177 protein-coding genes, 2 tRNA genes and 4 pseudogenes (1 of these 183 only partly in view) are annotated in these 230686 nt (G+C 64.4%); 97 read left to right on the forward strand and 86 right to left on the reverse strand.

Annotated elements, in window-relative coordinates:
* From purB to mnmA, 4 genes are all read right to left on the reverse strand, one after another.
* Nucleotides 1-1018, reverse strand: partial view of an adenylosuccinate lyase gene (gene purB / locus LT988_RS17110; RefSeq protein WP_332460488.1) — the 5' portion only. It extends 350 nt beyond the left edge of the window; 1018 of the gene's 1368 nt are visible here — the first part of the coding sequence; its start codon is at nt 1016-1018; its stop codon lies off the left edge, out of view.
* 10 nt (nt 1019-1028) lie between these two features.
* Nucleotides 1029-3689, reverse strand: coding sequence for an aconitate hydratase AcnA (acnA, locus tag LT988_RS17115; RefSeq protein ID WP_232406741.1), 2661 nt, complete (start codon nt 3687-3689; stop codon nt 1029-1031).
* 155 nt (nt 3690-3844) lie between these two features.
* Nucleotides 3845-4492, reverse strand: coding sequence for a high frequency lysogenization protein HflD (hflD, locus tag LT988_RS17120; RefSeq protein WP_232406742.1), 648 nt, complete (start codon nt 4490-4492; stop codon nt 3845-3847).
* Nucleotides 4493-4574: 82 nt separating this feature from the next.
* Nucleotides 4575-5687, reverse strand: a complete 1113-nt coding sequence (gene mnmA, locus LT988_RS17125) for a tRNA 2-thiouridine(34) synthase MnmA (protein WP_232406743.1) — start codon at nt 5685-5687, stop codon at nt 4575-4577.
* Nucleotides 5688-5812: 125 nt separating this feature from the next.
* Between mnmA and icd the strand changes: the two genes are divergently transcribed.
* Complete coding sequence (gene icd / locus LT988_RS17130) at nt 5813-7072, forward strand: NADP-dependent isocitrate dehydrogenase (protein WP_232406744.1); 1260 nt, start codon at nt 5813-5815, stop codon at nt 7070-7072.
* A gap of 128 nt (nt 7073-7200) precedes the next feature.
* Here the strand turns inward: icd and cspD are convergent, their stop codons facing one another.
* On the reverse strand, nt 7201-7407 hold the full coding sequence (gene cspD, locus LT988_RS17135) for a cold shock domain-containing protein CspD (RefSeq protein ID WP_007193300.1): 207 nt from the start codon (nt 7405-7407) through the stop codon (nt 7201-7203).
* Between the two features lie 283 nt (nt 7408-7690).
* On the opposite strand from cspD, the gene clpS reads away from it, so the two are divergent.
* Together clpS and clpA are read left to right on the forward strand one after the other, a co-directional pair.
* A complete protein-coding gene (clpS, locus tag LT988_RS17140) occupies nt 7691-8014 on the forward strand; it encodes an ATP-dependent Clp protease adapter ClpS (RefSeq protein ID WP_232406745.1) in 324 nt (107 codons plus the stop codon).
* 65 nt (nt 8015-8079) lie between these two features.
* Nucleotides 8080-10341 carry an ATP-dependent Clp protease ATP-binding subunit ClpA gene (gene clpA / locus LT988_RS17145; RefSeq protein ID WP_232406746.1) on the forward strand — a complete coding sequence of 754 codons (2262 nt, stop codon included), beginning with the start codon at nt 8080-8082 and terminating at the stop codon, nt 10339-10341.
* A gap of 188 nt (nt 10342-10529) precedes the next feature.
* Here the strand turns inward: clpA and infA are convergent, their stop codons facing one another.
* The 6 genes from infA to LT988_RS17175 all read right to left on the reverse strand — a co-directional run bounded on the left by infA (nt 10530) and on the right by LT988_RS17175 (nt 16172).
* The gene (infA, locus tag LT988_RS17150) at nt 10530-10748 is read right to left on the reverse strand and encodes a translation initiation factor IF-1 (protein WP_007193303.1); all 219 of its coding nucleotides are present in this window, start codon (nt 10746-10748) and stop codon (nt 10530-10532) included.
* A gap of 124 nt (nt 10749-10872) precedes the next feature.
* On the reverse strand, nt 10873-11631 hold the full coding sequence (locus LT988_RS17155; protein WP_232406747.1) for an arginyltransferase: 759 nt from the start codon (nt 11629-11631) through the stop codon (nt 10873-10875).
* Nucleotides 11628-12392 carry a leucyl/phenylalanyl-tRNA--protein transferase gene (aat, locus tag LT988_RS17160; protein WP_232406748.1) on the reverse strand — a complete coding sequence of 255 codons (765 nt, stop codon included), beginning with the start codon at nt 12390-12392 and terminating at the stop codon, nt 11628-11630. Before aat ends, LT988_RS17155 begins: the two co-directional genes overlap by 4 nt.
* Nucleotides 12389-13573, reverse strand: coding sequence for a GNAT family N-acetyltransferase (locus LT988_RS17165; protein WP_232406749.1), 1185 nt, complete (start codon nt 13571-13573; stop codon nt 12389-12391). The genes aat and LT988_RS17165 overlap by 4 nt, the downstream gene beginning before the upstream one ends.
* A gap of 233 nt (nt 13574-13806) precedes the next feature.
* Nucleotides 13807-14772, reverse strand: coding sequence for a thioredoxin-disulfide reductase (gene trxB / locus LT988_RS17170; protein ID WP_232406750.1), 966 nt, complete (start codon nt 14770-14772; stop codon nt 13807-13809).
* Between the two features lie 143 nt (nt 14773-14915).
* Nucleotides 14916-16172: a cation:proton antiporter gene (locus LT988_RS17175; protein WP_232406751.1), complete on the reverse strand. Its 1257-nt coding sequence runs from the start codon at nt 16170-16172 to the stop codon at nt 14916-14918.
* Between the two features lie 407 nt (nt 16173-16579).
* Here LT988_RS17175 and LT988_RS17180 point away from each other — a divergent pair, with 407 nt between their 5' ends.
* The 9 genes from LT988_RS17180 to LT988_RS17220 all read left to right on the forward strand — a co-directional run bounded on the left by LT988_RS17180 (nt 16580) and on the right by LT988_RS17220 (nt 24921).
* Nucleotides 16580-16999 (forward strand): C40 family peptidase, encoded by a 420-nt coding sequence (locus LT988_RS17180; RefSeq protein ID WP_232406752.1) that lies wholly within the window; start codon nt 16580-16582, stop codon nt 16997-16999.
* 129 nt (nt 17000-17128) lie between these two features.
* The gene (locus tag LT988_RS17185; protein ID WP_232406753.1) at nt 17129-17497 is read left to right on the forward strand and encodes a high-potential iron-sulfur protein; all 369 of its coding nucleotides are present in this window, start codon (nt 17129-17131) and stop codon (nt 17495-17497) included.
* A gap of 216 nt (nt 17498-17713) precedes the next feature.
* Nucleotides 17714-18568 carry a hypothetical protein gene (locus tag LT988_RS17190; protein WP_232406754.1) on the forward strand — a complete coding sequence of 285 codons (855 nt, stop codon included), beginning with the start codon at nt 17714-17716 and terminating at the stop codon, nt 18566-18568.
* Nucleotides 18569-18573: 5 nt separating this feature from the next.
* Entirely contained in the window at nt 18574-19194 is a 621-nt protein-coding gene (rlmE, locus tag LT988_RS17195) for a 23S rRNA (uridine(2552)-2'-O)-methyltransferase RlmE (RefSeq protein ID WP_232406755.1), read from the forward strand.
* Between the two features lie 83 nt (nt 19195-19277).
* Nucleotides 19278-21206, forward strand: coding sequence for an ATP-dependent zinc metalloprotease FtsH (ftsH, locus tag LT988_RS17200; RefSeq protein ID WP_232406756.1), 1929 nt, complete (start codon nt 19278-19280; stop codon nt 21204-21206).
* A 16-nt stretch (nt 21207-21222) separates the two neighbouring features.
* On the forward strand, nt 21223-22587 hold the full coding sequence (gene glmM / locus LT988_RS17205) for a phosphoglucosamine mutase (RefSeq protein ID WP_232406757.1): 1365 nt from the start codon (nt 21223-21225) through the stop codon (nt 22585-22587).
* Nucleotides 22584-23969, forward strand: coding sequence for a sodium-dependent transporter (locus tag LT988_RS17210; protein WP_232406758.1), 1386 nt, complete (start codon nt 22584-22586; stop codon nt 23967-23969). Before glmM ends, LT988_RS17210 begins: the two co-directional genes overlap by 4 nt.
* A gap of 195 nt (nt 23970-24164) precedes the next feature.
* Nucleotides 24165-24599 carry a type II toxin-antitoxin system RatA family toxin gene (locus tag LT988_RS17215; protein WP_232406759.1) on the forward strand — a complete coding sequence of 145 codons (435 nt, stop codon included), beginning with the start codon at nt 24165-24167 and terminating at the stop codon, nt 24597-24599.
* On the forward strand, nt 24589-24921 hold the full coding sequence (locus LT988_RS17220; RefSeq protein WP_232406760.1) for an RnfH family protein: 333 nt from the start codon (nt 24589-24591) through the stop codon (nt 24919-24921). Before LT988_RS17215 ends, LT988_RS17220 begins: the two co-directional genes overlap by 11 nt.
* Before the next feature lie 44 nt (nt 24922-24965).
* Here the strand turns inward: LT988_RS17220 and LT988_RS17225 are convergent, their stop codons facing one another.
* Nucleotides 24966-25460, reverse strand: a complete 495-nt coding sequence (locus LT988_RS17225; protein WP_232406761.1) for an outer membrane protein assembly factor BamE — start codon at nt 25458-25460, stop codon at nt 24966-24968.
* A gap of 140 nt (nt 25461-25600) precedes the next feature.
* Between LT988_RS17225 and fur the strand changes: the two genes are divergently transcribed.
* Nucleotides 25601-26023: a ferric iron uptake transcriptional regulator gene (gene fur / locus LT988_RS17230; protein WP_232406762.1), complete on the forward strand. Its 423-nt coding sequence runs from the start codon at nt 25601-25603 to the stop codon at nt 26021-26023.
* 122 nt (nt 26024-26145) lie between these two features.
* Here fur and mfd read toward each other — a convergent pair whose 3' ends face one another.
* On the reverse strand, nt 26146-29628 hold the full coding sequence (gene mfd, locus LT988_RS17235) for a transcription-repair coupling factor (protein WP_232406763.1): 3483 nt from the start codon (nt 29626-29628) through the stop codon (nt 26146-26148).
* A gap of 192 nt (nt 29629-29820) precedes the next feature.
* A complete protein-coding gene (locus tag LT988_RS17240) occupies nt 29821-30909 on the reverse strand; it encodes a class I SAM-dependent methyltransferase (protein WP_232406764.1) in 1089 nt (362 codons plus the stop codon).
* A gap of 108 nt (nt 30910-31017) precedes the next feature.
* Here LT988_RS17240 and LT988_RS17245 point away from each other — a divergent pair, with 108 nt between their 5' ends.
* Together LT988_RS17245 and LT988_RS17250 are read left to right on the forward strand one after the other, a co-directional pair.
* On the forward strand, nt 31018-32058 hold the full coding sequence (locus LT988_RS17245) for a GlxA family transcriptional regulator (protein WP_232406765.1): 1041 nt from the start codon (nt 31018-31020) through the stop codon (nt 32056-32058).
* Nucleotides 32059-32208: 150 nt separating this feature from the next.
* Nucleotides 32209-33012, forward strand: a complete 804-nt coding sequence (locus tag LT988_RS17250) for an RES family NAD+ phosphorylase (RefSeq protein ID WP_232406766.1) — start codon at nt 32209-32211, stop codon at nt 33010-33012.
* Here LT988_RS17250 and LT988_RS17255 read toward each other — a convergent pair.
* Complete coding sequence (locus tag LT988_RS17255; protein WP_232406767.1) at nt 32984-34714, reverse strand: winged helix-turn-helix domain-containing protein; 1731 nt, start codon at nt 34712-34714, stop codon at nt 32984-32986. The two genes, LT988_RS17250 and LT988_RS17255, sit on opposite strands and share 29 nt — an antisense overlap.
* 226 nt (nt 34715-34940) lie before the next feature.
* Between LT988_RS17255 and LT988_RS17260 the strand changes: the two genes are divergently transcribed.
* Entirely contained in the window at nt 34941-35264 is a 324-nt protein-coding gene (locus LT988_RS17260) for a hypothetical protein (protein WP_232406768.1), read from the forward strand.
* A 19-nt stretch (nt 35265-35283) separates the two neighbouring features.
* Here LT988_RS17260 and LT988_RS17265 read toward each other — a convergent pair whose 3' ends face one another.
* The 3 genes from LT988_RS17265 to LT988_RS17275 form a co-directional block, all read right to left on the reverse strand.
* On the reverse strand, nt 35284-36276 hold the full coding sequence (locus LT988_RS17265; protein WP_232406769.1) for a HEAT repeat domain-containing protein: 993 nt from the start codon (nt 36274-36276) through the stop codon (nt 35284-35286).
* 683 nt (nt 36277-36959) lie between these two features.
* Nucleotides 36960-37178 (reverse strand): hypothetical protein, encoded by a 219-nt coding sequence (locus tag LT988_RS17270; RefSeq protein ID WP_232406770.1) that lies wholly within the window; start codon nt 37176-37178, stop codon nt 36960-36962.
* A 96-nt stretch (nt 37179-37274) separates the two neighbouring features.
* On the reverse strand, nt 37275-37463 hold the full coding sequence (locus tag LT988_RS17275; RefSeq protein ID WP_232406771.1) for a hypothetical protein: 189 nt from the start codon (nt 37461-37463) through the stop codon (nt 37275-37277).
* Between the two features lie 634 nt (nt 37464-38097).
* On the opposite strand from LT988_RS17275, the gene LT988_RS17280 reads away from it, so the two are divergent.
* Nucleotides 38098-39375 (forward strand): tyrosine-type recombinase/integrase, encoded by a 1278-nt coding sequence (locus LT988_RS17280; RefSeq protein ID WP_232406772.1) that lies wholly within the window; start codon nt 38098-38100, stop codon nt 39373-39375.
* Between the two features lie 708 nt (nt 39376-40083).
* On the opposite strand, the gene LT988_RS17285 is transcribed toward LT988_RS17280, so the two are convergent.
* Nucleotides 40084-40263: a helix-turn-helix transcriptional regulator gene (locus tag LT988_RS17285; protein ID WP_232406773.1), complete on the reverse strand. Its 180-nt coding sequence runs from the start codon at nt 40261-40263 to the stop codon at nt 40084-40086.
* 105 nt (nt 40264-40368) lie between these two features.
* On the opposite strand from LT988_RS17285, the gene LT988_RS17290 reads away from it, so the two are divergent.
* Nucleotides 40369-41910: a transposase gene (locus LT988_RS17290; RefSeq protein WP_232406774.1), complete on the forward strand. Its 1542-nt coding sequence runs from the start codon at nt 40369-40371 to the stop codon at nt 41908-41910.
* Nucleotides 41911-42107: 197 nt separating this feature from the next.
* Here LT988_RS17290 and LT988_RS17295 read toward each other — a convergent pair whose 3' ends face one another.
* Together LT988_RS17295 and LT988_RS17300 are read right to left on the reverse strand one after the other, a co-directional pair.
* Nucleotides 42108-42707 (reverse strand): FlhC family transcriptional regulator, encoded by a 600-nt coding sequence (locus tag LT988_RS17295; RefSeq protein ID WP_269752055.1) that lies wholly within the window; start codon nt 42705-42707, stop codon nt 42108-42110.
* Nucleotides 42704-43060, reverse strand: a complete 357-nt coding sequence (locus LT988_RS17300; RefSeq protein WP_232406776.1) for a flagellar transcriptional regulator FlhD — start codon at nt 43058-43060, stop codon at nt 42704-42706. Before LT988_RS17300 ends, LT988_RS17295 begins: the two co-directional genes overlap by 4 nt.
* 140 nt (nt 43061-43200) lie before the next feature.
* On the opposite strand from LT988_RS17300, the gene LT988_RS17305 reads away from it, so the two are divergent.
* From LT988_RS17305 to LT988_RS17390, 21 genes and pseudogenes are all read left to right on the forward strand, one after another.
* Entirely contained in the window at nt 43201-43665 is a 465-nt protein-coding gene (locus LT988_RS17305) for a helix-turn-helix domain-containing protein (protein ID WP_232406777.1), read from the forward strand.
* Between the two features lie 152 nt (nt 43666-43817).
* Nucleotides 43818-44219: a hypothetical protein gene (locus tag LT988_RS17310; RefSeq protein ID WP_232406778.1), complete on the forward strand. Its 402-nt coding sequence runs from the start codon at nt 43818-43820 to the stop codon at nt 44217-44219.
* Between the two features lie 522 nt (nt 44220-44741).
* Nucleotides 44742-44966, forward strand: coding sequence for a helix-turn-helix domain-containing protein (locus LT988_RS17315; protein WP_232406779.1), 225 nt, complete (start codon nt 44742-44744; stop codon nt 44964-44966).
* Nucleotides 44963-45817 (forward strand): DnaT-like ssDNA-binding domain-containing protein, encoded by an 855-nt coding sequence (locus LT988_RS17320; RefSeq protein WP_232406780.1) that lies wholly within the window; start codon nt 44963-44965, stop codon nt 45815-45817. The genes LT988_RS17315 and LT988_RS17320 overlap by 4 nt, the downstream gene beginning before the upstream one ends.
* A complete protein-coding gene (locus LT988_RS17325) occupies nt 45807-46481 on the forward strand; it encodes an ATP-binding protein (protein ID WP_232406781.1) in 675 nt (224 codons plus the stop codon). The genes LT988_RS17320 and LT988_RS17325 overlap by 11 nt, the downstream gene beginning before the upstream one ends.
* Before the next feature lie 487 nt (nt 46482-46968).
* Nucleotides 46969-47706: a type IV toxin-antitoxin system AbiEi family antitoxin gene (locus LT988_RS17335; RefSeq protein ID WP_269752056.1), complete on the forward strand. Its 738-nt coding sequence runs from the start codon at nt 46969-46971 to the stop codon at nt 47704-47706.
* Nucleotides 47703-48644 (forward strand): nucleotidyl transferase AbiEii/AbiGii toxin family protein, encoded by a 942-nt coding sequence (locus LT988_RS17340; RefSeq protein ID WP_232406783.1) that lies wholly within the window; start codon nt 47703-47705, stop codon nt 48642-48644. The genes LT988_RS17335 and LT988_RS17340 overlap by 4 nt, the downstream gene beginning before the upstream one ends.
* 638 nt (nt 48645-49282) lie before the next feature.
* Entirely contained in the window at nt 49283-57277 is a 7995-nt protein-coding gene (locus LT988_RS17345; protein ID WP_232406784.1) for a SpvB/TcaC N-terminal domain-containing protein, read from the forward strand.
* 666 nt (nt 57278-57943) lie between these two features.
* Complete coding sequence (locus LT988_RS25300) at nt 57944-58069, forward strand: hypothetical protein (RefSeq protein WP_269752057.1); 126 nt, start codon at nt 57944-57946, stop codon at nt 58067-58069.
* 10 nt (nt 58070-58079) lie between these two features.
* Complete coding sequence (locus LT988_RS17350) at nt 58080-58679, forward strand: hypothetical protein (RefSeq protein ID WP_232406785.1); 600 nt, start codon at nt 58080-58082, stop codon at nt 58677-58679.
* A gap of 30 nt (nt 58680-58709) precedes the next feature.
* Nucleotides 58710-58865 (forward strand): annotated as a pseudogene (locus tag LT988_RS25585) (hypothetical protein); the annotation flags it as partial.
* A gap of 1218 nt (nt 58866-60083) precedes the next feature.
* On the forward strand, nt 60084-66356 hold the full coding sequence (locus LT988_RS17360; protein WP_232406787.1) for a neuraminidase-like domain-containing protein: 6273 nt from the start codon (nt 60084-60086) through the stop codon (nt 66354-66356).
* Between the two features lie 19 nt (nt 66357-66375).
* The gene (locus LT988_RS17365; RefSeq protein WP_232406788.1) at nt 66376-70056 is read left to right on the forward strand and encodes a Tc toxin subunit A-related protein; all 3681 of its coding nucleotides are present in this window, start codon (nt 66376-66378) and stop codon (nt 70054-70056) included.
* A gap of 85 nt (nt 70057-70141) precedes the next feature.
* Nucleotides 70142-70450, forward strand: a complete 309-nt coding sequence (locus tag LT988_RS25590) for a PASTA domain-containing protein (protein ID WP_408648012.1) — start codon at nt 70142-70144, stop codon at nt 70448-70450.
* A gap of 39 nt (nt 70451-70489) precedes the next feature.
* Nucleotides 70490-70642, forward strand: a pseudogene (locus LT988_RS25595) (PASTA domain-containing protein); the annotation flags it as partial.
* Between the two features lie 223 nt (nt 70643-70865).
* Complete coding sequence (tnpA, locus tag LT988_RS17370; RefSeq protein ID WP_232406789.1) at nt 70866-71225, forward strand: IS66 family insertion sequence element accessory protein TnpA; 360 nt, start codon at nt 70866-70868, stop codon at nt 71223-71225.
* Nucleotides 71222-71575 carry an IS66 family insertion sequence element accessory protein TnpB gene (tnpB, locus tag LT988_RS17375; protein ID WP_232406790.1) on the forward strand — a complete coding sequence of 118 codons (354 nt, stop codon included), beginning with the start codon at nt 71222-71224 and terminating at the stop codon, nt 71573-71575. The genes tnpA and tnpB overlap by 4 nt, the downstream gene beginning before the upstream one ends.
* Nucleotides 71576-71623: 48 nt before the next feature.
* A complete protein-coding gene (tnpC, locus tag LT988_RS17380; RefSeq protein WP_232406791.1) occupies nt 71624-73291 on the forward strand; it encodes an IS66 family transposase in 1668 nt (555 codons plus the stop codon).
* Nucleotides 73292-73374: 83 nt separating this feature from the next.
* Nucleotides 73375-73572, forward strand: a pseudogene (locus LT988_RS25600) (PASTA domain-containing protein); the annotation flags it as partial.
* Between the two features lie 413 nt (nt 73573-73985).
* On the forward strand, nt 73986-74516 hold the full coding sequence (locus tag LT988_RS17385; protein ID WP_232406792.1) for a hypothetical protein: 531 nt from the start codon (nt 73986-73988) through the stop codon (nt 74514-74516).
* Nucleotides 74517-75157: 641 nt separating this feature from the next.
* Nucleotides 75158-75619, forward strand: a complete 462-nt coding sequence (locus tag LT988_RS17390) for a hypothetical protein (protein ID WP_232406793.1) — start codon at nt 75158-75160, stop codon at nt 75617-75619.
* 89 nt (nt 75620-75708) lie between these two features.
* Here LT988_RS17390 and LT988_RS17395 read toward each other — a convergent pair whose 3' ends face one another.
* The 6 genes from LT988_RS17395 to traL all read right to left on the reverse strand — a co-directional run bounded on the left by LT988_RS17395 (nt 75709) and on the right by traL (nt 81684).
* Nucleotides 75709-77073 carry a cytochrome P450 gene (locus LT988_RS17395; protein ID WP_232406794.1) on the reverse strand — a complete coding sequence of 455 codons (1365 nt, stop codon included), beginning with the start codon at nt 77071-77073 and terminating at the stop codon, nt 75709-75711.
* Nucleotides 77074-77246: 173 nt separating this feature from the next.
* Nucleotides 77247-78425, reverse strand: coding sequence for a DNA polymerase IV (dinB, locus tag LT988_RS17400; protein WP_232406795.1), 1179 nt, complete (start codon nt 78423-78425; stop codon nt 77247-77249).
* 70 nt (nt 78426-78495) lie between these two features.
* Nucleotides 78496-79821: a TrbI/VirB10 family protein gene (locus tag LT988_RS17405; RefSeq protein ID WP_232406796.1), complete on the reverse strand. Its 1326-nt coding sequence runs from the start codon at nt 79819-79821 to the stop codon at nt 78496-78498.
* Nucleotides 79818-80813, reverse strand: coding sequence for a TraK domain-containing protein (locus LT988_RS17410; protein ID WP_232406797.1), 996 nt, complete (start codon nt 80811-80813; stop codon nt 79818-79820). The genes LT988_RS17405 and LT988_RS17410 overlap by 4 nt, the downstream gene beginning before the upstream one ends.
* A complete protein-coding gene (locus tag LT988_RS17415) occupies nt 80810-81406 on the reverse strand; it encodes a type IV conjugative transfer system protein TraE (protein WP_232406798.1) in 597 nt (198 codons plus the stop codon). The genes LT988_RS17410 and LT988_RS17415 overlap by 4 nt, the downstream gene beginning before the upstream one ends.
* Nucleotides 81403-81684, reverse strand: a complete 282-nt coding sequence (traL, locus tag LT988_RS17420) for a type IV conjugative transfer system protein TraL (protein WP_232406799.1) — start codon at nt 81682-81684, stop codon at nt 81403-81405. The genes LT988_RS17415 and traL overlap by 4 nt, the downstream gene beginning before the upstream one ends.
* Nucleotides 81685-81889: 205 nt before the next feature.
* Between traL and LT988_RS17425 the strand changes: the two genes are divergently transcribed.
* On the forward strand, nt 81890-82171 hold the full coding sequence (locus LT988_RS17425; RefSeq protein ID WP_232406800.1) for a type II toxin-antitoxin system TacA family antitoxin: 282 nt from the start codon (nt 81890-81892) through the stop codon (nt 82169-82171).
* A 5-nt stretch (nt 82172-82176) separates the two neighbouring features.
* Nucleotides 82177-82689, forward strand: coding sequence for a GNAT family N-acetyltransferase (locus tag LT988_RS17430; RefSeq protein WP_232406801.1), 513 nt, complete (start codon nt 82177-82179; stop codon nt 82687-82689).
* A gap of 107 nt (nt 82690-82796) precedes the next feature.
* Here LT988_RS17430 and LT988_RS17435 read toward each other — a convergent pair whose 3' ends face one another.
* From LT988_RS17435 to LT988_RS17460, 6 genes are all read right to left on the reverse strand, one after another.
* The gene (locus LT988_RS17435; RefSeq protein ID WP_232406802.1) at nt 82797-83465 is read right to left on the reverse strand and encodes a DUF4400 domain-containing protein; all 669 of its coding nucleotides are present in this window, start codon (nt 83463-83465) and stop codon (nt 82797-82799) included.
* Nucleotides 83455-83841, reverse strand: a complete 387-nt coding sequence (locus LT988_RS17440) for a hypothetical protein (protein WP_232406803.1) — start codon at nt 83839-83841, stop codon at nt 83455-83457. The genes LT988_RS17435 and LT988_RS17440 overlap by 11 nt, the downstream gene beginning before the upstream one ends.
* An 8-nt stretch (nt 83842-83849) precedes the next feature.
* Nucleotides 83850-85670, reverse strand: a complete 1821-nt coding sequence (gene traD, locus LT988_RS17445; protein ID WP_232406804.1) for a conjugative transfer system coupling protein TraD — start codon at nt 85668-85670, stop codon at nt 83850-83852.
* A complete protein-coding gene (mobH, locus tag LT988_RS17450) occupies nt 85667-87898 on the reverse strand; it encodes a MobH family relaxase (protein ID WP_232406805.1) in 2232 nt (743 codons plus the stop codon). The genes traD and mobH overlap by 4 nt, the downstream gene beginning before the upstream one ends.
* 81 nt (nt 87899-87979) lie before the next feature.
* Nucleotides 87980-88552: a conjugative transfer protein MobI(A/C) gene (mobI, locus tag LT988_RS17455; RefSeq protein WP_232406806.1), complete on the reverse strand. Its 573-nt coding sequence runs from the start codon at nt 88550-88552 to the stop codon at nt 87980-87982.
* Nucleotides 88553-88765: 213 nt separating this feature from the next.
* The gene (locus LT988_RS17460; protein WP_232406807.1) at nt 88766-89014 is read right to left on the reverse strand and encodes a hypothetical protein; all 249 of its coding nucleotides are present in this window, start codon (nt 89012-89014) and stop codon (nt 88766-88768) included.
* Nucleotides 89015-89870: 856 nt separating this feature from the next.
* Here LT988_RS17460 and LT988_RS17465 point away from each other — a divergent pair.
* From LT988_RS17465 to LT988_RS17510, 10 genes are all read left to right on the forward strand, one after another.
* A complete protein-coding gene (locus LT988_RS17465) occupies nt 89871-90878 on the forward strand; it encodes a ParM/StbA family protein (RefSeq protein WP_232406808.1) in 1008 nt (335 codons plus the stop codon).
* Nucleotides 90868-91137, forward strand: coding sequence for a hypothetical protein (locus LT988_RS17470; RefSeq protein ID WP_232406809.1), 270 nt, complete (start codon nt 90868-90870; stop codon nt 91135-91137). Before LT988_RS17465 ends, LT988_RS17470 begins: the two co-directional genes overlap by 11 nt.
* The gene (locus tag LT988_RS17475; RefSeq protein WP_232406810.1) at nt 91130-92260 is read left to right on the forward strand and encodes a transglycosylase SLT domain-containing protein; all 1131 of its coding nucleotides are present in this window, start codon (nt 91130-91132) and stop codon (nt 92258-92260) included. Before LT988_RS17470 ends, LT988_RS17475 begins: the two co-directional genes overlap by 8 nt.
* Nucleotides 92245-92559 (forward strand): hypothetical protein, encoded by a 315-nt coding sequence (locus LT988_RS17480; protein WP_232406811.1) that lies wholly within the window; start codon nt 92245-92247, stop codon nt 92557-92559. Before LT988_RS17475 ends, LT988_RS17480 begins: the two co-directional genes overlap by 16 nt.
* On the forward strand, nt 92556-93164 hold the full coding sequence (locus LT988_RS17485) for a FlhC family transcriptional regulator (protein ID WP_232406812.1): 609 nt from the start codon (nt 92556-92558) through the stop codon (nt 93162-93164). The genes LT988_RS17480 and LT988_RS17485 overlap by 4 nt, the downstream gene beginning before the upstream one ends.
* A complete protein-coding gene (traF, locus tag LT988_RS17490; RefSeq protein ID WP_232406813.1) occupies nt 93148-94149 on the forward strand; it encodes a conjugal transfer protein TraF in 1002 nt (333 codons plus the stop codon). Before LT988_RS17485 ends, traF begins: the two co-directional genes overlap by 17 nt.
* Nucleotides 94146-95588 carry a conjugal transfer protein TraH gene (locus tag LT988_RS17495; RefSeq protein WP_232406814.1) on the forward strand — a complete coding sequence of 481 codons (1443 nt, stop codon included), beginning with the start codon at nt 94146-94148 and terminating at the stop codon, nt 95586-95588. The genes traF and LT988_RS17495 overlap by 4 nt, the downstream gene beginning before the upstream one ends.
* 15 nt (nt 95589-95603) lie before the next feature.
* Nucleotides 95604-98159, forward strand: a complete 2556-nt coding sequence (locus tag LT988_RS17500; RefSeq protein WP_232406815.1) for a conjugal transfer protein TraG N-terminal domain-containing protein — start codon at nt 95604-95606, stop codon at nt 98157-98159.
* 65 nt (nt 98160-98224) lie between these two features.
* On the forward strand, nt 98225-100054 hold the full coding sequence (locus LT988_RS17505; RefSeq protein WP_232406816.1) for a lysozyme family protein: 1830 nt from the start codon (nt 98225-98227) through the stop codon (nt 100052-100054).
* A 145-nt stretch (nt 100055-100199) separates the two neighbouring features.
* Entirely contained in the window at nt 100200-100739 is a 540-nt protein-coding gene (locus LT988_RS17510) for a GNAT family N-acetyltransferase (protein WP_232406817.1), read from the forward strand.
* 1075 nt (nt 100740-101814) lie between these two features.
* Here the strand turns inward: LT988_RS17510 and LT988_RS17515 are convergent.
* The 4 genes from LT988_RS17515 to LT988_RS17530 all read right to left on the reverse strand — a co-directional run bounded on the left by LT988_RS17515 (nt 101815) and on the right by LT988_RS17530 (nt 107227).
* Nucleotides 101815-102429: a hypothetical protein gene (locus LT988_RS17515; protein WP_232406818.1), complete on the reverse strand. Its 615-nt coding sequence runs from the start codon at nt 102427-102429 to the stop codon at nt 101815-101817.
* 29 nt (nt 102430-102458) lie between these two features.
* A complete protein-coding gene (locus LT988_RS17520; RefSeq protein ID WP_232406819.1) occupies nt 102459-103916 on the reverse strand; it encodes a DEAD/DEAH box helicase in 1458 nt (485 codons plus the stop codon).
* Entirely contained in the window at nt 103913-104773 is an 861-nt protein-coding gene (brxD, locus tag LT988_RS17525; RefSeq protein WP_269752147.1) for a BREX system ATP-binding protein BrxD, read from the reverse strand. The genes LT988_RS17520 and brxD overlap by 4 nt, the downstream gene beginning before the upstream one ends.
* Nucleotides 104774-105070: 297 nt before the next feature.
* Entirely contained in the window at nt 105071-107227 is a 2157-nt protein-coding gene (locus LT988_RS17530) for a recombinase family protein (RefSeq protein ID WP_232406821.1), read from the reverse strand.
* Nucleotides 107228-107462: 235 nt separating this feature from the next.
* Between LT988_RS17530 and LT988_RS17535 the strand changes: the two are divergent.
* The 6 genes and pseudogenes from LT988_RS17535 to LT988_RS17560 form a co-directional block, all read left to right on the forward strand.
* Nucleotides 107463-107825: pseudogene (locus tag LT988_RS17535) on the forward strand (IS1634 family transposase); the annotation flags it as partial.
* Between the two features lie 704 nt (nt 107826-108529).
* The gene (locus LT988_RS17540; protein ID WP_232406822.1) at nt 108530-110968 is read left to right on the forward strand and encodes a hypothetical protein; all 2439 of its coding nucleotides are present in this window, start codon (nt 108530-108532) and stop codon (nt 110966-110968) included.
* Nucleotides 110969-111303: 335 nt separating this feature from the next.
* A complete protein-coding gene (locus tag LT988_RS17545) occupies nt 111304-113793 on the forward strand; it encodes a S8 family serine peptidase (protein ID WP_232406823.1) in 2490 nt (829 codons plus the stop codon).
* Nucleotides 113794-113905: 112 nt separating this feature from the next.
* Complete coding sequence (locus tag LT988_RS17550; protein WP_232406824.1) at nt 113906-115975, forward strand: hypothetical protein; 2070 nt, start codon at nt 113906-113908, stop codon at nt 115973-115975.
* Between the two features lie 18 nt (nt 115976-115993).
* Nucleotides 115994-119311 carry a hypothetical protein gene (locus tag LT988_RS17555; protein WP_232406825.1) on the forward strand — a complete coding sequence of 1106 codons (3318 nt, stop codon included), beginning with the start codon at nt 115994-115996 and terminating at the stop codon, nt 119309-119311.
* Entirely contained in the window at nt 119263-120294 is a 1032-nt protein-coding gene (locus tag LT988_RS17560) for a hypothetical protein (RefSeq protein ID WP_232406826.1), read from the forward strand. The genes LT988_RS17555 and LT988_RS17560 overlap by 49 nt, the downstream gene beginning before the upstream one ends.
* Here LT988_RS17560 and LT988_RS17565 read toward each other — a convergent pair.
* From LT988_RS17565 to LT988_RS17580, 4 genes are read right to left on the reverse strand one after another with little or no spacing between them, the layout of a single operon-like run.
* Nucleotides 120207-122555, reverse strand: a complete 2349-nt coding sequence (locus tag LT988_RS17565; RefSeq protein ID WP_232406827.1) for a hypothetical protein — start codon at nt 122553-122555, stop codon at nt 120207-120209. The two genes, LT988_RS17560 and LT988_RS17565, sit on opposite strands and share 88 nt — an antisense overlap.
* On the reverse strand, nt 122555-124843 hold the full coding sequence (locus tag LT988_RS17570; RefSeq protein WP_232406828.1) for a hypothetical protein: 2289 nt from the start codon (nt 124841-124843) through the stop codon (nt 122555-122557). The genes LT988_RS17565 and LT988_RS17570 overlap by 1 nt, the downstream gene beginning before the upstream one ends.
* Nucleotides 124844-124874: 31 nt before the next feature.
* Nucleotides 124875-127559, reverse strand: coding sequence for a hypothetical protein (locus LT988_RS17575; protein WP_232406829.1), 2685 nt, complete (start codon nt 127557-127559; stop codon nt 124875-124877).
* Nucleotides 127560-127571: 12 nt separating this feature from the next.
* The gene (locus LT988_RS17580) at nt 127572-130391 is read right to left on the reverse strand and encodes a peptidase inhibitor family I36 protein (protein WP_232406830.1); all 2820 of its coding nucleotides are present in this window, start codon (nt 130389-130391) and stop codon (nt 127572-127574) included.
* A gap of 149 nt (nt 130392-130540) precedes the next feature.
* Between LT988_RS17580 and LT988_RS17585 the strand changes: the two genes are divergently transcribed.
* From LT988_RS17585 to LT988_RS17595, 3 genes are read left to right on the forward strand one after another with little or no spacing between them, the layout of a single operon-like run.
* Nucleotides 130541-133183 (forward strand): hypothetical protein, encoded by a 2643-nt coding sequence (locus LT988_RS17585; protein ID WP_232406831.1) that lies wholly within the window; start codon nt 130541-130543, stop codon nt 133181-133183.
* The gene (locus LT988_RS17590) at nt 133183-134799 is read left to right on the forward strand and encodes a hypothetical protein (RefSeq protein WP_232406832.1); all 1617 of its coding nucleotides are present in this window, start codon (nt 133183-133185) and stop codon (nt 134797-134799) included. The genes LT988_RS17585 and LT988_RS17590 overlap by 1 nt, the downstream gene beginning before the upstream one ends.
* Before the next feature lie 3 nt (nt 134800-134802).
* Nucleotides 134803-136704, forward strand: a complete 1902-nt coding sequence (locus LT988_RS17595) for a hypothetical protein (protein WP_232406833.1) — start codon at nt 134803-134805, stop codon at nt 136702-136704.
* Here the strand turns inward: LT988_RS17595 and LT988_RS17600 are convergent.
* From LT988_RS17600 to LT988_RS17610, 3 genes are all read right to left on the reverse strand, one after another.
* Nucleotides 136701-136976 carry a hypothetical protein gene (locus tag LT988_RS17600; protein WP_232406834.1) on the reverse strand — a complete coding sequence of 92 codons (276 nt, stop codon included), beginning with the start codon at nt 136974-136976 and terminating at the stop codon, nt 136701-136703. The two genes, LT988_RS17595 and LT988_RS17600, sit on opposite strands and share 4 nt — an antisense overlap.
* Nucleotides 136977-137003: 27 nt before the next feature.
* The gene (locus tag LT988_RS17605) at nt 137004-137219 is read right to left on the reverse strand and encodes a hypothetical protein (RefSeq protein WP_232406835.1); all 216 of its coding nucleotides are present in this window, start codon (nt 137217-137219) and stop codon (nt 137004-137006) included.
* A gap of 643 nt (nt 137220-137862) precedes the next feature.
* Nucleotides 137863-138783 carry a transposase gene (locus tag LT988_RS17610; RefSeq protein WP_232406836.1) on the reverse strand — a complete coding sequence of 307 codons (921 nt, stop codon included), beginning with the start codon at nt 138781-138783 and terminating at the stop codon, nt 137863-137865.
* A gap of 187 nt (nt 138784-138970) precedes the next feature.
* On the opposite strand from LT988_RS17610, the gene LT988_RS17615 reads away from it, so the two are divergent.
* Nucleotides 138971-140538, forward strand: a protein-coding gene (locus LT988_RS17615; protein ID WP_232406471.1) for an IS3 family transposase whose coding sequence is annotated in 2 segments (ribosomal slippage) — nt 138971-139427 and nt 139427-140538 — 1569 coding nt in all. Because the reading frame shifts where the segments join, the coding sequence is not laid out codon by codon here.
* A gap of 782 nt (nt 140539-141320) precedes the next feature.
* Here LT988_RS17615 and LT988_RS17620 read toward each other — a convergent pair.
* On the reverse strand, nt 141321-142181 hold the full coding sequence (locus LT988_RS17620; RefSeq protein ID WP_232406837.1) for a hypothetical protein: 861 nt from the start codon (nt 142179-142181) through the stop codon (nt 141321-141323).
* 657 nt (nt 142182-142838) lie between these two features.
* On the opposite strand from LT988_RS17620, the gene LT988_RS17625 reads away from it, so the two are divergent.
* A complete protein-coding gene (locus tag LT988_RS17625) occupies nt 142839-144227 on the forward strand; it encodes a DUF6399 domain-containing protein (RefSeq protein ID WP_232406838.1) in 1389 nt (462 codons plus the stop codon).
* Nucleotides 144228-144275: 48 nt separating this feature from the next.
* Here the strand turns inward: LT988_RS17625 and LT988_RS25605 are convergent, their stop codons facing one another.
* The 3 genes from LT988_RS25605 to ltrA form a co-directional block, all read right to left on the reverse strand.
* A complete protein-coding gene (locus tag LT988_RS25605; RefSeq protein ID WP_408648013.1) occupies nt 144276-145166 on the reverse strand; it encodes an RICIN domain-containing protein in 891 nt (296 codons plus the stop codon).
* Between the two features lie 194 nt (nt 145167-145360).
* Nucleotides 145361-146542, reverse strand: coding sequence for an IS630 family transposase (locus LT988_RS17630; protein ID WP_232406839.1), 1182 nt, complete (start codon nt 146540-146542; stop codon nt 145361-145363).
* A 400-nt stretch (nt 146543-146942) separates the two neighbouring features.
* Entirely contained in the window at nt 146943-148274 is a 1332-nt protein-coding gene (ltrA, locus tag LT988_RS17635; RefSeq protein WP_232406840.1) for a group II intron reverse transcriptase/maturase, read from the reverse strand.
* Between the two features lie 649 nt (nt 148275-148923).
* Between ltrA and LT988_RS17640 the strand changes: the two genes are divergently transcribed.
* The 3 genes from LT988_RS17640 (at nt 148924) to LT988_RS17650 (ending at nt 150100) form a co-directional block, all read left to right on the forward strand.
* On the forward strand, nt 148924-149271 hold the full coding sequence (locus LT988_RS17640) for a DUF6444 domain-containing protein (RefSeq protein WP_232406841.1): 348 nt from the start codon (nt 148924-148926) through the stop codon (nt 149269-149271).
* Nucleotides 149272-149556: a hypothetical protein gene (locus tag LT988_RS17645; protein ID WP_232406842.1), complete on the forward strand. Its 285-nt coding sequence runs from the start codon at nt 149272-149274 to the stop codon at nt 149554-149556.
* A 64-nt stretch (nt 149557-149620) separates the two neighbouring features.
* Nucleotides 149621-150100, forward strand: coding sequence for a hypothetical protein (locus LT988_RS17650; protein WP_232406843.1), 480 nt, complete (start codon nt 149621-149623; stop codon nt 150098-150100).
* Here LT988_RS17650 and LT988_RS17655 read toward each other — a convergent pair whose 3' ends face one another.
* The 3 genes from LT988_RS17655 to LT988_RS17665 all read right to left on the reverse strand — a co-directional run bounded on the left by LT988_RS17655 (nt 150101) and on the right by LT988_RS17665 (nt 152814).
* Nucleotides 150101-151057 carry an IS1595 family transposase gene (locus LT988_RS17655; protein WP_232406844.1) on the reverse strand — a complete coding sequence of 319 codons (957 nt, stop codon included), beginning with the start codon at nt 151055-151057 and terminating at the stop codon, nt 150101-150103.
* 104 nt (nt 151058-151161) lie between these two features.
* On the reverse strand, nt 151162-152118 hold the full coding sequence (locus tag LT988_RS17660) for an IS1595 family transposase (RefSeq protein WP_232406844.1): 957 nt from the start codon (nt 152116-152118) through the stop codon (nt 151162-151164).
* Between the two features lie 231 nt (nt 152119-152349).
* Nucleotides 152350-152814 carry a DUF1643 domain-containing protein gene (locus LT988_RS17665; RefSeq protein ID WP_232406845.1) on the reverse strand — a complete coding sequence of 155 codons (465 nt, stop codon included), beginning with the start codon at nt 152812-152814 and terminating at the stop codon, nt 152350-152352.
* Between the two features lie 258 nt (nt 152815-153072).
* Between LT988_RS17665 and LT988_RS17670 the strand changes: the two genes are divergently transcribed.
* Both LT988_RS17670 and LT988_RS17675 read left to right on the forward strand, forming a co-directional pair.
* Nucleotides 153073-153798, forward strand: coding sequence for a TVP38/TMEM64 family protein (locus tag LT988_RS17670; protein WP_232406846.1), 726 nt, complete (start codon nt 153073-153075; stop codon nt 153796-153798).
* A gap of 443 nt (nt 153799-154241) precedes the next feature.
* Entirely contained in the window at nt 154242-155783 is a 1542-nt protein-coding gene (locus LT988_RS17675; protein WP_232406847.1) for a transposase, read from the forward strand.
* Here LT988_RS17675 and LT988_RS17680 read toward each other — a convergent pair.
* Entirely contained in the window at nt 155766-156254 is a 489-nt protein-coding gene (locus LT988_RS17680) for a hypothetical protein (protein ID WP_232406848.1), read from the reverse strand. The two genes, LT988_RS17675 and LT988_RS17680, sit on opposite strands and share 18 nt — an antisense overlap.
* A 926-nt stretch (nt 156255-157180) precedes the next feature.
* Here LT988_RS17680 and LT988_RS17685 point away from each other — a divergent pair.
* Nucleotides 157181-157393 carry a hypothetical protein gene (locus tag LT988_RS17685; protein WP_232406849.1) on the forward strand — a complete coding sequence of 71 codons (213 nt, stop codon included), beginning with the start codon at nt 157181-157183 and terminating at the stop codon, nt 157391-157393.
* Between the two features lie 75 nt (nt 157394-157468).
* Here LT988_RS17685 and LT988_RS25305 read toward each other — a convergent pair whose 3' ends face one another.
* The 6 genes from LT988_RS25305 to LT988_RS17710 all read right to left on the reverse strand — a co-directional run bounded on the left by LT988_RS25305 (nt 157469) and on the right by LT988_RS17710 (nt 160702).
* Nucleotides 157469-157786: a tyrosine-type recombinase/integrase gene (locus tag LT988_RS25305; protein ID WP_269752058.1), complete on the reverse strand. Its 318-nt coding sequence runs from the start codon at nt 157784-157786 to the stop codon at nt 157469-157471.
* Nucleotides 157787-157796: 10 nt separating this feature from the next.
* Nucleotides 157797-158357: a tyrosine-type recombinase/integrase gene (locus LT988_RS25310; RefSeq protein WP_269752059.1), complete on the reverse strand. Its 561-nt coding sequence runs from the start codon at nt 158355-158357 to the stop codon at nt 157797-157799.
* Nucleotides 158354-158932: a tyrosine-type recombinase/integrase gene (locus LT988_RS17695; RefSeq protein WP_232406850.1), complete on the reverse strand. Its 579-nt coding sequence runs from the start codon at nt 158930-158932 to the stop codon at nt 158354-158356. Before LT988_RS17695 ends, LT988_RS25310 begins: the two co-directional genes overlap by 4 nt.
* Nucleotides 158908-159606, reverse strand: coding sequence for a site-specific integrase (locus LT988_RS17700; RefSeq protein WP_232406851.1), 699 nt, complete (start codon nt 159604-159606; stop codon nt 158908-158910). The genes LT988_RS17695 and LT988_RS17700 overlap by 25 nt, the downstream gene beginning before the upstream one ends.
* A gap of 888 nt (nt 159607-160494) precedes the next feature.
* Nucleotides 160495-160570 (reverse strand) — tRNA-Glu (locus LT988_RS17705).
* Between the two features lie 56 nt (nt 160571-160626).
* Nucleotides 160627-160702 (reverse strand) — tRNA-Ala (locus tag LT988_RS17710).
* 192 nt (nt 160703-160894) lie between these two features.
* On the opposite strand from LT988_RS17710, the gene htpX reads away from it, so the two are divergent.
* The 4 genes from htpX (at nt 160895) to LT988_RS17730 (ending at nt 163427) form a co-directional block, all read left to right on the forward strand.
* Nucleotides 160895-161782, forward strand: a complete 888-nt coding sequence (gene htpX / locus LT988_RS17715; protein ID WP_232406852.1) for a protease HtpX — start codon at nt 160895-160897, stop codon at nt 161780-161782.
* Nucleotides 161783-161882: 100 nt separating this feature from the next.
* Nucleotides 161883-162470: a cytochrome b gene (locus tag LT988_RS17720; RefSeq protein WP_232406853.1), complete on the forward strand. Its 588-nt coding sequence runs from the start codon at nt 161883-161885 to the stop codon at nt 162468-162470.
* On the forward strand, nt 162467-163066 hold the full coding sequence (locus tag LT988_RS17725) for a YceI family protein (protein WP_232406854.1): 600 nt from the start codon (nt 162467-162469) through the stop codon (nt 163064-163066). The genes LT988_RS17720 and LT988_RS17725 overlap by 4 nt, the downstream gene beginning before the upstream one ends.
* A gap of 49 nt (nt 163067-163115) precedes the next feature.
* A complete protein-coding gene (locus tag LT988_RS17730) occupies nt 163116-163427 on the forward strand; it encodes a hypothetical protein (protein WP_232406855.1) in 312 nt (103 codons plus the stop codon).
* A gap of 37 nt (nt 163428-163464) precedes the next feature.
* Here the strand turns inward: LT988_RS17730 and LT988_RS17735 are convergent, their stop codons facing one another.
* From LT988_RS17735 to LT988_RS17750, 4 genes are all read right to left on the reverse strand, one after another.
* Nucleotides 163465-164280 (reverse strand): HAD-IIA family hydrolase, encoded by an 816-nt coding sequence (locus tag LT988_RS17735; RefSeq protein WP_232406856.1) that lies wholly within the window; start codon nt 164278-164280, stop codon nt 163465-163467.
* Nucleotides 164281-164862 carry a DUF3501 family protein gene (locus tag LT988_RS17740; RefSeq protein WP_232406857.1) on the reverse strand — a complete coding sequence of 194 codons (582 nt, stop codon included), beginning with the start codon at nt 164860-164862 and terminating at the stop codon, nt 164281-164283.
* A 302-nt stretch (nt 164863-165164) separates the two neighbouring features.
* Nucleotides 165165-166505 carry a heterodisulfide reductase-related iron-sulfur binding cluster gene (locus LT988_RS17745; RefSeq protein ID WP_232406858.1) on the reverse strand — a complete coding sequence of 447 codons (1341 nt, stop codon included), beginning with the start codon at nt 166503-166505 and terminating at the stop codon, nt 165165-165167.
* Nucleotides 166506-166780: 275 nt separating this feature from the next.
* The gene (locus LT988_RS17750; RefSeq protein WP_232406859.1) at nt 166781-167290 is read right to left on the reverse strand and encodes a glutathione peroxidase; all 510 of its coding nucleotides are present in this window, start codon (nt 167288-167290) and stop codon (nt 166781-166783) included.
* Nucleotides 167291-167611: 321 nt separating this feature from the next.
* Between LT988_RS17750 and LT988_RS17755 the strand changes: the two genes are divergently transcribed.
* The 6 genes from LT988_RS17755 (at nt 167612) to LT988_RS17780 (ending at nt 174707) form a co-directional block, all read left to right on the forward strand.
* On the forward strand, nt 167612-168355 hold the full coding sequence (locus LT988_RS17755) for a ferredoxin--NADP reductase (RefSeq protein ID WP_232406860.1): 744 nt from the start codon (nt 167612-167614) through the stop codon (nt 168353-168355).
* A gap of 248 nt (nt 168356-168603) precedes the next feature.
* Nucleotides 168604-170163, forward strand: a complete 1560-nt coding sequence (locus LT988_RS17760) for an ATP-dependent DNA ligase (RefSeq protein WP_232406861.1) — start codon at nt 168604-168606, stop codon at nt 170161-170163.
* Between the two features lie 114 nt (nt 170164-170277).
* Nucleotides 170278-171846, forward strand: coding sequence for a cryptochrome/photolyase family protein (locus tag LT988_RS17765; RefSeq protein ID WP_232406862.1), 1569 nt, complete (start codon nt 170278-170280; stop codon nt 171844-171846).
* A gap of 128 nt (nt 171847-171974) precedes the next feature.
* On the forward strand, nt 171975-173297 hold the full coding sequence (locus LT988_RS17770; RefSeq protein ID WP_232406863.1) for a protoporphyrinogen/coproporphyrinogen oxidase: 1323 nt from the start codon (nt 171975-171977) through the stop codon (nt 173295-173297).
* A 192-nt stretch (nt 173298-173489) separates the two neighbouring features.
* Nucleotides 173490-174155 carry a c-type cytochrome gene (locus tag LT988_RS17775; protein ID WP_232406864.1) on the forward strand — a complete coding sequence of 222 codons (666 nt, stop codon included), beginning with the start codon at nt 173490-173492 and terminating at the stop codon, nt 174153-174155.
* A 45-nt stretch (nt 174156-174200) separates the two neighbouring features.
* Nucleotides 174201-174707, forward strand: a complete 507-nt coding sequence (locus LT988_RS17780) for a DUF302 domain-containing protein (protein WP_232406865.1) — start codon at nt 174201-174203, stop codon at nt 174705-174707.
* A 180-nt stretch (nt 174708-174887) separates the two neighbouring features.
* Here the strand turns inward: LT988_RS17780 and LT988_RS17785 are convergent, their stop codons facing one another.
* The 7 genes from LT988_RS17785 to LT988_RS17815 form a co-directional block, all read right to left on the reverse strand.
* The gene (locus LT988_RS17785; protein WP_232406866.1) at nt 174888-175742 is read right to left on the reverse strand and encodes a phosphatase PAP2 family protein; all 855 of its coding nucleotides are present in this window, start codon (nt 175740-175742) and stop codon (nt 174888-174890) included.
* An 8-nt stretch (nt 175743-175750) separates the two neighbouring features.
* Complete coding sequence (locus LT988_RS17790) at nt 175751-177379, reverse strand: ArnT family glycosyltransferase (RefSeq protein ID WP_232406867.1); 1629 nt, start codon at nt 177377-177379, stop codon at nt 175751-175753.
* Entirely contained in the window at nt 177376-178422 is a 1047-nt protein-coding gene (locus LT988_RS17795; RefSeq protein ID WP_232406868.1) for a glycosyltransferase family 2 protein, read from the reverse strand. The genes LT988_RS17790 and LT988_RS17795 overlap by 4 nt, the downstream gene beginning before the upstream one ends.
* 219 nt (nt 178423-178641) lie before the next feature.
* Nucleotides 178642-179172: a ribosome biogenesis factor YjgA gene (yjgA, locus tag LT988_RS17800; protein ID WP_232406869.1), complete on the reverse strand. Its 531-nt coding sequence runs from the start codon at nt 179170-179172 to the stop codon at nt 178642-178644.
* Nucleotides 179173-179346: 174 nt separating this feature from the next.
* Nucleotides 179347-181074 (reverse strand): single-stranded-DNA-specific exonuclease RecJ, encoded by a 1728-nt coding sequence (gene recJ / locus LT988_RS17805; RefSeq protein ID WP_232406870.1) that lies wholly within the window; start codon nt 181072-181074, stop codon nt 179347-179349.
* Entirely contained in the window at nt 181074-182990 is a 1917-nt protein-coding gene (locus LT988_RS17810; protein WP_232406871.1) for a M48 family metallopeptidase, read from the reverse strand. Before LT988_RS17810 ends, recJ begins: the two co-directional genes overlap by 1 nt.
* A gap of 194 nt (nt 182991-183184) precedes the next feature.
* Entirely contained in the window at nt 183185-183766 is a 582-nt protein-coding gene (locus LT988_RS17815; protein WP_232406872.1) for a LemA family protein, read from the reverse strand.
* Nucleotides 183767-184013: 247 nt separating this feature from the next.
* Between LT988_RS17815 and LT988_RS17820 the strand changes: the two genes are divergently transcribed.
* The 5 genes from LT988_RS17820 to kdsB are packed head-to-tail and all read left to right on the forward strand — an operon-like array spanning nt 184014 to nt 188689.
* Nucleotides 184014-184640: a MotA/TolQ/ExbB proton channel family protein gene (locus LT988_RS17820; RefSeq protein ID WP_232406873.1), complete on the forward strand. Its 627-nt coding sequence runs from the start codon at nt 184014-184016 to the stop codon at nt 184638-184640.
* Nucleotides 184637-185125, forward strand: coding sequence for an ExbD/TolR family protein (locus tag LT988_RS17825; protein WP_232406874.1), 489 nt, complete (start codon nt 184637-184639; stop codon nt 185123-185125). Before LT988_RS17820 ends, LT988_RS17825 begins: the two co-directional genes overlap by 4 nt.
* Nucleotides 185122-186903, forward strand: coding sequence for a lipid A export permease/ATP-binding protein MsbA (gene msbA / locus LT988_RS17830; protein WP_232406875.1), 1782 nt, complete (start codon nt 185122-185124; stop codon nt 186901-186903). Before LT988_RS17825 ends, msbA begins: the two co-directional genes overlap by 4 nt.
* Complete coding sequence (gene lpxK / locus LT988_RS17835; RefSeq protein ID WP_332460489.1) at nt 186904-187911, forward strand: tetraacyldisaccharide 4'-kinase; 1008 nt, start codon at nt 186904-186906, stop codon at nt 187909-187911.
* The gene (gene kdsB / locus LT988_RS17840; protein ID WP_232406876.1) at nt 187904-188689 is read left to right on the forward strand and encodes a 3-deoxy-manno-octulosonate cytidylyltransferase; all 786 of its coding nucleotides are present in this window, start codon (nt 187904-187906) and stop codon (nt 188687-188689) included. The genes lpxK and kdsB overlap by 8 nt, the downstream gene beginning before the upstream one ends.
* A gap of 151 nt (nt 188690-188840) precedes the next feature.
* Here kdsB and LT988_RS17845 read toward each other — a convergent pair whose 3' ends face one another.
* Entirely contained in the window at nt 188841-189161 is a 321-nt protein-coding gene (locus LT988_RS17845) for a hypothetical protein (protein ID WP_232410676.1), read from the reverse strand.
* Nucleotides 189162-189767: 606 nt separating this feature from the next.
* On the opposite strand from LT988_RS17845, the gene LT988_RS17855 reads away from it, so the two are divergent.
* Nucleotides 189768-190292 (forward strand): hypothetical protein, encoded by a 525-nt coding sequence (locus tag LT988_RS17855; protein WP_232406877.1) that lies wholly within the window; start codon nt 189768-189770, stop codon nt 190290-190292.
* 50 nt (nt 190293-190342) lie between these two features.
* On the opposite strand, the gene cydX is transcribed toward LT988_RS17855, so the two are convergent.
* The 6 genes from cydX to LT988_RS17885 all read right to left on the reverse strand — a co-directional run bounded on the left by cydX (nt 190343) and on the right by LT988_RS17885 (nt 195623).
* Nucleotides 190343-190465, reverse strand: coding sequence for a cytochrome bd-I oxidase subunit CydX (cydX, locus tag LT988_RS17860; RefSeq protein WP_232406878.1), 123 nt, complete (start codon nt 190463-190465; stop codon nt 190343-190345).
* A 79-nt stretch (nt 190466-190544) separates the two neighbouring features.
* Nucleotides 190545-191687, reverse strand: coding sequence for a cytochrome d ubiquinol oxidase subunit II (gene cydB / locus LT988_RS17865; RefSeq protein WP_332460490.1), 1143 nt, complete (start codon nt 191685-191687; stop codon nt 190545-190547).
* 10 nt (nt 191688-191697) lie between these two features.
* Complete coding sequence (locus LT988_RS17870; RefSeq protein WP_232410610.1) at nt 191698-193317, reverse strand: cytochrome ubiquinol oxidase subunit I; 1620 nt, start codon at nt 193315-193317, stop codon at nt 191698-191700.
* Nucleotides 193318-193550: 233 nt separating this feature from the next.
* Entirely contained in the window at nt 193551-193979 is a 429-nt protein-coding gene (locus LT988_RS17875; RefSeq protein WP_232406879.1) for a NifB/NifX family molybdenum-iron cluster-binding protein, read from the reverse strand.
* A gap of 231 nt (nt 193980-194210) precedes the next feature.
* Complete coding sequence (locus tag LT988_RS17880; RefSeq protein ID WP_232406880.1) at nt 194211-194618, reverse strand: DUF6858 family protein; 408 nt, start codon at nt 194616-194618, stop codon at nt 194211-194213.
* A 294-nt stretch (nt 194619-194912) separates the two neighbouring features.
* Nucleotides 194913-195623, reverse strand: a complete 711-nt coding sequence (locus LT988_RS17885) for a Crp/Fnr family transcriptional regulator (RefSeq protein ID WP_232406881.1) — start codon at nt 195621-195623, stop codon at nt 194913-194915.
* 214 nt (nt 195624-195837) lie between these two features.
* Here LT988_RS17885 and LT988_RS17890 point away from each other — a divergent pair, with 214 nt between their 5' ends.
* The 7 genes from LT988_RS17890 to soeC all read left to right on the forward strand — a co-directional run bounded on the left by LT988_RS17890 (nt 195838) and on the right by soeC (nt 205919).
* Nucleotides 195838-197754, forward strand: coding sequence for an ATP-binding cassette domain-containing protein (locus LT988_RS17890; RefSeq protein ID WP_232406882.1), 1917 nt, complete (start codon nt 195838-195840; stop codon nt 197752-197754).
* A gap of 352 nt (nt 197755-198106) precedes the next feature.
* On the forward strand, nt 198107-198979 hold the full coding sequence (locus LT988_RS17895) for an ATPase (RefSeq protein ID WP_232406883.1): 873 nt from the start codon (nt 198107-198109) through the stop codon (nt 198977-198979).
* A 22-nt stretch (nt 198980-199001) separates the two neighbouring features.
* Entirely contained in the window at nt 199002-200087 is a 1086-nt protein-coding gene (gene metA, locus LT988_RS17900) for a homoserine O-succinyltransferase MetA (protein WP_232406884.1), read from the forward strand.
* Between the two features lie 372 nt (nt 200088-200459).
* Entirely contained in the window at nt 200460-200735 is a 276-nt protein-coding gene (locus LT988_RS17905) for a hypothetical protein (RefSeq protein ID WP_232406885.1), read from the forward strand.
* Nucleotides 200736-201079: 344 nt separating this feature from the next.
* Nucleotides 201080-203983, forward strand: coding sequence for a sulfite dehydrogenase subunit SoeA (gene soeA, locus LT988_RS17910; RefSeq protein ID WP_232406886.1), 2904 nt, complete (start codon nt 201080-201082; stop codon nt 203981-203983).
* A 108-nt stretch (nt 203984-204091) separates the two neighbouring features.
* Complete coding sequence (gene soeB / locus LT988_RS17915; RefSeq protein ID WP_232406887.1) at nt 204092-204814, forward strand: sulfite dehydrogenase subunit SoeB; 723 nt, start codon at nt 204092-204094, stop codon at nt 204812-204814.
* A gap of 127 nt (nt 204815-204941) precedes the next feature.
* Nucleotides 204942-205919, forward strand: coding sequence for a sulfite dehydrogenase subunit SoeC (soeC, locus tag LT988_RS17920; RefSeq protein WP_232406888.1), 978 nt, complete (start codon nt 204942-204944; stop codon nt 205917-205919).
* Nucleotides 205920-205958: 39 nt separating this feature from the next.
* Here the strand turns inward: soeC and corA are convergent, their stop codons facing one another.
* Nucleotides 205959-207035 (reverse strand): magnesium/cobalt transporter CorA, encoded by a 1077-nt coding sequence (gene corA / locus LT988_RS17925; RefSeq protein WP_232406889.1) that lies wholly within the window; start codon nt 207033-207035, stop codon nt 205959-205961.
* 531 nt (nt 207036-207566) lie between these two features.
* Between corA and LT988_RS17930 the strand changes: the two genes are divergently transcribed.
* The gene (locus LT988_RS17930) at nt 207567-207878 is read left to right on the forward strand and encodes a hypothetical protein (RefSeq protein ID WP_232406890.1); all 312 of its coding nucleotides are present in this window, start codon (nt 207567-207569) and stop codon (nt 207876-207878) included.
* Between the two features lie 242 nt (nt 207879-208120).
* Here the strand turns inward: LT988_RS17930 and LT988_RS17935 are convergent, their stop codons facing one another.
* The gene (locus LT988_RS17935; RefSeq protein ID WP_232406891.1) at nt 208121-209476 is read right to left on the reverse strand and encodes an OmpP1/FadL family transporter; all 1356 of its coding nucleotides are present in this window, start codon (nt 209474-209476) and stop codon (nt 208121-208123) included.
* A gap of 295 nt (nt 209477-209771) precedes the next feature.
* Between LT988_RS17935 and LT988_RS17940 the strand changes: the two genes are divergently transcribed.
* From LT988_RS17940 to hypF, 4 genes are all read left to right on the forward strand, one after another.
* Nucleotides 209772-211364 (forward strand): Crp/Fnr family transcriptional regulator, encoded by a 1593-nt coding sequence (locus LT988_RS17940; protein WP_232406892.1) that lies wholly within the window; start codon nt 209772-209774, stop codon nt 211362-211364.
* 194 nt (nt 211365-211558) lie between these two features.
* Nucleotides 211559-214447 carry a lipoxygenase family protein gene (locus LT988_RS17945; protein ID WP_232406893.1) on the forward strand — a complete coding sequence of 963 codons (2889 nt, stop codon included), beginning with the start codon at nt 211559-211561 and terminating at the stop codon, nt 214445-214447.
* Nucleotides 214444-219741 carry an AAA family ATPase gene (locus LT988_RS17950; protein ID WP_232406894.1) on the forward strand — a complete coding sequence of 1766 codons (5298 nt, stop codon included), beginning with the start codon at nt 214444-214446 and terminating at the stop codon, nt 219739-219741. Before LT988_RS17945 ends, LT988_RS17950 begins: the two co-directional genes overlap by 4 nt.
* A 1-nt stretch (nt 219742) precedes the next feature.
* Nucleotides 219743-222163 carry a carbamoyltransferase HypF gene (hypF, locus tag LT988_RS17955; protein WP_232406895.1) on the forward strand — a complete coding sequence of 807 codons (2421 nt, stop codon included), beginning with the start codon at nt 219743-219745 and terminating at the stop codon, nt 222161-222163.
* 28 nt (nt 222164-222191) lie between these two features.
* Here hypF and LT988_RS17960 read toward each other — a convergent pair whose 3' ends face one another.
* Nucleotides 222192-222617 carry a hypothetical protein gene (locus tag LT988_RS17960; RefSeq protein WP_232406896.1) on the reverse strand — a complete coding sequence of 142 codons (426 nt, stop codon included), beginning with the start codon at nt 222615-222617 and terminating at the stop codon, nt 222192-222194.
* Nucleotides 222618-222990: 373 nt separating this feature from the next.
* Between LT988_RS17960 and alr the strand changes: the two genes are divergently transcribed.
* On the forward strand, nt 222991-224073 hold the full coding sequence (alr, locus tag LT988_RS17965; RefSeq protein WP_232406897.1) for an alanine racemase: 1083 nt from the start codon (nt 222991-222993) through the stop codon (nt 224071-224073).
* Nucleotides 224074-224327: 254 nt separating this feature from the next.
* Here the strand turns inward: alr and LT988_RS17970 are convergent, their stop codons facing one another.
* From LT988_RS17970 to LT988_RS25315, 7 genes are all read right to left on the reverse strand, one after another.
* Entirely contained in the window at nt 224328-224627 is a 300-nt protein-coding gene (locus LT988_RS17970; RefSeq protein ID WP_232406898.1) for a circadian clock KaiB family protein, read from the reverse strand.
* A complete protein-coding gene (locus tag LT988_RS17975) occupies nt 224624-225031 on the reverse strand; it encodes a response regulator (protein ID WP_232406899.1) in 408 nt (135 codons plus the stop codon). Before LT988_RS17975 ends, LT988_RS17970 begins: the two co-directional genes overlap by 4 nt.
* A gap of 1 nt (nt 225032) precedes the next feature.
* Nucleotides 225033-226679, reverse strand: coding sequence for a sensor histidine kinase (locus tag LT988_RS17980; protein ID WP_232406900.1), 1647 nt, complete (start codon nt 226677-226679; stop codon nt 225033-225035).
* 28 nt (nt 226680-226707) lie between these two features.
* Nucleotides 226708-227763: an ABC transporter substrate-binding protein gene (locus LT988_RS17985; protein ID WP_232406901.1), complete on the reverse strand. Its 1056-nt coding sequence runs from the start codon at nt 227761-227763 to the stop codon at nt 226708-226710.
* Between the two features lie 16 nt (nt 227764-227779).
* Entirely contained in the window at nt 227780-228061 is a 282-nt protein-coding gene (locus LT988_RS17990) for a circadian clock KaiB family protein (protein ID WP_232406902.1), read from the reverse strand.
* Nucleotides 228062-228116: 55 nt separating this feature from the next.
* Nucleotides 228117-230195 carry a putative bifunctional diguanylate cyclase/phosphodiesterase gene (locus LT988_RS17995; protein ID WP_232406903.1) on the reverse strand — a complete coding sequence of 693 codons (2079 nt, stop codon included), beginning with the start codon at nt 230193-230195 and terminating at the stop codon, nt 228117-228119.
* 120 nt (nt 230196-230315) lie between these two features.
* Nucleotides 230316-230438 (reverse strand): hypothetical protein, encoded by a 123-nt coding sequence (locus tag LT988_RS25315; RefSeq protein WP_269752060.1) that lies wholly within the window; start codon nt 230436-230438, stop codon nt 230316-230318.
* Nucleotides 230439-230686: the final 248 nt, after the last annotated feature.

Raw genomic sequence — 230686 nt, forward strand, 5'->3', positions numbered from 1 at the left:
AGTCGGTTAGATCGCGCTGCCAGCGCGAGATGGGCAGTTTTTCCGCGAGATGTCGCAGGATGGCGTTCGCGATCCCGAGGTTGCCTTCCGCGTTCTCGAAGTCGATCGGGTTGACCTTGTGCGGCATCGTCGAGGAGCCGATCTCGCCCGCGACGGTACGCTGCTTGAAATAGCCGAGCGAGATGTAGCCCCAAAGGTCGCGTGAGAGATCGATCAGGACGGTGTTGAAGCGCGCGAGGGCGTCGAACAGCTCCGCCATGTAATCATGGGGTTCGATCTGGGTCGTGTAGGGGTTCCAGGTCAGCCCGAGCGACTCGACGAATCCGCGGGTTACCCCGGGCCAATCGAGCTCCGGATAGGCGACGCGATGGGCGTTGTAGTGGCCGACCGCGCCGTTCATCTTGCCCAACAGCGTCACCTCGGCGACGCGATCGCGCTGGATATGCAGCCGGTGGACGAGGTTCGCCATCTCCTTGCCGAGCGTCGTCGGGGTTGCCGGTTGGCCGTGGGTGCGCGAGAGCATCGGTTGTTCGGCATAGCGATGCGCCAAGTCCCGCACAGCCGCGATGACGGCGTCCATCTCGGGCAGCAGGACCTGCTCCCGCCCGGCGCTCAACATGAGCCCGTGGGCGAGATTGTTGATGTCCTCGGAGGTACAGGCAAAGTGAATGAACTCGCTGGCCGCGTGGAGTTGCGGATGGGCTGCGATCCGCTCCTTCAGGAAATATTCGACCGCCTTCACATCATGATTCGTTGTCCGCTCGATCTCCTTGATGCGTTGCGCATCCGCGACGCCGAAGTGCTCGGCGATGTCGTCGAGCAGCCGGTCGGCCTCGGCCGAGAAGACCGGCACCTCCGGGATTCCGGGGTGCCGCGATAGGGTTTGCAGCCAGCGAATCTCCACCAGCACGCGGGAGCGGATCAGCCCGAACTCGCTGAAGATCGGCCGCAGTTCGGTCGTCTTGGCACCATAACGCCCGTCGACGGGCGAGATGGCGGTCAGGCCGGTGAGATCCATCGCCATCGGATCAGGCCGCGAGCCGACGCAGGACGTAGGGCAGGATCCCGCCGTGCCTGTAGTAGTCGATCTCGTTCGGGGTGTCGATCCGCACCTTGGCCTTGAAGGTCTTCACCGATCCGTCGGGCGCCGTCGCACTCACGGTCACCGACTTCGCCTCGGCGTTGTCGAGTCCGGTGATGTCGAACTGCTCGGTCCCGGTCAGTCCCAGCGATTGGGCGTTATCGCCCGGCAGGAACTCCAAGGGCAGGATGCCCATGCCGACCAGGTTGGAGCGATGGATGCGCTCGTAGCTCTCTGCGATCACGGCGCGCACGCCCAAAAGACGCGGTCCCTTCGCGGCCCAGTCGCGCGAGGAGCCAGAGCCGTATTCCTTGCCGGCGATCACGATGACCGGCGTGCCTTCGGCCTGGTAGCGCATGGCCGCGTCGAAAATGGACATCGGCTCGTTGCTCGGCTGGTGCAGGGTCACACCGCCTTCGGTGCCCGGCGCCATCAGGTTGCGCAGTCTGATGTTGGCAAAGGTGCCGCGCATCATGACCTCGTGGTTGCCGCGTCGCGAGCCTAGGCTGTTGAAGTCCTTGACGTCCACGCCCTTCTCGATCAGATATTTGCCGGCAGGAGAGTCCGGCTTGATGGAGCCGGCGGGCGAGATGTGATCGGTCGTAATGGAGTCGCCGAGCACGGCTAGGCAGCGCGCGCCCGAGATGTCCCTCGCCGGCGAGACCTCCAGCGTCATCCCGTCGAAATACGGCGGGTTGCGGATGTAGGTCGAGTCCGGCCAGTCGTAGGTCTGGCTGGCGGCCACCTCGATGGATTGCCAGCGCGCATCGCCGGCGTAAACATCGGCGTAGGCGGACGTGAACTCATCGACGGTGACGTTTTCGGCGATGGCCGCGTTCACCTCGTCCTGGGTCGGCCAGATATCCTTGAGATAGACGGGTTGGCCGCTCGGTGCGGTCGTCAGCGGATCCTTGTAGGGGTCCAGATCGATCCGGCCGGCGATGGCGTAGGCGACGACCAACGGTGGGCTCGCCAGATAGTTCATGCGTACCTCGGCATGGACCCGTCCCTCGAAATTGCGGTTGCCCGAGAGGATGGAGACGGCGCAGAGGTCATTGTCCGCGATGGCCTTGGAGACCGGCGCGGGAAGCGGGCCGGTGTTGCCGATGCAGACGGTACAGCCGTAGCCGACGTTGTGGAAACCCAGTGCCTTGAGCGGCTCGGTGAGCCCCGCGCGATCCAGGTAGCGCGTGACGGCCATCGAGCCCGGGCCGAGCGAGGTCTTCACCCAGGGGGCTGCCTTGAGACCCAGGGCCGCGGCCTTTTTGGCAACCAGGCCGGCGGCGAGCATGACGCTCGGGTTCGAGGTGTTGGTACAGGAGGTGATGGCTGCGACCACGATGGAGCCGTCGGAGATCTCGATCGCTTGCCCGTCCATGACCGCCTTCGCTGGACCCTTGCTCGGGATGTTGCGTTCCTTCTTGAGCTCGGCCAGCGCGGCCGGGAAGTGGGTCGCCATTTCGGTGAGCGGTACCCGGTCCTGCGGGCGTTTCGGGCCGGCGAGGGAGGGCACGACATCGCCCAGGTCCAGGGCGAGGGTCTCCGAGTAGTCGGCCTCCGGGGCATCCGCCGTGTGCCAGACGCCCTGAGCCTTGGCATAGGCCTCCACCAAGGCAATCTGCGACTCCTCGCGTCCGGTCAGGCGCAGATAGTCGAGCGTCACCTGATCGATCGGGAAGAGACCGCAGGTCGCGCCGTACTCCGGCCCCATGTTGGCGATGGTAGTGCGATCGCCGATCGGCAGGGTCGCGATCGCCGGGCCGTAGAACTCGACGAACTTGCCGACCACGCCGTGCTTGCGAAGCTGATCGACGATGGTCAGAACCAGGTCGGTGGCCGTCACGCCTTCGCGCAGGGTGCCCGTCAGCTTGAAGCCGACGACCTTGGGGACCAGCATCGAAACCGGTTGGCCCAGCATGGATGCCTCGGCCTCGATACCGCCCACGCCCCAGCCCAGGACGCCGATCCCGTTGACCATGGTGGTGTGCGAGTCCGTACCGACACAGGTATCGAAATAGGCTTGGGTACGTCCGTCGAGCGGCTTCGGGAAGACGACGCGTGAGAGATACTCGATGTTGACCTGATGCACGATGCCGGTGTCGGGCGGGACCACCTTGAAGCCGTCGAGCGCCTTCTGGCCCCACTTGAGGAACTTATAGCGTTCTTGATTCCGCCGGAACTCGAGCTCTGCATTGAGTGCGAAGGCGTCGTTCGAGCCGAAATGATCGACCTGCACCGAATGATCGATGACCAGCTCGGCCGGCTGGAGCGGGTTGATCTTGCGCGGATCGCCCCCGAGCGCCTTCATCGCATCACGCATCGCCGCAAGGTCGACGACCGCCGGAACGCCGGTGAAGTCCTGCATCAAAACCCGGGCAGGGCGGTATTGGATCTCTTTGGACGGCTCGGCTTGCGGATCCCAGTTCGCAAGATCCTCGATGTCCGATCGAGTGACGGTGACATCGTCCTCGTTGCGGAGCAGGTTCTCCAACAGAATCTTCAGCGAGAAAGGCAGGCGCGCGCTGCCGGGGACGGCGTCGAGCTTGAAGATCTCGTAGTCCGTACCGGCGACGTCGAGTGAGGCTTTGGCGTTGAAGCTGTTGGTCATGCGGTGCTCCGGGTTCGGCGAACAGGTTGGCCCCGATTCTAGCGGCCAAGCCCGTGCGGCGCTATATGCTGCGGTGCAATATGTTCGGGCGGGGTTGGGGGCAAGCCTCCGGCTGCCGGCCTTGAGCCGTGATTCCTGTTCAGGCCGCGCGCTCGTTACGCATTCGGATTCGCGGTGCGGTCGGCTACGCTGTCGAGGTAACGGCGGGCGTCGGCGAGGATCTGCTTGTTCTTCAGGAGCAGTTGCCAGCGGGTACCGCCGACCTGCCGCCACAGCATGGCGGAGCGGATGCCGGCGAGCAGGAGCGCGCGCACCCGATTCTGGTTGTCGGGATTCTGTAGATGCAGGGGGTCGCCGCGGACGATGATCCGGGGTTCCAGCGTGCTGACGGTGTCGGTGTAGATCGCCGCGAGATGGGCCAGCATGTTCGGGTGCAGGAGTGCGAAGTGCTCCTGCTTCTCCTGCGCCGCCTCGATGCCTTCGCCGATGCGCGCGAGGAGGTCGGGGCGCGCCGCGAGGGCCCGCTCCAACTTTATCAAGAGAACCACATAGCGGGTCAACTCCAGGTTGCGCTCCGGCTTGCCGGTGAGTTGCGCGATGATCTGTCGTGCACCGTTCGCAACCCGTCCCGGCTCGCCGAAGACGGCACCCACACCATCGGCATTGACCTGCAGAAGACTATAGATACAGGGCTCCATCGCGTCGGTGTCGGCCGAGCCGGAGCGGGCGACGCGCATGACGCAGTTGACGGCTTGATAGATACCGGCGAGGGCGACGAGGCGGTCGAGATTGTCGTGAGGCATTCGGCTGATGATCTCCTGGTGAACTTGAAGGTCATTTGAACCCAACCGGGCGGTTGCGCCAAGTCCCGGTTCTCGACGCGGCTCAGTGCCACCCCGCGTCGATGATCGCGCCGCCGAGACAGACGTCGTCGCGGTAGAGCACGACCGACTGACCTGGCGTCACGGCGCGCTGCGGTTGGTCGAAGTGGATCCGGCAGCCCGACTCCCCGGCCTCCAAGACCTCGCAGTGTTGCAGAGGCTGGCGATGACGCAGACGCGCCAGGCACCGAAACGGCGGGTCTTGCGGCGGTGCTCCGGCGATCCAATGCGGCTGCGCCGCACGCAACCCGGAAGACATGAGCAACGGATGGTGCGTCTCTTGAACCAGCACCAAGGTGTTGCGTTCGGCGTTCTTTGCGGCGACGAACCAAGGCGCCTCGCGCCCGCCGTGGATGCCGCCGATGCCGAGTCCCTGGCGTTGCCCGATCGTGTAATAGGCCAGGCCCCGATGCTCGCCGATGGCAACCCCCTCGGCGGTCTCGATGGGGCCGGGCTCGCGCGGTAGGTAGCGGGCGAGGAAGTCCCGGAAGCGACGTTCGCCGATAAAACAGATCCCGGTGCTGTCCTTCTTCTCGGCATTGGCGAGTCCGAGACCCCTCGCGATCTCCCGAACCTCGCGCTTGTTCAGGTCATCAAGCGGGAAGAGCGCGCGCCCCAACTGAGCCTGATCGAGCAGATGCAGGAAGTAGGTCTGATCCTTGTCGGGGTCGGCGCACAGACGCAAACGGGTCCCCTGCGCATCGCGAGTGACCCGTGCATAGTGGCCTGTGGCGATGAGGTCGGCGCCCAGACCCAGAGCGTGCTCGAGGAAGGCGGCGAACTTGATTTCCCGGTTGCACAGGACATCCGGGTTGGGGGTGCGGAGGGCCCGATATTCGCTCAGGAAGGACTCGAAGACACGATCCCAGTATTCGGTCGCGAAGTTGACGGTATGCAGCTGGATCCCGAGCCGTTCGGCGACGGCACGCGCGTCGGCCAGGTCCGCGGCGGCGGCGCAGTAGCCGGGGTCGTCGTCCTCTTCCCAGTTCTTCATGAAGAGCGCCTCGACCGCGTAGCCCAACGCGAGGAGACGATGGGCTGCGACGGCCGAATCCACGCCGCCGGAGAGGCCGACGATCACGCGGGTCGAGTGAGGCTGGTGCAATACGTCGGTCATCGGGCGATTGTACCGGCCGCGTCGATCCGCGTCGCGAGCGGTTGCGGTCGTCCCGCATCGAAGGTCTGCGCAAGCCTCCGAGGCGGTGTTAGCATGGCGTCTTTTGGGCGACGAGAGCACTGCACATGGCCAACGACAACATCAAGATCCCTGCAGGCGGCGAGAAGATTCAGGTCAACCCCGACCTGTCTCTGAATGTACCGAACAACCCCATCATCCCCTACATCGAGGGCGACGGCATCGGCATCGATATCACGCCGGTGATGTGCGCGGTGGTCGATGCGTCGGTGGCCAAGGCGTACGGCGGGTCGCGCAAGGTCCATTGGATGGAGATCTATGCCGGCGAGAAGTCGACCCGCGCCTACGGCGAGGACGTTTGGCTTCCGGAGGAGACGCTGGCGGCGGTGAAGGATTATGTGGTTTCGATCAAGGGACCGCTGACCACGCCGGTCGGCGGCGGTATCCGCTCGCTGAACGTCACCCTGCGCCAAGAGCTCGATCTGTATGTCTGTCTGCGTCCGGTGCGCTACTTCAAAGGCACGCCGAGTCCGCTCAAGGAGCCCGAACACACCGACATGGTGATCTTCCGCGAGAATTCGGAAGACATCTATGCCGGCATCGAATGGCAGGAAGGCTCGCCCGCGGCCAAGAAGGTCATCGATTTTCTGCGCAACGAGATGGGTGTAACCAAGATCCGATTCCCCGACACCTCCGGGATCGGCGTCAAGCCCGTGTCGCGGGAAGGGACCGAGCGTCTGGTGCGCAAGGCGATCCAATACGTCATCGACAACGACCGATCCTCGCTGACCCTGGTCCACAAGGGCAACATTATGAAGTTCACCGAGGGTGCCTTTAAGCAGTGGGGGTACGATTTGGCCAAATCCGAGTTCGGTGCCGAGGAGATCGGCGGCGGACCCTGGTGCAGCTTCAAGAATCCGAAGACCGGCAAGGAGATCGTGGTCAAGGACGTCATCGCCGATGCCTTCCTTCAGCAAATCCTGCTGCGCCCCAAGGACTACGATGTGATCGCGACCCTGAACCTCAACGGGGACTACATCTCCGACGCGCTGGCCGCGCAGGTCGGCGGCATCGGGATGGCGCCGGGGGCGAATTTGTCCGACACCGTCGCCATGTTCGAGGCCACGCACGGGACCGCGCCCAAATATGCCGGAAAGGATCAGGTGAATCCGAGCTCTTTGATTCTGTCGGCCGAGATGATGCTTCGGCACATGGGTTGGACGGAAGCAGCCGACCTCATCATCAAGGGTGTCGAAGGTGCGATTGCGGCCAAGACCGTCACCTACGATCTCGACAGACTCATGGACGGGGCGACGAAGCTGAGCTGTTCGGGCTTCGGCGATGCGGTGATCGCGCAGATGGATTGACGGGCGAGGGCTTCGGTTCTTCGAGAAAAACGGGGCGCGGAACGGATATTCCGCCCCCGGCTGTCGTCGGATGTCAGCGTAAGGTCGCCTCCCGGGGCCGACAATCGCGAGCGCTCAGCGCACGGCGATCAACTGACGCGATGCACATTGGCCGCATGAAGGCCCTTCGGTCCCTGACTGATCTCGAACTGGACTTTTTGTCCCTCGCGCAGGGTCTTGTAGCCGTCCATGTCGATGGCCGAGAAGTGGACGAAGACGTCCTCGTCGCGGCCATCGGGCTGCACGAACCCGTAGCCCTTGGCGTTATTGAACCACTTGACAACACCGGTAATCATTTCAGGGCTCCTCCAGGAGTTGCAGGTCTCGCATTGGTGGTCGTCGTTGTTGTTGTCTGACGGGTGCCTTGAAACCTCGGAACCGCGCCATAACTGCGTAGTATAGTAAGGTGATTTCGGGGGTCAAACCGACATCCTCCGAGGCACTCCGAACCGATCCTCGTCACGGGTCGGAGCGGCCGGAAACCGAACGCGAGCCTCACCGCTCCACCCGGTATCGAAGCGATGTCAAACCGCGCGGTCGACATCGCAAGCCTCCAAAATTTTTCTAGAATTCCCAATCATGAGTGACGACCTTCCGAGCGAGGAACGCGAATCAGGGCTGACCGTACAGGAGGCGAGACCGAAGCTTCGTCGGCCGCCCCTTTTCAAGGTCCTGTTGCTGAACGATGATTACACCCCGATGGAGTTCGTGGTGCAGGTGCTGGAGACCTTTTTCGCAATGAACCGCGAGAAGGCGACCCAAATCATGCTGCACGTGCATACTCGAGGTCGAGGGGTGTGCGGTGTTTTCACCAAAGATATCGCCGAGACCAAGGTGTCGCAGGTGAACGACTTTGCGCGAAGTCACCAACACCCCTTGCTGTGCACGATGGAAGAGGCTTAGAGCCCGACACACCTGGTCGCTGCAGCGGCTCACTCCGTTTCGTCAACCCTGCTTGGATTAGGCCAATGCTGAGCAAAGAACTTGAATTTACGCTGAACCGGGCCTTCAAGGAGGCGCGTGCGAAGCATCACGAGTACATGACGGTCGAGCACATGCTGTTGTCGCTTCTCGATAACCCGACCGCCGCGAAGGTGCTCAAGGCGTGCGGGACGGATGCCGAGAAGCTGCGTCGCGAGATCACCGCCTTCATCGACGAGACAACGCCGCTGATTCCCGACAGCGAGGATCGAGACACGCAGCCGACGCTCGGATTCCAGCGCGTCCTGCAGCGAGCGGTCTTCCATGTTCAGTCCGCCGGAAAGAAGGAGGTCACCGGGGCGAACGTCCTCGTGGCGCTCTTCAGCGAGCAGGACTCCCAAGCCGTTTATCTGCTCAATCAGCAGGACGTGACGCGTTTGGACGTCGTCAACTATATCTCGCACGGGATCTCGAAGGTTCCGGGCGAGAGTCAGGACGACGAGATCCCCGGCGATGTCGACGAGCCGCGCGGAGAAGAAAAGGAGGGCAGCAGTCCGCTCGAGACGTTTGCGACCAATCTGAATGAAATGGCGCGCCAAGGGCGGATCGACCCCCTGATCGGTCGCGCCGCCGAGGTGGAGCGCACCGTTCAGATCCTCTGCCGGCGGCGCAAGAACAACCCGTTGTTCGTCGGCGAGGCGGGCGTGGGCAAGACCGCGATCGCCGAAGGCTTGGCCAAGAAGATCGTCGACGGACAGGTTCCGGAGATTCTCGGCGATGCCGTCATCTACTCGCTGGACCTCGGCGGCCTCGTGGCCGGAACCAAATACCGGGGTGATTTCGAGAAGCGGCTCAAGGCGGTCCTCGCACAACTGAAGCGCCAGCGTCACGCGATCCTCTTCATCGACGAGATCCATACGATCATCGGCGCCGGGTCTGCCTCGGGCGGGGTCATGGATGCCTCGAACCTGATCAAGCCCGTGCTGGCCTCCGGTGATCTGCGTTGCATCGGCTCCACGACCTACCAAGAATACCGCGGTATCTTCGAGAAGGATCGGGCGTTGGCGCGTCGCTTCCAGAAGATCGACGTCGAAGAGCCGTCGGTCGAGGAGACCTTCGAGATCCTCAAGGGGCTCAAGAGCCGGTTCGAAGAACATCATCAGGTGTCCTACACCAACCCGGCCTTGCGTGCCGCAGCGGAGCTGTCGAACCGTTACATCAACGATCGCCATCTTCCCGACAAGGCGATCGACGTCATCGACGAGGCGGGTGCACACGTCCAGCTCAAGAGCCCCGCGAAGCGCAAGAAGCGCATCGATGTGGGCGACGTCGAGGCGATCGTCGCCAAGATGGCGCGCATCCCCTCGAAGAAGGTTTCGGCCTCCGACACGGAGTCGCTCAAGAACCTCGATCGCGATCTCAAGATGGTCGTGTATGGTCAAGATGCGGCGATCGATGCCTTGACCTCCTCGATTCGCATGAACCGCTCGGGCTTGGGGACCGAGGAGAAGCCGATTGGCTCGTTCTTGTTCACCGGTCCGACCGGCGTCGGTAAGACGGAGGTGACCCGTCAGCTGGCGCGGATCCTCGGCATGGAGCTTCTGCGCTTCGACATGTCCGAATACATGGAGCGGCACACGGTCTCGCGGCTTATCGGCGCGCCGCCCGGATATGTGGGCTTCGATCAGGGCGGTCTGCTGACCGAAGAGGTCAACAAGCACCCGCATGCGGTCTTGCTGCTCGACGAGATCGAGAAGGCACATCCCGATGTCTTCAACCTGCTCCTGCAGGTGATGGACCATGGGACACTGACCGACAACAACGGTCGGAAGGCAGATTTCCGCAACGTGGTCCTGGTGATGACCACGAACGCCGGGGCAGAAGAAACCGCTCGACGCTCGATCGGCTTCACCGAACAAGATCACTCGACCGACGGTATCGAGGCGCTCAAGCGCTACTTCACACCCGAATTCCGCAATCGGCTCGACGCAGTCGTGCAGTTCGGCTCCTTGAGCGAGGAGACGATCCGGAGCGTTGTGGATAAGTTCGTGTTCGAGCTCGAGCAGCAACTCGAAGAGAAGAAAGTGAGTTTGACGATCGACGCCGATGCCCGTGCCTGGCTGGCGGATAAAGGCTACGATCCGAAGATGGGCGCCCGTCCGATGGCACGGGTAATCCAGAACCACATCAAGAAGCCGTTGGCCAACGAGCTTCTCTTCGGTGATCTCGTCGCAGGCGGAAACGTGCACATCCACGTGCAAGGAGAGACGCTCGCTTTCGACATCAACGGCGAGCCACGTTCGCTATGAGCGACAGCCCGGCGACAGGCGTCGACCGGCGCTCCGTGCGATCATCGCGTCTCCGGCGAAGGAGCGCCGGTCGCTGCGAACGACCCTAAGATAGCGTTTGCCCGGCGGCTACGACGGAATCGTTTTTGTCCTGCGTGTCCGTGAAGCCCTTTCCGGCCGTCTGCGACTCCTTTTCGTTTCGGACGTGCCTATCGTGCTCGATACACGATGCGACCTTTCGTGAGGTCGTAGGGCGTGAGCTCGACGGTGACTTTGTCCCCTGTAAGGATGCGGATATAGTGCTTGCGCATCTTGCCGGAGATGTGAGCCGTGACGGTGTGACCGTTCTCCAGCTCGACCCTGAAAACAGTGTTCGGCAGAGTCTCCGTGACCGTGCCTTCCATTTGGATTACGTCGTCTTTTGACATAGTTTTTGTGTGTTGTACTGCGTGATCGGATCCGGGCCATGAAGCTCCGGGAGTGTATCACAGGTTGGACGTTTCGGCGGGGCAGCGCGATTCGTTCCGTGCCGCATCGATCGACCGAAGGGACCTAACCGAGATCCAGCGGCTGGGTACGATCGAAGCTCAGCCACCGGTGGCCGTCCCACGCTTCGATCGGGCGGAAACGCTCTTTATACCGCATCTTCGGCGAGTCTCGAAGCCAATAGCCCAGATAGAGGTAGGGGGCGCCGATGCGTCGGGCCGCTTCGATCTGCGCCAGGATTGCGAAGGTTCCCGGCGAGCGTTCCGAGTGCGTCGGATCGAAAAAGGTGTAGACGGCGGAGAGTCCCTGCTCGAGGACGTCGGTCACGGCCACGCCGACCAGTCGCTCGCCGAGCCTCATCTCGATGAAGCGAGTGGAGCCGCCCCAGCGCTCGACCAGAAATCGGCGGTAGCTTCCTTCGGAGGCATCGTCCGCCATACCGCCTTCGGGATGACGCTCACTGAGGTAACGTCTGTAGAGTTCGAAATGGCTCCGCTTGAAGGCGGCCGGCGTGTCGAGGAGGCTCAGCTCGGCCGAATTACGGCGCCAGTTGCGCCGTTGCGAGCGGTTCGGGACGAATTCCGCAACCGGTACGCGCACCGGCACGCAGGCTGCACAGCCTCGACAGGCCGGTCGGTAAACATGTGAACCGCTGCGTCGGAATCCCTGATCGACCAGAGCCTGGTAGGTCGCGCCGTCGATGCGGGCTGTCGGGTCCACGAAGAGGGTGCGCGCACGGCGCCCGGAGAGGTAAGAGCAAGCGTGCTCGCCGGTCAAATAGAGGGCGAGATGGCGCCCGGCAAGGGGGCCGTCCGCGGCATTCATAGTGTCTCCGCGTTGCCGTCGAGAAGGGGAAGATGCTCGCGTCCGTCGTCCCAGCTTCGATCCCGGTGTCGATCCCGATGTCCACCGGACGTCTCCGGAGCGGGCAGCCGGCAGAGTCGTTCCAATCGACGCACCAGCTCGTCGCGAGGGATCTCCACGGCGCCCAAACGGATCAGATGCTCGGTGCGCATCTGACAGTCGATCAGGCCGAATCCCCAGCGCGTCAGGCGCTCGCATAGATGCAGGAGTGCAACCTTCGAGGCGTCGGTCGCCCGGCTGAACATGGACTCCCCGAAGAAGGCGCCTCCGACGGCAACCCCGTAAAGGCCACCGGCGAGCTCGCCGTCCTGCCAAACCTCCACCGAATGCGCGATCCCGCGTCGATGGAGCGTTTCGTAGGCCATCACCATCTCCGGGAGGATCCAGGTGCCGCCCTGTGCGTCTCGCGGTGCCGCGCAGCCGCGAATGACCGCGCCGAAGTCGCGATCCATGGTGACCCTGAAGGTCTGCTTGCGCAGCCGTTTGCGCAGGCTGCGCGGCACCTTTAAGGATTGCGGAAAGAGCACCGTGCGCGGGTCCGGGGACCACCATAGGATGGGATCGCCTTCGCTGAACCAGGGAAAGATGCCGCTTCTGTAGGCGCTTTCGAGGCGTTCCGGGGATAGATCGCCGCCGAACGCCAGCAGACCGTTAGGCTCGCGCAGGGCGTGGCGAACATCGGGGAACGCGGACCTGTCGTGCGGATCGAGACGCGGGATCATTCTGGATCGCGTCCCGCCGGTGCCGGGATGGCCGATGGGCTGCCGTCTCGGCGGTAGGGGCTGTGGGCCTGCATCTCGGCGATGTAGTCGTCCATGCCTTCCGCCTCAAGCGTCACGAAACGCGCGATGGCGTCGCGGAAGGCCGGGTCGGCGATCCAGTGTGCCGACCAGGTCGGGGTCGGCAGGAAGCCGCGGCTGACCTTGTGCTCGCCTTGGGCGCCCGGCTCGAAGCGGGTCAGACCCTTTTCGATGCAGTAGTCCAGGCCCTGGTAGTAGCAGGCCTCGAAATGCAGGCTGTGGAAGTCCTGAAAACATCCCCAGTGGCGACCGTAGAGCGAGCGGGCGCCGACCAGATCGAAGGCGGCGGCGACGATGTCGTTGCCGTACTCTGCAAGCACCAGCAGCAGACTCTCGCCCATCGTCTCGCCGATGGATTGGAAGAAGGGCAGGGAGAAGGTCGGGATTCCGCCGCGCTTGTCGAAGGTGTCGCAGTAGAGGCGGTGGAAGGTGGCCCATTCCGCCTCCGTCACCGCGTTCCCCGGGATGCGTCGAACCCGCACGCCGGACTCCACGACGCGCCGCCGCTCGCGCTTGATCTTCTTGCGCTTCTCGGCCGTAAAGGCCCCGAGATAATCCTCGAAGGAGCTGTAATCCCGGTTGTGCCAGTGAAACTGACAGCCGACGCGTCTGAGCAGGCCCTGATCTTCGAGCATTGCCTGCTCGTCGTCCGCCGTGAAGAGCCAATGCATCGAGGAGACTCCCACCTCCTCGGCCACCCGGATCGCGCCCTGAATCAGCGCGCGTGCGTGATCCCGGCGCGCGGGCGAATCCCCGGTCAGGAGCCGCGGTCCCGTCGCGGGGGTGTAGGGCGAGGCGAGCACCAGCTTCGGGTAGTACCGCAACCCTTTGCGCCGGTAGGCGTCGGCCCAGCTCCAGTCGAAGACGAACTCGCCGTAAGAGTTGAACTTCAGATAGCAGGGCGCAGCCGCGACCAGATGGCCCTCCGCGTCGTGCAGCGCGAGATGACGCGGCAACCAGCCGAGTGACTCCCCGACGCAGCCGTGACGCTCCATGGCATCGAGGAACTCATGGCGCAGGAAAGGGCTGTCGTCCCCTGCGAGCCGGTTCCATTGGTCCGCGGAGATGTCGGCTATCGCCGAGTGGGTCGTCAGTCTATACATGGGCATTGATCTGAGGGCCGCGCCGGTAAGAGCCACATGAGGGCGCCCGATCGGTGCCCAAGGCCTGATCGAGCGCGCGTGGAGCCTCGGCTGAATCGCACGACGGGCCGACATCGCGCCGCTTCGCTGTAGGCCGCTCCGACCCGTCGGCGCGCCTTGCTCCCCACACACGCTGAACGCGCCCTGTTCTCCGACGAACCCAGATGCGCTGATCTGTCAGATGCTCCGGGCCGCTATTGGCCCCCGGCCGCCAAGGCGTCTAAATATTTTTCGGCATCCAACGCGGCCATGCAGCCGGTACCCGCGGAGGTGATCGCCTGGCGATACACATGGTCCATGACATCGCCCGCGGCAAAGACGCCCGGCACGGAGGTGGCTGTCGCATTGCCGTCAATGCCGCTGTGAACCTTGATGTAGCCGCCGGCCATCTCGAGCTGTCCGTCGAAGATCTGCGTGTTGGGCTTGTGGCCGATGGCGATGAAGACGCCTTGGAGATCGATATCCTGCGTGGAGTCGTCCAACGTGCTCTTGATGCGCATCCCGGTGACACCGGTCGCGTCGCCTAGGATCTCGTCCAGGGTGTGGTTCCAGGCGATCTTGACGTTGCCGTGCTCGGCCTTTTCGAACAGATGCTTCTGCAGGATCTTCTCCGCGCGAAGGGCGTCGCGTCGATGCACCAAAATGACCTCGGAGGCGATGTTCGACAGATAGAGGGCTTCCTCGACCGCGGTGTTGCCGCCGCCGATGACGGCGACCTTCTGGTTGCGATAAAAAAAGCCGTCGCAGGTGGCGCAGGCCGAGACCCCGCGGCCGCGGAACGCCTCCTCCGAGGGCAGGCCGAGATACATGGCGCTGGCGCCCGTGGCGATGATGAGCGCATCGCAGCTGTAGACGGCGGAGTCGCCGGTGAGCTTGAAGGGGCGGGTTCCGAGATCGACCGTGTTGATGTGGTCGAAGAGGATCTCGGTCTCGAAGCGCTCGGCGTGGCGACGCATCCGCTCCATCAGGTCCGGCCCCTGAACGCCGTCCGGGTCCCCCGCCCAGTTGTCCACGTCCGTCGTCGTCATCAACTGGCCACCCTGTTCCAGCCCGGTGACCAGGACCGGGCTCAGGTTGGCGCGGGCGGCGTAGACGGCCGCCGTGTAGCCGGCGGGGCCGGATCCAAGGATCAAGAGCCGGCAGTGCTTGGTTTCGCTCATATCTCGATACTCCAGTCAATTGCGCGTTGTATTCGGATCGTGCACCGCATTGCATCCGGTTCGGACTTGCGGTCGATGGTCGGCAGAGCTGCGCTCGAAGACTCGCGCGAGATACCCGCGCCGCCGCGTTGGCCATGCGGAGCTCACGGGTTCTTCGTCCCCTGGGGACTCGCGGCTACGCGGCGGACCAAAGGCCCGAGTGTCAGGCCCTGCACCAGCACGGAGAAGACCACGATGATGTAGGTCACGGTCAGGATCAGATCGCGAGGCTCGCCATCGGGCAACGTCAGGGCCAAAGCGACCGAAATCCCGCCGCGCAGACCGCCCCAGGTCAGGATCGACAGGAATCCGGGTTCGAAGTGGCGACTCCGGCGCAGGATGCGAAAGGGCAGACCGACGCTGGCCAGACGTGCGAGCAACACCAACGGGATCGCGAAGAGACCGGCAGAGATGAATTGCCCGGTCATGCTGATCGCCAGGACCTCCAGCCCGATGATCACGAACAACACGGCGTTGAGGATCTCGTCGACCAACTCCCAAAAGTCGTCCAATCGATATCGGGTGGCCTCGGTCAGGGCAATGGAGCGACCCCGACTGCCGATGATCAGGCCGGCGACCACGATGGCGATCGGTGCGGAGACGTTTGCATGCTCGGCGATGGCATAGCCGCTCATGGCCAGCGCCAGCGTCACCATGATCTCGACCTGATAGTTGGCCGTCCTGCTGATCATGTTGAGGGCGATCCAGCCGATGAAGAAGCCGAACGCGATTCCTCCGACGATCTCGGTGGCAAAGAGCATCAGCGCGTCGCCGATCGCCGGGGGCGTCTCCCCGGCGGCGATACCGGCCAACAGCATGAAGACCACGACCGCCACGCCGTCGTTGAAGAGCGATTCGCCGGTGATCTTCATCTCCAGTGATTTCGGGGCCTTTGCATTCTTCAGAATGCCGAGGACCGCGACTGGGTCGGTGGGCGAGATGAGCGCACCCAGGAGCATGCAGTAGATGAGCGGGATCTCGATGCCGAGTGCGAAGAACAGGAGCCAGCTTCCGAAGCCGATGAGGATGGTCGCGCCGACGACGCTTGCCGAGGCGAGGACCGCGATCGCCCACTTGTGCCTTGAGAGCTCTCGCAGGTCGACGTGGAGCGCGCCGGCGAAGAGCAAAAAGCCCAACATCCCCTGAAGCAGGGCCTCGCTGAAATCGATACTGGCCAGCATGCGCTGAACCTCCTGCTCCAACTCTCGCGCAAACGGGAACGGCAGCAAGAGCAAGAGCGAAAACACCAATGCGATCAGCATGAGGCCGATGGTGTTCGGGAGCTTGAGATACCGATCGTTCAGCCAACTGAAGAGTGCCGAAAACCCGATCAGGACGGCGAGAACATCAAAAAGTCGCATCGTTGTGGGGTCCTTGTTCGCTGTGCCGAGGCGTTCTCGAATCCGCGAGCCTCAGGCGGTTCGATGTTTCTTCACTAAACACATCCCGGAGTGATCGCCAGAGCATCGACCCGCAGGGCTTGAGATGCCGGCTTCGCGTCTGCTCCGACGATGGCCTTCGGTGCGCAGCCGCAGCACGATTATGCCGCGTCTTCGTCGGTTCGGCGCGCCGTTAAGCATCGGCTGCCGCGCGTGCTCGCGGACCCTGGCGCAGCGCGGGAGCGGCGACACCGCCGGGGCGGGCGTCGATGCTCACTTGACACCTCGCGCATGACAGTCTAGAAGTTTCGTTTACAGGTAATTGCGAAGTATATCGAGTGTGAATTGTGATGCGTCGAACAGGCGGTTGCATTCTCTGGGCGATTCTGATGCCCCAGATCTTGTCCGGTTGCGCCACTTCGCGGAACGAGCTCGCCGGGCCGCGTGCGGACGTGGTCCTGGCCGGTTTGTCTCAGGTCGGAACGCCCTATGTCTACGGGGGGAACTCGCCCGGCGAGGGTCTCGATTGCTCCGGGCTTACCTATTACGCACACCATGTCGCCGGCGTGGAGATCCCGCGTGTTTCGATCGATCAGCTGCGCGCGGCCACGCCGGTGCCGGGTCGTCAGCCGCGGCCCGGCGACATGGTCTTCTTTCGCACCGGGCCGGGGCAGCACCATGTCGGGCTGATGGTGGACAACGAGCGTTTCGTGCATGCCTCGACGTCTCGCCGACAGGTCCGACTCGATCGGCTCTCGACGCCTTACTGGCAGGCACGGTACCTGGGGGCCGGAACGTATCTCGACTGAATTGCCCGATCGAGCTTGGCCTTCCCCTCGCGTTTTTCGGACCAATGTAGCACAATGCGCGACAGCTTCCGGTCGAGCCGGAGGTGTCGATGTCACCACAATATGAATTACTCGAAGGAGTTGACAAACATGTCCGATAAGCCAATGAGCACGAGCCGTCGCGACGCTGTCAAGGTGATGCTGGGAACCGCTGCCGCGATCCCGGTCATCAATCTGGTCGGCTTCGGCACCGCGCGCGCCGAGGTTCCTGCGAACGCAGTCGCGGCGAACGATCCCACCGCGGTCGCGCTCAAGTACAATGCCGATGCGACCCAGTCCGACCGAGCCGCTGCGGCGCGTCCTGGCCTGCCGCCCGATGAGCAGCACTGCGCAAACTGTCAGTTCCACCTCCCCGACGTCGCCGGTGCGACCGAAGAGTGGCACGGCTGCAGCCTGTTCCCCGGCAAGTTGATCAACGTCAACGGCTGGTGCGCGTCCTGGACCCTGAAGGCCGGCTGATCGCATCGATCGCTCGCCTTAGATTGTCCGTAACGGGGCCGTTTGGCCCCGTTTCTCGTTGCATCCCGGAACCTCGGGGTGTCCGATGCCCTTGACGCGTGTCACACCCGACAACCCTGCGGTCCCCATGATCGCCCGATAACCGCTACTTCCAGGTCCGGTTTTTGCTTTGATTTCGAGAACGCGATCTCTTCCAGACGTTCTCCGGTGACCCTCATGACCTTCTCGCAATACCCCTCGTCCTCGAGCTCCGAGATTTCCCAAACCTTCGGCGGCTCGATCCGTTCCCGCGATACCTCGGCCCCGAGCTGGCGCATCGCGCTCTTACGAGGCATCGTCTGGGGGCTGATCGGGATGATCTATGCGCCCTTGTTTACAGGTCTCGCCGAGTTGTTCCAAGGCTTAGGGTTCGGCCACGGGACCTACATCGCTGCGGCAGCTTTGGCGGGTGCGGTGGGTGCCGCGCTCTATGGTGCGCGTGAGGTGGCGCTGATCGCGACGGGCATCGGTGTCTTGGTCGGGGTCATCGTCCTGATGTTTTTCGACGAGCGGATCGCAGTCTTTCATGTCGTTTTGGTGGCGGGAGGCGTCGCGGGTCTGGTCGGCCTGGCCGTGAGCTTTCCCGCGCGTTGCTCGAGACATGTCCCGGGGAAGACCATGGCCGGCTTGGCGACCGGCGCGATCTGCGGCGGCGTTTTGGCGTTGGTCGAGCCCTTCCATCCGAATCCATTTTCCTCGTTCGCGGTGCTGGCCTTTCTCGTGAGTGTGAACGGGGTACTCTATGTCTCGACCGTGCGTTGGTGGCTGTCGCTGTCGCATCGAATCCATTGCGAGTCAAAACCTTGCTACATCATCGAGTCCTTGGTCATGGCAACGCTGGCAGGTTTGGCCGCCGGCAGCGTTTGGATGATGATCGGTCCTCTGATCGACTTCGATGCCGGGCTGTGGCAATCCGCGAGCGCGGCCATGCATGATCGCATCCCGATGGCGATCCTCGGGGGGCTGTTCGGCGGCGCGCTCGCCGGAATGCTGCTCGAGTTCTTCCGATTTTCTTGGGTGCACGATCTCTAACCGATATGGCGAAAACAGCCTCGAGTCGGAAATGGCTGGATCGGCAGCATAGCGATCCCTACGTCAAGCGCGCGCAGCGCGAGGGGTATCGTTCGCGTGCTGCCTACAAGCTGCTCGAGATCCAGGAGAAGGATCGGATCTTTCGCCCGGGGATACGGGTGCTCGATCTGGGTGCGGCACCGGGCAGTTGGTCCCAGATCGCGGCACGTCTGGTCGGGGGGCGCGGCAGTGTCGTTGCGCTCGATCTGTTGCCGATGGATCCACTGGCCGGTGTCGTCGTCATGCAGGGTGACTTTCGCGAGCCCGAGATGCTCGAGCAACTCTGCGCGACCTTGGGCGGCGAGTCCCTCGATCTGGTGCTCTCGGATATGGCCCCCAACATAACGGGTATGACCGTCGTGGATCAGCCGCGCTCGATGTATCTCGTGGAATTAGCCCTGGATCTTGCGCGGTTGCGTCTGCAACCCGGCGGTTCGCTGGTCGTCAAAGTCTTCCAAGGAACGGGCTTCGACGACATCCTGACCGAGCTGCGAAGGAGCTTTTCCAAAGTGGTCAGTCGTAAGCCCAAATCATCGCGACCCCAGAGTCGGGAGCTCTACCTGGTCGCCAAAGGCTTTCATCGTTGAGGCGTCGGTGCTAATTTCGATCGTTCGACCTCGACACCATCGCGTCGGTCCACCATCAGCAGGGGCAAGCAGCCGTGAATGACATGGCGAAAAATATACTTCTTTGGGTGGTCATCGCCGTCGTGCTGATGTCCGTCTTCAACAATTTCACCACCGCGCCCACGACCCCGCGGACCCTGACCTATTCGGATTTCATCGAGCAGGTGCGACAGGGCGAGGTCAAGGAGGTGACCATTCAGGGCCGCACGATCGAGGGACTCAGCTCTTCCGGTCAGAGGTTCACCACCTTCAGCCCCGGTGACGACGGACTCGTGGGGGACCTCCTGAACCACGACGTCGTGATCAAGGCGGCGCCCCCCGAAAAACAATCCGTTCTGATGCAAGTTCTGATCAACTGGTTCCCGCTCTTGATCTTGATCGGGATCTGGATCTTCTTCATGCGGCAGATGCAGGGCGGTGCCGGCGGTCGCGGTGCCATGTCATTCGGTAAGAGCCGTGCCCGGATGCTTTCGGAGGATCAGGTCAAGGTGACCTTCCAGGATGTCGCGGGTGCCGAAGAGGCCAAGGACGAGGTCTCGGAGATGGTCGATTTCCTGCGCGATCCGAGCAAGTTCCAGAAGCTCGGCGGCAAGATCCCGAAAGGCGTCCTCATGGTCGGCCCGCCCGGAACCGGCAAGACCCTGCTTGCCCGCGCGATTGCCGGCGAGGCCAAGGTGCCCTTCTTTACCATCTCGGGCTCGGACTTCGTCGAGATGTTCGTCGGTGTCGGCGCCTCGCGCGTGCGCGACATGTTCGAGCAGGCCAAGAAGCATGCACCCTGCATCATCTTCATCGACGAGATCGACGCGGTCGGCCGGCATCGCGGTGCCGGCCTGGGCGGTGGTCACGACGAACGCGAGCAGACCCTGAATCAGCTCCTCGTGGAGATGGACGGGTTCGAGGGCAACGAGGGCGTCATCGTCATCGCGGCGACCAACCGCCCCGACGTGTTGGATCCTGCGCTGCTGCGTCCGGGTCGATTCGATCGCCAAGTGGTCGTCCCCCTTCCGGACGTGCGCGGTCGCGAGCAGATCCTGAAGGTGCACATGCGCAAGATCCCGGCGGCCGAGGACGTCAAGGCGTCGGTCTTGGCGCGCGGTACCCCGGGGTTCTCGGGCGCGGATCTCGCCAACCTCGTCAACGAAGCCGCTCTCTTCGCTGCTCGGTCGAACAAGAAGATGGTCGACATGGACGATATGGAGAAGGCGAAAGACAAGATCATGATGGGCGCAGAGCGTCGCTCCATGGTCATGTCCGACGATGAAAAGCGCCTGACCGCCTATCACGAGTCCGGCCATGCCATCGTCGGTCGACTGGTGCCCGACCACGACCCGGTCCACAAGGTCAGCATTATCCCGCGCGGCCGCGCGCTCGGTGTCACGCTCTTTCTGCCCGAGGACGACCGCTTCAGCTACAGCAAACAGCGCCTGGAGAGCAGCATCTCGAGCCTCTTCGGCGGACGCTTGGCCGAGGAGCTGGTGTTCGGTGCGGAAAGCGTCACGACCGGCGCTCAAAACGACATCCATCGTGCGACCGAGATCGCCCGCAACATGGTGACCAAGTGGGGTCTGTCCGACAAGCTGGGTCCGCTGACCTACAGCGAGGAGGAGCAAGAGGTCTTCCTCGGGCATTCGGTCACGCAGCACAAGAGCGTCTCGGACGAGACGACGCATCTCATCGACGAAGAGATCCGCAACGTCATCGAGCGCAACTACGAACGAGCCCGTGGTCTGCTCGTCGCCAACATGGACAAGCTACACGCCATGTCTGCCGCGTTGATGAAGTACGAGACCATCGACGCGGAGCAGATCAACGACATTATGTCCGGCCGCCCGCCGCGTCCGCCGAGCGACTGGGAGGACGAGGAAACCGGCGGCCGTCCGGCCGGTCGTCGCTCCGATCGTGCGCGACAGGCTGCAACGAAGGCCGATACGGACGACGGGACGCTCGGGCGACCTGCAGGCGAGCATTAATCACACGGAGGTGGACATGTCGGGACGTCGTTATTTCGGAACGGACGGGATCCGTGGACGGGTCGGGGAGGGGATGATCACGCCCGACTTCGTCCTCAAGCTCGGCTGGGCTGCCGGGCGCGTCTTCGGTCAGGGTAATGGCGGCAAGGTTCTGATCGGAAAGGATACGCGGATCTCGGGATACATGTTCGAGTCGGCCTTGGAGGCAGGGCTCGTGGCGGCGGGCGTGAACATCCGTCTCCTCGGGCCGATGACCACGCCGGGCGTCGCTTATTTGACCCGCACCTTTCGCGCCTCGGCCGGTATTGTCATCACCGCCTCCCACAATCCCTATCAAGACAACGGCATCAAATTCTTCTCGGCGGACGGCGATAAACTCCCGGACGACATCGAGGAAGCGATCGAGGCCGAGCTCGAGCGGCCTCTGCGTACCGTCGATTCGGCCGCTTTGGGCAAGGTCAAGCGGATCGACGACGCCAACGGGCGTTACATCGAGTTCTGCAAGAGCACCGTTCCGACGAGCATGAATTTCCGTGGTCTGCGGGTCGTCGTCGACTGTGCCAACGGCGCGACCTACAACACGGCGCCCTATGTCTTCGAAGAGCTCGGTGCGGAGGTGGTGCGCCTCGGCGCCGATCCGGACGGTTTCAACATCAATCGCGATGTCGGCTCCACCCATCCGGACGCCTTATGCCGTGCTGTCGTGCAGGAAGGCGCTGATTTGGGCATCGCTTTCGACGGCGACGGCGACCGCGTGCTGATGGTCGATGGCAAGGGACAATTGATCGACGGCGATCGGCTGTTGTACGTCATTACCAAGGCCCGTCTTGCCGACGGGGCGATGCGCGGCGATGTCGTCGGCACCCTGATGAGCAATCTGGGCTTCGAGCATGCGCTGCAGCGGCTCGGTGTCGGATTCGTGCGCGCGAAGGTCGGCGATCGCTACATCATGGAACATCTGAAGCGCTCTGACGGCATTCTCGGCGGCGAGCCTTCCGGACACATCATCTGTCGCGACCGCACCAGTACGGGTGACGGGATCGTGGCGGCTTTGCAGGTCCTGGCCGGTTTGAAACGCCTCGACACGGGTTTGCATGAGATCTGTGCCGAGGTTGAGCCGTATCCTCAACTTCTGATCAATGTCCGGTTGGACGCACGGCGCGATATCGTCGGGCTGCCTGTCGTGCAGGATGCGTTACAGACCGCCGAGCAGACGCTTGCGGGCCGGGGGCGCGTTCTGCTGCGTCCCTCCGGGACCGAGCCGCTGGTGCGCGTCATGGTCGAGGGCGTCGACGCAAGCGAGGTCCGACGTCTTGCCGAGTGGCTGGCCGATGTCGTCCGCGACCAGATTGCGCCGTCAGCGGATGGGCTGGCGTCTTGACCGCGACCAGCTCTATCCATGGAATGTGGTCGACTCGTCTGGCCTTTATTCTGGCCGCGAGCGGGTCGGCCGTGGGTCTCGGGAACATCTGGCGCTTTCCCTATACCGCCGGCGAGTACGGCGGTGGCGCGTTCGTCCTGGTTTATATCCTGTGTGTCGTCCTGATCGGCGTCCCGATCATGATGGCCGAGATCATGCTCGGGCGGCGGGGCCGGCGCAGTCCGATCAACACCATGCGCGTCCTCGCCAGCGCGGAGGGCCGAGCGCCGGCATGGCAATTACTGGGTTGGATGGGCATCGTTGCGGGCTTCCTGATCCTCTCCTTCTACAGTGTGATTGCCGGCTGGACGATGGGCTATATCTTCCGAGCCGCGACCGGACTCTTCACCGGTATCGACGGAGCGGGTGCAGGCGAGATGTTTTCGGGTCTGATCGGCGACGCAGAGCGGCTGCTCGCTTGGCACACCATCTTTATGGTGATGGTGGTGCTGGTCGTCGCGCGCGGTGTGGCGGGCGGTCTCGAGAAGGCGGTGCGCATCCTGATGCCGGCGCTGTTCGTGCTCCTCGTCGTCATGGTCGGATACGGCATGCAGGCCGGCGATTTCGACAAGGCGGTTGCCTATCTTTTCGAGCCCGACTTCGCCGAGTTTCAAGGCAAGGCTGGCGAGGCGATCCTCAGCGCCATGGGCCAAGCGTTCTTCAGCCTGAGCCTCGGGATGGGCGCCATCATGATCTACGGGTCCTATCTCAAGCGCGACTCCTCGATCGCGCAAAACACCATGATCATCGCCGGACTGGATACCCTGGTCGCCCTTTTGGCCGGGCTTGCAATCTTCCCCATTGTCTTCGCCCACGGCCTGGCTCCGGATAGCGGACCCGGTCTGATCTTTCAGACCTTGCCGATCGCCTTCGGGGACATGCCGGGCGGGTCTTTCTTTGGAGCCTTGTTCTTCGTGCTGCTCCTCTTCGCGGCTTGGACCTCGGCCATTTCCCTCCTGGAGCCGCTCGTGGCCTGGCTGGTCGAGAACATGAGCTTTAGTCGCGTGCGCGCATCCGTCTTGGGCGGGCTTACCGTCTGGCTGCTGGGCATCGGCTGTCTGCTCTCGTTGAATGCCTGGTCGGAGGTCAAGATCTTCGGCAAGGGGTTTCTCGATCTCTTCGACTTCCTGACCGCGAACATCCTGTTGCCCCTCGGCGGTGTCCTGATTGCGATCTTTGCGGGCTGGATGCTGTCGCGGGCCTCCTCCTCGGACGAGCTTCAGATGGACGATGGCCCGGCCTTCCGGCTTTGGCGGTTGCTGATCCGGTATGTCGCCCCCATTGCCGTCGGCATCGTGCTGCTGAATGCCGTCGGCGTTCTCGGGTGGATCGGACTCGGGTAAAGTGCGCCGAGAGAAGTCGCCAGGCTCGGCCACAGGTGGATCGACGTTCGTCTCCAAGTGCGTGGGTCGACGACGGTCGAGCGACTGAATCGAGATCTTTCATTTTCTAAACCGCGTCACGCACACGGCTTTGGATGCCCTCGAGGCGCAGGCTCTGCATAAACGTCGGTTTTTCACTCGGGACGCGGTTTAGAAGTGGCTATCGTTAGAAAAAGTGCTCTGGTGCCTTACTCGGCATCGCAGATGTTCGACCTCGTCTACGATGTCGGCTCATACCCGAAGTTCCTGCCGTGGTGCGATAAGACGCGCGTCATTTCCGAGACCGACGAGAAGATCTGCGGCCAGATCGAGGTGGCCCGCATGGGGATTCGCCAGACCTTCAGCACCTGTAATCGGTTCGAGCGAGATCGGCGGATGGACATCGATCTGCTCGACGGCCCCTTCCGAAAACTCGTCGGTGGATGGCGTTTCATCCCGTTGCGCGAGGATGCCTCCAAGGTCGAGCTTGAGCTGGAGTTCGAGTTTTCCGGACATCTGATCGACAAGGCCTTCGGAGCTGTTTTTCACCAGATCGCCAATACACTGGTGGATGCCTTTTGTCGGCGTGCCGAAGAGGTCTATGGTGACTGACTATCTGAAGGTGTCCGTGGCCTATGTCGGTGAGAACGACCAAGTGCTTCGTCCCCTCGAGGTGCGCATCGGCGCGACGGTGCGTCAGGCGATCGAGCAATCCGCCGTGCTCTCGCGCTGTCCCGAGATCGATCTGGCCGTCAACCAAGTCGGCATTTTCGGAAAGCTGGCCAAATTAGATCAGGTCTTGGAGGATGGCGATCGCATCGAGATCTATCGCCCCTTGATTGCCGACCCCAAGGAAGCGCGTAAACGACGCGCATCGGAAGGGAAGGTCATGCGCAAAGGCGGTACGGATGCAGATTCAAGTGCCGGGACCTGAGCCGGCGCATCGCGATCGCACCGGGCTCTTCACCTGGGCGGCCGCTAGTTCTTCGGCTCCAAGCCGATCGTTTCCAAACCGCGTGTGATCAGACCTTTGCGTTCCTTGTAGTCGGGAACAGACACGACCATTTCCTGCGGTTCTCTCGACTCCGCGCGCGCCGGGTTCGGGCGAATATCGCCCTCGATACGCGCAAGGCTATCATCTTCCTGAAAATAGAGCGTCAGGTAGCGGATCTCCATGGGATCGTGCCCGCGCTGGATCGTATAGGTGTAGTCCCAGCGATTGGTCTGGAAGAAGTCCGTCAGCAGGGGCGTACCCAACAGAAATTGGACCTGGCGCTTGTTCATCCCGAGCTCCAGGCGATCGACCATCTCCTCGGTGATGATATTGCCTTGTTGCACCGTCATCTTATAGACAAATGGGAGATCTTCCAGGACAGAGCCCCGGTACTCTTCGGGCTTTTTGTCACGGGAGCAGCCGCCCATCGCGAGCGTGACCAGGAAGCCGAGGATCGAGAAATAGACCAACTTTCGCATGTCTTGAAAACAGCGCGTTTGGAGTGAACCCAGGCATGATACAGCAGCGCCCCGATCCGATCATCGTGGCGACGAATCAGAAGACGAATCGGGCAGGCCCGCGCGCGGCGCGGGAACTGCCTCAGACGGGGAGATGGGATTTGGAAATCGAGCAGATCAAACAGGCGGGTCTCAAGGTCACCGCACCCAGGGTCGCGATCCTCGCCATTCTAGAGAACTGCGGTAAGCGCCACCTGAGCGCCGAGGATGTCTACAAGGAGCTCCTCAACAACGGCGAGGAGATCGGGCTTGCGACCGTCTACCGCGTCTTGACCCAGTTCGAGGGGGCGGGGCTCGTGTGTAGGCGTCACTTCGAGACCGGGCAGTCGGTCTTCGAGCTCAACAGCGGAGACCACCACGACCATCTGGTCTGCGTCAAATGCGGCAAGGTCGTGGAGTTTTGCGACCCGATCATCGAAGAGCGCCAGTCCAAGATCGCCGAGGAGCGCAACTTCCGGATCGAGGATCACTCGCTCGTACTCTACGGCATCTGCGCGGAGTGCGAGAAGACGAAGAGGCGTTGAGGCTGGGAGTTTAGTGTGTCCTTCGCCCCGCCCGGACGCTACGCGGAGCCCGGTCGGCGATATCGTGCTTTCCGCTAGGCCGGCGTCGGCCCTGTTGCCGACGCGGCCACCCCTTGCGGCCGTCACCCCATCAATTGCCGGAGCACCGCATTGACCTCTTGTAGCCGGCGCTGCGGCTCGGCCATGTCCCGGTAAAACCGCAACTTGTCGCTGCCGTCCAGCTTGAACTCCTTCGGCCTCTGCTGAATCAGGCGGATCAGATTGCCGGGGTCGATGCTCGGCGTCTCGTCGAAGAGGATTCGCCCGCTCGCCGGGCCCGCTTCGATCTTGCGGATCCCATACGGCTGGACCTTCAGCTTCAGCTCGGTGATCTCGAGCAGGTTCTTGGCCGGTTCGGGCAGCAGACCGAAGCGATCGATCATCTCCACCTGCAGCTCCCGAAGATCGCCTGTCGTGGCGGCACTCGCAATCCGCTTGTACATCACGAGCCGCGCGTGCACGTCGGGCAGATAGTCGCTCGGCAAGAGGGCGGGTAGGCCGAGGTCGATCTCGGCGCCGTGGCTGAGCGGACGATCGAGCTCGGGCGTGCGACCGGCCTTGAGCGCCTGGACGGCGCGTTCGAGCAGGTCCATGTAGAGCGAGAATCCGACCTCGTGGATCTGACCGGATTGCTCGTCCCCGAGCAGCTCGCCCGCGCCGCGGATCTCGAGATCATGGGTCGCGAGCGTGAAGCCGGCTCCCAGATCCTCCATCGATTCGATTGCCTCCAGGCGCTTCTTGGCGTCCGCCGTCATCGCCTTGGTCGGTGGCGTGATGAGATAGGCATAGGCGCGATGGTGCGAGCGCCCGACCCGTCCCCGCAGCTGATGCAGTTGTGCTAGACCGAGCTTGTCCGCCCGATTGATGACGATGGTGTTGGCGCTCGGAACGTCGATACCGCTCTCGACGATGGTGGTGCAGACCAGCAGGTTGAAGCGCTGGTGATAGAAGTCGCGCATTACCCGCTCGAGATCGCGCTCGCGCATCTGTCCGTGCGCGACCTGCACGCGCGCCTCCGGGATCAGGGCCTCGAGCTTCTGTGCCTGGTTCTCGATCGTCTCGACCTCGTTGTGCAGGAAATAGACCTGACCACCGCGTTTGAGCTCGCGCAGCACCGCCTCCTGAATCAGGCTGTCGCTCCACGGGCTGACGAAGGTCTTGATCGGATGACGCTCGACCGGCGGCGTGGCGATGATGGACAGATCCCGCAGGCCGGACATGGCCATGTTGAGCGTGCGCGGAATCGGCGTTGCCGTGAGCGTGAGGACATCGACCTCGCTGCGCAGGTTTTTGAGCTGCTCCTTATGGCGCACCCCGAAACGGTGCTCTTCGTCGATGATCGCCAGTCCCAGATTCTTGAATTTCAGAGTGGGCTGCAGCAGCTTGTGGGTCCCGACCAAGATGTCGACCGTGCCGTCGGCCAGACCTTCCAGCACCTTCTTCTGCTCCTTGGCGGTGCGAAACCGCGACAAGCTCTCGATCTTGATCGGCCAGTCGGCGAAGCGGTCCGAGAAATTCTCGAAATGCTGTTGGGCGAGCAATGTGGTCGGGACGAGTACGGCGACCTGACGTCCGCCCTGCACGGCCATGAAGGCCGCTCGCATGGCCACCTCGGTCTTGCCGAAGCCGACATCGCCGCAGACCACCCGATCCATCGGCCTGGCGTCTTCCATGTCCGCGATCACACCCTCGATGGCGCGCAGCTGATCGGGCGTCTCCTCGAAGGGGAAGGCGGCGGCGAAGGCGGCATAGTCGTCCCCCGGGGCAGGGCAGGCTACGCCCTCGCGGGCGGCGCGCCGTGCGTAGATATCCAGCAGCTCGGCGGCCACGTCGTGCGCTTTCTGCGCGGCCTTGCGTTTGATCCGGTCCCACTGCTCGCCCCCGAGACGGTGCAGGGGCGCGTTCTCGGGCGAGGCGCCCGTGTAGCGTGAGATCAGATGCAGCGAGCTGACCGGGACATAGAGTTTGTCGCCGTTGGCATATTCGAGCGCGAGGAACTCGGTGGTCATGCCGCCGACCTGCAGGGTCTGTAGCCCCAGATAACGCCCGACACCGTGCTCTTCGTGGACGACCGGCGCACCTTCGGTCAGCTCGGTGAGGTTGCGCACGATGGCGTCGCTGTCGCGCTCGCGCGCTCGGCGCCGCCGCTCCTGGCGCACCCGCTCGCCATAGAGCTGAGTTTCGGTCACCAGGGCGATGCCGCGGTCTTCCAGCACGAGCCCGCGCTCCAACGGGGCGACGGTCAACGCCAGGTCGAGATCGCCGTCGATGAAGGCTTGCCAGCCATCGACCTGACGGGCGCGGATGTTGAACCCGGCCAAGTGCTCGGCGAGCATCTCGCGCCGCCCCGTACTCTCGGCGACGAACAGGACCCGACGCTCGGGCGCGCTCAGAAAGTCCTGCAAGGCTTGCGCGGGATGCGCCGCGCGCGCTTGGATGGCGAGCGGGGGCAGGGTGCTCGTCGCGAAGTTGTGGAACGCCGCATACCCCTTGCGTCGATCCGTCACCTCGTGCGACTGATAGAGAACGCCCGACAGCCGGTTGAGCGCCCCGGCCATCTCGTCGGGGTGGAGATAGAGCTTGGCCGGCGCAAGGAGCGGACGTTCGATGTCGTGACGACGCTGCTCGTAGCGCTGAGCGACGCCGGCAATGAAGGTCGTTGCGGTCTCGCGACAGGCGTCGGACTCCAAGGCCAGGACGCCCGCGGGCAGATAGTCGAAGAGGGTCGCGGTCGCCTCGAAAAAAAGCGGCAGATAGTATTCAAGCCCGGCCGGCGTGCGCCCCTCCGACACCTCGCGATAGACCAGGCTGGATTGCGGGTCGCCCTCGAAGCTTGCCCGATAGCGCTGGCGAAACCCCGAGATCGCCTCCTCGGTCAGCGGGAACTCGCGCGCCGGCAGCATCCGAACCTGCTCGAGCTTCTCCTGAGAACGCTGGGTCTCCGGGTCGAAGGTCCGGATGGTCTCGATCTCCTGATCGAAGAGATCGATCCGCAGCGGGACCTCGCTGCCCATCGGGAAGACGTCCAGCAGCGACCCGCGCACCGCATACTCGCCGTGACCGATGACCTGGGAGACGCAGGAATAGCCGGCACGCTCCAGGCGGCGACGGGTCGCGTCCAGGTCCAGCCGATCCCCGACCGCGAGCACCAGGGACTGCCTGTCCACGTACTCGCGCGGCGGCAAGCGTTGCATCAGGGTGCCGACCGGGACGACCAAGACACCTTTCTCGAGCCCCGGCAAGCGGTGCAGCGTCAACAGCCGCTCCGAGACCAGCTCCGGAAGCGGGGAGAAGACGTCGTAGGGCAGTGTCTCCCAGTCCGGAAAGCCCAGCAGCGCAAGCCCGCTCCCTGCCAGAAAGAATCCGAGCTCGGCGCGAAGATGCGCGGCGGCTTGAACATCCGGCACGACAGCCAGGATGAGTCCCTCATGCGCGCGGGCGGCCTCCGCGATCGCGAGCGCGACGCTTGCGCCGTACAGTCGCCCCCACAGTAGGCGTTCGCCGGGTCGACCGGGCAGCGGCGGACCGAGCGGAGACGGCATCTTCTTCAGGGCCACCGGGTGCATGGACGGCATTACCTCGCGACGACGACAAGGCGAGGATTCTCGCACAGCGTCGCCGCGGTTGCAGTGCACGCGGTCCTGCCCTCGTCAGCATCGGGTGTAGAGCCTCCGGTTCCGCGCTCGCATGCAGCGTCGCGCACGCCGCCGAGCTGGCGGCAGTGCACGAGCGGGGCAGTCGGCCGCGATTCGCCGCACTCAACCCTTCCGCGAGACGAACCAGACATTCATCGGGTCATGCGGAAGCACATGCCGCTCGATCTCCGCGAAGCCGGCTTCGCGCAGCATCCCCTCCGCGGTCTCCCAACCCCACATGGTGCCGAGTCCCTCTCCGCCTTGTCCGAGCGAGACGGGCGTGCAGTGGACGCAGGAGATCGCATAAAGCAGCGATGCCATCGGAAAGTCGAGATTCTTCTCCAGGTGTGCGGAGCCGCCGATGTCCTGCATCAGATAGACACCGCCGGGACGCAGCGCCCCGCAGAGGCGTCTCAAGAGGTCCCGGGGGTCTTTCTGATCGTGCACCGCATCGAAGGAGACGACGAAGTCGTACCGCTCCCGCTCCTGGAAGTGGCTCAGGTCCCGCACTTCGAAACGGACGTTCTCCGTTCCGTTCGCCCGTGCGTCGCGCGTCGCATCCGCGATGGCGTCGGGACAGAGGTCGTAGCCGGTAAAGCGGCTGCGCGGATAACGCTGCGCCATCGCGATCAGGGCCCGGCCACGTGCGCAGCCGGCGTCCAAGACCTCGATCCCGGCCTCGAGGCGCCGGTTGAGTCCGGGGACCAGCGGGAGCAGCGTGTCGAAGAGCTGCGCGACCACGGTCTGGTTGCTGTCCTCGCACATCACCTGGTGAAAGTCCGGGAAGTCGCCGTAGCCCAGACCATCCCCGGTCTCGAAGCAGGCGAGTGTGCGATCCTGGACCTGGCCCATCAGGGTCACATACTGGGCGTAGACGGCGAAGTTGCCGATGATCCCGTCGCGCGTGAGGCACGCGGCATGCTCGGCCGGCAGCGTGTAGGTTCGACGCACCGGGTCGTACCGGACGATGCGACCGGTGGTCATGGCCGCAAGCCATTCGCGCACATAGCGCTCCGACAGTCCCGCCTCCGAGGCGATGCGGTGGCTGGTGCTCGGCGGCAGCTTGGCCATGAGGTCGAGCAACCCGGTGCGGTGTCCGATCGAGAGCATGACGGCGACGGCACCGGAGTCGAGGATCTGCCCGATGCGCTCGGCAAAGGTTTCGGCGTCTTGTTGATCGAAGGTCGGTTTCTCTGCGAGTGACAGTGACATGGTTGTGCTCCGGCGTTGTTGGCGGGGTAGGCTCAGGATCCTCCGGATCGCCGGGTCGCGGCAGAGGCATGCTGGACAAAAACGGGGCATTTCGGTCAAGATTTTACGATGAGCCGCGAGCGACACCCGGCACCTGTGTCCGTGAGCCTGCTGGCGTTGCCTGAAAGCATGCCGGCTGCACTCTATGGCCTGTTCGAGGTCTTCTCCTCGGTCGGTGTGACCTGGTCCGAGCTGACCGGCGAGCCGGCCGCCGCCGCCCGTCTCGATGTGCAGATCCTCGCCGCCCGTGCTACACCCTTCCCGAGTCCCTTGGGCATCCCGATCGCCCCGCACGCAGGCATCGATACGGTCACCGAGACCGATATCATCGTCGTCACCGACTTGGCCCTTGCCGCCGACAGCGATCCGCGCGGTCGCTGGCCGGAGGAAGCGCGCTGGCTGCGCGAGCGCTACCGCTCCGGCGCAACCCTCTGCTCGGTCTGCACCGGCTCCGTCCTACTGGCCGATGCCGGCCTGCTCGACGGCCAGGAGGCGACCAGTCATTGGAGCGTCACGGGTCTCTTCAAGCACTACTACGCCGGGGTGCGATTGCGTCCGGAACGCATCCTCTCTCTGAGCGGAGAAGACGGACGCATCGTCACCAGCGGCGGTGCGGCTGCTTGGGAGGATCTGGCGCTGTATTTGGTTGCCCGGTTTTGCGGCGAGGCCGAGGCGGTGCGCCTGGCCAAGCTCTTCCTGTTCGGCGATCGCAGCGAAGGCCAGATGCTCTACGCCGCCGGTGCGCGGCCTCGACGTCATGAGGACGCCGTCATTGCACGCTGCCAGGCGTGGATCGCCGAGCACTACAGCCTCGACAATCCGGTGGCCCGTCTTGTCGCCGAGTCCGGTCTCGCCGAGCGCACCTTCAAACGACGCTTCCAGGCTGCAACCGGCTACTCGCCGGTCGAGTATGTCCAGACCCTACGGGTCGAGGAGGCCAAGCACCTGCTGGAGACCACCAGCGAGACCACCGATCTGATCGCCCATCGTGTCGGTTACGAGGATCCAACCTTTTTCCGGCGGCTCTTCAAACGGCGGACCGGCGTCACCCCGGCACGCTATCGACAGCGTTTTCAATCGATCGGCAAGCTCCCTCGCGGGTCATGCTGAGCCCCCAACGGATCGCGCCTGAGACGCGACGGCGCATTCCCTCCGGACGTTCACGCCGGCCTCACCGCCCGATGCAGTGCGCTCGGTCGCCGGTCTGGTGCGCGTTGTCGAATATCCGGACGCGATGCGTGGTAACGCCTGACCCGGACGATGGACCTCTGGTCAGCGTGCCGCGAAACGATCCACATTGGTCCCCTCGGCGGCGATCTGCTGCGTATGGTCGAGAGCCAGCAACAGATCGCGACGACCTCGCTGGTCGATGGCCTAGCCGAGCAGGCCTTGCTCGAGGAGCTGATCGAGCGCTCCAAGCCACCGCTGCGATCCGGAACCGAGCGTCTCCATGATCTGCTTGCCACCCCGTTCCGCTATCCACCGCTCCGTCACGGCTTGCGCTTCGGGACGCGTTTCGAGCCGAGTCTGCTCTACGGTGCGCGCGCACTCCCGACCCTGCTCGCCGAGGTCGCCTTCGATCGCTTCCTGTTTTGGCCCGCGATGGAGGTTCACCCGCCATCGGGCCAACTGCTGACCCAACACACCCAGTTTCGTGCGCGTTGGCGAAGCGAGCGCGGTGTCCGTATGCAGGCGCCGCCCTGCGCGACCTACGAGATACAACTGCGTCACCCGAGCGACTATGAAGTCTGTCAACGTCTCGGAAGCGCGTTGCGCGAGAACGGTGTCGTTGCCTTCGAGTTTCTCTCGGCCCGCGACCCGGATCGCGGCATCAACGTTGCGCTGCTTGAGCCGGAGGCATTGACGACGGGCCCCGCTCGGCGTCCGCGCCTGGCTGTGCGAGACCCGTCCCGATCGCATTCTCTTCGTCTGCGAGGACGAGCCCGAGTTGTATGTTCTTCCGGTCGATCTCTTCACCGTCGATGGTTCACTGCCGCTCCCGGCGGGTTGACGACGGTGCCGTCGCACTCGCCACTTAAAGTTCCAATCTCGCCAGGGTTTTGATAAGGCGCTGTTGCTGATCTCGGTCAGTCATGGGGTAGGTCTCCAGCCAAGTGTCGGTCGAAAAATCAGGATGAATGGCGCGAATCTCTTCCGCTTCCCACTCTGCGTCCTGGTGCTCCCCTCCGAGCTCGAGGGCGGCCGCGAGAAAGACGCGGACTTCCAGGACCTCGGGGTTTCGCATGGCCGCCTCACGCAGGTTGATCAGGGCCTGGACCTGGTCGTCGATAAAGAAATAGGCCCGTCCGAGGATCATGTAGTAGAGATAACCGGCACTCGGATTGAGCTGGATGGCGGCCCTGGCGAGCGGAATGGTGCTTCGAGGCCGGCCGGAATAGGTCTCGATGCCGCCTTTAAGCGCCAAGGCGTCGGCAAACCCGGGGTCAAGACGAAGCGCTTGATCGAGATGTGTCCATGCCTCTTGGTGCCGCCGCTGTTGGACCTTCACATAGCCGAGTGTCCAATAGACCTCCGGGAGGTTCGGGTCGATCTCCGCGGCCGTCTCGGCCATCGTCAACGCCCGCTCGAGCGCGGCTGTGCCGCCGCCGGTCCACTGATTACGGTACGCGTAGGCATATGTGAGTGCGAGCCCCGCGTAGGCGCGGGCGAATCCGGGGTCTTTCCTGATCGCTTGTAGGTAGAGATCCCGTGCGCGTCTGTTTTGGTCCTCGCGGCGCACCAGAAGCTGGGACTGCGCGCGCAGGAAGAGGTCGTAGGCCTCCACGGATCGGGTGTAGCGATGCGCGACCCGATTCTTCTCGACCTCGCTCAGCGTCACCAAAAGGGCTTTTGCCAATCTGTTCCGAATGTCTTGTTGAACCTCGAACAGATTCTCGAACGGTTGGTCGTAGCGTTCGACGGACAATTGGCGACCGCTGCTCGCATCCGTGAGGCGGACCTCGGCCCGGATGCGATCGCCCACGCGTTGCACGCCACCCCAGACCTCGTAGCGAATGCCGGGGGATGCGGTCTCTTTGACGTCCGCCGCGTTGTTCCGGCTCCCTGCACCCGTCACGGACAACCCCGAGAGCTGCGACAAGTCGGCGATGAGGTCGGCCGTGAGACCACGCGCGAGATAGAGCTGGTCCGGATCGTCGCCCAAGACATCGAAAGGCAGGACCAAGACGCGGGTCATCGTCGACGGGACGGGATGGGTCGGACCGCTCGATTCCTGTGTTTCGCCGGGTGCGCCGACGGGCCCGCCGAAAGGCCCGAGCACCCGGAAATAGAATAGAAACGAGGCCAAGACCCCCACCCCGAGAAGGATCACAAGCAGCAGACGTCGCCGAGAACCGAGCGGTCGCGTGATCCGATCGAGCCCCTCGCGTCGCGAGCTCTCGGTCGGATCGGCCCGTTCAGCCTCGGCGACAAACCGGTAACCCCGTTTGGGCACGGTCTGGATGTATCTCGGGTTGCGGGGATCGTCCCCCAATGCCTGGCGCAACTTGGTGACCGTCTTGGTCACGGCGTCGTAACCCACCAAGGCACCGCGCCAAACGTCGCGTTCCAGCTCCTCCCGAGATACCACCTCGCCCGAGCGCCCGGCGAAGTAGACCAGCACATCCATCACCTTGGGCTCGACCCGGACCAGCTCGGTGCCCCGGCCCAGAAGACCTCCCTTCGGATCGACCGACCAGAGACCGACCCGAAAGCCATCCTCTCCCCGTGTGGCGGGAGAGATGCCGGAACCTTGCGGGTCGGGCATGGGTTCTGACGCAGTCTCGGGTTCGCTCATGGCTATGAGTCTAGCCGACGGAGAAACGACGAAATGCCCGGCGGAAGATCATCCGACTTTCGGCGTGTTTTCGTCAGGACAATGTGTGCCGATTCGCCTATTCCTGAAGACAACCCCCGCCGTTCGGCACGCCCGGCGATGCCCTATCGGACTCGGACGGAGGGATCCATCGACCACCGGAGAAGAGGACACGACCATGATGAAGCTCCCCCTAATTGTCGGTCTGTCGTTTGCGACGTTCGAAGGCTTTGCCATCTGCACACCCGATCCGCCGGAGATCGGCGACATCGGCCCCGTCTCGGAGCTGGTCTGCCGCGATCTGAAGCAGCGCTTTCCGGATTCAACCACGGCTGTCGAGAATCGGACCATCCGCTCGCCCGAAAGGGTCGAGATCCTGGTCTCGGTCGACGGCGAGCCGATGGTTCTCGGCTATGAGCTTGACGGGTTTGTCTGGGAGGCCATGCCGTCGCAGGAGGGATCGGAGGAGGGTTATGCGTCGGTCGAGAGGAGCGGCCGATAGTGGTCGACGCCGGGGTGCGCTATGTCCCCGGCGTCGTGGGCGGAAAGGCCTTGGCATAGGCTGCGCCGAGTCGCGGATCGTCGCGCTCGGCGACCACGCCGCCAAGGCGTTTCCGCAGTCGCGCATTATTGCGGTAGGCGCCCAGCTCGGCGATCGCGACCTCTGCGCTCGCGCGATCCGCATACTCGACAATCGCGACGAGCCAATCGAGCGCCGCCTCGCTGCGGTGCAGCGCCGCCGCCCTCAGCAGCAGATGCTGCGCACCGCGCTTGAGGGGCTCGGCGTCCCAGCAGGTGCGCAACAGGTCCAAGGCGCCGTCGAGCCGCGATTCCCCGAGCGCGAGTGCGGCGAGTCCGTTGATCTCCGTGCTCGGCGTGACGAGGAAACCGCCGACGAAGTCGAGTGCATCCTCCCCGGCGACCTGCAAGAGTGCGACAAGACAGTCGCCCGCGACCTCCGGCTCCGGATCGCCGCCGAGCGCTTTGGAGCGCAGCACCGCTTCGGCCGCCAGGGGTTGGGTGCAGGCGATCGCACGCGCAGCGCCGCTGCGCGCATGTGGCTCCGGGTCGTAGAGCAGGTTGACCAAATGGATCAAGGCGCGCGGATCGCTCGTAGCGGCAAGGCCGATGGCGCAGCTCACGCGCAGATCGACGGCCGTGTCGACGTTGCCGCCCCACACCGGCTCGGGTTGGCGATAGCGGATGCCGGCAATGTAGAAGCCGGCATCCTGACTGTCCAGCGCGACCAGCGCGCGCACGATGGCGCCCTTGGCGGTGCACCCTGGGTCGCGCTTCGCCGGATCTTCCAGAAAACGCCGATAGGCCGCGATCAAGTCCGGCTCGAGCGCGTAGAACAGCCGATCACCGGCCAGCTCCGCGGCCTTCGCGACCATCAGGTGATGCCGATCCGCCAATGCCTCTCTTGCAGCGGCCAGCACGCGTTCCGGGATCTCCCGATCGCAGAGCGACCGGAAGGCGTCTGTCTGATCGCGGATGTCGCGGCGTGGGGCCATGTATGTATGCTTCCGAAGCGGTGTGATAACTGTGATCTATCGGCCTGACAACCGTAGCACGCGTCCACCTCGGAGCCTCGCGATAGCGAATTATCGAGGCCTGTTCTCTTTTCCCCTGCCCTCTCCAAGCAAAATCGCGCAGAATCCCGCTTCCAAAAACCTGGCCTTGATTTTAAGCACGGGCTGACTTACTGCTCCTTCAGGCTAGTACCCCGTTCCACCCTATTTTGCATGCTCAGAGCCCCCCCAAAGGCGCCGGGGCAAGGCACAGTCCGCGGGGAATAGTGGATCCTATTTCCAAGGGCTGTAAAGCCGCCCCGGCGCCTTTGGGGGGCTCCCGAAGGGCAAGGCGAGAAGCGTTCGGCGCCGTTGTTGCGCGAGCTTGAAAGAGGACCACTCTTCCTTCACTCGCGCGCCTAGCCGCCGAACGCTTCTCGCCTTGCTGAGCACGCAAAATAGGGTGGAACGGGGTACTAGGGACAACATTCACCGTTGCAGTGCCCAGAGGTTGCCAGGTCGGCCTTGTCTCTCACGATGGCATAGAAGTGCACGTTCGCCTTCCGCAGGAGTCCGTAAACCTCTCGACGGACCTCCGGCAGATCGTCTTTGGCGTGGAAAGCCAGCGTTGTTTTGCGGTTTTCCGGTTGCATCGAAAACACACCTCTGAACCAAGGGTCGGCCAGTCACGCCGACCTCAAGGTCTCCAACTGTCCAGCCAGATCCTCCGGATCCTCGATCTCCAGCTTGCCGAGCAAGAAGTAACCCGAGCAGCCCTCCTCGCCGACGATGAACCGGCCTGTGCGATTGAAAAGCGTCGGGTCGCCGGCCTCGTCGACGAAATAGCAGAGGCTGGATTCCGGGGTGTCCGAAAGCGGAGACAGAGGTCCGTCTTGGTCAGTCATTCGCGGCGGATCATCAGGCGCAGCTGTGGATTGGCGTTGGTGTCGAGAACGGGCGCTCGATCCGGTGCGCGGCGGCTGCAATATGAGCTGACGTGATCATTCCGAATGCACCCGTGCGCGAGCCCGCTGAGTGACATTAAACACCCAGCAAGCCGTTCTGTTGCGATCCAGGCCGTTCGGCTCGATCAGTCCATAGCGCATCTCGACCGCGTAGGGGTTCAACTCATCCAGATGTGCCGCATGCGGTGGTGCGCTGAGTCCCGCATCCTCGAGCAGATCAAGCAACTCGGCGATGTCGTGAGTGCGACGAAAAAATCACCGCAGCGTGATCAAGGACAGCCTTCAATGCCTTGTCCACCGCCTGCTGGGCATGAAAACCCGCGAGTGAATCATGCAGGCTCGGATCTGCCGCCAACGTGGCGAATGCCGGTTGACCGTGTTCCGCCGCAGCGAGCAGGATCTCCGCGAGGGTTCGCTCAACCATAGACGGCCCTCCCTTCCCGCAAGGCCCAGAACAAGGCGCTGTCGGTAACCGCCGATGTGGAAGTTCCAGACGGCGAAGGCTCTCGCGATGCCGCACCACTCTTGCTGGTGGCGGAGACCCGTCCAACCTGAAACGCTGTTGTCGACGATGAAGAGATCGCGCATCGTGAAGTTCGGAAATCATTCGGAAACTTTGCCGGTCGCCAAAACAAAAAAGGCATGCGTTGCCGCATGCCTTTGCTTTTATTGGCGTCCCCACGGGGGTTCGAACCCCGGTTACCGCTGTGAAAGAGTTCTATCCTGGACGTCCCAGGATCTTCTGGGACAACAGCAACATTATGATATAGTTTGAGATTTAACGTTTTTCATCCCATACTATCCATCGTGATCCCAGATCATCAGTTACCCGTCAGTTACCCGCCAAGAGTAATGCGCCATGGCACGATCGGTCAGAAGCAATCCTCTCGAAACCCGTACCAATCGCCTTAAGCTCGCGATCCGCGGCACGCTTCATTTTGTGACGATCGGTGACGGCTTGGCCTTGGGTTACCGTCGCACCATGAAGGGCAACGGGACCTGGCAGGCCAGGTTGTGGACCGGCGAAAAGTATCTGAAGCACACGCTGGGTGAGGCTGATGACTTTATGGAAGCCGATGAGACGAACGTGCTCACGTTCTTCCAAGCTCAGGGCAAGGCAATTGCGTTTGCTCAGGAGGCCCGCAAACCTGATCTACCCAACAGCAAGCCAGTCACCTTGGGCGAGGCGGCGACCGCCTATCTGGCGTGGTACAAGGACCACCGCAAGGCATACCGTGAGACCGAGGCCACGGTGAATGCCCACATCCTGCCGACCTGGGCGGATAAACTGCTCATGGACATCACGACGCCCGAGATCAAACGGTGGCATAAAAAGTTGGCCACTACTCCGGCCCGCAAGCGTAGCAGTAATCGATCCACGAAGACGGCCTATCGGGAACAAGCCACCACTCCGGACGGGAAACGCGCCAGAAGATCTACCGCCAATCGGATCCTGACAGTCTTGAAAGCGATCATGAACAAAGCGTTTCGGGATGGGCTGGTCAGCGACGACACCGCGTGGCGGCGTGTGAAGCCTTTCGAGAACGCCGACGAACCTGTTACCCGATTCTTGAGCACCGCCCAATCCATCCGGCTCATCAATGCATGCCAGCCGCACTTCCGCCAGTTGGTGAAGGCGGCCTTATTCACTGGTTGCCGATACGGAGAACTGACTCGTTTGCTCACGAAGGACGTGAACCTCGATACCGGCTTGGTCTATATCAGCCCCGAGGCCAAGAGCGGTAAAGGTCGTCATGTCCCTCTGCATGCCGAGGGCCTGGATTTCTTCAAGACCAGCATCACGGTTAAGACTGGGAAGGACTACGTTTTCGTGCGGGAGGATGCCGACCCCTGGGGTAAGAACCACCATGTCCGATTGCTCAAAGCCGCCTGTGCGCAAGCCAAGATCGAACCGGAGATTGGCTTTCACGAGCTACGCCACACCTACGCCAGTACCCTGGCGCAGATGGGGGTGGATTTGCTTACCATCTCCAAGCTGTTGGGCCATGCCGACACCCGCATCACCAGCCGACATTATGCCCACCTGTGCGACAACACCCTGAAGGCCGCCGTCGCGAAACTGCCTGGTTTCGGCCACCGAGTCGACCCGAAGGTGAAGGCAGTATTGTCGAGTTGAACCGGACCGAGGCTGGATGCTCCGAAAGGGACGACAGATCGCTCTGGCTTTCGCCCGTCGCCTTGAATTCCCCGTAAGACTGATTCCAGTGAACGTCCGGGAACGCCTCCCCACCGACTCCCGAAATTCCTGGCGCTTCAGCGTTTCGTAGGTGACATTCTTGATTCAGGAGATCTTGGTCGACGTGGAGTGGGAGACGCTCGCCGTAGTCATTCACTGGGTGGCGATCAGACGGAGTTGCTGGTGAAGAAAAACCGCAGCGGACGGCACCGCTCCACAAGCGACACGCGACACTACGGATTAAGAGTGCAGCGATTTGGCCCCGGTTGCCCTCGTTACTCGTTCGATGACGGATCCGAAGGCGGCTCCGAAACCCTCGTCCCCGGCCTGTGTGCCCATCTCGGCGGATCCTTCGGCGAATGTTGCCGATTGCTCTGTCGTAGGGCCGGGCCAAGACCGGAGAGCGGCGCCGAACTCGATATGTCCTCGGGCCTCTCGCCTGCGGAACACCACTTGGTTTTGCCGCATCGGCTCGCTGTCGTAGGTCGGCCGAAGTGCGAAGTGAGGCTTTGCTCTGCGAACGCCCCGTCTGCTGGAGTCAGCCCGATCGACGTGACGCCGGCGCCTGCGGTGCGGCGGAGGCCTGGGCCGCGGCGAGCGCGCGTTCATCCGCACCGAGACCGAAGGTCGATCGTTGCGCATGGATTTCTAAGACCAGGGTGCGAACTCGTCGTCGGTGGCCGCGCGGATCAGCGCGGCGAGGATCGCTTCGATGTCATGCTCGGGCCATGCAGCCGCGCGTGCACCCAGCGCGATCGGACGTGGAAAGAGTCCGGCGGCGATGCGGGCATACACTCGTGAACGGCTGTAGCCGGTGCGCTCAAGCACGGTTCGTAAGCGCAGCACAGAGGTTGGCATATAACCCTAAAAAGAGCAGTTAAACCTTGCCTCGAGTGATCCAAGCGGCTGAAATATCGGCGCAAGGAGGTCCCGATGAGCAATCCGATCCCTCACCCGCAGGGTGAACCCGAAACCACCGCATTGGTACCGCATGCCGGCCCGGTTGCGGTGGACACGTTTGGCGGCCGCGTCCACGTCGAGTGGGATGCGCAGGCGGCGGTCACCCCGCTGGGGCAGCTGCCGTTCTTCACCGAGTTTCTGCGCCTGGGCGGGCGCTTCGACGCCTGGGTCGAGAGCTGCCCGCTGAAGCTGACCAGCCCGAACGCCCCGAGCACGCGCGACGTTCTCGGTACCGCCATCCTGGCGGTGCTGTCCGGGCATCAGCGCGATGCCCACATCATTGCCCTGCGCGGCGACACCATCAACGCCGCCCTGCTGGGCATGGAGGCGGTGGTGAGCGAGGACTCGGTGCGCCGCAACCTCGGCAAGCTCGATGAAGCCGACGGGGTGGCCTGGTTGCAGAACCATCTGGACGCCTGCGTGGCCCCGGTGCCGGGCGTGCCCTGGATTCTCGATACCGACGTGACGGTCAAGCCGCTCTACGGGCATCAAGAGGGTGCGCTCAAGGGCTACAACCCGCACAAGCCGGGGCGCCCTTCGCACACCTACCACACCTATTTCGTCGCCGGTCTGCGTCTGATCCTGGACGTGGAGGTGCTGGCCGGCAACCAAACCGCGTCCAAGTACAGCGCGCCGGGGCTGTGGGAGTTGCTCGCGCGCCTGCCGCGGGTGCACTGGCCGCTGTGCATTCGCGGCGACCGCGACTGGGGCACCCAAGCCAACATGGCGCGTGCCGAGCAGGAGGGGATCCCCTATCTGTTCAAGCTGCGCATGACCTCCAAGGTCAAGCAGACCGTCGAGCGCCTGATGCGCGATGCCGAGTGGTGCGATGCCGGTCAAGGCTGGCAAGGGGCCGAAACGACCCTGCGTCTGTCGGGCTGGAGCCGCGCACGGCGCGCCGTCGTGCTGCGCCGGCGCATCAAGGCCGACCTGGCCGTCGTCGAGCAGGGTGATCCCGAGCAGCTGCGCCTGAGCTTCGCCGAGTTCACCGACCAGACGATCCTCTACGAGTACGCCGTGCTGGTGACCTCGCTGCCCCATGAGATCCTGAGCGTGGCGCAACTCTATCGCGATCGCGCCGACGCGGAGAATCCCTTCGACGAGCTCAAGAACCATTGGGGCTGGGGCGGCTTCACCACCCGCGACATCAAGCGCTGCCGCTTCATGGCGCGCATCACCGCCTTGACCTACAACTGGTGGAGCCTGTTCGTGCGCCTGGCCGACCCGACTCGGCACACCGAGGCGATCACCAGCCGCCCGCTGCTGCTCAGCGCACCGGCACGACTGACCCGTCACGGCGGGCAGAGGCGCCTGACCATCAGCCATCCCCATGCCGAAGCCGGGTGGGTGGAGGCGACCTGCCGCGAGATCGCGGCCTTCTTCAACACCCCGCGCCGAACTGCGGAGCAGTTGAGTCCCCTGCAACGCTGGTACCGGCTCCTCTCGCGGGCGCTGGTGAAGTATCTCAACGGCCGCCAATTGCAGCCGCCGGCGGTGTTACCGGCGCCGGCGTAGCCGCCGAACCGCCGGTATGTGTACTCGCCCGCGGGCCGAAAACGCTCCGCGACGGGCGCTAACTGCTCTTTTTAGGATAACGTCTCCAAATGAAGTAGGCGTTTCGATTGGCGCTTCGGCGCGCCGGGATTGGGCTGAGCGCCAAGATGGATCTAACGGTGATCGCTCGAGTCGCAGGGTGAGCGGGGCGGCCGACGTCAGGGATCTGTTGTCGTGATGTGATCCCTGTGCTCGCCAGCCGGAGGTGAATGCACGGCTTCGTCGGGTGGCAGGTGATCAGCCCCATCGCGCGACTGCCGAGACACCTTCAACGCACAGATCGGACAATCCACGGCCCGGTGCGAGAACGCCCTTGCAACATAGGGGATCGCGCAGCGCTCGCAGCTGCGAAAGAGCACAAGCCCCGTGGTCAGGTCGCGTGCAATCACCCAGCTATGATTGATGTCGAGGGGTGAACCGAGCGTGTCGGATGCCGCCAGCCGCGTCATCTGCTCCAGATAGAGGCGATGCCCCGTGAGCAGCGCCTCGATGTCGATGCTCCGCTGAACCGCCGCGCCGCCGAAGGCGCGATACAAGCCCGTGAACAGCGATGCGTTGGCCTGCCGGCGCGCCGTGCCGAGGAGGGTGGCGGTGCTCGGCAGCTGACCGGGCAAAGGCTTACAGCCGTGGATCTCGTGGTGCAGTTCGCGCAGTACGGCCGGCCGCAGACCGCTGATCCGCGCCACAAGCGAGGTGCGCATGCCGCGCCGGATCAAGGCGATCGCCAGCTGCGTCCTGGCGTGATGCCGAAGTCTCATGGCTGCGCGGCCTCGTCGGCGGCGAGCAGAATCACCTGCAGCCCCAACCCGAGTGCGGACGGCCCGGTCGTCCGAAGACGTTCCTGCAGCCAGCACACACGAAAACGCGGTCGAAACAACAGCACGCCCGAAGCAGCCAGTTCGTGCAGCATTGCGAGCGAGGCATGACGCAGGATGTCCAGCACTTCTCGGTCGAGACCATAGACCAAGACGGCCTTTTCGGCGTCCGAACGGGCGAGTTCGCGTGCGCCGAGCAGCCACATCAGATTCAGGGTATCGACCTCGCAATCTTGGTACGCCGCAGGGTCTATCCGGGGTGCTTCCCCGTCGGGGGTCTTGTGCGTGTCCGTCATCTTCGTTCTCGCGGCAAAAAACATGCTGACAGTGCTATAATCGTTCTCATAAAACGAAACTTTCAAATAAATAAGCGCAAATGCCGCTATATAACGCACTATAAAGCGATTTCTCGGCACGCGACTCGGGTGGTAGAACCATGACAACGGACGAACAAGATTCTGATTTAGATCCCGAATGCTCCTGGGATGCCGCCGGATTCGCCACGCGCCTGGCGCGGGCCAAGGGCATGGCGTCCACGAACGCATTCGCGCAAAAGTGTGGGATTTCCGAGAGCATCTTCCGCAAGTACCTCGCGGGCGCGAGCGTTCCCGGAGCGGACAAGCTGGTCGATATCGCCCGTGTGGCCGGCGTGTCTCTGCTCTGGCTGGCGACCGGGCAAGGGCGCGCCGAGGACGGCACGGACGCGATCGTGCGGGGTCCGGTCGACGTGGCTCTGCTGGAAACCCTGCTCGAGTCGGTTGAAGGCGGACTCGAGGAGATCGGCGCGACCTTGACGCCGACGAAGAAGGCCAAGCTGGTTGCGGCGCTCTACAGCCTCTATCGCAGCAGCGAGGATGTCCGCAAGGCGCCGGTGTTGGAACTCGTCAGGCTGGCGAGCTGAGCGTGACCGAGTGCACGCTTCCGCGAATCCGCTTCGGAATGAGGGTCGCAAGACGCTTTTTTGTGTTGACCCGGTTGATGCGTCCGGCGACGATCCGACGCGTTCGACACGATGTGCAGACTTCGGATCACGGAACAGCGGAGGTTTTTTCGATGGTCGACAAGAGTGATGAAATTCGTTCGACAATTCGCGGGATCATGGGCGAGAGCGTGCCCAAGCCGAGACCGTCGGAGCTGGCGATGCCGTCGTTGAGCATCGATATCGGCGGCATCAATCTCAAGAACCACAACGCGTTCGAACGGGCGCATCCGGATCATCGCATCGATCTTCCCGCGATCGCGGCTGCGCCGCCGGCGGCTCAGCGCTGCCACCGACAGCACCGTAGCATTCTGCGGGTGCTCTGCACTCTGCTGCTGTTTGCCGCCATCGCCCCGCTCTACCTGGTGGAGTTCCTGTCGGACATGCCCGACAACATCATTTTGACCATCGGATTCGTGGCGCTGCTCTTGAGTATGATCAGTTTTACGATCGCGACGATGCTCGAACCGTCCTGATCCGAGGACGGCCGCTCGTCCGCGAGCGGCCGCGTTTCTGCGGGAAAGCACCGACCGCTTCCGATCCAGCACGGTCGTGACAGTTTCCGCACAGCCTCGCGCGCCCTCGGCAGGGCCCACCTGCCGGGGTGGGTGAGCGATCGGGCTGTCCGTCCATCGTCACCGCATGGACCGACGCAAAGCGCCAAGCCCGCCGCCCGCTGTCATCCCCTGTTTGTCTCCGACTGTTCGGGTGTCGGGCCGCTCCGGCCGGGCGCGTTACGCCACATCGCTCCCGACGGCCGACAACAATGCCCAAAACCCGCGAAAGACGTCGAAAAGCGTCATCTTGAGCGGCTTCGCCGCGCTCGCGTTCGGCCTATCATCTGTTCAGCGTTCGAGGACGCTTTCCGCACCGGCCCAGGCTTCGGCAACCCTGTCGGCGGGACGATCTCAAGCGTGTGTTCCATGTCGGCGGCGGCGATGCACCGGTCGGCCCGGCCCGCCGGGCCGGATATGACAGACAGCGATTCGGAGCCCGGAATGAACAACACCATCGGAGGAAACCTCTGTCACCTGCGCCGGCGATCCGGTCGGACCCAAGCCGAGGTGGCCAAGCGCGCCGGGGCCTCGCAAGCTTGGATCTGCCGCATCGAGACCGGCGAGGCCAACCCGACCCTCGCCAGCATGCGCCGCATCGCCCGCGCTCTGGATGTCGAGGTCGTGGATCTGCTGCAACGCCGCCGCGAGCAGGAGTGCCCGGCATGAGCCGAGCGGCACGCGATTGGGCTTGGGACTGCCGCGGACTGACGCCGGCCCAGCGCTTGGTCCTGCTGGCGCTGGCCGAACATGCCGACGAGGCGGGTGACTGCTGGCCGTCGTTGTCGCGCCTGGCCGCGCGCGCCGAGGTCGATCGGCGCACCGTCACGCGCTGTCTGGCGGCACTCGAGGCGCGCGGTCTGATCCAGCGCACGCGCAGCCGGCCGCAGCGCACACTCTACAGCCTTGCGGTTGGCGCATCCCCCGCGCAGGCGCCGATCCGCGACGAGGAAACAGCGTGGGGCAGCGAACCCATTCCCCTCGACGACGGACGTGCGATCGTCTTGGATCCGCTCGACCCGACGGGGCCGAATCCTCGAACCGGGGGCGACACGCCCCTGGACCGGGGGCGACAGCACCCGGGAGACCTTTCGCGCTCTGAAGCGTCATGTCCCCCGAACCGTCATATGAACGGTCATGGAACCGTCAGTAAATCGCCGTCGTCGCGACGCGACCCCGGCGTGTCACACGACATCCCGAAACGCAGACCCGATCCGGCGCGCCCGATTCCGCCCGACTGGGGACCCGGTGCCCGGGTCCTGAGTTGGGCCGCCAAGCAGGGCATCGCGCGCGATTGGGTCCAGGAACAGGTCCAGGAGTTCGTAGCCTACTGGACCGACGCCGGGTCGCACCGCACGAGTTGGGACGCCACCTTTATCCAGCGCCTGCAGACCCTGCAGGCCCGCACGACGCAGAGGCCACCGCATGAGCCGACCGGACGACTCGCCGACAAAGACTACGCTCGCGGAGCGACCCCGCTCGATCGCATCCCCTGGCTGCTGCCGGCTGATGTCGCTTGAGGAGCTGGCGGAGCACGGACGCCGAGAGATCCGACAACTCCTGGCCGCACGCCGGGACGAGGCGCAACGCCGGCTCGAATCGGCCGTCGGACGCTGCGGAATCCCCCCGCGCTTTCGCGCGAAGACCTTCGAGAGCTATTTGGCCACGACGCCGGAGCAGGAGCTGGCCTCGAGGGTCTGTCGCAGCTACGCGGCGCGCTTTGCGGCCGGCGCCCGTCACGGCGACAGCCTGCTCCTGCTCGGCGGTCCCGGTACCGGCAAGACGCATCTCGCCTGTGCCATCCTCGCGAGTGTGATCCGGGCCGGCTACACGGGGCTGTTCATGTCCGTCCCGGCCGCGCTGCGCACGGTGCGCGATACCTACGCGACGCGGGCGGCGTGCTCGGAGAGCGAAGCGCTGGCGATGCTCACCGACCCCGACCTGCTGGTGCTCGACGAGGTCGGACTGGCGATCGGCAGCGACGACAAACGCCGCGCCATGCTGTTCGACGTGCTCGATACCCGCTATGCGAACCTGCGTGCCACGATCCTGATCGGCAACCTGACCGACGAGGAGATGGAGCGCTACCTCGGCGAGCGGATCATGGACCGGCTCTGCGAAGGCGACTCCGCCGTGGTGTCCTTCACCTGGCCGAGTTATCGGCGCAGCGGGGGTGACGTTTGATGCGGTCCGGAATCGGGTGCGTGCGGAGCTTTTCCGGGGAGGTGATTCACGCTGTCGCACGGAGCTCACTTCGGGAGAAACCGGCCATGCAATGCTCTACACGGGCGCATGATGCACGTCACCCGCGTGCTCCGACCGCCTGTCGTGGCGGAGCGCGTGGCCTCGATCGCTGCCGCGGCGATGCCGCCCGTTAGATCGCTTGGCCCCGGTCAGCCTGAAAGCCGACCTCGACCGCTACGCGCGCTGCGGGTGCGGACATATGGCGAGCCGGTCGATGCAATGACGCTGATCCCTCGCATGCCGGAAGCGTTCATCGCACGGGAGGATTCCGAGAGGCAAGGGGGTGGGTAGCCGGAGGCATCTCGCGCTGGATTACCCAACGGTTGATTGGGGTTGCTTAGAAAAATTGTCGTTATCGTAGTCTGGCTACGACTGGGAGAATCAAATCAAATTGACTTTCCTTTGAAAAAGTTATATCAATCGTAGTATGACTACGACTGGCGCAAGTAAGTTAAATAAACTCTACACCCGGCTGGCGCCGGGGACGCCGCTGACCTTGGAGGACCTGGCGGCGCTGGGCATCTCAGCAGACCTGGCCGTTCACTACGTCCGGGCGGGCTGGCTCACGCGCCTGGCGCGCGGCGTCTACTGCCGCCCGAACGACACCCTGGCCCTGAATCCCAGCCTGCTGCTGCTGCAACGCAGATTCGACGGTTTACATGTCGGCGGCAGGTCGGCACTCGACTGGTATGGCCTGCGCCAGTACGTGTCGCAGCAACCTATTCTGCACCTGTACGGATGGATGGCAGCGCGCCTGCCGGAGTGGTTCACCGAGCATTTTCCGGCCGAGTATCACCGCAAGCGCCTCTTCGACGAGCAGCCGAACGCCTTGCTGCACGTCGACCCTTTCGAGAAGCGCAGCGGGGCGCCGCAGGTTTCGGCGCCGGAACGCGCGCTGCTGGAGCTGTTGAGCGAAGTCGGCGTGCGCCAATCGTTGCAGGAAGCCCGCGAACTTGTCGAAAGCGCCTACAGCCTCCGCGCCGACGTGCTGCGAGAACTGTTGCAGCACTGCATGAGCGTCAAGACCGTCCGGCTCTGTCTTCAGCTCGGCCGCGAAGGCTCACTGCCATGGGCCGTCAAGCTCGATCCCGCCAAGCTGCCGACGGGCAGTGACCGGCCCTGGGTGTCCCGATCGGCCGACGGCATCTTGGTGCTCAAATCATGAATCCGGTCTATCTTGATACCGCGCGCCTGCTGACGCAGGTTGCGCCGTTGGTGTTCGTGGATGACACCTTCGCGTTGAAGGGCGGCGCGGCGATCAACCTATTCGTTCGCGACATGCCGCGCCTGTCGGTCGATCTCGATCTGATCTTTCCCGACCATGTGCCGCCGCGCGAGGAGGCGCTGGCGCGCATCAACGACGCCATCCGGCAGGCCGCCGAGCGGTTGAGGACGCGTGGGTTCCAGACGCATGCGCCGGCGGCCGATGCCGGCGAAACGAAGCTGCTGGTGCGTCGTGGTCGAATCGAAGTCAAGATCGAAGTGAACGTCGTCATGCGCGGCACGGTGCAGCCGGTGCGCCGCGCCTCGCTCAGGCCTGTCGCCCGTGACCTGCTGATGGCCGACCTGGACATCCCGGTGGTTTCGCTGGAGGACGTGTACGGCGGCAAGCTGGTCGCGGCGCTGGACCGACAGCACCCGCGAGACCTGTTCGACGTGATGCAGCTTTTCGCGCATGAGGGCATCACGCCTGGTATCCGGCGCGCCTTCGTCGTCTACCTGGCGAGCCACAACCGTCCGGTGCATGAAGTGCTGTTTCCACCGTTGCGCGACATCCGACAAGACTACGCGCACAACTTCGCGGGCATGACCGCCGAGCTGGTGCCGCTCGATGCATTGCTCGCCGCGCAAGAGCGCATGGTCCGCGAACTCCAGCAGGGGCTGGATGACAACGAGCGACGCTTCCTGCTGTCGCTGGTCGCCGGCACGCCCGACTGGTCGCTGCTGGGCATCGCACATCTCGAACATCTGCCGGGCATCCGTTGGAAGCTTCACAACTTGGCGCAGTTGCAGAAGACCAATGCGAAGAAGTTTGCCGTGCAGGCCGATGTGCTTGCCGCCAAGCTGGCGGACAGTACGTCGCTGGCGGCTCGGGAGCATTGAAAGCAGAGAGCAGGTGTTGTTTCCAAAACGATGTGGTCACGAACTTCTAGAATTCGCCCACCTCACCATCGGCCATCTATCCACGATGCGACACCGCCTAACGCGTGTTCGCAAGGTCTGAGCGAACCAGACCGGCCACCGAGCCGAGCCATCCGAGCGATCGCTCCGCCCCATGAACGGTCAATCACGGAGTTCACATCAGCGTCCGCTAACACCGCATTGCGGTCACTGAAGCCCCAATAGCCGGCGAAGCGCCACCAAAGGAAGCGGACGTCCGATTCGTGGCGCCAGCGGGAACTCTGTCCCAAGAGCGGCCGCTTGAAGCGACAGCAGCATCGATCGTCGCTTCATATATCGCCTGGGACCCGGGACATAACGACATGTGCGGCCCTACCGTCCGCGCGTGTAAAGCGTTTCGGAGTCAGCATCGTTCGTTCGCACAGGTCCCACTGCAGGTTCCGCGCAGCAAACCTTGCGGCATTTGGTTCACGATCTCTCGCCGCAACGACCAACACCTCGTCGAATCGGTTCGCTACTGCGGGCCTTCGAATGGCGGAATCAATAGCGGCCGCTATACTCAGAAAGACCAAGTTAGGCAGGGGATTCGGCACCTTCACCGAGTTTTCGGAGGTTGCAGCATGTTGCCTCGCGCCGATTCGTCCAATGCTTCCGGGAGATCCGGTGGCGTCGCTGGACCGCCTTTTCTCGCGCTGCCAAAGGGAGGAGGTGCCGTACGCGGCATCGGCGAGAAGTTCGCCGCCAATCCCGTCACCGGCACCGGCTCGCTGACCATCCCCGTCGCCACCAGCCCCGGGCGCTCGGGCTTCGGACCGCAGCTCGCACTGTCATACGACTCCGGCTCCGGCAATGGTCCTTTCGGTCTGGGCTGGGACCTCTCCCTGCCCGCGATCACACGCAAGACCGACAAAGGGCTTCCACGCTACTTCGACGCGCAGGAGTCGGACGTCTTCCTGCTCTCCGGCAGCGAGGACCTGGTCCCGGAGCTGACGTCGGACGGTTCCCGTTACGAAGACAGCACCCGTGCCCCCGGCTACACCATCCACCGCTACCGACCCCGCATCGAGGGGCTGTTCGCGCGCATCGAACGTTGGACCAAACTCGACCCGGAGACCGGCCAACCCGCCGAGCCGCCAGACGTCCACTGGCGCTCCATCTCGAAGGACAACATCCTCACCCTCTACGGCCCCGGCGCCAATTCTCGCATTCAGGACCCCGACGACCCCGGCCGCGTTTTCTCTTGGCTCATCTCCGAGACCCGCGACGACAAGGGCAACGCCGTCCTCTACGAGTACAAGGCGGAGAACGGTACCGGCGTCGACCTGACCAAGGCCTGCGAGCGCAACCGCGGCGGCAGCGGCGACCCGCGCCGCCATACCAACCGCTACCTCAAGCGCATCTGCTACGGCAACCGCAAACCCCTGCTCGATGCGGCCGGAAAGCGTCCACGGTTCCTAACCCGCGCAGAGATTGAGAACAGAGACAAGGATGCCTGGATGTTCGAGGTCGTCTTCGACTACGGCGAGCACGACGAGAGTGCCCCGACACCGTCGGATGCCGGCGACTGGACCTATCGCCACGACCCCTTCTCCACCTACCGCGCCGGTTTCGAGGTGCGCACCTGCCGTCTCTGCCAGCGGGTGCTGATGTTCCATAACTTCCCGGACGAGACCGGCGTCGGCCACTTCCCGGACGAGACCGGCGTCGGCGCCGACTGCCTGGTCCGCTCCACCGACTTCACCTACCGCTACGAGCATGAGCAAGCGCAGGGCGACCCTCGCAATCCGATCCACTCGGTCCTCACCTCGGTTACCCAATGCGGCTACCGGCGCAAGCCCGGCGGCTACCTGAAGCGCTCGCTCCCACCGGTGGAATTCGATTACAGCGCGGCCGTGTTCGACGACACCGTCCGCGAGCTCGACTCGAAGAGCGTCGAGAACCTGCCCTATGGCCTCGACGGCTCGACCTACCAATGGGCGGACCTGGACGGCGACGGCCTCGCAGGCGTGCTGACCGAGCAGGGCGGCGCCTGGCTCTACAAGCGCAACGAGTCACCGCTGACCCGCACCGTCACGGACGGTATCGCCCGAACGGCCGCGCGTTTGGGCCCCGTCGAGACCATCCCCTCGCGGCCCGGCGGCGGCCTCGCCGGCGGCAGCCGTCAACTGCTCGACCTCGCCGGCGACGGCCAGCTCGATCTCGTCGAGCTGAGCCCGCCCATTGCCGGCTTCTACGAGCGTACCGACGACGGAGACTGGCAGCCCTTCCGCCCGTTCACGGACAACCCAAACCTCGACTGGCAGGACCCAAACCTCAAGCTCGTCGACCTCACCGGCGACGGCCATGCCGACGTGCTGATCACCGAGGATGAGGTATTCACCTGGTATCCGTCCCTGGCCGAGGCCGGCTTCGGCAGCGCCGAGCGCCTGCCCGCCGCCTTCGATGAGGAGCACGGACCCCGCGTCGTCTTCGCTGACGGCAGCCAGACCCTGTTCCTCGCCGATCTCTCCGGCGACGGACTCACCGACATCGTCGTTATCCGCAACGGCGAGGTCTGCTACTGGCCGAATCTGGGCTACGGCCGCTTCGGCGCCAAGGTGACCATGGACGATGCCCCATGGTTCGACGCGCCGGATCAGTTCGACCCGCGCCGCATCCGGCTCGCCGACATCGACGGCTCCGGCGTGACCGACATCCTCTATCTCGGGCGCCGGGAGACCCGCGTCTGGCTCAACCAGTCCGGCAACGCCTGGGGCGCCCCGCAGACGCTCGCGGGCTTTCCGGATGTCGACAACGTCGCGTCGGTGGTTGCGGTGGACCTGCTCGGCAACGGCACCGGCTGCCTGGTCTGGTCATCGCCGCTGCCCGGCGAGTCCCGTGCCGCCCTGCGCTATCTGGACCTGATGGCCCAGGGCAAACCGCACCTGATGGTCGGCCTCAAGAACAACCTAGGTGCAGAGACCCGAGTACGGTATGTCGCCTCCACCTCGTTCTATCTGACCGACCGACAGGCCGGCCACCCCTGGATCACCCGCCTGCCCTTCCCGGTCCACGTGGTAGAACGGGTCGAGACCCACGACCACATCAGCGGCAACCGCTTCACCACCCGCTACGCCTACCACCACGGCTTCTTCGACGGCGTCGAGCGAGAGTTCCGCGGCTTCGGCATGGTCGAGCAGTGGGACACCGAGGAGCTGGCCGCCCTGACCGCCGACGGTACCTTGCCCGCGGCGACCAACGAGGATCCGGCCTCCCATGTCCCGCCGGTGCTCACCCGCACGTGGTTCCACACCGGCGTCTATCTGGGCCGGGAACATGTCTCCGACTTCTTCGCCGGTCTGCTGGACGGGAACGACAAGGGCGAGTATTACCGCGAGCCGGGGTTGACCGACGACGAAGCCTCCAAGCTCCACCTGGACGATGTGGAGCGACGCTTGTATGACGATAAACAGGCGCGCGCACGTCTTCTCCCGGACACGGTGCTCCCACCGGGACATTCGGTCGACGAGGCCCGCGAGGCCTGCCGCGCCATCAAAGGCTCCATGCTGCGTCAGGAGGTTTATGCCCTGGACGGCGGAGACAAGGAGCAAACCCCCTACAGCGTCACCGAGCAGAACTTCACCGTCCGGCTCATTCAGGGACGCAAAGACAACCGCCATGCCGTCTTCTTCACCCACGCCCGCGAGACCCTTGGCTATCGCTACGAGCGCGATCCGGAGGACCCGCGCATCAGCCACGCCCTCACGCTGCATGTCGATGACTACGGCAACGTCTTGGAGGCGCTCGCCATCGGCTATGGCCGGCGCAAGGCGTCGACCGACCCGTCACTGACCGCGGCCGACAAGGCCAAGCAGACCGGACCACTGATCACCTTTACGGAGAACAGCGTCACCAACCCGATCGACGATTCCGTCGAGACCACCGACGGCAAGACGATCAAGTACCCGGACGACCACCGGGCGCCGCTGCCCGCCGAAACGCGTACCTACGAGCTAACGGGGTTCAAGCTGGAAAGCAAGGCCGTTCGTTTCAGCATGGACGATTGGACGACAAAGGACCCAATCACCGGCCTCTTACGGCTCGAATCTGCCGCCGAGATCGACTACGAGGTGACGGCGAGCCCCGGCGACAGACAGAAGCGCCTGATCGAGCATGTCCGCACCCGCTACCGCGAGGACGATCTCACCGGCCTCCTGCCCCTCGGAAAACTCGAGCCCCTAGCCCTGCCGGGCGAAAGCTATACCCTGGCCTTCACCCCGGGCCTGCTGCATCAGGTCTACACGCCCCGGCGCCCCGGTCAGCCGGACGAGCCCCTGCTGCCCACCGACCCGGTCCAGCTCACCCAGTTGCTGGGCGGCAAAGGGGCCGACCAAGGCGGCTATATCCAGATCGACGGCAACTGGTGGATACCGGCAGGCCGCGTCCACTACTCCACCGACCCCAAGCATAGTGCCGCCCAGGAGCTGGCCGAGGCCCAAGCGCACTTCTACCTGCCGCGCCGCTATCGCGACCCGTTCGATCAGGACACCCTCGTCGACTTCGACGGCCCGGCTGTCCCGTCCAAGCTTGCCTACGACCTCCTAGCGACCCGTACCCAGGACGCCTTGGGCAACACCGTCGAAGCCGCCAACGACTACCGCGTCCTGCAGCCCAGCCTGGTCACGGACGCCAACGGGAACCAAACCGCCGCCGCCTTCGATGCCCTGGGCTTGGTCGTCGCCACCGCGACAATGGGCAAGTCCGGCGAGGGCCTCGGGGACCTGCTACAGGGATTCGACCCCGACCCAACCCTTGCCGAGCTCCAACAGTTCGTCGCGGACCCACTGGGCGAGGCTGCATCGCTTCTCGGCAAGGCCACCAACCGTATCGTCTACGACCTAGAGCGCTTCACGCGCGCCAGAGACCCGGATCACCCCGAATGCGGCAGCCAACCGCCCTTCGCCGCCACGCTGGCCCGCGAGACCCATCTGCACGAGCCTGGCGGCGCCCAGACCAAGATCCAGGTCGGCTTTAGCTACTCCGACGGCTTCGGCCGGGAGATCCAGAAAAAGATTCAGGCCGAGCCGGGCGAGGCGCCCCAGCGTGGGAACCCGGTCGTCATGGCCAGTGGCGATACCTGTCCTGGCAAGCTCAAGCGAGATGCGAAGGGCGAGCCGGAGCAGGGCCGAGCTGATCCGCGCTGGGTCGGCACCGGCCGCACCGTCTTTAATAACAAGGGCAAGCCGGTTCGGAAGTACGAGCCATTCTTCAGCGCCGCGCACCTCTATGAGCCCGAGCGGGACATGACCGACACCGGCGTCAGCCCTGTGCTCTTTTACGATCCGCTGGACCGGGTCATCGCCACCCTGCACCCGAACCATACCTACGAGAAGGTCGGCTTCGACCCCTGGCGGCAGACCACCTACGACGTCAACGACACCGTTGCCGCCAGTGGTCAGCAGACGGCTGACCCGCGTACCGATCCCGATATCGCCAGCTTCGTCGAGGCGTATTTCAAGACCCAGCCGGCCGCTTGGCAGACCTGGCACCAAGAGCGCACCACCGGCCAGATGGGCAACGCGGAGCAGGAAGCGGCCCAAAAGGCAGCCAAGCATGCCGATACGCCGACCATCGCCCATTTCGATGTACTCGGCCGGCCCTTCTTGACCCTGGCGGACAACGGACCGGACCCCGCGAAGCCGACTGAGCGCCTCCTCTTTGCCACCCGCGTCGAGCTCGACATCGAGGGCAATCAGCGCGCGGTCATCGATGCCAAGGACCGGATCGTGATGCGCTACGACTACGACATCGCCGGCCCCGAGCAGCGCGAGGACGGAGAGGAAGACCAAGGCCCCGACAGCATCCACCATGCGAGCATGGAGGCCGGCGAGCGCTGGTTGTTGAAGGATGTCGCCAGCAACCCGATCCGCGCCTGGGACAGCCGCGGCCATGCCCTCAGGACCGAATACGACACGCTGCGGCGGCCGGTCGCGAGGTACGTTCGCGGCACCGATGCCCAGCACTCCGACCCGCGGACCCTGAACAAGGAGCCCCGATTCGAGGAGATCGACTATGGCGAAGGCCAGGCGAATGCGGCCGCCCTGAACCTGCGCACCCGCGTCTATCGGCACTGCGACGGGGCGGGCGCGGTGACCTATGGCTACGACTTCAAAGGGAATCTCCTCGCCAGCACCCGTGAGCTGGCCGACGAGTACAAGGACATCCTCGATTGGGGTCTTCCCCAACCGCCCGGCGAAACCTTCAAGAGCAGCACCGCCTACGATGCCCTGAACCGCCCCATTGCTCTAAGAACCCCGGACCAAAGCGATAGCCGCCTGACCTACAACGAGGCCAATCTGTTGCAGGCCATCAGGGTCAACCTGCGCGGCGAGCAACAGAACGGCCAGCCCGTCTGGACCGACTTCGTCATCAACATCGATTACGACGCCAAGGGCCAGCGAACCCGGATCGACTATGGCAACAAGGTCACCACGAGGTATGAATACGACCCACTGACCTATCGCCTGACCCATCTGCTCACACGGCGCGACCCCAGTTTCCTCGATGACTGCCCCCAGCAGCCAAAAGCCGGCTGGCCCGGCTGCCAGGTCCAGAATCTGCACTACACCTACGATCCGGCCGGCAACATCACCCGCATCCGCGACGATGCCCAGCAGACGATCTTCTTCGCGAACCAACGGGTGGAACCAACCGCGAACTACAGCTACGACGCCATCTACCGCCTGACCGAGGCGACGGGGCGCGAGCATTTGGGCCAAGCCGCTAACGGTAGCCCGCTACCGCCGACACCCAGCAGTCACACCGATTCGCCGAGGCTGCTCCATCCGAGTGACGGCAACGCCATGGGCCGGTATCGCCAGCAATATGTCTACGACGAGGTCGGCAACTTCCTGAAGATGATCCATCAGGGAACGAATCCGGCAAACCCCGGCTGGACCCGCCAATACACCTACCAGGAAGACAGCCTGCTGGACCCTGGCAAGAAAAGCAACCGGCTGAGCAGCACCCGGATTGGCACTGGTGCCACCGAGAAATACACTCATGATGACCACGGCAACATGACCTCCATGCCGCATCTGTCCGAGATGCGCTGGGACTTCGAGGACCAACTGCTAACGAGCGCGCGACAGGTAGTCAACCAGGGCGCACCGAAGACGACCTATTACGTCTACGACGCCGGCGGGCAGCGGGTGCGCAAGGTGACGGAACGGCAGAACGGAACGCACAAGACGGAGCGCATCTATCTCGGCGGCTATGAGAGCTACCGCGATTACTCAGGCGATGGGAGCACGGTAACACTGGAGCGGGAGACCCTGCACATTATGGACGACAAGCAGCGGATCGCTTTGGTGGAGACACGGACAGATGTTGCCAATTCACCGGCAGAGCAATTAATCCGTTACCAGCTTGGGAATCATATTGGATCGGCGAGTTTGGAGTTGGATGGTGACTCGAAGATCATTTCCTTCGAGGAGTATTATTCCTTTGGGAGTACCGCTTATCAGGCCGTGCGTGATCAAACCGAAACGCCGAAACGGTACCGGTATACGGGGAAGGAGCGGGATGAGGAGACGGAATTAGGTTATCACAGGGCAAGATATTATGCGTCTTGGATAGGAAGATGGATAAGCGTCGATCCGGACGGATTGATGGATGGATCAGATTTTTTCGTATACTCTAGAAACAATCCTATTAGGATCAGCGACCCAAGCGGTAGGCAAAGCTATAGGAATGATCCGAGGGGTAATTTGTATAGAGGTATTGCGTTCGTTAAGAGTCTCCCGCGGTCGATTGCAGAGAGTTTTTGGGACCTTATCACGCAGAATCCAGCGTATCAGACATGTGCGAATGTGACTGACATCGCAATGATGGCGAGCGGCGCCGTTCTTGGGAAAGACCTGTCTAAGCATCTAACTGGGAATATTGGAAGAGGAGCTGCTGCAGGGGCGTCTGATACAGACCAAGCGGTTGAAGTTGCGAAACAAACGTTGGAAGTAGGCGTTAGTAAAGGCTTCGATATTGGTCTAAAGCATCTAACGTCCGCAGCCCCGCAGAAAGGACTACGCTTACTGAAGGGAAAAACGGAAGCTCCCCCACGGTCTTCTCCATCGCTTGCTAACAAAGCGCCTGCTGAAACAGCTAGAGATGCGGAAACGATGCTGCAACATGAATTTGAGTTTAAATTCGCTTACGTGGAAGGTCAAACGACCAGAGCCGCAACTGTAGCTGAGGCAAAGATATTTAGGGAAAGTGTACATTTGAAAAGAGAAATATCTGTGTCAACGGTTAGTGGCGTTGAGCATACCATCGAAGGCGAAGCCGCCTCGGTTGCTGTATATGCAGGAAAAAATGTGACGGATGTGCTCCATACTCATCCAGTGACTAGAGTTGCTAGGGCGTCCATTGGCAAAGAGTCTGATATAGGAGCTATTCAGGCAGGTAATTACCCTCAATCCGGAACATTCCGCATAGTTGCTGAAAGATGGCCTATCACTCGCCAGACAGCAAAAAAAATCGGAGCTATGCCACCTCCAACGAGAATTGTCACTACGGTTATTCCCGTAAGCTCGGTTTATATGGGGCATCTACGTTATCAATCATTCCGGATACCGTGACACAGGACTAAACAACCACCGGCTAAAGCCGGTGGGTTTGCCCTACGGACTGAAAGTCCGGATACGCGTCGACTGAGCGACGCGTCGAGGGCTGGCGCTTGGAGCATTCCTCTGCACATCCCGGCGACGGTGAGTTCTTTGCGGACGACTGCCACAACACCCGCACCGCTAGCCAAACAGGAACAGGAGGCGTGCCCAGGCGGTTTGATGGTCCATCAGACCGAGACCACTCCGGAACGGTGGCCGACGTCGCTGACACCGATGCCTCGCAAACAGCCCGGATGAAATCTGCCCGCCTGAAAGGCGGGGGTTTTAACCTTGGATATCGAAATAAAGAGGGAAACCTTGATCTGAATCCCGGCCACAACCTGACGGGGGACGGGCGGGACGCCCGATCCCCGACCTGCAAGGGTGGCCAAAGTTATGATCGACGTTAAGAGGGACGGATCACGTTTGTTCATCACAGCATAAGAGGCTAGAACAGTTGTCGCTTTGATATGGGTTTTTGTCGGTTTCCTTGCGGCCCCTTCTTTCCTTGCTTGCCTCGGAAATTACAACGGCGATTGCGTACACCCGGTTCACTCCGATCCATTCCTATCACCTGGCGGAGCGAACCCATACAGACCATGAAAGCAACAGCAGTCGCCAAGGCGACAGAGGCATCCAATGGCGGAGCAAACCTATAGCGTCGGCGGTATTGTCTTGAAATCAACTGGCACCGACAGCGCGGGCCTCGGGCTCGAATCCTTGGACTCAGACCTGCTGTTCGACAAACTGCTCGGCTCCGCGTGAGGAGACGTCAATGGATCCCACATGGCCCTGGAACAGCCTTGAGATCGCCAAGCTGCTGGTCTCCGTCCTCACACCCCTGTCGATCGGACTTCTTGGTTTCTGGTTCAACCGGCGGTTGCACAAGTTGGAGTCGGAGCGTGAAGACTCGCGACGAACGGAGGAGGCGCGGAAAAGAAAAGCGCGCGACGAGCTCGAGAGGCGGTTTGTGCCGCATATCGAATTTGACATCGACTGCCATTTCTATGGGCCGCACCAAGGCAAGTACGCGGCCGAGTTCACGCTTTCGGCCAGCAACAAGGGAATAACACGTCATGAGTTCACGAGCGTCCTTCTGCGCGTGCGTGGCGTGACCCAGGAGGCTTCATTGCGCTTCTGGGCAAAGCATTATCCCCACAGGTTGGAGTTTCCGGAAGCGATTCTCAAGGATGAAGTCAAGCCTAGGAACTGGAATTATATCTTCGTCGAGCCGGGTGTTACTCAGCGTCTCACCTATTCGACGATCATTGATGAAGAGATACGACTTATCACCGCGCGTGCCGAATTCCATTACGCGCGGTACACGCCTCACAGCACCGAAAGGATGTTCGAAGTCCGTGCACCGAAGGTCTAAAGACCTCTTTAGAAACCGAAGAGATCAGTCATGCGCGATACGACCCACCCTCTCGCCCTCAATGACCGCGGCGAGGCCGTTGCGGAGCTTCAACAGGCGCTTGTCAGCCTGGGTTTGCCAATCCCCAGAGGCGAGACGGATGAGGCCGCCTTCGGTGTCGGCACCGAGAACGCGCTTCTCAGCTTTCAAACGAGCGCTAACCTGCGTCGTACCGGAATCACGGATGCGGACACGGAGGCGGCATTGGCCCGTGCGATCGGTGTCGTGGCGACGGGCCAGTATCGGGCTGAAGGTCGCATCTTTTCCGGCCAGGGATTTCCGGCTGGAGGGGTCACCGTGCGGCTCTACAGCCGTGGCTTCGGCGATTCCAAGGCTCTGATTGGCCAGACAGAAACCGACGGTCAGGGCTTCTATGCGGTGAACTACGATCTTCCGGGCCGGTCGGCAAACCTCGAAGTCTTCATGGTCTCCCCGGACGGTGCCGAGGTCTCCTTGTCGAGCACCCGGTTCAACGCGGAACGGTACGAGGTGCTGAATCTTGTTGCACCAGCCGGTGCGGTTCCCTTGGCGCCTGAATTCGAGCGGCTGAGCCGCGATCTTCAGGCGCACCTGGGGGACGCCGCGGAGGGGCGGGCCGGTCTCGCCGATGCGCAAGAGAACGGCGAGCGGCAGGATCTCACGCTCCTGCATCGGGCCACGGGCTGGGATGCCCGACTGATCGCCATGGCAGCGACCGCTGACCGATTGGGCAACGAGCTCGGCATCGCGCCGGATGCCGCTTACGCCCTGTGCCGGGTCGGTCTGCCCACGGACCGGGAGCTGCTCGCCCGAGTACCCACCGCAGCCATCGGAAAGGCACTGCGCAAGGCCGTCGAGTCGGGCATCGTCGCGCTCGACCAAGACCAGATCGTCGAGGCCGAAGGGCACCTTCGAGAAACGGCCATCGAGACCCGTCGTCAGGAACGGGCGCCGGGCGCCCTGTCGACGTTCGGCGAGCTGCTCGGCAAAGCGGATAGCGTCGAAGCGAAGGAGCGCGCGCTGTTTGAAGACCTCCATTTCGCCCGCGAAGACGCCGTCGTGGACCTTTGGGAGCAGGCACGCGCCCGAGGGATAAGCGAAAACTCCATCGCTGCCTTGCGGCTGCAGGGCAAGCTGGCGTGCCTGACCTTCAACAACGCCGAGCTTGCCGCTTCGCTCCAAAGCGACCTCGATTCGCCCGACGACCTAACCCCCCTGGTCGACCTGGATCTCGACCGGGCCGAGACCTGGAAGGCGCAACTGCGCGGATTGGGGAACCGGGACAGAGAGGACGCGCTGGAGGACCTGATCCCGCCTGCCTACCAAGGCGAGACCCCGGCGGACCGACTCGATGCCTACGCCGCGGACCTGGCTCGCAAGGTCCGGGTGAGCTTCCCGACCCAGGTGGTCCGGCGATTGGTCGAGCGGGGCGATCTCTCGCTCGGCGACGGCCCCCAAGCCGGCGTTGCCAGCTTTCTAAAGAATGCCGCCGATCTTGGCTTTGAGCTGGGACAAACGCGACTCAGCGCGTTCGTTGAGCAGAATCTCGACAAAGTCCTGTCGGATGATATGACGTCGGCGGAGCGAACCGCCACGGTGAAGGAGATCACCCGCCTGCAGTGTCTCTATCAGATCACGCCGAGCAACGAGTCGCTCATCGCCATCGCGAAGCTCGGCTTCGCCTCCGCGGACGATGTAGCCGCCTTTACGGCCGACGAGTTCCGCGACCGCTTCGGCGCGGACTTCCCGTCTCTTGACGAGGCACGTCTGGTCCACGAGAAGGCGCAGCAGGTCACCAGCGTCATCTACAACTTCTGCACCATGGCCCAGCAGATGGCCAGCACGCCGCCAACCTATGTGACGTCCCCTTCTGCGTCCCAGGTAACGGAGGCAAAGAACAATCTGATCAAGCATTATCCTTCGCTGGAGACCCTGTTCGGCTCATTGGATTTCTGCGACTGTGAGCACTGTCGTTCGGTCTTGAGTCCGGCGGCCTATTTCGTGGATCTCCTGCAATTCCTCGACCCCAAACCGACGGTATGGACGAGCTTTTGTCATGCCTGGAGGAGAAAGCACGGGCAGGAGGCGCCCTATCCCTTCGGCGACAAAGCAGCCTATGACCGTTTCGATGCCGAGTGGAAAGACGGCGCCCCGCCGATCGAGAAGACGCCATACGAGATCCTTATCGCCCATCGCCCCGATCTGCCACACATTCAGCTCACCTGTGAGAATACCCAAACCGCCTTGCCGTATATCGACGTCGTCAACGAGATCCTCGAATACTACGTTGCCCACGGCGAACTCGCTGCCGGTGCCGCTCACAACACCGGCAAGGATGTCACCACGGCGGAGCTGCTCGCCGAGCCCCAAAACGTGCTCTCCGCTGCCTACGACAAGCTCAAGACGGCCTGCTACCCGCTGAAGCTGCCCTTCGACCTCTGGCTGGAAACCGCTCGACGGTTCTTCGATCACTTCGACACCCCGCTCTGGCAGGTGTTGGACCTGCTGCGACCGACCGAGACGCTGTTCGACACCACGGTGGCCTACGCCCGCGAGGCGGTCTTCGGCGAGTACCTGGGGCTTTCACCGGCGCAATCTGCGCTCTTTGCCAATACTGAGCCGCTACATTGGCATCTCCTCTACGGATACAGCGAGGAAGCCGATGCGCTCAAGGCGCTTACCTGCGCCAAGACGCTCTCCAGGCGGTTGGACCTCAGCTATAAGGAGCTGGTGGACCTCGTGCAGACCAGCTTCGTGAACCCCGGGCTAGCCGATCTGGCGCTCGTCTGGAAGTTGGGACTCGAGATTGGTGATGTGGTGCAGTATTTCAAAGTCCAGGGAACGCCTGGTTACGCTGCTGAGCAGCAGGCCTTCGAGCAACGTCTGGGCGCCCTCGACACGACCTATCAGCTGCAGGCGGGCTCCACCAAGAAGGCGCTTGAAGACCTCTGGAAAGCCGGGAAATTCGAAGACACACTGGTGCTCAAGGACACCTCCGGTCTTTGCGATTTCGGCGAAACCTACCTTCGGTTTGTCGATGGTACGGACGCCGACGCGCTGGTGCTTCTGAAGATCAACCTCTTCGTCCGGCTATGGAAGGCACTCGGCTGGTCGATGGAGGAAACCGATCGCGCCCTTCAGGTCTTCCTGCCCAAGAGCTTACTGCCGTTGAATAGCGCGGACCTCGGCGAGGCCCTGCAGACTGCGCTGATCTACCTTGCCCACCTCAAGGCCCTTGTGGAGAAAGTCGAGGTTGGCAAGAACAGCCGCTTGAAGCTGCTCACCTTGTGGTTTGACCTGCCGACGACGGGCAAGCAGTCACTTTATGCCCAGCTTTTCCTCACGCCAAGTGTATTGAAAGAGGATCCGGCCTTCGACGATCCGCTGGGCAAGTACCTCTCCGACTCGACCCGTCTCCTTGCGGATCATCTCGGCACGCTGCAGGGTGCCCTAAACCTGACCGCGGATGACATACGGCGAATTCTGCTTGACGTCGACATCGATATCGCTCCGCTCTTTTCGTTAACTTGGTCCGACCTTGAAGGCGTGCTGAAGGACGGCGCCCCCCCGAAAGCGCTCCAGACGGCTTGCAAGGGCAAAGGCGTCTCGCTGTCCACCAGCGCCGTTGTCAAGACGGAGATACAGGATGCCAAGTGGCGCATCACCGACGGACAGAAGCAGTATGTACTCACGAAGACTGGCGCAACATTACTGTTTTACGATGCCGGGGACGCCCCGAAGCTTACGCTGGAGAATGTCTCGCTGCTGTACCGCTATGGCTTGCTGTCTGCGGGTCTGAACCTGTCGATACGCGATCTGATTCGATTGAAGGGGCTATCCGGGCTGGACCCCTTCAAGCCACTATGCAAGACGGCGCTGGCCGTCATTACGGACGATTACGCGCTCACGCAAACCCTGCAGTTCGTTGAGGTAGCTGAAAAGATCAAGCAGAGTGGCTTCGCGGTAGAAGACCTGGAATACTTGATTCGCCATCGATTCGATTCCACCGGTGACTACCGTATCAGCGCCGAGCCGCCGTTCGCGGTTATTAAGACACTCGCTGCCGGGCTGCGGAACATCGATGCGGAGCATGCCGTCCCGGTCGATGCAGACAGCATCACGGACGACTGGCTGCAGCAGGAGCTCGCCCTTGTACTGAGCAGCGATGTCGCTCAGCAGTTTTTCGCTATGGTCAAGGGGACGGTCGTATACGAGGCTAGCGAGGCAGAGGTTCTCGATGCGAACAAGCTCGATCCTAAGAGCTTGGCCAAGTTTCCTGCCGTCCAGGTCAGCTACGATAAACAAGAGACGACTCAGCGGCTCCGCTACCTTGGCGTTCTGACGGATACGGCAAAGATCGCACTGACGGCAGCCATCCCGTCGGCAGTGCTTAACGATCTTCTTGCCAGAGTACAGAAGGCGGCCAAGACGTTTTTCGATAAGCATCTCAAAGGCTTTCTTTCCGCGGCTGACTTCGATCTGTTGTTTGGCGCCGGACGACCGGACGCGGAGAAGCGGAAGAAGATCGCCGACGCCTTCCTGCCCTATTTACGAAGAAAGCTCTCCCGCCAGCTCGCGGTGCAGACGCTGGCGGCCGACCTCAAGGCCGACGCCTCCCTCGTCGAGGCGCTGCTGACCGACTCCGGCGAGGCGTCGGGTTATCTGGTGCCGGCGGGTCAACCCGAACGGCTCCTGAGCGATCCCAGCGATTCGAGTAAGCCGATTCTGGACGCCTTCGTCACGGCAAACACACAAGGTCTAACGGGGGCGTTTTACGACAGTGATGACAAGCTCATCGAGACGATCCACTTGGATGCTGCCGACACCGGCGCCAAGACTACCACCGGCACAGCCATTAAGCCCGCCGAGACCAGCAGCGCGCACCTGGACGGCTGGATCGAGGTAGCTACAACGGGGACCTATTGTTTCTTACTGGCCTTGACCCCTGGGGCCGAAGCCGAGCTCGGCTTCGACCATCTGCCGGATCCGCTGGTTCGCGGGAAAGCGGACACCCAAGCCACGACGACGACCGAGCTCAGCGGCTACCTGGAGCTGAAGGCAGGCGTGCCCTACCACTTCACACTGGATGCCCGCAACCTCGACACCAGCGACGTGGCCGTTCTCGTGCAGAGCGCCGACATGGCGAAAGATGCCCTCAGCAAACTCAGACTCTACCCCGCGGCCGGCGTCGAACGCGTTAAGAGGGCATCGACATTGTTGGCGAAGACGCTCCAGATCCTGCAAGGTCTGGGACTGAGCGAGAGAGAGTTGCGCTACTTCGTCACCTATCAGGCCGATTTCAACAATCTCGATCTGGGCAAGCTCCCGACAGGGGCCACCGACGACACAGCGATTAACGCGGAGGCGCTCTTCGGTCAGTTTCTTCGCCTCGCGGACTACGCCGCCCTGAAACGCGAACTTTCCGCAGGCACTGACGACCTGATCGCCATCTTCGAGCAGGCTCGGTGCAGCTATCCGGCAACAGCCGCGTCACTGGACAAGAAGACGGCGTTGTTCAAGGACCTGTGCACCAGGGTCGCCTCCCTCACGCGCCGCAGCACCGAGATGGTCCAGGCGACGGCGGAGCATCTGGGCTTTGCGACCCAATCTTCGTCCGACGGCACGACATTGTCTCTTCTGGCGCCTGACTTCACACACGAAAGGGGTCTTGAGAGGCTCTGGAAGGTCTTGCAGCTTGTCGAGAAGCTCGGAGTTTCGGCCGACACGTTGGCCCGCTGGACGGCAATCGTCGGCAGAACTACGCCCGATACAAGCCGCGCGGCGATCGCCAACGAGCTGAAGAACGCCATCAAGTCCCGTTACACGCCGGAGAGCTGGCAGCGCATCGCGCAGTCAATTTTCGACGAGCTGCGCCGGCTCCAGCGCGATGCCCTGGTTGCGCAAGTCATGCATGAGGAAGGCTTCGAGCGCATGGAAGAGCTGTTCGAATACTTCCTGATCGACCCCGGCATGGAGCCGATCGTTCAGACCTCACGGATTCAGCTCGCGATCTCGTCCGTTCAGCTCTTTATTCAGCGAAGTCTGTTGAATCTCGAGCCTCTGGTCGATCCTTCCGCGATCAACGGCAAGCACTGGCAATGGATGAAGCGCTACCGCGTCTGGGAGGCGAACCGCAAGATCTTTCTCTTCCCTGAGAACTGGCTCGAGCCTGAATTCCGTGACGACAAGAGTCACCTCTTCGAGGAGATGGAGAGCGCGCTGCTGCAAGGCGACGTCTCGAACGACTTGGCCGAAGAGGTCTTGTTCAATTACCTGAGCAAGCTGGAAAGGCTCGCGCGTCTGGAGATCGTGACCATGTATTGCCAGGAGCAGCCGCTGTCTCCGGAATCCAACACACTGCATGTCATCGGACGCACCGAGAATCAGCCGCACGAGTACTTCTATCGGCGTTACGCCCAGCAGATGTGGACACCTTGGGAGCCCGTGACCACCGAGATCGAGGGTGACCACGTGGTGGCCGCCTTCTGGCGGGACAGGCTGCACCTGTTTTGGGTCACGTTTCTGGAGACCGCGGAGAAGAGTGCAACCAGCGACCCTTTCAAGGACAACGCGAAAGGGCTAGGAGAAACAACATCCAGCACACTGATCGCGCAAGCCACCGCGGCTGCACGACGAACAGTCGACGTCCAGTTGAATTGGGCCGAGTATTTTCAAGGCGAATGGAAAACGCCTGAAAACACAGGTTTGAGAAAACCACTGCGTGTCGACATCGGAGACATAGATCAGGCGTTCGACAAGGGCGAGATCTTCATCTTCGTCACCGAGGTCGAGAACGAAGACGCGGTGACGATCAACCTTCGTGGGGCGAACTTCTTTTATGGGATACCCGCACAAGATAGTACCGTTACGATGTCGGCTGCTCCACCACAAGACAACGCGACCGCCTTCCATCTGGTCACCAAGAGCAGCCCGCCGGAGATCTGGCCTGTGGCCGACTTGCCGAAGCGCCCCTACTCAGCGGGAAGCTCAGCGCTGATCCGCGAGGCGACCCAGCACACAAAGGGGCAAGGCGCGCTTATGATCACCTACGACGAAACGCTCGTGGAGGAGAACGGCAAGCAGGGCCAGCCCCAATCGGCGCGAAGTTCGATCCTATGCAAAGGATTTGGAGCCCCGAGGCTGGATCTCTTCTCGCTGCTGACATGCAGCAATGCGCTGCGATCGTTCCCGGACGAAATCGGCATGCTCGTCAGCCCTTTCTTCTATCAGAACCGCTGGCACGCCTTCTTCGTCGAACCGACCCTGACAGAGACCAAGGTCGTCGACTGGAAGGAGTATGTCATCAGTCCTACGTTTCCCGATCCCATCCTGTTAGAAGATGCCTGGTGGAAAGAAATCCCCCTAAAGCCCGAGGTTCCATTGCAGAAACTGCCTTTGCCAGGCGCGGTGGGACCACTTGCCCGTTACAAGATAGAGATCGGTCAGGATTGGGTAACCGATCCGACGACGGTCCTCGATTACAAGGGACAACTGATCGGAAAGGGTGGGGCACTCCTGCCGGAAGGAGGAGCGGAGGGATCGGCGCGTGGACGACCTTCCGTGGTGACCGATGTCCGGGAAGGGAATGGAAGGCGCATGATCGGCAGCAATGGCTTGCGGCCGGCTGACCTCGCAAGTCTGAAGTCCCCGGTTCGTTGAATCAAGCGGAGGCCCTTCGATGACCGACAGTTTTCACACCTTCTTCGACGCCAAGGTCCTCCCCTTGATCGGCAAGCCACGGTTGGGAGGCTCGATCAGCGAACAGGTACGGGTCACCACCCGAAACCGCACGCTTAGTTATCGGTTCTATCCGCATTTCCACCCGTATGTGGAGGAGCTCGTTGGGCAGTTGGTGACAAGTTCCGTGAACGGCCTCCAGACCGTCGATACCAAGTATTGCCTATTGGCCACGCTGAGCGATGGCTGCATAGCCACGACCTCAAGCGGTGCCCAGATAACCCTGAGTGCCGGAACGTCCGCCAGACTCATCGCCGGGACGGTGCTTACACTCGGAGGCGATACCGCACTCCGAGTGTCGGGGAATCGTCTGGTCACCTGCGCCGACGGGAAGATGACGACGTTGGCGAAAGGCACATCGGTTACCGTGTCAAGCGGCACCGCGATCGAGACATTGGTCGGCAAGGCACTCACTCTCCAGCAGGCCGCCACGTTGTCCTTATCGGACGGACAGCCAAGACCGGTCCTCTCCGAGGAGATCTTCACCGCCGATCGGTACGATCCAGATCCCGTGCTGGTGCCGAACACGCCAGATTCGCCTCATCCGCTGAAGGACCTCGACTTCACGTCGAGCGGCGCCTACTCGGTCTACAACTGGGAGCTGTTCTACCACCTGCCGCTGACTGTCGCCCTGCATCTAACCAAGAACCAGCGGTTCGCGGATGCACAACAGTGGCTGCATTACGTCTTCGACCCCACCGACGACAGCGATGGTCCGACCCCGGAGCGGTTCTGGAAGGTCAAGCCTTTCCAGACCACGGATGTCAAGCGGATCGAGGAGATCCTTGTCAATCTGTCCACCGGCGTCGACGAGAAGTTGCGAAAGGACACGATTAACAGCATCAATGCCTGGAAGGAGGCGCCATTCCGCCCCCACTTGGTTGCCCGCTATCGGCAGTCCGCGTACATGTTCAAGGCGGTGATGGCCTATCTGGATAATCTCATCGATTGGGGAGATAGTCTCTATCGCCAGGACACTCGGGAGACTGTCAATGAAGCGCTGCAGCTCTACGTCCTGGCGGCGAACATCCTCGGTCCGAGACCGCAGGCCGTCCCGAAAAAGGGCTCGGTCCGCCCGCAAACCTACGCCAACCTGAGGCAGGACCTGGACAAGCTGGGGAATGCCCTGCGCGAGCTCGAGGCCGACATCCCATTCGATCTCGCGCCTCGCCCCCGAGCGGCGACCGAGCTCACCGGTCAAACATCACTCGGCAGTTTCGGCAAGACGCTCTACTTTGGTGTCCCGCGCAACGACAAGCTGAGCGGTTACTGGGACACCGTCGCCGATCGCCTCTACAAGATCCGCAACAGTCTCAACATTCAGGGCATCTTCCGACAGCTACCGCTCTTCGAGCCCCCCATCGATCCGGGCCTCTTGGCGAAGGCGGCTGCCGCCGGGTTGGACATCGGCGCCATTCTCACCGGCCTGAATCAACCCTTGCCCTTGGTCCGTTTTCAGGTGCTGGTGCAGAAGGCCGCCGAGATCTGCCAAGAGGTGAAATCATTGGGCAACGGGCTGCTCGCAGCCATCGAGAAGGAAGACAACGAGCTCCTTGCGATTTTGCGTGCTAAGCATGAACGGGTTCTCTTGGGGCTGGCGGAAACCGTGAAGTACGCGCAGTGGCAGGAGGCGATTAAGTCCCGTGAGGCACTAGAGACCTCCTTTGACAATGCTGCGCAACGATTCATCTACTACGAGCGGCTCTTGGACGAACAACAGTCAGACGTAGAGAATAAAACCGACACAGCCCGATCGAGTCTTGGCGATCTCGAGACCGACGGCTTCGAGAAATCAAATACGTCTTTTGCATCGAAAGAACCTACCGTCGAGTTACGCAGTATAGCCGTTGATATTGCACATGGGGTTTTTGAGAACGACCTTGCCGGCGGCAAGAAATTAAGTCAACACGAGCTTGACGAACTGAGGAAGCTGGAAGAGGCCCAAGAAGAAACCGAGGCAGCCACGCATTGGGACAAGGCGGCTGGGGGCATGGCGATCGTTCCTGATTTCGAATACGCATACAAGCCCATGGGAAGCGGGTGGTCCTTTAGGGTGGGTAGAGCCAACATTATTGCTGCTTTGCAATTTGTTTCTAGTTTTTACAAAGCCGAGGCTCAAGAGCTCACTTTCGAGGCCGGAAAGTCCGCAAAAACCGGTTCCTACGCCACCCGCGAGCGGGAATATGCTTTTCAGAGTAATCTTGCCGCCGGGGAAATGACGCAGATTCTCAAACAACTGCGCGCGGCTCAAATCCGGGAGTACAGCGCGAAGCGGGACTGGACCAACCACCAGCAGCAGGTCCGCCACGCGGAGGAGATCGAATATTTCATGACCGGTGAAAAGAACAAGGACTGGGCTTACAAGATCAGCCCCAAGCAGTCGAAGTCAGCGAACAAGGCCCTTTATGGCTGGATGAAGCGGGAAACGAAAGGGCTGTATGGGCAATGCTTCCAGCTCGCCTTCGATGTCGCCAAGAAGGCTGAGCGCGCGCTCCAGCACGAACTGGGCGATCCGAGCCGGAGCTACCTGCAGTTCGGTTATCTGGACGGAAACCAGGGCCTGCTGGCCGGCGAGAAGCTGTACCTGGATATCAAGCGCATGGAGATGGCTTACCATGATCTCAATCAGCGCGAGTACGAGATCACCAAACACGTCAGCCTGCGCCAGGTCGATCCTATCGAGCTGCTGAAGCTCCGCGCGACCGGGAGTTGCAGCGTCGAGTTGCCGGAATCGCTCTTCGACATGGATTGCCCCGGGCACTATTTCCGGCGGATCAAGTCGGTCGCCTTGACCATCCCCTGCGTCACCGGTCCCTATACCGGCGTCAACTGCACCCTGACCTTGCTGAGCAGCGCGATCCGCAAGAGCGCTCGACTGCTCTCTGATGGGGCCGGCAACGGCTATGCAAGAACAGGCCCCGAGGACGATCGCTTCAGCGATTACTACGGCAGCCTGCAATCCATCGTGGGCAGCAGCGGGCAGAACGACAGCGGACTGTTCGAAACGAATCTCCGGGACGAGCGCTATCTGCCGTTCGAGTACTCCGGCGCCATCGGTAAGTGGCAATTGTCTTTGCCTGCCGACCCAAGCAAGAAAGAGCCTTGCCAGTTTGACTACGATACCATCTCGGATGTGATCCTCCATATCCGCTATACGGCCAGGGAGGGAGGCAGTTTGCTGCGCAAAAAAGCAATGAACAGCCTTGAGAAGCTGATCAATGAGGCCGAAGCTGCTGGCTCAGTGCGACTGTTCTCCGTGCGGCACGATTTCCCGAGCGCATGGGCCGAATTTAAGGCGGCTTCGATCCCAGCTAAAGGTTATGCCAAACTCGCTCTGGACATCAAGGCGGAGCATTACCCGTTCTGGAGCGGTGACAGCCTTAATGTCACAAAGTCCATCGAGCTCATTGCGAAGGGGCTCACTAATTGCGATGTCAAGTTCATCACTGACGGGAAGGCGACCGTTGAGGAACTCAATGAAGATACACGTTTCGGAACCGATTGCGTATCGACGGTGCTGACATCTAAGCCGCTTCCCAAGCCTTTCGGCCAGTTCGATGCCTTTCTCAGCCACAACTCGATGAAGGAGCTGTTTATCGCGGTGATTTGGGCCAAGGCATGAGGTGCGCGGGTTTGGCTGGGAAGCCCCGCGGAGGATTCCGCGCACAGAGACGTTTCTGTTCGAAAAGAAGCCTCTGTTTACACTGATGATCGGCTGGCTTTTCTGGGCGTTGTTTGCAGCGGCCTTTCCGGCCTGTCTCCAGGCGACGGAGAACCTGATCACGGCACCGACGGAGCCACTTCGACTCGCGCAGCGCGATGAAGAACCAAGCCGTGTCCGCGTCCCAGACGTGCGTGGGCGGAATATCACACAGGCGGAGGCCGTCATCCTCCGCGCGGGACTCTCCCCCGGCCGGATGACACCGCAGGATTCGGATTGGGCAGATAACACGGTGCTGCGCCAGGACCCTGCTCCGGGGCAGCAGGTCCAACACGGTACGCCCGTCGGCTTGTAGTTCGCGAGACGATCCGTCGCGCGGGGCGTCCCAAGCGTCATCGGGCACCCGGTCTGGGAAGCGGAACGGATTCTTAAGGAAGCGGATCTCAGGATGCGCGAAGGGGGCCGAGAGCGATCGGACCGACCGGAGGACACCGTTGTCCGGCAGGAGCCAGGGCCTGGGGGATTTCGTCCGCCCGATGCGGTCGTCAACGTCTGGTTGGCAGTGCCCGACTTGGTCACGGTACCTAGCCTGGTGGGCAAGTCGGTCGAGACCGCCAATGCTCTGCTGGGCAAGGCCCTGCGGCTCGGGCAGCTATCGAGGCGGCCCTCCGAGACGCCGGAAGGCCGTAAGCGTCCAGCGAAATACATCTATCCCGCGCACTGCGCGATCTGCAAGATGCCGCCATGTTCCACGCACCGAGGGGAAAAGCATGGCAGAGAAGCGGCGCAGTCGCGAGCAGTGGCGGGAGTTGGTCCGGGGCTGGCCGGGCAGTGGTCTGACGCAGGCACAGTACTGCGAACACCACGGCATTTCCACCGGGAGTCTGTCGCGGTGGCGGGCCGTCTTCGGCCGGGAGCACCAAGCGGGCGGCGGCCCGGCGCGATCCCGCGCCGAGGCGCCGTTATGCTTGCTGCCGGTGCAATTCAGTGAAGCCCTCGAGCCGGCGCGCCGTGATCGGGTGCTGACCGTCGTCTTCGGTGACGGCGTGCGCCTGGAGGTCCCGCCCGGATGCGATGGCGCCACACTCGCGCGGGTGGTGGATGTGCTCGCGCAGCGCACGACGGCATGATCGGCTTCGGCGCACGCACGCAGGTGTATCTGGCTGCAGGGGCCACGGACATGCGCAAACAAATCGACGGTCTTGCGGCCTTGGTGGTCGATGTGCTGCAGGCCGATCCGTTCTCGGATCATCTGTTCGTCTTCTGTAATCGCAGCCGCGACAAGCTCAAGATTCTCTATTGGCACAACAACGGCTTTTGGCTGTGGTATCGGCGTTTGGAGCGCGAGCGGTTTTGGTGGCCGGCGCCGCAGAGCGTCACACCGGTCATGCTCTCGATCCGCGAATTGGGCTGGTTGCTCGAAGGGCTCGATCCGCGCCGTGTCAAAGCCCATCGGCGGGCTGAATTCGACCTGCTTTAAACGCGATGACGCTCGAATGAAGGTCGGTATTCCGGTATTATTCAGTTCATGGACGGCCCGCTTCAAAGACTTCCGAATGACCCCGAGATGCTCCACGGGATCATTGGCCGGTTAAGCGATCAACTGGCGCAATCCGAACGCGAGCGAGCCGAACAGTCGCTGCAGTTGGAACAGCACTCCAATACCCTGCAACAGCAGACCCGGCGTATTGACCAGTTGCTCGAGTACATCGAGCTGTTGCGGCGCAAGCGCTTCGGCCGCAGTGCCGATCGCATCCCCGAGAGTCAGCTCGGGCTGTTTGACGAGACCGAGCTCGAGGCGCTGATCGCCGAACTGGAAGCCGAGCTGCCGGCCGACACCGCGCCGCCGGCGACACCCGCCGAAGACACCCTCGCGCCGCCCAAGGGCAAGCCGGTGCGCCGGCCGCTGCCGAGCCATCTGCCGCGGGTCGAGCGTATCCTGGATCTGCCCGAGGCGGAGAAAGCCGCCATGGGCGAGGATTGGGTCTTGATCGGCTACGACAGCTCCGAGCAACTGGCGGTCATCCCCCGCCAGACCTACGTCATCGAATACAAGCGCGCCAAATACGTTGCCCGTAACGAAGATGTGCCGGGCGCGGAGGTCGGGGTGAAGATCGCCCCGCGTCCGGCGCAGATCATCCCCAAATCCATCGCCCACAGCTCATTGCTGGCCTCCATCGTGACGGCCAAGTTCGTCGATGCCCTGCCGCTGTATCGTCAGGAGACGATCTTCGCGCGCGAGGGCATCGCGCTCGGGCGCCAAACCATGGCGGGCTTGCTCATCCAACTGCAGGTTCCGCTGCAACCCGTCGCCGCGGCGCTGAAAGACCTGCTGCGCCGGGGAGCGGTGGTGCATATCGACGAGACGCCGGTGCAGGTCCTGCGCGAGCCCGGACGCGAGAACACGCAAGACTCCTACATGTGGGTGTTTTGCGGCGGGCCGCCGGGCACACCGGTGCGCTGGTTCGAGTATGCCCCGAGCCGGGCCGCGGAAGTCCCTCGTCGGGTGCTGTTCGCGAGCGACGTCGATCCGCCGCCGCTGCCGTTGTATCTGCAATCCGACGGCTACGGCGCCTATGGTGTCCTCGCCGCTGCGCCCGGAGTCATCGGCCATGCCGGGTGCTGGGCGCACGTGCGACGCAAGTTCGTCGATGCCGCCAACGGGCGCAACGCCGGTGCCGCGCAGCAGATGGTGGCCCTGATCGGGGAGCTCTATGCGGTGGAGCGGCGCCTGCGCGACGCCGATCCCCAGACCCGGCTGCGCGGGCGTAGCGAGCACAGTCGAGCGATCCTCATGCGCATCCGCCGGTGGCTGGATCGCACCGCCACCCGCGTGCTTCCCAAAAGCCTGCTCGGCGAAGCCATCGCCTATGCCCTCGGCCAATGGCCGATCCTCATCACCTTTCTCGAGGACGGGCACCTGGAGATCGACAACAACATCGCCGAAAACGCCATCCGGCCCTTTGTGGTCGGGAGAAAGAACTGGCTCTTCGCCGGCAGTCCCAAGGGCGCCGAAACCAGCGCGCTGCTCTTCAGCCTGATCGAAACCGCCAAGGCCAATGGCCTGGAGCCTTGGGCCTACCTCAACCACCTCTTCGAGCACCTGCCCGGTGCCAAGTCCCCCGAGGCGGTCGCGGCGCTGCTGCCGCACAATCTGAAAATGGACGACCTCAAAAGGGAAGGGTCAATCCGGTAGTTCGCCGGACGCTTACGGAAGGCCTGATCCTGGAACAGAGTCCTCCCGCCGGGGCGAAGCTCCCACTCGGGGGCACCGTTAATGTGGTCATCGGCTCCGGCAGTCTCACTCGGGTACCTTGGATTGTCGGCCAAAGCCAGACAGCCGCTGTGGGTCGACTGGATTCCTCGGACCTACGCGTCGGTCGCGTACTCGCCGAGGCATCCCCGGAGCGGCCGGGCACCGTCATCCGACAGCAGCCCCCCGACGGCAGCCTGGCCCCAAGAGGAAGCAGAGTGGATATCTGGGTTGCTGTCGGCGGCGCCAACCCTCCACCCCCTCTGTGGCTCTGGCTTATCGGCGCAGCTGCGGCATTGCTGGGTGCAGCCGGCTGGTGGTGGTCTCGCCGACGAGGATCGGGATCCGGAACAGGAAATGGGTCGGGAACGGAACCCGAGCCGCGGCCGGCAGTACGACCGGCGAGCGAGCCGAAGGTCAGGGTGCATATCGGAGAAATCGAAGGCCGCGCACCGGACCCGTTGCCGCTCGATCCGCAGATACCGGAAATTGGAATACGGGCCCGTCTGCTGCGCGGTGATACCGAGATCACACCCGAAAACCTCGTCGTGCATGAGGAGCGGAGAAAAACATGGGCGAACCTGCAATCCGGCTTGTCGACCTTGTTTCGAGCGGCCTGCGGGTCATGGCTCAAAAGGTGGAAGACGAGCTCAAGAGCGAGACCGTCATCGGCGCTTCTGAAACGGTTTGGCGATTGGTTAGAGCGGAGACGGAGAGGCAGCTCGAGCAAGCCCTGGATACCGACCCCGCAGAGCTTATCGCCTTGGCCTGGAGTAAGGCACAACCTCTTGAGAAATATGCCGACCCGGAACGATACCCACGCGACCTAAGCGTCATCGTCCATCTCGGAGAACACGAAATGTCGTGGCGCCTCCATCCGGAGATCGACATTGTCGTCGCCGAGGTTCTGATTCGGACGTTCCGATTCACGATAGAACTGACGGTCGAATTCAAGATTGCCGCACTCACGATCCAAGGCGGCATTGTCCGGTCCGTTGCCCCAGGCTGCTGCGCGTTCGGGGCCGCACTCAAGTACGGCGACATTACCTTTAAGGAGGAGGAAACCCCCGACGTGCATTTCCCTGGCCATATCGACTTGGACCTGGGCGTGCCGATTGGCGGCCCTCGCAGGACCTTTATGCATGCACCGGAGGACGGCGAGCGCTGAGTCGCGGCTCCGCTGCATCGCAGAGACCCGAAAGATACCGGCCCAGCAGCCGGCGGCTCTGCTCCACTCGCCCGTTGTCCACCGGCTTCAGTACCCCGGATCAGCATGAAGCCACTTGCAGAAGATATGGGCCGACTGTCCGCTTTGAAGAACCCACGCCAAGTTAGCCACCCATAGTGCGAGCGGCAGGTCTGCAACAGAATCCAGTCGCCCCGCTGCCGGGCCCAACTGGCAGCAAACAGGATCGAAGAGTCACTCGCTTCCGGTTGATGGGAGACGGCTCCTAGCCGACTGCTGGCGGTCGGCGAGAGGCGGCGGAGCTTCTGCTTGGATTCCCTCGGTGGACGTGGGGCGTTGCGAGCTGCACTGGCGGCTGCGCGAGATCCGAAGCAACAACCCGTCGAGGTCGTATCGCCACAACCGCTGTAGAGCGTCAGTTAAACGGGTGCTCCAGCGGTGGTGGCAGCTCCGGATCAATCGTCATCACGATGCTCCTTGACCGGCCAGGGACGGGACGACCCTCGCTGTTCCAGCCGGACGAGCGTCGAGTGCTCAGAGGGTGGTGACATGACTATAGGGACTACCCATGCGACGGCGCACGGATGCCTTTGCGACCGGTGCGGCACGTTACGGACAGACCCTTGGGCCTGATAAAGAAGGTCACCGTGAGTTACTCGACCCGCATCTACATTCTCGGACCGGATGACACCCTGTACCGACTGGCCAGCGCGAGGTTCTCCCGCATGGTCGATGACCCGAAGAGCCACCGACTGGAGCGCTTCGCGGGCCAGCGCGTGCGGATGGCCGAGGTGATCGTGGAGGTGCGTGATCGGGCGCCCTATGCCGTCGTCCGGCTCGTCTACGAAATGCTCGGGTTCGATGCCGAAGGGCGGTTGGACCGCGACACGTTCATACGCCGGAACACGGCGTTGGCGGAACTGGCCATCGATCCCGCGGTGCCTCGAATGGTGGAAGCGGAGAAAACCGTGGTTGCCGCCGGCAGCCGCTTCATCGCGCGAGGGGGATTCTGGCATCCTTCCGCGGCGCTGGAGCGGGAGATTCTGCGCGCAGCGCTCGACGAGACACCGTGCAAGCGGCTCTAGCGCGATCGGGCTCAGGCGTCTGAGATAGCACTGACCTGGATGGCTACAGGCTCAGCATCCGGGTTGCGCGCGACGGAGAGTGGCGCAGATCAGGCCGCCTCGCGAGCCGGCGTGCGCCGGTGCAGGCGCAGCGGCATGCCGCCTTTTGGGCCGAGCGTGATCTGAGGCTCCAGTTCCAGTTGCTGGTTCGGATGCATGAGCGCGAACCGGTAGCGCTGCCCGATGGTCGCCAGAATCAGCGGGCCTTCGACCAACGCGAATTGGTTGCCGATACAGATGTGCGGGCCGCCTCCGAAGGGGAAATACTTGAACGTGTGCCAGCGGCGCTCAGCGTTCTCGGCAAAGCGATCGGGGTCGAAGCGCTCCGGATCCTCCCAGAGATCGGGGTGACGATGCATGGCGTAGGGGCTCGTCATCAGGACGCTGTTCGCCGGAATGCGGTGCCCGCCGATGTCGAATGGCTCGGCCGCGGCGCGCACCATTAAATACGCGGCCGGGTAGAGCCGCAATGCCTCCTTGAAGACCATCCGGGTATACGGCAGACGCTCCAGGTCATCGAACCCGGGCGGTCGGCCGCCCAAGACCGCATCGACCTCCGCGTGGAAACGTGCCGCGATCTCCGGCTGGCGCGCCAGGTGATACCACACGTAGGTGAGCGTCAAGGCCGTGGTGTCGTACCCGGCGAGATAGAGCGTCAGCACCTCGGCGCGGATCTCCTCGTCGGATAGCCGCGCGCCGGTTTCGGCGTCGGTCATGTGCACCATCATGGTCAGGAGGTCGCCGCCGTCCGCACCGCTCGCGCGACGCCGGTGGATCGCCTCCAAGACGATGCGGCCGAGCGTGTCGGAGAGCGCCCGCTGGCGGCGATACTCCGGGGTCGGGAACCAATCCGGGATCTGCAGCAGACGGTCGAACTGGCGCGTGGCGATGGCCTGCAAGGCCGGAACCGTGGCGGCCACCGTCGCGGTATGGGTGGTGCTGTCGACCCGAAAAAGCGCCGCGGTGACGATGGACAACGTGAGTCCGTCCATCTCCTGTTCCACATCCGCCTGTTGTCCGTCGTGCCAGCGCTCGGTCAGGGCGAGCGCGCGGCGCGCCATGCTGTCGGCATAGCCTCGCACCTGCTGCAGGTGCAGGGCGGGGGCGATCATGCGGCGGTGGCGTTTCCATTCCTCGCCTTCGCTGGTCAGAAGACCAACCCCCAAGGTCTTCTCGAGGATTCTGCGCACGAGTGGATCTCGCGCCAGATGCCGATGCTTGGTCACCAGCAGGTCGCGGATGAGATCCGGATGGGAGATCAGATAGACGCGCCTGTGGCCGAGCCGGAATCCGACGATTGGCGCGATCCGCGCGCTTTCGGCGAGGAAGCCGAGACGATCCTCGCGAAAGGCCCGCAGACAACCGGTGAGCCAATGGCCCTTGCGCTCGATCAGTGGGAACGTCGCGGTGCTCATGCGGGCCTGTCCTCCCGTGTCCGATCGGTCACGTCTCCGCTGCCTCGGGGATCAGTGGCGAGTGTATTGGCGAGCAGCGCCTTTACAAGCAGTCGGCATCCGCGTCGAACCGCCCGGGAGAAGCCTCTTATCAACGACAGGGTCGATTTATCAACGACAGGGTCGATGCATCGCTATGGCCGCCGAGAGAGTCCACGCTGAATGCAGTGCCTGCCGAACTTGAGCCGGATCGCATCGAGCGTCGCGTCGAGGCGATCATCCGCACGAACCTGCTCGCGGGGATCCATGTCCGCGAACAGATCCGGCTGCACGGGTGCCTGGGTCCAGCCGGAAAGACCCAGACCGATCAACCGCACCGCCCGACCGGCGTGGGTGTCGGCACGGTACAGGTCCCAGGCCGTACCGAAAATGACCCGATCGTCCGCGGTCGGTGCCTCCAGGGTCCGGGAGCGGGTATGGGTCTCGAAGGGGTGCAGGCGGATCTTCAGGGTAACCACCGCGCCCTTGCGCGCGGCGTGCCGGGCCAGATAGCCGACCTCCTGCGCGGCCCAACGCAGGGTGTCGCGCAGCACCTCGGTGTCCACGACATCCTCGGCGAAGGTCGTCTCCTTGGAGATCGATTGCCGTTCGGTGGCCGGATGGACCCGGTCGTCGGCGATCCCGTGCGACTGCAGATGCACCTGCGTGCCGGTGCGTGCGCCCAAGCGTCGGCGCAGCTCCTCCAGCGGCCGGGTACGCACGTCGCCGACCGTCCGCAAGCCGGCTTGCTCGAGGCGTCGGGCCGTTACGGCGCCGACGCCGCGCAGGGCGGCGAGCGGCAGCGGATCCAGGAAGGCGCGGACCTCCTCCAGGCGCACCACCAGGAGTCCATCCGGCTTGCGGGCGTCCGAGGCGAGCTTGGCGATCAGGCGGTTCGGACCGATCCCCACCGAGGCGGTCAGCCCGACCGCCGCGTGAATGGCCGCCTTGGCGCGCCGTGCGACGACCTCGGGCGGACCGATCAGCCGCTCCAACCCCGAGACATCCAGGTAGGCCTCGTCGATCGAGACCGGCTCGACGACCGGGGAGAGGGTGGCGAGCACCCGCATGATCTCTCGCGACACGCCGGCATAGCGCGCCATGTCCGGGCGCACGTAGACCGTCTCCGCCGGCAGACGGCGCACCGCTTCGGCAATCGGCATGGCCGAGTGCACGCCGAAGCGGCGCGCCTCGTAGGAGCAGGTCGCGACCACGCCGCGTCGGCCGGGCTCGGCGCCGACGACCAATGGGCGCCCCCGCCACTCCGGGCGGTCGCGCTGCTCCACCGCCGCATAGAAGGCGTCGAGATCGACGTGCATGACGAGGCGGGACATGCGGCGATGGACCCTCGGTTGCCGGGATAGGGGCGCGGGCGACGCGACCGTCGCAGAGCGAGCGGCCATGTTACTTCACCACGTCGGCGAGCTTCATCGACACCCCGCGATTGAGGATGAACTCCGCCCCGCGTCCCGCATCGACCTCGATCACCGGCAGCAGCTGCTCGGCCATGTCCAGATAGTAGTTTGCCAGACGGTCCATTGCCCCGCCGACGCCTTGCGCCGAGGCGGCACTCAGGGCTTGGGGCGTGAGCATGGACTGGAACTGCAGGTCCGTGCCGGTGCCGGTGTTGACCGGGATGCTCGGCATGCGGTTGAAGATCTGCGAGAAGGATTGCAGGAACCCGGCCTGCAGCGCCTTGGCGAGCAGCACACCTTGTTTGGAGACCACCCGCCCGCGCACCCCGACCTTGCCGTCCTCGCCCACCGCGTAGCCATCGATGGGGATCTCGATCACGCCGCCGTCGTTGCGGATGCAGCTGAAGGTCTCCCCGCGCAGATAGGCCCGCTCGGAGGCCAGATCGCCGAAGCCGCCGACCAGCAGGAAGCACTCGCGCAGATCCGCGCGGACTCGGTTGGGCAGGATCGCCTGGTGTTTGACCCGGATCAGGGCCGGCACGGGATCCTTGCGGGCGTTCTGCCCGGTCGGCATGTCGATGCCGTTGAGCAGCACCCCCTTGAGGATGGCGCCGGCGGGGATATAGACGGAGCCGGGCTCCGGGGTGCCGGGTGGGGTTGCGGCGGGCGGCGCCGACGACGCCGGCGCGGCGACGGTGCGGATCTGCAGGGTGCGCCCCGGTGTTTGGGCGGGGACGGCGGAGGAGGGTGCCGCGCCGGGAACAGCGAGCGGTGCCGTCGGCGGTCCGAACAGCGCCTCCATCGGCGCCGGTCGATGTGGCTGCGCGGCGGTGCCGGCCGGCGATGCCGGATCCGCAGCGACGGGCTGCTCCGGTTGCGGCAGTCCCGGCGGGTTTGCTGTTGGCCGTGCCCGGGCGGCGAGGGCCTCGCGCAGTTGATCGATCTCTCCGCGCAGGACCTCGAGCTCGCGCGCGTTGCCCAGATCCTGCTCGCGCTGCGCCGGTCCGAGCGCGGGGGTGTTCGGTGCGGCGGTTGCGCCGCGCTCGAGGTTGCGCTGCACCTCGCTCATGCGCTTTTCCATGCGCTCCAGGCGATTGACCAGGGCCTCGATCCCGAGTTGACGCGGATCCGCATCCGTGAGGATGTTGCGCACCAGGGTATCGCGCGGCGAGGACGACTGCAGGCCAGGGGGCTGCGCCGGGGCGAACAGAAAGCTCCCCGCCGTCAGGACGGAGACCACGAAGACCCCGCCGCCGAGGGCGGCGACCCGCTTGGCGTTGGGCGAGAGGTTCTCCCAGTGTCGGTGCAGCATCATTGCGGCTGCCCGGTCGTGCGATGCGGGGGCGCGCCGCGGGCGAGGAGGAGAAAGACCTCGGTCTCCTCGCCGGGCGCGAGCACCCGGCGCGGCCAGGCGCCCATCGCGGCGACGGTGGCGGTGTCCGGACGGCAGGTGTCGTGCTCGATGGTGATCGGTTCCGCGGCGGTGTTGGTGACCCTGGCCTTGATCAGTTCGGATGCGGGACCCTGCGCGCGTTCACCGCTGCGCACCTTCAGCCCCTCGGCACAGCGCAGCTTCGCTCCGCTCGATCCCTTCGCGATCCGAAAGCCCGCGGGCAACCGACCTTGCGCCAGCGCACGCAGCTGCTCGACCAGGTCCGAGACGTACGACGGCCCGTTGCCGTCGCCGTCTCGCTCCGAGGCGTTGGCCAACATCGGCATGACGGCCACCGGATCGACTGCGGCGCGCGTCGTGGCCGTGCTTCCCGCGCGCTTGCCCTGATACCCCGGCACCGTGAGGCGGACCTCGCGCGGCGGAACATACCGCGGCGCCAAGGTCAGCGCCAAGGCGGTGGTGCTGCCTTGGCCGTCGCCGATGTACAGGGCCACCGGTTCTTCGGTGTCGGTGGCGACATAGACCACACTGCCGTCGACCTGTGTCGAGGCATTCGAGACGGTGTGCACGACCGGGTCGGCAAAGGGCGTGACGATGCGGTTGAGGTGTCCGATGGCGATCTCGATCAGCACCGTAGTGCCCGGCGTGACGGCGAGGTTGCGCGGACCCAGCTCCAGGGTCACCGGCAGGTTCCCGCCGGTGCGCCGCGCCGGCGTGGCTCCGCCGCCCATGACGGTGCGGATCAGGCCCTCGGGTTCGGCGCGGGACGTCTGCAGAACCGAGGAGACGGCACTCGGCGTGCACCCGGCGTCGAGCAGCGTGCAGGGGACCGGGGGAATCTCGAAGGCCGGGTCGGCCTGTGCGCTCGACGCGGCCAGGACGGCGGCGAGGATGGAGAGACGTCGGGTGATCATGTGTTCGCGTCCTCGGGGTGGGCATCGCGCGCGCTGCGCGGATCGCCGCGATACACCTCCAGATGGGTGATCAGCGGGCGGTAGTTGCGGAACTCGACGCGCAGCTCGTAGGTGCGTCGGTTGAGCACGGGGGCGGCCGCCGGGCCTTCGGTCTTGTGCTGTCCGGTGACGAAGACGGTGCGGGTGGCGGTGTCGTAGGCGATGGTTTGCGGGGCGAAGTGCATGGCGATGTTCTCTCGCTTGATCGCTTCGGTCTGATCGGCGATCGAGGCCATGACCTCGCGATGCAGCCCGCCGGCGAGCAGCGGATCCAGGACGCGCACGAGCCCGTCGACGGTGGTCGGGCCGACATTGCCGAGCAGCTGGGCGACGTAGACCCCCCAGGACTCCTCGACGGCCTGGCTCGCGTACTCGCGCGCGATCGTGACCTCGCCTTCCAACACCGGCGGGACCAGCACCACGGTGCGCTCGACCTGACCGACCAGTCCGACCAGGATCAGGTTGGAGGCGACCAGGACCAGCACCGTGATGCGCCAGACGCGGTTCTCCAGGGTCGTGCCGCGCCAGGTGGAGAGAAAGTCGCCGAGGGTCATGGCACGTAGTGCCGCGCGAAGGGGTTGGGCGTGGAGCGTGCCCCGAGCGGCATGAGGCCGAACCAGTAGATCAGATGCAGGGCGTAGCCGTCGGCCCGGCGATCGCGAAACCGCCGGTAACCGTGCGAGAGCAGGGCGCCGAGCAGCAGGGCGATGGTGAGCTGTCCGGCGAGGATGCCGGCGACGAGCGCCAGCACCAGCGGCATCAGATCGTCCATGCGCCACAACAGCAGCGTGGGCGGTTCGTCGATGTGGTGGGGAAAGTCGAGGGTCTCCATCGGGTGCCTGTGATGCGGTCTTCACGTGAGCGCATGGTGCGTCACTCCAAACCGGCCGGCGAGGGCGATAACCCGCCACAAACGCGCGCTTTGCCGCAGGTGGAACGGCGTCGCGATCGCCGTCAGGGCGAGGAGGTGTCGCGACCTTGGCGGTTTACAACGTACGGCTTAGTTACGTACACTAATACGAGAAACCGAGGACACCATGATGCCGAGAGAGACCATCCGCACCGCCCGCTTCGAGGCCCGGGTATCGCCCGAGGTACTGGCCGTCGTCAAACGCGCCGCCGAGCTCCAGGGACGCAGTGTCAGCGACTTTGTCGTCGACGCCGCGCGGGACGCGGCCCATCGCGCCATCGAGGAGGCCTGCATCATCCGACTGTCCGTCGAGGATCAGCACAGGTTCGCGGAGGCGTTACTGAACCCGGAACCGCTCACGCCCTCGATGGAGCGCGCCGTCGCGCGTTACCTTCGCCAGAACGCGTAACGCGCGTGCGCGGAGAGGGATTTCGTATCGAGCTTCTCGGAGCGCAGGAGCGCGGGGCCTTTTGCAGCGGCGTCGACGCACTGGATCGGTATTTCAGAGAACGCGTCACGCAGGACGTCCGGCGTCGCGTGAGCAACTGCTTTGTGTTGCTGGACGCCGACAACCAGGTTGCCGGTTACTACACCTTTGCGGCGGCGGGCATCCCGCTGACCGACTTGCCCGAGAGCCTGACCAAGCGTTTGCCGCGTTATCCATCACTTCCTGCCGGACTGATCGGGCGCTTGGCCGTTGACCGTCGTCATCAACGACAGGGTCTGGGTGCACTCCTTGTCGTCGATGCCGTTGCGCGCGCCGTCCGGGCAGAACCGGCGATCTATGCGCTTGTCGTGGACGCAAAGGACGATCACGCCGCCGCGTTTTATGCTCGCCTGGGGTTTCATCGCCTTACAAGCCAATCCAACCGCCTTTTCATCCCGATCCGCGAGATTGCAAAGCGGCTCTCGGAACAGGGAAAGTGACCATCGCGATCCGAGCCTCGGATGGGTCCCGAATCCGTACGGGCTCACGGACCGAGTGCCTTGACCGGCCGTGAGACACCCGCAGCGGTTTCGAGGACCGACGCGGTTCAGAGCTGCTTCTGCGTATGGGTCACCACGAACGCCACGCACAGCGCCGAGGCGACGCCGAGTATCGGAACCGCGAGGACCGGCATCGCGATCGGCGCGAACAGCAGCAGCCCGACGATCAGCCAGAGCGCGAGCAGGATCCGCAGCGCGGTGTGATGCGCCAGCGGGCTGGCGTAGACGAACCCGTATTGCCGGATGCGACGGCGCAGCCAGCCGTCGCCGATCGCCGCCGTCAGCACGATCGCCATGAACGGCCACCAGGCCAGCAGCAGCGCGAACCGGCGCAGGGCCTGTGCGAACGCGCCCCAAATCACGTCCAGGCGTCCGCGCAGCCAAGCCCAGGCAGGACTCGCGCCGATCGGCTCCAGGCCGTACCCGGATTCCACGCCCGGTCCGGTCGCGACCAGTCGATAGGTCCAGGGGGCGATGCCGGTCTCCACGAAGAGCGTCTCGTACCACCGCGCGCCGCGGGCCACAATTGCCTGCGCCGCATCGGCCCCGAGGATCTCCACGAGTTCGCGCCGCTCGGTCTGCTCGACGCCGTGCGCCCAATCGCTCGGGATGAAGGAGGCGAACAGCACGAGCTCGAGCACGAAGAGCAGCAGGGTGGAGGCGACCGCCCACAGCCACACGCCGCGACCCTCTTTGGTGCTCGGGCTATCCCACACGCGACGTATGTCTCGGGGGCACGCGCCGCGCAAGCACTCGGCGCTGCGGCTCGGTCAGCGACCGCGCCACGCAATACTGGTATCGGCGCGCCAGAGCGAGGGTAATACCGTCGACGAAGGCCGCGAAACGCGCCGGATCGTCCTCGCCGTCGCCGCGGGCGCGACGGTAGGCGGCGATGCCCGCGCGCACCATCGCCAGCGCGGGTTCGGCAGGGTCGTCCGCGGACGGCGCGGGCGGGCAGGCGAGCAGCGCGACCCGCGCCATCAGCCCGACGGCATCCGGCCACTCCAACTCCAGGGTGCGCAGCGTCCGGGCGTCGGCCCGCGACAGGCCCGACAGCGCCAGTCGACTGGTCGGATCGCGAGGGCGTGGCATCCCCGTCGTCACCGTTCGCCCGTTGGCGGCAGGGGCTCGCCGAGGATCGGCAGGCGGCCTTTGGAGACGCGCCCGCCGGGCCAGCGGGCCAGGTACTCGAAGTTGGGCAGCTCCCCGAGCAGCGCCGCCGGGAACAAGGGCGCCTCGGCTTCGTCGAGGCGCTCCCCGGCATTTCCGGTGAAGAGCAGCGGTCGGTCGCTCGCGGTCGTGGAGCCCTGGCTCTTCACCACCGTGCAGAGCCGCACCGCCGGGAGACTCTCGGCGATGTACTCCTGCGTCTTCGCATCGATCACGCGCATCGCGATCAGTCCGTTGAGGTTGCCCAGCACTTGGCGGGCCTTCTCCTCGCTACCCATGCGCGCGGCGAAGTCCGCGAAGGTCTGGGTGGCGATGGTCAGACGCAGCCCGGCCCCGCGTCCCTTGTTGAGGAGCTGGATCAGCGGGTCGGAGACCGTCTCGGCGGCCTCGTCGATGAAGATGTCGGTCGGGCGCGGGTGCGCCTCGTGGTTGTAGATGGAGCCCGCCACCGCGGCCAGATCGGCGGTCAGCATCGAGCCGATCGCACTGCCCACGATGGGGTCGGAGAGACTGTCCAGACCGACGTAGAGGACCTCGCGCCGGGCGATGATCTCCCCGATCGAGGCCGCCCGACGCGGATCGTTCGCGTCCGTCTCGTCGGGGGAGAGCAGACCTTCCAGGTGCCCGGAGGTGAGCATCACGATCACCGGCATGAGGCTCGCGACCATCTTGCCGAAGTGCACGGCCTCGTGCTCGAGCAGGCCCCCGAGTCCGTCGATCACGGTCGAGGGATGCTCGCCGCGCACGCGCTCGCGGTAGAAGGCGAGCAGACCCCGTGCACGTCGATTGGCATCGCGGGCCTTGTTGAGGTAGGGGCCGGCATGCTCCTGCCAGTGCGACAAGTGGGTGTCGAAGTAGCGGTGCAGGACACGTTCGACCAAGGCATCCGCACCGCCTTCGAGATAGCGGCGCAGCGTCACCAGGGTCGGGCGCTCCTCCACGGCCAGCAGCCCGTGCACGGCATGGCTCAATGCCATCTGCCCGAATGCCTTGAAGGGATCGTTGCCGGTCTCCGAGGGGATCAGCGCGGCGACCCGGCTCGCCAGTTCGGTGGCGCGCTGGAAGTGGCGCAACGGATCGAGTCGCACCGAAGCGGCGGGAAAGGCCGGATGAAAGGAGACGAAGCGTTCGGGTGTGCCGGCCAGCATACAGGCGCGCTCGGCGGCGGCCCGCAGACCCCGATCGCCCTTGGGGTCGAGGATCACCACCGCATCCCCGCGCAGCACCGCCTGGGTGACCAGGAGATCGAACAGGCGGGTCTTGCCGCACCCGGTGGTCCCGACGATCAGCAGGTGGCCTTCGGTGTGGGCGAGCGGGACGGTCACTTCCGCATCGGCTCCGCCGAGACCGTGGATCCAGGTCGCACCCAGACGGGCCGGATCGCGCGGCGCGAACCGCTCGGCTCCGAGCCGGATCAGATCCAGCGCCTCCTGCGCATGTCGTGCCTCCCAATCGAACCCCCGGCCCATCCACAGCAATCCCGGCCAGGAGGGCACGCGCGCGGCAAACACCTGCGGGTCGATGAACTGCTGCGGGCGCCCACGCAGCCAATCGCGCCGGTTGATGCCGCGCACGGTGCCGGGCAGCCAGGTCAAGGCCATCACCAGACTGCCGACCCCGAGCCACCGAAAAGAGGCCGCGTGCAGATCCCACAGCTCCGCGGTGGCCCAGGACGCGGCCGCGATGCCGGTCCACAGCAGCATGGCGGGCAACTCGAAGAGCGGACGCCAGGGATTGGCATAGGGGCTCACGGGCGCCCCGCGAGAACGATCCCGCGCGTGTCGGGGATTAAGTCCGGCTGATGCTTGAGGCGCCGCAGCAGTTTCGAGGGCGGGATGCGGTGCTCGGCGGCCAGGGCCGCGAGGGTGGCGTGGTCGATCAGCAGACCGTTCGAGAGCGCCGTCGTCGGCACCCGCCCGCCCCGGCACTGGGCCGCGAGGTCCTCGGCGAAGGCGCGTGCGGCGCTTCGGCGTGGCTGCGGTTTTGGCGCGGAGGGTACAAGGGAGGTCGCGCCGGGTGGTGCCTCCGGCACTTCGATCGCGTCTACCTGCCGGGAGGGGTTGACGGTGGCTTCGGACTCGCCCGGACCGTCCGCGTTCGGCGTATCCGTCTCCGTCGCGACGCGGTCGTCCGGCACCTCAACCAGCGGCTCCACCGACGGCTCGACCTGGCGATCGAGAAGTCTCGTCACTACGGCACTGGCTTCCGCCGTGAGCATCGCGCGCATCCGCCCGTCGATCTCGCGCACGCGCAGCAACGGGCGGCGCGGATCGATCGCGAGCAGGCCGCCGTCCCACAAGGCGTGCAGGACGTCGGCGGGTTCCATCCCGATGCCGGGCACGACGAGTGCCGTCAACCCCTCGGGGTAGGGGATCAGCAGATGGCGATCGTGACGGGCGAGGATCTCGGCGGGGCGTTCGCCGTCCGCGATGGACCGCAGCAGCGTGATCAAGGCGAGGCCGCCGGTGCCGCGGCCGGCGAGCCAGCTGCGGGCCGAGGAGGCGGGGTCGTCCGCCCTTGGCTGCGGTCGAGCCTCGGCCGCAGCATCCGGCACGGGCTCGGAATCGGCGCACGGTCGGGGCGGTGACGCCGTCGCAGCCACCGTAGCGTCCGGACCGGCCATCTGCTCCGTCTCGGTGATCAGGTCGAACGGCGCGGCCCGAGCCCCGTCGATGTCGGGAGCATCGACGGCATCGGCGTCGCTCATGATGAGCTCGGTCGGGTCCTCGATCCGGACGGGCCCGGAGGTCGCACCATCCTGCCAACGCGCCACCGGCGCCGCCGGATGCCCGGCGAAGACCAGCTCGGGCGAGGCGAGCAGCAGCGTCGTCAAGTGCACCGGCTTGCCGTCCTTCACGAGCGGCGCCGGGGCGATGCGGCGGTCGAAGCGGTCGCGCTCCTCCTCGCGATAGGTGGTCACATGCCCGCGCTCCACCAGAATGTCGGCGATGGTCTCGGGTGCCTTGGGGATACCGGGAATCTTGTCCCGCGCCAGCAGGCCGGCGATGTCTTCGCCGCCTTGCGGCCAGACCACATGCAGCCCGTCGGCGAGCATCCACAGCCGCGCGCCGGGGGTGTTGACCGTCCAGGTGCCGTCGCGCACCAGACGGCGCATGGCGTCGATCAGGTAGCGGTCCACCGGCACGCCGAGCGCGAAGGCGTCGGGATCGATGCGGTTCTCGCGCAGATCGCGCGCCACGCTCGCCCGATCGGCGTTGCCGACCACCGTGCCCACGACCGAGGTCTCCTCCTGTCCGCCCACGACCGCGATCAGGTTGGCGAGGATCGCCGGATCGCGACTCAGCCAGGTCTTGATCTCGGGGGTAAGGATGGCGTGCACCACCAAGGTGCCCATCTGCAGATGGGCATTGTGGCGGCGCGTCTCGCGCCAGCGCAGGTAGTAGCGCTGCAGGCCGTGTCGGCGGGCCCAGTCGAGCAGCGGCTCTTCATGCGGACACCAGGTCAGGGTGCCGTCGCGATCCGACACCGTCAGGTCGGCAACGGGCTTGCCGATGTCGTGCAGCAGCCCGGCCAGACCGCTCGCGACCCGCCAGCGCGGCTCCAGGTGATAGCGGTCCTTGGGCTCGCGATCCAGCGCGAAGACGTGGCGCATCGACGCCTGGGAGGCGAGAAATCCCACCTCCAGAGAATGGCGCAGCAACCCGCCCGAGCCGCGGTGATGATGGGCCTCGGAGGCGGGCAACAGATGCACGAAGGCGGCGAGGCGGCGCACGACCGGCAGGACGAGCTGGCGGTAATCCGTGTCGGTCATGCCCACGCCGTCCTGGAGGCGGCGGAGCAACTCCGTTTGCTTGGCGAGCAGCGCGTCCACGTCGGAGGCCGGCAGCCCCTTGATGAAGGGCGGGTAGCGCAGCAGATCCTCGTCCGGATCGGGGGGCGATTCGGGAATCGTATCGGTACCCGGTGCGGGCGTCGGGGCGGCCGGCCTGGAGCGGCGAAACAGATCGAAGAGTGTCATCGGGGCATCCTGCACCGTCGCGGATGCGCCCGGCCATGGCGATAACCGCGCGGATGGGTCTGCTTTGCGGCGGATCGCCCGCTACGGCCCCGAGTCGCCGACCAGACCCAGCTCGCGGCACCGCTTGGCGGCGGCCCGAAAGCGGGTGCGCACTTCGGCGAGGTGGCGCGCGGCGGCGCGGATGGCGCCGAATCCCTGCTCGGCCTCCTCCACGAGCGGGCGCTGCCAGTCCCGTGCAATGCCGCGAAAGGCGCTCTTCGGGTAGCGATCCCCGTCGCCCTTGCGGATGTAGTCCGACAGATAGACGACGCCCGAGGCGGTGCGCACATGGCGGTAGGTGACCCACTCGATGGAGAAGGCACCGGGGGTCGCGCGGTCGGCCCGCTGCGGACGCACACGTACGCCGATGCGACCCCGGGCACTGCGGGGCAGTCCGCGACCGGCCTCCGCCAGGCGTTGCTCGAAGGCGCTGCATCCTTGCTCGGCGCGCTCCTGCAGGGCGGCCAGGTTGCGCGCGATCCAGGCGTCGAGCGCCTCCGCGATATCGCTCGGTGCCGCATCCTCCTCGGTGGCGTCGTCGTCCTCGGCGTCCCTGCCCGTTGCGCCGGGCGGGCCTGCCCGGAAGGCTGCCTCGAGCCTGTGGGCAGGCGGCACGCCGGCCGGGCGTTCGCACCCTCTTATCTTTGGTGAAACAGCGCCCGCTGTTCTCACTTGCCGCGGGCAGCTTCCGGTCAGGGCAGGCAGTGCCGTCGTCGCTCGGTCGGTCGGCGCGTCGCATTCTCCTCGTGCAGAGTGCAACCCCTCGTTCAGGTCTTCCGTATGTCGTCGTGTCATGGGTTGATCCCTGATCGTTCGGGACGGGCGTTCCTATTCGCGCGCCAATCGGGTGGGTGTCGCCGGACGGCGCAAAACGCCGCTCGGGTTTTCGTCCAGACCGAGCTTGCGGCACCGTTTGGCGGCGGCCCGAAAGCGGGTGCGCACCTCGGCGATGCGGCGCGCGGCGGCGCGGATGGCGCCGAATCCCTGCTCGGCCTCCTCCACGAGCGGGCGCTGCCCGGGGCACTGCGGGGAAGTCCGCGACCGGCCTCCGCCAGGCGTTGCTCGAAGGCGCTGCATCCTTGCTCGGCGCGCTCTTGGAGGGCAGCCAGGTTGCGCGCGATCCAGGCGTCGAGCGCCTCCGCGACATGACTCGGCGCCGCATCCTCCTCGGTGGCGTCGTCGTCCTCGGCGTCACTGCCCGTTGCGCCGAGCGAGCCTGCCCGAAAGGCTGCCTCGAGCCTGTGGGCAGGCGGCACGCCGGCCGGGCGTTCGCACCCTCTTATCTTTGGTGAAACAGCGCCCGCTGTTCTCACTTGCCGCGGGCAGCTTCCGGTCAGGGCAGGCAGTGCCGTGGTTGCTCGGACGCTTGCGGTGTCGCTCTCCCCCCGATCGGAAGGCGCAAGCGCATTCTCGTCTTCCGTATTGCCGTTCGGTCGTGTCATGCGTTGATCCCTGATCGTTCGGGACGGGCGTTCGTATTCGCTCATCCATCGGGTGGGTGTCTCCGGAGGGCGCAAAACGCTGCTCGGGGTTTCATTCGTGGATCCCTGTTCTCCACTGCAGAACCGCAAAAGCGGACGCCGCGTTCTCACCGATCGGTATTCCGTTTCATTTCCGAAACCTATCCGATGATCGGGTCGCGTCTGTTTCTCTTTCCCGCGATCGACAGCCGTTCTCCATTGCTGTTCGGCGCCCGGAGGTTAGCACGCGCAATCCGTCGAGTGCCCCCCGGAAAGACACCGTTTTCGGTCATTTAAACGGCTGGCATTGCACCGCCTTGACGCCAAGAATGCCGAGCGTTCGCTGTCGCCTTCTCGTGCGCCGATTGCGGACCTCTTGTGAACCTTGTCATCGGAATGCATCGGGACGGCGACGGCGTGAAGCGCGCTTGTGTACCGCGCGTGCATTCGGTGTGAACCCAATGGGCGGAGCCATGTACGTCGTCGGACTGGATATCGGCTATTCGAATGTGAAGATTGCCGCAGGGCCTCGCGGAGACCTGCCGAGACTGATCGTGCGCCCGGCCGGAGCCGCTCCGCGGGAGCGTCTGGGCGAGCGCATCGGCGCGGAGGTGGAGGCCGGGAGCGCGACGGGCGCGGCCGCCGATCGGCCGGTCCCGGTCGATCTGGACGGCGTGCTCTGGGCAGCGGCGATCGAGCCCGAGCGCTTCGAGGACTGGCAGCGCCCGCTGCACGAAGACTATCCGGCCACCCCGAGTTACCACGCCCTGGCCCTGGCCGCGCTGCAGCTGACGGGGCAGCGCGCCATCGACGTGGTCGTGACCGGGTTGCCGGTCACCCAAGCCGGCGACCCTCGCCGTCGGGAGCGCCTGAAGCGCCTCCTGACGGGGCGGCACGGCCTGGGCGAGGCGAGCCTCGAGGTCGGGGAGGTGCGGGTCGTTCCGCAGCCGATCGGCGCCTACCTCGATCTGGTCTATACCGCCACGGACGAGGAGATCCTCGAGCGCATCGAGACCGGCACCGTCATCGTGCTGGACGCCGGCTTCTATTCCTTCGATTGGGCGCTCGTCGTCAAAGGGGAGCTGCGCCGCAGCGCCAGCGGCACCAGCCTGGAGGCCATGTCGGTGCTGCTGGAGCGGGCCGCGCAGGAGGCCGCGGCCGAGGCGGGCGGCAAACCCCAGCCGCTGGGTCTGGAGGCCGCGCTGCGCGCCGGGCGTGCGCATGTGCTGCAGGCCGGACATCGCCTGTCGGTGCCGAGCCTGCTCGGGCGCGCGGCCGGTCCGGTCTGCGCGGTTGCCCTGGAGAGCCTGCGCCGATCCCTGCGTCGCGAGAGCGCGAGTGTGGATCTCGTGCTGATCGCCGGGGGCGGCGGAAGCCTCTACGTGCGCGCGGCGGCTGGGCTGTTTCCGGGCGCGACGGTCGTGGTGGCCGCGGATCCGATCGCGGCCAACGCGCGCGGGTTTCATCGTTATGCCGGCTGAGGCGCGCTCGTGCGAACTGCTGCGCGCCGTGGTCAACATCGGCCCGTCCCAGCCCGAGCTGCTGGAGGATCTCGTGCAGCTGCCCAAGCGCTCGCGGGCCGCACGGCTGCGTCACCTCGCCGCCGTCGGGTTGTTGGCGATCAAGGGCGGCGCCGGCGCACTCGCCAAGGTCGCACCGGCGCCGTCGACGCCCCCCGAGGCGTCGGCGCAACGGCGCCGGGATCGGCTCGTCGGTCGGTTGGGGCGCGTCGATGATTAGAGGCGTCTGGTTTGCCGGGGTGCTGTGCGGCGTGCTGGCCATGTCTGCGCCGGTCCAGGCTGCGCCGGAAACAATCGACGGCGCACCGGCCGGCACGCCCGAGAGCCCCGCCCAAGCACCGTTGCCGCCCGTCTGGGCCGAGCCGGCACGGGCGCACGGCATCGATCCACGTTTGCTCTACGCCGCCGCCCTCTCGGCCAGCGGGCGGATTGCGAACGGTCAGGCCTCGCCGTGGCCCTGGACGCTGGTCGTGGACGGGCGCCGCGTGCACTACGCCACCCGCGAGGACGCGCAACGCGCCTTGGCTGACGTGTCGACGGACGGGAGGACAGACCTCGCCGTCGGACTCCTGGCCGTGCCGGTGCGCAACCTGTGGTTCGGCGGCACGCCGGCCGAGCTGCTCGATCCGGCGCGCAATCTCGCGCGCGGGGCCGCACTGATCGCCGTCGGCCTGCGCGCCTATCCGAGCAACCCGGCGCGCGGGATCGGTCAGTATCGCGCCGTGCCGGAGACGGCTGCCGAGACCCTCGGCGCGCGGATCCTCGCGCTCGCCGAGGCGCTGAGCGAGCCGGGCAGCGGGTTCGCGCCGTCTCCGGTTCCCTACCCCGAACACTCTTCAGAGCGGCCCGCCGTGCCGTCGCCCGCGTCTTCCGGCGCTCCGGCACAGGGCCCGCGCATTCGGACCGTTGTTGCACACCATCACGCCCGGTGCATCGACCCGGACAAACAACCCGTGGCCGCCCTCGTGGAGGCCGCCGCACGTCGCCACGGCGTGGATCCCGCGTTCGCGCTCGCCATCGCCCGGCGCGAAAGCGCGTTCCGCCAGACGGCAGTCTCCCCGAAGGGCGCGACCGGCGTGATGCAGCTGATGCCGGCGACGGCCGCCCGCTACGGCGCGAATCCGCGCGACCTCGAGCAAAACATCGACGCCGGGGTGCGTTACCTGCGCGACCTGGCCGGGATGTTCGACGGCGATCCCGCGTTGGTCGCCGCCGGCTACAACGCGGGGGAGGGCGCCGTGATCAAGCACGGCTACCGCATCCCGCCCTATCGCGAGACCCGCACCTATGTCCCCCGCGTTCTCGAATCCCGATCGGAGTATCTGCAATGCCGACAGCCCTGATGCCGTACCCCGGAATCCCCGACCTGCAGGACACCGTGCGATGCTGCAATCGCCTCTATTGGATCGGTGCACGGGATGCCGCCCGGGTCTCGCCGCAGGTGGCCGCGACACTCTTCGGCGTGACCCCGGAACTGGCCGAGTGGCTCGCCGGCGCCACGCTCGAGGCGGTGCTGGATCTGGCCGAGGCACCCGTGGTGACCTTCCGCGCGAGCCTCGACGCACCGCTCGCCCGGGCGCAGGTGCCGCCGGCCCTGCGCAATCTGCATCTGGCGCTGCGTGCCGCCGGGGGTGCGGGTTGAGCACCGATCCCTTGCAAGGCGGACCGATGGTCCTCGGGCCGTTGTCCGCACGCGTGCCGGATGCCCGTCTTGCACGGCACGACGCCGAGACCCTTGCACTCGCCTTGCTGAAGCACGGCGCAAGGGTCGGGGTCGTGCATTGGGCCACCGGACTGAAGTGCACGGTCCTCGCGGGTTGGTATCGGCAGCTGCACGGGCGGGCGCCGCCGCGCGGTCCGCTGCCGGACAGCGCCGGGTCGATGATCCGCACCCGCACCGAGCATGCCGCGGCCTCGCTCTTCGGCGTGGTCTATGCCGAGCACCGTCGCGACGGTGCCATCGGGCGCATGATCGACCCGCAAGGGCTGGTACGCGCCTACGAGCTCTACCTGGCGCTGATCGACGGCCCGCATGCGGGTGTTCTGGGCATCAACCAAGCCTGGATCGTCGCGCGGGATCTGCGCGCCGGGCTCGCCGCGATCGCCTGGTGTCCGTCCTGCGAGGCCCGCTACATCGCCATGCGCGACGCGATCCTGATCGGCTGTCCGTTGTGCGCCCTGTATGCGCGGGCCGGCGGACGCGCCTCTCCTCGGCGAGCAGGACACCCCGATGCGACCTCGCGCTGACGCCATCGCTGCAGGCCTCCTGGTCGCGCTGACGACGGGACCGACGCTCGCAGCATCCGCGGGCGGCTTCTATGCGCGCGATGCCGAGGGCTGGTTCTGGTATCGGGAGCCGCCGCTGCCGGTTGCTGTCGAGCCTCCGACAAGCGCCGAGCCACCGCGTGCGCCCATCGAGCCCGAGCCCTCCGAGTGGGCGCCGTCCGAGCCTGTCGCGGAAGTGCCCCCCGAACCGGCGCCGCTCTCCGCGCACTGGTTCCGGGAGCATCTGGACACCTACCGCGACCGCGCCATCGACGATCCGTCCCCCGAGAACGTGGCGGTCTACCTGCACCTGCAACGCATCGCGATGGACAAGTCCTCGCGCTTCGCCCGGGTGTCCGAGCGCGTGGTGCAGGGCGATCCCGTCCTCGACGAGATCACCCGCCGACCCACCGCCAACTTCGGGGCGAACCTGGCCGACAAGCAGGCGAGCGCCGCCGGCGACGCGCTGCTCGAACGCCTCGCCGGGGAGACCGCGCTCTGGTTCTTCTTCCGCTCGGACTGTCCCTATTGCGATGCGCAGGCCCCGCTCCTGGAGGCCCTCGCGCAGCGCTACGGTTTTGCGGTGCTGGCGGTCTCGATCGACGGGGCGGGCCTCGCGGACGGGACGTTTCCCGCATTCCAGATCGACCGCGGTCAGGCCGAGGCGCTGGGCGTGATCTCCACCCCGGCGATGTTCCTCGCCCGCCCGGACCAGGGCGCGGTGGCCCCGATCGCCCAGGGACTGCTCTCGCTCGCCCAGCTGCGCGATCGCATCGTCCTCGCCGCCGTCCAGGCCGGCTGGGTCAGCGAGGCGGAGGCGAGCCGTCTCCGAGCGGGTCCGGCCGAGCGGGGCAGCGCTGCCGCGACACTCACCGCACTCCCCGAGGATCCGCGCGCCTTGCTCGACGCCCTGCGCGCCACTGTCCTTCCCGACACCCGAACCGACACCAGCCAGGCCCCCCGATGAAGATTCGATTCGCACCGACCCTTGTCCTGATCGCCGCGACGGCGACGCCCGCCGCCGAGGCGGCCGGCATCGCCACCCAGTCGAGCGTCATGTTCGACAGCATGGTCAATCTCACCAACCCCTCCGCGCACATGGGACAGCGCCGCGGCGCCTTCTCGGGCGGGTCGGTCGTGAACCGCAACCGCCTCATGAGCGAGTCGCTCTGGCACGTGGTGCCGCCGTCCTTCGAGGCCGGCTGCGGCGGCATCGACATGTTCGCCGGCTCCTTCAGCTTCATCTCCGCGGATCAGTTCCAACAACTGATGCGCTCGATCGCGGCGAACGCGACCGGCTACGCCTTCGAGGTCGCCCTGACCGCCATGTGCCCGACCTGTGTGGAGGTCATGGAGTCGCTGCAGCGCAAGCTCCAGGCGCTCAATCAGGGCTACGCCAACTCCTGTCAGCTCGCCAAGGGTCTGGTCAACGACGTGGCGAGCGCCTTCGACGTGCAGCACAAGGACAACACCTCGCTGGTGGCGATGGTGAAGGGCTTCGGCGACGTCTTCGAGACCCGCAGCCTGACCTCCGGGGAGAGCCCGGTGAACCAGGTCGCGAACAACCTGACCGACGAGCAGCGCGCCGAGGCCGATCTGCAGGGCAACCTGGTCTGGCAGGCGCTCAAACGCCGGGGCGCGGCCGGCTGGTTCGTCGGCGGCGACGATGCCCTGCTCGAAGCCATCATGAGCGTGACCGGCTCGGTGATCCTCGGTCCGCCCGAGCCCGCACCCGACGGGGCCGGGGACAACTTCCGGGTCACCCCGCTGCCGGGCAACCTCATGAGCGTGCGCGATCTGCTCTGGGGCAGCAGCGCGCACGAGGACACCGGGCCCGGTCAGAGCACGGTGAACCATGTCGTGCGCCGCTACAGCTGCAACGACACGGCGGTGAACGGCTGCATGGCGCCGAGCGTGATCGCCGATACGCAGACCGTGGGGTTGGTGCAGCACACCGATCATCTGTTGCTGGGCGATCCGAACGTCGCCGGCAGCGTCGGTCTGGTGCAGAAGTTTCGTCTGGGCGCGAGCGCGCCGACCGCCCGCGAGCAGGCCTTCATGGAGCTCGCCCCCAACGGCATCGGGGCGCAACTGCGCAACCTCGCCCGCCACGACGCGGGCCTGGCGCGGATCTTCGCCAAGCAGGCCGCGCCGGTGATCGCGCTGGAAATGGCCCAGCTGATCATGTCCGACCTGCTGCGTGCCGCGGAGAACGCACTCGCGATGGGTGGAAGCGCCTACACCGCCAAGGTCGCCGAGCAGATCAAGAGCGCGCGCGAGCAGGTGTATCGCGAATACGCCGTACTCGCCGAGCGCTACGGCAACGCCCAGACCCTGCTCGCCTATTACCAAGACCTGTCCGCCCAAGTGAAGGGCCGGGCCGAGTCCACCCCCAACCAGCGCTGAGGCACGGAGGCTTCCATGTTCGAAATCTATTCCATCGGCGACGCCGCCTACCTCGCGGCGGTTCTCAATGCGGTCGCCATGCTCATGGGCACCGGCCACATGAGCCAGCTCGCCGGGGTCGGCTTCCTGATCGGCGTCATCCTGGTGACCTTCCAGGGCCTGGTGCAGGCGCGCGCCCCCCAGTACCAGCAGATGCTGATCGCGCTGGTCATCTACCTGGGCATGTTCGGTCCGAGCGCGCGGGTGAGCGTGGAGGACCTCTATTCCGGAGCGGTGCACCGGGTCGACAACGTCCCCCTGGGCGTGGCCGCCGTGGGCTCGGCGTTGTCGCAGGTGGGGTACGGCGTCACCCGGCTCTTCGAGCAGGCGTTCTCCACCCCCGCGATGACCGACTACGGCTTCGCCGCACCCCTGCAGATCCTGCAGAGCGTGCGCGCGGGGACCCTCTCGCGCGCGCGGCTCGGCGCGGCCAACAGCCCGACACCGGGCGCGGACATCGAGCGCTCCTTCGTCAACTACATCGCCGAGTGCGTGCTCTACGACGTGGACACCGGACAGCGCTCCCTGGACAGCGTGCTGCGCGATCCGAGCTGGACCGGCGCCCTGGCCGTGGCCAATCCGATGCCGACCACGGAGCTGTGGTTGGGCGGGGCCCCGACCGTGAAGGAATGCGACGACGCCTGGGCGGATCTGTCCGCCTACACGACGACCGAGTTTCTGCCGGCGCTGCGCGGCTCGCTCGCCGCCACCCTCGCCGTGCAGGCCGGGGAGGTGGACAACGCCGTGCAGACCGCTCTGGATGCCGTCGCCGGTGCCGGGGTGGACGCGCAGAATTACATGGTGATGTCGGTGGCGGCGAGCGTCCTGCCCAAGGGCGAGGCGCAGGTGTGGGAGGAGCTCGGGCGCTGGGAAACGGCCGCGACCATCACCCAGGCGGCCCAGCAGCGCAACACCCAATGGGCCGCCGAGGAGACCCTGTTCGCGCGCATCGTGCGCCCCATGATGACCTTCTTCGAGGCGTTCCTGTTCGCCGTCTCCCCGCTGATGGTCTTCGCCGTGGGGCTCGGCACCATCGGCATCCGGATGATCGGCAAGTACCTGCTGTTCGGCCTCTGGATCCAGCTCTGGCAGCCGATCCTCGCCGTGATCAACCTCTACGTCATCCTGACGACCCAAGGCAAACTCGACGCCCTGCGCAATGCAGGGATGGGCAACCTGGAGCTGCCCTCGATCTTCGCGCTCTGGAAGCTCGACTTCATCCTCTCGGATTATCTCGGGGTCGGCGGGATGCTCGCGGCGAGCACGCCGGCGATCTCCTTGATGCTGATCTACGGCTCGGCGGTCACCGCGACCCATCTGGCCGGACGCCTGCAAGGCGGGGACCACATCAACGAGAAGATCGCGAGCCCCGATGCGGTGAATCCCGCGGCCGCCTTGTCGATGGGGTCGCTCAAGACCCACGCCCCGCTCACCGGCACGACGACGCCGAACGCCAATTCCGTGCTCTGGTCGGCGGATGTCGGGCGCTCCATGCAGGACAGCGTGCGCTCCGGCGAGCAGGCGGTGCAGCAGGCCAGCTCCCGGTTCTCCTCCTCGCTGGCCGGCACCGCGAGTGCGTCGGCGTCGAGGTCCGGCGAGTCCTTTGCCTCACGGTCCATGAACTGGGACTACGGGGCGACAGGGAGTGCGACGGATCGCGCGATCATGAGCGAAGCGCGGGGGCTTACGGACAAGTATGAGCAGAGCGGGATGAGCACGCAGCAAATGGCGGGTATCGTCTCCGGAGCCATCGCAGCGAAGGGCCGCTCGGGCGGCGACGAGGGCACCCTCGCGGGTGATCTCTCAAGCCAACTCCGAAGCCAGTACATCACCGACGTCAAACTCGCCGACACGATGGCTGCCGATATCGCGCGCCGTGTTTCGGGCGATTCCGGCTTCGAGGCGCGTCTTGCCGAATCGGTCCGCGCCGACTCCCAATCCGGCAGTCGCAACGTCTTCGCGGAGCGGCTCTCCAGCGACGAAAGCGCGCGGTTGGAGAAGGACGCAGCCGATGTGGTCTCCTCCTCGCGTTCGCTGGAGCGCGAGCAGTCGCTGGCGCGCCGCTACGGCGCTATGGGCACCTACGGCGCCGCCGAGATCGGCAATGCGATCGCGAACAACCCGGAGCTCATGGATCGGCTGCACCGGGAAATCGACCGGCGCAATCTGACCGGGGATCACCAGCAACTCCGCGAGGCATGGAGAGCGGAGCGAAGCCGAGCGGCCCCCGGTAGGCGTCGGCGCGTGCGTGCCGCCGCAGTGGCGAAGCGGCCGTGGTCGCGAAGCCGCGAAGGCGGTATGCAAAGCGCATCCGACACGCCGTCGAGCCGTTCGTCGCAGGGCCGTGCGCAGCCCGACCGCGCCCCTCGGGCGCACGTCGTGGCGCAGCGCGGCCCGGAGCGGGGCGAACCGGGGCCAAAACAGGTCGTCGCCAAGGAGCGAGTCCGTCCGGCGGCAGGAGCCCCCGGACGGATTCACGAGCGACACGCGACTCTCCGGTCTCGGGCTCATGGGCTTACGCCCGGAATCTGAACCGCGACGCGGCGAGCGCGGCGGCCGGTGTCGCGCTGCTGATCGGACACGCGGACGGAACGACCTTGCGGCGATTCACCCCCGCGGAGGCCCAAAGTGCGAAGGAGGCCGGCTACGGCATTCTGGCGGACACCTTTGGAACACACGCGCCTTCGGTGAACCCGCACGGCAACGATGATCTGCGCGAGTCCGCTCCGCGCTTCGGCGCCGCCCGAGGCGCCGTGGAGAACGGCGATGTGCGGGATCCTCGCGAGAACGTCGCAGGCCTGCGTGGCGACATCGAGGCGCACGGGCGTTCGGTCGAGACCCGGTATCGGCCAAGTGCCGCCGACAACTTCCATGCCGCCAACCGTGAGTCTGCAGCAGAGGGCCTTGCCGCCAGACAGGATCAAGTGCGTGAGCAGGTTCGCGAGCGCATCGGGGCGGAGATCGACCGGCGTGCGATCTTGCCGCGACCCGCGGCGCAGGCCATCCACAACGAAGTCGGGGGCACGTTCGTGAAGCTTGCGGACTCGGGGGCCTTGGCGCGCGCAGGGGCAAGTGCTGCCATTGGACAGACCGTCGCGGCCGTGAAGGCCTTCGGCTCCACCTTGGCGAGCGGAGGCGATGTCTCCGCGGCGGTCGCTGCCGGACGGGAGGCTGCAGGTGGCGAGGTCGGCTGGACGCAGGCACGGGGCGCCATGATCGACGCCCGTCTGCAGCAGGTTGCCGGCCACGGCCTGACGGATTCCCAGCAGATCCTGTTCCGGGAAGCCACGAATTCCGTGTTTGCCTTCGCGCCGAGCGCTGCGCAACAGGCGGCCCGTCAAGCGGTCATCGACGAGGCCGGGGGTGGCGCGAGGGGTCAACATGTGGCCGACCTCGTCGAACGCTCGGCGGTGTCCCGCGACGACAGCGATCTGCGCTTGATCGGCACCTACAATACGCAAGGCATCGGCTCAAAAAAAAAGACTGATGGACTGAGTGGCGCTTCGCAGGCGAGCGACCGCGCGGTCATGGACCGCAGCGTGACGCCGGGACCTCGCGGCGAGGTGCTGGATCTGCTGGCCCGACCCGAATCACGCGGCAACTACAACGCCTGGTTCGGCAACGCCGACCAAAGCGCGATCGACCTGACCCGGATGACGGTGTCCGAGGTACGAACGCTTCAGAGTCGTCTCTTGGAGAGCGGAAACGGAGGGTCGGCGATCGGTCGCTATCAGATCATTCCGGACACCTTCGATCGGTTGATCGATCGGATGGGGTTGACCGGGGAGGAATTGTTCAGCCGTGACCTCCAGGATCGGATGGCGGTGCGACTCGCAAACGATGCCGGCATGAGCAGTTGGATGCGTGGCGGGATCAGCGATCACGACTTCGCCCGCAACTTGTCCCGCATCTGGGCCGGGCTACCCAAGGATGCCTCGAACGAGAGCTTCTATCAAAAAGACGGTGTCAACAAAGCCCACATCGATTACGGTGTCGTGATCGCGACGCTCGGCGAGATTCGCGAGCGATCGGGGTCCCGAAGCGTCGGCACGTCGAGGTTGAAGGGCCTCTTCACTTCGACCCCACGACTGTGTTCCGAGGAAGGTTCAAGAGTGGAACGGAGGTCGGGGATGAATAGGAGCAAGCGCGTGTGGCGCGCATTGAAAACGGTGCGGTCGCGTGTCTGGTGGATCATCGGTGTGCCCTGCGGTTTCGTCGGCATGTTCCTGCTCGACAGGCACGTGGCCATCACGGGGTTGTTGATCGGGATGATGGTCCTCTGGCTGACATTCCCGCGGAACGGGAGCGAACAGCAGGCCGATGCGGAGAGCGATGACTTCTGGATCAACCCATCGACCGGAATGCCGATGGACTCTCCGAGTGGCGTCGATGCAACCGGTTATTCCTACGGCGAGGATGCGTTTTGAAAGTGAGTTTCAGGGTTCCGCGTCCCGCCGGTAGCTCCCGCAAAGAAGCAGGTTCGCCCAAGCAACGGGAGTGGTGTTTCTCCCCCCAAGCCGAGGCAACCGACCATTACGCACGGCGGGTTGCCGAGCGGAGGAAAACGAAATCATGACGTCGGACATGACGATCAGGAACGAGACGAACGACGATATCGCCGCGATCGCCGAGGTGACGGTCGCGGCGTTTCGGGACCTTGAGATCAGCAACCAGACCGAACACTTCATCATCGACGCGCTCCGCGCCGCCGAGGCCCTTGCATTCTCGCTCGTCGCGGAGGTCGATGGCCGTGTCGTCGGCCACATCGCCTTCTCGCCCGTGACCTTATCGGACGGCACACGGGATTGGTACGGACTTGGCCCGATTTCGGTCTTGCCCCGGGTTCAGCGCCGAGGCATCGGTCAAGCCCTGGTGCGTGAAGGCTTGTCGCGGCTTAAGCGCATGCAGGCGCGCGGCTGCTGCCTGGTCGGGCATCCGGAATACTACCGAAAGTTCGGGTTCGAGAACTGCCCGCAGCTCGTTCTCGAGGGCGTTCCGCCCGAGGTCTTCTTCGCCGTGTCCTTCGAAGGGACGCTGCCGCGGGGCACTGTCGCGTTCCACGAGGGATTCGGAGCGGTCGGACCGTCGCCGCCGCGTGCGAACGAGATCTGACAGCGGGCGCGGCGCCGATCGCAGCGGACTGAGCGGCCGGCCGTTCACCGGAACCGCCTCGTCCGGATCGGCCGATACGCGCGCTCGTGCCGGGGCGGACGCCGGCCGTCTGATCTGATCCTGAATGCCCAAAGGCTGCTTCAGGCCGCCTTGCTTTCAGCCTGCACGGCGTCTCTCGCATGGTTTCGGTACCGGGTGGATCGGCTCTATCGCGGGTTTCCGCGGTAGATGACAGGTGCTCGCGTGGTGTGGCGGGGGTCGACATTCGGAGCGAATCGGGAGCTCGACCGTCGCTCGTGGCGGCCATATCCGGTCGGAGCGCAACCCTTACCGGGTAGCAAAGCGGGCCTGCGGCATGCGATCTCAGCTGCCGGTTCGGCGTCGATGGATTATCGTTGCCAGCGGAATGCGAGGGGTGTTCTCGACGGGAATGGGCCACGGAGACCGCGACCCTGTCGCGACCTGAGGGGACCAGTTCACGCTCGGCTGGCGACCCGGTGAGCGTGTATTTCAGTCGATCAAGTCCACGTGATCGGGCGGCAAGAGACGACCCGGATCTGCTGCTCGGCGCTTCGTCCTAGGCGACCGTTCTGGACGCTTATGGAAAGCTTTCCATAGGCGTCCTTTGCAGTCACCGAAGCAACGGGTCTCGGGGCACGGGCGCAGTGTGACGCCATCGCCAGAGCCGCCCCCGCAAGGAGAGCAAGCTCCCGGGCCTGACCTGACGCCCGAGGTTCGTGCGGGTTTGTTCCCTTACTCGTTACAGCACCACATGCCGCCCCCATGCTCCGCAAGCCACGCCTAACGCCGCTCCCACTCCGCCAGGGCCCGCCCCACCCGTCGCCAACACCCCGGGGTGCGTTTGGGCTCGCTGAGATGTGCCAGCGCATGGACGATGACATGGTCCCTCACAGTGGCAGGCAAGGTGGCCGTGGCTCAGTGAAAGGCAACGTTCGCGGCCTAGCTGCAGGAGACCCAGCGGAAGCCGAGATCCCTTATCTCCACACCCTTGCGCTTGCGGCCACCTTGCTTCTCCGCTGCGGGACACCCGGCGGTGGTCTCATCGGCGCAATGCTCACGAAGCGATATGCACATCGACTATCGGTGCGTCCCCCGCCCACTCGATCTCGGGCTTAGCCAGTTGCCTTCGCTCGAGCACCCGACGCCGCAGGCGAGGCGGCACGCAGTCCATGAACTTCTGGGCCTCCAAGGCCTCTTCGGCATAGCGCAGCTGGAAATCGGATGGAGCGCGCCTGGCGAGTTCGGCTGCCCGATCGTGTAGACCTTGAGCATTTGCGCGCCGGGTGAGGCAGACCGCGTAGTCGTCACAGTCCTCGGCAGACCGATCCGCGCCGAGGTTCGCGGCAAGTACGGCGTTCAAGCGACGGCCGGCGAAGGTCCACCAAAGATGCTTTTCTGCGTCGTGGACCGCGGTCGTGCTGCCCTTGCGAACCCAATCGAGCGACGCCCTGAGCTCATCCAGCTTCGCCTGACCGCGTGTGGACAGCCAGCTCGGAGCCGACTCGTCCGTTAGCACGGTCTGCATGGCCTGGCAGAGGTCAAAGTGCATGCCCTGTCCGCCACCCAGCCAGCGCGAGCGACCCTTGGCGTCACTGGGCTCGACGTAGGCCCGCTGGCGGACCCAGTCGACGTGCTTGACCAACCAACCGCGTCCGGCGAGTGAGATCAAGAGCGGCCCCTGGCCGGGTGCCTGGAACGTCAGGGGTGGACCTGGCCTATCTCGGTTCGGCCGTGCAGAACGGCGTACAGCGGCGGGCTGTTGAAGACGGAGAAGAGTTCCAGATAGTTCCGCAGTCCGTACTTGGCCTCTCCGCCGCTACCGACGGAAAGCAGGCCATCGGCCTCGAACAGCAGCTCCTCGTCGATCATGTACGCGATCAGCGCCTGGGCCTCAGCGACGCCGATTCCCGTGGCGTGACGGAACCCGGCGAGCCAGTCGGCCCAGGCGTAGCGCTCCGCTCCGCCCTCCTGCAGCGTGAGCGCCAGCACCTGCTGGGCCATGACCTGGTAGGGCAACGGCGGCGGCGTCACCGGCTCGACGTAGCCGCTGGCCCAAAGCCGAAGCAGTGCTAGCGCTCGCAGGAAGGCCTCGTCGCGGATCGCGAGGAACAAGCAATTGCGCCGTGTGCCTTGTCGCCGACCGGTGCGTCCGAGCCGCTGCAGGAAACTCGCCACGCTGTGCGGCGCATCGATCTGGATGATCCGGTCGAGGTCGCCGACGTCGATGTCCAGCTCCAGGGTGCTTGTCGCGACGATCACGCAGTTCTCGCCGCTCGCAAAAGCCTGCTCGGCCAGGCGTCGTGCATCGACGCTCAGCGAGCTGTGCGACACAAAGGTGTGAACTCCGAGCGCCCGAAGCCCTGATGCGAGATTCTCGACCTGGGTGCGGCTATCGCAGAACACCAGTCGCTTCTCGCCCCGGTGCAGCCGGGAGATGACGACGGCGGCGTTCTCGATCGTGCCTACGAAATCGACCAGCACGTCGGCGTTCGCGGCCGGGCCGGCGTCTGGAGCGACCACCTGCCGCTCCCCTGGGCTGCCGGCGACCAGCCAGTCGAGCAGCTCCTTAGCGTTGCCGACCGTTGCCGACAGCCCCAGCCTTTGAGGCGCCCGCTCAGTCAGGTGCCCAAGCCGATCGAGTAGCGCGATCAGATGCCAGCCGCGGTCGTCGCCGGCGAACGCGTGGATTTCGTCCACAATGGCGACTCGCAGCGTTCGAAAGAGCTCCCGGTGCGCCACACGCCGCGAGACAAGCACCACCTCGAGCGACTCCGGCGTCGCCAGCAGGAGGTCCGGCGGCTCGCGCACGATTCGCGCCCGCTCGGCCTGCGGGATGTCGCCGTGCCAGACACCAACGCGTCGCCCGAACAGCCCCGCGTAGGCAGCGAGTCGCTCCGCCAGATTGTTGATCAGCGCCTTGATCGGGCAGACGTAGATGACACTGAGTCCACGCCAGTCCTCGCTCAGCATCCGCGACAAGACCGGCAGGACTGCCGCCTCGGTCTTGCCGCCCGCCGTGGGTGCCAGCAACAGCGCATGATGCCCAGCAAGAACAGGCCCGATCGCCGCCTCTTGCAGCGGCCGCAGCGACTTCCAGCCGAGACTGTTGACGATGTGGTGCTGGACCGCCGGGTGCAACCGGTCGAAGGCCGTCACAGGTCGAGCTCGATGTCGTCGACACTGCGCGCCGCGCGGGCATTGCGCTCGATCGCGGTCAACTCCGAATCCTGCAGCGTCAAGGCGTAGTGCTGCCGGGGGTCGAAATCCGCGAACTGGTCGATGCGGTCCAGCACATCGCCCACCAGCTTCTTGAGGAAGAGCCGCGGCGCGATGCCGACCTTACCGCCAAGGTTGCCCGTGACCGCCTCGGCCAGGGTATCGATGTAGCTGTCATCGGCCAGGGTCATCAGCCGATCTTGGCTGGGTTGGCCCCCTGCGTAGATGTCACGGACACGGCGGCCAACCAGCCCAAGGCGAGCGAGGTCGAAGCCCGGCAGGCGCACCTGCACCGCGCGCGGGTTGTCGAAGCGTGCGTCGGTGGCGAAGTCGGTGTGCAGACGCTGGGCCAGTGGCGGCAGGCGCTGCACACCCTGCGGGCCGTCGAAGAAGGCCGGCGTACCGGTCACCAGGATGTACAGTCCGGAGAATCGCCCGGCGTCGACCTCGTCGATGAGTTGTCGCAGGGCGTTGAGGCTCTTCTCGCGCACGTCGCCGCGCACGCGCTGCAGGGTCTCGACCTCGTCGAGCACCAGGAGAAGCCCGGCGAAGCCCGCATCGCGGAGGATCACGAGCAGTCCTTGCAGGAAGCTCAGCGCCGCAAAGTGGTCGATGTCGCCCTTCACGCCCGCGTAGCGCTTCGCAGCGATGCCCACATTGGGCTCGCCGGCCAGCCAAGCGAGGATGCCGTCGGCGATGGCGGTCTCTCCCGCGCCGAGCGCCCGCCTGTAGGCTCGCAACGCGGTCGAAAACGCCGGGGCATAGCGATTGATGGCAGCGAGCCGCTGCTCCTGAATTGCAACGGCAAACCCTCAGCCGTGATGAACTCTTATTGAAGCTCGGTGCGGCCAAGAAAGACACCGGGCGCGCCTATGGGTTGATGCGTATTCAGGTGCCTGCGCCAGATGAATCCGTCACTGCCGAAACCTTCACCTTTTCGCTCAATCGCAAAAAGCTACGTCAGGTCCGCCGCCGTGAGGGCCGCTACTTATTACGTTCCAATCTCGCCAGCAACGACCCCGTTCAACTCTGGACCTGGTATATCCAACTGACCGAAGTCGAGATTTACCAGACATGGTGCCTCCATAAATCACTCAGGCAGGGTCGACGGAGGGATCGTCGCTCCCGACGCGGAGATGCCGCGCCCAGCGGCGGGGGACGCTGCGCAGGGCACGCAGGCGCTCGACCTCGGCGGCGTCGGCGCGAATCAACCATTGGCGGTGGCCGCCCCGCTCGACCCGGCGGGCCTGCAGCACGCCTTTGCGCAGCCAGCTGAACAGGGTGACCGACGGCATCTCCAGTTCCAGCGCCAACTCGCTGATGCTCCATTCGTCGGCCTGCCGATCGACCCAAGGCGCTTGTCGGCGCGTCGGTGAACCCGCCGAGAAGCCTTGGCGGGCGAGCAGATTGGCGACCATCGCGGCGTTGAAGGTCTGGCGCCGTTTGGCCGGATGCCACCGCTCGGCATTGAGTTGCCGGGCGATCTGCGCACAGGTCTGCCCCTCTTGGTGCAAGCATAGAACACGCGCCGCCAGTTCGGGATAGGTGCTGAGCTGCTCCAGACGCGCCACCGGGCGGGTCAGGCGTTCCCGGGTGTGGTGACCCCCGATCCAGTGCACCTCCACGGTGACCTGCTCGCTGTCGTCGACGACCGTGACGATGACCCGCTCCACGAGCAGTCGCACGATGGCTTGGCGCTCCTCGTTGCCGGTGGTCTCGGCGTTCCACAGGGCCGGAAGGTCGCTGGCGAGTCGGCGGATTCGCGCGCGCTCCTCGGCCGACAAGGCGGTCGGCTCGCTCGCCAGGCAACGCGCATACTCGGCCTTGAGTTGATCCTCCGCGGCCAGGGCTGCCTCCCAATCCTGTTCCAGGGTGCGCGCCACCAGCCGATTCTCCGGCTCGACCGCTCGATACTGCCGCGCGGCACGCTCGGCGTCATAACGGGCGCGCTCCAGACGCTGTTGCCAGTGGGCGTGCCGACGCGCGCGCTCGGCTTGGAGGTCGTCGGCGACCTGCAGGCTGATCTCCAACGCCGCCGGCTGCAGCGCCTCCAGGACCAACCGCCCGATCAGGGCATCCAGGGGTGCGCCGCTGAGCGATTGACACAGCGGCGCCCCGTAGTCGACCGCCTCGCGGCTGCAGGTGTAGCGCAATCCGGATCCGCTGTTGGTGTACTGCGTGGCCATGGCCAGACCGCAGCGACCGCAGATCAGACGACCCGACAACAACGAGGGACCCGCACGGACCACGCCGCCGGCTTGGGCGGTATTGGCCGCGAGCTGGCGCAGATTCCGCTCGTATTGGTCCCAATCGATATAGGCCGGCAGGTGATCCTTGATCAGCACCTCCCATTGCTGCGGCGGCGCGACCGTGCGCCCGGTCGAGGGGCGTCCGGGCTGACGGCGGCGCGGATCAGTGGGGCGACGCCCGTAGACGTAGGCACCGGCGTAGATGGGGTTGCGCAGCAGATTGCTCAGCGTCACGCGGTTGGGGCGACGCCAGTCGAGCTCGCCGGTGCGCGGACCGCTGCGCACGCGATCGGGCAATTGGATGTGATGGTCCACCAGATAACGCAGAACCCCATTGATCGTGCCGCACCGTTGGAACTGCCGAAACACCGTCTCGATCACGCCCCGAACCTGCGCGTCCGGATCCTTGAGCACCTCTCCGGAAGGCGCGCGGACGTAGCCGCGCGGCAGCAGCGAGTGCAGCTCTCCGCGGCGCGCCTTCGCGCGCTTGCCCTCGAGCATGCGCTGCTTGAGGATATGCAGCTCCGCTTCCGACATCGTCCCCTTCAGCCCCAACAGCAATCGGTCGTTGTAGGTCTGCGGATCATAGACCCCGTCGGCATCCCCGATCAGGGTCGCGAACAGTCCGCACACCTCCAGCAATTGATACCAGTCCCGCGAGCTGCGCGCCAAGCGCGAGATCTCGATGCCGAGGACGATGCCGACATGATCCAGACCGACTTCGGACATCAGGCGCTGAAAGCCGGGCCGACCCTCGGCGCTCGCCCCGGAACGGCCCAGATCCTCATCGATCACGAGGATCTGCGACGGGGACCAGCCCAGTTCAACCGCTCGATCCACCAAGGCGTACTGCAGTCGAGTCGACTCCTGGTGGCGCTCCACTTGCTGCAGCGTCGATTGGCGCACATAGACCACGGCCTGGCGCTGCAGATGCGAGGACTGGATCTTGCCGTACGTCGGGTTGATCGGCGCACGGTACACGGGCGAGAGGACGGTGCTCATCGGCGTTCTCCTCTGCCGTCCCGGTCGCGCTCAGCCGATGTTCGACCAAGCGACTCAGCAGGACAATCAGGCGCTCTCGCTGCCGCGGCGGCAGTGTGCTCCAATCGATCGGAGCCTTGCGCGTCATGCCGGTGATCCAGCCATTTCGCAAGTTCCAACAACGCCCTACAATCCAGTATTGGTGACGTTTCGGGGGTTGTCAAAAACACATCTATGGCGGTTTTCGTGATGGGGTATCGAACAGGCGTTCAAAGAACTCAAAGGTGACCTGAGTATTCGCCCGATTTACCACCAAGTGGATCGACGCATCGAAGCGCATATTTTTGTCGCCTTCCTCGCCTATTGTCTCCAGGTCACCCTGAAGGCCCGTCTGCGTCCCCTGGCTCCGGGTCTGACCCCAAGGTCCGCCTTGGAGAAATTCGCCGCCATCCAGATGATCGATGTGCATCTGCCGACGACCGATGGACGTACATTGATTTTGAGCCGCTACACTGAGCCGGAGCCCGACCAGCAACTGCTGCTCGACCGGCTGCATCTGCAACTGCCCGCACAGCCGCCACCGAGGATCACCGCCGCGCTTCATGCCCTTATACACTAATCGCTTGTAGTGCCGACCTTTGCCCCTGCGGCTTCAGCCAAACAATGGGTTACGTGAAAAATGGACGCGAATAGTCGAAGACGGGCTAGCTACGTATGGTCTATAGTTATCTCGTGATCGTTGCGTGTCGTGAAGGTGAGAGGAACGCGAGGCGCGCAATCGGGTTAGGGGCGGGTCTTGCAGTCGATGCCTTACAGCTAAGCGGCATCTTACGCAGCAGGTGGACGAGAATGGGCTAGCGCGTTCTTGGCGAGCTTTTTCGGTTGAATTTCGGGTTTGCTGACTCAGAACCTCGGCGAACCAAGTACCGTAAACCTAATCGTTGCTGCCTATAACATAGTGTGGTCGAGGGGGTAACCTGAAGAATTCAAGAACCCTAAATAGATCTCCCGGAGAGTCGCGTGTCCCTCGTGATACCTCGCGGGGCATCCTGCTGCCGCGAGGACTCGGTCCTTGGCGACGGCCTTTTGTGCCTGGGTTCGCCCTGCGGCGGCAGCCGTGCCCGACTCCCCGTTGGTCCGCCGGGTACGACTGCGACCTCAAATGGCTTGACGGCGTGTGGGATGCGCTCTGCATGTTGTCTCCGCGGCTTCGGGACTCCCGCCCCTTCGCCACTGCGGCAACACGCTCGCGCCCACGCCTACCCGGGACTAAGCGCCTTCGCTCCGCTCTTCGGTGGCGCGCGGCGATCGTCTGGAGTGAACATGCTACACCTCGACCAAGCGCTCGAGCTGCACGGCGTAACTGTATATCGCGATTACAACGAGAAAAGTCGCTTCTACTGCCTTCCAGGGTCGCCGCGGCTGGCGGTCGAGGCAGGGCAACCAATGTTTCAGCTCCTCGTCTACCGCGACATAGTCGAAGAGGAAGATGAGGCGAAGGGTGGCGGATTCCTCGCCATGACCGCGGATCTGGGTATCTCTCCGGATACGCTCGAGCGTATCCGGAACGAGTTGTCCGGACGGTTCGGAGTTCGGGCGACCTTGGCACCGGTCCCGGTCACGGGAGGGTCGGTGCGTGTCGTAGCGCTCGACAGCGAAGCCGACCCCGAAGCCGGCGGCGTGCGATTCGTCGAGAATCTAATCGCGAGCGGCAAGCCTAGTCTCTACGGCGACCAGCGAGCTGTATTCAGCACCGAACTCAGCAAGAAGGGTGCTGTTTTGATGAAGGCGGCACTCGAGGGAGAAGGCGCCACGCCGGTGGTGCTGATCTACGACCTCCAGTACATCGGTCTGCACCCCGCCTATGGCGTCAAGATTACGATCAAGTTCCGCCAGGTCTACGAACACCTGCGGAATCGTATGCAGATCAATACCCTTTGGTTCAAATCCGACATCGATCGTGAAATGGAGTTGTTGCGCAAGGCGGGCGGAATCGAGATTGAGGAGGTTGTCTACGAGAACGAAACGCCAGAGGACACGTCGGCCCGTATGACGCGGTTGAACACGCTTGCCAAGGAGCTTGCCCAGTGGAGCTTCTTCAGTCCAGCGATCAGTCCGGGAACCGTGCTCGCCGCCGACCGTGGCACCCTGCAAGCCTACGACGCTATTCCTGACATCCAGGCGATCACCGCAGGATTGACCAGCGGATCGAGGGCGGCCTTGACGGGCGTCGGCGCTCGCGCGGACGCCGGTGCACCACGGCGCCCTGGGGCCGCGGTCGCGACCGATGCGGTCGAGGGGGAAGCTGGAGGAGAGTCCGAAGGTGGCGGCGGAACCAACGCCGAGGAGCCGACAGCGCGCGACGAGCCGATGACGGCGGTCGAGGCCTGGAACCGGGCAGGGCGCCCGCAGGGTGCCTTCCTGCTGCGCAGCCTCGAGCAGGAAGAGCGGCACGATATCGTCTACGAGCTCCACCAGGTTGCCGCGGTCGAGCGCTCGTTCGCGCCACAAGGGCAAATCCGGCTTCTCGAGGGTGCGTCGGGGATGCCGGGGCGCATCCTCCAAGTCGACCTCAGCGCCGACTTCTTCAAGACAATCGAAGGCTCGATCTCGACCACCGCCGACCTCGAGGCGCTAGGCGTCGCGTCCGTTGTGGTCAAGCTGCGCTACGGCGAGAAAGAGGAAGGGGATCGGTGGAAGGACGAGGACGAGGCCGTGCTCTCCGCGCCGGGCGACTCGCACTCTTACCGCTTCTTCATCGACCATCGCGACACCCGGGAGGTCGAGTATCAGGTGACGCTCAACTACCGGCCGGATTTCGCGCTCGGGCATGAAGCGCCGACCGAGACCTCTGGCTGGATTCCGACGACCACGCGGAACCTCGACATCAACCCGCTGGCCTTCAGCTCTGTGCTGCCGATCCATCTGGAAGCCGCGATGGTCGACTGGGACTCGGTACAGCAAATTCAGGCTCGCGTGCACTATGCAGATAGCGCCTCGGGCATCGATGCCGCCGACACCAAAATCCTCACGCAACAGTCGGCGTCGGCTGACTTGCGCATCCGTCCGAAAGACGCGGCCAAGCGCGATGTCAGTTTAGACGCGGTCTTCTTTTACACCGACGGCGAATCGGAAACCGTCTCTATGCGTCACGCCGGGGACGAGCCGTTCGTTCTCAATCAGCCTCCGGAGTCGATGGTCGCGGTTAACCTTAGACTGGCCGATATCCTGGATCGTTACAAACGGATCAATGTGCAGCTCCGACGCTCCAGTACCGCCGCGCCCGAGGTCGAGCAAACGGTCACACTCGGCGAGGGAACCCTCGACGGACAGTGGTCATTTCGCAGAGAGGGTGACGACGGCGCGAGCTTCGCCTATCGCGTCACCGCCTTCCTCAAGGACGGCGCGGTGCGCGAAGACGACTGGAAAACAACAGACAATCCCCTCGTGGTCGTCGGTGACCGCGCCGCCGGCGTGCTCACCGTCCGGGTCATGTTCCTCGGGCCGCTCGCGGACGGGGGGTTCCGGCTCGCCAAGCTCAAGCTTGACTATCCTGACGCGCCAGACTGGGCGGACTCGAATGTCGAGCAGGTCTTCCGCACCGGTCAGGAGGAGTTCACCTGGCGGGTCCCGATGACCCGCACCGACGCGACGTCCTACATCTATGAGGTTACATGGTTCGGCAACGACGGTAGTCGCCGGACGACCGGGCCGGTCACGACGAACGAAGAGATCCTCCTTCTCGATCCTCTGGCTCCCTGAGGTACGCCATGTCGCATCCTGATCTCCCCACCTACCGAGACGGTTTCTTCGAGACATTCCTCGCCGAGCTGCCGGCTTCGCCGACCCTCGCGGATCTCGAAAGACGGCAGCCGGCCGGCCGGCCGCTTGCGATGCTAGGCGACTACATAGAGTACTCGGGCAGCGCGTTGGCCCCGCTGCCGGGCGCTTCGGTCACGCCCCAGTACGCGGTGCGCACGGATGTCGGGGGCGAACCCCGGACCTACGTTCTTCTCTGGGTGGTGGAGCGGATCGACGTGGCCACGGACACCCGTCCGACAATGGCGCGGATCCTCGCAGACTTCAGGCCGCCGACAGTGGGCACCGGCGAGGAGGAGAACACGCTGACGTCGGCGCATGCGGAATCCTGGGCGGAGGCCATCGCCTCAGACAATGTGCGCCAGGCGCTGGCGCGCAACCTCGATGAGATTGCCGAGGTTCCGTCCGGTCTGCCGACGAGCGATCTCACCGAGCTCAAGGACTTTCTCCTCCACTTCGGGACCTACAAGAGCGATGGCACTTACTATACGAAGGGGACGGTCACCGAGGGTGAGTTTCCGGCCGGGGTCGGCGAGCCTTACCTGGCGGCCGACACGGGGAACGTCGCCGAAGTACGCCTGCCGCGTGACCAGTTCTACTGCTCGGCCCTCGTTCCGGAACGGCTGTGGAGCCCGCAGGCTCCGGCCGACAACTACCGACAGCTGGTTTACCGGATCGAGGACCAAGGCGAGGACGCGACCGAGCGCTGGCGCCTGGGGCTCGTGCACACAGTCAGCGCGTACCAACCCAGCTCCGGAGGATTTTCGCGGTTCGTATTCTTCCATGCCGCGGTCGGTCTCGGGCTCGCAGTGCCGGAGGGCGCGCGCACGGCTCTGGCGCCGTCGACCGCGGGGCTGCTGGATGAGCTGCCCGCCCACCTTGCCGCGCTGTCGGAAGCTCTCTCAGATTCGGACACGCCGATCGTTGGAACGACCGAGACCCCGTACGTTCTTCTGATCGGCGCGGTGGCGGAGGGCTTCCCTCGCAGCGACCTTCCCGCACTCCCCGAGGGACTTGTCGCCGACGGCACAGGGTTTGTTCGCACGTTTCGCTGCCCCCCGGAGCATGTGATGGCGCTCGCCCAGCGCGATGATGTCGATGACCTCGAACTCTCGACGCCAGTGTGGCCGACGATGAGCGATGCAATGAATGAGCTCAACCTCGGCGCGCGGACCTTTCCATCGGGCGTGACCGCGGCCAATAGCGGCCACGGCGTCGTCGTCGGCATCGTGGATACCGGGATCGACGGAGGGCACCCGGCGTTTCTGGGGCGGCACGACGACGCGACCAAAACGCGCATCCACTCCGTCTGGCACCTGTGGGAGTCGGGGGGCGAATCGCCGTGGCTGCGCAGTGGCAGGGATGCTGCCTATCGGTCGATGCACTTCGGCCGCGAGTACATCGGACACGACGAAGTGACGACGACACGGGACTACGCGCCGGACGGGAGCGGTGGCTGGAACTCGGGCCATGGCACTCACGTCGCTGGCATCGCAGCGGGTAGGTCGTTTGGAGCCTGGCCGGGCGGAATCGCCCCCGGAGCCACGATCGTCGTGGCAGGCGTTGGCTCTCGGGGTGGCTACGTGAATGACGTGATCGCGGGGGTGAAGTACTGCTTTCAAAAAGCGACCGAGCTGGGAATGCCTTGCGTCGTCAACATCAGCTTATCGACCCAGCGTCACTCACACGACGGTACCGATCCACTCTCGATCGGGGTCACTCAGCTTGTCAGTCGCAACTTTGTTCCAGCAACAGGCCTGGGGCCGCTTCCGAGCGCGATGCCAGGCTACCTCGACGGGCGCGTAATATGCGCCGCCGCAGGTAACCTCCGAAGCGATCCGACCCACTGGCAGGCGACGATCCCGGCGGGGAGCGAGGCTTCGGTCCTCTATCAGCCGTTCGGCCGGGGGGGCAGCTCGCGCCAACCGAACGACGGAGTGAGCTTCTGGGCCTACAACGGGGACGGAACAACAGTACGGCTTCGGATTTCGGCGCGCCACTCCTCAAACGCTGTCCTTGCGACTCCCGAGATCGGCATGCGGCGCACCGGCGGCGCAATTACGACAAATCTGCCCGGAGGCCTGAGGGTCAACCTGCACAATCCGCCCGAACGTCCGAACAACCGCCACTTCAACCCGGAGGTGTACTGGATTCGCCCTACCCCGGCGACTGCTGTGGCAACCGCCCCTTGGATCATCCGGCTGCGTAACCGTGGCCGCGCAGCGTGCATAGTCCACGGTTTTTCCGCCTTCCGAGAGCATCGGGGCGGATTCGTTTTCGACGCGGCCCGGACGCAGCCCCTGATCGGTGTGACCTACACTGCCGACCAGCTTGCATCGTTCGAATCGCATAAGATCGGGATTCCCGGCTCCGGACACGGCACGATCTGCGTCGGTGCCTTCACCAGTCGACCCGGTATGGCCGGCAGCCCTGTCGGCGAAATCGCCCCGTTCTCGTCTCCGGGACCGCACCGAGCAGCCGCTCCGGGTCAGCGGGTTATCGATGTCGCGGCTCCCGGGCACGTGATCAGCTCCGCCAAGTCCTGGATGCCCGACGACGCGAGCCGCGGCGTCACCGACAAGTCGGGGACGAGCATGGCGAGCCCGATGGTCACGGGGCTCGTGGCGGCGCTGATGCAAATCGACCGAAACCTCGATATGGGACAAATTCGCAACAGGCTCGAGCTAGCGAGCTCGCGCCGAGCGACCGACTCGGTCGACGACTGGGGGTTGGGACGCATCGACGCAGCGGTTCTGCTCAGGTCCTGACTGGAGGCGACCGTGCGCCGCGAGACAGGCCGTCGACCGAGCACGAGCGATCTCCTCGCCGCGGCGAGAGGCTTCTGCCGTTGGCGCCGGCCAAGACATAGGGTGGCGATCGATGCTTGACGCCGGACGCGCTCCTGCCTATCTGCACGGGCTGATCGTTTTTTTCGACCACGCCGACGAGGACCTGCGCTACATCGTTCCCGAGACGCCGAGGATCGTCCTGGACCCTGATCCTCGGCTCTCGCTGTTGCTGTATCGGAGCGGCGAAGGCGGTAGCGGCGGTCTGTTGCAGCTCGAGTCGTCTCTCGCCCCGACCGAAACCCAGCTGGAGGCGGTCGAGAGAGACCTCGCCAGCGCCGGGCGAACCCCGACCTTGGCTCGCCCGGACTGGCGCTCCGGGACCGTCCGTGTCGTCGGCTGGCTCGATGAGGGGGGGCTGACGCCGATTGCGCTGGCGGTCGGGCCGCCGTCACTGGTCGGCGATCCGCTCGTCGTTCTTGCAGCTCACCTCGACCAGGCTGGCGCCGCGTTGGCCGATAGAGCGCTGCGCGACGAATCGCTTCCGACTGCCCTCATCTTCGAGTTGGAAACGATCGGCCTCTCTGGTCCGCTGGGTATCGAGGTCGAGGCCGATCTGCAGGCGGTCCACGACCGTCTGACGGCCGAGGGGGCGCTCACGACACCTTACGGGAGAGCCCGCCTGGCCAAGACCTGGGAGGCGCTCGAGCGGGAGAACCTGATCCGCGTAAAAGTGGTCGACGAGGGTGGCGATGTCGAGAGTCGGCGCGCCGAGGCTATGCGTCGAGTCGGCGAGGACCTGATCGCCAGCATGTTCAGCCCTTTCCCGCCACCCGAAAAGCCAGCGGCGCTCGGCGACGAGGCGGTCGCCGCCATCGAGTTGAGCTTCAAGCTCACGATGCGTCGCGAAGAGGTGTCCCGCACCTCGCGGTGGGCCTTCCACGAGCGTCGCGCGGTCCCGGTTAAGCACTACGCGGCCGCCAGCCTCGTCGGGCTGCTCGGTGGGAAGTCGCCGGCCGATCGCATCCACCAAGTCGACCTCGAGCCGGAGACGCGCGAGATCGTCGTCCGCCTCGAGCCGGAGCTCGCCAGGCTCGGTATCCTTTCGGTCGAGGTCGACCTGACACGCGATACCGGCGACGACATTGAGCAGACCGTCCTGCTGACCGACGAGATCCCGGAGCAGCGCATTGTGCTCGTCGCGCGGAACGACGAGACGCTCATGCATCGCGTGCGCGCGCGCTTCGATCCGCTGGTGACCCGCGGCGAGGATCGGGAGTCCGGCTGGGTCGGGGCGCTCGGCAACCTGGTGGTGGTGTCGGCCCGGCGCCTCTTTCCGCCGCGGTCCTTCACGGTGATCGCCGGCAGGGTGGAGTTCGATTGGCTCGACAGCGTTGAGGTCATCGTGGCCGCTCCCGAGGAGCTCGAGCGCACCCTTGTCCTCGACGCGAGCACCCGCAGCGCAGATTTGTTTCTACCCGCCGCCGGAGCGGGGCCGCTGAACGTGACGACCCACTGGCGCGGTCTGCCGGGAGAGCCAACGCATTCCGACCCACCGCGCTTGGTTGACGACGACCTCCTGGTTCTCGACAGCCCCTTCGGGGACTCGATCCGTGTTTTGGCGGTGCCTCTGCCGCTGTCGGACACGCTCTCGATCGTCGTCGAGCTACGCTACGCGGATGAGGGGTACAGCCACAAAAAAACGCTGACTTGGGAGGGAGGCGATCGGGCGCCGAAACGAGCCGGGCTGCGGCGCCTCGTGGGGAGCCCGCGGAGCTATGAGTATCGCGTTGTCTTACTGCGTCAGAATGGGATACTCGATGAAGGCCCCTGGATCTCGACCGAGGAGGTCACGCTGGCGGTCGGGGCGCAAGAGGCGGTGCGGGTCCACGAGACCGAGCTGGTGGTCCTCGGAGGCGGGCCGGCCGGGCGCGGAAGTCTTGCCGTCGAAGCCTTGCTCGAGGCGGGGACGCATCAGGTTCGGCAGCTCCTGGAGGGCGAGGCCGATCACGCCCGGCTGGTGCTGGTCGCGCCGGAGGAGGCCCCGGCTCCGGCCCTCGTTGTTCGAGAATTCATGATGACCGGCGCCATCGAGGAGACCCTTTGGGAGTCGCCGGAATCCCTCGTTGTGCTGCCTCCTCCGATACCCGCCGAAGACCCATAACGCTGCGGAGAAGATGCCATGCTTTACACTGATCCGATACTTTACTTCCGTGGGCTCACCATCTTCCGTGACTTCAGCGATCCGAACACCTACTACTTCCTGCCGCCCGAGGCACCCCGGATCGCGCGCAGCGCCGAGGGGAGCGGGGACTATGCGATGCGCCTCGTGCTCTATCGTCCGGATCCCAACGCCGCCCCGCCGCAGGGGATGGAGGATGGCGGCGGTTTCCTGAACCTCGACGTCGACCTGGCGATTCCCGACCGGCTCCGCGAGGCGGCCGAACAGGAAGTCACGCGGCGATTCGGCGGTCGCGCGAGCCTGGTCCCCGTTCCCTTCATGTCCGGCTCGGTGGAGCTCGTGCTCCTCGGCGTCGGCCGCGAGGACGAGGGCCAACCATTCGTGCGCAAGGTCGCCGGATCGACGGTGCCCTCGCTCTACGGCACGCAGCGCGCCGCCTTCAGCGTCGTTCTCGATCGCGACGGCGCCGCGCTCATGCAGCAGGTGATCCGGGCCGGCGGGGCGACCATGGCGCTGGCGATCTACCATCTGACCTACGCCGGGATCGGCCCAGCCTACAACTTGAAGATCACGATCGACTACGAGCGGGTCTTCGAGAGCCTCGACCTGAAGCTCAACGCGGGCATCTCCGTGAGCCGGGGACAGTCGTCGTTTGTCGGTAAGGCCGGCTTCCACATGCTGATGGAGGAGCTGCGCGAGAATCGATCGATCATCGTGGAGGAGACCGATCCCGTCCCGGGGGAGAACGGCCGGACGCCGGTCGATCAGGCGAAGATTAACGAGATCATCGGCAACCTGATGGGCTCCAAATGGTTCAAGCCGTCACTGGCCCAAGCGTCCCAGGTGACCAACCTGGGCGCCGCTGCGACGGAAGGCACCAGGTCGTCCGGGACGGGCTCGTCTTCGTCGTCTTCAGCGGACTCTTCCTCGTCGTCCGCGTCCGGCTCCACGTCAACAGCCAGGCAGCGCCGAGACGCCGACTGGGAGGTGGATTCGACGACGCCCGCACCCTGGCCGTCCGACCTTGGTGTCGAGCATATTCGGCCGACGGATAGCGGGACGCGTGAGACACTGCGGGTGCGCGGCAGCGGCGCAACCGCGAAGGTCGGCCCGCGACCGGACGCTCTGGAGCCCAAAGCGCTCCAAGGAAGCGATCTCGTCGTCGACGTTCCGGCCGGCCAGACCCGGCACGTCGAGATCACCTGGCCCGAGGTCGAGCCGGGTCCGCAGCCGCAGCCCCAACCTCAACCGCAGCCAACTCCACAGCCACAGCCCACACCACAGCCGTTTCATCTGTTCTTCGCGTTCGACGAGCCCTATCTTGAAAGCGATATTAATTCCTATATCGCGCGCGTTCCACCTCCGCCCAACCGCAACCATCGGGACCAAGGGCCTCGCGACACGAGATTCCTCGATCACTCCCAGCAGCGAGGATCCGAGCATCCCGGTCTGCACACCCTTGACGCATGGCTGGCTGGTCTCAGCCAAAGTCGTCTGAGGTTGCGTGCCTACGCCAGCTACGAGCAGGACCCAGCTGACCAGGAACACAATAGAGATCTGTCGGACCGCCGACTCCGGGTCGCGCTTGGCCTGATCCAGGGAGTCAGCAATCGCATCGATAAGGACTTCGATATCAGTGATACCCGAGCACTCGGTCACGACCCGGCGAGTCGCAATGAGATTCCAACCCTGAGCCCAGACGGCGGCCCGACCGACCCGTTCCCCGGCAGGCACAACAGCAGGCTCGAGCATCGGGTGGTCATCATCGAGGCGATCGGAGATCCCAGTCCGCCGGAACAGCCCGAACGGCCCGAGCCGCCCGAGCAGCCTGAGCAACCACGGCAACCGGGGACACCCGGGCGCCCGCGATCCGTGCTGCGCGGACACCTCGAGCGCCGCGAAGGCGAACGGCCGAGCACCGAGGAAGAAGCGACCAAGATCGAGGCGAGCTTCGAGGTCAACCTCGAGATGATCCAGCGCGAGGAGCGCGTCACAGCGGTCTACGAGCTGAGCTCGCGCAAGGCGGCGACGCACGAGGTGCACCCGCAAGGTCAGCTCCTCCTCGAAGCGATCGACCCCGCCGACTACGTCCTGGAGGCGGATGGCGCGATCGATTTCTTCCAGTGGCTCGAGATCGCGGCGACAACAACCGCACAGTGGGAGCTCGAAGGGATCAATTCGATCCATGTCGAGATCCGCTACGCGCCGCTCGACGGCTCCTTCCGCCGCACCGGCGAAATCGTCATGACCGCAGAGAACGAGGAGGGCACTTGGAAGACGGGTGTCCTGCGCGAGAGCAACGACGACGAGTCGGCGGTCATCTACTGGTACGAATATCGAGTCACCGTCCACTATCTGCCGGATGTGGCGCTCGGTGACCAGTCCGGTGCGGTCACCAGCGTCGGCGTCGAGGGGGCGGACGCCGAAGGCTGGTTACGGAGCACAGAGCGAAACCTCGTGATCCATCCGCGCGACGTCACGCCGGCGATTACCGTAAACGTCGCGGCCGGCATCATGCGTTTCGACCTGCTGCAACGTGCGCAACTGGTGCTGAGCTACGGCCCCTACCGGCAAAACCTCACCCTGTCGGCGGAAACCCCGGAGCATCGACTCGTCATCCGCCCGGAGGACGGACTCGAGGACGAGTCGCTGCATACCGAGGGCACACTGTTCTATACCGACGGCGCGCAAGTTCCGCTGCCGGTCCAGGAATGGACGCCTCAAGAGCTCATCGTCGTCAACGAGCCGCGCGAGAATACCCTGCGGGTTCAGGTTGTGCTGGCCGATCCGGCCGACGAGTACGTACGCGTGGTCGTGCGATTGCGTTACACGCACGACAATCGCATCGTCGAGGAGGAGCGCGAGCTGACCGAGCACGCTCAGATGGAGCAGTGGGCGGTGCGCCTCGAGGATCCGAGCGTACGTGCGTGGGAGTATCAGGCGACCCTCATCAAGCGCTCCGGGGACATCGATACCATCGATTGGACGGAGGGCGAGGGAGGGCAGCTCATCCTGGGAGTCGAGGCGATCGACGTCGTCCCGGTGCAGGTCACCTGGCTGGTGCCGCCGCCGGCGGGAGAGCTTATCGCCGTCAAGATCGACCTCCGCTACGACGATGAGCGCAACCGCGTGCACTGGGACCACTCGGAGCTGATTCGTAGCGGCCATACCGGCGACTTTGTCTGGTCGATCCCAATCAAGGACATGCATGTCCGCACTTATCAGTATCGAGTGACCGAGTTCCGGGCGACCGGAGCACAGGAGGGTGAGTGGCGGGAATCGACAGAGGAACGGCTGGTGCTGCTGCCCAGCGCCTGAGCATCGAGGAGACCCTCCTACGGGTAGCACTGCTCGCCCGCTACGGTAGAGCGGCGCGGGGAATCGCACAGCGCCTTGCCGCTGTGTGCGCCCCCGGCGAAGCTCGCTCCTGCTTCGAGGCGGGTGCGCCGCTCCAGCTGGCGATCGACGCACCGGGGTCGGCCGAGCTCAGGGTCGGCCTGCGATTGGGAGGGCGTCTCGACCCCGAACGTCTCCGGGAGGTCGTTTCCGAGCGTACCCTGGATCACCTCGCCGACTTTCTCGAACCGCTGCCGGCCGATCGCCACGAAAGCCTGGGAGCGTGGCTCTACTGGACTCCGGAACAGCCCGCCGTCTTCGTCGATCTGCGCGATCCGGACCCGCGCGTGGCCCTCGGGCGACTTGAGCGGGTGCTCGGCGCTCGTCGGCGAGCCCGTCTCGAGGAGGTACGCCCGGCGCTCGGGCTCGCGCGGCCCTGGGGTTTGAGAGTTGCGGCGGGTGACGCCGGCGTCGAGCGCGTCGATGTGTATTGGCTGCTGGCGCGCCATTCATCCCCGGCGAGCCTGATCGAAGCGAGCGTGCCGGGGGGCTGGGCGCAAGTGTGCGAGCTACTCGGCCACTTGCTGCGCCGTCCCGCCGTCGCAGGCCGGTGGACCGTCTCGACGTCGCTCGAGGACGGTGGCTCCGCTCGGCTTCGAGTCGGCAACTCGGGCTGGACGCTGGTGCCCGAAGACGAGCGCAAGCACCGTGCGGTCGGACGGCTGGTAAGTGCTCTCGGGGGGCCTCGGGACTACGCCGAGGCCCTCTGGAGTCTGTGCCGCGGAATAGCGGCGCCTGACTGGCGGGTGGGAAGGTCGTGTGAAATCGAGCTCGGCGAAACGGAGCTGCGCGCGCGCCTCTTCCTCACGCCCGACGTTCATGTGGGTGCCGCAGCCATCACGAGCAACTCGGCAACGTCGGCCACCTCGGCGGCGCCGCGAACGGGTCTGCCATCGAGTCCGTAGCGCACCACGCGGTAGCGGAAAGACGTCACGCCATCCTCTGCGACGGGAGCCAACAGGACGGCTGGTTCGCGCTTCGATTCCGAGAACACGACCTGATCGACGACCTCGTCGCCATCGCCGAGTAGCTGCACTTGTACGGCGATGACGCCGTGGTCGGCCAGGCGCGCACCTGCCAGCAAACGGACGCGGACCTGGCGCTGGTCCCCATCCCGGTCGCGGACGAGGATCACCGGGCTGGTGGTCTCGAACGGTTCGCCGATGAAGGGAGAGCCGTCGCCCCGGATGACGAGGACATCGACCCGCAGGGGTGGCGCATCCTCCGATAGCGAGGGCAGGACCACTGTTTTTGCGCCCCGTTCGCCGGTGTTGAATTGAACCTCCGCGGCGCGCGCCCTGCCGTGCTCGGAGAGCGTGACTGTTACCGACGCCGTCATGAAATCGTCGGGCAGCAACGGAAAGAGACGCACCGCACGCTGGCTCCTCCAGGGTCGATGGACGAGCAGCGTTGTACCCTCGACCGGCGCCCAGTCCCCTTCGACTTTGCCGCCCTCGGCTAGAAACCAGATCGGGCGGGCTTCGACGAGCGGAGCAGCCTTGACTTGCACGCCTTCGGCGTCATCACCGCCGGATGCTTCCCCTGCGCCGCTTGCGGGCTGCAGTCGGCGGCGGTAGGTCGCGGTCGGTTGTACCGCACTCAACATGTGCGACGATGGCGCACCGCCGTCGATCCGCAGATCGATCTGTACCTGCGGCGTTTCCTCGAACTGCACAGTCCCCGGCGAGATTTCAATCTCGACCCGGGGTACATCGCTCAACGGGTGCACCGCGAGCTCCAGCGATCGGCGCGTTTGCCAGTCACCGATGTGGACTGGCGGGCCGGGCCAAGCGCCCTCGCTGTCGAAGTGGACCTCGGTGCGGGCGCGGTAGCGTGGCGGGTTGCCATCGGTCCAGACCTCGAAAGACTCCGGCGGGCTATCGCCGGATGCGAAGGTGAAGGATTTCACGTCGCCATCCTCGTCCGGGTAGGCAAGCTGAACGACCATCCGCTGGACGCCGAGCGCTTCGAAATCCCCCAACGGCCGGACGTTGACCTTGAGCCGGTCCCAGATGTCGTCGCTCTCGTCGACCACGACGATCCTCGGGGCCGGGCCGATGCGCGACAGCAGTCCCTGCGGGGCGGCTGTTCGACGCTCGGCCCTTGCCTCCGACCAATCGAGAGTGATCATCTTGAGCTCCTCCTGGCGGATATCGCGCAAAGCGAACTGGAGCTGAAGCGCGAAACTGGACTCGCTCCCCGCCGCTCCGCCCGCGCCCCGGGTGTCGCTGGCGCTGGCGAGCGAACCGAGCATGTCGGGTGAGATGCCAAGGATCTGCGCCAGCTCGCCCGCCATACTGGTGTCGGCGACCGCCTCTTGAAGATTCGCGGCGCCGAGCGCCGTCGCGGCATCGATTGCCCGTTGCAGGAGGTTTTCGTGGGCCGGTGGCTGCAGCGAGCTTTCGAAGAGCTCTTCGAGGATCCGATCCTGGAACCAACGCACCGCTTTGTCGACCCGCGATTGCAGATCGGCGTCGTCAGTGAAGTGCAACACCTCTACCTGAATCGCACCCGACTCCACCAGCTTCTGGGTCGCCGACTCGACGCCGACGCGAACCCCGATGCCCTCATATGACGCGCCGAGCTGGAAGCCCCACGACAGCTCATCGTAGACCCGCTTGTAGTCGGCTCGGATGCGAACCTCGAGGGCCGGGCGTAGACCCGCGTATTCGAGCTCGTAGCGCACTCCGAGCGGGTTGGCACCCTCCTCCATCCGGATCAAGGCCTCCACCAGGTCCGCGCCCTCCTCGCTCAGCGTGGCGGAGAACATCGCGCGGTTGCTGCCGATCAGATCGGGCGTGACCTCAGCCAGCATCTTCTCGACGAAGCGGTCGCCTTCGGCGAGGGCGGCGGCGAAGACGGCCTTGCCTCCGAGCCATGGGGTTTGCGTCAGCACCGGTCGTTGGATGCCGAGATCCACCAGGTGGTCCCGCGCTTCGTCGAGCGATTCGTCGCTGGCAGCGAGCTCCGTGGTGAAGGAGAACAGGCCAACGCCGCCCTCGGCGGCGTCGCGACCGCGATATTTGATGAACGACAACTCCGGCTCGCCGTTGAGTCGTGCCACTCGTGGCCGCGTCTGGACGTAGTAGACGCGGTTCTCATCCGCGTGATCGCCGAAAAGCGCTAGCCCCGAAATCACGCCGAGGGGGCGGTCGAGCGCCAGCATCAAAGGGTCTCCGGCGGCGCCCCGGGCACAATGATCAGCCCGTCGGTGCGCGTGGTCGGTCCGACCCGCTGATTGAAGCCGTCCTCGCGAATCCAATTCATCGTGACCTGGTAGTCGCGCTTGCCGGCGTCCTGAAGCTGGATCTTCCAATCCGCCCGCGAGTCGGATCCGAGCCGGTAGCTCTCCTCCTCGTGCAGTCCGTTGTCCTCGTCGTCATACACGAGCGACACCTCGACGGCCTCGACGCCCGGGGCGAGCTCGCCGGTGACGATCTCGACCGCAAGCTGGCGCACGTACTTCTCGCCGACGGGCAGGGTCGGCGCGTCCGTCTCCAGCCAGCCAGTCTCCATGAACTCGCCGTCGGTTGTCACCAGCGTCATCCGATAGCGGTAGCGCCGCTTGAGCGGATCGGCCAGATGCACTCGCCACGTCTTCGGCATGTTCACGTCCTCCTGCGAGAAGGACAGACTGCGGGTCTCGTGGATGCCCGCATCCTCATCGACGTACTCGAAATCGACGATCAGGTTGGCGATCTTGGAGCGGTCTCCGGCGACTACGGCCCGAATGTCGAGTGCGCTGCCGTGCGGGTCCTCGACCACCCACTGGTCCTGCGGCATCGGCATCCATTGGGTGTCGACGCGCTCGCCCGTGGCGCCGAGGTAGATCAGCTTGACTTCGCGCGTGCCGATCATGTCGCGGTCGGTCCGAAAGCGAGTGGTGAAGGCCAGCGCGCCCTTCTTGAGGACGCCGTCCTCGTAGTGCTCGAAGGTCTCGTCCTCGGTGTGGTAGCGAAGGATCGCCTGCACCGCGGGCCAGCGCTCAAAGGAGAAGCCATCCACCACCATGACCTCGAGCTGGTGGCTGCGGTAGAGGTCACGGGGTTGGATCACGAGGACCGAGCCTTCGTGATCGATCCATCCGCCAGAGTCGACCTTGGGGCTCGGCCCGGGCACGGAATCATCCTGGAAAACAACCTCGTATTTGTAGCGAAACGCGTTGCCGCTCGTGCGATCCATCCAGTCGCGATGCTCGTCGCTGTCATGCTCGCGGTCGAGGAAGGTACTCCAGGTGCGCACGGCGCCGCTGTCGGCGTCCTCGTACTCGATGTCCACCGAAATGCCCGCGATTCCGTCCGTTTCCCATGCGGCGGCGGCGCTGACGCGGAAGGGCAGGGTCTTCCAGACGGCGTCGCTGCCGTCGATGATGGTGACAAGCTGCTCCTGGGTGACCGCGGAGCCGGTCAACAGTTTGTGCATGTGGGCTTGCGGGTAGATGGTGCGCTCGGCCGCCTTGCGCGCCGTGTAGTCGAGGTCCAAGGTGCGCAGTTCGTCGATCTTGACCTCTTTCCTGCGATAGGTGTAGCCGATCCCCAGGGTCAGGCCATTCTGGGCGATGTTGGTGAGCGCGCCCGTGACCCGGTCCTCGGCAGCGTCACCGACCGCGGTCTCCCGTTCAAAGGTCGCCTCGAAGAACTTGTCGAAGATCAACTGCCGGACCGTGTTCATGACCTGCTCACGCTCCGCATCCATCGCCGCTGCACCAATCCCTTCGACCATCTCGACGATCTCGATCGCCCGCTCGTCGACGAGCGAGTCGATCGATTCTTGGATGTCGCGCTCATAGAAGAGGAGATCGAGCTCTTTCTGCTCACTGAAGTGATCGACCACTCGCTGCCAGTCGACCCGGGCTCGGATGTTGAAGGCCGGCTGCAGGCCGGCGAAGGTGAGCGAGTAGACAACACCGATCGGTGTGACGCCGTCGAGCGCCTGCGACAAGACCACGGCACCCTTTTTGGGCAGCATGGCCTGAAAGATCGCCCGATTGTCCCCATAGAGCGAAGGTGAGCCGGCGCCTAGGATCTTGATGACGAACTCGGTCGGCTGGGCTTCACCCGGGTGAGCCTCCTCCTCTTCGGGAGTGACGGCGTCGAGCAGCATCAGCTTTACGGACCCCTCGCGGAAGAAGATCGGCGCCAGCCGCGGCTTCTGCATGAGGTTGTCTTCGAGCTGCAGCTTGCTGATTGCCTCATCAATCGCATCGGCGGGCCAGGAGACGTCGACGTCAAGGCTGAGGAAAGCCACCGCCTCGTCGTCGTCGTCATCGATCGTGTCGAGATCCTCCCGGTACACCAGCAAGCGGATCGCCGGAGTGCCATCCGCCATGCTGGCGATGTGCGGCACGTTCGGGAGGTAGTAGAACGCGTTCGGATCACTGAAATCGGGAAAGACCTGAATGATACGATCGCCGCTTACGCTGATTTGACGTGCACCCTCACCCAAATAAAGCATACTGTCCTCTCGTGGTGTGAAGTGCGAAGAGCTATGACTGTCGCGGTGCCGGGGGTATGACCACGGCCGGCTTGTCCAAGGTCACCGGGCTCGAGGTGACGGTGGCTCCGTCGGCCATGTACCAGGTGACGGTCATCACGTAGCCCAGCGGGGCGTCGTCGGCAACGGGCACGAACCACTCTTGCACGGTGCCGTCCGTGAAGACCAGGGTCATGCGCTCGTGAACATCGCGCTGCGCGTCGTCATAGCTCAGGTTGACCTCGACGGCGGGAGTCGCCGTAAAATCCTGCCGGATCGGCATGAACTTTGCGCCGACCTTGGGGATCGAGTATCTGTGCACGACGATCAACTCGTCCTCGGTCGTTTCCCACTCGCGCTCGACCGGGTCGCCTTCCACCGGGAAGTAGGTCGTCTGGTAGCGGTATCGTTTCGGCCCCCCCTCGCGGATCGGAATCGACCAGATCTTGACATCGTCCGGTTTTTGCAGCGACACGCTCTCGACGTCACGCTCGCCTTCCGGGTCGTCGTATTCGAGATCGACCTTCGCCAGCGGTGTGCTTGCGAAATCGAGCACCGCTCCGGTGACTCTGACTTCGAGCCGAGGCGGCCCGACGACCTTGAGGCCGAGCGCTTGGTCGCCATCGCGCGACAGCCACTCGGTCTCCTGGGTATCGCCGTTCAGGAAGGTCGAGAGGATGCGGTACTCGAAGGCACGCTTGTTCGGATCGAGCAGGATTACCGCCCACTTCTTGAATTCGTCCGACTTCTTGAAGTTATACTGCGCGTCGCGATGATAGTCGCCGTCCTGGTAACGCAACGAAACGACCGACTGAATGACGTCGGTCCATATTCCTGCCGGCACCAGAGGCACGTCGAGGACGTCGATCTCGGGCGGTTTGATCAGGATATTCTGCGTTGGTCCGTCGGTCTTTTCCCAGCCAACCTCGATCGAGGTCCCGGTCTTGAGCAGGTACTCCACGCGGTAATCGATCGGTTTCTCCCATGGCGCATAGAGTGGTAGTCGCCAAGTGCCCGACGGTCTATCCGGCGCGAGCAGGATCGACTGCCCCGACTCCGGCACGTCGTTTGAGCCATCCTCGTACTTCAGGTGCACCAAGACGGCGTCGAGGATGTTCTCGAAGTCGAGCCCGACTCCGGTGACCTCGGTGGAAAGGATGCCAGGTGTTTCCACCGAGACGTTGAGATTGCGCGTTGTCTCCTTGTTCCATCGCGACCAGTCCTCCGGCTCGCGGCCCTCGAAGGCGACCCGCCAACGGTACTCATAATCCCGATTGCCGGCGATCACCGACGGGTCCCACTCCTTGGGGTCGTTGTCGGTCGCAGTAAAGGTGAAGGTCTGCGTCTTGATCTGGCCGCCGTGGGAGTATTTGATCTCGATCTCGACGAAGGCGATCTCATCTTCCTCCCAATTGGCGAAGGCGCGCGCTTTGAGGCCGAGGGTGTTGAAAAAGGCGTCGCCGAGCAGGATCTGGCGCACGAATTTGTCCATGTCGGTGCGGCCGTGAAAGAAGACAGCCAAGGTTCCCTGGGGCGCGATCTCGAATTCGGTTGTCGTGTTGATCTCCATGGTGTGCTCGAAGTTCGTCATGTCGACTTCGGTGACCTGCTTGAGGCGATAGACCTCGTTGGAGCTCTCCGCGAGGTCCGAGTCAGCCCACTCTTCCATGGGCTCGCGCTCCTTTTCGGCAAACCTGTCGGTGAGCAGCTGCTGGACCATGTTCATGGCCTGCTGCATCATCATCTGCTCGAGGTCGTCGTCCTGCACCCCGCCCATGTCGATCTTGACGGTGATCAGGCCCGCCTCGATCGCCGTGCTCATCAAATTCTCGGACGTGAAGTAGTCGTCGGTGCAGTTGTGGTGCTCGTGGAAGAGCTCTTGGACGGAGTGATAGATCGAAGCGGTGTTGAACTTCACGTACATCGTGGCCGGGGGTAGTTTGGCCAGCATCTTGATCTGGTAAACCACCTGGATCGGGCTCAGGTCGGTAGCGCCGCCGCCATCTTCACCGACCAGCGTCTTCTGCATGAATGTGGCGCCGTCGGGGGTGAGGTCCATGTTGAACGCGGCGACATTATTGCCGATCAGCGACGCGGGCCGCTCGGTGGTGGCGTGCTGCACGAGACCGGTGGATTGTGGCGCGCTCATGGTGACGTTGCCGCTGATCCACAGCGGCTCGCCGATCACGACCTGCGGCGCCGGCGCACCCGTGGTCGGTGGCTCGAAACCGCTGCCGGGCATGGTCAGGAAAGTGGTGGAGCCACGGCTCGCCGAGGCGCGTCTTGTGCCGCGCATGCCTTCCTGCCCCCAGTGCTCGCCAATCGTGTCGACAAAGGTGGCGCCGAGCTCGAGCGTCCGCAACTTGTCGTTCGGCATGTGCTTCATTCGCTCCCACTCGGCGTCGACCCAGCTCTGAAGGTCGGCTATGATGTGGTCGCGGTGCTCCGCACTCACCTTGAGCTCCGAGTCGAACACCATGTAACCGCCGCCGCGCGGCAGCTCGGGATCCTCTTCGCGCGCCGCATCGGAGAAGGCATATTTGATGAGCTGAAAGACCGGATCGCCGTCGGGCGTCAACCGAACGGTCGGGAATCCGGGAATGGCGTAGAAACGCCAGAACTGGGCGTCGTCTTGAAAGACAGTCGCGGTCTCTCCAGTCGGGAACTGGTACTGCTTGAAGGCGGGGAGCTTCAGCATGTTGCATTCTCCTCAAGCTGTCTGGTACGGGGTAATGGAGACGACCGGATCATCACTCTGACCGGAAGGCCCATCGATCCGCCGGCCGTCAGCGAGGTTGTAGACCACCTCGTAGCTGTAGGTGCGCTGGGCACGGTCGCCCACATCGACCGACCACGACATGTTCTTCTGGTTCTCGTGGAGCGTCAGCGTCTTGCGCTCCTCGCGATCTCCATCGACCCAGGTCAGAGTGACGTCGACGAAAGGCGTGTTGGCGAAATCGACCGCGAAGCCGCGGACGATGACCTCGAGCTTTCCGGGAGTGACGAGCTTGGCTTTGGGAATGAAGAGCTCGGTATCGGCCGTGCGAACCAGTCCCGAGCGGATCGGGTTGCCGTCGGTCGGGTGCCACGTGATCTCGTAGGTGTAATTTCGGCTGCCGTCGACGTCCAGGGGGACCTCCCAGGAGGCTGTTCGGGAATCCGTGAAGCTCAGGGTCTTACCCTCCCCGCCGTAGGTCAGCGAAACCGTCACCGCCGGCGTTCGTGTGAAATCGACCAAATTCGAGAGGATGTTGACCCGGAGCTTCGGAACCCCCTTGACCTTGATCGGGATCGCCTGATCTCCGGTCTCGGTGTGCCACTGCGAATCCTCGAATTGGCCGTTCTTGTAGGTCACGAGGGTCTTGTAGCGGAAGGTACGGCGGGTCGGGTCGCGCAGAAGGACTTGCCACTCGGCGAAGTCGTCGACCTTCGCGAAGCGATAAGTGCGGTCGAAGACCTGCCCGTTACCGGCGTCGTACTCGAGCGACACGACTGCCTGCGCTACGTCGCTCCAGTCGCCGGTCGGCACCAGACTGACGTTGAGCACGTCCACCTGCGGCGGCGGAACGACGAATAGGTTCTCGCTCGCGGCGACCTTCTGGGGCTCGGCCTCGACGACCTTGTCGTCCTTCAGAAAATAGGTGGTTTGAATGTCGACGGCACCGAGCAGTTCGCGCTTGAAGCCGTGCTCCCACTTGCGGGTTGGGACGAGCTCGGTGAGCTCGAAGGTCCTCTCGATCAACGGATCGCTACGATCCGGATCCGAATAGGACAACTTGACCGTGATGCCGCGGAGGATCTCCCAGTTGAGCGCCGCCGACGAGACCTCGAGCTCGAGCCGCCCCGGATCGACGATGCTGATGTTCAAGGCCCGGTTGGTCGACATCTCCCATGGCGTGTACTCGGTTACCCCCCCATCATCGTAGAAGATCCGATAGCGGTGCTCGTACTCGTGCTTGCCGCCGATGATGGCGGGGTCGAACCGCTGTGGGTCCATCTCACCGGCGCGGAAGGTGAACGCGGCGTTCGTCGTATGCTCCTCTCCATTGTCGGCCTTAGCGCTGTACTTGAGCTGGATCTCCACGGCTTGGAACGGAGAAGTCTCGAAGGCGACCATCGCCATTACCGTCACTCCGAGGGTATCGAAGTCGTTGGGGAAAAGCTCGACGACATGACGTCCGATCTCATCGGCGCTCGCTCCGCTGAAGAAGGTGGCGAGCGTCGCTTGGGCGACCAGCGGCCATTCGACCACCTGGGAGCGATCGATCTTGATCTCGAGCTTCATCGTCGAGTAATTGACCGTCTTGCGGACCTTGTAGCGGCTTGTCGGGGGACGCCAGACCTTCGCCGATTGGGCCCGATTGTCCCAGCCGCCACCGAGGCTCCTCATCGAAGAGCTGATCTGCTTGCTCTGACCACCGTATCCGGTTCTACGATAGAGCGTCACGCGATGTCCGGGACGTACCCGAACCGATGATACTTTGCCCTTGAGGTCATCCAGGCTGTCCTGGTCTTCGTCGACCTCGAGGCTGGTCCCCGAGTAGTTTCTTCCATCGTATAGAACGGCTGCCCAACCGGGGTCGCGATCCTGGCTCTCCTGATCGTCGGAGTCAAATTCGAGGTTCTCGTCGTCGCCCTCGGCCGGCACGAGAAAGCGCTCCTCGATCATGGTGTCGAAGAGATCGAGTGCGTAGTCCTGAAGAGCCTCGACAATCTCGTCCGGAACGGTTGCATCGCCCTTGTCGATTTGCACCTTGACATCGCCCGACTCGCGCAGCGTCGAGCTGTTGACACCGCTCTCGCGGAAGGTTTCTACCTCGCGCGGTGTGCACGGGTTGTCGCGATTGGTCTCGGAGATTTTGAGCAAGGTCTTGTGCACGCGCTTCGATTGCCCCGTCACGGTGATCAGTATCGGTGGCGTACGTGCCCACATCCTGAGGTCGTAAATTACCTGAACCGGCGTCAGGTCGATTCTTCCAGTACCGTCGGTGTCGACCATGAGATCCTTCATGAACTCGGCGCCGAGCGCGGTCAGGTCCATATTGAACACTGCGGTCGAGCCGCTCACCAGAGAGGCGGGCGCCTCGGCGAAGCGGTCGGTGACGAGGAGATCCGACTGCGTCGTCTGCATCTTGACCGTGCCGCCCGAAAGCAACGGATCGGCGAGCTCGACGGTCGGAGCTTGACTGTCGGCGTATTCGCGCAGTCGGGAGAACTGCCGATGCCCGCGCCGGCGCGCGTACTCTTCCTCGACCCACTGCTGAAGCTCGGTTCGGGCGCGCTCGGTTGTCTCTTCGTCAACGGCGAACTGAACATCGAAGTTCATGAACCCCCCGCCCCGCGGTAGCTCGGGATTCTCCGCGCGTTCCTGGTCCGAGACATGGTAGCTCGCGAGCAGGAATACCGGCCGGCCGTTCTGATCGCGGCGGATGCTCGGCATGGACGGCAGAAGGTAGAAGCGGTACCAGACGGCATCGTCTTGGTAAACGGTGACATCGCCAATCTTGCGGATAGCCGGAATCTTCAGCATGAGCTTCCCCCAATTTGCCAATCGCACCAAGATTCTTGTGCTTAAATGTTAGCAGACGCTCTTGCTTTTTTTTCTTGGCTCGGGTAGCGATCCCCCGCGGACTGCTTCGGCGACCGTCTCGGTGTCGGTCGAGGTCAGGAGACGCACGAATGAAAAATCGCTTTTACATGGTCGACACCAACCTCGGCGCAACCCGCGTCGACAAGATTCTCCGCCACAAACAACAGTTGCGCATCAAGGAGCCGTTGGGCGCGACGGTGCCGGCCGCCGGGGATCGCCCGGTGCTCTCCGGCAGGCAGGAGCTCAAACCGAACGCTCTATACGTATCGGCGAATAACCGGCTGATTCGTTACTATTTGCCCCTTTACCGCTTGGCCGTCACGGACGGCAAGCCGGAGGTGGAGTTGCGTTATGGCGTCGACGAGGAGACAGAAGAGGTCGGCCGTCTGACCCTGTCCTTGGCCTGGACGCCGCCACCGGCCGGCCGGGCGTACCGCGTGCTCGCGATGGACCATAGCGCAGTGCCGTTTCTGCGTTATCAGATCCCCGTCGAGAGGGGCGGCGGTGCCGGCGAGGATACCGTGCCGCTGCAGCCCCTGCAGCAGGAGGGGAATGGGCGGGCCACCTCGGTGACGATCTTCACCGAGAAGGCCCAGTTTGACGCCGTCTACCAGGCGATGAGCCGTTCCGACCGCGATGCCTCGCTCGTGATCCAGATCGCGACGCGGGTCGGCGTGCGGACATGGCAGCAGGTCGTTGTCGGCGATACGGCAAGCAAGAAGGCGCAGGTCAAGGTCCTAGAGCGCCAAGGGGCTTTCTTCACCCAGACATTGAGTCGAGAGAGTCTGGCCACGATGAGGCGGACGTCGACGACCACCAGTCGAGTGCGGGTCACGGTGCGGCAACCCGAGCCCGGCGAGGAAGCTGACGTCAACGACCTGCGTCGGATGCTCGCGCGGCCGCGCCAGGGCGCTCGGTTGTCGGCGAGGAATCGCACCCCGCCGCGAATGGCCCAAGTCGCGAGCGGCGCCACGCGGCGCCCGTCCGCGGCCACGAGCCCGCGCAGAACGGGGGCGCCGCGCCCGCGGGTTGCCGTCGAAAGGACCGTCTCACCATCTACGGTCCGCCTCGCGGCCCCTGTGCTGATGCGCGCCCGCGTTGCTCCGACCGCGCCAGTCGCACGCACCACGGTGGCCGCTCGGGCGCCGAGCGCCGCCAGAGTCACGCCCATGCCTACTACGCGCACGTCGGCGTCGACGGCTCGAACTGTGACGCCCAGGGTCGCGATCACCAGCGCCAGGGTGTCGGCAACACGCCCGGTTTTTTCATCGGCGGCGCTCGCGCGCGTGAACGCAGTGGCCCTCCCACTGGCGGTGGCGAAGAGTGATTTGAAGATCGCTGGCAGAAAGGCCGTGCCGACGAAGATCGCGCTCGATACGCGAGGTAAGCCGGCGATCATCGACACGGATCTGGAGAACGAGCAAGAGATCCCTTTCAACTTTGACCCTGACGTCGCGACGAATGACGAAGTGTTCGCGATCACCGGCTATCATCGGGGCGGCATCCATCTCTTGATACCTGTTCCGTTGTTTGCGGCCTCGGGACGACAGCTCGCCGTCGTCTATCAAGACAATCTGATGCGCGACCTCGTCTATGTGGCGCCAATGGAGTTCCGGCTCGCCCGCTACGTTGAAGATCCGTTTCTGCCAGGACTCACCTTTCTGCCGGGGGATTTTTCGACCAGCGCGGGCGAGAGCGAAGCTGAGGTCTTTTATCAAGTCGTGATGTCCTACCAACTCGAGCCGTGGATCGACCCCGAGGTGATCGAGCTCGCACGTGCTGAGCTGGCGCACCAGGGTCTCGTGGCGCGCTTTTCGCCGATACTCCCGCGGGAGGCCCGCCTCAAGCTCGACCTCGATATCCTGGGCGATGCGCAGGACCGCGACGAGGCTGAGATCGAGGCCGCCGTCGGGATCACGGACACGCTGGTACTCGACCACGAGGCCTTCGTACGGCTTTGGCGCGAACGCCTTACGAAGGAAGCAGGGGTCGTACGCGGTCAGGTCAGCTACCGGTTGTTCGACGGCACCGAGGCCCACAGCGGCGTTGCGATCTCGCTGTGGCAGACCTCCGCAGATGTGTTCGACGTCGACTTCATCGGTCCGGTGGAGGGTAGCCAGGGGCGGTATCGAGTCCAGTTGCGAAACCGGATCGAGAGTCCGGTGGTGATCGCGGATCCTCCGACTCGAGAGATCCTCGCCGACGGAGTCGTGGCAGAAGCAGTCAATGGAGCCGCGCTCGCGCAGCGCGTGGTGGCGCCGCAGGAGGTCGTGGAGGTGGACTACCAGGTCACGCCTGCCGACGCCGCCTTCGCTTCGCTCGAGCCGGTGGTGCTCGGACGCGTACAGCCGAATCCGGGCAGCTTGTTGAGGCTACTGATGTTGACGCCTGGCTATGGCTCGCTGAGCTTTTCGGTGATGGTTCGAGCCGCCGGGGGAACGTTCGGACCGCCCGCCGAGGGTGCCGAATCCCTTACCGGACTGATGGTCGAGTTCGACGACGGCTCGGAAGCGAGGCTCACACCCGACCAGTCGGAAGCGGAGGTCAACCTCGTCGGGCGATTGATCGACCAGATTCTCGGCACCGCGGACGATCAGCAGCGTTACTTCTACCGGGTCACCAATCTCCATCCGAGTGGCGAGGGGGCTCGCACGGAGTGGCGTGAGGGCCAGGGTACCGATCCTCTCACGGTCGGGACTGCGGTCGTCAAGCTCGGGCAGTTCGACTTCTGATGCTCGTCCTAATTCGCGATGGCGACTCCTTTGCGGACGACTCGGACGAAGCGGTTCGGTATCGACTGCCGTCCGGACTGAGGCCGCTGACCGCGCCAGACGGTTCGAGTCAGGTCGCCCTGAGCCGGAGTCCGGACGGAGGACTGCTCCACCTGCGGCTGACGCCAGTCTGGCCGAAGCTGGCGGCGGGGGAGCGGCGTGTTTCCTTTGCCGATGGTCGTTTCCGTCTTCTGCTTCGGACTCCAACCGCGTCCGAGAACGGTCAGTGGCGCCGAACGGCTGCTGTCGGCGATGCGGTCGTCGATCGAAGCGTAAGTCTCGACTCGCTCGAAGTTGCGATTGCCCAGCGTCTCGGCGCCGGCGGCGATGAGGTCATCGACGTCGAGGTCGAGCTGAAGGTGCAAGGCTTCGCGCCGACATTCCCCTGGCGTGTGCGTGCCGATGGCCGAATGGTGCAGAGCCAACTCACGGCGCTTGTAGGCTCATCGCCGGCCGACTGGACACGGATCCAGGATGCGTTTCTCGGGCTTGACACCACGGTATTCACTTGGTACCCGCTGGCACCGGCAGCGCTGCCACCGCCGAATGACGAGGCGCTGTTGACGATTGCTCTGCACTCCGCGCCTTTCCTGCTGGATGCCGCGGACGACGGGTGGGTCGTTCGGCAGGCGGTGCCTGAGCATCTGGAATTGAGCCTCCAGGTACCTCGGCTCGACTCCCGGCTGATTGGCTTTCGGTGGTCGTTCTCCGAGTTCCTGGCCGCTCAACCGGATCCCGCGCGTTACCTGACCGAGATCCGAGAGCCGGCGCCGTTCGAGGCCGCGGAGCTGCTGGTAGTGAACGATGTATTGCTGTCCGACGCCGGCGTGCGCAGCCTGGAGGTCGAGATCCTCACCGGAGGCCCAACCGGGAGGCTGCGGCATGTGTTCCGCCCCGGTGAGCCAGGGGCAGTGCGGCTGCGTTTCGTGCGAGAGACCTTCGAGGTGCTTGCGCTTTCTTGGCGGCTCAAGGCGGCAGTTTACACGCCCAGGGGGACGACGATGACCGAGACCGGCTTCCGGCCGACCGGTCTCTTCCTCGAAGTGAACACCGCCGCGCTCGGACTCACGCCCCTGCGTTTTCGAGCGGAGCCGGATCTCTTCGATACGCTCGAGGCGTTGGAGGTCGCGGTGGGTTCTCGAGCTCTGAAGCTGACCGCGGAGTCCCCGGAAGCCTGGGCGGTGGGTCGTCAGCCGCCGCCCGCGGTGGATGTGGCCGCGGTCCTCGCGGGCGGTCGCCGAGAGCCGATTGGCTCGATACCGATTGGCGAGCGTGGACTTACGGTGGGGGCGACGATTCTCGGTCAGGGCGAGGTTGTCGAGGTCGCGCTGCAGCCGGCCGCCGACAACGCGAGTCGCGTGGTCTACCATGCGGTTCAAGTGGAGGGCGGACCCTGGCGGACCCTTGAGCTCGATGGCGGAATCGTCTGGCCCGTGCGGCGCGAAAACCGATTCGCCAAACCGCGCCTGCGCTACCGGACGCGTGCGGTCCCGCGGACCGCCACCGGCGGCACCGGACCGATGGCGGAATCGGACTGGCGAGAGGGCGAAGGTGACAGTGTAGTGGTGGAGGTCTGAGCCGTGCTGCTTCTGCCAATCGAGGCGTCGGGCGAGGTCCTTTGGCTGAGAGACGATGCCGCCGGCGGTCGGGTCGGCGTGGCACTCGCTCGGCCACGTCCCGCCCGGGATGGGAACGGCAGACCGCGGCTCCGGCTTAGGCGCTGGATCCCCACCTCCGGTGGGAACGGCGGCTTGAGCCTCGCCGCGGGCCGCCTTGATCTGGACGTCGAGGTCGCGCCGACCGCCGCGGAGCTCACACGAGAGGGCTTCGACCCGGAGAAGGTCCGGGCCATGCCGTGGCTCGATGCTGCCGTGCGGCTTGAAGCACCGGGGCTCGATCCCGTCGAACACGAGGTGTCGATCACTGCCGGCGCGGTGGGGGTCCTATCTGCCGACCTCACCGATCATCAAGCGTCGGTCCTGGCGCCGCTCTTGGAGAGAGAGGGCACCTCGCCGCTTCAGGTGACCTGGTTGGGACACGTGAAGGTGCGGCTCCCGCCAGTCGAGATCACTGCAGCCGCCGACGCGCGGGAGGTCCGACGACGCCTCCAGACGGTGCGAGGGGCTGCAAGGAGCGTCGTGGCGCGCGCGATCCTCGACGCGAGCGCGCGGATCGAGATCGATGGCAGCGAGGAGCCAGAGCGCGCACGCGCTCTGCGCGAGTGGGTTCTTGACGAACTTGCTCGCCGCTTGGAGGCGGGAGAAGATCTCGTCGTGCGCGCGTCGGCTTCGGACGTCGTCAGCTGGCCCATTCGATTGGCGACGACTCTCGACGCGTTCCTCCCTACCGACGAACGGTGGGAGCTCGTGCGAGATGTCATCCTCGATCCGAGTGAGATCGGTAGCGTTCCACCAATCGAGGTGCGGACGCTCGGGGATTTCTCAGGGCCGCTCGAACGGGTCGATGTTCGACTCCAAGCGATCGGCGCTGGCGAAGCGGCCGACATTGCTCTCACCGACGATGAGCCCAGATCGGCGCGACTCGGGACGACCTCGTTCCGTTGGAAGTACCGCCTAAAGCTCGCTTTCCAGTCGCCTAGCGCATGGTCCTCCTGGCAAAGTGTTGGTGATTCCACGAGCGTGATCGTGCCGGTTTCGACGCCGCCTCATCTCGTGGTTGAGGTGTTCGCCGCCGGACTCGACTTCCAGGACCGGTGGCGGTCGGTTCGGGTGGAGCTCGAGCACAGCGCGATGGGATCGCCGCCGATATTCGGTGTCGTCGAGTTGGACGCGAGCCGGCGGAGCGCGATCTGGTCCGCCGAGCTCGAAGGGGCTCGCGGGCCGATCAGTGGCCGAGTGATCTATCTGTCGCAGCGCGGACTCACGGTCGAGCGGAGGATCGAAGGATTGAACGGTGACGCGATCGGCGTCGGAGATCCGTTCGACGGCGACTGTGTCCGCGTCGCGCTCATTCCGACCGGCAGCGGCTGGCAGGACGTGGCACTCGCGATGGTCGACCTGCGCCACCGCGACGGTCGGGAGGTCTTCGAGGAAACCGTCGAGGTCCGAGGCCTCGACGATTTCGTCCAGTGGACGGCGCCGGCTCGACACGACGGACCCCGGGAGGTCGAATGGCGGTGCCACGCGAGCTACATTGATGGCCGCTTCGAGCAGAGCGATTGGCGCCGCAGCGCCGGTTCGGTGTTGGCGATTCCGCTGGTAGGGAAGCCGCGTCGCGAGATCCAGCTGTTGCCGATCTTCTTCGACGCCGCGAGAGCAAGACGGCTTGAAGTCCGTCTCGAGAGCGGAGACCGCATCGAGCGCATCGAGATCACCGACACGGCCGCACGCATGGTCGAGCTGCCCCCAGGTCGTTACCGTTACGGGTTGAGCTGGTATCTCGCAGACGGCACCCTCATCCAGGTAGGAGAGCGGGAAGCGGATGACGACGTAATCGTATTGCCCCGACCGCCTGCCTCTTAGCTCTTGGCGACCCGAGCCAGGCCGTAAAGGGAATCGAGCGCGCCCGCGACGGTTACCAGACCGTACATCGCCTGGAGGTCGGCCTCGGCTATCACACCCACAGGACCGGCGAGTCCCAGTGTCTCGAGCTCAGATATCAGAACCGTCGGCAGCGCATTGCCGCGCACGGCGGCGTCGGCCAGAGCGACGCCCGTGGCGCCGAGACACGCGGCGACCAAGGCCACTGGAACGCCGACGGCACAACTGGTGCCAGCTTCTCCGTCTTGAGCCAATCGGCGCCTTGATTCGGTACCACGTCGTCAATCTGGGCGCGGCGCAAGGGGAGCCTGGCCAGTGTGCGGCCGCTCCTCTTCGGGCGCGGTGAGCTGATCCGCGCTCGGAGCCAGGATCGACTTGAACTGCAGAAGGCCGCCGTTTTCCGCGTCGCCGCGGAACAGCACCTGCGACAGCCGCGGATCCGGATCGACGCCCACCTGACCTGCTCGCCAGATCGGCCCGGCGCGTTGCTCATTCATGCCGGCTCGGGCGCTTTCATGTGCTCGGCCTTCCGGGACTACGCCCAGGAGACGTGCGATTGCCGGGGCTCGGGGTTCGATTGGTGCAACGGCCAAGACGACGCTGTCCAGCGATCTCTGGGCTTCTCAGTGTGCCAACCGACTCGCGTCCACGCCAACCGAGCTCTCTAGGCGCCGACGGTGACAGGCGCCGACTGAATGATGCAGAGAAAGCTACGAGAAACTGGCAGGCTTCTCCCCCTGTCCAGCGTCTTGGTCGTGGATGAACAGGACCTTTCCGCTCGCACCTTCGCGCCCGGATCGCCGGAGTTGGAGTACGGTGCGTCACCGCGGCCCGGGTCGGCCATCACCGGAGGCACGGCTTCCCCTATCCGGCGGAGTTTGAGCACTTCGAGTTCAACCAACTCGTGATGATCCGGAGCCAGTTCGAGGAGAGCGCCGCCGCGCTCGCGAGGTCTTCCAACCGGTTCTCCCCAGGGTCGGGCAGTGGCTGGATGGAGCAGACCTGGCCGGCTGGAGCGACCGGGTCCAATCCTGTCCTCGACTCGGCGATGCCGAACTCTTCAACCTAAAAAGAGCAGTTAGCGCCCGTCGCGGAGCGTTTTCGGCCCGCGGGCGAGTACACATACCGGCGGTTCGGCGGCTACGCCGGCGCCGGTAACACCGCCGGCGGCTGCAATTGGCGGCCGTTGAGATACTTCACCAGCGCCCGCGAGAGGAGCCGGTACCAGCGTTGCAGGGGACTCAACTGCTCCGCAGTTCGGCGCAGCGTGTTGAAGAAGGCCGTGATCTCGCGGCAGGTCGCCTCCACCCACCCGGCTTCGGCATGGGGATGGCTGATGGTCAGGCGCGTCTGCCCGCCGTGACGGGTCAGTCGTGCCGGTGCGCTGAGCAGCAGCGGGCGGCTGGTGATCGCCTCGGTGTGCCGAGTCGGGTCGGCCAGGCGCACGAACAGGCTCCACCAGTTGTAGGTCAAGGCGGTGATGCGCGCCATGAAGCGGCAGCGCTTGATGTCGCGGGTGGTGAAGCCGCCCCAGCCCCAATGGTTCTTGAGCTCGTCGAAGGGATTCTCCGCGTCGGCGCGATCGCGATAGAGTTGCGCCACGCTCAGGATCTCATGGGGCAGCGAGGTCACCAGCACGGCGTACTCGTAGACGATCGTCTCGTCGGTGAGCTCGGCGAAGCTCAGGCGCAGCTGCTCGGGATCACCCTGCTCGACGACGGCCAGGTCGGCCTTGATGCGCCGGCGCAGCACGACGGCGCGCCGGGCACGGCTCCAGCCCGACAGACGCAGGGTCGTCTCGGCCCCCTGCCAGCCTTGACCGGCATCGCACCACTCGGCATCGCGCATCAGGCGCTCGACGGTCTGCTTGACCTTGGAGGTCATGCGCAGCTTGAACAGATACGGGATCCCCTCCTGCTCGGCCCGTGCCATGTTGGCTTGGGTGCCCCAATCGCGGTCGCCGCGAATGCACAGCGGCCAGTGCGCCCGCGGCAGGCGCGCGAGCAACTCCCACAGCCCCGGCGCGCTGTACTTGGACGCGGTTTGGTTGCCGTCCAGCACCTCCACGTCCACCCCAGGTGTCAGGATAGATGTCGCCTCCCTTTGGGAGAATGTGTGGGAGGATGGGGCATCACCGACCCGGGGCTTTGCGCCCTCCGGGGTCAGCCGGGAAGGAGCCCGAAGGGCGACTGACGGCTGACCCGGAGGGCGCGGCGCAAGCGCCCCGAGGCATGAGAAGGCGAGCGACATGACAACCTATTCGAGCGAACTGAAAGACAGCATCCTGACGAAGCTACTGCCGCCCAACAACGTCGGCGTCCCGCAGTTGGCCGCGCAAACCGGCATCCCGCGCGACACCCTCTACGGCTGGCGGCGCGAGGCGTTGGGTCGGGCGCGTCGACCACGGGCATCGACGGTGCCTGCCGGGACGCTCGGCAGCGAGGAGAAGTTTGCCGTGGTGATGGAGACCGCCACCCTCAATGAGTTGGAGCTGGGCGCGTACTGTCGGCGCAAGGGCCTGTTCGCCGAGCAGATCAGCGCGTGGCGCACGACCTGCCAGCAGGCCAATGCGCCGCTGACGAGCACGACCGAGCGGGCCGAGCGGCGCGCCGAGCAGGCGGAGATCGTGCGCCTGGGTCGGGAGTTGCAGCGCAAGGACCGGGCCTTGGCCGAAGCCGCCACGTTGCTGGTGCTCCAAAAAAAAGTCCGGGCGATCTGGGAGGAGCCAGAGGACGCTCGCTCGCCTATGAGCGGCGCGTACAAGTGAGCGAGTACATCGCCCAAGCCTGTGCCGAGGGCGCCCGCCTGAGTCGCGCCTGCGCCGCCGTGGGGCTGTCCGAGCGCACCCTGCAGCGCTGGCGTCGCGACGGGGCGATCGGCGGCGACGGGCGCACGCGCGAGCACCGGACCGAAGGCGCGGTACGCACCCCGGCCAATCGGCTCTCGCCCCACGAGCGACAAGCCGTCCTCACAGCCGCCAACGCGCCCAGGTTCGCGAGCTTGAGTCCGCATCAGATCGTCCCGGCGCTGGCCGACGAGGGCTGCTACCTGGGATCCGAGTCGACCTTCTACCGCGTGCTGCGCGACGCCGGGCAGCTCGCCCGCCGCGGTCGCGCCAAGGCGCCGACACGGGTGCGCCCGCAGCCGCTGGAGGCGACCGGGCCGAATCGGGTTTGGAGCTGGGACATCACCTACCTGGCCAGTACCGTGCAGGGGATGTTCTTCTATCTGTACCTGATCATGGATGTCTACAGCCGCAAGATCGTCGGCTGGGAGGTCTACCCGCAGGAGTCCGCCGCGCACGCCGCCAGCGTCCTGCACAAGGCCTACCTGCGCGAAGGCGTGCACCCGGGCACACTGGTCCTGCACTCGGACAACGGCTCGCCGATGAAAGGCGCCACCATGCTGGTGATGCTCCAGCGCCTCGGGGTCGTGCCGTCCTTCAGTCGCCCGGCCGTGAGCAACGACAACCCCTACTCGGAGTCGCTGTTCAACACCGTCAAGGGTCGCCCGGACTTCCCCTCCGATCCCTTCGACGGCGTCGAGGCGGCACGCCGCTGGATGACGACATTCACCGCCTGGTACAACACCATCCACCTGCACAGCGCGCTGAAGTTCGTCACCCCGGCACAGCGCCATCGCGGCGAGGATGTCGACCTGCTGGCACGGCGCGACGCGCTCTATCAAGCCGCCAGAGACGACAACCCGACGCGCTGGTCCGGACCCACCCGCAATTGGACGCCGCCCGCTTCGGTCTTGCTCAACCCGGGAAAACCCCCTCGTGAACAGGAGAAGGCCGACACGAACATGACATGATTGATGCGACAACTACCTTGACACTTACCGTCCAGGATCAGACGCAGACCGGCGACGAAATAGGTGTGGTCGGTGTGCGAAGGGCGCCCCGGCTTGTGCGGGTTGTAGCCCTTGAGCGCACCCTCTTGATGCCCGTAGAGCGGCTTGACCGTCACGTCGGTATCGAGAATCCAGGGCACGCCCGGCACCGGCGCCACGCAGGCGTCCAGGTGGTTCTGCAACCAGGCCACCCCGTCGGCTTCATCGAGCTTGCCGAGGTTGCGGCGCACCGAGTCCTCGCTCACCACCGCCTCCATGCCCAGCAGGGCGGCGTTGATGGTGTCGCCGCGCAGGGCACTGATGTGGGCATCGCGCTGATGCCCGGACAGCACCGCCAGGATGGCGGTACCGAGAACGTCGCGCGTGCTCGGGGCGTTCGGGCTGGTCAGCTTCAGCGGGCAGCTCTCGACCCAGGCATCGAAGCGCCCGCCCAGGCGCAAAAACTCGGTGAAGAACGGCAGCTGCCCCAGCGGGGTGACCGCCGCCTGCGCATCCCACTCGACGTGGACGCGCCCGCCAAACGTGTCCACCGCAACCGGGCCGGCATGCGGTACCAATGCGGTGGTTTCGGGTTCACCCTGCGGGTGAGGGATCGGGTTGCTCATGGGGACCTCCTTGCGCCGATATTTCAGCGGCTTGGATCACTCGAGGCAAGGTTTAACTGCTCTTTTTAGGTTCAAGCACTTTGTCCCTGAGCAGCACGACCGTGCTTCCAGCTGACGCCGGAAAGCGGCCGCGTCCGTTCATGCTTCTTCCTCGGTCGGCACATCGTTCTCCGGCGGGAGAATGATAAGAACCTCCTCGTCGGCCTCCCTTTCCGGCTGAGGATAAGCTTCGCCATCTCTCGTGTACAGAGTAGCCTGATAGCGATACCCGCGTCCGTCTTCGCTATCTGGAAAGTAATACCAGACCTCTGCGTCTGATGTATATACGAGCAGGCTTGCTTTCTGGTCTCCACGGGCGCCGGAGTGGACCAGCTTGACCTTGGCGAAGGCATAAACTTCGGGATTAGACAGAAAGATCACGCGGACCGATCGTACTAGCCGGTGCCCCAGAATCAGCATTGGCTCTTCCGATTCGGTCCAGTCGCAGCTGAACGATAGATCGGTGTTTGCCTTTGCCTCGTGCTCCACGCGATAGCTGTAGGTGCGGTGATCGTTGTTTAGAATTTCAATCCCCCATGTGTACTCTGGACGTTCTGAGGAAAGTTCGAAAGCCGTCTCGACGAGGTAGCCGTGTGCGTCGTCGCGGTAGCGCATCGCGACTAGCGCGCGGTCTCCGCGATCGTACAAGGCTCGGCTCAGAAACGCCCTGACGAGGATAAGCCCCGCGAACGGTGAACAGATTGAGAGCAGAGACGAGTCCGCCGTCTGCTCGGCTTGCTCCAGGACTTGGTTCCTATGGTCCCGCCAGGTGACTTGATACGAATAGGGACCCGAACCGAAATCACTGGTTTCGCCCCAGGGGCTCGTCTCGTTCAGGATCATCCGGACTTCGGGCCGGCCTTCTTGCCAAAGACGCAACTCGGCCGAGTCCAGAATATTCCAGTCAATGCCGTTTGTTGAAACACTAACAAGGCGGTGAGAAGTCTCTGTTTCAGCCATTTCTGATCCTCCTTCGCTGTCGGTTTTCGCTTAGCTCTCCATGGCCGGCAGCATCGGCCATGCAGCGTGAAGCAATGGAATATTGGCAACTAATCGGCGCTTCCCTAGATCTCATTCAAATAGCGATTGGCGATCCCAGCGATAGTATGGGCCTTGTCGCGATCATTGAGGCCTCGCTCATAAGCGCGGCCAAGTCCGAGCCCAGGGCTTGGTGATAGACGTGCGGGGATTTGGCAGGACCCTCGAAATTTCATACCCTTGGAAGTGCAAACTGACCGAGGGTTCGGAAAGATGTTCGAAGATCCTGCCGAGATTGACTTTAGACCAAGCGCGAGCGCGACGCTACCCGGCGGTTCGAGACCCGGCCGGGGGATCGTGGCGTGACGCGACGTACACGACTGGAGCAAGCCGAGTACATCGCGGCGGCCGAAGCACGGGTGGCGGCGGGGGAGACGCAACGCGGCGTGGCGGCCGCTGCGGGTATTGCGCGCAGCACCTTGCGGGAGTGGTGCGGGGAGGTCCCGCGCGGGGATCCGCCGACGGGCTTGACGGCCTTCGCGCGCACCCCGGACGGGATCGCTTGGTTGCATCGGATGGTACTGGCGGCGCATTTCAGCATCACCTTGCGGGCGGCGTGCGGCGGGCGGCACCCGGCTGGTGAGCGAGTTCCTGGAGCTGAGCGGGCTGTCGGCCTTCGTCGGGGTCAGCGACGGTGCGCAGCAGGCACTCAATGTCGCCGTGGAAACGGCCGTGGTCGGGGTGGCCGAGGAGCAGCGCACCGCGCTTGCCGAGGGCATGGCGCCGCGTGCGGTGACGGTGTGCGAGGACGAAACCTTTCATCCTGGGATCTGCCTGGTGGCCATCGAGCCGGTGTCGAACTTCATCCTGCTGGAGCACTACGCCGCGGATCGCACCGCGGCGACCTGGACGGCCGCGCTGGAGGACGTCTGCACGGGGCTTGCCGTGGAGGTGATCCAGAGCACCGCCGACGAGGCCAAGGCGCTGCGTCGCCATGCCGAGACGGATCTCGGTGCGCATCATTCCCCGGACCTTTTTCACGGCCATCATGAGGTGTCGAAAGCCACCGCCCTGGCCCTGGCCCGCGCGGTGGACCGGGCCGAGGTCCGTGTGCTGGCCGCGCAGGCACAGTGGGAGGCCGAGCGCGCGGCGCAGCAGGCGTTCGAGGCGTGCGTGCCGCGCCCGCTCGGGCGTCCACCCGCCTTCGAGACCCGCATTGCCGCCGCCCTGAGCGCGCTGGTCGCAGCACAAGCCGAACGCGACCGCGCGCGGGCGCGACAGACCGAGGCGCGTGAATTGATCCGCGAGCTCGGTGTGCTGTATCACCCGTACGATCCGCAGACCGGGCACGTCCAGCCGGTGGAGCGCGTGGCGGCGCGCTTTACCGAAGTCTGGTTGCGCCTGAAGAGACTGGCCGAGGCCGCCGAGCTGCCCGAGCGCGCTCGCGAACGCATCATTAAGGCCGAGCGCCTGACCGTGCAGTGGCTCGCCACGCTCGCGTTCTTCTTCGCTACCGTGACCGCCAGAGTCGAGGCCCTCGAACTCTCCCCGGAGTTGGAAGCGGCGGTCCTCGAGCAGCTCATCCCCGCGATCTACCTCGAGCGCGTGGCCGCCCGCAGCACCGCTGCCGAGACTCGAAACCGCGTGCAGGCGTCGAGTACCGCGTTGCTCGACGCGCTGCGGCGACCCGATCATCCGCTGCAGCGCCTCGCGCCCGAGGCAAGCGCACACGTCGAACAGGTCGCCGGCGCCTGCGCCGATCTGTTCCAATGCAGCAGTTCTTGCGTGGAAGGACGCAACGGCCAACTGTCGCTGCATCATCACGGGCGTCATCGTTTGAGCGACCGCAAGCTCGCCGCGCTCACGGGCGTGCACAACTTCCACATCCGCCGCGCCGACGGCACGACCGCCGCCGAGCGCTTCTTCGGGCGGACACACCGCGCTCTTCGAGCAGCTCCTCCTGCGCGTGCCCTTGCCGCCGCGACCGCGACGCCGCCGGCCACGCCCCCCCGAAACTGCCCTATTTAATGCCGGTCGCGGCCTGAAGGCGGTGGACGGGATAATGAACAAGGCCCTTTAGTCCATCGACCCGGAATAGTTAACATGACCACATTCTAAACCGTCGAGCAGAATCGTGACGCGACATTCTTGACATACTTCACCCACTGCCGCCGGTGACGTAAAGGGTATGGCCCATGCCAACCTACTATTCTCAAAAGCCCAAGATCGATTCAATGCGCTCAAATCGCGTTCTACCTCGGAACTCACGTCGGCGAAACGGACTTCTATCTTGTGCTCACCCGCGAGAAGACCTCTAAACCGGACGAGAATCTCGGGCTTGCGACCCCAGAAGCCTGCTCGTCCCCCGCCCGGTCCTTTGCACGTGTAGGGCTTTTCTCCCTCCATGTTTCCGATCTCTGAGCAGGTTTCAATGGACCAAACCGGCGGGCTCAAGCCAACCCCCGACCGGCCGCCCCCTTCTTTCTCCCTCCAAGCGTTGAGTGCTCCCCACTGTTGGTTCGCCGTGCCGCCGCAGGGCCAGACTATCAGCCGCGCACCGTCTTCACCCAACCCCCCCTCGACGTCTAGGCATCTGCCCGCAAGTCCCACGAGTTCCCCGCTACGTTCGGGGACCCAGCGTTGGCGCTCGGTACCGTCGCAGGAATCGATTACCACAGGCGCCCCGTCGATTTCGCGGCCTCGGATTACCGAGAGACATTTACCGCCGGGCCCAACGAGGCTTAGGTCTTGTCTGAAATGCCACTGCTGATTCTCTCCGCCGTGGCACGGCCAAAGGATCACCGGCGTGCCGTTCCTTGTACTAGCCTCGTTTACGTCTAAACACTTACTCAGCTGGCCGACGATTTCCGCCGCCCCCACTACGTCTACACATGTGATAAAGAAGGCCCCGACGCCGGACAAAAACAGCGCTCCGAACGATCTTCCCATTGCTCCCTCCTCTAACATGCATCACAATTCACTGCTCATGAAAAAGCGCCCGTTTGAAAAATGCAAGGAAAACCACCTTTGCAAACAAAAGCATTTTAGTCACTGAACTCTGCCCGGCCACGCGCGGTATCGCTCTCCAATCTCCTTATTAGCCCCAGGATAGCACCCCATACTAGTGCTGCAGAGTGAAACTCCCGAGACCGTTTGATCAGTCATGCCGCGAGTGGCTTGCCCTGATAGGTCCAACGGAAAGGCTTGGCCAGGGTCTTATTGAAGAAGTCAATGAAATCGCTGATGCGTTTCTCGAGATTCGCCAGCGAGGTGAAGTTGCCACGGTGCAGGACTTTGCGCGCCAGGATCGAGAACCACATCTCGATCTGATTGAGCCAGGAAGCGTGCTTGGGGGTGAAGTGAAAGACGATGCGATGGCTCGGATCGCTGAGAAAGGCGCTACGCGTGGCCATGGACTTGAGGATACCGTCACGCTCCTTGACACCCAAGTCGCCTTTGAAGTCGATGGCATCGGCGATGAGGCGTACGACTTCTTCGGAGCAGTGGATGTTGAGGTTGTCCATGATCAGGTGCCACTGGGTGTGGGCGGGGCGCTCGGCGAGCAGCGCCGCGAGATAGTCGGCGAAGTCCTGCGCGGTGCGCGTGGGACCGAGGCGGTAGAAGACCTGCCCGGTGACCACGCAGAAGGTGGCGATGAGGGTGAGCGTGCCGTGACGGATGTACTCAAATTCCTGCCGCTGCGGGCGTCCCGGGCGCATGGGCTGTGTCGGTGCCGCCCGCTCAAGGGCCTGAACCCCGGTCATCTCGTCGATGCTGCGCGTCTCGGTGCCCTCGGCGGCGCGCTGCGGCGCCAGGCGATAGGTCTCACAGACATCCCGACAGCGCTCGGCGAAGTCGCCGTTGCGCGGCGTGTTGATCCAGCCCTGCACGCGATGCGGCTTGAGATCGGCCTCGCGCAAGAAGCGTCCCACCGAATGCGAGGAGATGCTCTCGACGATCCCGCGCGCGGTGGCTTCCTCGGCCAAGTCCGCATGGGTCCAGCGCGCCAGCTCCACCCCTTCGCGCATGGCCGGCTCGCACGCCAAGGCGATCAGCGAGCAGATCTGCTCGGGGGTGAAGGTCGGCGGGGTGCCCGAGCGCGGGTCATCGCTCAGCCGCTCGGCCACTGGCTGATCGGCGCGCTCACGCCAGCGTTGCACCAACGAGCGGCTGACCTGCACGGTGGCCGCCGTCTTGCGCACGCCTTGGCCGGCGTCGGCGGCGAGAATGATCCGAGCGCGCGTGGCCAGTTGCTGCGGCGTCGTATGCTGACGTACCAGTGCCTCCAGTTGGGTGCGCTCTGGGTCGGCGAGGGAAACGGAAATCGGGGTACAGCGTGCCATCGGGTCAACTGCTCATCTACGAAACTCCTTAAAGATAATAAGTATGCCGCCGACACCTCAGAAACGGTATTAGGACTTTCACTCTAGACCACTAGACCTTACACCCATAGTGGTAGCCACCACGCAGGTTTAATAGAATCGGGCATCAGTTGCGTCGCAACCCGGAGGCTTTGTCCCGGGAACTGATCGGCCATACCTTCTCTCGATGGCATCACAAGCAAACTTCAAATACGGCGAGCGATCGCATGCAGTAGGGCCCACTGCGCATACTAAAACCATTGAAGTTCGGATGCCAGCACAGAAATCGGGGCCGGGTGACCGCGGGTGATCGCTCACCCGCGGTTCCCACAGATCCGGACGTGCCCAATTCGGGCATCCGGCTCCTCGGCCTAAACGTTCGCTACGTGGCATAAAGGCTGTGTATCGCACGCGCGGGCGGGAGGGGATGACGCTTGAGCAGACGGTTGAACGCCGGCCAATCGAGGCGCGTCGCATGCGAGCGACGGTTGAGCCACTGATGCCAGCGTCTCTGGACCTCGAAGCGGAATCGCGACAGCGCTCGTGAGTTGCCGGTGATGCCGTAGTAGGCATTGTGGCCCTTGAGCTTGCGGCTCAGCGCCTGCTGTTGCTCCGGCACCGGTCGGTGACGGTTGTTCCGGCACCACTGTCCGATCTGCCGTAGCGCACGGCTGAAACGGGACTTGGCCGTCTTGCGTTGCACCACCCAACGCCCCTTTCGGGAGCGCCCCCAGTAGTGGGCGAAACCGAGCAGGTCGAAACTGCGTTCCCGTTGGGAGCCACACTCCGTGCCTGTCCGTGATGGACGACGAAAGTCCACCAGTCGGGTCTTCTCGGGGTGGAGTGTCAGCCCAAAGCGCTCGAAGCGCCTGGGCAGCACGTCCATCACCCGCCGCGCGTCCTCTTCCCGCTCGAAGGCCAACAGCCCGTCATCGGCGAAGCGGACCATGAAGGCCCGTCCGCGCAGGCGTGGCTTGACCTCCTGCTCGAACCAGCGGTCGAGCACTTCGTGCAGGTAGAGATTCGACACCAGCGGGCTGATCACGCCCCCTTGCGGGCTGCCCCGCTCGGGATAGCTGATCGCCCCGTCTTCCATGACCCCGGCTTGCATCCACTTGCCCAGCGCGCGGCGGATGACGCCGTCACGTACCCGTTGGTCGAGAAAGGCGTTGAGATGGGTCCTGTCCATGCTGTCGAAGAAGGAGCGGATGTCGAGATCGATCACCCGGGCTCCGCCGATGTCCATCAGCCCCTTCCAGAGCGCTTCGAGCGCTTGATGCGCGCTGCGCCCCGAGCGGAAACCGTAGGAGCAGTCCAAAAAGTCCTGCTCGTACACCGGCTCCAGCACCATGAGCACCGCCCGCTGGAGCACTTTGTCCTCCAGGGTGGGAATGCCGATGGGCCGGGTTGTGTTCTTCGCCCCTGCCTTGGGAATGTGCACGCGTCTGACCGGCGGCGCACGATAGCGACCGCTCTTGAACCGCTCGAGCAGGTCGCTCAGGTTCTCGTGCAGCCGTTGCTCGTACACCTCGGCCGTGACGCCGTCCACACCCACCGCACCATCCTTGCGCGTGCGCCGGTACGCCTCCTCCATCCACATCAGGTCGATGTGGTGCGCCAGCGTCAGCAGTACCATCTGCGGCGCCCCGCTCGCCAATTCCGCGATCGCCTGTTGTCGCGTTGAGATGATCTCGCGATCCAATGCCCGCGTCATCTGTCCCTCCAGACGTGTGTTTAGACCGGTCGACCGCTTCCCTCGGGTGGGTCCTCTCGGGTGAGTTCCCCACCGTCCTCGGTACTATCAGCCGACTCCGACGACTTAGCCGCCATCGCGCCGCACTTCGTTGCCTTCGCTTGGCGCTACCTTGTCTGCGATCCTCTTCGCGTCCGTCGGCCGGATCGCCTCCGACGGAGATCCGGGCCACTTCTAACGCGGCGCCCGTGCCGCGGCTTGACAAGGAGCGGCTGAGCCCTCCCAGGTTCCCGGGCGACCCTTGCGTACATGCCCTGCTCTTCGACCCCGGCGGAGCAGCCACACCCGGCCATCTCGGTGCGGTTGCTGTTGCCTTCCGCCCAGTTAACGACGTCGGCTCCGCATTGTCTGCTTTCGAGGCTCAATCACACGGCCTGCACGCCCCCTGTGTACGCTTCGCAGCCGGGGTCACCCCCGCACCACGCAACACTCGGTTCCGGTGGATGGCCAATCCTTACCGGTTCGGGACTTGTACCCGACGGGTCGCAACAAGAGGTTTCCGATTGCTCAACTTACTTTGGCTTTCTTCCCCCTCTTCCAGGCTTTGCCTGGCGCAATAACTGTTCAGGTCAGCTTGCCAAACAATGCCCTGGGAGGGTAAGTTTACGACATGCCTAAGCCGCCATCGACAACCGACAGTCCCGACAACAAAGATGTCGAACTGGCGCGGTTGCGGGCGCAGAACGCCGAGCAGGCGAAACAGATCGCCGAGCTGCTCCAACGCATCCGCGATCTGGAAGCGCGCTTGTGCAAGGATAGCCACAACTCCAGCAAGCCACCGTCCTCGGATCCTCCGTTCAAGAAACCGCCGCCGCGCTCGCGCCGCGTGCGCAGCGGCAGGAGGCCCGGTGGTCAGAAGGATCATCCCGGCGGCACCCGAGCGCTGGTCGAGGATCCCGAGCACCGCATCGTTGTGCCCCTGGAGGGGCTTTGCAGCTGCGGGCGCGACTGCGCCTAGGTGGCTGTCGAGGTCTTGCCCGAGCGCCATCAGGTCATCGATCTGGTGGTGCACCGCGAGGTCACCGAGTATCGCGCCGTGACCGGCGTCTGTGCCTGCGGCCAGGTGCATCGCAGCGCCTTCCCGGAGGCGGTCGGTGCACCGGTGCAATACGGCCCCGGACTGTCGGCATTGGCGGTGTATTTGACCGACTACCAAAACTCATCTCCCGGTCGATACGCTCTTTCATCTGCCCGAGTGGTGCGTCTACGTCGAGACACCTGGCCGACATTGGGCCGGGCGTGATCTGCACGGATTCTGGGCACATCTCGACTACGAGGTCGACGGTGTCGCCGATGAGCTGCGCTTGGTGCTCGACTTTGCCGACACGCCCGAAACCGCCCTCGATCCCGATCGTGGCCTGCTGCCGATCGTCTTCCTGCTCGGCGAGGGCTCGTTGGCGGATGCTCTGCAGCGGACCGCCGAGAGCGGCCGCCGGCGAGCGCCTGCCCCTGGGCTCTCGGGTGCATCGGCGAGCATTGGGGACGCGCAACGCGTCGCTGCGGAGCTCACGCCGCTGGTTGCGCTGCTCCTATATCTCTGCGCCGAGAACGCCGAGATCGTCGACGGTGAGCGCCGACCCGCCAACCCGATGCCGAAGCGCACCAAGGGCGGTCTGCGCCTGTTCGCTCCGGATGCGGCGACAGCTTGGGATGTCGGGGTCCGCTTGGGCGCGGCTTTGCGCCAAGCCAATCGCGAGACACCCGCCGATGCGGGCGAAGCGGAGGGTGCGAGCCGTAACGGGCCGCGACCGCATATCCGCAGAGCGCACTGGCATATCTATTCCTGATTAGCAAGGAAGTTCAGCCACGCGCCGGATCCACGGCTCCGGGCGCGGCGCGCAGGTCACCGCCGCCACCAACAGGCGGGTCGGCAGCGCCTGCAGATCGAAGCGGCGGTTAAAGCGATAGGCGATCGCGCCGAGGTAACGCTGGGCATACTTGCCGAAGTCGAAGCTATGATAAGCACCGCTGAAGCTGGTTTTGAGATTGCCCAGGACGGTGTTGATCCAGCGGAACATCGGCAGATCCTTGGGTTTGCGCGCACCGACGACGGTCGGCTGGTGGGTGCAGCCGATGTCGGTGACGCCGGCGAAGCAGGCCAGGCCGTCGGAGATGACGGTGCTGGACGGGGCGAGGTTCGCGCCCGCCCAGTCGGCGATGGCGCTGCGGGTGAAGCCGGGCAGTCGGGTGAACTTGGCGCGCAGCGGATGGCCTTGGTCGTTGAGCGAGACCGCACCGATGAAGGGCACCTTGTTCTCGGAACCGCGCCCGACCGTGCCGCCGGCCAGTTCACCGCCGAGGTAGGCGTCGTCGACCTGCACGGTCCCGCACAGCACCGTGGCGACCTCGCGCTCGAGCATCGCCTGCATCAGCTTGTGATGGATCAGCCAGGCGGTCGGATAGCTGACCCCGAGATCGCGTTTCAGGGCCAGGGCCGAGAGTCCGGTCTTGGCCTCGCCGATGAGATAAATCGCCAGGAACCACACGGTCAGCCCCAGCTTGGTGGCCTCGAACAGGGTCCCGGCGATCAGCGAGGTCTGATGATGGCAGGCGTTGCATTGGAAGGTCTTGCGGGCGCTGCTTCGCAGCACGCAGTGCGCGGCAGCGCCGCAGTTCGGGCAGCGAAACCCGTCCGGCCAACGCGTGCGCTCCAGCGCCGCCTCGCACTGCGCCTCGGTGCCGAACTGTTGGAAGTGCTCGAACAACGACATCCCGTGCTGGAACTGGATCCGATTCATGGCCATGGCAGACTCCGTCGGGTGGTGGACCTGCGACCAGTCTGCGCCCGCCGGTGGCTCATTCCGTGAGCCTGGCGGAAGATTCTTTCTAATCAGGTATCTATTCCTGATTAGCAAGGAAGTTCAGCCACGCGCCGGATCCACGGCTCCGGGCGCGGCGCGCAGGTCACCGCCGCCACCAACAGGCGGGTCGGCAGCGCCTGCAGATCGAAGCGGCGGTTAAAGCGATAGGCGATCGCGCCGAGGTAACGCTGGGCATACTTGCCGAAGTCGAAGCTATGATAAGCACCGCTGAAGCTGGTTTTGAGATTGCCCAGGACGGTGTTGATCCAGCGGAACATCGGCAGATCCTTGGGTTTGCGCGCACCGACGACGGTCGGCTGGTGGGTGCAGCCGATGTCGGTGACGCCGGCGAAGCAGGCCAGGCCGTCGGAGATGACGGTGCTGGACGGGGCGAGGTTCGCGCCCGCCCAGTCGGCGATGGCGCTGCGGGTGAAGCCGGGCAGTCGGGTGAACTTGGCGCGCAGCGGATGGCCTTGGTCGTTGAGCGAGACCGCACCGATGAAGGGCACCTTGTTCTCGGAACCGCGCCCGACCGTGCCGCCGGCCAGTTCACCGCCGAGGTAGGCGTCGTCGACCTGCACGGTCCCGCACAGCACCGTGGCGACCTCGCGCTCGAGCATCGCCTGCATCAGCTTGTGATGGATCAGCCAGGCGGTCGGATAGCTGACCCCGAGATCGCGTTTCAGGGCCAGGGCCGAGAGTCCGGTCTTGGCCTCGCCGATGAGATAAATCGCCAGGAACCACACGGTCAGCCCCAGCTTGGTGGCCTCGAACAGGGTCCCGGCGATCAGCGAGGTCTGATGATGGCAGGCGTTGCATTGGAAGGTCTTGCGGGCGCTGCTTCGCAGCACGCAGTGCGCGGCAGCGCCGCAGTTCGGGCAGCGAAACCCGTCCGGCCAACGCGTGCGCTCCAGCGCCGCCTCGCACTGCGCCTCGGTGCCGAACTGTTGGAAGTGCTCGAACAACGACATCCCGTGCTGGAACTGGATCCGATTCATGGCCATGGCAGACTCCGTCGGGTGGTGGACCTGCGACCAGTCTGCGCCCGCCGGTGGCTCATTCCGTGAGCCTGGCGGAAGATTCTTTCTAATCAGGTATCTATTTGACCGGGAGGGGGAAGCGCGGACGGCGGGTGCGCTGGTTGGCACCGATCGCGGTGAACTTGGCGGATCCGGATGGATTGGGGGCGACCGTGCGGCCGGTGCATGGGGCGAAGAACTGACCCGCCCGAGGGGCTATGGCCAGGGTACCGGCGAAAGCCCTTGCGGTAGGTAGAGCGGGTGGCCCGGGTGGCCGTCCTTCGTCGGTCTCAGGCAGTGCAGCCGCGGCAGCATCGTGACCACGGCATCGCCGCGTCCCCGAAAGACGCCGTGAACGCCCCATGCGGCTACGATGATCGGGGCATGATTCGCCACCTCGCGCAGCCAGGCATCGTTGTCCGGTCCCACCGGGTCGTCCGCGGCCATCAGATCGGCTGGTTTCGTCGCGCGGTACGCGAATAGATTGGTCATGCAGAGTCCCGCATAGCCCCAGTCGCGCGCAAAGGCGATGCAGCGCCGGATGGTCGGGTCATCCCGGTCCGCGTCGGCAGTGCTGGGGTTCAGCGCCACGATCAGTGCCTCGCCTCCGGGACCGCCCCAATGCCGCCACAGGGCGTAGCGGTAACGCCCGCAGGGGCTGATGACGGCAGATCCCTTCATCGCATCATTCCTCCGGAACGAGATGCCGCCGGTGGTCGCCCGGTTCATGCTGGGCGAGCCCATTCGACTATCCTAGTCCGTGCCCGTCGTAACGTGCATCGCTTCGCACTCCGACCGGCCGGCAGCCACAGTGGGCGCCTCACTCGTAACGCGCCCGGCGACCGGGCCGGCTCGTTGGACGAACGCCGGGGCGGATAACCTGAGTCGGGGGACGATGCAATCGCTTCGTCGAACTTGGATCTTCCGGGATTGTTGCCGATGTTACCGAAACCGACCACCGCATCCACCGGAGCCGACCGCCGAAGCGGCTTTCCGGTACGTCTGCGCGTTGGCGTCGCACTGGGCGTGCTTCTGCTCGCTGCGCTCTGGTGGGCTTTCGGCGCGAACATCGACGGCTCGCTCACGGACTGGACAGCGCTGTTCCTCGATCGGATGGCGCAAATCCCGCCCTGGGTATACCTGATCAGCTTCGTGGTCCTTCCCGCCTTCGGCGTGCCCATCCTCGCCTACTATCTGACGATCGGGGTCGTGATCGACGGCTTGGGCTGGACGCTGCTCGCGGCCTGGACCTGTATGGCCGCAAACATGGCCTTGTCCTATGTGCTCGCGCGGGGTCTCCATGGCCCGCTGAACGGCTTGGCGACGCGCCGCGGCTACCGGATCTCGGGCCTTCGACCCGGCGATGAATGGAAGGTCATCCTCATGGTCCGGGCGTCCCCGCTGCCTTGGATGATGCAGAATTATCTGCTCACCCTCGGCGGTGCGCGCTTCCGCCCGTACCTGCTGGTCGGAATCCCGGTGCAGGCGTTGGTCGGCCTGGGCGTGATTCTGCTCGGCGACGCCATCCTCTCGGGCGATCTGCGGTGGGCGCCGATCGGGCTCTTCCTGGTTGCTGCCGTTTGGGTGGGCCTTCGGGTCATTCGTATTCGCGGCGGCTCGGCGCCGCCGTTGCGGGTATCGCCGCCGCCGATTCCGGGCGATTGACCGAGGCAACCCTGGCACGGCGGGTAAGCGCCGTTAGGTCAAATCGCAGCGACAAGCCGATCCGCCGACGGACGGCATGCGTCGCGCCGTCATCGGACGGTGATGTCCGACGACCTTTATCGGGGTCTGCAGCGCACGCGTCGACTGCGGTCACCCAACCGTCAAATCCCGAGTCTATTGTTCCGGAACATCGCGAGTCGCCTTGGATTGTCACCGTGAACATCCGTCATGTCCTGCTTTCGATGATTCTTGCGTCGGGAATCGGATTCGGTGGACTGCCCGCCGCCGCTACTGAAGTCTGTACAACAACCTTCGGCGACCTCGGTCTGCCCTTGACCTATGCCGGGAACGCACCGACTGCGGCGCCCTTCATCCTAAAAAGAGCAGTTAAACCTTGCCTCGAGTGATCCAAGCCGCTGAAATATCGGCGCAAGGAGGTCCCCATGAGCAACCCGATCCCTCACCCGCAGGGTGAACCCGAAACCACCGCATTGGTACCGCATGCCGGCCCGGTTGCGGTGGACACGTTTGGCGGGCGCGTCCACGTCGAGTGGGATGCGCAGGCGGCGGTCACCCCGCTGGGGCAGCTGCCGTTCTTCACCGAGTTTTTGCGCCTGGGCGGGCGCTTCGATGCCTGGGTCGAGAGCTGCCCGCTGAAGCTGACCAGCCCGAACGCCCCGAGCACGCGCGACGTTCTCGGTACCGCCATCCTGGCGGTGCTGTCCGGGCATCAGCGCGATGCCCACATCAGTGCCCTGCGCGGCGACACCATCAACGCCGCCCTGCTGGGCATGGAGGCGGTGGTGAGCGAGGACTCGGTGCGCCGCAACCTCGGCAAGCTCGATGAAGCCGACGGGGTGGCCTGGTTGCAGAACCATCTGGACGCCTGCGTGGCCCCGGTGCCGGGCGTGCCCTGGATTCTCGATACCGACGTGACGGTCAAGCCGCTCTACGGGCATCAAGAGGGTGCGCTCAAGGGCTACAACCCGCACAAGCCGGGGCGCCCTTCGCACACCTACCACACCTATTTCGTCGCCGGTCTGCGTCTGATCCTGGACGTGGAGGTGCTGGACGGCAACCAAACCGCGTCCAAGTACAGCGCGCCGGGGCTATGGGAGTTGCTCGCGCGCCTGCCGCGGGCGCACTGGCCGCTGTGCATTCGCGGCGACCGCGATTGGGGCACCCAAGCCAACATGGCACGGGCCGAGCAGGAGGGGATCCCGTATCTGTTCAAGCTGCGCATGACCTCCAAGGTCAAACACACCGTCGAGCGCCTGATGCGCGACGCCGAGTGGCGCGATGCCGGTCAAGGCTGGCAGGGGGCCGAGACGACCCTGCGTCTGTCGGGCTGGAGCCGTGCCCGGCGCGCCGTCGTGCTGCGCCGGCGCATCAAGGCCGACCTGGCCGTCGTCGATCAGAGCGATCCCGAGCAGCTGCGCCTGAGCTTCGCCGAGCTCACCGACGAGACGATCGTCTACGAGTACGCCGTGCTGGTGACCTCGCTGCCCCATGAGATCCTGAGCGTGGCGCAACTCTATCGCGATCGCGCCGACGCGGAGAATCCCTTCGACGAGCTCAAGAACCATTGGGGCTGGGGCGGCTTCACCACCCGCGACATCAAGCGCTGCCGCTTCATGGCGCGCATCACCGCCTTGACCTACAACTGGTGGAGCCTGTTCGTGCGCCTGGCCGACCCGACTCGGCACACCGAGGCGATCACCAGCCGCCCGCTGCTGCTCAGCGCACCGGCACGACTGACCCGTCACGGCGGGCAGACCCGCCTGACCATCAGCCATCCCCACGCCGAGGCGGCGTGGGTGGAGGCGACCTGCCGCGAGATCGCGGCCTTCTTCAACACGCTGCGCCGAACTGCGGAGCAGTTGAGTCCCCTGCAACGCTGGTACCGGATGCTCTCGCGGGCGCTGGTGAAGTACCTCAACGGCCGCCAATTGCAGCCGCCGGCGGTGTTACCGGCCCCGGCGTAGCCGCCGAACCGCCGGTATGTGTACTCGCCCGCGGGCCGAAAACGCTCCGCGACGGGCGCTAACTGCTCTTTTTAGGTTGATGCGATGCAACGCGCTGTGCACGTAATGCACGCGCCGTCGCACCCAGCGCAACGCCCCGGGCAGCTCGATGTCCAGACGGTGCTGCGTGCACAGCGCTTCCAGGCTCGGGGCCTGCTCGGCCGCACGCACCACCGCCTCGACCCGGGCGAGCGTGCCCGAGAGGCGCGCGGCCAGACAGTCGGGGAGCAGGCTGAAGGTGCGATGCCCCTCGGGACAGTACCAGCGCGCCACGCGCGTGCCGGGCGGGGAGACGTGTGCATAGGTCCCGTGCCGAGCGAAGTGACACCCGCCGTGCGGATGCAGCGGACAGCACGGAAGACTTGCATCCAACCAGGCGCGCTGGATAACGTAGTCCGCGCCGGTGAGATGACACTCGAAGCGTAGTTGCACCGGCCACCGGCCCGCACGGTTGCACCCGTGGCGGGCCTTCTGATTTGGAGGAGGGTGATGCGATTGTGCCGGGGCGAGCGCAAGAGTGCACGCCGGTGAAGCGTGCGGGACATCCGCGCTCCGCGCTTATCGCATTGCCTCACCGGAAAACGACTTCACCGGTGGAATAGTCCCTGCAAAAATGGCCGGTGGTTTGCGGATCAGGATGGGAAACAACAGCGGGTGCGCACGCAATTGCGTCGCCGCCACAAACTCCGGAGCCGTGCGCAAGGATATGCGCGGTTTTCCAATGCGCATTTGTACGACCATGTTGGACTGTTCAAGGTCCCCACCACCGCAGGCTGGACATCGGCGCATGCCTCGGCGTGAAGCACATCGGAAAGCCGTGTACGGGAGAACCGTATGCACGGTTGTGTATCCAGCTAAGGCTGGCGTTTTCAGCAGGAGACAGTCCTGCCGGGGTAACAGTCAGGAGCCCCGTAGCTTGGATCGCAGGGTGGCGGGAGACCAAGACTCTGAAGCCGATCGACAGCACCTTCCTTGGGGAGGTGGCGAGTCACCAGGCCGTAACACCAGTGAACGCAATGATGGCCTCGACAATGCGTAGCTCCGAAGGCCGAGCCTGCAACCGTGGGGCGAAGGCAGCATGGCGGATCGAAATCTGATCGAGACGATCCGAGCACTTCGGCGGGGTGAGTAGCGACGGCATGGTGGCAAGGACACGCTAAGCAACTGGAGAAGCCCGTCTCGCCCCGGGGCGAAATCCCCGGAGCAAGGAAGATCCTATAACCGGCGACACCGGGAAGTGGATCGAAGGCGAGCAGGTGGCGGATGGGCGTGTAGTAGCGTTGAAGCGGGGTAATGCCCGTGGAGCGAAGACGCCCTACTGTTGGCAATCCTTCAACAAGAGGGGAGGCAGGGGCGAGATGACAAAGACGCCCATTGATCTGCAAGACCTGAGGAAGAGGATCTACATCAAGGCGAAGGCCGAACCGGCCTGGCGCTTCTGGGGACTCTACGTCCATGTGTGCAAAGAGGAGACCCTGCGCGCGGCCTATGCGATGGCGAAAGCGAACAACGGTGCACCCGGCAGTGACGGGGCACTCGGCGATGAAGGCCCAGTGTCGACCCCTACGTAAAGGTGCCAACTATGTAAAGCTGGCCTGCTGGCTCCTGCAATACCGGGCGTCGGAGCCAGCAGCTTCTTTACATAGTTACAGCGTTTCAAGGAATGCTCGCAATGCGTCGGGCGGGCGATAGCGGGGGAGCGCTGCACGAGGTTCGTCGAGTCGCGCGAGCGCCTGTTCCTTCATCGTCAGATCCGCTTCCACATACCGATGTGTGGTCGTGGCGCTTTCGTGGCCCATCCAAAGCGCGATGACGCTGAAGGCCACACCGGATTGCAGCATATGCATAGCCGTTGAGTGACGAATCGTGTGCGGAGAAACATGCCGTTTCGCGAGGGAGGGATGCGCTTGGGAGGCACGGGTCACGGCGATAGCGAATCGTTGGTTGACGTTTTGGCGTGTCATGGCGCGACCGTCACGATTGGGTGCTCGGATGCAGCGGCACTTGCCGGGACTTGGCGAATTTGGTCCGCCGGACCGTCAGCAGACCGGCGCGCAGGTCGACATCCGCATCAAGCAGATGCAGTGCCTCGGAGACTCGCAGACCGGTTGCCGCCAGCAAGCCGAAGAGGGTCTCATAGGTGGCGCCGCGCAATGGCGGCTGGAGATGACCGGCTGCGACCAGTAGGTCGGCGATCTCTTGCTCGGCGTAGATGTGGGGCGTCAGCCGCCGATCGATGTTGCCGAAGACGCTGTCATCCGGCACCTCGGTGCCCGGCTCGAACTGTTGCATCCATCGGGCAAAGGGACGCAGGATCTTCAGTCGTCGGGCCCAGGTCATCGGGTTGTCGCTGCCATTGTTCGGGCGGCGTGCCCACGCGGCCATGACCTCGACGGTGAGCGGCCCTTGTGTTTCCAGGCCATCGATGTAACGAGCAAGGCTCCCGAGGGCATACCCCATCGAGCGCGAGTCAAACCCGAGCCGCTGGCGTTCGGCCAGGAATTGCGCGACGTACGTTTGCATGGCGGTCTTCATGCCGCACCTCCTGGCCATGGCAAAGCGACCGCGGTCAGATTCCGGCTGTCGAGCTTGGCGTAGATCAGCGTGGTATTGAGCGAACGATGACGTAGGACATCGGCCACCTCCTTGAGCGAGCTGCCGCTTGCCAGCAGGCGACTGGCCATGGTGTGGCGCAGCAGGTGCGCGCGTGTGTAGGGCAAACCGGCACGGGCATAGGCTTGGCGAATGGTCTTGCGCACGCAGTCGGCACCGAGCGGGCGGTCACTCGGGGCGACACGGCGAACGAAGACCGCCCGACTGGCGCTCCGCGGGCGTTCGTGCAGGAGGTAATCGACGATGGCGCGTCCCGTGGTCGGCGGCAACGGCAAGCTGTCTTCACGGCGACTCTTGGTCCGGCGCAAGGTGATCGTACCGGCTTGCCAGTCGATATCGTCGGGGCCAAGGTTGGCGATCTCCCCGCTGCGCAGGCCTAGATCGAGGGCGCAGCGCACCATGGCGGCAGCGCGCCGCGCCGACGGCCCCTCCCAACCGAGCGAATCCACCAGGCGCTGGACTTCGGCATCGTTCAGACCCTTCGGCAGCGCGGCCAACTGCCAGTTGGCCGATAGGGCAGCACCCCGAGCAGCGCATGCACCCGATCACCACAGGTGGCGCGGAAGCGGAAGTAGCCGCGCAACGCCGAGATCAGCGTGGCGGCGCTCTCCGGAGTGGTGTAAAGCTCGCTCTGGTTGGCGAGAAACCGACGCACGCGCTCGGGCGTGATGGCGTCGAACTCGATTGCCTGATCGCCGAATTGGTCGACGAGCAGACGACGGACCGTGCGCAGATACTGGGCGCGCGTCTTTAGGGCGAGTCCCTGCACGCGATTCATGCGCTCGTCGAAGCGAAGCAGCTCCTCGTCCGCAGGCGTCGTCGGCACCATTCGCTCGGGGATCGCTCCCTCGGCGCGCAGAACGATCAAGAGGTGCCCGAGCGCGGCGCTCAGTTCCTCGCGTGTGCGAACCACCGGTGCAGCGCAATCGCACCGCGGCAGATGCCCGTCGAAAAACCCCGTGATCCGATCTTCATCGAGGGACTCGACCCGCAGTCGGCACCGGTCCATCCACCGTCCGAAGTGGGCCAGGCAGCGGAGATAGGTCGCAGTGGTTTGAGAGGCGTAGTCGCGCGCGTCGAGGTAGCGCGCGAAGGCGTCTACGTAAGGTGCCAGCGGGCTGCGACGCAGCTGGCGGAGTGATCGTTCGGGAAGTCGGCGTGTAGGACTCATCGCGGTCTCCTGAAGTGGCTGGAGCCTCTCAGTAAACCGCAAAACTATGTAAAGCTCGCTCTTCGCTAAATCCAAGAAAACCGGTAAAAACAGAGGCTTGCGAGTACGTCCGTGCCACGCTTTACATAGTTGGCAACTTTACATAGGGGTCCGGAACGGCCCTTCGGGTGTGCTCGTTCCTTGGGTCGGTGTAAAAAATCCTGACACCGTATATAAGTAAACGATGTAGGTCTGCAGTGGGTCGAGACCGGACCTTTCCGCCGCCTCTCGTCCGGTGCCGCAGTACGGAAAGTTCGGCGGAAGTCGGGTGAGCGAATCTTAGAAATCCATGACGAGATAATGTTGTAAACACCACCCCCGCCAGCCCAAGCAATCACCATGCCCGACCCAATTTATCGGAGCAACCTATTAAGCACGCAATTTGCTTAATTTTCATTACACTGTTTTAGAATCCCTTATTTCTGAAGGCATATTCCGCGCCCGATAGACCCTGACTATAAATCGACCCGGCCACTGCATCGGGGTCGCGAGGCGAGGCGTCTTTTTTAGGGTTCCAGCCGGCCACAATCCCGGCCACTTCGAGGCCCGCCTTTTTTTTAGCCTCGCGGCGCTAACTTAGGCGCTGACTTTTTTAGAACGACGGGCGGCAACATGCGCGGGCGCGGATGCAGATCCTGGTGACCGGCGAGGGGTAGATCTGGGGTATTGATCGAGCAGGATACGGACCCGCAGAGCGGCGCAGTCATGCCCGAAACTGCGCCGTTTTCGGTCGCCACCAGACCCGGCGAGCAGGCCGGGCGCTGGGCGATAATACGGAAAAGGTACGGAAGGCTAGTGCGGTAACTGGCTTGATTCGGTGAAAACCTACTCTAAATCAACGCCTTAAAGTGGCGTCCCCACGGGGGTTCGAACCCCGGTTACCGCCGTGAAAGGGCGGTGTCCTAGGCCACTAGACGATGGGGACGGTGACCGTTTTCGAAGATCCGACGGTGATCATGGTGTCGGATCCTTTTGATGGATTGGTGGAGCCAGGCGGGATCGAACCGCCGACCTCAACACTGCCAGTGTTGCGCTCTCCCAGCTGAGCTATGGCCCCGATGTCGTCGAGACGCGGAATATTACCGGCGGACTTTTCGTTTGTCCAGACCGGTTTTCATGCTTTGTTGCGGGCGGCGCGACCCAATATGCTGGGCGACTCGGTATGAGCCCGCATGCGCGCTTGTGTGGGGCGCGCCGCCGGTGCATCGTATGGCCGCTTTCGACATCTATCCTCACGGAGCCTCAATCTATGATGCGGATCTTATTGTTTCTCGCGACCAACGCGGCGATTCTCGTCGTCATCAGCGTGGTCTTCCGGTTGCTGGGGATCGACGGGCTGCTGCTTGAAAGCGGCGGGATCGACATGAACGCGCTCTTGATCATGTCGGCGATCATCGGCTTCAGCGGATCGCTGATCTCGCTGTTCCTCTCGAAGATGATGGCCAAACGCGGGATGGGCGTGCAGGTCATCGAGCAGCCGTCCACCCCGTTCGAGCGCTGGTTGATGGAGACCGTGGCGCGTCAGTCCCAAGCGGCCGGCATCAAGATGCCGGAGGTCGGTATCTTCGACTCACCCGAGCCCAATGCCTTTGCCACCGGCTGGAATCGCAACGATGCCTTGGTGGCCGTCAGCACGGGACTCTTGCAGCACATGACCAAGGACGAGGTCGAGGCGGTCGTGGGTCACGAGATCAGTCACGTCGCGAACGGCGACATGGTGACGCTGGCGTTGATCCAGGGTGTGGTCAACACCTTCGTGGTGTTCCTGGCGCGGATCATCGGCCACACGGTCGATCGGGTTGTCTTCAAGAACGAGGAAGGCCACGGCATCGCCTATTTCGTCGTCTCGATCGTCGCCGAGATCCTACTCTCCTTCCTGGCCAGCATGATCGTGATGTGGTTCTCGCGCTACCGCGAGTTCCGGGCCGACGAGGGCGGTGCGCGTTTGAGCAGCCGGACCCAGATGGCCAATGCGCTGCGTGCCTTGCAGCGTGTCCATCAGCCGCATGATCTGCCGGCGGGTGAATTTGCGGCCTTCGGCATTTCGGGGAACATCGGTGAGGGTCTGAAGGCGCTGTTCGCCAGCCATCCGCCGTTGGAGAAGCGGATCGCGGCCCTCGAGCAGACGCGCGACTGACCGCGGGGCATCGACTCGCCGAATCGAGCGAGTCGTTGCCGATCGCTGTTTTAGACCAAGCGCCCGGCGTGAGCCGGGTTGTTTTCGAGACGGGTGGGTCATGTGGCGAAACACAGATGAGGGCTACGGATGGGTTGCCGTGGTGCTGCACTGGCTGGCGGTGGTGGTTGTCGTCGGTCTCTTCGCGCTGGGTCTGTGGATGGTCGAGCTGACCTACTACGACGCTTGGTATCGACGGGCGACGGATATCCATAAGGGCGTCGGAATCCTGCTTTTCCTCCTCATCCTGGCTCGACTGGGTTGGCGGCTGGTCAACCCCCGTCCGGCCTCGGAGCCGACGCACTCGCGCCTGGAGCGCGTTGCCGCGGCCGCTGCGCATGTTTTCTTGTACGTCCTGCTGTTTGCGGTAATGACGGCGGGATATCTGATCTCGACTGCGGACGGACGGGCGATTGATGTCTTCGGCCTCTTCAGCGTTCCGGCCACCATCTCCGGTCTGCCCGGACAGGCAGACATTGCAGGGGACGTCCACCTGGCCTTGGCGATCGCCCTGATCGTTCTTGCCGGATTTCATTCACTTGCCGCGTTGAAGCATCATTTCATCGATCGAGACCGCACGCTGTTGCGGATGCTTGGGCGCACGCCACGTCCGTTCAGGTCCAGCACAGACTCGAGGAGAGAAGCATGAAATCCATGAAGATCAAAGCCTTGTCCATTGCGATCTGGTGTCTCGCCGTTGCCGCTACGATCCCGTCCGTCGCGACCGCGACGGTCGAGCGCTATGTGATCGACACCGAGGGCGGTCATGCCTTCGTGCAGTTTCGCGTCAAACATCTGGCCTACAGCTGGCTATACGGCCGTTTCAACGACTTTTCGGGAACCTTCACCTACGACACCGAGGATACGAGCAACTCCGGGATCGAGCTGACCATCAACACGGCAAGCCTTGATTCCAATCATGCCGTGCGCGACAAGCATCTGCGTGGAGAGGATTTTCTCGATGTCGACCGGTATCCGCAGGCATCCTTCAAGTCGACGGCCTATAAGGAGACCGGCTTCAACACCTCAGTGCTCGAAGGCGAGCTGACCCTGAAAGGCATCACCAAGCCGGTCCGGATCGAGGTGCAGCGTATCGGCAACGGGCCGGATCCCTGGGGCGGATATCGTCGCGGGTTTCAGGGCTCGACCAGTTTCGCGCTCAAGGACTTCGGGATCGACTACGATCTGGGGCCGGCTGCCCGAAAGGTGGAGATGATTCTGTCCATCGAAGGGGTTCGGCAATAGGGTGAAGGCGGTATGATTTCGTCACTCGAAACAACCGACGAGACGCGCCATGCAACCTCGCACTGTCCTGATGGGTCTGGTCTTCCTTGCGATCGCTCCGATGTCGAATGCGGATGGATTGGGCCAGCCGATCACGGTCGAAATCGTCAACCCCGGCTTCGATGAGCGCATGATCGAGGTCGTCGACAACATCTGCCGAGAGGTCGTGGTGTCGGCGCCATTGGCCGCGGAGGCGAGTGTCAGCGCGCATGTCTGTACCCGAGACATGGGCAAGGGCGACGTCACCGTCCGCAACACCCTCACGGGAGCGAAGCAGCGACATGCGGGCGTGATCGGCGACGCTCAATTGACGGCGCCTTAGACCACTGGGTTCGTCCGCACGGGGTCCGGGGATCGGATCAGGCGAGCAGCCCCGGAATATCTCGGTCCAAGGCGTCGATCAGGTCGTCCAGGCTGTTCAGATCGTAATCCGGCGGCGGCATGCCTTCGATCCAGGGACGACCGGGTGCAAACCGACCGGTGCGTACGAGCGCGTTCCACATGCCGAGCCGCTCCGCACCTGCGATGTCCGTATCCGGACGATCGCCGACCATCATGCATTCAGCCGCCGTGGACCCGAGAATTTCGAGCGACATCTCGTAGAGCAGGGGCTCGGGTTTGCCCACGAAGGTGGGCGTCACCCCGGTTGCGGCTGCGAAGGGTGCGACTAACGCGCCACCGCCGGGCAGGACCACATGACGGCCGTCAAGGATGCCGTCGACGGCGGTGTCCGGATTCGTGGCGACCAGGCGGGCGCCACGGCTCAAGATGAGGTTGATGCCGACGGTGAGCTGCTCGAAGTCCAGCCCCGGGCCCTCTCCCACGACGACCACGTCGGCACGCTCGGCGTCTGGCGTTCCAACCGCGCGTAGAGCCACGTCCAACCCGCCCGCGCCGACGGCGAAATAACGGAATCCAGGGCGAACATGGGTCAGCCAGCGTGCCGTGGCCGAGGCCGAAGTCACGATCCGCTCCGGGTTCGGTCGCGGCAAATCCATCGAGGCGAAGGCGTCGGCGACCTGCTCGGGCGTGCGGATCGGGTTGTTGGTGACGAACGCGTGCGGTGTCGATTGCAGTCGGTGGAGTAGCCGCCGTGCGCCCGGCAGGGGCCGGTCTCCATGGAAGAGGAGACCGTCCATGTCGAGCATCAGCGCACGGGGAGGGGGGCGTTTCATTCAGTCGGCGAGGTCGCGGGCGAGCGACTCACGGAACTCGGGCGTTGCTTCGACCTGATAGCTGTACTCGGGGTGATCGGTCCCGAGCGCGAGCTTTGCACCCTTCTTCATCGCCGCGGCCATCGGCGCTGTCAGCTCGAAGCGCAGGAAATGCACGGCAGACGTCTTAGTCGCGTCCTCGCGTTCCATATCTTCATCGGCGCTCGCATAGACCCGATCGAAGTCGTCGACCTGGACCCACACCCGATCCTCGATACCGCGCAGCCGCGTCAAGGCATCGCGTCGCTCGTCGATGTCCTCGTACTCGATCATGAAGGTCGCCTTCCAATTGCTTCCGTCCGGGATCAGCGGGTTGTAGGCGTCGAGCTCGTCCTGAATTCCGGCCGATTCGAAGATTCGCTCGGCACGCAGCATTTCTTGAATCTGGTACTGCATGGTCAGCCGATCTTCGAAGTAGAGCGTGGCATGCGCGCCGATCGCCACCTGACGATGCTTCTTGTGGGACATCACCCGAGTCCGGAAATCACCCCGAACCTCCGCGTACTTCTCGAGGCTGTAAAGATCGTCTCGTGTCAAATGCATAGTCGTCTCCAAACCGATTGAGAGGTTTCATGATCCCGGCCAAAGCGCATTCAGTGCGGCTTTCGGGCTCGTCGAGTCGGGCTCGATCCCGCTGTCTGTGAGCACAGCGGAAGAAGACGGCTGCAAGTCGTCGATCCCGGACTGTCGCCGCTTCGCGACGATCTCCGGCGTCGCCCTTGACTGCCCGAATGAAAAAGGTTTGTTCCATCCTGAACCGCGTTACCACCGATGGTTGCATGACCTACGAAGAGCGACTCGGTACGCCAAGCATGAGTGTCCAGCCGGACGCGGTTCAGCGCGGTTCAGAGCCCGTAGGCCAACCGCAACAGGCTCAGCGGATGCTGCTGCTCGCCATCCTTGCCGAGTGCATGCGCGATATGGGCCCCGGCCATCGGACAGTCGCTGCCGAAGTGATCCGGTGCCGCCTTCTCCACGCGGCCCGCAACCGGGCGCACGATCTTCATCGCGGAGGCGTAGTACTCCTTCTTCACCGCGTAGGTGCCGTCGTGGCCCGAGCAACGCTCGATGATCTCCACTGTCGTGTCCGGCACGAGTGCCAGGACCTCACGGGTCTTCTGCCCGATGTTCTGAACACGCTGATGGCAAGACGCCTGATAGATGACGTTGCCCAACGGTTTCTTGAAGTCCGTGTTCAGCTTGCCGTGCTTGTGACGGAGCATCAGATATTCGAAGGGGTCGAAGATGTGTGCCTTGACCGCCTGCACGTCTGTGTCCTCCGGGAACATCAGCGGCAGCTCTTGTTTGAACATCAGCACGCAAGACGGGATCATGGCGACGATGTCCCAGCCGTCGTCGACCAGACGCTTGAGCACCGGGATGTTGGCGTCCTTCGCTGCCTTGACGGCCTCCAAGTCACCGAGCTCAAGCTTGGGCATGCCGCAGCATTGCTCCTTTTCCGGGAGCGTAACCGGGATGCCCGAATGTTCGAAGACGGCGATCAGATCGGCGTTGACGCCCGGCTCGTTGTAGTTGCCGTAACAGGTCGTGAAGAGCGCGACCTTGCCGGTGGTCGGACCGGCCGCCTCGCCCGTGGCGGAGCGTCCGATGCGTGCCTTCTCGGCCTTGCGCAGGGTGTTGCTCACGTAAGGCGGTACGCGCGCCTCTTTATGGACACCGAGCACGGCCTCGAGTGCTTGTCGACCGAGCGTGTTGGAATTGACGGCGTTGACCAATCCGTTGACAACCGGAATTCCGGCGAGCGATCCGACGGTGTCGGTGCTGGTGAGGATGCGATCACGCGTTTTCACGTTGCCCTGCCGATATTTCACGGCCTTGGCACGGAGCATCAGGTGGGGGAAGTCAAGGTTCCACTCATGCGGCGGAACGTACGGACACTTCGTCATGTAGCACAGATCGCAGAGGTAACAATGATCGACGACCTTCCAGTAGTCGTCCTTGGCGACGCCGTCGACCTCCATCGATTCGGACTCATCCACCAGATCGAAGAGCGTCGGGAAGGATTGGCATAGACTGACGCAGCGGCGACAGCCGTGACAGATGTCAAAGACGCGCTCCAGCTCCTTGTCGAGCGAAGCCTGTTCGTAGAAATCAGCACTTTGCCAGTCGAGCGGGTGACGGGTCGGGGCTTCTAGACTCCCCTCCCGGCTGATTGTCGTCGCCATGCGCTAACCTCCCCTGAAAGGGTGTTGTCCGTAGTCCGAGCGCGTCGAGACCGGGTTGCTGTGCCGGGTCGCTCACCGAGCGCAGGGCCCTCACCGGCGGCTTCAGCGCCCCGAAGCGGCGAACGGATTCGGTCTAGCTCGGTCCCGACGTCTGCTTAACTTTAGACCCGCCGGTGCTGGCGCACCAATCGAAAGGGCGAATCGAAATCATCGTCGGGACAAACCGCCCGCGGTCTGCCGGCGCCTCACCGAGCTCGGTTCGTGGCCTCGGTCGTTTACAGCAGTTTCTCGATCGCCTTCACGACCTTGCGGTCTTCCGGCTTGGTGAAGCTGACATAGTGGTCCACGAGATTGCCGTCGCGATCGATGAGGTACTTGTAGAAGTTCCACTTCGGGTAGGGTGCGCCGGCACTGGCAAGTCGCTCGAAGACCGGGGATGCCGCGCCTTTCTTGACGCTGACCTTTTCGAACATCGGGAACTCAACCGAGTAGGTCAGGCGACAGAACTTCTCGATTTCTTCCTCGTTCCCCGGCTCCTGGTTCGCAAAGTCGTTGGACGGGAAGCCCAGCACGACGAGCCCCCGATCTTTGTACTTGCTGTAAAGGGCTTCGAGCCCCTCGTATTGCGAGGTGAATCCGCATTTGCTCGCGGTGTTGACGATCAGGACCACTTTGCCCTGATACGCTTCGCAGAGGTTGACGACCTCCTCGCCTGCGAGTCGACGCGCCTCGACATCGAGCAAGGGTGAGCAGGGTGGGGTGGCGGCGCTTGCTGTGGAGCTCATGAGGGCGATTCCTAGTGCGAAAAGTGTGGACTTCATCATCGGGGGAATCTCTTCGGCCTCGGCCATGCTTCGTTTTGTCTCGTCTTCCGCGAGGTAATGCGCAAAAAGCCGAATACAATGCCGTCCTCGGCGGGGAGGCGACGCGTCGCCTCCCCGCCGAGGACGGGAGAGGGACGGGGATGATTTGAAAACGGGTGGCGGGCACCAACCTGACATCCCTACGGAAAGATGCCGTTGCGAGTGAATTAGACGCTCTCGTCAACGTCGTCCGTGCGATCACGAGGTCGGGTTTTTGGGATCAACGAGGAGCAGGATTCGGTTATGAGCGACTGGGTAAAAGCGAAGGTGACGGGCAAGCATGCCTGGACGGACGGACTCTACAGCATGCAGTTCGACGGTCCGGTCGCCGACTTCAAGGCGGGGCAATACATCAAAGTCGCTTTGGATATCGAGGGCGATCGCGTGGGTCGACCCTATTCGCTCGTCAATCCGCCGCAGGAGCGTCCTGTGGAGATCTATTTCAACGAAGTGCCGGAGGGCCCGCTGACGCCGCGTCTGTCCGACCTGAATCCCGGCGACGAGGTCTGGCTGTCGGAGAAGCCGGGCGGGATCTTCACGCTCGACACGGTCGAGCCCGCGGAGACGCTTTGGCTGCTCGCGACCGGCACTGCGCTCGGTGTCTATCTCTCGATCCTGCGTTCGTCGGAGCCCTGGGATTTGTTCGACCGCGTCGTTCTGGTCCACGGCGTCCGCCAGGCCACCGATTTGACCTACGGCGAGACCCTTGCGGCGATCGCCGAGCGCCGTGGCGAACGGTTCAAGTTCGTGCCGGCGGTCAGTCGCGAGGCGGTCCCGGAGGCATTGACCGGCCGGATCACCGACCTGTTGACAGGCGGCAGCTTGGAGTCCCATGTCGGGGCGACGATCGACCCTCGGACCAGCCACGTGATGCTCTGCGGGAACTCGGCCATGATCAAGGACGTGAAGGTCATCCTAGAAGAGCGGGGTCTGGCCCGCCATAAGCGTCATGCGCCCGGTCAGTACACGACCGAGCAGTACCACTAAACTGCGCCCAGTGCGGTATGCGATGTTTCTGGATGGGATCGGCCCTCGCGGACTTGACGAGCGTTTGAGTCTGCGCAGTTTAGGATATTAGAAAATCGATCGGTTCAAACTGCGTCCCCGCGAAGCGTCGTGGATGTACCAAACGCCGAGCTCACTCGAAAATGAGCCTCTCGCTCTGGGCGCGGTTCAGCCTTGGGCGATCCGGAATTGGGAGATCGGTACCGATTGCATCGACGAGCCGGATGCCCATGGATACCCCTGCGACCACGCTCGAAACGCTCGTCCGACTCTCGGCCGAGGTGGCGGTCCGCTCGTCGCGTCGCGACAAGATCGGGCTGATTGCGGACCTGCTCGGCCGGCTGGATCGGGAGGAGACCGCGCTCGCGGCGAGCTATCTCGCCGGCGAGATTCCGCAAGGCCGCGTCGGGGTGGGTCCGGCGCAGGTGGAAGCGCTCCGCGGTCTGAGCCCGGTTGCGCAGGGCCGTTTGACCCTCGACGATCTGGATCGGACATTCGATGCACTGCTTGCCGTCAAGGGCGCCGGCGCACAGGCAAAGCGGAGGTCACTGCTGCACGGGCTGTTCCAGCAGGCCACCCGAGAGGAGCAGGGATTTCTTGCCCGACTGATGCTGGGCGAGCTACGTCAAGGGGCCGTCGAGGGCCTGGTGATGGAAGCGGTCGCGCTAGCGGCCGGGCTGGATCCGGGACTGGTTCGGCGTGCCCTCATGCTGAGCGGTGATCCGGCGCGTGTCACGCGCACGGCCTTCGACGCCGGGGCGGCGGGTCTGCGCGCGATCGGTCTGGAGCTCTTTCGACCGATCCTGCCGATGCTCGCCCAACCCGCGGAGGATCTCGACGACGCGCTCGCCCTGCTCGCCGCTCCCGATCTCGAATTCAAGCTCGACGGCGCTCGTGTCCAGGTCCACAAGCGTGGCGAGGAGGTGCGGGTCTACAGCCGGCAGGGCCATGAGGTGACCGCGGCGGTGCCCGAGATCCTCGAGCTGATCGCACCCCTTCCGGTCGCCGATCTGGTGCTCGACGGCGAGGTGTTGGCGCTGCGTGCGGACGGGCGACCCCATCCCTTCCAGACCAGCATCCGCCGTTTCGGTCGGCGGCTCGATGTCGCGCGTCTGCGCGCCGAGCTTCCGCTCAGCGCCTTCTTCTTCGACTGCATCCAGTGCGATGGGACACTTTTGATCGATGCGCCCGCACGGGAGCGTTTCGGCGCGCTCGCCGAGGCGGTGCCGGATCGGGCGCTCATTCCACGACTGCAACGGACCGACGCGGCCGGGGCCCGCGCCTTTCTGAACCGGGCACTCGCGGCTGGTCACGAGGGGATTATGGCCAAGGACCCGGCCGCGCCCTATGCGGCCGGTGCGCGCGGTCGGCAATGGCTCAAGATCAAGCCGACGCACACGCTCGATTTGGTGGTCCTGGCGGCGGAATGGGGCAGCGGGCGGCGTAGCCGTTGGCTGAGCAATCTGCATCTGGGCGCACGCGATCCTGCGGGCGGGTTCGTGATGCTGGGGAAGACCTTCAAGGGCTTGACCGATGCGATGCTGACCTGGCAGACCGAGCGTCTGAACGTGCTTGCGGTGGAACGGGAAGGCTCGGTGGTGCACGTGCGGCCCGAGCTGGTCGTCGAGATCGCCTTCAACGAGCTTCAGGCGAGTCCTCGGTATCCGGGTGGGCTCGCCTTGCGCTTCGCGCGCGTGAAGCGCCATCGTCCCGACAAGACCGCGGATCAGGCCGACGACATCGCCACGGTTCAGGCGCTCTTTCGGCGCCAAATCGCCTATTCATCTTAAACCGCGCCGAGCGCGGTACGCGTTGTTTTTGGGCGGGATCGACTCCGGCAGACTCGACATCCGTTTGAGCTGGCGCGGTTTAAGGTGCTCAGGCCGGGAAATCCCCGAGGAACGATGACTAATCCAATCTGTCGACATCTGGTGCTCGTTCTCGGCGATCAGCTCGATGCCGGAGCCGCAGCCTTGCGCGACCTGGATCCGGCACGCGATCGCGTCTGGATGTGCGAGGCGGTGGAGGAGTCGACCCATGTGCCCTCGCACAAGGCGCGGATCCTGTTGTTTCTTTCGGCGATGCGGCACTTCCGCGATGCTTTGGAGGGCAAGGGGATCCGCGTCCACTACCGGGCGCTGGATGTAGAGGCCGATCCGTCGCTCGCAGCCGGTCTCGCAACTGCAATTCGGATGCTGCGCCCGGAGCGCTTGATCCTGACCGAACCGGGGGAGCATCGCGTCCTCGCGGCCCTGCGGGGTGTCGCCGAGGCCGGCGCAGTGCCGCTCGAGATCCGCCCGGACGACCATTTCATCTGCTCGCGAGAGGCGTTCGACCGCTGGGCCGTCGGTCGCAAAGGACCCCGCCTGGAGCACTTCTACCGTCATCTACGCAAGCGAGAAGGCATCCTGATGGAGGGTCCGGAGGATGCCGCGCAACCCGTCGGCGAGCGGTGGAACCTGGATCAGGAGAACCGTAAGGCCTTCGGTCGGCAAGGTCCGGGCATGGTGCCTGCACCGATCGGTTTTCCACCCGACGCCATCACGCGTGACCTGATCGTAATAATCGAGCGGCGGTTCCCGAATGCACCGGGCAGCCTCGAGCGCTTCGACTGGCCTGTGACCGCGGCACAAGCCCATGAGGCACTCGAGGACTTCACTCGCAACCGGCTGGCCGCTTTCGGTCCCTGGCAAGACGCCATGTGGACCGGCGAGCCCTATCTCTATCATGCGCGAATCTCCGCCGCCCTCAATCTCAAGCTGCTCGATCCGCGCACGGCGATCGACGCCGCGATTGCGGCGTTCGAGGCGAACCGGGCGCCGCTCGCCTCGGTCGAAGGCTTCGTCCGCCAAATTCTCGGCTGGCGTGAGTACGTGCGCGGGATCTATTGGCGGGAAGGACCGGTCTATCTCGAGTCCAATGCCCTTGAGGCGCACAGCTCGCTCCCGCGCTTTTACTGGACCGGGAAGACGGACTACGCTTGCCTCGAGGCGTCGATCGCACAGGTGCTTGAGTACGGTTACGGCCACCATATTCAACGCCTGATGGTGACCGGACTCTTCGCGCTGCTGCTCGGGGTCGAGCCGCGGGAGATCCATGCCTGGTACCTGGCGATGTTCGTCGATGCGATCGAGTGGGTCGAGGCGCCCAACGTGATCGGTATGAGCCAGTTCGCCGACGGCGGGTTGTTGGCCTCCAAGCCCTATGTCGCAACAGGTCAATACATCAACCGGATGAGCAACTATTGTCGGCACTGTCGCTATGATCCGAAGGAGAGCCTCGGTGATTCCGCCTGCCCTTTCACGACGCTCTATTGGGATTTTCTCGATCGGCATCGCAATCGGTTTGCCAATCACCCGCGCACCGCATTGCAATGGCGAAACCTCGCGCGGATGGGCCCCGAGCGACTCGCCGCGATTCGGCGGCAGGCGGAAACGCTTCGCGCAGATTTGGCGACGGGAGGAAGCGGTTGAGGGTGGGAAGAGCTGTCAGTCTTCAGCGATCAGCGATCACTTAAACCGCGTCTCTGCCGTCGATACAGATGGTCTCGAGACCAAGCCAGACTGAACACAGCCCATATCACTTCGGACGCGGTTTAGCCATGAGCAAAGACGTCATCATCATCGGTGCCGGTCTCTCCGGACTGGCCTGTGCAGTCACACTTCGGGAACGGGGTTTCGAGCCCCTGCTCATCGAGGCGTCGGACGTCCCCGGCGGGCGCGTGCGCACCGATCGACGCGATGGTTTTCTCCTGGATCGCGGTTTCCAGGTCCTGCAGACCTGGTATCCGGAGGCGCAGCGGTTCTTCGACTATGCGCGCCTGGACCTGCGTCCCTTCTATCCGGGGGCGCTCGTGCGCACGCAGGGGCAGCTACATCGGGTCAGCGATATCTGGCGCCGGCCGGCACGGCTCCCCGAGATGCTGATTTCGCCGGTGGGAAGCCTCGGCGACAAGCTGAGACTGCTGATGTTGCGTCGCCGTGCCCTGGCGGGCGATCTCCAAGCGCTCTACTCACGTCCGGAGCGCGAGGCGTTGACCTTGCTGCGCGAGCTGGGTTTCTCGGCACGCATGGTCGAGCGCTTCTTCAAGCCGTTCTTCAGCGGCGTCTTCTTCGAGCCCGGACTGGGTGTGTCCTCCCGCGCTTTCGAGTTCGTGTTTCGCGCCTTCGCGCTGGGCGACACGGCCCTACCGGCGCGCGGCATGGGCGAGCTTCCGGGACAGCTCGCGCAGCAGCTGCCGCGCGACTCCATCCGCACCGGCGCACGGGTCGAGCGCATCCTGGATCAACAGGTCGTGCTCGACACCGGCGAGCGCTTGCGGGCGGGCGCCATCGTGCTTGCGACCGAAGGCCATGAAACGGCGCGTCTTCTAGGTCGATCCCACAGCGCCGCGGTGGCGGGCCGTGGAACCACCTGTGTCTATTTCACGGCGAGCGCGCCGCCGATCGAGGGGCCGTATCTCGTGGTCAACGGCGAGGGGCGCGGGCGGATCAACAGCCTGCTCTGTCCGAGCAATCTCTCGGATGATTATGCCCCGCGGGGCGAAAGTCTTATTGCGGTCAACGTGCACGGCGCGGAGCATAACCCGGATGCGCTCGAAACCGATTTACGTCGCGAGTTGATTGGCTGGTTCGGCGATCAGGTCCAGGCCTGGACGCGCCTGGCGGTGTATCGGCTGCCGCGCGCCTTGCCGGTTCAGTCGCCGCCCGTCGCCTATCCGGGCGCGGTGCGGCTGCGTCAATCCGATGGGCTCTGGACCTGCGGCGAGTATCGATCGGCGCCCTCGATCCACTGGGCACTGCATTCCGGTCGTCGTGCGGGGGAGGAGATCGCAAGCAACCTGCTCGGCAACCGCGCGGGAGACGGTATCGGGCAGTCGGATGCCGATCCGCGCACCAGGAGTTTGCCCTCTGCCGATTCCTGACCGTGGATCTCGCCCGCGCCCGCGTCGGGGTCTTGACCGACCCTGTCGGGGTCTTCCCGACCGGTTCAGACCCTACCGAAAGAAGGGGTTCTGTCGGCGAGAAAACCCAAGATCCTGAATGGGTTGCACCTATGCGGCCGATCTCCTATCGTAGCCGCTCACGAGAACAATCATCCACCTGGAGTTTGGAGTATGAGCTCTCCCCTAGTTCGTGCGCTGGCTTTTTCACTCGCTGTCTCGGGCGCCTCGGCCATTACCCCTTCGGTCCTCGCCAGCACCTCCGAGGCGGAGGTGGAGCCGGATCTGGATCACGGTCAACGCCTGCATCGCCAGTGTGCGCTCTGCCACGGTCAATACTCGCAGGGTATCTTGGGCGGAAAATACCCACGCTTGGCCGGTTTGCCCGATTACTATTTAATGAAGAGTCTGACCGACTACCGCGACGGCGTGCGCGAACATGCGGCCATGACCGTGGTCGGCGGTCTGCGTACATTGTCGGACAACGATCTTGCCAGCCTATCCGCCTATATCGCGAGCATCGACCTCGACGCTGTTCACCCGCTCGATGTGCCGACACCGGACGGTTCGGATGTCGAGAACGGCGAAGATATCTATAAGAGCGACTGCAAGACCTGCCACGGACGCTCGGCCGAGGGAAACAAGCGCAAGGAAAGTCCCAAGCTCGCCGGCCAGTACGATGGCTATCTCTTCCGGCAGATCGAGAAATTCAAGGCCGGTAAGCGGATGCACGCCAATGATCCGGAGGACGAGACCTTCGTGGACTACAGCGATCAGGACATCCTCGACATCATCGGGTTTGTGACCACCATCGATGATAAGAGCGACGACAAGAACTGAGCCCCGTGTCGGACACATCCATAAGAATATCTTGAGGATACAAGAATGAAATACCTGAGCCTTGTCGTTGCACTCGCCTTGGTGACGTCTTTTCCGCTGATGGCGGCCGAGGATGCCGCCCCCGAGATCCGCGTGTCGGATGTCGAGCACACCGTACTGAAGGTCGGCCTTGCGCCAGGCGTCACCGCCGATGCCGCGGGCGAGGCCATGCTCTCGAAGGCGGTCGAGCTCAACATGCGTCTGGTCGCGCATCTGAACGTCGGTCAAGAGGTCGGAAACCGCGGTATCGACTCGATGCGATTGGAGATCTTCCAGTTCTGCAATCCGGAAGACGCGGTCAAGATGGCGCGATTCAACACCATCTTTGCGGCCTACATGCCGTGTAGTATCGCGCTTGTGGAGGATAAGGACGGTCGGATCTGGTTGCAGATGCTCAACCTGGATATGCTGATCAGCGCCTATAATCTGCCGCCCGAGCTCCAAGCCCTGGCACTCGGAATCAACGGCCAGATGCTCGACATCATTACCGCAGGCGCGACCGGCGAATTCTGACCCTCCAGCCCGTCGGGTCTGCCTTCCTGCGAGTGCGGCCGGTCAGGCGGCAAAGCCAGTAGGGTGGACAAGCGCAGCGCAGTCCACCAGCGCCGGCGCAGAGTTCGGTGGACTTCGCTCTCGCTCGTCCACCCTACGGGTTTCTCCACTCCGCCGATCCGATCAGCGATGGAGGCGGCTTTATGAGCCGCGCCGATAGCCGAGCCAAGGTCGAATCAGGTACTGCGTCCCCGCGATCCCCAGAGCGAGAACGCCGAGGACGGCCAAGGGCGTTGCCGCCGCGTGGTAACCCCCATCGTCGAAGAGCAGCGTGATCGCCAGGATCACTGCCAATCCCACGACGGCGACATGAGCCTGTAGATTTGTCGCCGGCCCCGGCCACCGGGCCGCAAGGACCGCACCGAGCCAGGCCGCGAGTGCCCCGCCGAACAGGCCGGCTGCCACGTCGACCGGCCAGTGCACGCCGACCGCGATCCGGCTCACTCCGGCCAACACGGCCAGCGTCAGGAACAGCGCTCTCAGCCACGTCCAGCGTGCGTAGTAGATCAAGACCCCGAAAAAGACCGCTGCGGTCGCGCTGTGACCGGACGGAAAGCTTGCGCGGGTGTGGCTTGGTCCGATCAGATTGAAGGTTCCGGCCGCGAGCATGCCGGGCGGGCGCGTCGTGTCGAACAGCGCCTTGAACCCGCGGCTGTAGGCGGCCGCGATCAGCGCCGCGAGCACCAGCGCCCAGAACACCCTCGGGTAGCGCAACGCGAAGAGAAGCGCCAAGGCGAAGGCGACACGCTCGTCGCCAAAGACCGTCAGACACTGCCAGACCCAGTCCGGATAGGCCGCCGCGGCGGCGTTGATCCGGATGAAGCCGGCGTCGTATCCAACGCCGAGATAGAGCGTCAGGCCGACGATCAGGCAGACCTTGGCCCACCCCGACAACCAGGCCGCGCCGCTCGATGATGTCGGCGGGGTTCGAGTGACCCCCGTCTCCAATTGCTTCCGAAGGGTCTGTTTCCAGAATGCGATGAAATCGGTATGCATCGACGTCGTCAGGGTTCGCCGACGTCGTTTCTGTCGCCCGCGTGCCCCATCCGTACCAAGGCGACCGGACCTCGACGATACACAAGATCTTGCTGCAGACCCGGGAAATCAGCGGCCAGGGCGTCGAGCTTGTCGACACGCAGGAAGACCAGCTCGCCGGGCAGCGGAGGACGATTCGGTGTGACGGCATCGCGATAGACACTGAAGCTCGGCATCGAGGTGCGGTAGACCACGGTCGGGAGGTTCAGCTCTCGCGCCAGCAGGCCTGCCTCCTTGACGGGCGTCTGCATCACCTCGAAGACGCGCGGGACCAGCGCCCCGAAGACCACCAGCGTTTGGATCACTCCGGCAAGGATCAGCCGCTGCCAAAGGGGCGGGCGAGACCACAGGAGCAGACCGATCATCGCGGCCAGGCCGGCGAGCATGGCGAGCCGATAGTCGAACCCCAGGACCCCGCGGGCCTCTTGGAACATGGCGACCTCATGTGCCCGGTCCGCTTGGGATTCGGCCAGGCCGACAACCCCCGGCAGTGCAACCAGTAGGCCGAGGAAGATCAACGGTGCGGTGAAGGCGAGCCAGCGACCCTTGAGGAGATCCCGATGCTTGGCCATCAGGATAAAGAGCGGGGTCGCCCCATAGAGCAGGTAATGCGGCAGCTTGGTCCCGGAGAAGGAGAAGAAGACGAACACCGTGCCGAACCAGAGCCAGAGGAAGCGCTCGAGCGGATCCGACCAGGCGGCGCGCAGCCCCGGCAAGAGACGCAGGAACCATCCGGTAAAGGGCAGCAGGATGATCGGCAGCATTACCAGGTAATAGCCCGGAAACCCGGCGTGGCCATGCATGGCATCGCCGAAACGCCCGGCATTGTGCTCCAGGAAGAAGCTGCGGAAGAATCCCGGCCCGTCGTCGAGATAAACCGCGAGATACCAGGGCAAGGCGACCGCAACGAAGACCAGCCAACCCTTGGACGAAAAGGCTGCCTGCGCCCAGCGCCCCAGCGCACGTTGTGACCCGAAGAACAGAAGACTGACCACCACCGGAAAGAAGACCGCCACCGGGCCTTTGGTCAGGAAGCCGAGTCCCATCCAGAGGAAGGCCCGCACCACGAAGCGGCGGTTGGTCGCGGGGTCCGGGTCGAGGTAATAGCGATAGATCTCGAAGAAGGCGAGGGCGATAAAGAGGTTGAGCACCGCGTCGGCGACAGCCCCCTTGGCGATGACCGAGACCTGGAGGCTCAAGGCCATCACCACTCCGGCGATGACCGCGCTCTCCCGGTCCAGGCGCTCGCGCACGAAGCCCCAGACCGCGAGCACCCAAAGGGTCGCGGCAATCGCCGAGGGCAGACGCAGGGCCAGCTCGTTGAATCCGAACGCCTGCGCGGAGGCCGCCTGCAACCAGTAGATGAGCACCGGCTTGTCGTAGCGGGGCTCCCCGTCCTTGTGAGGGGTAATGAAGTTGCCGCTCGCCAGCATCTCGCGGGTGGCCTCGGTAAAGGCACCCTCGTCCAGATCGTAGAGCGGCACCGCGCCGAGCTGCCAGTAGAAGCTCAGGAGGACGACCGCGACGAGCAGCCAAGGCGAGGTCAGGATGCGCCCGAGCACGTCGCGCGGGCCGCGATCGGCGAGTGTCTGGGTCATGTCGCGTGTCTCCAGTCTGCGTGCGCCGGATCGGATTGCCAGCGAATCCGATGATGTGTGTGCTCGCCGGAGGCGTAGAAGGTGCGCATCATCAGCTCGGCGAGCACGCCGGTGGTCAGAAACTGGATCGAGACGACCAGGAAGAGGATGGCCACGAAGAGCATCGGCCGTGTCCCGATGTGCTGTCCGAGCCCGAACTTCACCCAGAGCATCTCGGCCATCAGGATGCTCCCGACCACGCCGAAGAGGATCCCGATGGAGCCGAAGAAGTGTCCCGGCCGCGATCCGAACCGCAGAAAGAAGAAGGCCGACAGGAGGTCGAGCAGCACCCGGAAGGTGCGCGAGATCCCGTATTTGGAGGTCCCGAACTGGCGCGCCTGATGGGCGACCTCGGTCTCGCCGATACGCTCGGGCGCGGTGACACCGGCCACCCAGACCGGGATGAATCGGTGCATCTCCCCGAGCAGGGTGACCTCTTTGATCACCTCCGCGCGATAGACCTTGAGGCTGCAGCCGTAGTCGTGCAGGGCGACGCCGGTCACCCTGCCGATCAGTGCATTGGCGATCTTGGAGGGCAGCTTGCGCATGACGAGCGCATCCTGGCGTTGGCGACGCCAGCCCTGCAGGAGATCCAGATCGCGCGCGAGCAGCTCGTCGACCATGCGCGGGATGTCGGCCGGGTCGTTCTGCAGATCGCCGTCGAGCGTGGCGATCAGCTCGCCGCGGGAGGCGTCGAATCCGGCCTGCATGGCCGCGGTCTGGCCGAAGTTGCGCCGGAGCCGGATCACCCGTACATGCGGGCCGTAACGCTCGCCGACTGCACGCAGACGCTCGCCGGTGCCGTCGCGGCTGCCGTCGTCGACACAGATCAGCTCCCAGGCGCCGCGGTACTCCGCAAGTCCTTCGTGGACCCGTCTCAGCATGGGCTCGACGTTGTCGACCTCCCGATACATGGGGATGACGACGGAGAGCGACGGATGGTCCGTCGTGAGCTGTCCGGTCGCGTTCGCCGCCACAGGCGCCGGTTCAATCGCGGTGTTCATGTGAGTTCCAAATGGTCACAGCCAGCACATCCAAAGCCCCGAAAGAGCGCCTCAGAAACGGTTCAAACGGTCCAACAAAAGTAAAACAACTCGACGAGAGAACCCCTGTACCAGGTTAGTCGTTGTCGTTGTCGTCATCGGCAACGATCAGATTCGGTGCTCAACGTATTTCTGACTTGTTACTCACGCGTAGGATGGGTTTCGCTGTGCTCTACCATGCTATGCGTGCGGGTTGGACTCCAGGCTGTCCCGCAGAAAGCGGAACAGCTTGCGCGGTGCATCTGGCCGGCCGCGCTCCTGGTCGCGTTGCGCGGCGCGGATCAGGGTGCGCAGCTGCTGGCGGTCGACATTCGGGCATGCGTCGATGAACTCGCTCAGCGCGCCCTCGTCGTCGGCGATGAGTCGCTCGCGCCATCGCTCCAACGCATGCAGATGCGCGGCGGCCTGGCGCTCGCGGTCCTCGGCCTGGTCGACCAGGGCGTGGACGGCGGCCATGTCCTCGCGTTCCAGCAGGTTGGCGATACGTTTCCAGTGGCGACCGCGGGCGCGGATATCCTTGATCCGAGGCGTTTCGTCCAAGGCCGCCCAGGTCGCGGCACTGAGGTTCAGACGTTCCAGCTCGGCCCGAGGCATCCCGGCCATCCGCTCGGCCAAGGCCTGCAGGGCCAGCTTCTCGCGCTTGAGCTGGCTCTTACTCGGGCCGCGCTCTTCGTCCTCATACCCGTCTTCGTCGTCGATCGTAGCGTTCATCGCGAAATCCAAAAATAAGCCGCGTAGGGTGCGGTGAGCCTGCGAACCGCACCGGCACGCCGCGATGCGGTTCGCGCCTCGCCGCAGAGGAGCGTCGGGCCCCGACCGGGCGGCCGGCGTGATCACGTCAAACAAAACCTGTGCGCTGTTTGCGCCTTTGCGATTCAAGATCCGTCATGCGGCCGGCTCCAGATGCTCGAGGATCAATTGTGCCGAGCGGTTGCCTCGGTAGTCGTTGACGTCCAGTCGGTAGGCGAGCCGCACGGCGCCGCCGGCCTCCGAGATCTGCTCGCCCAGGTTGAAGCCGATGGCCTCGATCGGTCCTCCCTCGGCGGCAGCTCCGGCAAGACGAAGCTTGAGATGGCGCTCTCCCACCAGACGTGCGCTTAAGACATCGAAGGTCCCGTCGAAACGGGGCTCCGGGAAGCCCTTTCCCCAGGGGCCGGCCACGCGCAGGGTCTCTGCGGTCTCCAAGGTCATGAGCCGCTGCGGCAGCGCACCGTCGGATGCGATCTCCGGCTGCGGCGGCCGGTCGCCTGCCACTGTGCGTACGGCCTCCGCAAACGCCTCTCGGAACCGGGGCAAGGCCTCCGGGCGAATACTGAGGCCGGCCGCCATCGCATGCCCGCCGAAGCGCTCGATCAAGCCCGGATCTTGCCGATCCACCCATGCGATCAGGTCTCGGACATGGACCCCGTCGACCGATCGCGCCGAGCCTCGCAGAAATCCGTCACCGCCGTTCGCAAAGGCGATCACGGGACGATGATACCGCTCGCGGATCCTCGCCGCGACGATCCCCGAGACGCCCTGGTGCCAGTCCTCGCCGAAGAGACAGAGTCCGGGCGGCAGTGCGTCGCCGTCCAGACAAAGCCGCGCGAGCGAGGACTCGGCCGCGTCCCTCATCTCGCCCTCGATCTCGCGGCGGCGTCGGTTCAGGGCGTCGAGACGCGCTGCAAGGTCCGCGGCGACCTGCGGGTCGTCGCTCAGCAGACATTCGACACCCACCGACATGTCCTCGATCCGACCGGCCGCGTTGAGTCGAGGCGCGGCGCAGAAGGCCAGATCGGTCGCCGTCGCCCGGCTCGGGTCCCGCCCGCCGATCGTCAGGAGTGCGCGGACGCCCGGGCTGCAGCGCCCGGCGCGGATGCGTCTGAGTCCCTGCTCGACCAGGATCCGATTGTTGCGGTCCAGGGTTACCACGTCGGCAACCGTGCCCAGGGCGACCAGGTCCAGCAAATCCGCCAGTTTGGGCTCGGGTCGACTTGCACCGAACCAGCCCTGCTCGCGCAGACGGGAACGTGCGGCGACCAGGAGATAGAAGACGACACCGACTCCGGCCAGGTGCTTGCTCGGGAAATTGCAACCCGGCTGATTGGGATTAAGGATCGCGGCGGCGTCCGGGAGCCGCTCGCCGGGCAGATGATGGTCCGTCACCAGGACCGGGATGCCCAGCTCCGCCGCGTGCGCCACCCCGGCGAGACTGGCGATGCCGTTGTCGACCGTGATCAGGAGATCCGGCCGGCGTGGTGCGGCGGCGTCCACCACTGCCGGACTCAGGCCGTAGCCGAACGCGAACCGGCTGGGGATCAGGTAAGAGACCTGAGCCGCACCCAGGCTGCGCAGACCCCGGACCGCCAAGGCGCCGCCGGTCGCACCGTCGGCGTCATAGTCCGAGACGATCAGAAGATGGCCGCCGCCGCGGATGTAGTGCACCAACAGATCGACCGCTTGATCGATCCCGCGCAGTGCGCTTGCAGGGTGGAGTGCCGAGAGTCCGGGTGCAGCCTCCTCGGCGTCATGCAGACCGCGATTCGCATAGAGTCTGGAGAGCAACTCGGCCGGTGTGCGCGCCGCGGCGAGCGCTGCAGCGCTCGGCGCACGTCGAATCCCGGGGCGCGACATCAGTCCAATACCGGCAGAGGGACATGCAGCGCCGAGACGACGGCGCGCAGTAGCTCGATCTCTGTCCGGTTGATCCCGGCGTGCTTCAGCGTCGCGATCAGCGCCCGGAGCAGGCGCTCTTTGTCGTCCATGCGTAGCCGATCGAGTCTGGCGAGCGCGCGGTCGAGGCGATCCGGCCAGTGCTCTGCTGCGATTGCTGCCAATTCGCGCGGACGCATCCCGAGCGACGCCAGACCGGCGGCGAAGGCGGTCCGCGCGGCGCGCTGATCCGGGTTGCCGTGCACCGCTAGGATGATCAGCAGGTCACGGGTCTCGTCTTCGCAATCGGACAGTCGGGTGGTTCCGGAGCTGTGCGCATCGGTCGGGGCGATGGTGTCCTGAATCTGCCGGGCGAGGAGGCGTGCGAGGACATACTCGAAGACATCAATTCGCCCGTCTGCATGGATCAGCCGATCGAGCAGCGCCATCAAGCGGGTCAGCTCGGTCTGAGGACGACGGCGCAGGGTCGGGAAGGCGATCTCGAGCAGCGGGATACGCAGATCCGCGGCGAGGCTCGGTACCGCGGAGAGGAGGGTGCTCACCTGACGCTCGCCCTCGCTGCCGAGCGTCTCGGCGACCATCAAGAGCTGGTGCTCGCGTACATCGGGGTCCTGGTCGATCAGCAGATAGCAGACCACCGTCATGACCCACTCGGTGGAGCGGGCGGCGCGCGCGAGCGGTTCCGGGATCGCCCGGGTCAGACGAGCTGCCACCTGGATCCGCGCCGTATCCGGCCGGCCGATCGCGCCGACGATGTGGTCCGCATCGAGGCTCGACGCGCTCGGCCGAGCTTCGACGGCCGGGCGGGCTTCGGCCATCGAGGCGACGACGCCGGCCCCGCTCGGCGCGGCCTTGGACGACATCACACGCATCATCTCGAGCTCTGTGGGGTCGAAGCCGGGCTCGATCGCACGAATGCGATCGGCAATCGGCGGATGTGTGGCCAAGAGCCGCCGCGTCAGCCCCGCAGCAAAGAGCATGTGCCCGATCTCCTCGCTGTCGGATGCGAGCGCCGAACCGGCCGGCGCCGCGCCGATCTTTTTCAGGGCGCCCGCGATCCCCTCGGGCTCGCGGGTGAATTGAACGGCCGATGCGTCGGCCAGAAACTCACGTTGCCGCGACACCGCAGCTCGGATCAGGCGGCCGAAGAACAGCCCGATGTAGCCGGTTGCGACCAGGGCGAGGCCGATCATGGCGATCGCGGCGGTGTTCTTGCTGGCTCGGCCATGCCGAACGGAGAGCATGAGTCTGCCGATGATGGCGAGCACGAGGATCCCGAACAGGATCCCGATCAGCCGGATGTTGAGCCGCATGTCGCCGTTGAGGATATGCGAGAATTCGTGTGCGACAACGCCCTGCAACTCGGATCGGTTCAGTGTCCGCAGCGCACCCCGGGTGACCGCGATCGCCGCATCTGCAGGCGAATAACCCGCAGCGAAGGCATTGATCCCCTCCTCCTGCTCGAGCACGTAGATCTGAGGCACCGGCACGCCCGCGGCGATCGACATCTCCTCGACCACGTTGCGCAAGCGCTGCAGCTGCGGATCCGTCGTGTCAGCATTGACCATGACCCCGCCAACCCCGCGCGCGACCGCCCCGCCGCCGTTGCGCAACGTGAGGATGCGGAACAGGCTGGCGAGCCCGATCGCACCCGCAGTCAGAACAGACACCCAGATGAGCAGCGGGAGGCTCTCGCGGACCGCCACCGGCGAGAGCGACGGGGAGAGGAGGAGTCCCTCCGGATCCGAGCCGAGCCCCAGGAAGGCGAGTGCGACCAGGTCGACCACCGCCACGATGCTGATCACGGCGAGGGCGAACAGGACGACGAGGAGATGCGTGCGCCGACGGGCCCGGTCCTGATGCGCGAAGAAGTCCAATTAAACTGCGTCCTGAGTGTTCATGTGGGGCTTTCGCGTGGGTGTGGTCTTCGGGGTCATCTGCCGGCGTCGGCGCGGACGCAGTTTAAGTTATTAAAAAATATAAAAATATCCTGAACCGCGCACGGCCGTGTTCTTGGATCACGGAGAGGTCGTTCCCGAATGCAGTCCTTCCATAGACCTACAAGCGCGGTTCAGAAGGTGACTGGGACGGCTTCGCGCTTCTCCGGCGCGTCGATCTCCAGCAACTGTGCGGCATTGAAACCGAACTGGCCCGCGATCAGGTTGTTCGGGAAGACCTCGCGTAGATTGTTGTAGCTCATCACGGCATCGTTGAAGGCCTGGCGTGCGAAGGCGACCCGGTTCTCGGTGCTGACCAGCTCTTCGGAGAGCTGCATCATGTTTTGGTTGGCCTTGAGGTCCGGGTAGGCCTCGGCGAGTGCAAACAATTTTCCCAAGGCGCCGGCGACGCCCATCTCCGCTTGGGCCAGCATCGCCACCGCGGCGCCGTCACCCGGATCGGCCGCGACCTGTTTGAGGCTGCCGACCGCTTGGTTGCGGGCCTGGATGACGGCCTCGAGCGTCTCGCGTTCGTGGGTCATGTAGCGCTCTGCGACCTTGACCAGATTCGGGATCAGGTCGTAGCGGCGCGTGAGCTGGACGTCGATCTGAGCAAAGGCGTTCTTGTAGCGATTGCGTCCCGAGATCAGCCGGTTGTAGATGACGATGGCGAAAATTGCCACCAGCAGGATCAAGCCGAGCAGTGTCCATCCCATCGGTGTACCTCCTTCAATGATGCCTGTCCCGGGAACGCCGTCGTCGCCGGGTCCGTTCTCCGACCGAGGCCGGCACACGGCCTTCGGCAATGCGGCGGAAGGCTAACACACTCCCGCGGGGCAAGCAGGGGTCGCGCCCGCTCGCGTGCTGCGGCGGGTTGCCGATGCGGGTCGAGGGAGTACCATTGCGTCCGTGTGGCATCGCGAGTGCCGCGGTGCGCCCCCTTGAATCAGGAGTTCCCTTCTTGTGCTTGAGTTGATGTATGCCGGGGGTTGGCTCATGGTGCCGATCGTCGCTTGCTCGATCATCGCGACAGCCGTCGTGATCGAGCGTGGCTGGACGCTGCGCCGCTCGCGGATCATGCCGGCGAATCTGGTTGCCCGGATCTGGGAATGGCACCGTCGGGGGCAGTTGAACGATGCTCGGATCGAGGAGATCCGCACCGGTTCGCCGCTCGGGCGTCTACTTGCGGCGGGACTCATCAATCGCGCCCACTCGCGCGAGATCATGAAGGAATCGATCGAGGACACGGGTCGGCAAGTGGTGGCCGAGTTGGAGCGCTTTTTGAACAGTTTGGGGACGATCGCATCGGTTGCCCCGCTGCTGGGTCTGCTGGGAACGGTGCTCGGAATGATCGACGTCTTCGGCGTCATCATGGACGCCGGTGTCGGCAATGCCGCCATGCTCGCCGGGGGGATCTCCAAGGCACTCATCACGACCGCGGCCGGTCTTTCGGTCGCGATCCCGGCGCTGATGTTTCACCGATTCTTCGAGAACAAGGTCGCACGGCTCGCGCTCGACATGGAGGAGCAGTCGCTGCGGCTCGTAGAGGTGATGAAGGGCGAGCGAGAATCCGGCGAGGTCTCCGCGTGAATCTGCGTCCGCACCGCCGCGACCCCGCCGATATCAATCTCACTCCGTTGATCGATGTCGTCTTTCTCCTGCTGATCTTTTTTATGGTCTCCACAACCTTCAAGGACGAGGCCCGGCTGCGTGTGCAGTTGCCCGAGGCGCAAGGCGAGGAGATTCCGGCCGAAGAGCCCGAGATGATCCGGCTCGTCATTGACCGGACCGGGTCCTTCAATGTCGACGATCGGGCCGTGCTCGATCGCAAGACCGAGACCTTGGTCGATGCCTTGAAGGAACGCCTTGGGGAGGACGAGCCTTTGCCCGTGCTGATCCAGGCCGATGCACAAACGCCCCACCAGGCGGTGATGACCGCGCTCGACGCGGCCAGTCAGGTGGGTCTGGTGCAGATCGCCTTCGCGGCGACCCGCGCCCGTCAGGACGATGCCGAGGCGGCTCGACCCGCGTCCGGGCAGTCCACGCCGCCATCTGCAGGGGAGGTCGCTGAGTGACCGACGACGCGTCCCGCTCCGAGGTCGAAGCCGGTCCCATCTATCGCCGGCTGTTGGGCTACGTCAAACCCTACTGGCGCATGTTCAGCGTCTCGATCGTGGCCATGATCGCCTTCGCGGCGACCGAGCCCCTCTTCGCGGCCATGATGCAGCCGCTGATCGACGGCAGCTTCGTGGATCGCAACGAGGAGATCGTGCGCCTCATGCCGTTCGTGCTGGTGGTGCTCTTCGTCTTCCGCGGGATCGCCGGCTTCGTCAACAACTATTGTCTGAGCTGGGTCGGGCGACGCGTGGTGGCCGATCTGCGTCAACGGATGTTCGAGCATCTGCTGCGCGCACCGACGCGCTATTACGACAACCAGGGTTCCGGCCACATCCTCGCCAAGTTGACCTACAACGTCGAAAACGTCGCCACCGCGGCCACTTCAGCCATCACGACCCTGGTCCGCGACGGCTTCACCGTCATCGGCCTGATGGCCTACATGCTCTACCTGAACGCGGCGCTCTCGGCGATCTTTCTGGTGATTGGCCCGCTCATGGCCGGCGCGGTCAAGTATGCGACCAAGCGTTTTCGCCGCCACAGCCGGCGTATCCAGGACCGGGTCGGTGCGCTGACCCAGGTGGCGCAGGAGGCGATCGAGGCCCACCGGGTGGTCAAGGCGTTCGGCGGGCAGCGACTCGAGGCACGGCGTTTCAGCGCCATCAACGAGAAGACGCGCTCGCTTCAGATGAAGATGATTGCGACCGAGGCGGCGAGCGTGCCGCTGGTTCAGTTGATCTCGGCGGTCGCGATCGCCGTGATCGTCTATCTCTCGACCATGCAGGGGCTGAAGGAAGACATCTCGGTCGGCACCTTCATGTCCTTCGTGGTCGCGATGGGACTGCTCCTGCCGCCGGTGAAGCGTCTGACCTCGGTTAATGCCCATCTGCAGCGCGGGATCATCGCGGCCCAGAGCCTGTTCGAGCTGTTGGATGCAGAGGAGGAGCGGGATCAGGGACAGCGGGTCCTGCAACGTGCCGAAGGGCGCGTCGAGTATCGCGGGGTCACGCATGTGTATTCGCCCGAAAAGCCGCCGGCGATCCGGGATCTCGACCTCGTGATTGCACCGGGCGAGCGGGTCGCGCTGGTCGGGCGCTCGGGCAGCGGGAAGAGCACGGTGGCGAGCCTGCTTCCACGCTTCTACGATGCGACCGCAGGCGAGATCCTGATCGACGGCATCCCGATTCACGAGCTCACCCTGGCGAGTCTGCGTGCCCAGATCTCGCTGGTGAGTCAAGACGTGGTGCTCTTCAACGACAGCATCTCCAACAACATCGCCTACGGTCAGCCGTCACCGCCGACCCGCGAGACGCTCGAGCGCATCGCCGCGAATGCCCATGCGCTCGAGTTCATCCAGGCTATGCCCGAGGGCTTCGAGACGCGTATCGGCGACCGCGGGGTCATGCTCTCGGGCGGGCAGCGCCAGCGTCTCGCGATCGCCCGTGCCATGCTCAAAGATGCCCCGATCCTGATCCTGGACGAAGCGACCTCGGCGCTCGACACCGAATCCGAGCGCCATATCCAGGCCGCCCTGCAGGAGTTGATGGCGAACCGAACGACCCTGATGATCGCCCATCGGCTCTCCACCATCGAGAACGCCGACCGTATCCTGGTGATGGACAACGGCTGCGTCGTCGAGCAGGGCACCCACGGCGAATTGTTGGCGCACGACGGCTATTACGCCCGGCTGCACCGCCTTCAATTCCACGATGCCGGCGAGCTCCCGGTCGCGACGTAGGTGATCGACCCGAACGCGATCTGGTACGGCCGTCACCCGCTCGGCCTCATCCTTGCGCCGCTCTCCTGGCTCTACTGTTCGGTGGTCCAACTGCGTCGCCTGGCCTATCGCAAGGGCTGGCTCGCGAGCCGGCGGCTGTCGGTGCCCGTCGTGGTGGTCGGCAATCTCACCGTCGGCGGGACGGGTAAGACCCCGGCCGTTCTGAAGCTTGCAGATCTGCTGCGTGCACGCGGTTGGCGTCCGGGGATCATCACCAGAGGCTATAAGGGGCGGGGCGGCGGAGGAGGCGCGGCAGTGCCGCGCCTTGTTCCTCCGGACGGCGAGCCTGGCGAGTTCGGAGACGAGCCGGTGCTGCTGGCCCGTCGCAGCGGCTGCCCCGTCGTCGCCGGACCGGATCGCGTCGCCGCCGGTGCGCTTGCACTCTCTCGGGGCGACGTGGACATCCTGCTTGCCGACGACGGACTTCAACATTATCGGCTCGCCCGAGACATCGAGGTTGCGGTCGTCGACGGCGCGCGCGGTCTGGGCAACGGGCGCTGTCTGCCAGCCGGGCCGTTGCGCGAGCCGCGCGCGCGTCTGGGCAGGGTTGATCTCGTGTTGACCAATGGCTCCGGCCCGGGCGACGACAGGGACGGCGGGTACCGGATGCGTCTGGTTCCGGGCGCGGCAGTCAATCTCCGCGACCCCGCCGTCTCCAAACCGATCGCGGATTTCGTCGGGAGGTCTATCTTCGCGATCGCGGCGATCGGCAACCCCGAGCGTTTCTTCGCCACGCTGCGCGGGCTTGGCCTCGAGGTGGAGGGTCGCGCCTATCCGGATCACTATCCCTTCGCACCGCCGGATCTTCTGGATTGGCCGACCGGTCCGGTCCTCATGACCGAGAAGGACGCCGTGAAGTGCATGCGTTTTGCCGGCGAGGATCACTGGTTTCTGCCCGTGGAGGCCGAGCTGGAAAGGGCCTTCATCGAGGCATTCTTTCGTAAGCTGGAGGCACAGACCCATGTCTGATCGAGAGATGTCCGAGCAATCCGTGGGATTCAAGATCGTCATCCCCGCGCGGTACGGTTCCACCCGCTTGCCCGGCAAACCGCTCATACCGATCGCCGGCAAGCCGATGATCCAGCATGTCGTCGAGCGTGCGCGTGCGAGCGCCGCCGACGAGGTCCTGGTCGCGACCGATGACCAACGCATCGCCGAGGTCTGTCACGGTTTCGGCGCCGAGGTGGTGATGACCGGGAGAGAACACCGCAGCGGGTCCGAGCGCATCAGCGAGGTGATCGGGCTGCGCGGATGGGGTGATGATGTGGTGGTGGTCAACCTGCAGGGCGACGAGCCGGCGATGCCGGCGGCGTTGCTGGATCAGGTCGCGACCGACCTGGCGAGCATCGCCGATCTCGGCATGTCCACCCTGGCCGCGCCGATCTCGGATCGCACGACCCTGTTCGATCCTCACGTCGTCAAGGTGGTCACGGACGCCGAGGGCTACGCGCTCTACTTCTCGCGCGCCCCGATGCCATGGCATCGCGACGAATTTCTCGCCGATCGCGAGACGTTGCCGGCATCGGTCGCGTTTCTCCGCCACATCGGGCTCTATGCTTATCGTGCCGGCTTTCTCAAACGCTATCTGGCTTGGGCGCCGTCGCCCCTGGAGGTGGCGGAGTCGCTCGAACAACTGCGCGTGCTCTGGCACGGCGAGCGCATCCACGTGGCGATCGCCGCGTCCGAGCCGGGGCCGGGTGTGGATACGGCCTCTGATCTGGCCGAGGCCGAGCGGCATCTGGCCTAAATCGGGGTCTCCTCTGCCGAGCGGTTGGTGTCGTGGCGAGGGTAATACCCTTTCGCACGGATCGGCGCTGGGGTGACGCGGTTTCGAGGCGATGTTCTCGATCCGACGATTCTTGTGGTGTTTGCTTTCCGAACGGGCGCTTAGTCGTGATTCAGGCTCGGATCGTCGACTCAAGGCAGTCCAGGAGATCTTGCATCTCGAGCGTGAGCACGCCTTCCACCGGATCCAGGATCCGGATCTGCAGGATTGCGTTGGCGCGATGGCTGGCTCGGCCGTATTGATCCATTTGGATCGGAGGTCGGGCGAGATCCGATTCCAGCACCGCGAGTCCCTCGCCGGGCAGGATGTCGATCAGGCGCCAGACCTGTCCCTGATGTTCACAGCGACGTCCGAGCAAGCTTCTGAGTCGTTGCAGCAACGTGGTATCGAGTGCTTGGGGCTGTGCTGGAGTTGTTGGATTTGCTGCCTTCATTGATGTCCTCCAAATCATCCGGGTGGTCCAGGATTGCCTCTTGGACGTAGAAGGTCTTACTCCTCCGGCCGGTTCGCGTTGCTAAGGCGTCGAGCCGGGTCTCGATCTCGTAGGGGAGTTGACCGGCAAGCATGGCGGCCTCGTTAGGGCTTGATTCAGAACCGAGTATATCCCGGCCTCGACTCTGCGGTGGCTGCTTCACACTGGGCGGGCCGTCGGTCGGTCTAGACGGGATGTGAAAGGTTATGAGATCGCCGCGAGCGGGTTTGCGGTCCTGGATCAGCCCGAGCATGCGCTCTTAGGGCTCGCGGAAAAGAGCGAGATTCCGTCGGCCCGCGATCCTCGAACCGAGCGAAACGCTGCGATCGCACTTGGCTGGCCAACCATCACAACGGGCGCTTGCCGCTGGTGACGAGCAAAAAAAACCCCGCTGATGCGGGGCGAATCACCACTGAGGAGGTCAGAGAACGAAACCGAAGATCGGAAGCGTTGTCTCGATCCCTGTAATGCAGAACAGATGCCAATTTTCTGTCAGGAGCCTTGCCTTCGTCGAAACAATAGGTTGCGAGCATGCAAGCCGGCGAAGTCGATAATGGGAGCCGAGAGATGCACAGGTTTCAGACGTGCGAAGGCCTCTTCCGCACCGCAACGGTGCGACATCTGCGACAAATGGCCTGTCTCTCTGTCGTTATCGCAACACTCTGGATGTCCATGCCGGTCGCTGCCGAGACGGACGGGATGCGTGCGCAGGGGATTCAGTCCCAGCGCGCCGCAGCGGGTTGGTTGAGATTGCAGCAGGATCAGCGCGCGGCGAGACAGCAGTCCGGTCCGTTGTCGCCCCCCGAGACGACTCGGCAGCAGTCGCTCGAGTGGAACGAGGCGATCCGCTACCGCGAGCTTCTCCAGCAGCAGGACCGCGCCCTCGATTCGACGCGTCGGCAGGATCGGCTGGTGCCCCGAGGCGGGGCAGATGGCATGCCGGACGTTCGGGCCGGTCGGATCCGCATGCAGGGACAATTGATGGAGTTGGAGGCGCAACAACAGAGCCAGCGCTTGCAGATGCAGATGGACCGGGCTCGGCGCAGTCAGCCGGCCCAAGGGCGCTTTGGCCGCGGCTCGATCAGCCGATAAGGCGCGCCATCGATGACCGGAGTCTTACGAGCGTGCCGGCGCGCCGCGGGCTAGGTGTCAAGTCGCGCGTCCCCGGTGTGTCTGAAACACTCCTCGGATTCGTACCACATGACGTTGATGATGCCGAAGGCGAGTGCCAGCAGCACACCCAGGATCCAGGCGAAGTACCACATTGAGGTCATCCTCTCGTTGATCACTCTCTTTGATCGAGGGGCTTGCGGGCCGCATGAAGACGACCCGCGTCCCTGTGTCTCAGTAAGCCAGATGCTCCTGCTCCCTGATCTCCTCCACCGTCACCCGCCGCCACATCTTGGTGTAGGTCCAGGTGGTGTAGGCCAGGATCAGCGGGATGAAAATGACCGCGGCCCAGAACATGACCGTCAGGGTCAAATGGCTGGAGACGGCGTCCCAAACGATCAGGCTGCTGTTCGGATCCGTCCGCGACGGCAGGATGAAGGGGAAGAGGCTGACGCCGGCGGTGACGATGATGCCGGTGATTGCCAGACTGCCGGTCACCAGGCCCCAGCCCGGACGATCGTCCGCGGCGAGCTTCATGGTCGCCCATAGGCCCGCGAAGCCGAGCGCCGGGAAGAGCAACGTCCACGGATGGGCGCTGTAGTTGGCCAACCAGGCCCAAGAGTCGGCGACGACCTCCTTGGTCAACGGGTTGGGTGTCGCATCGAGCGCGGGCATGGAGACGACCTTGAAGCCATCGACGCCGATGATCAGCCAGACGCCGGCGAGCGCGAACACCGCCATGCTGATCAGCGCGAAGACCCGAACCGCGGCCTTGGCGCGCGAGGCGATGGGCTCGGCGGTGCGCACCTGGAGCCAGACCGCACCGTGCATGGTGAGCATGGTGACGCTGAGGATGCCGGCCAACAGCGCGAACGGATGAAAGAGACCGAAGAAGCTGCCGGTATAGAAGGATCTCAGCATATCGTCGAGGTGGAACGGAACGCCCAGCAGCAGATTGCCGAAGGCGACGCCGAACACCAATGCCGGAACCACGCCGCCGATGAAGAGACCCCAATCCCAAGCATTGCGCCAGCGTGGATCGGCGATCTTGCTGCGGTAGTCGAAGCCGACCGGGCGGAAGAAGAGCCCGAAGAGCGCGAGCAACATCGCGAAATAGAACCCTGAGAAGGCGGTCGCATAGACGATCGGCCAAGCGGCGAAGATGGCGCCGCCGGCCGTGATCAGCCAAACCTGGTTGCCGTCCCAGTGCGGGCCGATGGTGTTGATGATGACGCGTCGTTCGTCGTCGGTCTTGCCCAAAAAGGGCAAGAGCGCGCCGACGCCCATGTCCATACCGTCGGTCACGGCGAAGCCGATCAGGAGCACGCCGACCAGCACCCACCAGATGAACTTCAGGACTTCGTAGTCGATGATCATGATCGGTCCCCTAATCTTGCCGTTTCTGCGGTGCGAGCACGGGTGCCGGGCCGCCTGCGGTGTTTGAACGGGACGCTGTTGCCGCCGCTTCATCGTGGTAGCGGCCCGTATGCAACGAGCTCGGTCCCTGCCGCCCGAACTTGAACATCAAATACATCTCGATGATCAGAAGCACCGTATAGAAAAGGATAAAGGCCGCGAGGCTGATCATCAGGTCGCTCGGCGCCAGGCTCGAGGCGGCGATGCTGGTGGGCAGAACTTCGCCGATCGCCCATGGCTGACGGCCGAACTCGGCCACGAACCAGCCTGTCTCCGCCGCGATCCAGGGCACCGGGATGCTCCACAGGAACAGCCGCAGCAGCCAGCGTTTCTCCTGAATGACGCGCTTGGCATTGAAGTAGAAGCCCAGGATCATCAAGCCCAGCATCCAGAATCCGGCCGCGACCATCACGCGGAAGCTCCAAAAGAGCGGCGCGACCTCGGGAATCGAATCCTTGACCGCCATGCGGATCTGCTCCTCGGTGGCCTGGCTCGGGTCGTCCGTGTAGCGCTTGAGCAGGAGCCCGTAGCCGAGATCGTCCTTGTGGTCGTCGAAGACCGAGCGGTTCTCGGGCGTGTCCTGATCGCCGCGTAGGCGCTGCAGATAGTCGTAGGCGATCATGCCGCTGCGGATGCGGATCTCATGGTCGACCATCAGGTCCTTCAGGCCCTTCACCTCGGTGTCGAGCGAGCGGGTTGCGATCAGCCCCAGGAGCCAAGGAATCCTGATCGCGCCGTGCGTCTCCTCGTCCTCGTTGCTCGGGAAGCCGATGATCGTGAAGCCGGCCGGTGCAGGCTCGGAATGCCACTCCGCCTCGATCGCCGCCAGCTTCACCTTCTGCACGTCGCCGACCTCGTAGCCGGACTCGTCGCCGAGCAGGATGACCGAGAGGATTCCGGCCAGACCGAAGCCGATCGCGACCGAGAAGGAGCGCTTGGCGAAGGCCAGATCGCGCCCCTTGAGCATGTACCAGGAGCTGATGCCGAGCACGAACATGGAGGCAGTCACGTAGCCGGCGGCCACCGTATGCACGAACTTGACCTGCGCGACCGGATTGACGATGACCTCCATGAAGTTGGTCATCTCCATGCGCATGGTCTCGTAGCTGAACTCCGCACCGACCGGGTTCTGCATCCAGCCGTTGGCAACCAGGATCCAGAGCGCCGAGAGGTTGGACGCAAGTGCCATCAGGAAGGTGACGGTCAGATGCTGGCGCTTGGAGAGTCGCTCCCATCCCAAAAAGAAGAGACCGATGAATGTCGATTCCAGGAAAAAGGCCATCAGGCCCTCGATGGCGAGCGGCGCACCGAAGACGTCCCCGACGTAGTGGCTGTAATAGGCCCAGTTGGTTCCGAATTGGAACTCCATGGTCAGACCGGTCGTCACGCCCAACGCGAAGTTGATGCCGAAGAGCTTGCCCCAGAACTTGGTCATGTCCCGGTAGATTTCGCGTCCGGTCATGACATAGACGCTCTCCATGATCACCAGGATCCAGGCGAGGCCGAGTGTGAGGGGTACGAAAAGGAAGTGGTACATCGCGGTCATGGCGAATTGCCACCGCGAGAGCTCGATCATGGTGCTGTCAAGCATGGCGATCGTCCCGAGGTTGGAGATCAGGAGCAGGAAGGAGGACTTTCGGGCACCGGGCATGTGCTCGGCAATCGGGAAGATCGCCGCGGCTCGGAACCAGTCTGGCCCGCCGGTCAAGTGTTCGTCACTTTATGCCCTACGGGCGATATCGGGAATGACGAATCTCAACCGACACTCCGGGATCGCATCGTGTGCGTCCCGGAGCGATTCGACGGCTCTATCGTTGGTTGGCGTCAGTCGTGGCGGTGTGTACCTTCGCCGGTCCCCTGGTCATGGGTGTGCGGAGCCGCCGCGGGCAGCGGTTGGCCGGCGAGGATGGCCGACACCGCCTGCACCGGGTCCGTCGCGCTGGTCGTGTAGACCTGGATTCCATGACGGGCCATGCGTTGGAGAAAGCCCTGCCCGGCGCCCTGGGTCAGGATGCCGTTGAGATTGAGCTCGAACAAAGGGTGATCATCGCCGTGATACTCATGCAAAGACAGCTCCATCGGCAGGTCGAGCCGCTCGACCTCGGTCGGATTGCCGTCGGCGTCCGCCTCGTAGACGATGAAGCGACGGCTCTTGCCGGCGTGTCCGGTGATGGTTCGAAAGTTCTGGCTGGTGACGGCGATACGCATGGATTTCCCCGTGTTCAGAACGGCGAAGACGCTTTCTTTGGTCATGGATTTCGGATCTCGTGGGTGTGGTCGGAATGTTCTTCTGCGGGAACTAAATCGCGTCCAGAGCGACATGCGTAATTTTCATCGTGTGTTCGGCCTTGGGGACTTCGCCAGCCTTGATGGAGACGCGGTTTAAAAATTGTTTCAAGATGTTAAACCGCGCCAGCTCCAACAATGCTTGAGTCTGCCGGGGCCGGTCCCCTCAAGAACCATCATATGCACGTTGGGCGCAGTTTAGGCTGGAGTCGGCTCTGTTTGGCGCAAACGCATCGCCCAATCCTCCATCGCCGCGTTCGCCACCGGCATCGGCAATTCGATGAAGGTGACTACAAAGCCATCGTCGGTCTCGGCGATACCGATCGATCGGGGTCGCATCGCGAGTGCTTGCGGGTTCGGCAAGGTGATGCCGAAACAAAAGACCAGATTCCTGGCGGCACGAATGCCTTCGCCGACCCGTCCATCCGGGAGCGATCGAGTGTGTCGGAGGTGATCGAACTCGGCGATGAAGGTGGCCGACGGATGTGACTCGATGCAGGATCGAAAATAACCGCAGACGGCATCGACCGATTCGAGCGTGGTCTCCTCGCGGTCGATCTCAAGCACGTAGACCGGAAAGCTCTCCTGCAGCACGGTCTGTTTCATGATCTGCCCTCCCGGTCTCGGTCAAGCGGCGGCGCGGCACCGCGGAATGCGCCATCATCGAGGCCGAGCGGTGCTCGGGGCATTGAAATCGGTCAACCCTGCTGAACCGCGTCTGCGGTTTGTGCGGAGTCCTCTCGAGGATGAAGGCGATGGAGCGCGCCGGATGCCTCGGCGGGAACGCGGTTCAGGATATTAAAATCAATTCATGTCTTGAAACGCGTCTCTTTCGGCGTTTTCGGGTGTGCGCGATGTTCAGCCACGCCGAAGAGAACGGCATATCGCACGGGACGCGTTTCAACCCTCCGCGATGCGCTTGAGGTTGGGGATGTCGAGCAGAAAGCGGTTGGGGTTGGTCTCGACCAGCAGGCTCTGGCGTTTGAACTCGGCGATGGTACGGCTTGCGGTCTCGGTGGTGATGCCGAGCATGGCGCCCATGTCCTCGCGGCTGAATAATTGGCAGGCGCTGCTTTCGCGATCGCGGACCAGGCGCAACAAGAGCCGGGCAATGCGCTGACGGGCGGACCCCGTGGAGAGCTCGGTCAGCCAGGCGTCGGCCTCGTTCAAGGCGCGTTGCCAGCGCGAGATCAGCTCGCGGTGCAGCTCCGGATTGTTGCAGCCCAGATCGCGGACCAATCGGGCGGGAAAGCGGCAAACCTCTGTCGGCTGCAGGGCGACGGCGTCGTGCTGGTAGCTCCCGCCCTCGAGCATCGCCTCCAGGCCCAGGACATCGGTGGTCCGCGCGACCCGCACGATCCGCTGACTGCCGTCCGGGAGATATTGAACCAATTTCAGGACACCGGAGCGCACGGTGAACATGTGATCGGCCGGATCACCGCTACGGTAGAGGCTGGTGCCGGGTTTCAGGTTGAACTGGTCGATCGGGTCATGAATCTGCTCGAAATCGGACTCGGCCAGACCGGCGAACAGGACGGTGGTTCGGAGCGAGCAATTGAGACAATCGGCCTCGCCCGACCAGGCGTCTCGCAGCGTGACACTTTTAACCATGGGGTCGTCTGACTCTCGTCGTTCCTGGCACGGCGGTGCCCGATACCCCAGTGTAGCCGATCGGTTCGGGGAGATCATTTCCCGGACGGGGTTGCGCCGCGTCGTCGTGCTCTCTACCTTGACGGGCCCGACACCAGACGGCCGGCACTCGGTAAATGGGCTACGGCATGTTCATGCTCGGGATCGTCTCCTCTCACTCCACACGGTACGACCGATGACCTTGCTCAGCCTCGACTCCGTCGCCCTCTCCTATGGCCTGCCGCCGCTCTTGGAGGACGTCTCCTTCAGCATCGAGCGCGGCGAGCGGATCTGCTTGATCGGCCGCAACGGTGCCGGCAAGTCGACCTTGCTGCGGATCATCGACGGGGAGATCCAGGCCGACTCGGGTCAGATCCGCGCCTCAGCCGGGCTCAAGGTGGCGCGCCTGACGCAGGAGATCCCGCGCGGGGAGGAGGGGAGCGTCTTCGAGGTGGTCTCGGCCGGCCTGGGCGATCTGGGCGTTCTTCTAAGCGACTATTTCAAGCTCTCCCACGGCTTGGGAACCCATCCGAGCGAGGAGGACCTGACCCGTCTGGCACGGGTGCAGCAGCAATTGGAGGACGGCGGCGGCTGGGCGATCGAGCAACGCACAGAGCGCGTCATCTCGCGCCTCGGGCTCGACGCCGAGGCCCGATTCGGTGCGCTCTCGGGTGGTCTTCAACGGCGCGTCTTGCTCGCACGCGCTCTGGTGACTGAGCCCGATCTGCTGCTGCTCGACGAGCCGACCAACCATCTGGACATCGATGCGATCGATTGGCTCGAAGACTTCCTGATCGACTTTCCGGGCTCGCTGCTCTTCGTCACCCATGATCGGCGCTTCCTGCAACGGGTCGCGACCCGGATCCTGGAGCTCGATCGCGGGCGGATCACGGACTGGCCCGGGGACTACGCCAATTATCTGCGGCGCCGCGAGGAGCGTCTGCATGCCGAGGCACAAGCGGCGGCGCAGTTCGACCGCAAGCTCGCCGAGGAGGAGGTTTGGATCCGCCAAGGCATCAAGGCGCGGCGTACCCGCAACGAAGGCCGCGTGCGGGCGCTCGAATCCATGCGCCGCGAACGGCTCGAGCGGCGCGAGCTGCAGGGCACGGCGCGCCTGCGCCTGAGCGAGGCGGATCGTTCCGGCAAGCTGGTGGTCGAGGCCGAGGACATCGGCTTCGCCTGGGGCGACACCCCGGTGATCCGTGACTTCAGCACCCTGATCCTGCGCGGCGACAAGATCGGCATCATCGGCCCGAACGGCGCCGGCAAGAGTACGCTGCTGAAGCTGCTGCTCGGCGATCTGGAGCCCCAAAGCGGGACGATTCGCCGCGGGACCAATCTGCAGGTGGCCTATTTCGATCAACTGCGCGCCCAGCTCGACCTGGACAGGAGCGTCCAGGACAACGTCGCGGGCGGCAGCGACAAGATCGAGGTCGACGGCCAGAGCCGTCACGTCCTCTCCTATCTGAAGGACTTTCTCTTCACCCCGGAGCGCGCGCGTCAGCCGGTCAAGGCGCTCTCGGGCGGCGAGCGTAATCGCCTGCTGCTGGCCAAGCTCTTCACCCGCCCCGCCAATCTGCTGGTGCTCGACGAGCCGACCAACGATCTGGATACCGAGACCCTCGAGCTGCTCGAAGACCTACTGGTCGAGTTCAAAGGCACCCTCTTGCTGGTTTCTCACGACCGCGCATTGCTCGACAACGTCGCCACCAGCACCCTGGTCTTCGAGGGTGCGGGACGGGTCCGCGAGTATGTCGGCGGATACGAGGACTGGGTACGTCAACGCGATCCGCGCCGATCCGGGGAGTTCAAGACGAAGCAGGTTGACTCCGGGACGCCTGCGTCGGCTCCCGCGGGTGGGGTGGCCCAGCCCAAGGCGGCGCCCAAGGGCGAGAAGCTCGGCTTCAAGGAAACGCGCGAGCTTGCCGAGCTGCCGGCCCGAATCGAGGCACTCGAGAGTGCACAATCCGAGCTGCACCAACGCCTGGCCGATCCGGCCCTTTATCAGGCCGCCGGCGAGGAGGTCGCTGCGGTCAAGGCGCGTTTGGATGCCTTGGAGTCCGAGCTCGAGACCGCCTATGCGCGCTGGGAGGCGCTCGAGGCGCGGCGCTGATCCGGCGGGCGCGAGGCCGTGCATGCGCAGCCAGACCGGCCGGTGGGTGTCGGGAATCGCTCCCGCTCGGCCCGACCTACGGACCAACGCCGAACGGCGCGTTTGTCGCCGTCCGCGTCCTGCACTACCATCATCGATCGGTCCGGGTTTGCTCGATCGCGTGTTCCGCATCACACGGGTGTTTCACGGTCGGCGCGGCTCCGAACAAATCCACCGTCGTTGCGAGATTCGCTGTTCAAGGCTTTGGATATCTGATCATTGAAACGCGTCAGGCAGGGTTTTCTCGGTCTCCTCAGGCGGTCGTTTCCCACCAAACATCGGTTGTCACTTAGGACGGACGCGGTTCAATCTAATGAAGTTCAAGGTCGAAGAATTCCGCAGCTGGAAGCACAAGTGCATCACGCTGCTCGGGATGTCGGGGGTCGGTAAGACCTATCTCTCGGAAATGCTGCGTCGCAACGACTGGTTTCACTACTCCGGCGACTACCGGATCGGGACGCGGTATCTCAACGAGCACATCCTCGACCTGATCAAGGCGCACGCGATGCGCGATCCCTTCCTGCGGGATCTCCTGCGCCACGATTGGGTCGCCATCCACAACAACATCAAGATCAAGGACCTCGGGCCGGTCCTGAGCTTCGTCGGCAAGCTCGGTAACCCCGAGCGCGGGGGGCTGCCGCTCGGCGAGTTCAACCGTCGCCAGGCCCTGTATCGCCAGGCCGAGATCGCGGCCATGATGGATGTGCCCGATTTCGTCCGAAAGGCACAAGAGATCTACAGTTATCCGCATCTGATCAACGACGTCGGAGGGAGTCTCTGCGAGCTCGACGAGCCGCGAGTCATCGACCTGCTCGCCAAGCACAGCCTGATCCTCTATATCCGGGTCCCGGAGGCGGACGAGATCAAGCTCATACAGCGCGCACAGGCCGACCCCAAGCCGCTCTATTATCGCCCTGAGTTCCTGCGTGCCGCGCTAAAGGACTATTTGTCGGTCCACGGTCTCGACTATGTCGCGCAAGTGGACCCGGACGATTTCACGCGCTGGGTCTTCCCGCGCCTCTTCCATTCGCGGGTGCCGCGTTACGAGGCGATCGCGCGGCCGCACGGCTATACGGTCTCGTCCGAGGATGTCGCGCAGGTGCGCGACGAGCAGGATTTCCTGCAGTTGATCGAATCGGCGATCGGACAGGCCGAGACGCCGGCCTTCGATCCCGAGATGCAGTAAACCGAACGATAGGACCGACCCCATGCCGATCGTCGCCCACAATGACCTGCCTACGTTCGAGCGACTGCGTGAAGAGGGCCACAAGATCCTCGAGCCCGATCACGCGATTCAGCAAGATATCCGCGAGCTGCACATCGGTCTGCTGAACATGATGCCGGATGCAGCGCTCGCCGCGACCGAGCGACAGTTCTTCCGGCTGATCGGGCAGAGCAATCAGATCGCTCAGTTCTATGTCCACCCCTTCACGCTCGACGCGCTCGACCGCGGCCCCATCACCCGCGAGTATGTCGAGCGCTACTACGAGCCGTTCGAGAAGATCCGAGCCGAGGGTCTGGACGCCTTGGTGATCACCGGGGCCAACGTCATGGGCCCGGACCTTGCCAGCCAGACCTTCTGGGGGCCGCTGATCGAGGTGGTCGACTGGGCCTACCACAACGTCAGCTCGACGCTCTGCTCCTGCCTGGCGACCCACGCGGTCCTGCAGTTTCGCTATGGTCAACGGCGCCGTCCGCTGGGCGAGAAGCGCTGGGGTGTCTATGTGCATCGCGTGATCGATCGCAGCCACCCGTTGGTGAGCAGTGTAAATACGCGCTTCGACGTGCCGCATTCGCGTTTCAACGAGATCGGTCGGGACCAGTTCGAGGCGGCCGGCCTGCACATTCTGGCCGAAAGCGAGGAGGCCGGCGTTCATCTCGCCGTCAGCCCCGACGGCTTCCGCCAGGTATTCTTTCAAGGCCACCCCGAGTACGACATCATATCCCTGCTCAAGGAGTACAAGCGCGAGGTCAACCGTTTCGCGTCCGGCGAGCGCGACCAGTTCCCGCCTGTCCCCGAAAACTATTTCGGCGTCCAGTCGCGCGCCATTCTGGATGAGCACCGCGAGCGGATCCTCGATGCACTCGATCAGGGTCGCGAGCTGCCGGCCTTCCCCGAGCAGCACATCGTCGGCAGGCTCGACAATACCTGGCACGACAGCGGTGAAGGTGTGCTCGGCAACTGGATGGGACTGATCTATCAGGTCACCCATAACGACCGCAGGCTTCCCTTCATGTCGCACGTGGATCCCGACGATCCGCTTGCGTTGAGTTGGCGTCGACCCCGCGGTTGAAAGATACCGAGCACACGTGGGTTTTTCGCCGGTGGTTTTTCGCCACCGACGCGTGAACGGGTCGAGATTCCGGTCCCCTCGAACGGCTCTGCGTTGCATCTCGACAACAGATGCCTTCCCCTCTTGAAAAACACATCGACCGCCTCGACTGGCTTTTTTTGTCGTTACGTGACCAATTTAGCGAAAAAAAGCAGTTGCCCGGTTGTCGTTTGTTGTATTTTGATACTAAACTTGACGCATGAGATGCAGTGTGTGACGAAAAGGAAACGACCTGTTGTCGACATGTTTCCTCTCGTTGCCGAGCGGGCAGCTCAACCGACGTTCCCGGGCGGGAGTATCGGCATACAAGCAACAGATTCCACTGAGAAAAACATGTTCGAGAAAACCGAAAATACGATCCTCTACAAATGGGATCCCAGGACCTACACCGGGTTCAAGCTTCGTTACGACGCCGAGGGTGCTGCCAAGGGCGGGCATTGCTGCTTCCACGTCGAGGACTGGACCTTCCGCAGTATCACCAATGAGTGGCCGTGCGAAGATCTCGATGAGGCGCTGGAGGTGCTGAATCACTTCTTCGCGATCGACGTCGTCCAAGAGCGCGAGCGTTTGGCCTCGTGGCTCCCGGTGACGCTGGCGGAAGCGGCCTAATCCGCGACGCCGTCCGCGCCGTGCCCCGGCGCTCGTCTCAAAAGCCCCGCGCCGCCGTCACGGGGCTCGCATAGCGCATCAAAACTCGCATTTCCGGGGCATGAGCACCGGAGATGCGAGACTTGTTCTGCCGCACCGAAGAGGGTCTCCGCTGTCTTCGAGCGCACCTCGCAATGCGGACCGCTCCTTGCCCCGTCTGCAACTGGCCTGTTCGCCGGGTTTCCATTTGCCCGCGCTTTCTTGGTGACTCATTTCCCGGGCCGGCATCAAGTTTGAAACATAGAGAGCCGCAATATTAGAATGCGGTAATCGTCTGGTTCGTTCCCTCGCTCAAAGGTGCTCACATGCAGGATCCCATTGCTCACTCCGACAGCACGGTCGGGCGAGTCGAGGTCAAGGAAACCACCTGCTACATGTGTGCATGTCGATGCGGCATTCGGGTCCACATGCGCGACGGCGAGGTCCGGTATATCGACGGCAATCCCAATCATCCCCTGAACAAAGGGGTGATCTGCGCCAAGGGCAGCTCCGGGATCATGAAGCAGTACTCGCCGGGGCGTATCACCAAGCCGCTGCGCCGGAAGGCAGGGGCGGAGCGGGGCACCTCCGCGTTCGAGACGATCTCTTGGGACGAAGCCTTCGAGATGCTCGAGGAGCGCCTCGGTCGCCTGCGTTCGGAAGATCCTAAGAAGTTCGCCCTCTTCACCGGTCGCGATCAGATGCAGGCCCTCACCGGCCTCTTCGCCAAGCAGTTCGGCACACCGAACTATGCCGCACACGGCGGATTCTGCTCGGTCAATATGGCCGCGGGCATGATCTATACCATCGGCGGCTCCTTCTGGGAGTTCGGCGGTCCCGACCTGGATCGCGCCAAGCTCTTCGTGATGATCGGTACGGCCGAGGATCACCATTCCAACCCGCTGAAGATTGCCATCTCCGAGTTCAAACGTCGCGGCGGTCGTTTCATCTCGATCAACCCGATTCGCACAGGCTACTCGGCCATCGCAGACGAGTGGGTGCCGATCAAGCCCGGCACCGACGGCGCGCTGCTGATGGCCATCTCGCATGAGATCCTCAAGCAGGGTTTGTTCGATCGCGATTTTCTGGTGCGCTACACGAACTCGGCCGAGCTGGTCATCGACGATCCGGCGCGCGACGATCACGGTCTCTTTTATCGTGCCGAGATGCATGTGGAAGAAGGCTGCTTCGATCCGGAGAACAAGCTCTGGTGGGACCGCAACATCGACGGCCCCATCAGCACCCACACCCCGGGTGCCGACCCGCGCCTGATGGGGAGCTACAAGCTCGACATGGACGAGGGGATCCCGGTCAAACCGGCCTTCCAACTCCTCAAGGAGCGACTGGAATCCTGTACGCCCGAGTGGGCTGCCGAGATCACCGGTATTCCGGCCGAGACCATCCGGCGCCTTGCGCACGAGATGGGCGTCACGGCGCGCGATCAGAAGATCGAGCTGCCGATCCCTTGGACGGATTGCTGGGACAACGAGCATCAGTCCGTGACCGGCAATCCGGTGGCCTTTCACGCCATGCGCGGCATGGCCGCCCACTCGAACGGTTTCCAGACCATCCGCGCGCTCGGCGTGCTCATGACCCTGCTCGGCACCATCGACAGGCCCGGCGGTTTCCGTCATAAGGCGCCTTTTCCGCGCCCGATTCCGCCCTGTGCCAAGCCGCCGCACGGGCCCGAGGCCGTCCAGCCCAACACGCCGCTCGACGGCATGCCGCTCGGTTGGCCCGCCAAGCCCGAGGATCTGTTCGTCGACGCCGACGGGGGGCCGGTGCGTATCGACAAGGCCTTCTCCTGGGAGTATCCGCTCTCGGTCCACGGCCTGATGCACAACGTCATCACCAACGCCTGGCGCGGCGACCCCTATCCGATCGACACCCTGTTCCTCTTCATGGCCAACATGGCGTGGAACTCCTCCATGAACACCGGCGAGACGCGCAAGATGCTGGTGGACAAGGATGTCGAGGGGAAATACAAGATCCCCTTCATTGTCGTTTGCGATACCTTCTCCTCCGAGACCGTCGCCTTCGCCGATCTGGTGCTGCCCGATACCAGCTATCTGGAGCGGCACGATGCCCTCTCGATGCTCGATCGCCCGATCTCCGAGTTCGACGGCCCGGTGGATGCCGTGCGCATCCCGGTGCTTCCGCCGAAAGGCGAGTGCAAGCCCTTCCAGGATGTGCTGATCGAGCTGGGATCGCGCCTGAAGCTCCCGGCCTTCGTCACCGCCGAGGGCGAGCGCAAGTTCCGCGACTATCCCGATTTCATCGTCAACTACGAGACCTCACCCGGCTCGGGCATCGGCTTCCTGGCCGGCTGGCGCGGCAAGGACGGCGATCAAGTGCTCAAGGGCGAGCCCAACCCGAAGCAGTGGGAGATGTATGCCAAGAACGGCTGCGTCTTCCATCATGAGCTGCCGCCCAGCTACCAGTACATGCGCAATTGGAACAAGGGCTATCTGCACTGGGCGCGTGCCCATGGCATGGTTCGCTATGCCGAGCCCATCACCATCCATCTCTATTCCGAGGTCCTGCAAAAGTTCCGACTGGCCGCGCAGGGCAAGTGGCCCGGACGCCAACCGCCGGACCGATTGCGCGAGCGCGTCGAGACCTATTTCGACCCCTTGCCTTTCTTCCATCGCCCCTTGGAAGATCAATTGGTGGATACCGTACGCTATCCGTTGAACGCTTTGACCCAGCGTCCGATGGCCATGTATCACAGCTGGGACAGTCAAAACGCCTGGCTGCGTCAGATCCACAGCCACAACTATCTCTTCGTCAATCCGCTCGTCGGCAGGAAGCACGGTTTCACCGACGGTGACTGGATCTGGGTCGAGTCCACGCTGAGCAAGGTGCGCTGCATGTGTCGCTTCTCCGAGGCGGTCGAGCCCGGCACGGTCTGGACCTGGAACGCGATCGGCAAGGCCAACGGTGCCTGGGGTTTGGGGAGCAACGCGGACGAATCGCGCAAGGGGTTCCTGCTGAACCACCTGATCGCCGAGGAGTTGCCGCCCAGCGAGGCAGGAGAGCATCTCTCCAACTCGGATCCGGTGACGGGCCAGGCCGCTTGGTTCGATGTTCGGGTGCGGGTCTACAAGGCCGGTCCGGACGAGCCGCGAGTATCCTCGCCCCAGTTCGATGCCATGCCGCGACTGCCCGGGCAGGAGAAGCAGCGAGGCAAGTGGCAGGCCTACATGGCCGGCGTGTTCGGGAAGAAGTAGCTTCGGTCCTCAGCGGTCGGTTCCGAGCCCGGCGATGAAAACCCATCGCGGGCCCTCGAGCCGACGTCCGATCTCGCGGCTGACGGCCGACAACGGAGAGATTTACACATGACTCAACTCGCCCTGGTCATCGACCTGAACGTGTGCGTCGGTTGCCATGCCTGCGTGACGTCCTGCAAGGAGTGGAACACCTCCGGTTGGGCAGGCCCGATGGTGGACCAGAACCCCTATGACGGCAGTCCGACGGGAACCTTCTTCAATCGGGTGCAGACCTTCGAGGTCGGTGTCTTCCCGAATACCGAGACGGTCCATTTTCCGAAGAGCTGCCTGCACTGTGAGGAGCCGCCTTGCGTCCCGGTCTGCCCGACAGGCGCCTCGCACAAACGGGCCGACAACGGCATCGTGCTGGTCGATTACGACAAGTGCATCGGCTGCAAATATTGTGCGTGGGCATGCCCCTACGGTGCGCGCGAGCTCGACGAGCAGCAGAAGGTCATGAAGAAATGTACCCTCTGTATCGATCGCATCACGGACGCGACCCTCTCCGATCGCGACCGTCAGCCGGCGTGTGTGTTGGCCTGCCCGACCAGTGCACGGCTCTACGGCGATGTCCATGATCCCGACTCCGAGGTCTCGGTGGCGATTCGCGAGCGGGGTGGTTACCAGTTGATGCCGGAGTGGGGCACGAAGCCCGCCAATCACTATCTGCCGCGTCAGAAGAATCGGATGTACATCAGTCCGGACGAGCTGACGCGCGTCGATAACCCGTTGCGCAAAGAGGATCTCACTACCTATACGGGTGAGGAGACCTTGGACGACGTGGCCTGGTAGGGATGTCCGCGGATCGAAGGTCGCGACACGGATTGCGCGCTGCGACACCCGTCTTCGATCTTCGGCCCCACCCGGATCAATCCGACTCGCCGACACGACCTTCGTTACAGGACAAAGGGATCCACCCATGCACCCCGCATTTTCCGTCATCTTTCTGACCACGCTGCTCGGTGCAGGTCAGGGCCTGTTTCTGGCCATGTTTACCGGTCAACTCTATGCGATCGCCCGGTTTCTGCCGGTGCAGGAAGACCAGTTCTATGCGCTCGGAAGCCTGATTGCACTCCTCTTGCTCGTGATCGGCCTCGGCGCCTCCTTCTTTCACCTCGGCCGTCCCGAGCGGGCTTGGCGGTCGGCCGCAATGTGGCGAACCTCGTGGTTGTCGCGCGAGGTCATCATCCTTCCGGTCCTGATGGCCCTGGTGTTTGCCTACAGCGTGGCGCATCTCATGCACTGGACGACGCCTTGGTTCAGCATCGCCGAGGTGCTCGGCGTCGATGCGACCCTGCTCTTGGGTCTACTCGGGACGATCGCCTCTTTCGCGCTCTTCGTCTCCACCGCCATGATCTATGCGAGCGTCAAGTTTCTCGAGGAATGGCACTCGGCCTTCACCGTCTTCAATTTCACCTTCTTGGGCCTGGCCTCCGGCTTCACGTTGGCCGCCGCCTACTCGGCCTACATCGGCAATCCCTTAGTGTCCTTCTTCGGCACCTGGGCCGTGGTGCTGACCTTGGCGGCACTGCTCTCGCGCGGTGCCCATCTCATGCGCAACGCCCGGCTCAAGCACAAGAGCACGGTTCAGACCGCCATCGGTGTGCGCCACACCGCCGTGGTCCAGAAGGCGCAGGGCGCGATGGGCGGCAGCTTCAACACACGAGAGTTCTTCCACGGGCGCAGTCCCGAGACCGTTCGACTCGTGCGCAACACCTTCCTCGTCCTGGTCTTCCCGATTCCGATCCTCTTGATCGTCGCCGCCTACTTGATCGAATCGACGACCCTCCCCGTCCTCGCCTTCGTGATCCAGTACCTCGGTCTCATCGCCGAGCGCTGGTACTTCTTCGCCGAGGCCAAGCATCCGCAGAACCTCTACTACCAGAGCATCTCCTGACCGGCGAGTCGCTTCGCCGCGGCGATGCGCCGCGGCACCTTAGAACCAGCGTTTGATCCGGAAAAACACCAGCATGCCCACGGCCAGGATCAGCATCAGACCCAAGAGCGCGAAATACCCCCAGTGCCACTTGAGCTCCGGCATGTACTCGAAGTTCATGCCGTAGAGACCGGCCAGGAAGGTCAGCGGAATGAAGATGGTCGCCATGACGGTCAAGACCTTCACCACCTCGTTCGTGCGATAGCTGATGCCTGACAGATAGAGATCGAGCATCACCGAGATGATGTCGCGAAAGGTCTCGACCGTTTCGACCACTTGGACGGTGTGGTCGTAGACATCCCGCAGGAAAACCCTCGTGGTCTCACCGACCAGTTTCGAATCCCCGCGCTGCAGGCCGCTGATCACCTCGCGCAACGGCCAGACCGACTTGCGGAGCTGAATCATCTCGCGCTTGAAGTGATGGATCGACTCCAGAGTGTCGGAGCCCGGGGTGACGAACAGCGCTTGCTCGAGATCTTCGATGTCGTCGCCGATACTCTCCAGTGTGGTGAAGTAGCGGTCGACCACGACATCGATCAGCGCATAGGCCAGATAATCCGTCCCCATCGCACGGCCACGAACCTTGCCGCTCCTCAATCGCTCGCGAACGCCGGCGAAGATCGGGTCGCTCGTCTCTTGGAACGAGAGCACGAATCTCGGTCCCAGAATCAGACTCACCTGCTCGACCCGGAATCCGCCCTCCTTGTCGTAGAAGGGAATCTTCAGCACCAGAAACAGGTAGTCGCCGTAGTCCTCCAATTTCGGCCGATGGTCGCTGTTGAGGATATCTTCGAGAACCAACGGATGAAGGCCGAAGCATGCCCCGATCGTCTCGATGTGTCCGACGGCATGGATTCCGTTGATGTTGATCCAGGAGACGGCCCGCCCCTTATCGAATCCGCAACAGCGCTCGACCTCGCGGATGCCGAACGTGACCTCCGAAAAGTGCTCTGCATCATAGGTGACGACATCGAACGTGATGGGCTCTTGGCTCGGCTCTCCCATATGCACCAGGGTTCCGGGTGGTGCCCCGATCTTGCGATGCGGACGCTTTCTGAGCAGCTTCTTGCGGGCCATCAGGCGACTCCTCGTGTGGCGGATCCCGAGGATAGGGCAGGGAGTCGATCTCGGTACAGTCTGTCGTCGTTCGAATACGTGCGCTCGTAGCGCAGTCTTCGCTCCAGAGACCTTTCTGCAACATCCGCGTTCGCGCGCCCAAGCGCCCGGCCGCCTCAAAAAGCACTCTTCATCGCGACCGAAAGCCGCTCGGAGTCCTTGGCGATCGCCGCTGACCACCCGTAACCCGTGAATTCCACACACTTTCCATCTGTCTTGCGCACGTGTCTCGGCGGCGGCGGAGGTCTAACCTGGTTCCCGAGGGCAAATAGATCGAGCACAGGCGGGTTTTTCGTCGCATTGCGCACCGCACACGTCGGGACGACGTTGCACCGGCTCGCCGCAGAGGCCGCTACGGCTCGTCGGTTCGCCTTGTCCAGATACGCGCGGGATGCACCCTGCTTTCCGAAAAACCCAAGTGCGCTCGGTAGACCTCGCCACCCCCCGGATCATCGGGGATATCAGAAGACGCTTTCAGCGGAGACCACCATCATGACCATGCCACTCGTCGCCATTCTCGTCGCCGCCACCACCGGTATTGCCGCGACCGTCGCTGTCTTCGACAGCAGGGTCGAATCCCGCGAGGCTGTCTCTACCGTGGCTGCGTCGGCCGGTTCGACGGAGGGTTGGACCAGACGTGGGGTGAGGCCGGACGGTACGGCCCGGCATCCCGAGACCGCCGGGACATCGAACGAGGGACCGAGACGGGGTATGCGCGGCAGCCCCGAGAGCACTCAAGGTATCCCTGTCGCCGTCTCCGGCGATTGGACCCGGCGCGGGACGAGAAGCGTGCCGTCGAGCTGATTCAACGGATCGGACCGCTGCACCGCCCCGGATGTCTTGCTTTTGCGGTGGCAGCGCTTGACGAGGTGGGCGGGGAAGGATGTCCCGTACTCTCGGGTCCTGAGGGAGATCCCCCGACGGATCGGTCCGAAAGGACCTATGATGAACCGCCATAGACACCTAAATCGCGTCTGGCGCGTCGCTCAAAGGTGGATGCGAGGCCGGATCAACCCGAGAACATACCCTATTGCGCCGGACGCGATTTAACCCCCGAAGACGTAGCTCACCGAAAGGGACAGCACGTCGACGTGGCTGTCCGTTTCCCCGCGAACCTCCACGCTGCTCTCCAGCGGGGTTCCGGCATAGAAGGGCAGTGTCAGATCGATGTCCGCGCGCGCGAATCGACCGTACGCATAGCCGACATCCAGTCGAAGTTGCTTCGAGACGCTGTAGCTTGCACCGACCCCGAACCACAGCAGATCGCTGTCCGGAATGCTAGTGTTGCGCAATGCATTGGTGGTCGGAGATTCGTCATACTGGATGCCCCCGCGCAGCGTCCAGCGCGGGTCGAGTGCGTACTCGGCTGCCAGGCCGACCGTGTAGGTGTTCTCGAAGCCTTGGGGACGGACCAGATCGGGACTGCCACTCGCAAACCGTACCCGAATCTCGTCGAACGCATCCCAGCCGAACCACTGCACCTCGCCCATCAGTGTCAAGCGCGAGGTCACGGCTTGCGTGACGCTGAGTGTCAGAATGTCGGGCAGGTCGAGGCCGGTTCGAGTGTCGCTGCGTCCATTGGCCGCGGCCAAGGGCCCCCGCAGGCCGGAGACCTCGGCGCTTCCCTTCAGCGTATGGTCCATGCCGGATCGATAGTGCAACCCGACACGGGTTTGCTCGCTCGGCTGATAGAGCAGGCCGATGTTGAATCCGGTGCCCCATCCGTCACCGGTCAGCTTGGAACGACCGTCCGAGCCGGGGGTCGGCCCGCCGGGGTTGAACGGATCCGGCAGTGCACTGATCAACTGCGCATCCGCATACTGAATGTCGATGCCGCCACCGATCGACCAGGCGTCGTTGATCCGATAGGCGAGCGTCGGGGCGATGTCGAGGGTCTTGATGCTGTTGTTGTAGGAATCGTATCGGCCGAACCATTCCGGGCCGTAGTCCAGCTCGAGCCCGAACGGGGAGGTAACGGCAAGTCCGATCCAGATCCTGCCGTCCATGAGCGGCGTACCGAGAAAGAGATTGGGGACGGGAATCCAGCCGTCCCCGTGGCCCCGACTTCCGGCGTAGAGAACCTCTTGTCCTGCGCTGCCGGGCGTGCCGGCCAGCGAGCCGCGATTGTCGACGGCGATGTCGGCATTGATCGCATCCACGCCGATCTCGACGAAGGTGTCCCCGAGTCGGGTCATACCCGCCGGGTTGTAAAAAAGGGTGCTGCCGTCGCGAGCCGCCGAGGCGAGGCCGACATTCGCCGAACCGGTCGCAGTGGCGCCCTTCATCGGGACATAGATCCCGCCGGCCAGTGCGCTCGAGGGCAGGTTTGTCAGGTGTGCCGCGGCGAAAAGCAATACAGCCGGGGGGAACCGGCGTCGAAGACAAGGATCGGTGATGGGCATGAGGCTGATCCTGCGGTAGGGATTGGACGGCGCGGGCGCCATCATAGCGACTCTCGCCCATGCTCGTCGCCCGCGGACATCCGTGGCTCGCCGTCGACGAAGACACGCATGTCGTCCGCTTGGGCGTCCTATTCCATTGAACGATGAAGGTTATCCGGGCTCGCGATGGCGTTCTGTGGTGGCTAGAATGCCATGAGGTCGACCTCAACTGTTTGCGGTTTTCGCTTCGTTTGGAGGCAACGATGCTTTGTTGGAGACCCTTAGGGACGCATCCGGTGTCTGCGACCGTTGTGACATGGAACCCATGCGCATGATGTCGTCGGATGCGGCGAAGGTGCCCTTTCCCGAAGTCTCGAAAGCGCCCTTCGTCTTGCCGCCCGGCGCCTCGCCCGGCGTCGTCGCGGATCAGATCGTCGCCTGCTTTCGGGTGGTCGGGGAGCTTGAACGACCCGCGACCGAGGTTTTCGAGGCCGTCAGAGTAAGGCTGGGGTGCGATCAATTCGACCCCATGGTCGCGGCCGGCGCGTGCATTGCCGGCGAGATCGACGGCGGGGCTGCAGAGCAGGCGCGCAACGCGTATCACAACAGCCAGCATATCTGCGAGGTCGTCCTTTGCAGCCTGTTTCTCGGTCAGCAGGCAGGTCTCTCGAGCGAGCGTTTGATGCGGGTCGTGGTCGCCGCGCTCGTGCATGACTTTCGTCATGACGGCACCACCAACGCCGACGAGTCCTTCCGGTTGGAACGGTTGGCGGTTGCCGCGGCCGGACCCTATCTTGAGCAAGCGCGTGTCGCGCCCGAGGAGATCGAGCGCATCGCCGCGCTTGTCCTCGCCACCGAGGTGAGGGCGGGCGTGCCCTATGCGCGTCGCTGTTTTCGCTTTCTCCATCAAGCGGGCCCGCCTCCCGATGCCCCACCGGACGAGGCGGGCGAGGCGAGTCTCTTGCGACGCCTTACGGGCGACCCGGATCTGGCGATGGAAGCGGTGGTGCTTGCGGAGGCCGATCTGCTGCCGTCGGTCGCCTTGACCGACGACTACGGCATGTTGTGTCAACAGCGCCTCGTCCAAGAGAATGGGGGGGGCATTGTCGGCCCGGCGGAGAAGCTGGCCTTTCTTGATCAACAATCCGGGGGGTTCTTGGTCTCCGGCTTCTTCGAGCCGAATTTCAATCGCCTGCGGCAATCCATCGTCGTGGCACTGACGGGCCGAATGCGGGAAAGAGCGATGATGAACCAGGAAACACGCGACATTCTGTTGGACATTCCGCTGTTTGCGGAGCTTGGCATCGATCGCATCGGTGACCTGATCGATCAGGCCGCAATGCGTACCTACCGCGCCAATACGGTGGTCATGCAGAAGGGCGACGAGGCCAGCGCCCTCTACGTCTTGCTCTCGGGCCGCGTCAAGGTCTTCTCGGCCGACGACAACGGCAAGGAGATCGTGCTCAACGAGCTCGGTCCCGGGGACTATCTCGGCGAGCTCGCCTTGATTGAGGATTCTACGCGATCGGCATCCGTGATGACCGTCACGCCGTCGCGTTTCCTGGTCATTCCTAAGGCGGCCTTCCAGGCGTTCCTGATCTCGCGACCGAACGTGGCGTTGCATTTGATCGGCGCGCTCGCCGCACGGGTGCGCAAGCTGACCGAGGAGGTCGAGCGCCTCGCGCTGCGCGACGTCTACAGCCGGCTTGCGGATACGCTCCAGGCGCGCGCCGTCGAGGAGGACGGTCGCCTCATCACCGATTCGCTCACGCAGCGCGATCTCGCCGCACTCGTCGGCGCCTCCCGAGAGATGATCAGCCGAATCCTCAAGGATCTGAAGGCCGGCGGCTACATTGCGCTCGAAGGCAAGCGCGTCGTCATCCACCGCAAACTGCCGGAGCGCTGGTGAACGCAAGAGACCCTGTCGAGCCGGCGCTGTCTTCGAAACAGGCCTCCCTGAGTCGCTGTTGGCGAGACACTCCGCGCCACGATGCGCTCGACGGCATCCTCGATGGAGGCTCGTATCCCGGCGAGCCCTGAATCCTGCGCACCGGAATCGGGCGAGCACGACCATGATTCGGCAAAACGACACCGGGGGATGAAATGATCGACGCAATCCGTGATTATGGATTTCTGTACTGGGAGCGCTTTCTTCGCAGCCGGCTCTTCATGGTCCTGCTGCGGCCCGTCATCATTACCCTCATTACGCTCAACTCCATCGTGACCCGCCGGCGCATGAGCCATGAGAACGGGCTCGTGGTTCGGGGGCAGGCGAGGATTCTCGGCGATGTGGATCTGCCGCCCAACGGCTTCTTCACGCCGGGTAAGGTGTTCCCATGCCGGCTTCGGCATGCCTCCGTAAGCTTCCTCGACGATGCGGCTCTGGTGGTGCGCGGCGCCTCGGTGAAGTTCGCGGACGAGGCCGTCGACAGTCCGTTCGACATGCTGATGAACAACGGCAACAGCACGCCGTTCTGGAACATGGATACCTTTCTCCAGTTTACGCTCGCGCGTATTCGCGGAGGACGTGCCCATTTGATCGATTATTTCAAGCGCAATCCGCGCTGCTACATGAACGTGCGCGATGCCTTGCGTCGCGATCCATCGAGCTTTGCAAACCTCCATTATTATTCGCAGATCCCCCTGCGCTTCATCGCCGAAGACGCCGTCGTGCGCTATGCGAAATTTCGACTGATCCCGTGGGACGAGATTCCGGAGCGCGACGGGATCCCGGACGAGGCCGATCTACACACGCCGTGGTTTCAGCAGGCGAAGCCGAACGAGCGGCGAGGGCGCAATTACCTCAAGGACGAGTACCGAAGGCGTCTCGACAAGCAACACGTGCGCTACCGGTTCCAGATCCAGCTTCTGGACTGGCGCGATTCGGATGATCGGGACTACGAGCTGTCCTCGCTCTATCCCTGGAATGAAGACGACTGTCCCTGGCGGGATCTCGCCGAGGTGACCATCACCGAAGCGCTCGACGACGCCGAGGGCAATGAATGCCTGTTCAGCCTGCGTCACCTGCCGCAGTCGGTGTTGCAGACGATCCCTGCCCGGAACTTCAGAGACGGGCCGTCCATCGACTATCTGCGCTTGGCCGGGTGGTGGCCGCGACGTGCGCGGGTCTTGATGTATCGACTGCGCGGCCAGCCGCCGCGGATCCCCGACGAGCGCAGCGAGCCTGCCGAGGCCTACGCCGACGAGACCGTCTCGCCCGTCGTCTCCGACGATGTCTACAGGCGGCCCTGTCTGCCGCAACACGACACGCCCGAGCGCCTTGAAGAGCGCAGGGAGCAGCTCGAGAAGGCGCGCGGCATCTATCAATTTCTGCACGGCTTTATCCAGGTCGAGCCGACCGGCGTTCGGCCCCCGTGGGATCCGCCGCCCTGGTATCGACGGGTCTTCAAGATCTACGAGCCCGAGCCCGAGGATCGCAAAACCGTCCCGGTTCCGCTGCCGCCTTTCGTGCGCGAGCTGCCTTTAGCCGAGCGCTACAGCCGCTATATCCAAGGCCGTATCTACCGGATCGTCGGGGTCTCCTACCTGGCCTTGGCATTGAGTCGGATCGAGAACTGGCTCGCCAAAAAGAAGGGTCTCGACATCTATCGTTTTCTGCTCTGGGGCTTTCGCGACAAGCCGCCGACCATGGATCGTTGGCGCGATGATGCCGAGTTTGCCCGCCAACGGGTGGCGGGGGTCAATCCGCGCATGATTCGCCTCTTCGACGAGATCCCCGCCAACTTTCCGGTCACCGATGCGGCCCTGGACGGCCTGCTCGATCCGGGCGAGACACTCGCCTCGGCGATGAAGAAGAAGCAGCTTTATTGGTGCAACTACGCAATACTCGAAGGGATCTCGGTTAAGCCCGGACGGCATCTTGCCCATCCCATCGCCCTGTTCTACGTGAACGGCGAGAGACGATTGATGCCCGTTGCCATCCAGCTCTTCCAGCGTCCCGAGGCAGGTCCGATCTTCACCCCCAAAGACGATCCGGGGCTTTGGCTGGCGGTGAAGACCTTCACGCAATCCGCCGACGCCCAGGTCCACGAGGTGGTGGAGCATCTTCTGAGTACGCACCTGATCGTCGAGCTCTTCAAGGTCGCCATGCGTCGGACCCTTCCCGATGCGCATCCCGTCAACAAACTCTTGGCGCCCCATCTGGCCTACACCATGGCGGTGAATACCTCGGCGCGCACCCAACTGCTGGCGCCGGGTGGCCCCATCGATTCCACCATGGCCGTCGGTTCGAAAGGGGCCTTCGAGCTGATGGCGCGGGCCTGGCGGGATCACCCGATCTTGGACGCGCAGGATGTCCCGCTCGATCTGAAGGCGCGCGGAGTGGACGATGTCGAGGCATTGCCCGACTATCCTTGGCGCGACGATGCCCTTAAACTCTGGGGGGTCGTCCAGCGTTATGTCGCGGCCATGGTCGAGCACTTCTATGCGAGCGACGACGATGTCGCAGAGGATGACGAGTTGCAGGCCTTCCACGCCGAGATTCGCGATCCGCGGGGCGGGGGCGTCCGGGGCATTCCGGGCGGCGAAGTGGGTTTCCGGACCCGCGACGAGCTGAGCGGGTTTCTGACCCGGATCATCTACACGGCCTCGGCCGGCCATGCGGCGGTGAACAACGGCCAGTACGATTGTTTCGGCTTTATTCCGAACGTCCCGGGCGCGCTCTATCGACCGCCGCCGCGGGAGAAGGATGTGAGCTGGAGCGAGCGGGACCTCGAACGTGCGCTACCCGATTTGCGCACCGCATCCACTCAGATCCTCATGGTCCGGCTGTTGTCGCGTCGGACCGAGATGCCGATCGGGCGGTATGCTCCGGCCTTTTTCGCCGGAACCCAGTCGGTGCTGCCGATCGTTACCCGTTTTCGGCGCGACTTGCATGCGTTGAGCCTGGAGATCGAGAGGCGCAATCGCGGTCGCGATGTTCCTTACACCTACCTGGATCCGAAACAGGTCCCTCAAAGTATCGTGACATGATCCAGCCGGCCATCCTCGCACGAGCGGCTTCACCGACATTGCTGGATCCGATTCGCCGTGGCCAAACCTTCACCGTCTATCGAGGCCGTCTCGCCGACGGCCAATCGGTCATCTGCAAGACGGTGAGCGGGCGGCGTTGGACCCCGGACGCCATCGCCCGACTGGAGAACGAGTACGCCATCACGCGTGGACTGACCCACCCCGGTCAGATCGCGGCGCGTGCCCTGATCAGGACCGATCAGGGGCCCATGCTGGTGTCCGACGATCTGGGCGATCGTTCTCTGGATACGGTCACGACCTTGCCGCTGCCGCCCGAGACGGTCCTGCGCATCGCTGTGGAGCTCGCGCGGATCTTGGCCGACCTTCACCAGGTCCAAGGTATCGTCCATCGCGATATCAAGCCGTCGAACCTGATCGTCGACGAAGGCTTCAGCAGGGTCAGGCTCATCGACTATTGTCTGGCCATTCGGGCCGCCGACCTCGCCGAGGAGCCGGCCGGTGCCTTCGCGGCGAAGGGTACGCTGGCCTACATGGCGCCCGAGCAGTCCGGCCGCATGAACCGTCAGGTCGATTGGCGTGCCGACCTTTACGCCTTCGGCATCCTGCTCTACGAGCTGCTGACCGGGCGGGTACCCTTCGCGGACCCGGATCCCGCGACCCTGATCCACCGGCATTTGACCGAGATCCCGCCGGCTCCGCACGATCTTTGCGACGCCATCCCGACCGCGTTGTCCGACGCGGTGATGAGGCTGATCCGCAAGAACCCGGAAGATCGGTTCCAGACGGCGACGGACTTCATCAACGCCGTCGAGCGGCCGGGCGATCGTGGCGCTCCGATGCCCAGCATGCTGCGGATCCCGGATCGCCTCTACGGCCGCGAGGCGATGATCGACCGGTTGACCGGTCTCATGGCGGTCGATGGCCGGCGCGGCGGCAGACTGTTGCGCATCGCGGGCCAGTCGGGCATCGGAAAGTCTGCGCTGGTCGAGCGGCTGGTGGCGCCGATCGTCGCCCACGGCGGTCATTTCATCCAAGGCAAGTTCGATCAGACCGAGCGGGCCCGTCCCTACGCCCCCTTCGTCCAGGCCTTCAACGCACTCTTGCGCAGTCTTCTGGCGGGGACGACCGAGCAGGTCGATGCCTGGCGCGCCCATCTGCTCGATGCGCTCAGCCCCAATGCTCGGGTGGTGCTCGACCTCCTGCCCGGATACGAGGCCTTGCTCGGCCCTCAGCCGCCTGTGGCCAAGTTGGGTCTGAACGAGGCTCAGATCCGCATGTCTCTGGTGTTTCGCCGGTTCGTGGGCGCGTTGGCGCGTTCGGAATCGCCGCTGGTGATCTTCATCGACGACCTGCAGTGGTCCGACAGCGCCTCCCGCGCGTTGATCGAGCTGCTTCTGACGGACACCGAGATCGGCTACCTGACGATCCTGACCGCCTATCGAGACAACGAGATCGGGGCTGGGCACCCTGTGGCCGGGCTGTTCGCGACGCTGGAGGAGAAGCTCGGGCTTCCACCCGTCATCGAGGTGGGACCGCTCGGGCATGCGGCGGTGTCCGAGCTCTTGGCCGACGCCTTGGGGCACCCGGCAGCCGAGGTGGAGGGTCTGGCGGCGCGCGTGGTCGCCAAGACCGGCGGCAACCCGTTCTTCGTGCAGCAGTTCCTGAGGGCGCTTCAGCGCAAACGGCTGCTCCTCTACGATGCGGCGACCGGGCGTTGGCAGTGGGATCTCGCTGCGGTGGACTTGGAGCAGATCACCGACAATGTCGCCGATCTGGTCATCGAACGGATTCTGGAGCTGCCGGCGCCGACCCGTGAGATGGTCCAGATCGCGGCCTGTCACGGCAATCTGTTCGAGACCGAGATCCTGGCCCTGGCCGCCGAGCACGATCCGATCGAGATCGTGCGGCTGCTCGCCCCGGCACTCGAGGCCGATATCCTCCTCCGCGTCGACGACGAGGCCGGCGATCGGGTATTCCCCCGCCGCTATCGTTTCCAGCACGACCGAGTCCAGCAGGCGGCTCACGATCTGTTGTCGCAGGACCTGCGCGAGCAGATCCACGCCCGTATCGGTGCCTTGCTGCTCGAGAAGATCCCGGACCCCGCAGCGGTCGGGCGTCTGACCGAGATCACGGACCATCTGATCGCGGGGCAGCGCCGGCTCGACCCGGACGAGCGCCGGCGTCTGCGCGATTTAGCCCTGCAGGCGGCGCGCTTGACCAAGTCGGCCCTCGCCTACGACGCAGCCGTTCACTATCTGGATGTCGCCGATGCCATGCTGGGCGAGGACGCCTGGCGGCGCGAGCCCGATCTGGCGTTCGAGATCGCGCTTGAAAAGGCGCAGGCGGCCTATCTGCAGGACCGCACCGACCTCGCCGAGGAGATCGCCGACGGTCTGCTCGGGCGCGGCCGGCCGGCGCTGGATCAGGTCCGGGTGCTGGGGCTGATGGTCTTGCTGCATACCTCCCGGATGGCCTACGGCAGGGCGCTCGATGTGGGCCTGCGTGCACTGGCGCTGCTCGGCGAGAAGCTGCCCCGTCGGGTGCATTTGCTTCGGGTCGTCGCCGAGCTGGCGAGCGCCAAGACGCGTCTCGCCGGACGCACCACCCGCGACCTGGCGGAGCTGCCGCGCATGCAGGACCCGCGCAAGCTCGCCGCCATGCAGATCATGGTCCTACTGGCGCCGCCGGCCTATTTCAGCGCGCCGAATCTGCTGCCCCTGATCGCACTGCGCATGGTCCAAATGTCCGTTCGGTACGGCAATGCGCCTGAGTCCGCCTACGCCTACGTCCTCTACGGCATGCTGCATTGCGCCGTTCTCGCGGATCCCGTGCGCGGTCTGGCCTACGGTGATCTGGCACGGCAGCTCGTCGTCGACCTGGACGCACGCGATCTCGAAGGCCGCATTCTCATGATCTATGCGGGCTTCATCCAACACTGGTCTGCCCCCTTGGTCGAGACACTGCCGATCTTCCTGGAAGGGGCCGAAAAGGCAATCAGCGCGGGTGATCTCGAGCATCATGGATACCATCACTACGGACACGCATCCTACGCCTTCATGGGCGGGCTGCCGCTGGCGAAGGTGTCCGATTATCTCAAGAGTCACCAGGCCGCCGAGGGCGATGCGCGTCACGAAAAGACTCGACGTATCATGCGGATGGCGGGCTTCAGTATTGCGCGCATGCGGGGGCTGGAGGACGCGGCGTACCTGGCCGAAGGCGAGCGGGAGAGCGAAGACGAGAGCTTTGCCGTCTGGACCGAGCAGCGCGATGCCACCTCGCTCGCCTATTTCCACAAGTATCGGATGCTCGATGCCCTCATGCGCGACGACTTTCGGGAGGTGCTCGCACGGGCGCGCGGGATGGAGGAGAATCTGAACGGCATCGTCTCCATGGCGTTCGAGCCCTTTTACCAGTTTTACGAGGCCCTGGCCCTGATCGAGCTGGGCGCGACCGACGGGGTTGCACGCTCGGTCATGCGGCGTTCCCGGGCGTGGCGACTCACGCGGCGGCTGGAGCGTTGGGCCCGCCATGCCCCCGAGAACTTTGCCCATCGTGCACTGATGCTGCGGGCCGAGCTGGCCGCGGCCGGTGGTCGATCGGCCCGCGCCATGGAGCTCTTCGACGCCGCCGTGACGGCCGCCCGGCGGGCCGGTGCCCTTCAGGATGTCGGTTTGTTCCTGGAGCGGGCGGCCCGCTTCTATCTCGGGCGCGGAGCCCGGACGGCGGCGGCGGGTTATCTCTCCGACGCCGTCGATGCCTTCGATGTCTGGGGGGCGAATGCCTGGTCGAAGGTGCTGGCCGAGCGCTACGCCGATCTGGTGCAGCCGCGCAACAGCGGGATGGCCGACGTGACCGAGACGGGTACGAGCAGCAGCGGCCACGGGCAGATCGTCGACAGTGCGACCCTGATCCGCGCCGCCGCGGCACTGGCCCGCAAGGTCTCGCTCAAGGACGTGGTCACCGAGGTTATGCGCGCCATGGTGATCAATGCCGGTGCGACCCGCGGCGTTCTGCTGCTCGATGTCGACAACCGGTTACAGGTCGCGGCCGTCGGCGATGCCAAGGGCGATGTGCAAGTCTTGACCGACGGCTCGGCCGTCGAGCTGCATGGGATCCCTAACGGGTTGGTGAGCTTTGTGCGCCGCGCTTGTGAGCGTGTCGTGATGGACGACGCCTGCGCGGATCCGACCTTTCGATCCGATCCGCATATCCGGGCGCATTCGGCCTTGTCGATTCTCTGCGTTCCGCTCTTGTCCAAGGGCGACGTCGTGGGGATGGTTTATCTCGAGAATGCCGGCGTGCGCGGGGCCTTCTCCGCGGATCGGTGCATCACGGTGGAGACCTTGGGGGCACAAGCGGCCGTCTCGATCGAGAACGCCCGTCTCTACGACTCGCTGCGCAGCTCGCTGGAGCGCCAGGCCGAGCTGACCTTCGCCCACGCTCGCTTCGTCCCGCACCAGTTCCTCGAAACCCTGGGTCGTCCGTCCATCGGGGACATCAAGCTCGGCGACCACGTCCTGACCAAGGCATCGATTCTATTCTCGGATATCCGCGGCTTCACCTCGCTCGTCGAGGGCATGGCACCGGAAGACGCCATCGATTTCATCAACACCTATCTCGCCCGGATGGAGCCGGCGGTGCTGGCCGAGGGCGGATTCATCGATAATTATGTCGGCGATGCCATTATGGCCGTGTTCGACCGCGGCGCCGATGCGTCCGTGCGCGCCGGTATCGCCATGCTGCGCAGTCTCGGGGAATGGACACGGCCCCGCGAGCTGCACGGCCAGTCACCGATCCGTATCGGTGTGGGCATTGCCACGGGAGAGATGATCTTCGGCACTATCGGCGCTGCCAACCGCCTCAAATGCGGTGTGGTCGGCGACACTGTCAACCTGGCTGCCCGTATCGAGGGATTGACCAAGCATTACGGCCTGGGCCTGTTGATCGGGGGGAATACCTACGCTTCGCTCGACGACCCGGAGTGTTACCTGATTCGGGAGATCGATCTCGTCACCGTGGCCGGTCGAGAGGCCCCGGTGCGACTTTACGAGGTCTTCGATGCGGATCCCGAGACCCTGCGCGATCAGAAGCTACGAGCCCGAGACGCCTTGTCGGAAGGGCTGCGCCTCTATCGGGCAGGCGACGACGATCACGCCGCGCGGACCTTCAGACTCTGTCGAGACCTTGCGCCGGATGATCCTCTGCCCGTGCTTTTGGCCAAGCGCTGCGGGCGTATCCGCGACCGCGTGTCCGCCGCGGCATGGGACGGGATCGAAAGGATCGGGCTGAAATAGCATGACCGCCGAGTCGATTCGGGTCCGCGGCCTGGTTCAGGGCGTGGGCTTTCGGCCCACCGTCTGGCGGTTGGCCCGCGCGTGCGGTCTGCGCGGCGATGTGCGGAACGACGGTGAGGGCGTGTTGATTCGGCTGAGCCCCGGCGTCGCCGGGGATGGTGCCGGCGTCAGCGGTTTTCTGAAGCGTCTGCGCGAGGAATGCCCGCCGTTGGCCCGGATCGATGCGATCGAGCGGCGTCCGATCGATGAGCCGCAGGCGTTGGCGGACCTCGCGCGGCGGCAAGACTTCGTCATCCTGGAGAGCGCGTCGACCGCCGTGCATACCGGCATCGTTGCCGATGCCGCGACCTGCGCGGCCTGTGTCGCCGAGATCCGGGATCCCGCCAATCGGCGCCATCGCTATCCCTTCACCAATTGCACCCACTGCGGGCCGCGTCTGAGTATCGTCGCCGGCATCCCCTACGACCGTGCCCGGACCAGCATGGCCGCCTTTCCCATGTGCCCGGACTGCGCGGCTGAGTACAAGGATCCCGCGGACCGACGCTTCCATGCACAGCCCAACGCTTGTACTGTCTGTGGCCCCAAAGTTTGGCTTCAGGATTCCGCGGGGTGCGTCCTGGATCCCACGACGTTCGGTGCCCAGGATGCCATCGCCGCGGCAAGCGGGTTGCTCGCCGAGGGGCGGATCCTCGCCATCAAGGGCATCGGCGGCTTCCATCTCGCGTGCGATGCGACCAACCCCGATGCGGTCGCCGAGCTGCGTCGGCGCAAGCGGCGCTATGCCAAACCGCTCGCGCTCATGGCGCGCGATCTGGATGTGATCCGGGGCTATTGCCGTGTGCCCGGGCGGGATGCGGAGCAGCTTGCCGAGCTGCTCTCAGGTCCAGGTGCGCCGATTCTGCTCTTGGATCGGATCCGCTCGGATGGGGCGGAGCAGGGCGGCGATCCGCGGCGACCCTTGGCGCCGGATGTCGCGCCCGGTCAGATGACCTTGGGGGTCATGCTGCCCTACAGTCCCATCCACCATCTCCTCCTGGAGGACTGGGATCGGCCCCTGGTGATGACGAGCGGCAATCTGAGCGAGGAGCCCCAGTGTATCGACAACGCCGATGCGCTCGGCCGGCTCGGGCAGCTGGCCGATGTCCTGCTGCTGCACGACCGGGCGATCCTCAACCGGGTCGACGACTCGGTGGTTCGGGTGATGGCGGGGACGCCTCGCCTGCTCCGGCGTGCACGCGGCTATGCCCCCACACCCTTGCCCCTGCCGCCCGGCTTCGAGGCCGCACCGCCGCTCTTGGCGCTCGGCGGCGAGCTCAAGAACACCTTCTGTTTGGTCCGCGACGGTCAGGCGATCCTCTCCCAGCATCTCGGCGATCTGGAGGACGCCAAGACCGCACGTGAATTCGAACGGACCCTCGCCCTCTATCTCGACCTCTTCCAGGTCGTTCCCGAGGCGCTCGCCGTCGATCTGCACCCGGACTACCGGTCCAGCCTGACCGGGCGTGACCGAGCGGCGCGCGACGGTCTGCCGCTGATCGGGGCGCAGCATCACCACGCCCATCTCGCCTCGACGCTGGCAGACAACGGCTGGCCCCTGGATGCCGGGCCTGTGCTCGGTATCCTGCTCGACGGACTCGGCTACGGCAGCGACGGCACACTCTGGGGCGGCGAGTTCCTGCTCGGGGACTATCTGGATTTCCGACGGCTCGCCCATCTCAAAGCAGTGGCCATGCCCGGCGGGACGCGCGCGATCCTGGAGCCCTGGCGCAACCTCTATGCACACCTGGAAAGCGCCGGCGGTTGGGCGACTTGGCGTGCGCGCTTCGCCGGGCTCGAGCCGATCGAGCGGCTCGACGCCAAACCGCTCGGGATTCTAAACACACTGATCGCGCGTGGCCTCAACGCACCGCTCGCGAGCTCGACCGGGCGCCTCTTCGATGCAGTCGCCTCGGCGCTGGGCGTCGGCGGCGAGATACTGACCTACGAAGGGCAGGCCGCCACCGCCCTGGAGTCGCTGGCCGCCGACGCCATGGTACGGGTCGGCGACGGCTATCCGTTCGAGCGATCGAGCGGGCCAACCGGCGAAATGCTTGATCCGGCGCCGCTTTGGGACGCCTTGCTTGCCGACCTCTCCCGCGGCCGTCCACCCGAAGAGATCGCCGCAGCCTTCCACGTTGGACTCGCGACGGCGCTCGGTACGCTGGCCCTCGATCTGGCGAGCCGTCACGGTCTCTCGACCGTCGCGCTCTCCGGTGGCGTGTTCCAGAACCGACTGCTCCTCGAATCCGTCACAAGTGGACTTGAAGCCGCCGGGCTCCGGGTTCTGTTGCAGCGCCAAGTGCCGGCCAACGACGGGGGGATTTCGTTTGGCCAAGCGGCGGTTGCGGCGGCGCGGGTCTTGAGCGGCAGTCTTGGGGCCTGAGCGCGACAATGGGATTGGTCACTTGGCTTCAGCGTGTGGCTACGACATCCAGTGCGGCGCGGAGTATGTCGGCGGTTTGCGGAATGACCAATCTCCCCGTGGGCGACCCATCCGCATCGAAAATGACCACGACGCCATCCTCCATCCCGTGTCTCCGGGCAAAGGCCTGTCCATCAGGATGGCCGAGATGGGCCGCAAGAAATACGACCCTGCCCTCGTACTCCGGCCGAATGGTGTTGATCAGGTCCATCACCTCGGCGCCGGCGAGATAGTTGACGTCGCGGGCGATGACCAGAGCCGGGGTCCCTTTGCCGATGGCCGACAGGTCCGTAGGAAAGGCCCCGCGAGGGAGTAGCGTCAAGAGCAGCACCAGCGCACCGACGACCACCGACACGGTGATCAGCACTCTGGGCCAGCGCGATTTTCCCGGTGCGGGCTTTGTCGTGTTCTCCATCGATCCACCTCTCTGTACCTACGGCCTTGGGGCCGGCAACTGCGTTGCAGCGATCCGTCCGGGACGGCCGCGATATCTACGGCGGCCTCGCCGAAGGCACCAGTGACCTTTGGCGCCGAACAGGCCTGTGCGGCGGTTTGAGCGAGGCTCCCCAAAAGGGAGTGTCCCGCAAGATGACGATCGAGAACGGCGACGCCCCGGTGCAGGACCGGAGGGTCGTTCTCGACAACGACAACGATGAGGTTCGTTGATCAATTGCCTGACGACAGGGTGCTGATCCTAGCAGCTCGGGTGCGATAGACTGAAATGGAGTCCGCGCCATCGGGCCTGACGCGAGAACGATACCACGCCGCTAACCCACGCCGAGTCCGCCATGCCACGTCCGATCCGTGCCCGCATCCATCTCGATGCGGTGCGCCATAACTACCGTCGAGCCAAAGCCATGGCGCCGGGTGCGCGAGCGCTCGCAGTCGTCAAGGCCAATGCTTACGGGCACGGCGCGGTGGCGGTCTCGCGTGCCCTCGCCGAGGAGGCCGACGGTTTCGCGGTTGCCTATCTCGAGGAGGGGCTGGAATTGCGAGAGTCCGGTATCCGTGCGCCCATCCTCCTGTTGGACGGGATCTTCTCGCCCGACGAGATGACAATCCTGGATCGGGCCCGCCTGACTCCGGTGATCCACAGTCGGCTTCAACTCGAGTGGCTACTCGCCGCGCGGCCCGAGCATCCGCTCGATTGCTGGATCAAGATGGATTCCGGGATGCACCGGATGGGTTTCGCGCCGGAGGATTTTGCCGCGGCTTATGCGGAGCTTGCGGATTGCCGGCATGTGCGAAGCTTGGTCTTGATGTCGCACTTCGCTCGCGCCGACGAGCCGAATCATGACTACACCGCGCAGCAGATGCGGGTCTTCGAAGAGGCCACTGCAGCGATATGCGCGCCCCGCAGTCTCTCGAACTCGGCCGCCGTGTTCGCCTGGCCGCGTGCGCACGGCGACTGGATCCGCCCGGGGATCATGCTCTACGGCGCCTCACCGTTCGAGGGCGCGCGAGGGTCGACTGCGTCGCTGCGACCGGCGATGACGCTGGAGTCCGCGCTCATCTCCGTGCGGGAGCTCAGCCCCGGCGAGCCGGTGGGCTACGGCGGGCGCTTTGTCTGCGAGCGTGCGACCCGGGTCGGGGTCGCCGCGATCGGTTATGCGGATGGCTATCCGCGTCATGCTCCGGACGGGACGCCGGTCGCCGTCAAGGGCCGCATGACCCGTATCGTCGGCCGTGTTTCCATGGATCTCGTGACCCTTGATCTGACGGGGATCGCGGATGCCGCGATCGGCGATCCGGTCGAGCTTTGGGGGGGGCAGGTCTCGGCCAACGCGGTCGCCGAGGCGAGCGGGACGATCGCCTATCAACTCTTCACGAACATCAGCAGACGCGTCCCCTTGATCTACGAGGATGGCTAGTACCTCGTTCCCGAGTGTAGTCACTGGTCGTGCCTCCAGTAGGCGTCGAAGTGTCCCTGAGGTGGTCGAGCTTGTGTCCACGGTCGTCGGGGAGTGCTGGCGGACGTTCGCTTTGACGAGAGTCGTGTGCGGCGGCTCGCGCTCGAAGCCGACAGCCAGATCCATGGCGGCGGCCCGCCGAGTTGAGTGCCGGGGTGTCTGTCGGGAGACGCCTCCGGAGATCGGTCCGCACGGCCTCGATCTTCGGGCCGGCATCAATCAAGCCCGTCCTCGGTGAGCACGAGTTGAAGCTTTGCGACATCGGACAGATCACCGACCAGGCGGCGTTCTGTGTTCGGGGCCCGAATAACCAAGGTCGGCGTCACCAAGATCCGGGCGATGTCCGCAACGTCCGGATTTGCGAGCACATCGATGATCTCGACCCGATGCGGCTTCATCAGCGCCGCCTCGGCGAATCGGATAACGCGATCGCGAACGGCCTTTGTTTGTTCGGAATCGCCGGCGATGAAGAGCTGGACCACGAACAAGGACTCCGTCTTTGCCTCGCTCGTCATGGTGCCGCCTTCCCGGTCGGATCGACCACGCCGCCGCCGAGGATCCCTCGCGCGATGATTCGAATTTGCTCGGCCCCGAGCGGCTTGCGCGCGAGCTCGAACGTCAGCCCCTCGTCGCGCACCGCGCGCAACTCCTGCATGAATTCCTGATGGAATGCCGTGACGATGTAGATCAGAGCCGAAGGATCGTCCGCGAGCACCGAACGCATGACGTCCACACCGGACATGCCGGGCATGTGCAGGTCCAGAAAGATCAGATCGGGACGCCGCTCTCGGACCAATGCGAGCCCTTCGGCACCGCTGGCTGCGGCGAAGATCTCGTAGCCCTGCTCCTCGCCGAGTGCGAGTGAAAAGGCATCGCGAATGCTTTCCTCGTCATCGATGATCAAAATGCGGTGCGCCATATCAGCCTCGTTCAGCTTGGTTCGGTCTTGCGGACAGTTCCGGTTGCTTGAGATCCGGAGACAAGGGTACCGCGTCTCTCGCGATGTCTTCTTCGAGCGGCGGCAGACTCAGCACGAAGCTGGCGCCGCGGTCGCCTTGGACATAGTTCAAGGTGCCGCCGCCGCCTTCGATCAGACGCCGTGCAATGGCGAGTCCGAGACCGGTCCCTTCACCGTCCGCTTTGGTGGTGAAGAAGGGTTCGAAGATGCGGCCGCGGAACGGCTCGGGCACGCCCGGCCCCGTGTCCTCGACGGCGAGTTCGATCCGGTGCTTGGCCGCGCGCCCGGTGATCAGGATGCGCTTCACCGGGGCGTCCTTCAGCGCATCGACCGCATTCAAAATCAGGTTCAGCAGCACCTGACGCAGCAACTCGTGCTCGCCGAACACCTCGCGCAAGTTTTCGGGCACACGGTTTTCCGCGTCGACCCCGGCGCGCTTCAAGGCAGGCAAGGCCAGCTCCAAGGTGCTGGACACCAGCTCGGTCGGTTTGATTGCCGCGCGGCGCTCGGTGCGCTTGCGCCCGAAGCTGAGCAGGTTCCCGGTCACGCGCGATGCGCGCAGGATGTCGCGCTCCGCCTTGTCGAGCCACCCGACCAAGGCGTCTCCCAGCGGCTCCCCGGTAAGCTTGACGCGTACGTGCTGGACGTAATTGAGCGCGCCCATCAAGGGGTTGTTGAGCTCGTGGCTGACGCTGGCGACCAGCTTGCCCAGCGTGGCCAGACGCTCGGTATGCGCCATCTCGTCGCCGGCATCGTAGAGCTGCTGAACGGCCTGTTCCAATCTCGCTTTGGCCTGGTTCAACTCGGCTGTTCGCTCGTCCACACGTTGTTCCAAGATCTCGTTCGCCGTGGCCAGGGCGGCCTCGCTTGCGCTGAGGCGTCGAGCCTTGAGCGCAACCTGTTCGGTCATGTGGTCGAAGCCACGCGCCAAATCCCCGAGCTCATCTCGGCGACCTCGATCGACTCGGTAGTCGAGATCACCCGCCGCTACGCGATCGAAGCCCTGGCGTAATTCCGCCAAGGGCCGCGACAGATTGCGCCACAGCAACCACAGCAGCAAGGCGGTCACGAGGAACGCCGAGACATTGACGGTCACCACGATGAAGCCGGTCCGGCGCAAATCGGCGAACGCGGATTCACGCTTCGCCGCTCTGCGTTCTTCCAGCCAGGAGGTGAGATCACGGCTGCGGGTCAAGACTTGCGTTGCCAGTCTCGCCCGCAACAGGGCGGTATCGGCATCGTCCTGCTCCGCCGGGCCAAGCGCGACCACCCGATCGAACAACTCGCCCAGCTTGCGCTGCCTCTCTTCGACATCCTCGACAAACGAGGGCCCCATGCTGTTTCGGCAGCATCCCTTGCTGTCCAGCGATGCGGCCAAAGAGGCCTGGCGCATCCGCCATTGCGATCGAACCCGTTCGCTGGGATACAGCAAGAGTTCGCTGGACAGGACCGAAAGCTCATGCGCGCCCGCGACCAAAAGCGCCAGGTCCGCCTGCGCCTGTGCCAGCTCCGCCCGCCCGCGCTGCTGCTGGATACCGGCGAGGGTCATCAAGCCGAGTGTCCCGAGGATCAGTGCGGCGGTTATGCCGAGCTGCGTGCGGATTCGCATGGGAGATGCAAGGCTGCAAGCGGCTCGGTCATCGGATCAGGGTCACCGCACGCGGACGTTCGCCGTCCAGAGGGCCGGTGTCGATGATGTCGAGATAGTTCGGCATGTCCGCGGGCGGCAACAGGCCGGCGTGCAACGCCCAGCGGGCCTCCTCTTCCAGCAACAGCAACAGTCCCTGATCGAGACGCACGCTCAACTCCATGCCCGACCAGAGATCGGCGACCTTCTGCAAGGGAACTCCCAACCGCGCGGCAACGAGTGCCTGAGCTGCCGCCGGTTCGTCGCGACAGTAATCTTCGGCAGCGAGCATGGCACGGATTACGGCGCCCAAGAGCTCGCCACGCTCGCGAGTCGTAGCCTCGTCGGTGACCAAGAGCTCGTGTTGGACGTAGAGACCCGGTGCGGAGAAGACCAGCACGTCCTCTCCGATCAAGGTGCCTGCCTCGGTGACAAAAGGCTCGCGCATCGAGAAGGCGTCGATTCGACCCTCCGCCAAGGCCCCGGGCAACTCCTCCGGCGTCAGATAAACCAATCGATTCGGGGCGTGCATCCGGTGGTCCAGACTGAAGAGGTGCCAGAAAAAATGCACCGCCGACCCGCGCTGCGTGGCGACACGCCGCCCGGCGAGATCCTCGGGAGCAGTGATCCCGAGGCTGCGTCGGGCAACAACCCGGTTGACGTTGTCGGAGGAGAACAGGGAGGCGATGACACGCACCGGCTCCCCCTCGAAGCCCGCCAGGGCAACGGGTACGTCGGCGACGCTGACAAGATCCTCGCGGCCGACCAGCAACCCGTCGCTCAGCGCACTTCGGCCGCTGGGATACTCCGTGACCACGGGCGCGATGCCCACGTCGGCGAAGGCACCCGTTTCCAGCGCGACAATTAGGAGCGCACTGCTCGGCTGCAGCGGCAGACCGAGCCGCACGGTTTCCGAATCCTTCGAAAGCGGCGTGGCCTTCTCGCAACCCGCCATCAGGATCAATAGACCGCCGAGCAGAAGGGTGCAGAGCGTCGCCGCCCGGGAGCGCCGACCTGGCAAGGCGGTACCTTCGATCCGGGCGTGCCTGTCCGGCGCGATGCTCATCGGATCGGCTGCCGATTCATTCCGCAGCCGGAACGAGTTCGAGTCCGAGCAGCAGGTTTTCCTTTTCCGTCAGGTCACCGATGATTCGCAACAGCGGCGGCGGCAGTGACTTGATCAGGGTCGGCGTGGCGATGATCTCAGCCTCTTCCGCCGCATCCGGGTCTTCCATGACGTCGATGACCTCCATCCGGTAGCGACCCTCGAGCTCCTGCTCGCAGATCGACCGGAGGTTCTCGATGGCGTGCGCGCTTCTCGCGTTGCTTCCGGAGATGTAGAGCCGCAATGTGTATTCGCGCATGGTCGTTCGACGATCCTCAAGCGGGGTGATGGAGGTTCGCGACGGGCCGAAACCTCTATTCGGCGGTTCGGCGATCCAATCGGTCAGCCGAGTGCGCCGCCCTCAGGAGCATTCTCACAGTCTGCGACGCCCCCACGGGGTGGCCCAAAAGCCAACCCTGTGCATAGTCGCAATGATAGTCCTTCAAGAGAGCCAAATGGGTTTCCGTTTCGACCCCCTCGGCGATCACGCGTTTGTTCAGGCTGTGAGCCATACTGACGATGCCGGCCACCAACAAGGCATCGGCGTGGCTGTTGGCGATGTCCGCGACAAAACTGCGGTCGATTTTGATTGCATCGAAGGGCAACTTTCTCAACAGTCCGAGCGACGACCAGCCGGTCCCGAAGTCGTCCATGTGTAGCCAAACGCCGAGCCGGGAGAGCCGCTCCAACGCGACGGTGCCGGCGTCCTCGTCGTCGATGACCGCCGTTTCCGTCAACTCCATGGTCAGGAGATCCGGTTGGATCGCAAAACGCAACAGGATTCTCTGGACCAGGTCAGGGAATCGGCGGTCGACGAGTTGAACCGCGGAGACGTTCACGGCGACCGGCACAGGCTTCAGACCGGCGTCTTGCCAGGTCGCAAGCTGCGCGCAGACCTGCTCGACGACCCAAAGGCCGACCTGCTTGATGCCTCCGTTGTTCTCCAGCACGGGGATAAATCGCTCGGGCGGGACGTCTCCCAAATCCGGGCTTTTCCAGCGCAGCAGCGCCTCCATTCCGGTCATTGTTCGGTCGGAGACGCGGACGATGGGTTGATAGACAAGGTGCAGCTCGCCGCGCTCGAGCGCGACGTGCAGAAGCTGCTCCAAACGCAAGGCAGCAACATCCTCCTTCTCCATGGATGCAGCGAACAGCCTGAAATGATCGCTTCCGCTGCGTTTGGCCGCATACATCGCGCTGTCGGCGCGCCGCAGCAAGGTGTCGGCATCCGTCGCGTCGCTCGGATAGAGTGCGACCCCGATACTGGAACCGACGAAGAGGTCGGTGTCGCACACACGGAAGGGCTTCGACAAACAATCCTGCAACTTGGCTGCGACCGCTTCCAGGTCGCCGGGGCTCTTGAGACCCTCCACGAGCGCGCAAAACTCGTCGCCGCCCAGTCGCGCGACCGTGTCCGAGGCGCGGAGACACCGACTCAGACGCTGCCCGAAGGCGCGCAGGATTTCATCTCCGGCGTCGTGGCCCAGACCGTCGTTGATGGCTTTGAATCGGTTCAGGTCCATGAACAAGAGGGCGACACCCTCGCCGTCCCGCCGTGCCCGTTCCAAGGCGCGCTCGAGCCGCTCGTGAAACAGCCTGCGATTGGGCAACCCGGTGAGCATGTCGTGCAGCGACAAGAATCGTGCGGTCGCCTCTGCATCCTTCAACTCGGTCACGTCGTGCAGCATGACGAGATACGCCGGCTGGCCTTCCCATTCGGTCTCGGTCGCACTCATCTCGGCCGTGCCGCGGCTGCCGTCCTTGCGCCGGACTGCCACTTCCGCGCGCAGTTGGCCGGCGGGCATCCCGAACTGCTCTCCGATCAGTTCGTCCACGTGACGATCGAGCAGGATCTGAGCCGCATCGTTGGCGAAGCAGATGCTGCCGTAGCGGTCCAGAACGAGGATGCCTGCCCGGTTCAACTCGACCACACTGCTGAAGTTGCGCTCGGTGCGCTCGAGGGCATGCTTGAGCCGATGGCTCTCCGTGATGTCACGAATCACAGCAAGCCCGAACCATCGACCGGCGACCTTGACCGAGGACAGCGACAGTTCCACCGGGATCGGTCCGCCGTCTCGGTGAACGCCCTTCAGCTCGAGCGTGCGACCGAGTGCTGCGCCCTCCCCGGTCGATTCAAACCGCTGCATCGCGACCAAGGCGTCGGTCCTGGTACCGGGTGGGGCCAGCAGACAATGAACGTCGCGACCCATGATCTCGTCGGATGAGTGGCCGAAGATGCGTTCAGCGGCCTGATTCCATCGCAGGATCCGGCCCTGGCGATCGATCAGGACGATTGCATCTTGGGCCGAAGCCAACAACTCTTCGAAGACGGCATGATCCAGCGCATCACCGAAACCTCCGTGATCCGATTTGCTCTTAGGGCGCGGGCTCATGCGCTTCATCCCGCTCTCTCGTCATCCATTCCAAACGTCCATGGTTTCTCGGCTCTCGGGCTCGGTGCCGGCGAGAGCATCGAGGTGCGGCGGGGCAAACTATCGATCTCCCTCGTGACACTAGATCTTCATTGCACTCCGCGCAAGGACCAGGATGCGCAGGCCGAAACCCCATGTGGCCGCCTCGCCGAGCTCGTCGACCGGCACGCGGTTGGTCGTGAATCCGACTTGCCGCAGAAGCAAGGCGTGCTGGGAATGCTGCTGTCGAACCTCACCCGGGGGGAACGGCGAATGCCCGAGTATACAGACGCGGGGTGTGCCTGCGGTGGGTGTCGGAGCGGCAGGAAGGTGGTCGAGTCCGTTTCGAAGGTCCGCCTCTAAGGTCTTGCCACGCGCGCGGAAGGATCGCATAATGCGCGCCGCTCTCGGATGGGCCCCTTTTCGATAGGGTCCGGAGGGCACGTGTTTGGCCACAGAGGCTTGCTCTTGTA

The sequence above is a fragment of the Thiocapsa bogorovii genome, from assembly GCF_021228795.1.
GTDB lineage: Bacteria > Pseudomonadota > Gammaproteobacteria > Chromatiales > Chromatiaceae > Thiocapsa > Thiocapsa bogorovii.

What these genes read in the sequence shown, in the direction of transcription:
- LT988_RS17845 (WP_232410676.1), bottom strand. Translation starts at nt 189,161, where the DNA reads ATGAAGGCAGCAAATCCAACAACTCCAGCACAGCCCCAAGCACTCGAT.
- LT988_RS17365 (WP_232406788.1), top strand. Translation starts at nt 66,376, where the DNA reads ATGACCGACAGTTTTCACACCTTCTTCGACGCCAAGGTCCTCCCCTTG.
- LT988_RS17875 (WP_232406879.1), bottom strand. Translation starts at nt 193,979, where the DNA reads ATGACCAAAGAAAGCGTCTTCGCCGTTCTGAACACGGGGAAATCCATG.
- LT988_RS17570 (WP_232406828.1), bottom strand. Translation starts at nt 124,843, where the DNA reads ATGCTTTATTTGGGTGAGGGTGCACGTCAAATCAGCGTAAGCGGCGAT.
- clpS (WP_232406745.1), top strand. Translation starts at nt 7,691, where the DNA reads ATGAGTGACGACCTTCCGAGCGAGGAACGCGAATCAGGGCTGACCGTA.
- LT988_RS17780 (WP_232406865.1), top strand. Translation starts at nt 174,201, where the DNA reads ATGAAATACCTGAGCCTTGTCGTTGCACTCGCCTTGGTGACGTCTTTT.
- htpX (WP_232406852.1), top strand. Translation starts at nt 160,895, where the DNA reads ATGATGCGGATCTTATTGTTTCTCGCGACCAACGCGGCGATTCTCGTC.
- LT988_RS17460 (WP_232406807.1), bottom strand. Translation starts at nt 89,014, where the DNA reads ATGCAGCGCCTTCGAGCAACGCCTGGCGGAGGCCGGTCGCGGACTTCC.
- LT988_RS17930 (WP_232406890.1), top strand. Translation starts at nt 207,567, where the DNA reads ATGACCATGCCACTCGTCGCCATTCTCGTCGCCGCCACCACCGGTATT.
- LT988_RS17175 (WP_232406751.1), bottom strand. Translation starts at nt 16,172, where the DNA reads ATGCGACTTTTTGATGTTCTCGCCGTCCTGATCGGGTTTTCGGCACTC.
- LT988_RS17510 (WP_232406817.1), top strand. Translation starts at nt 100,200, where the DNA reads ATGACGTCGGACATGACGATCAGGAACGAGACGAACGACGATATCGCC.
- traF (WP_232406813.1), top strand. Translation starts at nt 93,148, where the DNA reads ATGCGACCTCGCGCTGACGCCATCGCTGCAGGCCTCCTGGTCGCGCTG.
- LT988_RS17300 (WP_232406776.1), bottom strand. Translation starts at nt 43,060, where the DNA reads ATGACGGACACGCACAAGACCCCCGACGGGGAAGCACCCCGGATAGAC.
- LT988_RS17255 (WP_232406767.1), bottom strand. Translation starts at nt 34,714, where the DNA reads ATGCCCGACCCGCAAGGTTCCGGCATCTCTCCCGCCACACGGGGAGAG.
- LT988_RS17795 (WP_232406868.1), bottom strand. Translation starts at nt 178,422, where the DNA reads ATGAACACCGCGATTGAACCGGCGCCTGTGGCGGCGAACGCGACCGGA.
- recJ (WP_232406870.1), bottom strand. Translation starts at nt 181,074, where the DNA reads ATGTCGCGCCCCGGGATTCGACGTGCGCCGAGCGCTGCAGCGCTCGCC.
- LT988_RS25305 (WP_269752058.1), bottom strand. Translation starts at nt 157,786, where the DNA reads ATGACACGCCAAAACGTCAACCAACGATTCGCTATCGCCGTGACCCGT.
- LT988_RS17325 (WP_232406781.1), top strand. Translation starts at nt 45,807, where the DNA reads ATGTCGCTTGAGGAGCTGGCGGAGCACGGACGCCGAGAGATCCGACAA.
- acnA (WP_232406741.1), bottom strand. Translation starts at nt 3,689, where the DNA reads ATGACCAACAGCTTCAACGCCAAAGCCTCACTCGACGTCGCCGGTACG.
- LT988_RS17340 (WP_232406783.1), top strand. Translation starts at nt 47,703, where the DNA reads ATGAATCCGGTCTATCTTGATACCGCGCGCCTGCTGACGCAGGTTGCG.
- LT988_RS17745 (WP_232406858.1), bottom strand. Translation starts at nt 166,505, where the DNA reads ATGGCGACGACAATCAGCCGGGAGGGGAGTCTAGAAGCCCCGACCCGT.
- LT988_RS17790 (WP_232406867.1), bottom strand. Translation starts at nt 177,379, where the DNA reads ATGACCCAGACACTCGCCGATCGCGGCCCGCGCGACGTGCTCGGGCGC.
- LT988_RS17585 (WP_232406831.1), top strand. Translation starts at nt 130,541, where the DNA reads ATGAAAAATCGCTTTTACATGGTCGACACCAACCTCGGCGCAACCCGC.
- LT988_RS17740 (WP_232406857.1), bottom strand. Translation starts at nt 164,862, where the DNA reads ATGCATTTGACACGAGACGATCTTTACAGCCTCGAGAAGTACGCGGAG.
- LT988_RS17640 (WP_232406841.1), top strand. Translation starts at nt 148,924, where the DNA reads ATGCCTAAGCCGCCATCGACAACCGACAGTCCCGACAACAAAGATGTC.
- LT988_RS17870 (WP_232410610.1), bottom strand. Translation starts at nt 193,317, where the DNA reads ATGCTTGACAGCACCATGATCGAGCTCTCGCGGTGGCAATTCGCCATG.
- LT988_RS17880 (WP_232406880.1), bottom strand. Translation starts at nt 194,618, where the DNA reads ATGAAACAGACCGTGCTGCAGGAGAGCTTTCCGGTCTACGTGCTTGAG.
- clpA (WP_232406746.1), top strand. Translation starts at nt 8,080, where the DNA reads ATGCTGAGCAAAGAACTTGAATTTACGCTGAACCGGGCCTTCAAGGAG.
- LT988_RS17185 (WP_232406753.1), top strand. Translation starts at nt 17,129, where the DNA reads ATGTCCGATAAGCCAATGAGCACGAGCCGTCGCGACGCTGTCAAGGTG.
- LT988_RS17890 (WP_232406882.1), top strand. Translation starts at nt 195,838, where the DNA reads ATGACCTTGCTCAGCCTCGACTCCGTCGCCCTCTCCTATGGCCTGCCG.
- LT988_RS17775 (WP_232406864.1), top strand. Translation starts at nt 173,490, where the DNA reads ATGAGCTCTCCCCTAGTTCGTGCGCTGGCTTTTTCACTCGCTGTCTCG.
- LT988_RS17190 (WP_232406754.1), top strand. Translation starts at nt 17,714, where the DNA reads ATGACCTTCTCGCAATACCCCTCGTCCTCGAGCTCCGAGATTTCCCAA.
- LT988_RS17305 (WP_232406777.1), top strand. Translation starts at nt 43,201, where the DNA reads ATGACAACGGACGAACAAGATTCTGATTTAGATCCCGAATGCTCCTGG.
- LT988_RS17630 (WP_232406839.1), bottom strand. Translation starts at nt 146,542, where the DNA reads ATGGCACGCTGTACCCCGATTTCCGTTTCCCTCGCCGACCCAGAGCGC.
- infA (WP_007193303.1), bottom strand. Translation starts at nt 10,748, where the DNA reads ATGTCAAAAGACGACGTAATCCAAATGGAAGGCACGGTCACGGAGACT.
- LT988_RS17975 (WP_232406899.1), bottom strand. Translation starts at nt 225,031, where the DNA reads ATGGCGCACCGCATTTTGATCATCGATGACGAGGAAAGCATTCGCGAT.
- LT988_RS17550 (WP_232406824.1), top strand. Translation starts at nt 113,906, where the DNA reads ATGCTTGACGCCGGACGCGCTCCTGCCTATCTGCACGGGCTGATCGTT.
- LT988_RS17735 (WP_232406856.1), bottom strand. Translation starts at nt 164,280, where the DNA reads ATGAAACGCCCCCCTCCCCGTGCGCTGATGCTCGACATGGACGGTCTC.
- tnpA (WP_232406789.1), top strand. Translation starts at nt 70,866, where the DNA reads ATGGCAGAGAAGCGGCGCAGTCGCGAGCAGTGGCGGGAGTTGGTCCGG.
- LT988_RS17980 (WP_232406900.1), bottom strand. Translation starts at nt 226,679, where the DNA reads ATGCGAATCCGCACGCAGCTCGGCATAACCGCCGCACTGATCCTCGGG.
- rlmE (WP_232406755.1), top strand. Translation starts at nt 18,574, where the DNA reads ATGGCGAAAACAGCCTCGAGTCGGAAATGGCTGGATCGGCAGCATAGC.
- tnpC (WP_232406791.1), top strand. Translation starts at nt 71,624, where the DNA reads ATGGACGGCCCGCTTCAAAGACTTCCGAATGACCCCGAGATGCTCCAC.
- LT988_RS17495 (WP_232406814.1), top strand. Translation starts at nt 94,146, where the DNA reads ATGAAGATTCGATTCGCACCGACCCTTGTCCTGATCGCCGCGACGGCG.
- LT988_RS17240 (WP_232406764.1), bottom strand. Translation starts at nt 30,909, where the DNA reads ATGTCACTGTCACTCGCAGAGAAACCGACCTTCGATCAACAAGACGCC.
- LT988_RS17670 (WP_232406846.1), top strand. Translation starts at nt 153,073, where the DNA reads ATGTTACCGAAACCGACCACCGCATCCACCGGAGCCGACCGCCGAAGC.
- LT988_RS17565 (WP_232406827.1), bottom strand. Translation starts at nt 122,555, where the DNA reads ATGCTGGCGCTCGACCGCCCCCTCGGCGTGATTTCGGGGCTAGCGCTT.
- LT988_RS17995 (WP_232406903.1), bottom strand. Translation starts at nt 230,195, where the DNA reads ATGAGCCCGCGCCCTAAGAGCAAATCGGATCACGGAGGTTTCGGTGAT.
- LT988_RS17260 (WP_232406768.1), top strand. Translation starts at nt 34,941, where the DNA reads ATGATGAAGCTCCCCCTAATTGTCGGTCTGTCGTTTGCGACGTTCGAA.
- LT988_RS17655 (WP_232406844.1), bottom strand. Translation starts at nt 151,057, where the DNA reads ATGGCCATGAATCGGATCCAGTTCCAGCACGGGATGTCGTTGTTCGAG.
- LT988_RS17480 (WP_232406811.1), top strand. Translation starts at nt 92,245, where the DNA reads ATGCCGACAGCCCTGATGCCGTACCCCGGAATCCCCGACCTGCAGGAC.
- LT988_RS17700 (WP_232406851.1), bottom strand. Translation starts at nt 159,606, where the DNA reads ATGAGTCCTACACGCCGACTTCCCGAACGATCACTCCGCCAGCTGCGT.
- soeA (WP_232406886.1), top strand. Translation starts at nt 201,080, where the DNA reads ATGCAGGATCCCATTGCTCACTCCGACAGCACGGTCGGGCGAGTCGAG.
- LT988_RS17815 (WP_232406872.1), bottom strand. Translation starts at nt 183,766, where the DNA reads ATGGGATGGACACTGCTCGGCTTGATCCTGCTGGTGGCAATTTTCGCC.
- metA (WP_232406884.1), top strand. Translation starts at nt 199,002, where the DNA reads ATGCCGATCGTCGCCCACAATGACCTGCCTACGTTCGAGCGACTGCGT.
- LT988_RS25590 (WP_408648012.1), top strand. Translation starts at nt 70,142, where the DNA reads ATGATCGGCTGGCTTTTCTGGGCGTTGTTTGCAGCGGCCTTTCCGGCC.
- LT988_RS17765 (WP_232406862.1), top strand. Translation starts at nt 170,278, where the DNA reads ATGACTAATCCAATCTGTCGACATCTGGTGCTCGTTCTCGGCGATCAG.
- LT988_RS17335 (WP_269752056.1), top strand. Translation starts at nt 46,969, where the DNA reads ATGACTACGACTGGCGCAAGTAAGTTAAATAAACTCTACACCCGGCTG.
- LT988_RS17270 (WP_232406770.1), bottom strand. Translation starts at nt 37,178, where the DNA reads ATGACTGACCAAGACGGACCTCTGTCTCCGCTTTCGGACACCCCGGAA.
- LT988_RS17220 (WP_232406760.1), top strand. Translation starts at nt 24,589, where the DNA reads ATGGTGACTGACTATCTGAAGGTGTCCGTGGCCTATGTCGGTGAGAAC.
- LT988_RS17575 (WP_232406829.1), bottom strand. Translation starts at nt 127,559, where the DNA reads ATGCTGAAGCTCCCCGCCTTCAAGCAGTACCAGTTCCCGACTGGAGAG.
- LT988_RS17295 (WP_269752055.1), bottom strand. Translation starts at nt 42,707, where the DNA reads ATGAGACTTCGGCATCACGCCAGGACGCAGCTGGCGATCGCCTTGATC.
- cydB (WP_332460490.1), bottom strand. Translation starts at nt 191,687, where the DNA reads ATGATCATCGACTACGAAGTCCTGAAGTTCATCTGGTGGGTGCTGGTC.
- LT988_RS17895 (WP_232406883.1), top strand. Translation starts at nt 198,107, where the DNA reads ATGAAGTTCAAGGTCGAAGAATTCCGCAGCTGGAAGCACAAGTGCATC.
- LT988_RS17555 (WP_232406825.1), top strand. Translation starts at nt 115,994, where the DNA reads ATGCTTTACACTGATCCGATACTTTACTTCCGTGGGCTCACCATCTTC.
- cspD (WP_007193300.1), bottom strand. Translation starts at nt 7,407, where the DNA reads ATGATTACCGGTGTTGTCAAGTGGTTCAATAACGCCAAGGGCTACGGG.
- LT988_RS17500 (WP_232406815.1), top strand. Translation starts at nt 95,604, where the DNA reads ATGTTCGAAATCTATTCCATCGGCGACGCCGCCTACCTCGCGGCGGTT.
- LT988_RS17725 (WP_232406854.1), top strand. Translation starts at nt 162,467, where the DNA reads ATGAAATCCATGAAGATCAAAGCCTTGTCCATTGCGATCTGGTGTCTC.
- LT988_RS17250 (WP_232406766.1), top strand. Translation starts at nt 32,209, where the DNA reads ATGGACCTCTGGTCAGCGTGCCGCGAAACGATCCACATTGGTCCCCTC.
- mobH (WP_232406805.1), bottom strand. Translation starts at nt 87,898, where the DNA reads ATGACACTCTTCGATCTGTTTCGCCGCTCCAGGCCGGCCGCCCCGACG.
- LT988_RS17530 (WP_232406821.1), bottom strand. Translation starts at nt 107,227, where the DNA reads ATGAGCACCGTCCTCTCGCCCGTGTACCGTGCGCCGATCAACCCGACG.
- LT988_RS17885 (WP_232406881.1), bottom strand. Translation starts at nt 195,623, where the DNA reads ATGGTTAAAAGTGTCACGCTGCGAGACGCCTGGTCGGGCGAGGCCGAT.
- hypF (WP_232406895.1), top strand. Translation starts at nt 219,743, where the DNA reads ATGACCGCCGAGTCGATTCGGGTCCGCGGCCTGGTTCAGGGCGTGGGC.
- LT988_RS17350 (WP_232406785.1), top strand. Translation starts at nt 58,080, where the DNA reads ATGGATCCCACATGGCCCTGGAACAGCCTTGAGATCGCCAAGCTGCTG.
- LT988_RS17280 (WP_232406772.1), top strand. Translation starts at nt 38,098, where the DNA reads ATGGCACGATCGGTCAGAAGCAATCCTCTCGAAACCCGTACCAATCGC.
- LT988_RS17405 (WP_232406796.1), bottom strand. Translation starts at nt 79,821, where the DNA reads ATGATGCTGCACCGACACTGGGAGAACCTCTCGCCCAACGCCAAGCGG.
- LT988_RS17750 (WP_232406859.1), bottom strand. Translation starts at nt 167,290, where the DNA reads ATGAGCTCCACAGCAAGCGCCGCCACCCCACCCTGCTCACCCTTGCTC.
- LT988_RS17970 (WP_232406898.1), bottom strand. Translation starts at nt 224,627, where the DNA reads ATGACGAGCGAGGCAAAGACGGAGTCCTTGTTCGTGGTCCAGCTCTTC.
- LT988_RS17410 (WP_232406797.1), bottom strand. Translation starts at nt 80,813, where the DNA reads ATGATCACCCGACGTCTCTCCATCCTCGCCGCCGTCCTGGCCGCGTCG.
- alr (WP_232406897.1), top strand. Translation starts at nt 222,991, where the DNA reads ATGCCACGTCCGATCCGTGCCCGCATCCATCTCGATGCGGTGCGCCAT.
- LT988_RS17425 (WP_232406800.1), top strand. Translation starts at nt 81,890, where the DNA reads ATGATGCCGAGAGAGACCATCCGCACCGCCCGCTTCGAGGCCCGGGTA.
- LT988_RS17730 (WP_232406855.1), top strand. Translation starts at nt 163,116, where the DNA reads ATGCAACCTCGCACTGTCCTGATGGGTCTGGTCTTCCTTGCGATCGCT.
- trxB (WP_232406750.1), bottom strand. Translation starts at nt 14,772, where the DNA reads ATGAGCGAAACCAAGCACTGCCGGCTCTTGATCCTTGGATCCGGCCCC.
- LT988_RS17265 (WP_232406769.1), bottom strand. Translation starts at nt 36,276, where the DNA reads ATGGCCCCACGCCGCGACATCCGCGATCAGACAGACGCCTTCCGGTCG.
- LT988_RS17180 (WP_232406752.1), top strand. Translation starts at nt 16,580, where the DNA reads ATGCCCCAGATCTTGTCCGGTTGCGCCACTTCGCGGAACGAGCTCGCC.
- LT988_RS17475 (WP_232406810.1), top strand. Translation starts at nt 91,130, where the DNA reads ATGATTAGAGGCGTCTGGTTTGCCGGGGTGCTGTGCGGCGTGCTGGCC.
- LT988_RS17935 (WP_232406891.1), bottom strand. Translation starts at nt 209,476, where the DNA reads ATGCCCATCACCGATCCTTGTCTTCGACGCCGGTTCCCCCCGGCTGTA.
- LT988_RS17540 (WP_232406822.1), top strand. Translation starts at nt 108,530, where the DNA reads ATGCTACACCTCGACCAAGCGCTCGAGCTGCACGGCGTAACTGTATAT.
- LT988_RS17290 (WP_232406774.1), top strand. Translation starts at nt 40,369, where the DNA reads ATGAGCAATCCGATCCCTCACCCGCAGGGTGAACCCGAAACCACCGCA.
- LT988_RS17660 (WP_232406844.1), bottom strand. Translation starts at nt 152,118, where the DNA reads ATGGCCATGAATCGGATCCAGTTCCAGCACGGGATGTCGTTGTTCGAG.
- LT988_RS17905 (WP_232406885.1), top strand. Translation starts at nt 200,460, where the DNA reads ATGTTCGAGAAAACCGAAAATACGATCCTCTACAAATGGGATCCCAGG.
- LT988_RS17165 (WP_232406749.1), bottom strand. Translation starts at nt 13,573, where the DNA reads ATGTATAGACTGACGACCCACTCGGCGATAGCCGACATCTCCGCGGAC.
- LT988_RS17605 (WP_232406835.1), bottom strand. Translation starts at nt 137,219, where the DNA reads ATGAATGAGCAACGCGCCGGGCCGATCTGGCGAGCAGGTCAGGTGGGC.
- LT988_RS17345 (WP_232406784.1), top strand. Translation starts at nt 49,283, where the DNA reads ATGTTGCCTCGCGCCGATTCGTCCAATGCTTCCGGGAGATCCGGTGGC.
- tnpB (WP_232406790.1), top strand. Translation starts at nt 71,222, where the DNA reads ATGATCGGCTTCGGCGCACGCACGCAGGTGTATCTGGCTGCAGGGGCC.
- cydX (WP_232406878.1), bottom strand. Translation starts at nt 190,465, where the DNA reads ATGTGGTACTTCGCCTGGATCCTGGGTGTGCTGCTGGCACTCGCCTTC.
- LT988_RS17855 (WP_232406877.1), top strand. Translation starts at nt 189,768, where the DNA reads ATGCACAGGTTTCAGACGTGCGAAGGCCTCTTCCGCACCGCAACGGTG.
- ltrA (WP_232406840.1), bottom strand. Translation starts at nt 148,274, where the DNA reads ATGACGCGGGCATTGGATCGCGAGATCATCTCAACGCGACAACAGGCG.
- yjgA (WP_232406869.1), bottom strand. Translation starts at nt 179,172, where the DNA reads ATGAACGCTACGATCGACGACGAAGACGGGTATGAGGACGAAGAGCGC.
- LT988_RS17785 (WP_232406866.1), bottom strand. Translation starts at nt 175,742, where the DNA reads ATGCATACCGATTTCATCGCATTCTGGAAACAGACCCTTCGGAAGCAA.
- dinB (WP_232406795.1), bottom strand. Translation starts at nt 78,425, where the DNA reads ATGTCCCGCCTCGTCATGCACGTCGATCTCGACGCCTTCTATGCGGCG.
- LT988_RS17760 (WP_232406861.1), top strand. Translation starts at nt 168,604, where the DNA reads ATGGATACCCCTGCGACCACGCTCGAAACGCTCGTCCGACTCTCGGCC.
- LT988_RS17990 (WP_232406902.1), bottom strand. Translation starts at nt 228,061, where the DNA reads ATGCGCGAATACACATTGCGGCTCTACATCTCCGGAAGCAACGCGAGA.
- LT988_RS17665 (WP_232406845.1), bottom strand. Translation starts at nt 152,814, where the DNA reads ATGAAGGGATCTGCCGTCATCAGCCCCTGCGGGCGTTACCGCTACGCC.
- mnmA (WP_232406743.1), bottom strand. Translation starts at nt 5,687, where the DNA reads ATGACCGACGTATTGCACCAGCCTCACTCGACCCGCGTGATCGTCGGC.
- LT988_RS17950 (WP_232406894.1), top strand. Translation starts at nt 214,444, where the DNA reads ATGATCCAGCCGGCCATCCTCGCACGAGCGGCTTCACCGACATTGCTG.
- glmM (WP_232406757.1), top strand. Translation starts at nt 21,223, where the DNA reads ATGTCGGGACGTCGTTATTTCGGAACGGACGGGATCCGTGGACGGGTC.
- LT988_RS17770 (WP_232406863.1), top strand. Translation starts at nt 171,975, where the DNA reads ATGAGCAAAGACGTCATCATCATCGGTGCCGGTCTCTCCGGACTGGCC.
- LT988_RS17310 (WP_232406778.1), top strand. Translation starts at nt 43,818, where the DNA reads ATGGTCGACAAGAGTGATGAAATTCGTTCGACAATTCGCGGGATCATG.
- LT988_RS17685 (WP_232406849.1), top strand. Translation starts at nt 157,181, where the DNA reads ATGACAAAGACGCCCATTGATCTGCAAGACCTGAGGAAGAGGATCTAC.
- LT988_RS25310 (WP_269752059.1), bottom strand. Translation starts at nt 158,357, where the DNA reads ATGAAGACCGCCATGCAAACGTACGTCGCGCAATTCCTGGCCGAACGC.
- corA (WP_232406889.1), bottom strand. Translation starts at nt 207,035, where the DNA reads ATGGCCCGCAAGAAGCTGCTCAGAAAGCGTCCGCATCGCAAGATCGGG.
- LT988_RS17225 (WP_232406761.1), bottom strand. Translation starts at nt 25,460, where the DNA reads ATGCGAAAGTTGGTCTATTTCTCGATCCTCGGCTTCCTGGTCACGCTC.
- LT988_RS17755 (WP_232406860.1), top strand. Translation starts at nt 167,612, where the DNA reads ATGAGCGACTGGGTAAAAGCGAAGGTGACGGGCAAGCATGCCTGGACG.
- LT988_RS17315 (WP_232406779.1), top strand. Translation starts at nt 44,742, where the DNA reads ATGAACAACACCATCGGAGGAAACCTCTGTCACCTGCGCCGGCGATCC.
- LT988_RS17960 (WP_232406896.1), bottom strand. Translation starts at nt 222,617, where the DNA reads ATGGAGAACACGACAAAGCCCGCACCGGGAAAATCGCGCTGGCCCAGA.
- kdsB (WP_232406876.1), top strand. Translation starts at nt 187,904, where the DNA reads ATGTCTGATCGAGAGATGTCCGAGCAATCCGTGGGATTCAAGATCGTC.
- LT988_RS25300 (WP_269752057.1), top strand. Translation starts at nt 57,944, where the DNA reads ATGGCGGAGCAAACCTATAGCGTCGGCGGTATTGTCTTGAAATCAACT.
- LT988_RS25605 (WP_408648013.1), bottom strand. Translation starts at nt 145,166, where the DNA reads ATGTTAGAGGAGGGAGCAATGGGAAGATCGTTCGGAGCGCTGTTTTTG.
- LT988_RS17720 (WP_232406853.1), top strand. Translation starts at nt 161,883, where the DNA reads ATGTGGCGAAACACAGATGAGGGCTACGGATGGGTTGCCGTGGTGCTG.
- LT988_RS17245 (WP_232406765.1), top strand. Translation starts at nt 31,018, where the DNA reads ATGAGCCGCGAGCGACACCCGGCACCTGTGTCCGTGAGCCTGCTGGCG.
- LT988_RS17580 (WP_232406830.1), bottom strand. Translation starts at nt 130,391, where the DNA reads ATGCTGAAGATTCCGGCTATCCGCAAGATTGGCGATGTCACCGTTTAC.
- LT988_RS17465 (WP_232406808.1), top strand. Translation starts at nt 89,871, where the DNA reads ATGTACGTCGTCGGACTGGATATCGGCTATTCGAATGTGAAGATTGCC.
- LT988_RS17985 (WP_232406901.1), bottom strand. Translation starts at nt 227,763, where the DNA reads ATGAGCATCGCGCCGGACAGGCACGCCCGGATCGAAGGTACCGCCTTG.
- LT988_RS17675 (WP_232406847.1), top strand. Translation starts at nt 154,242, where the DNA reads ATGAGCAACCCGATCCCTCACCCGCAGGGTGAACCCGAAACCACCGCA.
- LT988_RS17415 (WP_232406798.1), bottom strand. Translation starts at nt 81,406, where the DNA reads ATGACCCTCGGCGACTTTCTCTCCACCTGGCGCGGCACGACCCTGGAG.
- mfd (WP_232406763.1), bottom strand. Translation starts at nt 29,628, where the DNA reads ATGCACCCGGTGGCCCTGAAGAAGATGCCGTCTCCGCTCGGTCCGCCG.
- LT988_RS17320 (WP_232406780.1), top strand. Translation starts at nt 44,963, where the DNA reads ATGAGCCGAGCGGCACGCGATTGGGCTTGGGACTGCCGCGGACTGACG.
- LT988_RS17470 (WP_232406809.1), top strand. Translation starts at nt 90,868, where the DNA reads ATGCCGGCTGAGGCGCGCTCGTGCGAACTGCTGCGCGCCGTGGTCAAC.
- LT988_RS17395 (WP_232406794.1), bottom strand. Translation starts at nt 77,073, where the DNA reads ATGAGCACCGCGACGTTCCCACTGATCGAGCGCAAGGGCCATTGGCTC.
- soeC (WP_232406888.1), top strand. Translation starts at nt 204,942, where the DNA reads ATGCACCCCGCATTTTCCGTCATCTTTCTGACCACGCTGCTCGGTGCA.
- LT988_RS17620 (WP_232406837.1), bottom strand. Translation starts at nt 142,181, where the DNA reads ATGGCTGAAACAGAGACTTCTCACCGCCTTGTTAGTGTTTCAACAAAC.
- LT988_RS17940 (WP_232406892.1), top strand. Translation starts at nt 209,772, where the DNA reads ATGGAACCCATGCGCATGATGTCGTCGGATGCGGCGAAGGTGCCCTTT.
- LT988_RS17590 (WP_232406832.1), top strand. Translation starts at nt 133,183, where the DNA reads ATGCTCGTCCTAATTCGCGATGGCGACTCCTTTGCGGACGACTCGGAC.
- ftsH (WP_232406756.1), top strand. Translation starts at nt 19,278, where the DNA reads ATGGCGAAAAATATACTTCTTTGGGTGGTCATCGCCGTCGTGCTGATG.
- LT988_RS17155 (WP_232406747.1), bottom strand. Translation starts at nt 11,631, where the DNA reads ATGAATGCCGCGGACGGCCCCCTTGCCGGGCGCCATCTCGCCCTCTAT.
- LT988_RS17440 (WP_232406803.1), bottom strand. Translation starts at nt 83,841, where the DNA reads ATGCCACGCCCTCGCGATCCGACCAGTCGACTGGCGCTGTCGGGCCTG.
- LT988_RS17945 (WP_232406893.1), top strand. Translation starts at nt 211,559, where the DNA reads ATGATCGACGCAATCCGTGATTATGGATTTCTGTACTGGGAGCGCTTT.
- hflD (WP_232406742.1), bottom strand. Translation starts at nt 4,492, where the DNA reads ATGCCTCACGACAATCTCGACCGCCTCGTCGCCCTCGCCGGTATCTAT.
- soeB (WP_232406887.1), top strand. Translation starts at nt 204,092, where the DNA reads ATGACTCAACTCGCCCTGGTCATCGACCTGAACGTGTGCGTCGGTTGC.
- icd (WP_232406744.1), top strand. Translation starts at nt 5,813, where the DNA reads ATGGCCAACGACAACATCAAGATCCCTGCAGGCGGCGAGAAGATTCAG.
- aat (WP_232406748.1), bottom strand. Translation starts at nt 12,392, where the DNA reads ATGATCCCGCGTCTCGATCCGCACGACAGGTCCGCGTTCCCCGATGTT.
- traL (WP_232406799.1), bottom strand. Translation starts at nt 81,684, where the DNA reads ATGGAGACCCTCGACTTTCCCCACCACATCGACGAACCGCCCACGCTG.